Below are 225522 nucleotides of genomic sequence, written 5' to 3' on the forward strand. Positions count from 1 at the left end.
GGGAAGTGTGTTCACATGGGTCAATTCTCAGTGACAATTTATGGGGCTACCGGGTCAGTTCTCAGTGACAATCAACAATCCCTCGTCAACAAGGGCGGCTTCGATGTCCAGCAGAATGAGCGCCTCATCCTCGACAAGCAAAACTATTCTGCAGCTCATTCTCAACCCTCAATAGATAACCAACCTCAACCGAATGCGGACCGTTTGGTTCCAACTTTTCAGACCGAAACTTGGCGGATGTGCAGATGACATCCTGCTGGGTAGACAAGACGGCCTCATCGAGGGGCATTGATTTATCCGCGTAGACTTAGAGGGAAAGCTACTACTTCCAAACCATTGCTTGAGCTCTACATCCTTTGATAGGATCGGCCCGGGAGAGAAACTACATGGTAACCAAGGCGATCGCCGGTTCAGCTCGCGCTGCGGCCACATTCATTGTCGCCACCTTTTTGGTCTATTCCAGCATCGTGGGAGCCCTCATCTATCAAGGCTTCAATGCCGCTCAGGATAGAGCTGAAAGTTCGGTCACGTCCGCCGCCAAGGCAGTAAAGATCAACACCGGTTGGATTGTTGAGACGGCTAAACAAGCGCTGCGCCAGATGGACTTCGCCCTTGGACCCGATGTTGAACCCGATAGCCCTACGACTTTGACCAGCATCCGGGCTTCACTCCAAGGGCTGCCCAGCAGCGCCAAAGCCTACATCGTTTCCGCTGACGGCCGAACCCTCTATACGACCGACCCCGACGCCCCAAACATCGATGTTCGCGACAGAGAGTACTTTACTGGCCCCGCCGCAGGACAGCAGTTCTTCACCTCTTCGCTTCTCACAAGTCGCATCGATAGCAGTCCGATATTCACGTTCAGCCGACGGCTTGAGCGGGAGAGCGTTTTCATAGGCGTTGCAATAATTTCGTTCGATGCGGCCTTATTGGGGGACTTGTTAGAATCTCTCGACCTGGGGCCAGGATCGACACTGGCTATTCTGCGCAGAGATGGCATGCTGGTGGCCCGCCATCCACCTGTGGATGGCCCGTTGGACCTTGCTCAACATGTTTTATTCAAAGACCACCTGCCTAATTCGGACGCAGGCAACTATATTGTCGAATCTCCTGTAGATGGCGAGAAACGATTGTTAGGCTATCAAACAGTTCCGGAAACTGAGCTCGTGACCATCGCTTCGGTGGGTTATATTCAAACGATGGATCGGTTCTGGCGACGTGTCCGGGTTTTCCTCGCCATCGTCATTCCAACCATTTTTGCGCTTGCCGTATGCGCTTTTTGGATCGTCAGCCTTCTCAGGCGGGATGCTCAGAAAAATGAAAAGCTGGAAGCTGCGTTCAAGACAAATACAATGCTGTTTCGCGAGATCCACCACAGGGTCAAAAACAACATGCAAGCGATGCAAGCTTTAGTAGGTATGCAAAAACTCTCCCCCGAAGTGAAGACCAACTTCAAATTGCGCCTAGCGGCGATGGCTACCGTACATGAGCATATGTACAACTACGACAAATATGCTGCTCTGGATGCGCCAGCATTTATCGGCTCAGTGACGGAAAACATCTTTAAAGCACATGGCACGCCCGCGCGTTTGAACCTTGACGTCGATCAGATATCGATCAGCCACGATCAGGCCACCTCTTTGGCCATGCTGATCAATGAAGTTGTCACAAATTCTTTGAAATACGCCGTCTTAGGAAGTACGGATGCTGAGATCCGCATAAGCCTCAAGCTTCTGACGGATGGCAAGGCCGAGCTGACCATCGCTGACAACGGACCTGGGTTTGAACCCGACAAGTGTCACTCAGGAATGGGCACTAAAATTATTAAGGGTATGGTCATGCAACTCCACGGGTCGCACACCTATGACTTCAAGGCAGGTACAAGTTTTTCGCTGAAGTTTCCTGTAGGTTAGCGTCGATAATTTTTGAGGCCATTCGTTTCGTAGGGTTCTTACCCTGCGCCATTTTTTTCGGGTGGATGTAACGAAGTTCTAAATTAAAAAGGGCAAGTCGTTCAGTGCCTATCTCGTTGTTGGGCTACCCGGTCCTCATGAGCGCTGATGAAGTTTGAGATCATTCTTAGACCTTATTCCCCATCGGATTTTCCACTTCGTGGAGACCACAAGCTGCGCGAAGCAGACCTTAATGCATGCTGCAGCGAAGGACCGCTCTCCGCCCTTCGAGCAAAACCTCTCGCATATGCGGCACATATCGAGCGGTTGCGGCGATCCGTTGAATCCGCACCGCACTTCAGACCTTCGCACATCCGATTTAGCTCTTCGACATCACGAAAGGCCGGTTCTGAGAAACAGCAATGCAGCATCTTGGAGCCCCGACCTAAAATCATTCAAATCGTCCCTCGCCGCCCATTCAAGCCGTCAACATGCGAGATAAGTTCCTGCTCGACAATCCATTCCGTACCGTCGGCTGAGTATTCTAGGATTAAAATACCAGCCGCATCCATACGTTTTTGGACTTCTCGGACTTGAACATTGTTGCGTCGTGCAAGAAGACGCCGGGAAACATAGGTCTCAACAAAGGCATCCAGCGTATCGCAGTTCACAAGCGTTTTTCTTTGGTGTGTCCTCTCATCATCTGTGTCACGTAATTCAAGATAACCCCGCTCGGACAATTCCCGCAAAAAACTCGCACTGATCCCAATCTCTTTTGAAACGTTTCCAATAGCTTTCCAATCCACTCGATTTTCCGTTGAGAAAACCTGTTCGGCTTCAAGAGGGTCAATTCGTATCTGTGAAAACAAAGTAAAGTCAGTTGCTCGCGTCGTATTTGGCAGTTTACCCGAAAGCACCGCTCCGTAGACAGTCGCCACGCTCACCCCATATTTTCGGGCGGCAGTGGCAATGTCATACCATCGGAAAGGCGCAGGAATATCTTTTTTTACTGGAAAACAAAGATGTCGTTCTAGGAAGCAATCTATGTCCGCCTTGGAAAACCGAGGCCGTGCATGATCCCCTCCAATGGAATGAGTTAAATAGCCCGCGGCAATCAAGGTCTGCATCTGCGTACGCGTTACGCCAAGAAAGCGTTCTGCCTTTGACATACTGATGGCACCAGAAACAGCCCCAACCACAACTTCCACAACGTCTACAGAATAAAGCCTTTCAGCTTCAGGTAAATCGAGCGCACCTATAGCACCCGCATCGTTTAGTAGATTGATAACCTTTTGCGGCCTCAAACCGTGTTCATGCGCAGCACTCAGTACGGAGTGAAACTTTCTCTTCTGTAGAGGTTGTCCCAAAACATCAGTTCCGGGTGCAAGAGCCCAGGTCTCGAGAATATGGTCGCGCAAAAGCTCTTTCATCGGCGCAAACTCAGGTGCAGATCCAGCACCGCGCTTTAACCAATCATGGACGGGGCCATAACGCCCCTGCGGCCGCAATTGCGGCTCACCGGGGCGTGTCCGCAAAGCCATCAGTAGGTCGAGCACAGCGTCGCGTCCCGCAGAAAATGTTGCGAACCCCTCATCCATCGCCTGCGCTATGTCCACCGGCGTGCAATCAGCGAACTGGCGGTTAGGATCAAAAACTTTTGCCACGCCAAGAATCTCACAAAGCGCCCCTAGGGCATCGAGAGGAAAAACGTCAGCCCATCCGAGTGCGGAATTTTCTCCTGCCAATACCCGCGTAATGTGGCGCTCATACAAGGCGTCACATTTGCTTTCCTGATCCAGATCGCCATCCAGTATTTCGGGGAGCCATGCCTCCCATGTTTGATTGAACTCATGGGGTGGCCCAGGCTCCGGCGGATGTATCAAAAACAGATGGTGTTGTGGACAAACACGAAAGCTGTTGACGGACCAGGCCATGCGCGCATAGGCATTCAACGCGGTGTTCTCTGTAAGCTCAGCACCGATATCATCCCGAAGACAGCCCGGGCAAACGCGGAACTGGCCGCGACGGAGGCGTTGATCTTGGAAAAGATGGCCACCAAACAGCACATCTTTCCCAGCCCCTTTCTGAAAAGTCTGGCGCATCGCACGATCGACATCCGCCCCTAAAATCGCAGAGATTTTCTGAATATCCTCAGCGGCACCATTGAGTGTGCCTTTGCGCGGGACGGAAAGGTCCAACAAAAGATCAAACACCCCGCTCAGCCCAAGTCCGCGCGCATATCTACTCAGATAACCGATAAACAATTCATCATCATGAAGCTCGATAGTCACTGACGGCATGGCGGATCTCAAAATATTCTAACCCATGGTCCGTCAATCTATACACGTGTCCGGCGTGATTTCTATCAACCACACTGTCCAAAAGAAAAATGGGGGACCAATTGGCCCCCCTGAGGTTCGCTTATCAGGCTCACTATTGATACCGCCCGGTAGATTATTTGCCTGCGGCCTGATCCGCGTCGGGAGCGAACACATCCGCTCCTGAAAACTCTTCTACGCGCCCTTAGTGCAGCACCCTGCCCGCGGAGCTATTGACGGAGAACACTGCCCTGCACCCTGCTTCACCGGCCTCGCGATAATCCTGAACCGAATAGGTCACGCTCAGAGACGGCACACCAAGCACGGACACGCTGCGAGCACCGTCATAGGCATCGGCCAGCGCCCCGATGACATTGCGGTCGAATTCCGCCTCCAGTGTGTTGCCCTTCATCGTCACGCGATCTGCCGCGCAAAGCTGTCCAGCGATGTCGAAAACTAGGTTCATTCCTGCTCCTGACCAACATAAAGCGTTGATAAATGATCCACTTTCACCTTCTCAACCCGCAGTCAATTTTCGACGAATTTCGAAATTTCGTAAGAAATTTTGAAATCTGACATTTTGGTTAACGCAGTTTTGACGAGGACGCGGAAATTAACGCTTTGGTAGAGCTACACGCCGACTTCGTCGGGGCGGGCCTTTTGGCCCTGCCCCTGCGCGCCCCTTTCGGGATACATCTTATCAGCTACAGCCCGAAGTGCCGCCGCAGGTGTTGCACTTCATGCAGGTGCCGTTGCGAACCAATGTGTAGTTGCCACATTCACCACAGGCTTCGCCCTCATAGCCCTGCATCTTGGCCTTGGCCCGCGCATCGAGACTTACCGCGCCGGTCGCGGCCGGAGCTGCGGGCTGCACCGCGACCGCCATATCGCCATTGCTGACTTGGGCTGCGTAGGCGGAGCTTGTTTCGACGTTTTGCCCGCCTTGCAGCACAACCAACTCTTGCGGCAGCCGGTTGCGCAGATAGCCGGTGGAGCTGATTTGCTTCAGCACTTCCAACGATTTATTCGCGGCCCCTTCGCTCAACTCGCTGACGTTCGAGAGGTTCTCTTCCTCGCCCCGGCCCAGATCGTCAAAGGTCGCGCCCTCGGGCTTCACATGCGCCAGATCGGTGCGGTCGAGGTAGCTCACCGCCAATTCACGGAACACATAGTCGAGGATCGAGGTCGCCTGTTTGATGCTGTCGTTGCCCTGCACCATGCCCGCCGGTTCGAACTTGGTGAAGGTGAAGGCGTCAACGAATTCCTCCAGCGGCACGCCGTATTGCAGACCGACCGAGACCGCGATGGCGAAGTTGTTCATCATCGCCCGGAAGCCCGCGCCTTCCTTGTGCATGTCGATGAAGATCTCGCCCAGCTTGCCGTCCTCATATTCGCCGGTGCGCAGATAAACTTTGTGACCGCCCACGTTGGCCTTCTGGGTATAGCCCTTGCGGCGCTGCGGCATCTTCTCGCGGTGCGACTTGATGATCTCCTTGACGATCACCTTCTCGACGATCTTTTCGGCCAACACGGCGGCTTTCTCATGGGTGTTGCCGCTTTCCAGCGTCTCGGCGGCGTCTTCGTCGTCCTCCACGAGGGCCGCGGCCAGTGGTTGGCTCAGTTTCGAACCATCGCGATAGAGCGCGTTGGCCTTGATCCCCAAGGACCAGCTGAGTTCATAAGCCTTCTGGCAATCCTCGATCGTCGCGTCATTGGGCATGTTGATCGTCTTAGAGATCGCCCCCGAGATGAAGCTCTGCGCCGCCGCCATCATGTGGATGTGGCTGTTTACCGAGAGGTAGCGCTTGCCCTTCTTGCCGCAGGGATTGGCACAGTCGAAGATGCCATAGTGCTCTTCGCGCAGATGCGGCGCCCCTTCCAGCGTCATGGTCCCGCAGACGTGGTCGTTGGCCGCCTCAATGTCCGCCTTGCTAAAGCCGAGGGAGCGGAGCAGATCGAAGGTCGGGTCGTTCAGCTTTTCGGTCGGAATGCCCAGCACCTGCGTGCAGAAGGCTTCGCCTAGCGTCCATTGGTTGAACACAAAGCGGATGTCGAAGGCCTGCTTTAGCGCGGTGTCGATCTTGGCCAACTCATTGGCGCCAAAGCCGTGCCCTGCCAGCGTGGTGTGGTTGATCGCGGGCGCATTGCCGATGGTGCCGTGGCCGACGGCATAGCTGACGATCTCTTCGATCTGGGCCGACCCGTAGCCGAGTTTTTCCAGCGCGGCAGGGACGGATTGGTTGATGATCTTGAAGTATCCACCCCCGGCGAGCTTCTTGAACTTCACCAGCGCGAAGTCGGGCTCGATCCCCGTGGTGTCGCAGTCCATGACCAGACCGATGGTGCCGGTGGGCGCGATGACAGAGGTCTGCGCGTTGCGGTAGCCATGGGCTTCGCCCAGTTTCAGCGCCTCGTCCCAGCAGGATTTGGCGATGTCGACCAGCCCCGCCTGCGGGCAGTTGGCGTGATCCAGCGGGACCGGCTTGACCGACAGCTGCTCATAGCCGTCGGCCTTGCCATGGGCCGCGGTGCGGTGGTTGCGGATGATGCGGAGCATGTGTTCGGCGTTCTTGGCATAGCCCGGGAAAGCGCCTAATTCGCCCGCCATCTCGGCGGAGGTCGCATAGGCGACGCCGGTCATGATCGCGGTCAGGGCACCGCCCAAAGCGCGGCCTTCGTCGCTGTCATAGGAATAGCCCATGTTCATCAGCAAGCCCCCGATATTGGCATAGCCCAGACCCAGCGTGCGGAAGTCATAAGACCGCTGCGCGATTTCCTTGGAGGGGAACTGCGCCATCATCACGCTGATTTCCAGTGTCACGGTCCACAGGCGCGAGGCGTGCATGTAGTCCTCGACCTGAAAGACACCGTCCTTGAGGAAGGTCAGCAGGTTCATCGAAGCCAGATTGCAGGCCGTGTCGTCGAGGAACATGTACTCCGAACAGGGGTTCGAGCCGCGGATCGCGCCGTCTTCGGGACAGGTGTGCCAGTCGTTCACGGTGTCGTGGTATTGGATGCCCGGATCGGCGCAGGCCCAAGCGGCGTGGCCGACCTGATCCCAGAGGTCACGGGCGCGGACGGTCTTAACAACCCGGTTCTCGGTGCGGCTGATCAGCTCCCAGTCGGCATCCTTCTCCACGGCCTTCAGAAAGGCGTTGGTGACGCGGATCGAGTTGTTGGAGTTCTGGCCGGAGACGGAGTTGTAGGCCTCAGAATCCCAGTCGGTGTCATAGGTCGGGAACTCGATGCCGGTGTGGCCCTGCTTGGCGTAGTCCAGCACGCGCTTGACGTAGGTCTCGGGGATCGCGACCTTCTTGGCCTCGCGGATCGCCTGTTTCAGCGCGGCGTTCTTGGCGGGGTCATAGGCATCCGCCTCGGCCCCGTCCCATGTCTTGATCGCGTCGAACAAAAGGTTGAGCTTCTGCTCGTGCATCTTGGAGCCGGCGACGATGGAGGCCACCTTCTGCTCTTCGAGCACCTTCCAGTTGATGAAATCCTCGATATCGGGGTGGTCGGCGTCGACGATCACCATCTTGGCCGCCCGGCGGGTGGTGCCGCCGGATTTGATGGCGCCGGCTGCACGGTCCCCGATCTTGAGGAACCCCATCAAACCCGACGACTTGCCGCCGCCCGACAGCTTCTCGCCCTCTCCACGGAGCGATGAAAAGTTGGTGCCCGTGCCCGAGCCGTATTTGAACAGACGTGCCTCGCGAACCCAGAGGTCCATGATGCCACCGTCGCCCACCAGATCGTCGCCCACAGACTGGATGAAGCAGGCATGCGGCTGCGGGTGCTCATAGGAGGATTTCGACCGGGTCAGTTTGCCGGTCTTATAGTCGACGTAGTAATGCCCCTGCGCCGGTCCATCGATGCCGTAAGCCCAATGCAGGCCGGTGTTGAACCACTGCGGGCTGTTGGGCGCCGCGCGCTGGCTGGCGAGCATGTGGCGCATCTCGTCGTAATAGGCGCGGGCGTCTTCCTCGGTCGTGAAATAGCCGCCCTTCCAGCCCCAGTAGGCCCAGGCGCCCGCCAGACGGTCGAAGACCTGCTTGGAAGAGGTCTCCCCGCCCATCTCGGCCCCTTCGGCGGGCTCAGAACGCCACAGGAACTCAGGCACGTCCTTTTCCTTGACCTTGCGGGTCTTGCTGGGCACGCCCGCCTTGCGGAAATACTTCTGTGCGATCACGTCGCTGGCGACCTGGCTCCAGGATTTGGGGACTTCGACGTTGTCGAGCTTGAACACCACCGAACCGTCAGGGTTGCGGATCTCTGACACCGTGGTGACAAAGTCCAAATCCGCATAGGCATCCTGCCCGGCCTTGGTGAAATTCCGTTCAATCTTCATCGTCGCTGCCCTTTTTCAAACTCTCAAAATCCTGAGCCGACATGCCCACGGCAGGCCGTCTCACCCCTATGTGCTGGCAGTTTGAACAAAGCTTCCCCGCGCCACCTGCTGACGCAAGCGGCCCGAAACCGATTGAAACGCTGGCTCTATACTCTGTCCCCGCCGCCCAAGCGCCCTATTGCGTTAACCACAACATATTGTGGCGCTTTACTTGACCCCCACAAACTGACGTAGATCGCACTATTTGGTCAACGGTTTTTTTCAGAATAATTTCAGGGCGGGCAGTTGACCGAAGCCCCCCGATTTGCCCCGCGCCCTACCCCAGTGATTCAGCCTCAGGATATCCCCAAAGATACCCGCAAGCCCGACTGGTGGGCGGCTTTAAAATAATCCATTGCCGGGGCCGGGTTAGCGGAGGTGTTTGAGAGATTGGTTGAATTCATCCACAGCCCAAGACCGCCCGCCGCGCGACAGGCCGCCGAAAGTGGGCTCTGTGCCACGATCACCCGGTCCAAGTCCTCTGCCCCATGTCCGCGTCTAAAACCGCGGCAGAATCATCACGATCTCGGCGCGCACAGGCGCAAACCTGCCAATGCGGCGGCGGCAGCTACTATATCTTGTGCAGAATGAGGATAGGACAACGGGCGCGCCTCAACCAAAGCGGGAAGCGCTACATCAGCGATGTTGGAAGAAAGTGGTCGGAGCGAGAGGATTCGAACCTCCGACCCCCTGTACCCAAAACAGGTGCGCTACCAGGCTGCGCCACGCTCCGACTGGGGCTTCTTTAGCCATAAGCCCACCGATTGAAAAGCCCCGATTGACCTTAAACTCGGAAAATCCGCGAAGTCTTTAGCAGGGCCAAGCCGGGGTGTTGCTGGCAAAGGCCGGATGGCGGATTTCGCTGCCTTCGGTGATGCCAAGGCGTTTTGACAAGCCGCCGTTAATCTCCAGCACCGACAGCAAATCGTCGCCGCCCGGAATCGGTGTTTCGTCAAGCGGTTTGGCGGAGTGGTGGATTTTCTGCACCACACCCCTTTCGTCGATGAACAGCAGGTCCAGCGGGATCAACGTGTTGCGCATCCAGAAATTCAGGGGCTGAGGTCTTTCGTAGATAAAGAGCATCCCCGCGCTCAGCGGCAGTGAACGGCGGTGCATCAGCCCCTTGGCGCGTTCCGCCGTGTCATCGGCCACTTCGACAGAGAAGCGGGCCTTGCCCCACTCCCCGCGGAGCGTCACGGAATCGACACGGCAAACCTCGGCCACCGCCGCGCCGGTCAGCAGCAGGCCAGCCAGTGCCGCCTCTGCCATATGCCTTACCAGTCGCCCGACCTTTAGCCGTCTATCACCGCGTCCCATGAGCTTACCTCCGCCGCCAGATGGCCCCGATCGCCAACAATCACACGCATGGCAAGTGCTTCGCCCGGTTGCAAATCACAAAGTCCGGATTGGCGCAGCACGTCGATATGCAAAAACACATCTTCCGCGCAGCCAAAGACATTGGCAAACCCGAATCCCTTGGCCTTGTCGAACCATTTGACACGGGCGGGCTCAAACTCGGCGGTGGCCAGTTGCTCGGGGTCGAAACCGGCGAATTCCACCACGGCGGTGGGCAGTTCACTGGGCGCCTCGACAGAGAGCACTTCGACCGCCTGCGCCCCGCGCTCGGTCTGTTGGACGCGCACCGCCACCCGCGCCCCATCCGCGACAGAGCTTTGGCCGTAATTGCGCAGGACATTGACGTGCAGCAGGATGTCCGCCCCGCCCGCATCCGCGACGACAAAGCCGAAGCCCTTGACCGGGTCGAACCATTTGACCACGCCTTCGAGGGGGTCATCTATCGCCGCTGGTTCCGCTTGGGTTTCAGACACATCTTTCATGGGGTATCGCGCCGTCAGATCAGGGGTTGAGCCGGGTCACGGCCCAAAGTGCCGCGACATCTGCGCGCCGCCATTGGAAACGGTCATGCAGGCGAAACTCGCCATCGGCCCAGAATTCGATTTCCAGCGGGGTGATCCGGTAACCGCCCCAGAACGGCGGACGCTCAGGGTTCACCCCTTTCTGCGCGGTCACCTTGGCCACCTCGGCCATTAGCGCACCGCGGCCTGAGAGCGGCTGCGATTGGCGCGAGGCCCAAGCCCCCAGACGGCTTTTGAGCGAGCGCGAGGCGTAATAGGCATCGGCTTGTGGCCCGTCCTCTCGGCTGATCAAGCCGCGCACCCGCAGCTGGCGGCGCAGGGATTTCCAATGCATGACAAAGGCCGCCTTGCCCGCGCCGTCAAGTTCCTGCGCCTTCTGGCTTTCGTAATTGGTATAAAAGACAAAAGCCTCCGGCTCGATCTCTTTTAGCAGCACCATGCGGGCGTTGGGCAGACCTTGCGAATCTACCGTGCTGAGCGCGATGGCATTGGGATCATTAGGCTCGGTCGCCTCTGCTTCGGAAAGCCAACGCTGCGCAATTGCAAAGGGATCATCCCCCGCAAAAATACCAGTCCGCGTCTCCATTCGGCATCTCCTTCAGAGTGCTTTGCCTGTCACCGGTTCTACGCCGGGGTCCGATCTCTTCGGTATGGCATTTGTTAACAATCGGCAACTCAAAGGACAACCTCACCCGATTTCCGACAGTTAGCCGCCGATCTTATGGCAATTCTCGGGGGTGAAGGCGCCTGTGCAGTCTTGATGGTAGCGCTGCAATCGCCTAGACCAAGACAACCTCAACGGAACATAGACAAAAACATAGACAAGGCGGCGGAATGGGAAACGAACTGATGCAGGGCAAGCGCGGGCTCATCATGGGGCTGGCGAATGACAAATCCATCGCATGGGGCGTGGCCAAGGCGCTGGCCGATGCGGGGGCGGAGCTTGCTTTTTCCTACCAAGGCGAAGCGCTGAAGAAACGCGTAGGCCCGCTGGCCGAGCAGCTTGGCAGCGACATCGTTCTGCCCTGCGACGTGGGCGATGAAGCATCGATCGACGCGCTTTTCGAAAGCCTGAAAGAACGTTGGGGTGAGCTGGATTTCATCGTTCACGCCATCGGTTTCTCCGACAAGGGTGAGCTGCGCGGCCGCTATGTCGACACCAGCCGCGGCAATTTCGCCATGTCGATGGACATCTCCGTCTACTCCTTCACCGCCGTGATGCAGCGCGCCGAGAAGATGATGTCGCCCGGGGCAAGCGCGCTGACGCTGACCTACTACGGCGCCGAGAAGGTGATGCCGCATTACAATGTCATGGGCGTGGCCAAGGCGGCGCTGGAAGCGAGCGTAAAATACCTCGCCGAGGATCTGGGCAAGGACGGCATCCGCGTCAACGCGATCTCGGCGGGGCCGATCAAGACGCTGGCGGCTTCCGGCATCGGCGACTTCCGCTACATCATGAAATGGAACGAGTACAACTCGCCCCTGCGCCGCAACGTCACCACCGAGGACGTGGGCAAGGCCGCGCTGTTTTTGCTGTCGGATCTGGGCAGCGGCACCACGGGCGAGAACCTGCATGTCGACGCGGGCTATCACGTCGTCGGTATGAAGGCGGTTGACGCGCCCGACATGTCCAAGGAATAAGCCGCCCAAATCAATTCGCGCGGGTGCCCGCGCCAGCTGCTGCAAAGGACCACCATGACCAAATCCAAGGACGCCTCGCGCCTGCCCCATGAAAAGGGCTTTCACATCTCCTGGGATCAGATCCACCGCGACAGCCGCGCGCTGGCGTGGCGGCTGGACGGTCTGGGCCCCGACGATGGCGCTTGGCGTGCGGTCGTGGCAATCACCCGCGGCGGCATGGCGCCCGCGATGATCGTCGCGCGCGAGCTCGACATCCGCACCGTCGACACGATCTCGGTCATGTCGTACCACTCGGGCGGCGGGGCCGCCGACCAGCGCCGCGAGGCGAAGGTGCTGAAATCCCCCGACGCCGAGATGATGGGCGACGGCACCGGCATCCTGATCGTCGACGACCTTGTCGATAGCGGCAAGACCATCGAACTGGTGCGCGAGCTTTACCCGCAGGCGCATTTCGCCACCGTCTATGCCAAGCCCGAGGGCGAGCCGCAGGTCGATACTTTCATCACTGGCGTGAGCCAGGACACATGGATCTTCTTCCCGTGGGACATGGCCCTGCAATATGTCGAGCCCTACCGCGGCAAGGACTGACCGGCCCCGCGCCACCTGCCCTGCCCCTATCTGACCGGATACCTCCATGACGCTTTCGCGCACCGCCACCACGTTCTTCCCCCCGGTGATGGAGGCGCGGCGCTGGCTCGATGGCGTCGACTTCCCGCCTGACCGTCCGCTGATCAACGTCAGCCAAGCCGCCCCGGTCGATCCGCCCCCCGCGGGGCTGCGTCAGGCGATGGCCGATGTCACGCTTCACAACGATGAGGCGCATCTCTACGGGCCGGTGCTGGGCCTGCCGGAACTGCGCGCGGAACTGGCGCGGCAAACGGCCGAGAAATACGCGGGCGTGGTGACCGACGAACAGGTCTGCATCACCTCCGGCTGCAACCAGGCCTTCGCCGCCGCCATCGCTACGCTCTGTGGCGAGGGCGACGAGGTGATCATCCCGACGCCCTGGTACTTCAATCACAAGATGTGGCTCGACATGAGCGGCGTTGCGGCCGTGCCGCTGCCCGTCGAGGCCGACATGCTGCCCGACCCCGAAAAGGCCTCGGCCGCCATCACACTGCGCACCCGCGCCATCGCGCTGGTCACGCCCAACAACCCCGGCGGCGTGGAATATCCCGCGGCGCTGGTGCAGGAGTTCTTCGAACTGGCCCGCCGCCACGGCATCGCGCTGATCCTTGATGAGACCTACCGCGACTTCCACAGCCGCCCCGGCGCGCCACACGCGCTGTTCCGCGACCCCGATTGGCATAACACGCTCATTCATCTCTATTCCTTCTCCAAGGCCTACCGCCTGACCGGCCACCGCGTCGGCGCGCTGATCGCCAGCCGCGCAAGGCTGGCCGAGGTCGAGAAATTCCTCGACACTGTCGCCATCTGCCCCGCGCAGATCGGCCAGCACGGCGCGCTCTGGGGGATGCAGAACCTCAGCGCATGGCTCGCCGAAGAACGTGAGGAAATCCTCGCCCGTCGGGCCGCCATTGCCGACCTGATGCCGAAGCTCGAACCGCTGGGCTGGGAGCTTCTGGGGCTGGGTGGCTATTTCGCCTATATGCGCCACCCTTTCAGCGTTTCTTCGGCTGATCTGGCGCGCGATCTGGTGCGCGACGCGGGCGTGCTCTGCCTGCCCGGCACGATGTTCCAGCCTGAGGGCGACGCCCGCGGCGAAAGCCAGCTGCGCGTCGCCTTTGCCAACCTCGACGCCGCCGGTCTAAAGGTGCTTTTCGACAGGCTTGCAGCCCTGCCACGCAACGCATAGACAGGTCCGAAATCAACGAGGGACCGTGTCATGGCCAAAAAGGGCTTCAGCTTTTCGAAAACCGCCGTCTGGGCCTTGATGGCCCTTCTGATCTTGGGTCTGGGCGGCTTTGGCGCGATCAACCTCAGCGGCAATCTGCGCAGCATCGGCACCGTGGGCGACAAGTCGATCTCGGTCGATCAATATGCCCGCCAGTTACAGCAGGAAATCCGCGCAATCGAAGCGCAAACGGGCGAGAGCCTGCCCTTTGCCCGCGCCCAAGAGATGGGGCTGGACCGCGCCGTCCTGCAACGGATCGTGCGCAACCGCGCGTTGGACCATGAGGCCGACCAGATGGGCATCTCCATCGGTGACGCCACCCTGCGCGATGAGATCGTGGCAATCTCGGCCTTCCAAGGGATCGACGGCAACTTTGACCGCGAAGGCTATCGCTTTGCCCTTCAGCAAAGCGGGATGAGCGAGGCTGAGTTCGAACGCTCGATCCGCGAAGAAGCCGCGCGTGGCCTGCTCCAACGCGCCATTCTGGGCGGCGTCTCCATGCCCGACACCTATGCCCGCACGCTGGTCGACTATGTTGCCGAAGAGCGCAGCTTCACTTGGGCCCGGCTGAGCGAAGATGACCTCGACGCGCCCCTGCCCGCCGCCACCGAAGACGAATTGCGCGCCTATTACGACGCCAACACCGATGACTTCATGCTGCCCGCCAGCAAAAGCATCACCTACGCTTGGCTCGCTCCCGAAGACCTGCTGGACGAAGTCGAAGTGCCCGAAGAAGAACTGCGCTCCGAATATGACGCCCGCAGCGACGAATACGACCAGCCCGAGCGGCGTTTGGTCGAACGTCTGGTCTTTGCCGATCAGGAGGCCGCAGACCGCGCCGCCGCAGCGCTTGAGGTCGACGGCACCACTTTCGAGGCGCTGGTCGAAGAGCGCGGCTTGGCCTTGGCGGATGTCGATCTCGGCGATGTCGCAAAATCCGATCTTGATGATGCAGCCGATGCGGTCTTTGCCGCCGAAAGCGGTGACATCGTTGGCCCGCTGCCCAGCTCGCTCGGGCCGGCCCTGTTCCGCGTAAACGCCATCCTTCCCGCGCAGCATGTGCCTTTCGAAGAGGCCCGTGACGTGCTGGAAGAGACCCTCGCCATCTCCCGCGCCACCCGCGCTGTCGAGGCCCGTGCGCAAGAGATTGACGACCAGCTTGCCGGGGGTGCCACGCTCGAAGACTTGGCCCAAGAGACCAAGATGCGCCTTGGCACCATCGATTGGACCCAAGACAGCAGCGAGGGCATCGCCGCCTATGGCGCCTTCCGCGAGGCCGCGGCGGGGCTGAGCGCGAATGACTTCCCGCAGATCGACCAACTCGAAGACGGCGGCATCTTTGCCATGCGTCTGGATGAGACCAAAGACGCGCGCCCCGAACCTTTCGAAGAGGCCCGCGACGCCGTTGAGACCGCATGGCGCAACGCTCAGATCGTCGAGGCGCTGACCGAAAAGGCCGAGAGCCTGACCGAGACGCTGGCCGAAGAAGGGGGTTTTGAAGCCGCCGGTCTTTCGCCCCAGCTTGGCGAAGGGCTAACCCGCAGCTCCTATGTCGACGGCACGCCGGACGATTTCATGGATCAGGTCTTTGACCTCGACGAAGGCGGTGTGGCCGTCCTGCCCGCAGGCGATAGCGTCGTGGTTCTGCGCCTTGATGCCGTAACACCGGCGGGCGAAGACGATCAGACCCAAGCGCTGATGGACCGCCTCTCGCAGCAGTTGGATCAGGCGCTGGCCCAAGGTCTTTTTGATATCTACAGCAATGCCGTCATGCGCGACGCCGATCCCCAGATCGACCAGCGCGCGATCAATGCCGTGCATGTGAACTTTCCCTGATAGGCAATTTTGATGGCCCTGACCCCGGATTTCGATAGTTTCGCCCGCGCCTATGAGGCGGGCGAGAATCAGATCGTCTACACCCGCCTTGCTGCCGATCTCGACACGCCTGTGTCCTTGATGCTGAAACTCACCGGCGCGGCGGAGAATGCCTTTGTGCTGGAATCCGTCACCGGCGGCGATGTGCGCGGGCGCTATTCGATCATTGGCATGAAGCCCGATCTGATCTGGCGCTGCCGGGGCGAGACCTCTGCGCTCAACCGTGCGGCGCGCTACGATGCCGATGCCTTTGAGGATATGCCCGGTGACCCGCTCGACCGTCTGCGCGACGTGATCGCGGAATCGCGGATCACCCTGCCCGACGATCTGCCGCAAGCCGCCGCCGGGCTCTTTGGCTACCTCGGCTATGACATGATCCGGCTGGTCGAACATCTGCCCAATGTGAACCCCGACCCTCTGGGCCTGCCCGACGCCGTGATGGTGCGCCCTTCGGTCGTCGCAGTCCTCGACGGGGTCAAAGGCGAGGTGACCATCGTCTCCCCCGCTTGGGTGTCCGAGGGCCAAACCGCCCGCGCGGCCTATGCCCAAGCGGCCGAGCGGGTGATGGATGCCGTGCGCGATTTGGAACGCGCCATGCCGCAGACCTCCCGCGATTTGGGAGAGGCCGAGGACGCGCCGGAGCCGGTCAGCAATTTCACCCGTGAGGGCTATAAATCCGCCGTGGAAAAGGCGCGCGACTATATTAAGGCGGGCGATATCTTTCAGGTGGTGCCAAGCCAGCGGTGGGCCCAAGGTTTCACCCAACCGCCCTTCGCGCTCTACCGCAGCTTGCGGCGCACCAACCCCTCGCCCTTCATGTTCTATTTCAACTTCGGCGGCTTCCATGTGGTGGGTGCCAGCCCCGAGATCCTTGTCCGGGTCTTCGGCAACGAAGTAACCATTCGCCCCATTGCAGGCACCCGCAAGCGCGGCGCGACCCCGGAAGAAGATCGCGCGCTAGAAGCCGATTTGCTCAGCGACCCCAAGGAGTTGGCAGAACACCTGATGCTTCTGGACTTGGGCCGCAACGACGTGGGCCGGGTCGCCAAGATCGGCAGCGTGCGCCCAACGGAAGAGTTCATCGTCGAGCGCTACAGCCACGTGATGCACATCGTCTCAAACGTGGTGGGCGAGTTGAAAGAGGGCAAGGACGCACTCGACGCCTTCTTCGCGGGCATGCCTGCGGGCACCGTTTCCGGCGCGCCAAAGGTCCGCGCGATGGAGATTATCGACGAGTTGGAGCCCGAGAAACGCGGCGTCTATGGCGGCGGCGTGGGCTATTTCAGCGCGGGCGGCGACATGGACATGTGCATCGCCCTGCGCACCGCCGTGGTGAAGGACGAGACGCTCTACATCCAAGCAGGCGGCGGCGTGGTCTATGACAGCGACCCCGAGGCCGAGTTCATGGAAACCGTGCATAAATCCGGCGCAATCCGCCGCGCGGCTGCGGATGCATCGCGGTTCGGTGGCAAGGGCAACGGCTGACCATGGCCCCGCGCGCGCCCTTCCAGATCGCGGGGCATTCCGTCGCCCCCGGCAGCAGCCTTGCCGTTGATCTGCCCGTCTCGATCCTGCCGGACCACACGCCGGTGCATCTGTCGCTGGAAATCTTCCACGGCAAACGGCCCGGGCCGACGATGTTCGTCTCCGCCGCGGTGCATGGGGATGAGGTAATCGGCGTCGAGATCCTGCGCCGCCTTCTGCGCGCGCCGCAACTCTCGGCGCTGCGCGGCACGCTCATTGTAGTGCCTGTCGTGAACTCCTTCGGCTTCCTGAACCGCTCGCGCTACCTGCCCGACCGGCGTGATCTGAATCGCTGTTTCCCCGGCTCACCCACCGGCAGCCTCGGCGCGCGGCTGGCGCATATCTTTCTGCAAGAGGTGGTGCTGCGCTGCGACTTTGGCGTCGATCTGCATTCGGCAGCGATCCACCGCACGAACCTGCCGCAAGTGCGCGTCTCTCCAGCGGATAAGGTGACCCAGAAAATGGCGCTGGATTTCGGCGCGCCGGTGGTGCTGACCTCCCCCCTGCGCGACGGATCGCTGCGCGCGGTCGCCGCGAAACAAGGCACGCCGATCCTGCTCTACGAGGCAGGCGAAGGGCTGCGCTTTGACGAGATGGCCGTGCGGGCGGGTCTAGCGGGCATCTTGCGGGTGTTGCGCGGGCAAGACATGCTGCCCGCCAAAGGCATCGCCCGCGCTCGCAACGCGCCCTATATCTGCACCGCTTCCCATTGGCTGCGCGCCCCCGCAGGCGGCCTGCTGCGCACCTTCCGGGCCGAGGGCGAGACCGTCGCCGAGGGCGATCTTCTGGCCATCGTCTCAGACCCTTTCGGCAAGGAGGAGGCAGAGCTTCTGGCCGATGCGCCCGGCATCCTCATCGGGCGGGCGATGCTGCCCATCGTTAACGAAGGCGATGCGGTCTTTCACCTTGCCAAACTTAGCCCCCGCGCGGCGGAGGCGACGGTGGATGAACTCGCCAGCCAGTTGGAAGAAGACCCGCTCTTCGACGAGGACGAGATCATCTAACACCAAGGCGCGCCCCGCGCGGGGTCACTCCTCGCGCAGCAGCACCGCCGAGATCGGGACCAAAGCCACGTCGCTCGCGCGGTCTTGTAGCCCCCAGAGCAGCAGGGCCGAGACGGTATCGGGGCGCAGGCGGCCCAGCATGATCACAGCACCCTCCTGCCCCGCTTTGAAGGCCGCTTGATCCAGAAAACGCCGGATCACCCGGGCTGACTGGTCCTTGCTGTCAAAATCGCGAAACACCGGATCGGCAGGCACACCCGCCTTGCGCGCCAGCTTGGGCATGGTGTTAAGCCCCTTGTCCTGCGTCACCAGCCCGTGGCCGGATTGCGCGAGGATATCGGTCACCTGATCGGCCAGCGCGCGGCTGCCTTGGAAGCCGCTCTCGGTGCCTTCTAACACCCCCACCACCGGGCCAATCTGGTCGAGCGTCGCGCCAAATGTAGTCTCGGCATCGCTGGGCTGCGCGCCCTGCGGCAGGTCGACCATGGCCAAGACCTCGAACCCAGCCTCGCGGTAGGTTTCCACCCGCTCGGCGGCATCCGGCAAGGTGCTATCGACGGCGAAACTCAGCGGATAGGGAAAGCTGCGCAATGCGGCCAACCCGGCGCTGCCCGCGGTGACCGAGGTGCCATCGTCGATCAGCACCACGCTCATCAGCGGCTTGCCCTCGGGCAAGTCCACGGCGAGGCTGTTGGCCACCACGGGGCGCGGGTCTTCATTCACGATTTCGTCAGCTTCAGCGGGCTCTGCCGCCACCTCTGCGCCGGGGCGGTTAATCACGACGCCTGTGTCTCGCTCGGTCAGGCTGGTCGCTGGTGTGCCGATGGCCGGGCGGCTGTCGGCTTCAGTTTCAGCAGGCTCTGGGGTGGCTTCGGCAACCTCCGTCTCTTCCAGCGGCGCGGGGCTTGCCCCCTCGATGCTCTCCGGCTCAGGCACCGGGAAAGACAGGTCAGCTTCAGCGGCCTCCGCCTCACCACGAGGCGCGTCTTCAAGCGCATCGGCTTCAACCTCCGGCTCTTCGATCACAACCTCCTCCGCCGGCAGAGTGATCGCCTCCTCGTCTTCGACCTCCGGCGCGGCCATGCCCTGCGGCGCGTCAAAGGCCCCTTCGATATCCGCCACATCCGGCGCGGGCGGCTGCGCGGGTTCGGTGCTGATCGAAAGCTCATCCGCCGCAGGCGGCGCATCCGGCGCTGTGGCCTGCGGATTGGGCATGACAGGCTCTTCCGCGCCGGGCGACATCGGCGTCTGCCCCTCGGGGGCCGCGGGGGTGCTGAGCCCCTCCGCATCGCCGGTCTCTGGCAGGCTGGCCGAGGTTTGCGTGTCGGGGTCGAGCGCGGCGAGGCTGTCTTGCTGCGGCACATCTGCGCGCGGCGCGGGGGCGTTCAACACCGGCGCGCTATCGCGGCTGCGCCCCTGCTCGCCTGCATCCGTCACGTTGATCCGCGCTGGCGCGGGGCCAGATCCGGGCGCATCACCCACCTGCGGCGGCAGCGGCAAAGGCATCATCAGCGACACCGCACCGGCCACACCGATGCTTGCCACACCGCCCCAAATCAGCCCGCTCAGAACTCCGCGTGCCATCTGCGCTACTCCTGCTGTCTGCGCCATGGCCAGAAAGCCCGGCGTTCCCCTCAATTGGCTTGCCCCAAACTCTTGACGATGGGGTTCAAGCCTGAACATGTATGCGAAAACCTATACCGCGCTCCGGCGCGGTTTCTCCAGTCCTAATACAAAGAAATGCCTGCCTGTGCTGCTGCTCATCGATAACTACGACAGCTTTACCTATAACTTGGTCCACTATTTGGGCAGCCTCGGGGCGGATGTGCAGGTGCACCGCAACGACGCGCTCAGCGTGGATGAAGCGATGGCCATGAACCCCGCCGGTATCCTGCTGTCTCCCGGCCCCTGCGACCCCGACCAAGCGGGAATTTGCCTAGAGTTGACCCATGCCGCCGCCGCAGCGCGCGTGCCGCTTCTGGGCGTCTGTCTTGGCCACCAGACGCTTGGCCAAGCCTTCGGCGGCAAGGTCGTGCGCGCGGATGATATCGTGCATGGTAAACTGGGCCAGATGCAGCACGACGGGCGCGGCGTTTTCGCCGGGCTCCCCTCGCCCTTCGGGGCCACGCGCTATCACTCGCTGGTGGTCGAACGCGCGAGCCTCCCCGATTGCCTTGAGATTACCGCAGCGCTTGAAGACGGCACCATCATGGGCCTGCAACACCGCGACTTGCCGCTACACGGCGTGCAATTCCACCCGGAATCGATCCGGTCCGAGCATGGCCACGCCCTGCTGCAAAACTTCCTGAACGAGATGAAGGTCCCGGCATGAGTAGCGCGCTGAAACCCCTGCTGGATGCCGCCGCGAACGGGCCGCTAACCTCGGATCAGGCCGTTGAAGCCTTTGAAATTCTGTTCGAGGGCGAAGCGACCCCCAGCCAGATCGGCGGGTTCCTCATGGCGCTGCGCACACGCGGGGAGACGGTCACCGAATATGCCGCCGCGGCACAGGTCATGCGCAGCAAATGCAACGCCGTGCACGCGCCCGAAGGCGCGATCGACATCGTCGGCACCGGCGGTGACGGTAAGGGCACGCTGAACATCTCGACCGCCGCCGCCTTCGTGGCTGCGGGCGCAGGCGCTGTCGTGGCGAAACATGGCAACCGCAACCTCAGTTCGAAATCAGGTGCTTCCGACGCGCTGTCGCAACTGGGGATCAACGTCATGGTCGGCCCCGCGGTGGTCGAGCGTGAACTGGCCGAGGCCGGTATCGGTTTCATGATGGCGCCCATGCATCACCCTGCCGTCGCCCATGTCATGCCGACCCGGTCCGAACTTGGCACCCGCACGATTTTCAACATCCTCGGGCCACTGACCAATCCGGCAGGGGTCAAACGGCAGCTGACCGGCGCCTATACCCGCGATCTGATTGAACCGATGGCGCTGACACTCAAGCAGCTCGGCTCGGAAAAAGCATGGCTTGTGCATGGCTCCGATGGCACGGATGAGCTGACCATCACCGGCGTCAGTTGGGTCGCAGCACTGGAAGACGGTGTCGTCAACCTGCGCGAATTGCACCCCGAAGACGCGGGCCTCCCGGTCCATCCGTTCGAAGCTATCGCCGGGGGTGAGCCCGCCGAAAACACCAAACATTTCAAGGCGCTCCTTGACGGGGTTCCATCAGGCTACCGCGACGCGGTGTTGCTGAACGCGGCCTCTGCTTTGGTTGTGGCCGATGTGGCCCCGGATCTGGAATCCGGTGTTGAGATGGCCCGCGAAAGCATCGACAGCGGCGCGGCGCGTGAGCGGATCGAGGAAGTGGCGCGGATCAGCCAGTCGGCATGACACCGCCGAGCCTCAGCGCCCTTGGCGCATGGGCCGAACTGCCCTTTTTTGCCGAGGATTGGCCGCGTATTGCCGAGCAGCTTGCCGCGGAAACGAGGGTGGTCCTACCGCCCGCCCCGCAGATATTCGCCGCACTTGAGCATCTGCAACCGTCGGCTTTGGAGGTGGTGATCCTTGGTCAAGACCCCTATCCGACTCCCGGCCATGCCCATGGTTACGCCTTCTCGGCCGAGCCGGATGTGCGCCCCATTCCCCGCTCCCTTTTCAATATCTTCAAGGAGTTAGACGCCGATCTTGGCGCATCACCGCAAGATCCAGACCTGCGGTTCTGGGCCGATCAAGGGGTTCTGCTGCTTAACAGCGTGCTGACCGTTCCGGCGGGCTGCGCGCATGGGCACGCGAGGCTCGGATGGCAAAGGCTAACCGCTCAGGTGCTCGCCCGTCTCTCTGATCGCCCCCGCGCCTACCTGCTTTGGGGGGCGCATGCGCAAAAGGCGGCGGCAGAGGTCGATCCGGCGCGCAACCTCAAGATAGAGACGCCGCACCCTTCACCACTATCGGCAAGGCGCGGCTTCTTCGGCTCACGCCCCTTCAGCCGCGTGAATGACTGGTTGCAGGGCCAAGGCAAGCCCGGCATACATTGGACAAAGCCGTGAGGAAGCCATGACCGCCACAATTCTTGAAAAAATCAAAGCCTACAAGCTGGACGAAATTGCCGCTGCCAAGGCCGAAAAATCGCAGGCAGAGGTCGAAGCTGCGGCCCGCGCCGCCCCGCCGGTCCGCCCCTTCGCGCAGAGCTTGCACAAAGCCTCCCGCGAAGGCTATGGCCTGATCGCCGAGATCAAAAAAGCCAGTCCTTCCAAAGGTTTGATCCGCGAAGATTTCGAACCCGCCGCCCTCGCCCGCGCCTATGCCGCAGGCGGCGCTACCTGCCTCTCGGTCCTTACCGACACCCCGAGTTTTCAGGGCGCGAAGGAATTCCTCGTCGCAGCCCGCGCCGAATGCGATCTGCCGGTCCTGCGCAAAGATTTCCTCTACGACCCCTACCAGGTCGCCGAAGCGCGCAGCCTGGGTGCCGACTGCATCCTGATCATCATGGCCTCCGTCTCTGACGCGCAGGCCGCGGAACTTGAGCAAGCCGCTGATGAATGGGGCATGGACGCGCTGATTGAGGTTCATGACGCGGAAGAACTGGCCCGCGCCGAAAAGCTCAACAGCCGCATGATCGGGATAAATAACCGCAATCTCAACACCTTCGAGACCTCTCTTGATGTGACGCGTCAACTGTCAGAGGCCGTCCCTCACGACCGTATGCTGGTCTGTGAATCCGGCCTCTACACCCCCGCGGACCTCGCCGATATGGCGGTCTATGGCGCGCGCTGTTTCCTCATCGGCGAAAGCCTGATGCGGCAGGAAGATGTCGAACAGGCCACCCGCGATCTGCTCGCAAACCCGCTCGTTCCCGGAGGGATGTAATGGCGCTCACCCATTTCGACGCCGAGGGCGACGCCCATATGGTCGATGTCTCGGAGAAAGCCGTGACTTCGCGGGTGGCCAAGGCTGAAAGCTACATCAAGATGACGCCGGAAACGCTTGATATCATTACTGAAGGGCGCGCTAAGAAGGGTGATGTTCTGGGGGTCGCAAGGCTTGCCGGGATCATGGCGGCCAAACGGACGGCAGACCTGATCCCGCTTTGCCATCCTTTGCCGATCACCAAGGTGAGCGTCGATCTGACTGCCGACGCCGCACTGCCCGGCATCCGAATTCTCGCCACCGTCAAAACCACCGGCCAAACTGGGGTTGAGATGGAGGCCCTCACTGCGGCCTCCGTCACCGCCCTCACCGTCTATGATATGGCCAAAGCCGTGGATAAGGCGATGGAGATTGGCGGCACGCGGGTCGTTCTAAAAGATGGCGGTAAATCAGGCCGTTACGAGGCGACATGATCAGCGTCGAAGCGGCTTTGGAAGCCGTCCTGAACCTTGTCGATCCTCTGAAAACCGAAGAAGTCGCCCTTCGCGGCGCCAATGGCCGTGTCTTGTCGCAGCCCGTGCGCGCGCAGCGCAGCCAGCCGCCTTTCGCCGCCTCCTCTATGGACGGCTACGCCCTGCGCCGCGCCGAAGTCGAACCGGATGCGATGTTCAAAGTTGTCGGCGAAGCCGCGGCGGGCCATGCTTACGTGGGCACGCTGCGAGCCGGACAAGCCGTGCGCATTTTCACCGGCGCGCCGGTGCCGGAAGGCGCCGATTTCGTGGTGATCCAAGAAGATGTGACCCGGCGCGGCGACCTTATCACTCTCGGCCACCATATCGATGACAAAGACAATATTCGCCCCGCTGGCGGAGACTTCACCGAAGGCGAGGACCTAATCGCCCCGCGCATTTTGCGCCCCGCCGATGTGGCGCTGCTGGCTGCGATGAACGTGGCACAGGTGCCTGTCACCCGCAAACCCATCATCGCGATCCTCGCCACCGGGGATGAATTGGTGCAGCCCGGTGAAAGCCCCGGCCCCGACCAGATCATCGCCTCCAATAGCTACGGCCTCGCCGCGATGTTCGAAGAGGCGGGCGCCGAAGTGCGCATGCTGCCCATCGCGCGGGACACGACAGCGTCGCTCAAACAGGCCTTCGCCTTGGCCCGCGGCGCGGATTTGATTGTCACCATCGGCGGCGCGTCGGTGGGTGATCATGACCTCATCGGGCCAGTGGCGGCTGAGCTTGGCATGGAGCAGTCTTTTTACAAGGTCGCGATGCGCCCCGGCAAGCCGTTGATGGCAGGCAAGATCGGTGATGCCGCGATGATCGGGCTGCCGGGAAACCCCGTTTCTGCAATGGTTTGCGGTGCGATCTTCGTGTTGCCTATACTGCGGCGCATGCTTGGGCTGACCGAAGTCCATCCTGCGATGCGCGAAGCCCCCCTTGGACGCGAGATTGGCCCGAATGGACCCCGAGCGCATTACATGCGCGCCCATCTTCGGGATGGCGCACTCCACCCGGATGATCGGCAGGATTCGTCTCTTCTATCCGTGCTCGCGCAGGCCGATGCGCTGATGATCCGCCCGCCTAATGAACCGGCGCGCAAGGCGGGCGATTTCCAAAAGTACATCTTGATTTAACGCCAACCCACGGTTGACACAAAACAAGAACATCCCTAGAACAAAAGCAATAAAAGCTTCAGGGGCCGCGCGATGCTGACCAAAAAACAACTCGATCTGCTTTCTTTCATCCACCAACGCGTGCAGCGCGACGGCGTCCCGCCCAGCTTTGATGAGATGAAATTGGCGCTCGACTTGCGGTCGAAATCCGGCATCCACCGGCTGATCACGGCATTGGAGGAGCGTGGCTTCATCCGGCGCCTTGCCCACCGCGCCCGTGCGATCGAAGTGGTCAAACTGCCCGAAAGCCTTGGCGGCGCGCCCGGTTTCGCCCCCCGCGTGATCGACGGGGACCGGCCCGACGCCCTGCCGCCGCCTGCGGCGCAACCGATCACGGCGCATCATGCGTTCGATGTGCCGGTCATGGGCCGGATTGCTGCCGGTGTCCCGATCGAGGCGATCTCCCAAGTTTCCCATAGCGTCACGGTGCCCGGCGGGATGATCGCCGGTCAGGGGGAGCATTACGCCCTTGAAGTGCGCGGCGACTCGATGATCGAGGCGGGTATTAACGATGGCGATATCGTGGTGATCCGCGAAACCTCCGTCGCCGACAATGGCGATATCGTAGTGGCCTTGGTCGAAGATCAGGAAGCGACGCTGAAGCGTTTCCGCAGACAAGGGTCTTCGGTGGCTTTGGAAGCCGCCAACGCCGCCTATGAAACGCGGGTCCTGCCTTCGGACAAGGTGAAGGTTCAGGGGCGACTGGTCGGGTTGATCCGCACTTACTAACTCTGCGGGCGGCTGTTCCACAAGCGTGTCCCGGCGCGGTCTTTCGCGGTGGTGACTTCCCAACCCTGCGCCGATTTGTTCAGCGCGATTGCGCCGGTTTCACGCAGGCGCAAGGGATCGTAGACTTGGCAGCCCCAATCTTGGGCGGTCGCCATATCGACGGACGCGACCACGACCTCCTCGGGCTGGCAGCCGCTAAAGGCGGCGAGCGCCCGTTTTCCTGACAGATGGATGATACCCTCCTCTTGGCCCGCCCATCTTTGGGCGGCCACGGCTTGATCCGCCCCATCGCCATCATTCTCCAGCCAATTTCGCGCGACGAAACCTGCGGCTTTGTCTTTGCTGAGCGCCCGGCCCGCCGGCGTCATGACACCCACAAGCGTTCCCGTGTCGGCGATGAGCACGTCCGGGCGTGTGGTTCCTTGCCAGAGGGCGAAAGACAGCACGATCGCGGGCAGGCCGAACCAACGCAAATGCCCTTGCCACAGGACGAGCCAGAGAAACCCGAGTGACAGGAGCGGCAACACCCATCCCCCCGGCCCCGGCACGAAGCTGCGCGCGCCGGGCAGATGTGCCACCACATCCGCGACCGATAGGATCCACTCAAGGCCCAGACCCATCGCCCAAAGCGGTATTCCTTCACCGCCGAAGGGCGCAAGGATCGCCGCCAGCACGGCGGCGGGGATGACCAAGACCCCCATCAAGGGGACCGAGAGCAGGTTCGCGACCAATCCGTAATGCGCGATCGTGTTGAAATGCGCGGCAGATATGGGCGCGGTGGCGATGCCCGCCACGGCCGAAGAGATCACTACCGCGGCGACGGGGCGGAGGCGTTTGGGAATAACCTCACCTTCGAAATCGCGGATCCAGCCAAAGACGGCGACAAGCGCCGTGGTCGCGGCGAATGACATTTGAAACCCCGGCCCCATCAGCGCCTCCGGCCGCAGGGTCAGCACGATGATGCCCGCCATGGCGACCGCGCGCAGAGAGATCGCCCGCCGCCCGATCATCAGCGCGCATAGCGCCACGGCGCACATGACATAGGCCCGCTCGGTCGCGACATTTCCGCCCGACAGCGCGAGGTATCCGGTGGCGGCGATCAGAGCGGCCCCCGCGGCGATGCTTCGGCTGGGCCAACGGGTGGCGGTGACCGGATGCAACGCGAGAAGCAGGCGCGCTGCGCCGAAGACAACTCCGCTGAGCAACCCCATATGCAGGCCCGAGATCGCCAATAGATGCGCCAAATTGCTGCTGCGCAGGTCTTGCAGGGCGTCTTGCGAGATGGCGCTGCGGTCGCCGGTGGTGATGGCGGCGGCGAAACCGCCGATATCGCCGGGAAGATGAGCGCGCACCCGCGCGGAGGCGGCCATGCGCAATCGGAAGAGGGTCAGCGCGATGCCCCCTTCCACAGGGTCCGCCATGCCCAAAAGCGGCACGCGGGTGTGGCCCACCGCGCCCAACTCGGCAAACCAAGCATGGCGCTGGAAATCAAAGCCGTCCGGCTCGACGGGGCCTGCGGGGGGCGACAGATGCGCCGTGGTCATCACCTGCATGCCGGGCCGTGGCGTAATTGCACCGGGGAGCGTCGAATGGAGTGAGACGCGCACCCGGGGCGGTGTGCGCGCGGGCGGCACCCGGTCCAACCGCACCTGATCGAGCGTCACGCGGGGCGCGTCGGACTGGCTTCGGTCAAGCGCCACGACACGTCCCTCAACCGGACCATAGTAACGCCAGCCGAGCACTGGGGCCGCCACCGAATGCGCCCGAAACGCCGCCAGCAGCACTCCCAGCAGGACCAAAGCCGCGGCGACAGCAAAGGGGGCCGTGACCTCAGACAGCGCCCGCGCGACGACCGCCAGCACGACCACGACACATGCGACCGCCGCCAGCATCGCCCCCGAAGGCTCCGCCCGCAGCGAAAAATAGGAGCCGATCCCCAAGGCGAGGCAGACCGGTGCCCAGCAAAACAGATGCCCGCGCTGGCGCAGCATCACGGCGCTGAACTGGTTCCAAAGGCCCATGCTTGCCCCCGCGGATCGCACTGGGTAGACAGGCGTCAAATCCTAGGACCGGGATGGTTACCAATTGGTAAACGCCGCTCCGAACAGCATATCTCTGACCGAAAGGCCCTCCGCCATGAACGCCCCTGTTGTGACCCGTTTCGCCCCGTCTCCCACCGGGTTCCTGCATATCGGCGGGGCGCGGACCGCCCTGTTCAACTGGCTCTATGCCCGTGGCCGGGGGGGTAAATTCCTGCTGCGCATCGAAGACACCGACCGCGCGCGTTCCACCCCCGAAGCGACGGCGGCGATTCTGCAGGGCATGTCGTGGCTCGGCCTCGACCACGATGGCGAGATCGTGAGCCAGTTCGAGAATGCCCCGCGCCACGCGGAAGTCGCGCAGGAACTGCTGGCCGCCGGAAAGGCCTATAAGTGCTTCGCCAGCCAAGAAGAAATCACCGCCTTTCGCGAGGCGGCCAAGGCCGAAGGGCGCAGCACGCTCTATCGCTCCCCGTGGCGGGATGCCGATCCGGCGAGCCACCCGGACGCGCCTTATGTCATCCGCATCAAGGCGCCGCTGGAAGGCACCACTGTAATCCGCGATCAGGTGCAGGGCGATGTCACCATCCGCAACGACCAGCTCGACGATATGATCTTGCTGCGCTCGGACGGCACGCCGGTCTATATGCTGGCCGTGGTGGTGGACGATCACGACATGGGCGTGACCCATGTGGTGCGCGGCGACGATCACCTTAACAACGCCGCCCGCCAGATGATGATCTATGAGGCGATGGGCTGGGACGTGCCGGTCTGGGCGCATATTCCGCTGATTCACGGCGCGGACGGCAAGAAACTGTCGAAACGTCACGGCGCCTTGGGCGCGCAGGAATATCAGGTGATGGGCTATCCTGCGGCGGGCATGCGCAACTACCTCGCCCGTCTGGGCTGGAGCCATGGGGATGACGAATTCTTTACCGATGCACAGGCGCAGGAATGGTTCGATCTGGACGGCATCCGCAAAAGCCCCGCGCAATTTGACCTGAAAAAGCTGGAGAACCTCTGCGGTCAGCATATCGCACAGGCCGATGATGCCGCGCTGCGGCGCGAGATCGAAGCCTATCTTGAAGCAGCAGGAGAGCCCGCGCTGACCGAAGGTCAGGCCGAGGGGTTGGAACGGGCAATGTACTGCCTCAAAGATCGCGCGAAGAAATTCCCCGAACTGCTTGAAAAAGCGGCCTTTGTCTTGGCCGATCGCCCGATCACCCCAGATGAGAAAGCAACAAAGAATCTCGATACGGTATCCCGTGGCATACTGTCGGAATTGACGCCGCAATTGCAAAATGCTAGCTGGAACAAAGAAACGCTGGAGGAGGTACTGAACGGCTTTGCTGCCGCGCATGACACCAAATTTGGCAAGCTGGCGGGGCCGCTTCGGGCGGCCTTGGCTGGCAGGGCAGTCACCCCATCGGTTTTTGACATGATGTTGGTGCTGGGGCGCGATGAGACCCTTGCCCGACTGACGGACGCCGCGGCCTAAGTTTTGGTTCACCACTTCTTTGGGCGGCAGGTATAACTGAACGGGACAGCCCCATATGGGGCTAGGCCCAGACGGCGGGGGCATCTCCGCAGCCTACATTCGGGAAGGGATTTCATGACCAATAACAATAAAACCGCAACGCTGACGATCGACGATCAAAGCTTCGATCTGCCGATTCACAGCCCCACTGACGGGCCCGATGTTGTCGATATCCGCAAGCTCTATGGGCAGGCGGGTGTCTTTACCTATGACCCGGGCTTCACCTCGACCGCGGCTTGTGACAGCACGATCACTTTCATTGATGGTGACAAAGGCGTGCTGCTGCACCGGGGCTACCCGATTGAGCAGCTGGCCTCGAAGTCGCATTACCTCGAAGTCTGCTACCTGCTGCTTTATGGTGAGCTGCCCTCCCCCAAGGCACTGGAAGATTTCGAGTGTCTGGTGACCAACCACACCATGCTGCACGAGCAGATGATGAACTTCTTCCGCGGTTTCCGTCGCGATGCGCATCCGATGGCCATCATGGTGGGCGTGGTTGGCGCAATGTCGGCCTTCTATCACGACAGCACCGACATCAACGACGAGCACCAGCGCGAGGTCGCCACGATCCGCCTGATCGCCAAGATGCCAACGATCGCGGCGATGGCCTATAAATACACCATCGGCCAGCCCTTCGTCTATCCGCGCAACGATCTCGACTATGCTTCGAATTTCCTGCGCATGTGCTTTGCCGTTCCGGCCGAAGAGCATGAGGTCAACCCGATCCTCAGCCGCGCGATGGACCGGATCTTTACGCTGCACGCCGATCACGAGCAGAATGCCTCGACCTCGACCGTGCGTTTGGCGTCGTCTTCCGGTGCGAACCCCTTCGCCTGTATCGCCGCTGGTATCGCCTGCCTCTGGGGTCCGGCGCATGGTGGTGCGAACCAAGCCTGCCTTGAGATGCTCAAGGAAATCGGCACGCCCGATCGCATCCCTGAGTTCATCGCCCGCGCCAAGGACAAGAACGACCCCTTCCGCCTGATGGGCTTTGGCCACCGCGTCTACAAGAACCACGACCCGCGCGCGACCGTGATGAAGGAAAGCGCCGACGAGGTTCTCGAACTGCTGGGCGTGGAGAACAACCCGATCCTCCAGGTCGCGAAGGAGTTGGAGAAAGCCGCGCTGGAGGATCCGTATTTCGCGGAGAAGAAGCTCTTCCCGAACGTGGATTTCTATTCCGGCATCATCCTCGAAGCGATGGGCTTTCCCACGTCGATGTTCACCCCGATCTTCGCGCTGGCGCGGACCGTGGGCTGGATTTCCCAGTGGAAAGAGCAGATCAGCGATCCGCAGCTCAAAATCGGCCGTCCGCGTCAACTGTACCTCGGCGAAGACAAGCGCGACTACGTCGATATCGAGAACCGCTGAAGCAACCTTCAAAGACCATGCAAACGCCCCGGATTTCCGGGGCGTTTCGCGTTTAGCCCACCAGCGCCCGCAATACCTATGATTGAGGTTGTTGACCTAAGGGCAACAATGGCGCCGCCGTCGGGGTGACTGATTCCGCGCGCCCGAATCGCGAAAACCGGTGCCCTTATATGCACTGTCAGCAATGGCGTGAAAAATCAGTAAATGTTTCCAAGCGTTTTGCCGGACGCGAAACACCGGAGCCAAAAATACGGCCAAATTGCGGCACTGTTTCGCACCTCGTGACAATGCCCCCGCCCCGCTTGACGGGATTCCCCCCACGGCGGTAGCCTCCCTACAAGATGTCTTTTCGGGGTGGGAAGGGCATCATTGCGGCACTGCCGAAGGGGTTCGCTCTTTCGCAGTCCGACCGGCGCCCACCCCATTGTAGACGCCCAGCAGTACAGCCGGGCCGCGACGAGAGGATGCAGGATGACCGCAACGGACCGGACCAAAGGGCTTCGCTGGGACTGCGCCACCGGTCTGACGCCTGCGAAGGCCGCAGACGTCCCCGGCCCTCAGGGTGCGCTCGTCCCCGATACGTTGCATGATTGCGACCAGATCGCCGTGGTCTATGACAAGGGCCAGACCCCGCCGCGCATCACCATCGCGCAGGTTTCGAACTCGGTTCACACGGTTTTGGCGGATGGCGTCGCTGTGGCGGTTGTGGCGCGGGCCAATGGCCCGGCGCCTTCGGCCAGCGATGTGCTGCTGGTTGAGCGGAGCTGCTAGCGCTCAGCGCCCCTGAAACTTGGGGCTGCGCTTTTGGGTAAAGGCCGTCACCCCCTCGGCGAAGTCCTGAGACTTGCCGCAGCGGCCCTGTGCTTGGGCCTCCAGCGAGAGTTGATCCTCAAGCCCATTGTCCCATGACGCGCGGATCGCCTTCTTGGCCTCGGCATAGGCAGCGGTCGGACCAGCGGCCAATTGCGCGGCCTTGGCGCGCCAATGGGCATCGAATTCCGCATCCGGCACCGCCTGCCAGATCATCCCCCAATCATCGGCCTGCCGCGCGGTGATCTTATCGGCAAAGAGGGCCGCCCCCATTGCCTTGGCCATGCCCATCTGCCGGGGCAGCGCATAGGTGCCGCCCGCGTCGGGGATCAGGCCAATGCGGGTGAAAGCTTGCATGAAATAGGCGCTCTCGCTCGCAAAGACGACATCGGCGGCCAGTGCGATATTTGCCCCTGCCCCCGCCGCCGGGCCGTTCACGGCGGCGATGGTCGGCACCGGGCAGTTGATGATGGCGCGCAGCAGCGGCGCATATTCTTCGCGCAGCGTTTTCTCCAGATCGGCCACGCCGCCCGCCCGGTCGGCCAAGTCTTGGCCCGAACAAAAGGCACGCCCCGCCCCCGTCAGAACCACGACCCGCGCCGCGCGCCCGCCTTCGGTCACCGCATGGGTCAGCTCTGCCCGCATCTGGGTGGTGAGCGCGTTCATCTTATCGGCGCGGTTCAGCGTGATCAGCGCGACATCATCGGTAAGCGCATAGGTGATCGTTTCATAGTCCATCTTGCTATCCTCGATTGCTTGGCCGCAGCATATCAAAGCAACGTGCCGCTGCCAGTGCAACGGGGCGTCAGCGGTCGAGAATATCGCGCAGGCGGGCTTCTTCCTCTGCCGAAAGGGGCGCTTCGCTTGGGGTTTTGCTGCGGGCGCGGCCGCGCAGATAGATCACGCCTAGCCCCCCGGCCAGCAAGAGCATCAGCGGCCCTGCCCCCCAAAGCAGCCAATTGGCCCCCGTCGCCTGCGGGTTCAGCAGGACATATTCACCGTATCGGTCGACGATGAAATCCACCGCCTCCTCATCGCTGTCGCCCGCTACCAGCCGTTCGCGCAGCAAGATGCGCAGGTCACGCGCAAGGCTCGCGTTGCTCTCATCAATGCTTTCGTTCCGGCAAACGAGGCAGCGCAGACCTTGGCTCAACTCCCGCGCGCGGGCCTCCAACGCGGGATCGTCGAGCACTTCGTCAGGCTGCACTGCCCAGAGGGGGCTGGCGAGCAGGGTCAGGATCAGCAGCAGCCGTTTCATTCCGCAGGCACCCCCGCCGGTTGCTTGCGCGCACCTGCTGCGACCCGAAAGCGCCGGTCGCTAAGGCTCAGCATCCCGCCAAGCGCCATGAGCGCGCAGCCGATCCAAATCCAATTGGTCATCGGCTTGATATAGGTCCGCACCGCCCAACCACCGCCGTCCTGCGCATCGCCGATCACCACATAGACGTCGCGCGCGAGATTATAGTCGATCGCCGCCTCTGTCGTGGGCATCTGCGCCACGGGGTAGAACCGCTTTTCAGGCCGCAGGGTCGAGATCACCGCGCCGTCCTGCGCCAGCGTAATCTCCGCCATGGTGCTGAGGTAGTTTGGCCCCCGAACCTCGCTCACATCCCGCAGGGTCAGCGTGTAGCTGCCCACGTCAAAAGGCTCACCAATCCGGGCCACGCGGATGTCATCCACGGCCCAAGCCATTAGCCCCGCGATCCCGGCCATGGTGACGCCCAGCCCGCCATGAGCCGTGGCCTTGCCCCAATCCGCACGCGGCAGGCGGCGCAAACGGCGTAGCTTGCCCGAGCCACGCCCAAGACGCTGCATCACATCCACCACGGTGCCCATCACCAGCCACGTCCCGAGGAACAGGCCCACAGGCCCCAGCAGGCCGCGCCCGGTCTGCATGGCAAAGGCCAGCCCCCCAAGCGCCAGCGCCAGCAGGAAGGCATAGCGCAGCGGGTAGAGCGCGCGCATGATCTTGGCCCGTTTCCATGGCATCGCGCTGCCAATCGGCAGGATCAGCCCGAGCGCTACCATGAAAGGGGTAAACGCGGCGTTAAAGAACGGCGGCCCGACGCTGAGTTTCCGGTCCAAAAACATCTCAGCCACCAGCGGCCACATGGTACCGACGAAGACCACGAAACAGGCCACTGCGAGCAGCAGGTTGTTCACCACGAGGGCCGTCTCACGGCTCAGCAGACCAAAGACGCCTTTCGCCTCCAGCGCCGAGGCGCGGAGCGAATAGAGCACCAGCGCGCCCCCAGTAAAGACCCCCAGAATGGCCAGAATAAAGACCCCGCGCTCGGGGTCGTTGGCGAAGGCATGGACGGAAGTCAGCAGGCCCGAGCGCACGATGAAAGTCCCGATCAGCGAAAAGCCGAAGGCGAGGATGGCCAGCAGAATGGTCCAGCTTTTCAAGCTCTCGCGTTTTTCGACCACGATGGCCGAATGCAGCAGCGCCGCCGCCAAAAGCCAGGGCATGAAGCTCGCGTTTTCGACCGGATCCCAGAACCAGAAACCGCCCCAGCCAAGCTCGTAATAGGCCCACCAAGACCCAAGCGCGATGCCGATGGTCAGAAACACCCAAGCCGCCAGCGTCCACGGCCGCACCCACCGGCCCCAAGCCGCATCCACGCGCCCCTCGATCAGCGCCGCCACGGCAAAGCTGAAGGCCATGCTGAGGCCGACATATCCGAGATAGAGAAACGGCGGGTGGAAGGCCAAACCGGGGTCTTGCAAGAGCGGGTTCAGGTCTTGGCCGTCAAAAGGCGGCGTGCCCATGCGCAGAAAGGGGTTCGAGGTGAAAAGGATGAACGCCAGAAAGGCCACTCCAATCGCCGCCTGTACCGAGAGCACCCGCGCGCGCAGGCGCGGCGGCAGGTTGCCGCCAAACCACGCGGCCATCGCCCCGAAAAGCGCCACGATCAACACCCAAAGCAGCATCGACCCTTCGTGATTGCCCCATGTGCCGCTGATTTTATAGAGCATCGGCTTGGCGGAATGGCTGTTGGCCACGACCAGTTGCAGGCTGAAATCCGAGGTGACGAATGCCCACATCAGCGCGCCAAAGGACAGGGCGATCAGGATGAATTGCGCCGCCGCCGCCGGTTCGGCCACCGCCATCCAGCCCGCGCGGCCCCGCCAAGCGCCCCACATCGGCACCACCATCTGTACAAGCGCCACGCCGAAGGCGAGCACAAGCGCGAAATGTCCAAGCTCTGTAATCATGGGCCGGACTATAGGGGGCCGAAGCCCCCTAAGCCATGGCAAATCAAACGTGAAAAACGGTCAATCGGTCGCAGTCAGCCCCGGCTGCGACGCCAGGCTTCAAGGGCCGCATTCTCCGACGGCGCGACCGCAGCGAGGGCCAGACGGCTGTCGGCACCGGTGGCGGCCACCTGAGGGCTATCGGCGCGCATCTCGCGCAAGGCTTCGATATTCTCGACCACCTGCGGCACCCGGGCGATGGTGCCAACGATGGCACGCTGAAACTCCTGCGATTTCACCTGCTGCCGCGCGCCGAAATAGAAAGAGACGATCACCCCCAACAACCACCAAAGCGGCTCGGGCACCAAGGCGATGCCCTGCATCCGTTCGGCGAACCACAGCGGATTGACCATGGCGGTCACGAAAAGCCCGAGCGTGCCGAGCGCCAGCATCGGGCGCGGCAGCCGGTTAACCCCGTCCATGAAGCGGTCAAAGCCACCTTGCCGCGCTTGGGCGAACTCGGCCCCATATTGCGCCATGGCTTGACCCTGCACCGCATGGGCGCGCTGCGCCCCGGCCTCGGCATTCTCGCGGAACACTTCGACCGTGTCGCGGATGACGTTCCGCTCACCGCCGAAGATTGTCGTGAAGATACGTTCGATCAGCCCCATTGTGCCACCCTCCGTGCGAAATCGGCGTCGCTCATGTGATACCGCGGCGCGATGAACTCCTCCGCGCGCCGGATCCAGCCGCCCTTGCCCCCTGCCCGGCTGCGCGCGTATTTGCGGCTGGCGGGGCGGCGGTCAGCAAGGCGGAAGTAGTAGTTGCGCCGCGCGATGCCGTAGGCATCCACCAGATGATCCGGGGCGGCCTGCCACGCGGCATGGGCGGCGCGGATCGTCTGCGGCCCGATCGCCCCATCAACGGCGATGTCCTGCCCCATCTCGCACAGCAGGTTTTGCAGGATTTTCACCGCGTTGCCGCCAGCGTTGACATACATGTCAAAGACGCTCGGCTGCAAAGGTGCGGGCAGTTCGGCGATGCGCGGCGCGTTGAAGTAATGCCGCACGAAGATATCCACCGCCTGCGCGCGGCCAAGGCGGCGCACATCCGCCACATCGACCGCCCCATCGCCGGTCAGGTCCAGCCCCAAGCGGCGCATGGTGTGGATCGTGACCCCGTATTTCGTCGCCCCGCCGGGGTCGTCGGGGTCATTCACAAAGCCGCCCTCGCGGGCGACGACGGCGCTGGCGATCTCACGCACGGACTGCATCGCGGCTCTCCTGTTTTGCATGCAAACAGGCTCCGCCGGATTGGTTAACCGATGCTCACGCCCCCGCGCGTTGCGCAGCGGTCAGCCCTCAGATTCGCGATAAACGCCCTGCTCTTTCAGCGCATCCGTCACTTCCTTGGGCATGTAGGTCTCATCATGCTTTGCAAGGATTTCAGTGGCTTCGAACACGCCGCCGACATAGCTGCCGGTGCCGACCATACCTTGGTTTTCTTCAAAGAGATCAGGCAAAACGCCCGTGAAAACCACCGGGACAGAGGCCCCGCCATCGGTCACGGCAAAGCTGATCTGCTCGCCCTGCCCGCGCTTCAGCGATCCTTCTTCAACCAGCCCGCCGATCCGGAACACCTCTGATGGGCCGGGCGGCTCGGCGATGACTTGGCTGGGCGCGCGGAAATAGTTGATCCCGTCGCGCAGCGCATAGCCGATCAGTGCGGTCGACAGGACCAAGGCCACCGCCGCCACGGCGATGATCTGGATCCGGCGCTGTTTCTTGAGGCTCTTCATGGGAAGAGCGGGGCCATCATCAGCCCGTCGGTTTCTGGCAGTCCCAGCATCAGGTTCGCGTTTTGCAAGGCTTGCCCGCTGGAGCCTTTGGTCAGGTTATCGAGCGCTGCAACCACCGTCGCCCGCCCGGTCTGGCGGTCGGCCACCACGCCGATATGACAGAAGTTCGAGCCGCGCACATGCCGGGTGCTGGGCGCCTCGCCGAAGGGCAGCACTTCGATAAAAGGTTCATCGGCATAGGCTTTTTGCATTGTCTCATAGATCACCTGCGCATCGCCCTTGACATAGCAGGTCGCCAGAATGCCGCGGTTCGCGGGCATCAGATGCGGGGTGAATTGTACCTGCACGGGCCGCCCGGCGAGGGCCGAGAACTCCTGATCGAACTCCCCCAGATGCCGATGCGTACTGCCAAGCGCATAGCCGTGATAGCCCTCGCTCAGCTCCGCATGCAGAAGGTTTTCCTTCAGCGAGCGCCCTGCCCCGGAGACGGCGCATTTCAGGTCCAGAATGATATCGTCCAGATCGATCACCCCCGCCGCGATCAGCGGGCGCAGGGCAAACTGCCCCGTCGCCGCGTTGCACCCCGTCCCCGCCACCAACCGGGCGGCGGCGATCTCTTCGCGGTAGAATTCGGTCAGGCCGTAGACCGCCTCTTTCTGCTGCTCAAGCGCGGCATGTTTATTGCCGTACCACTTGGCGTAATCATCTGGGTCGCGCAGGCGGAAATCGGCAGAGAGATCGACGATCTTCAGATCCTTGGGCAGCGCCGCGATCACCTCTTGGCTGGTCTTATGCGGCAGCGCGCAAAAGCACAGATCGATCTGCGAAAAGTCGATTTCTTCGATGGTGACAAGCGCGGGCAGATCAAGATGGCGCAGATGCGGAAAGACCTCGGCCATGGTCTGTCCCGCCTTGGAGTTCGCGCCCAAAGCCTTGATCTGCATAGAAGAATGGCCAGCGATCAGCCGGATGAGTTCTGCCCCGGTATAGCCGGAGGCGCCAAGAATGGCGATGTTCTGGGTCATGGTATGTCCCCTTGTTCGGAACGAAATGTAATTGGAGTTCAGGCGGCGGTGAATGTGATCTGTCGTCGCAGGAACTGCGTCGCGCGGTCGCTTACCCGGGCGGGATCACCGGTGGTGAGAAAAGCCGCCTCACCCGTGCCTGTCATATCGGGATGCCGCTCAAGGTAATCGGCCAAGGAATCCGCCACCAATTCGGCCTGACTGAAGACTTTGACCTGCCCGCCCAAAGCCGCCTGAAAGGCCTCCTGCATCAGCGGGTAATGGGTACAGCCCAAGATCGCCGCATCGGGGTTGGGCATCTTGCGCTTCAGCGCGTCGACATGGCTGCGCACCAGCGCTTCGGCAAGGATCATGTCGCCTTCTTCGATGGCATCGACCACCCCGCCGCAGGCCTGCGCCTCAACATCCACACCGATGGCGCGGAAAGACAGTTCACGCTGAAACGCGCGGCTTGCCACCGTGGCGGGAGTGGCGAAGAGCGCCACATGGTTGACGGCCACCTCGCGCGGGGGGGAGTTGTCGCCCCACTGCCGCTCGGTCATCGCTTCGATCAAGGGCACGAAAACGCCCAGCACCCGCTTGTCGCGCGGGATCCACCCCTCTTGCATCCGGCGCAGCGCGGCGGCAGAGGCGGTGTTGCAGGCGAGGATCACCAGATCGCAGCCCGCATCGAAAAGCCGCTGCACGGCGGCGCAGGTCAGCTCATAAATGTCATCGGCGTCGCGCACGCCATAGGGCGCATGGGCGCTGTCGGCGAGGTAGATAAAATCCACCTCCGGCAGCCGTTCTTGCACCTTGTTCCAGACGGTCAGCCCGCCCAGCCCCGAATCGAAAATACCAACTGCCATGGTCTGTCGTCACCTGTCGGCTCTATGCCGTTCCTCAAACTCGTAACCGAGGCCCTGATACTGGCCCGGCTTTGGTGACAACTCATAGGTGGCTTTGCGCAGGAAATCCATCATCGCTTTTGCGTCCCCTGCCAGAGGGTCAAGCATGGCGCGCGGGATCGGGTCGCCGATGGCCACGCGCACGGGCGTATCGACACGGGCACGGAACTCTTTGACCAGCAGGCCCATGCGCAGGTTGGCATGCAGGTGACTGGCGATCTGGAACAAGCGGCTGGTGTGACCGTCAAAGTAGATCGGCACGACCGTGGCGTCAGACTTGGCGATCATCCGCGCCGTGAAGTTACGCCAGCCGGGGTCCATCGGCTGCGAGAAGGGCCGCGCGGCGGTGCTGACCGTGCCGCCGGGAAAGATGCCAATCGCTCCGCCCTGCGCCAGATAATTCAACGCGGTCCGGCGGGTGGCGAGGTTCAGCGCCAGTGCCGCGCGGTCTTCGGCAAAGCTGATGGGCAGTAGATGATGCGCCAGATCCGGCGCTTGGCTAAAAACCGCATTGGCCATGATGCGAAAGTCGCCGCGCGTCTGGCTGAGGATATGGCCCAGCATCAGCCCGTCCAGAATGCCGTAGGGGTGATTAGCGATCAGAATGACCGGCCCCCGCGTCGGGATATCCGACAAAGCGCCGCGCATCACGTCCAGCGTCAAACCACAGCGCTGCACCATCGCATCGAAGAACCCCAGCCCCGCGGCCAGATCGTCTTCGTAGCCTTCGGCCCGTTTCAGCAAGGACACGCGCCCGGTGGTGTTTTCCATCAATCGGATGAGCGCCCTCCCGCCCCGGGTTCGGGCGGAATGGGCATAGCTTATGTCACGGGCGTAGGTCACATCTCGGCCTCAGGATCGTCTCGGCGGACACTTTAAGACAAAGATGTAACAGCGGTATTACTCCGCCGCCTTGGCCGTGGCCGTGCCGCCTGCGCGGATCACTGCCAGCAGTTCTTCGCGCCGTTTTGCGGCCTTGGCCTCATTGGCTTGTTTGACCGGCCCGAAACCGCGGATTTGCAGCGGCAGTTCGGCCAGCGCCACGATGGCATCGCGGGTCTGATCGGTCAGCTTGGGCAGCACCTCGGCCATGTCGGCCTCATACTGCTTGATCAGCGCACGCTCCATCTTGCGCTCGGCGGTATAGCCGAAGGGATCGAGCGGCGTGCCGCGCAGCCCTTTGAACTTCGCCATGACCCGCAGCGGCCCTTCGAGCCACTGGCCGAACTCACGCTTTTGCGGGCGGCCATTCGGCCCCATCTTCGAGATTAGCGGCGGCGCCATGTGAAAGGTCATGTTAAAATCGCCATCGAACTGCGCCCGCGCCTTGTCCCGGCTGGTGATCAGCAGGCGGGCGACCTCGTATTCGTCCTTGTAACTCAGGAGTTTATGATACCCCAAGGACACCGCCGCTTTGACGTCACGATCCTCGATACCGTCGAGCATCTTGGTATAGCGTTTGGCCAACCCCTTGCCCTGATAGTCGGTCAGGTGGTTCTCACGGAAGGCGATCTTCTCCCCCAGCGATTTGGGCAGTTCGACCACGTTATCGGGCTGGCTCACCGCTCTAGCATCCTCAGGGTAGAGCACAGCCCAACGACCGATCTCAAAGGCCCGTTTGTTGCGCTCCACCGCCGCGCCGTTCATCTCGATCGCCTGCATCAGGCTCTCGAACGTCAGCGGCAGCAGGCCACGCTGCCACGCGGCACCAAAGATCATCATGTTGGAGAAGATCGAGTCGCCCAAAGTCGCTTTTGCCAGATCGGAAGCGTCGAACATCGCCACGTCGTCCTTCAGCCGCGCCTCAAGCGCGAGGCTGAGACGGTCGTAGGGCATCTGGAACTCGGTGTCGCGGGTGAAATCGCCGGTGATGATCTGGTGCGAGTTCACCACGGCGCCGGTGCGGCCCGCGCGGGTCAGACCCAGCGTCTTGTGGCCTGCCGAAACCACCAGATCGCCGCCGATGAGCGCATGCGCCTCGCCGGTGGCCACGCGGATCGCGCTGATGTCTTCGGGGCGTTCGGCCAGACGGCAGTGGATATGAACCGCGCCGCCCTTCTGGGCGAGGCCGGCCATTTCCATCATGCCCGCGCCCTTGCCGTCGAGCTGTGCGGCCTGCGCCAGAAGCGCGCCCACGGTCACCACGCCGGTGCCGCCGACGCCGGTGATGACGACGTTATGGGTGCCGTCGATCTTGGGCAGGTCGGGCTGCGGCAGGTCGGGGATGGTAAGCTCGGTGGTCGGGTCTTTGCGGATCTTGGCGCCTTCCAGCGTCACGAAAGAGGGGCAGAACCCGTCGAGACAGGAGAAGTCCTTGTTGCACTGCGACTGGTCAATGGCGCGCTTGCGGCCCAGCTCGGTCTCATTCGGCACCACGGCCACGCAGTTCGACTGCACCCCGCAATCGCCGCAGCCTTCGCAGACGTCCTCGTTGATGAAGACACGCTTGTCGGGGTCCGGGAACAGCCCGCGCTTGCGGCGGCGGCGTTTCTCGGCGGCGCAGGTCTGGATGTAGACGATGGCTGACACGCCCTTGTGCTTGCGGTAGGCCTTTTGCACGTTCGGCATCTCGGCGCGTTCATGCACTTCCACGCCCTTGAAACGGGCAAGGTCCACGTCTTCCTTTTCGTCATAGACCACGGCGACATTCTTCACGCCCATGGCTTTCAGTTCTTCGACGATGCGGTAGGCGTCCAGATCGCCCTCGTTGTGCTGCCCGCCGGTCATGGCGACGGCATCGTTGTAGAGGATCTTGTAGGTGATGTTGGTCCCCGCTGCGATGGCGGCACGGATCGCCAGCACGCCGGAGTGGTTGTAAGTGCCGTCGCCGAGGTTCTGGAACACATGTTCGGTGTTCGAAAACGGCGCCTCGCCGATCCAGTTCGCGCCCTCGCCGCCCATATGGGTAAAGCCCGTGGTTTCGCGGTCCATCCACTGCACCATGTAGTGACAGCCGATGCCCGCATAGGCGCGGGAGCCATCGGGCACCTTGGTCGAGGAATTATGCGGGCAGCCGGCACAGTAATACGGCAGACGGGCGGCGATATCCTCGGCGTTGTCCGAGCGGCGCGCCTCGTTGAGCGCTTCGAGGCCTGCGCGGATGCCATCGGTCTCGCGGCCCTCCTCCAACAGTATGCCGCCGATCTTCTCGGCGATCAGGATCGGGTCGAGCGCGCCGCGGGTCGGGAACAGCTCTTCGCCATGCTCCATGCCCGCACCACCCTTGTGCCAGCCATAGACGCGGCGATGGGTGTCGTTGAACAGCGCTTCCTTGATCTGCACTTCGATCAGCTTGCGCTTTTCCTCAACCACGACCACCAGATCGAGCCCGTCGGCCCAGTCATGGAAGCCCTGCATGTCGAGCGGGAAGGTCTGGCCGATCTTGTAGGTGGTGATGCCAAGGCGCTCGGCCTCGTTGGCGTCGATGTTGAGAAGGCTCATGGCATGCACAAGGTCGAGCCAGTTCTTGCCCGCCGCGGCAAAGCCGATCTTGGCGCCGCGCTTGCCCCAGACGCGCTTGTCCATCTTGTTGGCATGCGAAAACGCCTCTGCCGCGAAGCGCTTGTAGTCGATCATCCGCGCTTCCTGCAGATGCGGCGTGTCGTTCAGACGGATCGAAAGCCCGCCATCAGGCATGTCGAAGTCAGGCGTGATCAGCTTCATCCGGTTGGGATCGCCGTTGACCACGCTGGTCGCTTCCACCGTGTCCTTCATAGTCTTGAGACCGACCCAAAGACCCGAGAAACGGCTGAGCGCCCAGCCGTAAATCCCATAGTCGAGGATTTCCTGCACACCAGCAGGAGACACGACTGGCATATATGCATCGACCATCGCCCATTCCGACTGGTGCAATACGGTAGAGGATTCGCCGGTATGGTCATCCCCCATGGCCATCAACACACCACCATGGGGCGAAGTGCCCGCCATATTCGCATGGCGCATCACATCGCCGGTGCGGTCCACACCCGGCCCCTTGCCGTACCACAGGCCGAAGACGCCGTCGTATTTGCCCTCCCCGCGCAGTTCCGCCTGCTGGCTGCCCCAAAGCATAGTCGCCGCGAGGTCTTCGTTCAGCCCCGGCTCAAAGCGCACGTTATGCTCGGCCAGCTTCTTCTCGGCGCGCTGCATTTGCAGATCCACGCCCCCCAGCGGGCTGCCCCGGTAGCCGGTCACATAGCCCGCGGTATTCAACCCCGCGGCGCGATCCCGTGCCGATTGCATCATCATCAGGCGCACAAGCGCCTGCGTGCCGTTCAGCAGCACCGGGCTTTTGTCGAGGTCGAAACGGTCGTTGAGTGAAATCTTTTGCGTCGTCATGGCGGGCCCTCCCTAGCACGTCAGTCTTGCATGATTGCCCGGATTATAGGTCACAGTTGCTGACCTGTATAGCAGTTATTCCGCAACGGCAGTCCCGCAGGCGACGGTTTGTGCTGTTTTCTCCCGGCTATTAAGGTAGGAGAAAGGCTGGGCAAGGAAAGTACGGGCCATGGATTGGGACAAACTCAGAATTTTTCACGCCGTGGCCGATGCGGGGTCGCTGACCCATGCGGGGGACAAGCTCAACCTGTCGCAATCCGCCGTCAGCCGACAGATTCGCGGGCTGGAAGAGCAGCTTAACACCAACCTCTTTCACCGGCATGCGCGCGGGCTGATCCTGACCGAACAGGGGGAGCTTTTGTTCGACGCAACCTCGGCCATGGCCAAACGCCTCGACGCCGCCGCGGCGCGCATTCGCGACAGCGAGGAAGAGGTCTTTGGCGAGTTGCGGGTCACCACCACCACCGGCTTCGGCACGCTCTGGCTCGCTCCGCGCCTGCCCAAGCTCTACGAGCAATATCCAGACCTCAAGGTCGACCTGATGCTCGAGGAACGCGTGCTCGACCTGCCGATGCGCGAGGCCGACGTGGCGATCCGCATGAAGGAACCGAGCCAGGCCGATCTGGTCCGCAAACGGCTGATGTCGGTGCGCATGGGCCTCTACGCCAGCCCGGAGTACCTCGAAAAACACGGCACGCCCGAACGTATGGAGGATATGACCGATCATCGGTTGATCTGTCAGAACACCGACAGCGATCAGGTCGGCGCGGGGCTGCAACTCGTCAAAGAGCTGATGATGTACGACCTGCGCTCGCTTTTGACGGTGAACAACTATTTTGGCGTGCTCCAAGGCGTGGTGCACCACCTTGGCCTCGGCGTGCTGCCCAACTACCTGATCCAAGACTTCCCCCATATCGTGCAGGTCATGCCCGATATCGAATCCGCCGAGGTGCCAGTCTACCTCGCCTATCCAGAAGAACTGCGCCAATCCAAACGCGTCGCCGCCTTCAAGGATTTCGTTCAAGAAGAGATCATTACCTACCGCAAGCAATGGCGCGAACGGGTGGAGGGCGAAGGCTAAACCGCAGCCCATGGCCAGCCATGCAATAGGCGCATATCGGCCATGATGACTTGCGATGTTAAATAGCCTTGATTTGGGCAGCCCTGCCTCCTATTTCACCATCATGAAGATTGACAGCCTGAGGGCGCGTCGCTTCATACCTCCCTGTTGGACTTGGCCGAGCTTTTAGCTCGGCCTTTTTTTTGGCCCATCGCCTTCTTTCAGCCCGCAGGCGGCCAAAGCCACTTCCCCCCCGGCATTTCCCCTTGTATGAGGGCGCAAACGCGCCAGCCGGGGAATTTCCATGCAAGATCCAGCCATCACGCCCGACCTTATCGCCAGCCACGGGTTCACCCCCGAGGAATACGCCGAGGTCGTCAATATCCTCGGGCGCGAGCCGAACTACACCGAGATGGGCATTTTCTCGGCCATGTGGAACGAACACTGCTCCTATAAATCCTCCAAGAAATGGCTCCGCACGCTGCCCACCGAAGGCCCGCAGGTGATCTGCGGCCCGGGCGAGAATGCGGGCGTGGTCGACATCGGCGATGGCCAAGCGCTGGTCTTCAAGATGGAGAGCCACAACCACCCCTCCTACATCGAACCCTACCAAGGTGCGGCCACCGGCGTCGGCGGCATCCTGCGCGATGTCTTCACCATGGGCGCGCGCCCCATCGCCGCGATGAACGCGCTGAGCTTTGGCCGCCCCGACCACCCCAAGACACGCCAACTTGTCCACGGCGTTGTCGAAGGCGTCGGCGGCTATGGTAACTGTTTCGGCGTGCCGACCGTTGGCGGCGAAGTGCGTTTCGACAAAGCCTATGACGGCAACTGCCTTGTGAACGCCTTCGCGGCGGGCCTCGCCGATGCCGACAAGATCTTCTACTCCGCCGCCTCCGGCGTGGGCATGCCGGTGGTCTACCTCGGTGCGAAGACGGGCCGCGACGGCGTCGGCGGCGCGACCATGGCCAGCGCCGAATTCGACGACACCATCGAAGAGAAACGCCCCACCGTTCAAGTCGGCGACCCCTTCACCGAAAAGCGCCTGATGGAAGCCACGCTCGAGCTGATGGCCACCGGCGCCGTGATCTCGATCCAAGACATGGGTGCTGCGGGCCTCACCTGCTCTGCCGTGGAAATGGGCGACAAAGGCGGTCTCGGCGTGCGCCTCGACCTTGAAAAAGTGCCAACGCGCGAGCCGCATATGACCGCCTATGAAATGATGCTCAGCGAAAGCCAAGAGCGCATGCTCATGGTGCTGCGCCCCGAGCTTGAGGCCGAGGCCAAAGCCGTCTTCGACAAATGGGACCTCGACTTCGCCATCGTGGGCGAAACCCTCCCCGAAGACCGCTTCCTCATCTGTCTCGATGGTGAGGTCAAAGCCGACCTGCCGCTGTCGAAACTCGCCTCCACCGCGCCCGAATACGACCGCCCTTGGGTGGAGACACCCGCCGCCGCCGCGCTGACCGATGCGCCCAGCATCGACCCGATCGAAGGCCTGCGCGCCCTGATCGGCTCCGTGAACCACGCCTCGAAAGACTGGGTTTACGAACAATACGACACGATGGTCATGGGCGATACGGTCCGCCTGCCCGGCCTCGGCGCGGGCATCGTGCGGGTGCATGGCACCGACAAGGCGCTGGCCTTCACCTCCGACGTGACCCCGCGCTACGTCAAGGCCAACCCCACCGAAGGCGGCAAACAGGCCGTCGCCGAAGCCTACCGCAACCTCTGCGCGGTTGGTGCCAAACCGCTGGCGACGACCGACAACCTCAACTTCGGCAACCCCGAAAAGCCCGAGATCATGGGCCAATTCGTCGGCGCCATCAAAGGCATCGGCGAGGCCGTGGGCGCGCTCGACATGCCCATCGTGTCCGGCAATGTCTCGCTCTATAACGAGACCGACGGCAAGGGCATCCTGCCCACGCCCACCATCGGCGCGGTCGGCCTGATCGACAGCCTTGATCAGGTCATCAGCAACCAATTGCGCGAGGGCCATGTCGCCCTCCTGATCGGCGCGACTGGCAGCCACCTCGGACAATCCGCCCTGCTCGCCGAAGCCTTCGACCGGGCCGAGGGCGACGCCCCCCATGTCGACCTCGCCACCGAACGCCGTCACGGCGAATTCATCCGCGCCCAAGCCGGCCAAATCTCCGCCTGCACCGACCTCGGCGACGGCGGCCTCGCCCTCGCGGCCTTCGAGCTGGCCGAAACCGCAGGCATCGGCCTCGAAATCGAAAGCGAAGACACCGCCACCCTCTTCGGCGAAGACCAAGCCCGCTACCTCCTCGCCTGCACCGCCGACGCCGCGGAAACCCTGATCGCCGCGGGCAAGGAAGCGGGCGTACCGGTCACCGCCGTCGGCGCCTTTGGTGGCGACAAGATCAGCTTCGGCAGCGCCTCCGCGCCCCTGTCGGACCTGCGCACGATCTACCGGACCACTTTCGCCCAGACCTTCGCCTGAACCTCTGGTTTCGGAGCCGCCCTTGCTTGAGACCAAACGGTCGCGCGCAGGGCGGCGGGGCAGGCTAAATCGCCGAGGGGCCCCTTTAGGGGATACGGCTATTTCGCTTGAACCGACGACAGGCGGGTGACAGGCCGGGATCAATCAAGGGAGGGTCCGAAACCCCTCTGGTTTTGGAGAGACCCGCAGCCCTCCGCCTGCCCCTCATTGGCTAAACCTCTGCGTTCAACCCCGCCAACATCCGCGCCTTCTCTCCCATATCATCGGGGCGCGAGATCGCCTCGGCCAGCGCTTCCAAAGATGCAATCGAGTGCCCCGCGCGAAAACTATCGACATGGGGCAGCATCGCACGAATGCCCGCTGCCTTGGGCGCGAAACCGTCCCAGCGAAGCAGCGGGTTCAGCCAAATGACCCGCCGCGCGGTCAGCTGCAACCGCTGCATCTGCCGCGCCAATTCCGCCGGGTCGTCCCGGTCCAGCCCGTCGGTGATCAACAAGACCACCGCCCCCTGCCCCATGACCCGCCGCGACCAGTCGCGATTGAAGGCCGCCAGCGCCGCGCCGATGCGCGTGCCGCCCTCCCAGTCCTGCGCCTGCGCCCCCGCCGCGGCAAGCGCCGCATCCACGTCGCGGGTGGCAAGATGGCGGGTGATATTGGTCAGCCGGGTGCCAAAGGTGAAACCGTGCACCTGCGCCCAGCCTTTGCCCTTGCGGTTGGCCACCGCATGCAGAAAATGCAGGATCACCCGGCTGTATTGGCTCATTGAGCCGGAAATATCGCACAGCACGACGAGGTTCGGATAGCGCGCGCGCGGAGTCTTCCGATAAAGCCGGTCCGCCTCTCCACCCCGCCGCAGCGCCACTTTCATCGTGCGCGCTACATCGATCCGCCCCCGCGCCGCGGCCACATTGCGGCGGCTTGGCATCGGCGGTACCGGCAGGTCGAGTTTGGCCAACATCCGTCTCGCCTCAGCCATTTCCGCGAGGCTCATCTGTTCGAAATCCAAAGTCCGCAACCGCTCCCGCGCGGACATGGTCAGGCTTGCATTCACCTCGACGAGAGTCTCCTCGGGTTGAGGCGCGTCCTCCCGCTCCGGTGCCTCGGCCCCGTCCAACAGGGCCTCTGCCGCGCGTTTCTCGGCTGGCGTGGCGGGGCGATCCTCTTGCACGCCGCGGATCGCGGGCAGCATCGCGGCCATCATATGCTCCAAATACCGCGGGTCACGCCAATAAAGCCGGAATATCTGCGCAAAGACCCGCGCCTGTTCGGGGCGGCTTACGAAACAGGCATGGAGCGTCCAATAGAAATCGCGGCGGCTGGTGAAGCCCACGGCGGCGACGGCCTCCACCGCCTCTACCACCCGCCCGGGCCCGATTGACAGCCCCGCCCGGCGCAGGGCGCGGGCGAAATGGGTGATATTCCCCGCAAGCTTGGGGTCCTCGGGCAGGTCCAAAGGCAGGTCTTCGGCCATCGTGCTCAGCCAGGCGCCAGCGATGCGCGGGCCTGATCGAGAATGCGCGCCGCCTCGGAGCCTTGCAACTTGGCGATGTCATCTTGATACTTCAGCACGGCCCCCAGCGTATCGGCGATAACCTCGGGGCTGAGCGTTGTGACATCCAAAGCCAGCAGGCATTTCGCCCAGTCAATCGTCTCCGCCACGCCCGGCTTCTTGAACAGATCCTCGGTCCGCAATTGCTGGACAAAGGCCACCACCTCGCGGCTAAGCGCCTCTGCCGCCTCAGGCGCGCGGGCGGCAAGGATCGCCATCTCGCGCGCCACATCCGGGTAATCGACCCAGTGGTAAAGACAGCGGCGTTTCAGCGCGTCATGCACCTCACGCGTGCGGTTCGAGGTCAGGATCACAATCGGCGGCTCGGGCGCGCGGATCGTGCCAAGCTCGGGGATGGTCACCTGAAAATCGCTCAACGCCTCCAACAAGAACGCCTCGAAAGGCGCATCGGTGCGGTCCAACTCGTCGATCAGCAGCACCGGGGCGCCGTTCTCATCCGGGCGCAGCGCCTGCAACAGCGGGCGTTCGATCAGGTAGTCGTCGCTGAACAACTCCTGCGTCAGCGCCCGCCGGTCCGCACCGCCGCCTGCCTCCGCCGTGCGGATCGCCACCATCTGAGCGGGAAAATTCCATTCGTAAACCGCGCTGGATGCGTCGAGCCCCTCATAGCATTGCAACCGGATCAACCGCCGCCCCAGACCGGCAGCCAGCGCCTTGGCGATCTCGGTCTTGCCGACGCCCGCCTCGCCTTCCAGAAACAGGGGCCGCCCCAATGTGAGGCTGAGGAACACCACGACCCCAAGCGCGCGGTCGCAGACATAGCCCTCAGCGCTCAGCATCTCTTGGACCGCGTCGATCGTATCAATGTTTTTCATGGCCCCAGTGGTGCATCCTCGCCCCGCCCCGTCAAGAGGGCAGACCGCGCGGCGGCAGATTGACGGGATTTCCCCGCGCTGGCATAGTCCCACGCAATAAACGACGGCTTCCGGCAACAAGGGGGCCACAGGGGCGGATATGGGACAGAGCATTATCATCGCGATCCGGCGCGGCGGGGTCTGACATGCGCATCACCGCTGTCACCTGCGTCAAGAATGAAGGCCCGTTTTTGCTGGAATGGATCGCCTTCAACCGGGTGATCGGGGTCACGGATTTTCTGTTCTACTCCAACGATTGCAGCGATGGCACCGATGCCCTGCTCGACGCGCTTGCCCGCCACGGTATCGTCACCCATCTGCCCAACCCGGCCACCAATCGAAACTACCAGATGCAGGCGCTCAAGGATGCGCGGCGCCACCCCATCGTCACGCAGGCCGATTGGGTCTGGATTGCCGATGTGGACGAGTTTCTGAACATTCATGTTGGCGACCACCGCCTGCCCGCCCTGATCACGGCCTGTGGCAACCCGCAGGCGATCTCGCTGCATTTTCAGTTCTTCGCCAATGGCGGGGTCGAGGATTTCACCGACGCCCCCGTCATCGCGCAATTCACCCATAGCCACAACCCCGACATCTGCTGCGCCGAGACGGCGATTGAGGTTAAGTCCTTGGTCCGGCAAGATTTCCCCTTGAGCTACTACGGGGCGCACCGGCCCTTCCACGACGACACGAAGCACCGGCCGCATTGGACCGATGGCGCAGGCCGACAGGTGCCTAAGCCCTTCCGCAGTGCCGCAACCAAACGCCGCATCCGCGCCTTTCCCGCCCGCGGCGCACGGCGCTTTGCCACGCTGAACCACTACGCGCTGCGCTCGCTCGACAGCTATCTCGTCAAGAACGACCGTGGCGACGTGAACCGCGAACACCGCGCTTTTGATGACAGTTATTGGCGCGACCGGAACGACGCGGCTTGGGAGGATCGCTCGATCCAGCGCTATCTGCCCGCCTTGCACGCCGAGATCGACCGCCTGAAAGCGCTGCCCGGCATCGCCGATCTGCATGCCGCTTCCGTGGCCGCCCACCGCGCGCGCCGCGACGCGCTGCTGACCGATCCCAGCTACCGCGAAATGCAGGCGCAACTGCGCGACGCCAGCCCGTTCTGCGCCGCCGAAGAGCGGATCCGCGCCGAGATCGGCCTGACATGACGGGGCCGCGGATCGTCAACCTCGGCCTGCCCAAGACCGGGACAACCACGCTCACGGATGCGCTGCGCCACGCCGGGCTCAGGGTCGCGGATTGGCGCATTCGCAAGGGCCAAAGCAACGCGTCCGAGATCACCGGAGCGCATCTGGGGCGGATCATCTATGCCGACTACTTTGCCAGCGGCGACCCGCTGGCGCGGTTGCATGAATTCGATGCAATTAATGAGATGAGCGCCGTACGCCATGACCGCAGCCTCTGGCCGCAGACCGATTGGGGCGTGATAAGCGCCATTCAGCACCACCATCCCGAGGTCAAGTTTTTGCTCTCGCACCGTGATCCGGCCAAGACGGCCAATAGCATGATGCGTTGGAACAATCTGGGCCGCCGCCGTTTGCCGCAGGCCGATGTGCCGGGGCTGCCCCGCGGTTTCGGCCGCGACGAGGCCGAGCTCGCCCGGTGGATCGAAGGGCATTTCGCCTTTTGCCGCCGTGTCTTTGCCGGCTGTGCCAACTTTTTGGAGTTCGACATCGAAGACCCAGAGGCGCGCGACAAGATCGCGGATTATCTAGAGATCGACTTGCCGTGGTGGGGCCAAAGCAACAGTGGCAAGGCGGAGGCCGGGTGATGCGGCTGACCCTCTTCATCGGCCCGACCGAACGCGCCGCCGCCCGGCTGCGCACTATCTTGCATCAGCAAAAGGACGCGCTGCTCAAGCAGGGGGTTCTGGCCGCCGATTGGAACCACGTCCGCCTCTATGCCGCCTGCGCCGCCCCGGAAGCGGTGGGTCTGCTACGGCACCGCCGCGGCTTGGACAGCCCCCTGATCGGCACCACCCTGCGCGATGAATTTCACGCGCTGATCCCGCATGAGTTGGCCAAGACCCGCGCCGAACATGTGGTGCTGAGCGCGGCGCAGTTGGGCAATCTGTTGTCACACCCAGAGGAGCTGCGCGCCCTGCACGATCTGCTGCGCCCCTATTTCGACGACATCCGCGTGGTCGCCCATCTGGATGAGCAGGCGCGGGCGCTGGTTGCGCATTACGGCTTTGCCGTGGCCGAAAGCCGCCGTCATCCGCTGTCACAGGAATTGGCCTTGGCCGAGCGCGGCGACTGGTGGCAAGGCGCGCTTGCTCAGAGGGAGGTCGCACCGGATTTCGGCCTCTTCCCCGAGGTGCAAGCCCCGCCCTTTTGGCTTGATTATCAAGCGCTACACGCCCATTGGGCCGCCGCCTTCGGCGCAGAGAGCATTACGTTTCGCCCCCTCGACCTGCCACATCTTATGTCCAAGGCCGGGGCCAGCGAGATCACCGAGAGCTTGGGCCTTTCCACGCCCCTCGGCCCCGTCGCTCCGGGCCGCGCCCTCGCAGCCCTGCCCGCGCCTTGGCTGACGCGGATGCGGCAGTTCAATGATGTGCTGATCCGCTATCAACAGGCCCATGACCTCGCCTGCCCGCGCAGCACATGGAGCCAGATGTTGCAGGCGCTGCAAATCGGCGGCCCCGTGATCAAACCCGGGAGCCTGGCCGCGATCTCTGATCGTTTCGCCCGCGACAATGCCGTGCTCATCGCCCGTTTTCCCGCGCTGGCTCAGGCGCTTACCCCCGATGCGCCCGAGGCTGCATGGCAGGAAGCCGACCCTCAGTTCGGCTTTCGCGCCACCCAATACCTCACAGCCTTCGCCCACCGCATCCGCAGCACCGCGACCCCGCTCGCGCAAAAGCGGGCGGAGGTTGAAAAGGCGCGCCGCTCCGCCGCAAAGTTCGAGGCGCTGTTGCACGATCCCGACGCCCCCGAAGAGGCACGCGCCGCGAATGCCCGGCTCCTCACCCGGCTGAAGGTCAACCACGAAACGATCCTGCGCGGCCCTTTCCGCCCCCACAACGGCGCGGCCCCTGCGGGCGAAGACCAGCCCGCGCCCGCCTACACCGCCGTCCCCCCGCGCGCATTGCCACCCGACAACAGCGGCAATGTCATCGTCGCCTGCATGAAAAACGAAGCGCCCTATATCGTCGAATGGGTGGCCTATCACCGCGCTGTGGGCTTCGATAACTTCCTGATCTACACCAATGATTGCAGCGACGGCACCGATGCCGTTTTGGGGCGGCTGCAAGACATGGGCATTCTACAGCACCGCAACAACGACGATTGGAAAGGCAACTCCCCTCAACAACACGCGCTTAACCAAGCGCTGAAGGAACCGCTCGTCCGCCAGGCGGAATGGATCGCCCATATCGACGTGGATGAATTCGTCAACATCCGCACCGGCAACGGCAGGCTCCAAGACTTCTTCGCCGCCGCCCCCGAGGCCACGAATATCGCGATGACGTGGCGCCTTTTCGGCCACAACGGCGTGACTGCCCTGTCGGCAACCCCCGTGATCGGCCAATTCGACCACTGCGCGCCGAGCTTTTGCCCCAAACCCCATACCGCATGGGGGTTCAAGACGATGTTCCGCAACCTCGGCGCCTATGGCAAACTCTCCTGCCACCGGCCAAACAAATTGGACGAGGCCGCGGCGGGCCAAGTCAAATGGGTCAACGGCGCGGGCCGCGACATGACGCGCGATGCGTTGCGCAATGGCTGGCGGTCCTCGCGCAGCAACATCGGCTATGACCTGCTTCAGTTGAACCACTATGCCCTCCGCTCAGCCGACTCCTTCCTCATCAAACGCCAACGCGGGCGCGCGCTTCACGTCGACCGCTCAATCGGGATCAACTATTGGATCCGAATGGACTGGAACGACCACCGTGACCTGTCGATCCAGCGCAACCTGCCCCGTCTGCGCACCGAGATGGACCGCCTCCTCGCCGACGCTCAACTTCGCAAACACCATCAAGCGGGCCTCGACTGGCACCGCGCCAAGGCCGAAGACCTGCGCCAGACACCGGAATTCCGCGATCTCTACCGCCAAGCGCTTAACATCAAGTTAACCGCGACCGAGCGTGCCGCCTATGCCCTTGCCCTCGATATGGAAAGCTGACCCGTGACCCAAGCAGCGCCCCCCCCAGAATCCAATTCCCTCCACTCCCGCGGCATGAAATTTCCCGACGATCCGGCGATCCTGCGCGGGCGGATCCGTAAGCTGCTGCGACAGAACTCCTATGAAGCGAAGGAAAGCGAAGCCGCGCTGCGCGTGGTCCGCGAAGGCGACAGGGTGATCGAATTGGGCGGCGGTATCGGCTATATGTCGACGCTGGTGGCCAGCAAACGCAATGTCGCCTCGGTCCACTCCTTTGAGGCGAACCCGGACCTTATCCCCTATATCCGGAGGGTCCACGCGGCCAACGGCCTGTCCAACACCCATGTCGTCAACGCCATCCTCGGCCCCACCCCCGGCAAAGCGGCGTTCTATGTGCGCGACCGCATTTTGTCGTCTTCCCTGACCCGTTTCAAAGACGAAGACCCACCTAAAACCCATCAGATCGACGTGCTCGACGCGGCCCAAGTCTTTGCCGACCTTACCCCGAGCGTCTTGATCTGCGATATCGAAGGTGCCGAAGTCGATCTGATCCCCACCCTGCCGCTCGACAGCCTCCGCGCCGCAATCATCGAATTGCACCCGCAATGGATCGGCCCCGAGGGCGTCAACAAGGTCTTCACCGCCTTCATGCAGGCGGGCATGGCCTATTATCACCGCGGCTCGCACAGCAAAGTCGTGGCTTTCCGCCGCAACTGGTAGGCAGCGCCCCCGGAAAACCGTCACATTCTCTTCATTTTCTCACGGATTTTCCGCATTTCCGCCCTAATATCCGGCTACACCCAGCTGAAACGGCGGTTCTGCCCCGCCCCGACAAGCCCGAGGATGCCCGATGCCGCGCGAGACGCCCACAATCGAAAGCTCACTGGCCGATATGCCCAAACGCGAATGGCTGCGCGCGGTTGAAGCCGTGGCCGAAGAAGACGGCTATTTCCAATCTCTGGGCAAAAGCCACTTCTCCGCCTTCATCGAACGTGAGACGACGCTGCTCGTCACCTTCGAGACCTACCAAGGCATGCATGCCCTCTCCGACAAGGCGCAGCCCTTGGGCTGGGACATGGTGCGCAATCACGACTGGTCGCATCTATGCTTGGCCAGCGACGGCGACACATGGTTCCGCGCCGAAGAGGTCTATGCCTATTTCGACCGGCTGATCGACGATGGCTTCTTCGACGAATTCGATCAAGTGCTCTTCTATGGCGCTGGCCCCTGCGCCTATGCCGCCGCCGCCTATTCCGTCGCCGCCCCCGGCGCGGCAGTGGTGGCGATCCAACCGCAGGCCACGCTGAACCCGCGCATCACCGAATGGGATGACCGTTTCGCCGATATGCGCATCCTCGATTTCACCTCCCGCTATGGCTATGCGCCCGATATGCTCGACGCCGCCGAACGGGTCTTTGTCCTCTACGACCCGCGCGAGAGGCTCGACGCGATGCATGCGGCGCTTTTCACCCGCGCCAATGTCACCAAATTGCGGATGCCCTTCATGGGCGATGCGCTGCAAACCGACCTGCTGGAGATCGACCAGCTCGACCCGCTGCTGCAAGCCGCCGCCGAGGGCACGCTGGACGCGGCCCGCTTCGCCGCCCTCTACCGCGCGCGGCGCGACTATCTGCCCTATCTGCGCAACCTCAGCCAAGCGATCAACACCCAAGGGCGCGAAAGGCTGCTCGAAGCGCTCTGCGCCAATGTTTCGGCCCGGATGAAGGCCCCCCGCTTTGCCCGCCGCCTCGAACGCATCCGCGCCAGACGCAAGGCCCGCGTGTCCGAGGCCGCAACCGCCACCGGATAGGTTTTCAATCTGGCGCGCCGCCCCGCTCTGTGCTAGCCCCGCGCCCATGACACAAAGCCTCACGATCCGCCGTCCCGATGACTGGCACCTGCACCTGCGCGACGGCGACATGCTGCGCGCCGTGGTCCCGCACAGCGCCCGCGACTTTGCCCGCGCCATCATCATGCCCAATCTCGTGCCCCCTGTGGTGACAGGCGCCCAGGCTGCCGCCTACCGCGACAGGATCATGGCCGCCCTGCCCCAGGGCGCGGATTTCACGCCCCTGATGACCCTCTACCTGACCGAGGAGACGGACCCCGACGATGTCGCCCGCGCCCATGCCGAAGGGCTGATCCACGCCGTCAAACTCTATCCCGCAGGCGCCACCACCAACTCCGCCAGCGGCGTGTCGAACTTCGACAATGTCGCCCCGGTGCTCGACCGCATGGCCGAAATCGGCCTGCCCCTTTGCACCCATGGCGAGGTCACCGACAGCGAGGTCGACATCTTCGACCGCGAAGCCGTCTTCATCGACCGTGTGCTCGACCCGATCCGCCGCGCCCACCCCGCGCTGCGCTTGATCATGGAACATATCACCACCGCCGAGGCCGCCGACTACGTCCGCAGCAACGACAGCGGTCTTGCCGCCACGATCACCACGCACCACCTGGTGATCAACCGCAACCACATCCTCGCCGGTGGCATCCGCCCGCATTATTACTGCCTGCCGGTCGCCAAACGCGAGACCCACCGCCGCGCCCTGCGCCAAGCGGCCACTTCCGGCGATCCGCGCTTCTTCCTCGGCACCGACAGCGCGCCCCATACCGATGGCGCGAAGCTCCAGCCCTGCGGCTGCGCAGGCTGTTTCACCGCGCCCAACACGATGTCGATCCTCGCTCAGGTGTTCGAAGAAGACGGCGCGCTCGACAAGCTCGAAGCCTTCACCTCGCTCAACGGCCCTGCCTTCTACGGCCTGCCCCCGAACGAGACACAGATCACCCTACGCCGCGAAGCGCCCCAGTACCCCGACAGCATCGACACGCCCGACGGCCCGGTCACGGTCTTCGACCCCGGTTTCGATCTGCACTGGACCACCTGATCTTCATCCTTTCTTAAATACCGCTCCGACCTCTCCCCACCCAAGGACGCCTGCCATGATCCCCACCAGCCACCCAAGCCCCCAAGAAATGGCCCGCCTCACCGCGCGCATGTTGCTGGAGATCGGCGCGGTGCATTTCAACGCGGAGGAGCCCTTCACGCTGGCCTCGGGCCTGCCGTCGCCCACCTATATCGATTGCCGCAAGCTGATCTCTCACCCGCGCATCCGGTCGACGCTGATGGATTTCCTCGCCGTCACCGTCATGCGCGACGCGGGCTTTGAGGCCTTCGACAATATCGCCGGGGGTGAGACGGCGGGCATCCCCTTTGCTGCCATGGTCGCCGAACGGATGGCCCTGCCGATGACCTATGTGCGCAAAAAGCCGAAAGGCTACGGTCGCAACGCGCGGATCGAAGGTGAGATGACGCCGGGCCAACGCGTGCTGCTGGTCGAAGACCTGACTACCGATGGCGGCTCGAAACTCAGCTTCGTCGACGCGATTCGCGAAACAGGGGCGACCTGCGTCCATACGGCGGTGATCTTTCACTACGGCATCTTCCCCCAGACCGAAAAGACCCTTGGCGACCATGGCGTTACTCTCCACGCGCTTTGCACATGGTGGGACGTGCTGGCCGAGGCCCGCGCCCAAGGCGCCTTTGACGCCGCCACGCTGACGGAGGTCGAAGCCTTCCTGAACGCCCCGCGCGATTGGCAGGAATCCCGCAAAAGTTAACCGAATTTTCGCAAGATGTTGACCGAAGGCCCCACCACAAGGCAAAATGTGGTGGGGCCTTTTGTCGGTAAAGATATCCACAAAAGATACAATTTGCGCCGGACGCACCCACTGGCTATGAGGTCCATCTGGGTAGAAATGGGTGAGGTCATGAACGAGATTACATCGCTGAACGCGAACCAATTGGCCGTGCAAGCACCGGAATCGATGCCGCATTCGATCGAGGCCGAACAGCAGCTTTTGGGCGCGATCCTGACTAACAATGACGTCTACGACCGCGTCGCCTCGGTCATCGGGCCCAAGCACTTCTACGAGCCGGTCCACGCCCGCATCTTCGACATTGCGGCCCAGCGGATCGCCAAGAACAACCTTGCCTCCCCGGTCACGCTCAAGGCCTTCATGGAAGACGATGAGGGGCTGAAGGAGCTGGGCGGCCCGGCCTATCTGGCCCGCCTTGCCGGTGCGGCGATCAGCGCCTTCGCTGTACGCGACTACGCGCAGATGATCTATGACCTCGCCGTGCGCCGCGACCTCATCCAGCTCGGTCGCGACATCTCGGCCAAAGCCGCGCAGGTCGATGTCTCCTCTGAGCCGCGCGAGCAGATCGTCGAGGCCGAGCAGGAGCTTTACAAGCTTGCCGAACAGGGCCAGGTCGAAAGCGGTTTCCAGTCCTTCCTGAAGGCCGTCACGGATGCGGTCAACGTGGCCAATGCTGCCTACCAGCGTGACGGTGGCCTCTCGGGCGTCTCCACCGGGCTTATCGACATGGACAAGAAACTGGGCGGGTTGCACCGTTCGGACCTTCTGATCCTCGCCGGGCGCCCTTCGATGGGTAAAACATCGCTCGCCACCAACATCGCCTTCAACGTGGCCAAGGCTTACAAGCGCGGGATGAAGCCCGACGGCACCGAGGGTGCTATCGACGGCGGCGTCGTGGGCTTCTACAGCCTCGAGATGAGCGCCGAACAGCTTGCCTCGCGGATTCTGTCGGAAGCTGCCGAGATCCCCAGCCACCAGATCCGCTCGGGCGACATGACCGAGGCCGAGTTCCGCCGTTTTGTCGACGCCGCCAAGGCGCTCGAAGCCTGCCCGCTTTTCATCGACGACACGCCCGCCCTGCCGATCAGCCAGCTTGCCGCCCGTGCGCGGCGCCTGAAGCGGACCCACGGGCTTGACGTGCTGATCATCGACTACCTGCAGCTGGTGCGCGGCACCGGCAAATCAGAGAACCGGGTGAACGAGATTTCCGAGATTACCATGGGCCTCAAGGCCATCGCCAAGGAACTCGACATCCCGGTGATCGCCCTGTCGCAGCTCTCGCGTCAGGTGGAAAGCCGCGACGATAAACGCCCGCAGCTTTCGGACCTTCGGGAATCCGGCTCGATCGAACAGGACGCCGACGTGGTGATGTTCGTCTACCGCGAGGAATACTACAAGGAACGCGAGAAGCCCGGCGATCACGAGCTCGACAAGATGGCGGTCTGGCAGGAAGAGATGGAGCGTCTGCACGGCCGCGCCGAGGTGGTGATCGGCAAGCAGCGTCACGGGCCCATCGGCACGGTTGACCTCAGCTTCGAGGGCAAGTTCACCCGCTTCGGCAACCTCGTGCAGCCTTGGCAGCAGGGCGGCGGGGACGATCAGGAGTTTTGAGGGGAGAGCCTGCGGTACTTCCAACCTGAAATTCTCGGAACAAGGGCCATCGCCTGCCCGCGGGTCGGCGATCCCCGGTGGCCTCGTGCCACTTTATGGTTCAGCCGTGATGTGCGTTCGCCGAGTTACGCCCAGCCTCACCAAATCGCCTACCCGTCCGGGCGGGCAGGCGATGGCCCGGCGCCTGCGGCTTGATTCCGGGCTGCGTGGCAACCTCGACTGGTGCTTTTGCCGCCATGATGGGTTTTACGGAACGCCATGCCGAACTTCACCTAGTAGCCCCCCTTTCGCCGGGCAGGCGATGGCCCGGTGCCTACGGCTTGATCCCGGGCCGGGAGGCAATAGGGCCCGGCAAACCCACCGAGCCCCTCCGCGTCACTCAGCCGCCGATTTCTCCTCATACATCAACCCCTTCGCGGTCCCCTCCGGAAAACCCTTCCAGTAGCTGTGGTCCTCCTTCTCGGTCCCATCCTCCTCGACCGACCAAACGCCGTCGTTCGAATTCTCTACCAGATCGAGATACGCCGCCTTCTCACTCTCACCCTTCAAATGACTGTCCATCCACGCGGTCACGAAATGCTGCGCGATGTTGTTCATCCGCACCGTGTCCCAGACCGCGTCGGTGTAATGCTCGGAAATGTTGAAGCCCTTGTCTTCGCTAAAGTAATAGGCCTCCTCCGGCGCGGGCATGGGCGCGCCCGCGTTATGGCCCGCGTTCATGTAGGTCAGCAGCGCGCGGTCCACGTTCGAGGTGTTCTCCCAGATCGCCCGGATGCCGTTCTCGTAGAGCGAGGTATCGTCCTGCGAGCCTGCGATGAACAGCATCGGGATCTGGACCCCCGCCAGCCCCTCGGCATCCCAGAAGCCGCGGTTCATGCCCCAAGGGCCGAAGGCCACGGCGGTCTTGATCCGCGGATCGGGCAGCGCGTCATGCGTCTCGGAGCCCGCCTGATGAATGCCTAGCGTCCCGTGCGGCCCGCCCCAAGTGTAGCCGACCGAGGTCTCCGTCACCCCGCCCCCGGCGGTAATGATCGCGCCGTAGCCGCCCATGGAATAGCCGATCAGACCTGTGTTCTCGGCATCATAGAGCCCCGCGAAATCACCGCCCTCCGCGGCCTTCTGCGCCATCTGCTCAAGCACGAAAAGCTGGTCCAGCGAGCGGTTCACCAGCGTCGAGCCAAAAGCCGCCTGCGTGCGGTAGGTGCTGTCGGTATGGTCGATCGAGGCCACGACATAGCCCTTGGAGGCGAGGTTCTCGGCCAGATGCGACATGAGGTAACGGTTGCCCGGATAGCCATGGCTGATCAGCACGAGCGGAAAGGTCTCGCCCGTCGCCGGATCGACGTCGCGCATGGCCTGTCCCTCGAGCGTGACCTCGGTGGTGCCGTCGCGGAGATAAGCCTTGAAGGAGGTCTCGCCCTCCGCCCCCTCGGCGGCGGGGTAATACATCTCCACCGTCAGCGGCCGGTCATAGCGCGGCATCTCCTCGGGCTTGTCGGCGGCGGGGTCGATGGCGAGGATGTCGATCTGGCCGGGGTTGACCATCTCCAAAGTGCGCACCCCCACGGCATGGTCGCCATAGGCCGCAAGTTCGGGCGCGTTCGGCAATTGCCGGTCGATCCGGTTTTCCGCCTGCGCCGCGCCAGCGGTAAGGCCCGCGGCAAGCAGGGCTGTGGTGGTCATATGTCGGTGCATGGTTCGTCCTCCCTTGAATTGGGCCAAGCCTACCCGCGCCACGGGGACAGGCAAGCACCCTTCGGGTAACGTCACGGAAGTTTCACACCTACCCCCGCGCGGCGCGCGCCACTTCGGCCTCGCTCAGCCCGTATTTCCCGGCGAATTTCGCGCGGGCGGCCAGCAACCTCGGGTCATCGGGCTGCATCCCCAAGGTGCGGATAAAGGCGATACGCTGCTGCTGTTTCAAAGCCTCGGTGTCGATATCGGTGCCCATGGCCCGGTCGATGATCTCCCCGCCCGGGCTGACGTGGAACCACTTGTTGAAGTCGCGAAAGTGATGCTGATTGTGCAGCCGGGTGACATGCCGCTCCACCGCAGTTTTCGGCACCGTCAGATGCGCCGTCATGTGAAACCACTCATAGCCCAGAAAGGTCAGCACCCCGCCCAGAGGCACGATCGCCGTGGCGATCCAGATGCTCGCCTCGACCCCCAAAAGCGCCGCGATGCCCCAGACCAGAAGGAAATTCCCCACGAGCATCGGCAGCGCGACCCAGACCGGCACGAAAAACAGCCCGTGATTGGTCGGGAAGTCATGGTGCCCGTAATGCGCGCGGTACAGCAGATCAAAGGCCCATTGCCGCTTGGGCGGGGCGAGGTGAAAGACATGCCGGTGCAGGTTGTATTCATTGAGCATCTGCGCCGCGACCCCCAGCGGCACCAGCGCCCAAGAACACAGCGGCGCCCCCCAAAGCATCGCAACAAAGGCCACCACAGCGGCCAGTGCCATGAGCGACACGCCCGCATGACCGAACATGATCTTGATCCGTGACATCCGCCTGACCTCCCCATCCTGCGCATCCGGTAGGCAAAACTGTAACAAATCCCCCGCCTGCCTGTCGCGCATGACGTTAGGTGCCCTTGGCCGCTTGACCTCCCCCCGCATTCCGGCCCACATCCGCGCATGACAAAATCGACCCTGACCATCGACCTACAAGCCATCGCCGACAACTGGCGTGCCCTCGACCGTATGACAAAGGCCGAGACTGCCGCCGTGGTCAAAGCCGACAGCTATGGGCTGGGCGCTGCCCGTGTGGCCAAGACATTGGCCGAGGCCGGTGCGCGGCAGTTCTTCGTGGCCCTGACCGAAGAGGGGGTGGCCCTGCGCCAAGTCTTGGGCGAAGGCCCGGTGATCAATGTCTTTTCCGGGCATATGCCGGGCGATGCGGAGGCGATTGCCGGTGCCGCGCTGACGCCGATGATCAATTCGACAGAGCAGCTGCTGCGCCAGTTTGAGACCCTGCCCGGCCATGCTTTCGGCATCCAACTCGACAGCGGGATGAACCGGCTGGGGATGGAGCCTGCGGAATGGGCAGCCCTGCGCGACATCGCGCTGAGCCAGAACCCCACGCTCATCATGTCGCATCTGGCCTGCTCGGACGCGCCGGATCATGAAATGAACGATGCGCAACTGCGCAGTTTCAGCGACATGACCCAAGGGGTTGAAGTCCCGCGCTCGCTCTCCGCCACGGGGGGCATTCTGCTGGGGCCGGAGTATCATTTCGACGTCACCCGGCCCGGCATCGGTCTTTACGGCGGGCGCCCATTCACAGAGGCGCGGCCCGTGGTCACCCTCGACGTGCCGGTGATCCAGACCCGCAGCGTCACCCCCGGGGAAACTGTGGGCTATGGCAACACCTGGACGGCGGAGAGCACCGTGACGCTCGCCACCGTGGCCGCGGGCTACGCCGACGGCCTTCTGCGCGCGATGGGCAATGCGACCGGCACCGCCTGTTTCCAGCATGAGGGTGTTACCCTACCCATCCTCGGGCGCGTCTCAATGGACCTGATCACGGTGGATGTCTCTGCATTGGACGAGGTGCCCGCGACCTTGCAACTGCTGGGGCAAAGCCAAGGCGTTGATGATTTGGCGGATTGGGCGGGCACGATCGGCTATGAGGTGCTCACCTCTTTGGGCGCAAGATATGCGCGAAACTACGCCGGTTAGGTCGGCGATTTTCCCCCGCATCGCAGCACGCCGCCGAGAGAGTCGCTGCGCGACTCACTGGCGTTCCCCCACGGTACGCCTCGCCCCTGCCCTGCGCTGCCGATCACGAATTGCACGGCGCAGGCGCAAATAACTTCCGAAAAACCTGCGGTTGTGCCATAATCTCGGCAAAACTAGGTTAAATCCTCAGCATAATCCCACAGGGAATGGGAACAAAGAAGGATAAGGAGGCGTTGGTCGGCAGAAACTTGCTTAGTAGCTCTTCCAGGGGGGAGAAAGTATGTCCCAGCTTCGTTCCTTTGCCTACCTCGTTCAATTCGCCTTTCAACGGCTTGCGGTGGTGGTTTTCGCCCTCGCGGCCCTTGCCCTTACCGGTGCCAGCATCATGGCGGCGCTCGGCCTTTGGGATTGGATCAGCCTTGATCTGCAATACGCCGGTGAGCCTGTCGAAAACGCCGGGATGTACGCCCAACTGGCGCTGACCGTCCTTGCTGTGGGCCTGTGCTTTTTCCTGCCCACTAACCGCCGTGTCATGCAGCTTGAGACCTCGCACCGCCAATTCAATGTCGGCATGCAGGACGTGGCCCGCGCCTATGCCGCCGTGCACGCCGCCGACCGGGCCGAAACCTTTCAGATGAGCTCGGAATTCGATTCGGTGCGCGAACGTCTGGCCTATCTGCGCGATCATCCCGACCTCGCCACGCTGGAGCCTGCCGTGCTGGAAATGGCCGCTCAGATGAGCCACGTGGCCCGCGATCTGGCCGAAGTCTATTCGGATGAGAAACTGGCCCGCGCCCGCAGCTTCCTCAAGCAGCGTCAAGAAGAGGTCGAGCTTTTCAATAGTCGTCTCGATCAAGCCAAAGCGATCTCGACCGAGATGAAACATTGGCTGCACGAAGTCGAACTCGAAGAAAGCGTCGCCGTGGCTCAGCTTGAGCGTCTGCGTGAAGAGATGCGTGAGATTATGCCTGAGCTTGGCCTTGAACGTGTGGTCCAGACCGAAACACCCGAGCGCAAGCCTGAGACGACATCGCTCGACAATATCGTGATCGACCTGCCGCCCAAAGCCGCTGAGTAATGCCAGCGGCGGCATCCGGCCCATTGGGTTCCCCCCCGGGATCATCACCCAAGGGCCGGATGCTTTTCCTTTGACGCCATCGGGCACCTGCGCGAAAAGGGCCCATGGCCAAATCCTCCTCCAGTTTTTCCTGTGCCGAATGCGGCGCGAAACATTCCAAATGGTCCGGGCGCTGCGACGCCTGCGGCGCGTGGAATTCCATCGTCGAAGACAAGGGCATCTCCGCAGGCCCGCCCAGCAAATCCTTGGGCGCAAGGCGCGGCTCTGCCATTGAACTCACCGATCTTGCCACACAAGAAACCCCGCCCCCGCGCGCACAGTCGGGCATTGCGGAGTTGGACCGCGTGTTGGGCGGCGGGCTGGTGCCCGCCTCGGCGATCCTCGTGGGCGGCGATCCCGGCATCGGGAAATCGACCCTTCTGCTGCAAGCCGCCGCGCATTTCGCCAACTCCGGCCTCAAGACGATCTATGTCAGCGGCGAAGAAGCCAGCGCGCAGGTCCGCATGCGCGCGCAGCGTCTTAGCCTTTCCGAAGCGCCGGTGAAACTCGCGGCGGAAACCAATCTGCGCGACATCCTGACCACGCTTGAGGCCGAGCGCCCGCAGCTTGCCATCATCGACTCGATCCAAACCATGTGGGCCGACAACGTCGAAAGCGCGCCCGGATCGGTCAGTCAGGTCCGCGCCGCGGCGCATGAGTTGACCAGTTTCGCCAAACGCCGCGGGGTCGCGGTGATCCTCGTGGGCCATGTCACCAAGGAAGGCCAGATCGCTGGCCCCCGCGTGGTGGAGCATATGGTCGACACCGTGCTCTATTTCGAAGGCGAGCGTGGCCACCAGTTCCGTATCCTGCGCGCCGTGAAAAACCGCTTCGGCCCGGCGGATGAGATCGGCGTTTTCGAAATGACGGGGGGCGGTCTGTCAGAGGTGATCAACCCCTCGGCGCTGTTCTTGTCGGAACGCGGACAACCCTCTCCCGGTTCGGTCGTCTTTGCGGGCATCGAAGGCACCCGGCCTGTCTTGGTCGAACTTCAGGCGCTCGTGGCCCCCTCGCCCCATTCCCAAGCGCGCCGGACGGTGGTGGGCTGGGATTCGGGGCGTCTGGCGATGATCCTCGCGGTATTGGAAGCGCGGTGCGGAATTCCTTTCGCGGGGCTGGATGTCTACCTCAATGTGGCGGGCGGGATGAAGATCTCCGAACCCGCCGCCGATCTCGCCGTGGCCGCCGCGATCCTCTCGGCGCGGGAAGACGCGGCCCTGCCCGCCGAAACCGTTGTTTTCGGAGAGATTAGCCTCTCCGGTGCGCTGCGCCCCGCCAGCCAGACGGAAAACAGGTTGAAAGAGGCGCAAAAACTTGGTTTTACGAGCGCTATTGCACCGCGCGGCGGCAAGGCTGTGGGTGTGACCGGAATTGCGCTGAATACGATGAGCGATCTGACCGGATTTGTTGGCGAAATTTTCGGGGCGGGCTGATCCCCCCTTAGACGAGGGCGAGAACGCGCATGGACGGTTTTACCATTATTGACGGGGTGGTCGCGGTTGTCATCGTGCTATCGGCATTGCTGGCCTATGGCCGCGGGCTGGTGCGCGAGTTGATGGCGATTGTAGGCTGGATTGCCGCGGCCGTGCTGGCCTTTCTCTTTGCGCCGCAGGTCGAGCCGCTTGTGCGTGAACTGCCCTATGTGGGCGAATTCTTGGCCGATAGCTGCGAATTGTCGGTGATCGGTGCTTTTGCGCTGGTCTTTGCCGCGGCGCTGATCGTGGTCTCGCTCTTCACGCCGCTCTTCTCCTCGCTTGTGCACCGCTCGATGCTGGGTGGCGTGGACCAAGGGCTTGGCTTCATCTTTGGCGTCGTGCGCGGCGTGCTTTTGGTGGCGATTGCCTTCTTCGTCTACGACACCGTCATCACCGGTGAGCGGACCACAATGGTCGAAAATAGCCGCTCCGCCGCCGTATTCTCGCGCTTCACCGGCCAGATCGAAGAAAAAGACCCGCAAGAGGCGCTCGGCTGGATCACCAACCGCTATGAGGCGCTGGTGGGCAAATGTAGCGCCTAAGGCCTTCATAATCTCTTAACACAATCCTTTTAAACAGGCGGCCAGAGCATCATGGCCGCCTGTTTTGCGTTTGCGTCGGGCCAGATGCGGGGGCCGCCTAGCGGGCGACCATTGCAGCGCTTTATCCAGCCTGTTGCGCCCCATCGGCGACATGCGGGGTGACAGCCGCTTGCGAAGCCCCTACATAGGCAGCGACCTCACCCGGATTCGGAGTTGCCCCGTTGTCCAAGCACATGCCGCCCGCCCATCCCTTTGACACTTCCTATCTGCGCGACAGCGGAGATGAGGATAAACTGAAGGAGGAATGCGGCGTCTTTGGCGTGGTTGGCGTTGCCGATGCCGCCACTTTCGTGGCCCTTGGCCTGCACGCCCTCCAGCACCGTGGACAAGAGGCTGGCGGCATCGTCAGCTACGATCCCGCCGCCGGTTTCCAATCGGCCCGCCGCTTTGGCTATGTCCGCGACAACTTCACCTCGCAGGATGTGATGCAAACGCTCCCCGGCGAGCTGTCCATCGGTCACGTCCGCTATTCGACCTCTGGCAACAAGGGCCCCACCGCGATCCGCGACGTGCAGCCCTTCTTTGGTGAGTTCGCCATGGGCGGCGCCGCGATTGCCCATAACGGCAATATCACCAACGCCAACGCCCTGCGCCGTGAGTTAATCGAGCGGGGCTCGATCTTCCAATCCTCATCCGACAGTGAGTGCATCATTCACCTGATGGCCCGATCCTTGCAGCAAAACATCCCCGAGCGGATGGAAGATGCGCTGCGCCGGGTCGAGGGGGCCTTTTCGGTCGTTGCCATGACACGCACCAAGCTGATCGGCGTGCGCGATCCGCTGGGCGTGCGCCCGCTCGTGCTGGGCCGTGTCGGCGATGGCTGGGCGCTGAGCTCGGAGACATGCGCGCTCGACATCATCGGCGCTGAGTTTGTTCGCGAGATCGAACCGGGCGAGATGGTTGTGATCACCGAAAAAGGGGTCGAAAGCCATTTCCCCTTCCGCCGCGTCGCCTCGCGTTTCTGTATCTTCGAGCATGTCTACTTCAGCCGCCCCGACAGCATTCTCGGCGGTCGTTCGGTCTATGAAACGCGTGAGAATATTGGCCGCGAACTGGCCAAGGAAAGCCCCGTGGAAGCCGATCTCGTCTGCCCTGTGCCCGACAGCGGCACCCCGGCGGCGATTGGCTATAGCCTTGAATCCGGCATCCCCTACGCCATGGGCATCATTCGCAACCAATATATGGGCCGGACCTTTATCGAGCCAACCGAGCAGATCCGCAACATGGGGGTCCGTCTCAAGCTCAACGTCAACCGCGCGCTGATCAAGGGCAAGCGGGTGATCTTGGTCGACGACTCGGTGGTGCGCGGCACGACCTCGCGCAAGATCAAAGAGATGATCCTCGACGCGGGCGCGAAAGAGGTGCACTTCCGGATCGCCTCCCCCCCCACGGCTTGGCCCTGTTTCTACGGCGTCGACACCCCGCAGCGCGAAAAGCTACTGGCGGCGACCATGTCCGAGGATGAGATGCGCGACCACTTGCAGGTCGACAGCCTCAAGTTCATCTCGCTGGACGGCCTCTACCGCGCGGTGGGCGAAGCCGAAGGCCGCAACGCCGAGTGCCCGCAGTATTGCGACGCCTGCTTCTCTGGCGACTACCCGGTCACCCCTGCCGATCAGGTTAAGGAAGGTTTCCAGATGAAGCCCGCCGCCGAGTAACCCGCCAGACGGATCAAACCAAAGCAAAGGCCGCGCCCGGTTCCCCGGACGCGGCCTTTGCTTTTCCGCATTGCGCGGAGCCGCTTAATTCTGCGCCGCAGGCTCCGCCGCGTCATTGGCGCTCTCGGTTGCGTCATCCACGGCATCGCTGATCGCCTCCCCGGCGGCATCCACGCTGCCCGCGATTGCATCGGCGGCGTCTTCAGCGGCGTTGGTCATATCTTCGGCCACTTCGGGCGCATTGATCGCCTCGGAAGCGTCGATGGCCACTTCCTGCGGCCCCTTGCCGGTGAAAAGCATATAGCCCGCCAGCGCAATCAGCGCCGCCACGACCAACCAGACCAGATTCTTCATTCCATTCCCCTTAATCTACGCCCCGCGAGGTTAAAGATTTCCCCCGGGGCCGCATAGCCGTGAATTGCGCCACAATCGCCCCAGATCAAGGGTAAATCGCCCCAAACCCCACGCATAGCGTGATTTTGCGACTTGAAGATGGACCCACGCGGGTTTACCTTGCATTCTCGAATTAGGTAACAATCAAAGGACCATCACCATCGCTCGCAGACCTCATAACGCGCCGCCCCAACGTGACACCGGCCCGCGCGTCAACGACAAGATCCGTGCCCCCGAAATCCGCCTGATCGGTGCCGATGGCGAAAACGTCGGCGTTGTCTCGCCGCAGCGCGCCATGGAAATGGCCGATGACGCCGGCCTCGACCTTGTTGAAATTTCGCCCAATGCCAAGCCGCCCGTGTGCAAGATCATGGATTTCGGCAAGTTCAAATATGAACAGCAAAAGCGCGAGAGCGAAGCCCGCAAGAAACAGAAGATCATCGAGATCAAAGAGGTCAAGTTCCGTCCCAATACGGACAAGAACGACTACGATGTGAAGATGCGCAATGTCTTCAAGTTTCTTGAAGGTGGCGACAAGGTGAAGGTTACCCTCCGGTTCCGTGGCCGTGAGATGGCGCACCAGAACCTCGGTCGTGAGCTTTTGGAGCGCGTCGCTGCCGACACCAAAGAGATCGGCCGGGTGGAGAACTTCCCCAAGATGGAAGGCCGCCAAATGGTCATGGTGATCGGGCCGCTGCCCAACAAGTGATCAGCTCAATCGGGTCCGCATGACGGGCCCGACTGGCACCTTCACCATCCAATAACGCAAAACGCCCCCGGATCGCTCCGGGGGCGTTTTCTGTTTGGGGTGTAGGTCTGCTTAGCGCAGCAGACCTGTAATGTTGCGCACCACGGCACGACGGTTCGCAGGTTCCGCCGACGTGGTCGGCACGCGCAGCTGGCTCTCGCCATAGCCTTGCGTGATCAGATTGGCGGGCGGCACATCAAAGTACTCGGTCAGCGCCAGGGCCACGGTCTCCGCACGGCGGTCCGACAGGGCGAGGTTATAGCTCGCATCGCCAACCGCATCGGTGTGACCTTCGACGAGGATCACGGTGCGCGGGTCCTTCTGGATCAGGTCACGCAGTGTGGTGCCGATATTGGCAAGCGCGCGGGCCTGTTCAGGCTGGATCGCGGCGGAGCCGGTGGGGAAGCGTACTGCATCGAGTTCCAGCTCCGGCGCGAGGGAGCGCACTTCACGGATTTCACGCACCTGACGCAGGGAGAATGTCCGCCCCTGATCGTTGCGCATCTCAGCTTGCAAAGCCTGACGCAGCGCGGCCTCGTCTTGGGTGCTGGCGCGCTGTGCCTGCTGTGTCTGCTGGACCTGCGGCAGATCGTTCACGACAACTTCGCGCTCTTCCACGAGGTCATCGACCAGCACATATTCACGGCCCTGCGCATCGAAGTTCGTCCGGCGCAGCACGGTGCCATCCCGCGAGCGGATGGTCTCGACCCGGCTGCCGTCGCTTTTGGTCACGATGGTCCGAGTGGAGCCGTCGTCGAAGGTCTGGGTCTGCACCTCGTCACCGGGGCGGCGGAGCAGAGCGTTGTCGTCCTTCAGGACGCGCAATTCGCCAGTGTCGTCCTGAACGACCACCCGGTCACCAGAGCGGCTGACGATTTTCTCACCATTGTTCAGAACCGAGCCGACAGCCACAGCCCCAAGGCCGAGGAGCAGCGCTTTTTCGAAGTCCGACATCCCGCTGTCGTCGTCGTCGGCGGCGGCGGCATCGGCTTCGCCTGCGGCAGCCACTTCAGTTTCGAAGTCTTCGTCCGAGCTGCGCACGTCTTCTTCGGTAACTTCTTCGGTCACGACTTCGGCGTCCGCATCGCTTTCGGCAGCAGCGGCGGCGGCGGCGGCAGCTTCACGCTCGGCGCGGCGTTGCTCGCGGCGTTCTTCGCGGCGTTCGGCACGGCGGGCTTCGCGGCGCTCTTCACGGGCCTGGATCTGCTCTTCGGTCAGACCGGCGTTGTCTTCCTCGCCGACTGCTTCGCCGCTGGTTTCGGCTTCCATTTCGGCCTCGGCTTCTTCCGAGGTCTCGACGGCAGTCTCATTGGCTTCCGCGTCAGTCGCGGCTTCGGCGTTTTCGTCGGTTTCTACGTTCCCAGTCACCTCGGCATCAGCTTCAGCGGTCGCTTCGGCTTCAGCTTCCATGTCCTGCGCGGTCTCGGCCTCGGCGTCGTTTTCAATCTCGGCCTCTTCCTCAACCTCGGCTTCGCTTTCCACCTCAGCTTCCACTTCCGCCTCGGTCTCAACCTCTTCCTCGACTTCGACCTCGCTCTCAGTCTCGGCGGTCATTTCGGCTTCGGCCTCGGCGGTCTCCACTTCCGCTTCGCTTGCGGTTTCCTCTGCCGCCTCGGCTGCGGCTTCAGCCTGCGCCTCTGCTGCGTCGGCGGCCTCTTCGGCCTGTTCGGTCACGTCGTTCACAGCAGCCGCAGCAGCGTCACCCGTCGCTTCAACCGCGCCAGTTGCCTGATCCAGCAGCGAACCCGCCTCGGCTTCGGTCTCCGCCTCGGCCTCGACCTCTGCTTCACCTTCCGCTTCGACTTCCGCCTCGGCCTCACCGCTCAGCCCGGCCATAACACGAAGCTCTTCGGCACTTTCTACCGTCTGATCGTCGAATGCGCAGGGGAATTCGGTCGCTTCGCCCACGGGGCCGCATTCATTCAGATTTTGCTCCTGCGCAAAGGCGCCATGCGGGAAAGCCAAGGCAAGGCTCAGACCCAGCGAAGTCGTAGATCTCAGTAGGTTTTTCATGTTCACGTCCTCATCATTACGGGAACGCCGTTCGGGCAGCGCTTGTCACCCAACGCATGATGGGGGCGCTGGTTCCGCTATCCAATATCAAGAGCTTACCCCATGAAAATACCGCGCCCCCTCTGGGGACGCGGCAGAAGTTTACGCTGCTGTTATCGGCTATCAGGCGATGGCGGCCACAGCGCGGCGGGTCATCACGCCGCACAGATGGGCGCGGTAGGCGCCGCTGCCGTGCAGATCGCTGATCATGTCGCCCGCGTCGAGGGTCAGCCCCTCCAACGCCTCCGGCGCGAACCGTTCCGACAGGGCAGTTTCGGCTTCACTCCAGCGGAATACACCGTCGTTCGACGCGCCCGTGATCGCCACGCGCACCCCATCGCCGAGGCGCGCGACATAGGCCGCGACCAGCGGGAAGCGCGAGGCGGGCTGAATGAATTTCTCGTAATGCGCGGCCTCAGGAATGGGGAAACGGACGCCGGTGACGATCTCCCCTTCCTCCAATGCGGTGGTGAACATGCCTTGAAAATAGTCATCCGCGGCAATCTCGCGGCGGTCGGTCTCAATCGTCGCGCCACTGGCCAGAGCGCCCGCCGGGTAGCAGGCAGAGGGGTCGTTATTGGCGAGCGATCCGCCGATGGTCCCCCGGTTGCGCACCGCCGGGTCGCCGATCCGTGCGGCGAGGCTGGCGAGCGCCGGGTAGCTCTCCGCCGCCTCGCGCATGACCGTGGCATGGGTCGTGCCGCCACCGATCCAAAGCGCGCCATCGCGCATCTCAACCCCTTTGAGCGCATCGATCCCCGCCAGCGACACCAGAACCGAGGGCATCGCCAGCCGCGCCTTCAGCGTGGGGATCAACGTCTGACCGCCGCTGAGCGGTTGCGCATCCTCCTGCCCCAAAGCCTTGACCGCATCCGCCACGCTGCTGGGGCGCTCTACTTCGAAATCATACATCTTTCATCCTTCCCAGAGGCCGCCCGAGCGTCGCCTCTTTTCTCAAACCAATCTTCAGCAGGCGCTTAGCCATTCATCGCCTCCCAGACCCGCGCGGGGCTGACCGGCATGTCGATATGGCCGATGTCCTTCCCGCCCGAGCGCATGGCGTGAAGGACCGCGTTAACCACCGCAGGCGGCGAGCCGATGGCCCCCGCCTCCCCGCAGCCTTTCACGCCCAAGGGGTTGTGGGTGCAGGGCGTCTGGCAGGAGTGATCCACGTCATAGAACGGCAAATCGCTGGCGCGCGGCATGGCGTAATCCATGTAGGACGCGCTAAGGAGTTGGCCGTCTTCATCGTAGGCGCAGTTCTCCAACAGCGCTTGACCGATACCTTGGGCCAGACCGCCGTGGACTTGGCCGGTCACGATCATCGGGTTCACCACATTGCCGAAATCATCGGCGGCGGTGAAACGTTCGACGGTGACATGGCCGGTCTCGGGGTCCAACTCGACCTCGCAGGCATAGGCCCCCGCCGGATAGGTGAAGTTCGACGGGTCGTAAAAGGCGGTTTCCTCAAGCCCCGGTTCGATCTCTTCCAACGGGTAGTTATGCGGCACATAGGCGGCAAGCGTCACATCGCCCCAAGCCACGGATTTATCCGTCCCCGCAACGCTAAAGGCCCCATCCTTCAACTCGATATCCCCTTCCGAGGCTTCGAGCAGGTGACTTGCGATCTTTTTTGCCTTGGCGATGATCTTTTCGGTCGCGCGCACCATGGCGCTGCCGCCCACCGCGAGCGAGCGCGAGCCATAGGTGCCCATGCCCATCGGCACCTTAGAGGTGTCGCCATGGACGATCTCGACCATATTCTCGTCGATGCCGATCATATCGGCCACCACCTGCGCGAATGAGGTCTCATGCCCCTGCCCGTGGCTGTGGCTGCCGGTCATCACGACCAGCCCGCCGGTGGCGTTAACCCGGACCGTGGCGCTTTCATACAGGCCCGCCCGGGCGCCGAGTTGGCCCACAAGGTTCGACGGCGCAATCCCGCAGGCCTCGATATAGCAGTTCACGCCGAAGCCGCGCAGCTTGCCCTTCGCCTCACTCTCACGGCGCCGCGCTTCAAAGCCCGCGTGGTCCGCGATCTCTTCGAGCTTGTCCATCGTGGCGTTGTAATCGCCCGTGTCATATTCCACCGCCACCGGGGTGGCATAGGGAAACTCCGTCACGAAGTTTTGGCGGCGCAGTTTGATCGGGTCGACCTGCAACTCATGCGCAGCCTTGTCGATCAAACGCTCCAACTGATAGGTCGCCTCGGGCCGACCGGCCCCGCGATAGGCATCTACTGGCACGGTATTGGTAAAGACCGCCTTAACGTTCACGTAGATCAGCGGCGTTTTATAGTTCCCCGCCATGAGCGTGCCGTGCAGCCAAGTCGGCACCGAAGGCGCGAAGGTCGACAGGTAGGCCCCCATATTGGCATAGGTATCGGTGCGCAGGGCGGTGAAGTTGTTCTCTGCATCCAGCGCCAGTTCGATCTTGGTCACATGGTCGCGGCCATGGGCGTCGGACATGAAGGCTTCCGACCGGCTCGACGTCCATTTCACCGGACGCCCCACCGCCTTGGCGGCGAAGGTGCAGAAGGCCTCTTCCTGATAATGGAAGATCTTGGTGCCGAAGCCGCCGCCCACGTCAGGTGCCACCACGCGCAGCTTGTGCTCGGGGATACCCAGCACGAAGGCGCCCATCAGCAAGCGGATCACATGCGGGTTCTGGCTGGTGGTATAGAGCGTATGCTCCCCGTCCGAGCGGTTGTAATCGCCGATGGCGACGCGCGGCTCCATCGGGTTGGCGACGAGGCGGTTGTTGACCAGTTCCAACGTGGTGACATGGGCGGCCTCGTCAAAGGCCTTGTTCACCGCCTCCTTGTTCTCTTCCACGAAGCCCCAGTCGTAGCAAAGGTTGCTGCTAAGGTCGTCATGCACCTTAGGCGCGTCGTCTTTCAGCGCGTCCTTCATGTTCACCACGGCGGGCAACTCGTCGATATCGACGACAATCGCCTCGGCGGCGTCACGGGCCTGCGCCAACGTCTCGGCCACGACGGCGGCGATGGGCTCGCCCACATGGCGGACCTTTTCATGGGCCAGCACGGGGTGTTTCGGCTCCTGCATGGGTTGGCCGTGTTTGTCGGTCACCTGCCAGCCGCAGGGCATCCCGCCCACTTCGGCGAAATCCGCGCCGGTGAAAATTTTTAGCACGCCGGGCATGTCTTCGGCGGCAGAGGTATCGACCCCGGTCAGCCGCCCATGCGCCACATCCGAGCGCAGGAAAAACACATGGGTCTGGCGGCGCAGGTTGATGTCATCGGTATAGCGCCCCGCCCCGGTGAGAAAGCGCACATCCTCCCGTCTTTTGCTGCTGGCCCCAATGCCGCTCGTCGGTTCAAAATCCTTTGGCATAATATCCTCCCGTTTGGTGGCGGTGCGGATGCACCTGATCCGTCACGCGGCCACCGCTTCTGGCGGTCCTCCCTCCGCCATCACCGGCCTGCTCAGCGCGACACTGCTTCCAACGTTACTCTGCCGCCAGCGCGCTGACCTCTTGGCCGCTGGCCGCCATGATCGCTTTGACGATATTGTGGTAGCCGGTGCAGCGGCAGATGTTGCCGTCAAGGTAATGGCGCACCTCGGCCTCCGAAGGTTTCGGATTTTCCTTGAGCAAGGCCGCCGCCGACATCACCATGCCGGGCGTGCAAAAGCCGCATTGCAGCCCGTGGTGATCTTGAAACGCCTGTTGGATGGTGCTGAGCGTGCCATCGGGGGCCGCCTGCCCTTCGATGGTCTCGACTTCGGCGCCATCGGCCTCGACCGCGAACATGGTGCAGGCTTTGACCGCATTGCCGTTCACATGCACCACGCAGGCGCCGCATTGGCTGGTGTCGCAGCCCACATGGGTGCCGGTCAGTTCCAGATCATCGCGCAGGAAATGCACCAGCAAAGTGCGGCCTTCGACCTCTCCCGACGCGGGTTTGCCGTTCACGGTCATCTTGACCTGTGTCATGTTCTTCCTCCCAGTCTGACGCTTGTTGAGATCAGTTAAGCACGACAAGCCCTAGTTGAGAACATATATTTTCCTAAGGTTTTGCCTCAGCCGTTGCCCGCGCTTTTGCCGGGGTTGCGCGGCTGCGGGCGCGTGGGGATCTCTTTCAGCAAGCCGCCCACCCCCATCGCCGCGATATCCGCGCTGGTGACGGGAATGCCGCAAACCAGCCGCGACAGCACCCAATCGGCCCCGTTGAGCGCGGGGGAACGGGCGCAGCCCGGCAGGCCGATCACGGCGCAGGCGCCAAGTTGGCCGAGAAAGAGCAGATTGCCCGGATCGACCGGCATGCCAAAGCGCGTCACCTCGCCCCCCGCCGCGCGCAGGGCAGAGGGGGCCACGTCATTGATGTCCGACGTGGCGGAGGCGGTGAGGATCAGGACCAGATCGGTCTCTGCCGCGGCAATCGCCTCGGTCAGCGGGGCGCTTCGGTGGGGGACGGTTACAACATCGCGAAGGGTCACATTAAGCGCCATCAGCCGCCCCTCCACCGCGGCGCGGCCCTTGCCCCCGGCCCCGCCGGGCACGTCTGTGATGATCAGCGTGGCATCGCGCAGCACAGGCGGCGCGAGGCGCAAGGCGCCCTCTCCCGCCGCCGCGCAGGCGGCCTCGACTGTGCTTTCAGGCAGGGCGTAGGAGATGATCTTGATCGTCGCCACCATGCCGCTCTCGCCCATCTGCTGATAGGGTGGCACGGTGGCCAGCGTGATCATCGGGTCCACCGCATTGACCGCCTCAAGCGCCGCGCGGTCCATCACCACCACCCCCGGGCCATCGGCCAGCAGGTTCACCCGCCCGGTGAAGGGTTTCGACATCCGCAGCCCCGGACCGCAGAGGCTTTCGGCCAGCCGTGCGGCGCCTGCGTTCTCGTCAATATCACCGGGGTCGAGCCGGGCGACGATCACCTCTTCGATGCCCGCGCCTTCCAGCGCTGCGATATCCTCTTGGGTCAGCACGCGGCCCTTGCGCAGCCGCCCCTCCGTCACCGCGACGGAATGGGCCAGCGTCGCGCCCAAAGCCGCGCTCAAAGGGACCGGGCCAAATCTCATGGTCGGCGCAGGCTTTGGATCATCTGGGCAAGGATCGACACGGCGATCTCAGCCGGGCTGGCCGCGCCGATATCGAGGCCGACCGGCCCGTGGATACGCGCCGCCTGCTCTGCCGCCACACCTGCTTCCGCCAGCCGATCAAGCCTGCTGGCCTGCGTCCGGGTCGAGCCGAGCGCGCCGATATAGAAAGCCTCGGATCCGAGCGCCACATGCAGCGCCGGATCGTCGAGTTTCGGGTCATGGGTCAGCAAGACCACGGCGGTGCGCGCGTCAACACCGATCTCGCGCAGGGCGGCATCGGGCCAATCGTTCACCACTTGGCAATCGGGGAAGCGGGCGGGTGAGCCGAAAGCCTCCCGCGGGTCGACGACGATCGGATCGAACCCCGCCTCTATCGCCATGCGCACCAGATGCTGCGCGATATGCACGGCACCCACGATCACCAATCGCAGCGGCGGATTGTGGATGGCGATGAACCGCCCTGTTTCATCCTCGACGCCAGAGCGGTCGCGGCGAAAGCGGTCCTCATGCCCCCCCTCTGTCAGCCGACGGTCGCTGCCGTCCAACGCCACCTCATAGGCCACCGGCTTACGGGCCGCGCGCCTTGCCACCAATTCGCGCAGCATCTCAAGGCTGAGCGCCTCCGGCCCCACCGGCTCCACCAGCACCTTGATCGTGCCGCCGCAGGCCAGCCCCACGGCAAAGGCATCACCATCGCTGACGCCATATTCCAACAGCCGCGTGCGGCCGTCCTCCAGGACCTCTAAAGCCTCAACCACCACGGCGCCTTCGACGCAACCGCCCGAGACGGACCCCATCATCGTCCCGTCGCCCGCCACGACCAGTTGCGCGCCAGCGCGCCGGGGGGCGGAGCCCCATGTTTCCACCACCGTGGCAAGGGCCACAGGCTCTCCGGCCTCGGCCCAGTCGAGCGCTTGTTCGGGGATCCGGTCCATCGGTTGTCCTTTCAACGTGAGGGCGCAAAGTGTGTCGCAATAGGGGCAAAGGTCAATGGCCGATCCGGCGTTCGGCTTCGCCTTGCACGCCGTGGCCAGCGGCACTACATCTAGCCCAAGCACTCACAACAGCCGGAGCCACCCCATGCCCATGCAAGCCAGCGAAATCGAAGACCTGATCCGCGCGTCCTTTCCGGATGCCAAGATCACCGTCGAAGGCAATGATGGCGTGCATATGGCGGCCATGGTCGTGGACGAAAGCTTTCGCGGCATGAACCGGGTCCAGCAGCAGCGCGCCGTCTATGCGGCCCTCAAGGGCAAGATGGACGGGTCAAACGGCGAATTGCACGCGCTGGCGCTGACCACCCGGACCCCGGACTAACCATGTGGGGCTGGGTCGCTGCGGCAGTCGTGGGCGGGATCGCCGCCACCGCCTATGCCCAGCACCGCGCCCGGCGCGGCCAGCATGTGCCGCTGTCGCAGCGCCAGCCACCCCGGCCTGAGACCGGCAAGGTGCCGCTGGGGATGGAGGCGCTGGATTTGGATGCCGTGGCCCGCACCGCGCGGCGCAACGAAAGCCTAGAGCGCGGGCATACGAATTGGACCAAGAAGCGGGGCGGCTTTTTCCTCGGCGGGGCCGAAGTTGAGGTCAAACCCTGGGCCGACGATGAAACCTATGCGCGGCGCTATCACGCTGCGTTCAAGAAACCAGATACGAAGGACGAATGACATGAGCGATGCCGCAAGCCAGATTAAGGAACAGATCACCGAGAATGACGTGGTTCTGTTTATGAAGGGCACCAAGGAAATGCCGCAGTGCGGCTTCTCCAGCCGCGTGGCCGGGGTGCTGAACTACATGGGCGTGAACTACAGCGACGTGAACGTGCTGGCGGATGAAGGTCTGCGCCAGGGGATCAAGGATTTCTCCGACTGGCCGACCATCCCGCAGCTCTACGTCAAAGGCGAATTCGTCGGCGGCTGCGACATCATCACCGAGATGACGCTGTCGGGCGAATTGGACACGCTGTTCGACGAGAACGGCGTCGCTTTCGACAAGGAAGCCGCCGATAAGATCCGCGAAGCCAACGGCTAAGCCGGGCGCCCGCGTCAAACAAAACACCCCGGAGCGGTTTCGCGCTCCGGGGTGTTTTTGTATGTAAGGCCGGGGGCAGCTCAGTCTTCGATGGCCGCGATCATATCGACACGGCGGCCATGCCGCCCGCCTTCGAATTCGGTGTCGAGAAAGGCATCCACGATCTCAAGCGCCAGACCGCCGCCGATCACCCGCGCGCCCATCGACAGCATATTCGCGTCATTATGCGCCCGGATCATCTTGGCCGAGAAGGTGTCGCTGCACACGCCGCAGCGGATGCCCTTGACCTTATTGGCCGCCATCATGATGCCCTGCCCCGTGCCGCAGATCAGAATGCCCAGATCGAACTCCCCCGCCGCTATGCGCCGTGCGGCGGCTTCGCCATGTTTGGGGTAATCGGTGCTTTCCGCCGTGGCAGGACCGATGTCTTCGACAGTGAACCCGCGTTCGGCCACATGGCGCGCGATGTCTTGGCGCAGGGCGATGTCGGCGTGGTCACTGGAGACGATGATGCGGGGTTTGGTGGTCATCTGAGGGCGTCCTGATTTTGCGTCATGGAGTGTCGCGCCGTAGGGGCGCGTTTGGTGGTCGCGCCGAAAGGGGCACTTTTCGCGCCCCCCAGAGCATATTGCAGCTCGCGCCGCAATCCCGCGCCGTTAGTCCTGAGGCAAACAGTCGCTATAAATCGGGGTCACCCCATCGCCCGCCCCTGCCCGCCAAGCCAGCGAAGCACGGCCCTGATGCTCCCACCACTCATAGCCCGCACCGTCCGAAGGCCTGCCATAGCGCGCGCCAGAGGCGGATGGCAGGCGGCGCAACTGGATCAACCGCCCCTCGACATAGAGCACTGCAACGCCCGGATCGGCACCGGACACATAGACTACCGGCACCGAAACGCTGCGCTCACAAATGTAAGTAACAGCAGAGGTTTCGGCGCCCGCAGGCGCGGCCCAGAGCAGCGCGCAAAGGGCTGCCCTGAGGACCCGGCTCATTTACCCGCCTTCTCCTCGATCTCGGCGGCCAGCGCCTCGGCCCGGGCGGCGATTTCGGCAAGGGTGTCTTTGACCCCCTGCGGCACCACCGGCACTTCGATCCGCTCAGGCTCGACCTTGACGTTGCGCAGGCTGGTGAGTTCGGCCTCACGCTCGGCCAGTTCCGCGCGCAACTCTGCGATGCGATCTTCGACGCTTGCGGTCTTGTCGGCCAGAAGCAGGCCCGCCATCAGCAGCATTCGCGCCTCGGGCATGCGGCCCACCTGATCGCTCAGCACGCGGGCTTCGTCGTCCAGCATCTTGGCGGCAGCTTGCAAATAGCTTTCTTCACCTTCCTGACAGGCGACTTCGAAATGGCGGCCGCCAATGGTGATCCGTACCTCGGGCATCAGTCGGCCCCTCCTGACTTGGGTTCTTCTTCGGCGCTGTCGTCTTGCGCAGCGCTCTCGGGCGCGGGCGCTTCGGCTTTGGCCTCTGCCCCCGTTTCATCCGCAGCTTCAACTTCCGGCTCGCCCTCTTCGACCAAGGGGGCCAGCGCGGTCAATACCGCGTCGATCTCGGCCATCTCGATCGCGCGGGTGGCGCGCAGGCTCTCCAACTCTGCAATCACGGCGGTGTCGATCAGCTTGGGATCGGCCAGCCCCTCCGCATTGGCCAGCCGCAACTGCTCACAAGCCGCCGACAGCTGCTCATTCGCCTGACGCAAACGCTGCACGTCCATATCAAGCTGGGTCACCCGGTCGTTGTTGAAGTCCATCTGGGCGCGCAGGTCGTTCAATTCGTCCTGATGGCTTTCCTTCAGCGTCTTCACCCGGTCGGTCAGCTGAGCGTTGGCTTGCCGCTCCTCTTCCAAGGCCTGCACAATATCCTCATCCGGCTCTGCGGGCGCGGCGCTCAGCCGGTCCACCCCCTTGGCCATCTGGTCCATCGCGGCCGTGATGCGGCGCTGATAGTCTTCAAGTTCACTCATCCGCATGAATTCTCCTCACTCGTCCTGCTCTCTCGGCGGCGTTTTCGCCTGCCGTGCCCCGGGCTGCGCCCTGTTGCGGCGGCCCGTCCCGCAGATAGCGCGCGTCCCGCCCAATGTCACGCGCGCGAATCGCCCGTATCAGCCGGTTTTCGCAATCCTAGCCAAAGCGCGCTCAAATTGCGCCCCCCCTTTCGTTTCAGCGACTTGAGCCGCCAAGTTCACTCTCGCCCCCGCTATGGGCCGCCCCGGACCCGCCCGCGCACCCCAGTTGTGCTTGAACTTTGCCCCATCGCTGGTATGCACGAGCCCAATCTGCCACAGCCCCAAAGGAAGCCCCCGTGGATCTGACAGCCCTCGCAAGCGCAAACCCCGACCACTGGTCCAAGGCCACCGCCATTCGCGCGCTGACCCTCGATGCCGTGGCCGCCGCCAATTCCGGCCACTCCGGCATGCCGATGGGCATGGCCGATGTGGCCACCGTCCTCTTTGAGAAGCACCTGAAGTTCGACGCGTCCAACCCGCTTTGGCCCGACCGCGACCGCTTCATCCTCTCGGCGGGCCACGGCTCCATGCTGCTTTATTCGCTGCTGCACCTGACGGGCTATGAGCAATTCCCCATCGAAGAGTTGAAGAACTTCCGCCAAATGGGCGCGCGCACCGCGGGCCACCCGGAGAACTTCCTTGCCGATGCGATTGAGACCACCACCGGCCCGCTGGGCCAAGGCATCGCCAATTCCGTCGGTTTCGCCATGGCCGAAGAGATGCTGCGCGCGCAATACGGCGCAAAGGTCGTGGACCATTACACCTATGTCATCGCTGGCGACGGCTGCCTGATGGAAGGCGTGAGCCAAGAGGCAATCACGCTGGCCGGCCGTCACAAGCTGAGCAAGCTCATCGTGATGTGGGACAACAACAACATCACCATCGACGGCCCCGTCACCCTGTCGGACAGCACCGATCAGGTCACCCGCTTCAAGGCCGCCGGCTGGCATGTGATTGAGATCGACGGCCACAACCCCGATGAGATTGACGCCGCCCTGACCGAAGCGAAATCCACTGACCTGCCCTCGATGATTGCCTGTAAGACGCATATCGCGCTCGGCCACGCCGCGCAGGACACCTCGAAAGGCCACGGCGCGCTGACCGACGCCGACCAGATGGCCGAAGCCAAAGCCGCCTATGGCTGGACCACCGGCCCCTTCGAAGTGCCCGCTGACGTGAAATCCGCTTGGGAAGAGATCGGCAAACGCGGCGCCGATGCCCGCCGCGACTGGGAAGAGCGTTTCGACAAACTGCCCCGCGCCAAGCGCGAGACCTTCAATCGTGCCCTCGCCCTCGACGCGCCGAAAAAGATGAGCGCGACGGTCAAAGCCTTCAAAAAGCAGATCACCGAAGGCGCGCCCAAGATGGCGACCCGCGCGGCAAGCGAGAAAGCCCTCGAAGTGCTGAACCCGATCCTGCCAGAAACCGTTGGCGGCTCGGCGGACCTGACCGGTTCGAACAACACCAAGACTAGCGATCTTGGCATCTTCGACGTCGACAACCGTGGCGGGCGCTATGTCTACTGGGGCATTCGCGAACACGGCATGGCAGCGGCGATGAACGGCATGGCGCTGCACGGCGGCCTGCGCCCCTATGGCGGCACCTTCATGTGCTTCACCGACTATGCCCGCCCCGCGATGCGTCTGGCGGCCCTGATGCAAATCCCCACGGCCTTCGTCATGACCCATGACAGCATCGGCCTTGGCGAAGATGGCCCGACCCACCAGCCGATCGAGCATCTGGCGATCAGCCGTGCCACGCCCAACACCTACGTCTTCCGCCCCGCCGACGCGGTGGAAACGGCAGAGGTTTGGGAAATCGCCTTCACCGCGAAAACCACGCCATCGGTCCTGTCGCTGACCCGTCAGGGCCTGCCCACCGTGCGCCTGGAGCACAAAAACAACAACCTCACCGAAAAGGGCGCCTATGTGCTGGCCGATGCCGAGGGCAAACGTCAGGTGATCCTGATTGCCACCGGCTCTGAGGTGCATGTCGCATTGGCCGCGCGCGAGCTGCTCCAAGCCGAAGGCATTGGCACCCGCGTCGTCTCCATGCCGTGCATGGAACTCTTCGCCGCGCAGGACGAAGCCTACCGCAAGCGCGTCCTGCCCGGTGGCGCCGTGCGCGTCGGGATCGAGGCCGGTGCACGTCAGGGCTGGGACCAGTGGCTCTTTGGCGAGCGTGGCAAATACGGCAAAGCCGATTTCGTCGGCATGGACCGTTTCGGCGCCTCCGCCCCGGCGGAAGAACTCTTCGAGCGCTTCGGCTTCACCGCAGAGAACGTGGCAGAGAAGGCCAAAGCGCTGCTCTGATCTGCGGGTCATACAATACAAAAGGGGGGCGACGGTTCATCCGTCGCCCCCTTTTTCATTTCCCAGACAAGGTCGCTCTTAAACGGCGGCCTTATGAAACACCTTGCGCCAGATCGGCGTCACGATCTTCTCACCGATCGGGATCAGCACCAGACCAAGCGCCAAACCAAAGAGCCCGTCGATCCCCGCCGTGGTAATCCATTCAGCCGCCCCTTCGAACTGGGCCGGAACCGGCTGGCCCACGGTCACGGCGATGTCGTGGATCCATTTATAGGGCGCGGCAAAGCCCATCTGCTCCAACCCGTGAATGATGATCGACCCGCCGACCCAAAGCATGGCCGCCGTGCCAACGATGGTGAGCAGCTTCAAAAACCCCGGCATCCCGCGCACCAGCGCCCGGCCAATGCTCCGCGTCACGCCAAATCGCCCCTTGTTCGCCATTACCAGACCCACATCGTCCATTTTGACGATCAGGGCGACAGAGCCATAGACCGCCACGGTGATCATGATCGCCACCGATGCAAGCGTCGCCGCCTCCATCCAAAAGTTGCTTTCGGGGATCGCGGAAAGGGCAATGGTCATGATCTCCGCCGACAGGATAAAGTCAGTCTTGATCGCGCCCGCGGCCTTCTTCTCTTCCAGCTGCGCAGGGTCTTCGACCACCTTCTCCTTATCGGGATAATCCTCATGCCCGTGCCCCCAACCAAGCGCATGGGCGACCTTCTCGGCCCCCTCGAAACACAGGTAGGCCCCGCCCAGCATCAAAAGCGGCGGGATCGCCCATGGCGCAAAATTCGCCAAAAGCAGACCCACGGGCAGCAAATAGACCAGCTTGTTGCGCAACGACCCCTTGGTGATCCGCCAGATCACCGGCAATTCACGTTCGGCCTTGAACCCATGCAGATATTTCGGCGTCACGGCGGCATCGTCGATCACCGCGCCCGCGGCCTTGGAGCCCGCCTTGGCCGCTTGCCCGATCACGTCATCCACGCTCGCCGCTGCAACTTTGGCGATCGCCGCCACGTCATCCACAAGTGCCAGTAAACCGCTCATTCCATGCCCCTTTTTGCGTGCTGCATCCGAAGTAGCATGTGCAGCCCATCTGGCAAGTCCGAAGCCGCTGCGACCTTTACCGCTAACATGCAAGTTTAACGCTAACATATGGAAATCATTTGGTTTTGCCCCTTTCCCCTGACCGCCCCTGCCGGATATAGAACCCGCGACCCCGACATACGGCCCCCCACCCGCGCGGCCCGAGACAAGGAATGCACCATGACCATCAAAGTTGGCATCAACGGATTTGGCCGCATCGGCCGCTGCACGCTCAGCCATATCGCGGCCTCGGGGCGCGATGATATCGAAGTGATCAAGGTCAACGCCACCGGCCCGCTCAGCACCGCGGCGCATCTCATCAAATACGATTCCGTCCATGGCCGCTTCCCGGGCGAGGTTCAGATCGACGACGGCTACATGAACCTCGGCCAAAACGACATCGAGATGATGTCGACCTACAACCTTGAAGAGCTCGACTGGTCCGGCTGCGACGTGGTGCTGGAATGCACCGGCAAGTTCAACGACGGCAACAAGGCCAATGTGCATCTCGAAAACGGCGCAAAACGCGTGCTCCTCTCGGCGCCGGGCAAGAACGTCGACAAGACCATCGTCTACGGCGTCAACGACGACCAGCTCGAAGTCTCCGACCGGATGATCTCCAACGGGTCCTGCACCACCAACTGCCTCGCGCCGCTGGCCAAGGTGATGCACGAAGCCGTGGGCATCGAAAGCGGCCTGATGACCACGATCCACAGCTACACCGGCGACCAGCCGACGCTCGACCGCCGCCACAACGACCTCTACCGCGCCCGCGCCGCCGCCATGGCGCTGATCCCCACCTCCACCGGCGCCGCCAAGGCCCTGGGCGAAGTGCTGCCCGCGCTGAAGGGCAAACTCGACGGCACCGCAATGCGCGTGCCCACCCCCAATGTCTCCGCCGTCGACCTCACTTTCCAAGCCAGCCGCGACGTGACGGTCGAGGAAATCAACGCCGCCGCCCGCGCCGCCGCCGATGGCCCGATGAAACGCGTGCTGGCCTACGACCCCGAGCAGAAGGTCAGCATCGACTTCAACCATACTGAGGAAAGCTGCATCTTCGCCCCCGACCAGACCATCGTCGTGGCAGGTCGCACGGTTCGCGTGCTGGGCTGGTACGACAATGAATGGGCCTTCTCGGTGCGCATGGCCGATGTTGCCGTCGCCATGGGCAAACTGGGCTGAGGCTTGCACGGCGGGGATGTGCCTGTAATATCAGGCCATTCCCCGGCCGGAGCCACACTATGACCAATCCCATCGCCATCGTGCTGGCCCTCGTCATCGCCGGGGCGATGGCGGTCGACCTCTATGTCTATGGGGCCGACCATATGATCTATCTCGGCAAAAAACTCTTCGCGCTGATCGAATGGATGGCCTTCTGGCGGTAACCTCCCCCCAATCGCTCCCCCCACAGAACCCAAAAAGGACGCGGCCACCAATCAAGCGCCACGCCCCTCCCCCTTCATCCTTTTAAAAATACCTCGCAGAACCGCGCCTCACGCGGCCCACTCACCACCCCAAACGCTACTTCTGCGAAAACCGCTCAATCAGCACCTTATTCACCGCCGGCGTCACGAATTTGCTGACATCCCCATCCAACCGCGCGATCTCTTTCACCAATTTGCTGGCAATCGCCTGATGAGTGGCCTCGGCCATCAAGAAGACCGTCTCGATGGAATCGTCCAACTGCCGGTTCATGCCGACCATCTGGAACTCATATTCGAAATCGGACACGGCGCGCAGGCCGCGCACGATGGTCTGGGCGCCCACGTCGCGGGCACAGTCAATGAGCAGGTTTTCGAAAGGATGCACCACGATCTCGACGCCGGTCTCTTCGGCCAATTGCGCGCATTCCGCTTCGATCAAGGCGACCCGTTCTTCGAGGGTGAACAACGGCCCCTTGTCGCGGTTGATGGCCACGCCGATCACCAGCCGGTCGACCATACGGGCCGCGCGGCGGATGATGTCGATATGCCCCAGCGTGATCGGGTCGAACGTACCGGGGTAAAGGGCTATGCGCATGTAATTGTCCTGCGTATCTGCTGCGTTGCGGCACAGCCAATCATTTCACCGCCCCAAGCGCAAGTCGGTTAGCGGTAGCATTGCCCCGCCGTCAGTCGGCGGGGGCCACAGTTTAATGGCCGCTTCAGTGGCCCATGATCATGCCTTCAAGGGCCTGTTTCTCCATCGACAACTCTTGCAATTGTGCTTTGACCACATCGCCGAGGGAGATCAGCCCCACCAGCACGCCGTCCTCAAGCACGGGCATATGGCGGAACCGCCCATCGGTCATCTTTTGCAGCACCGCATCGGACCGGTCGTCGCGGCTACAGGTCACCAATTTGCGGGTCATGAGGGTTTCGGCCGCCTGCTCCAGACAGCCCGCGCCCGCGCGGCCCAGCTCGCGCACGATGTCCCGCTCGGACAGAATCCCATCCGGCGTCTTGCCATCGGCCGAAATCACCAGCGTCCCGATCCGTTTCTCGGCCAGCATCGCCGCCGCTTCGGAGATCGCCAATCCGGGTTTGGCCGTCACCACCTTGTCATCGGGCTTGGTCTTGAGAATCTGCGATACGAGCATCTGGCGCCTCCTTGGGTACAGGGCAAAGTCACCTCCAGCGTCACCGCGAAATCCTTTTCTGTCAAGCTTTTGGCGCAGCCCGCCCCGAGGCCCGCGCCTCCAGCCGCGCGGTCTCGGCCCGCAGTCCGGAGGCCAGCGCCTCGGCAAAGGCCGCCAACCGCGCGTTGCGGCGGTCATCGGCGTGGCGGATCAGATAGAAGGCGCGTTTGAGGCTCACGGCATCGGTGAGGATGCGCCGCACCCCCTGCGTCGCGGCGAGCGAGAAGTCATGGGCGACCCCAATCCCCCCGCCCTGCTGGATCATCCGCACCTGCACGGAGACGGAATTCGACGCCAGCGCCACGCGGCTGATGCCAAGGTCGGCAAGGTAATCCAACTCACGGTCAAAGATCATATCGGGGATATAGCCGACCATCCGATGCCCTTGCAGATCGCCCACGGCGGTCACCTCAGGGTGCTGCGCGAGATAGCTTTCCGCGGCGGCGAGATGGAGGTGGTAGTCCGTCACTTTTTGCACCACCAGCCGCCCCGCGGTGGGGGCGCTCACACCGATGGCCATATCCGCCTCGCGCCGGGACAGGTTGAAGACGCGCGGCAATGCGATGATCTGCACGTCCAGATCGGGGTTCTTCGCGGCAATGGCTGCACAGACCTGTGGCAGCAAATAGTTCGCCGCCCCATCGGGCGCGCCGACACGGATCTGGCCCGATAGCTGATCGCTTTGCACCTGCACCCCGGCGGTGGCCGCGCGCATCGCCTGTTCGGCCCGTTCTGCCCGCTGCATCAGGTCTCGCCCCGCTTCGGTCAACATATAGCCCTGAGGCGATTTCACGAAGAGGACGGTCTGCAACGCCTTTTCCAACCGTGCCATGCGGCGGCCCAGCGTCGCGGGATCGAGCCGCAGCAGCTTGCCCGCGCCAGACAGGCTTTCCTCTCGTGCGACGGCGAGAAACAGCCGCAGGTCGTCCCAATTTTGATCCATTTACCTGCCCCCACGCTTTGCAAAAATGCAAGACGGTTTTGCCATCCTTCCTCTGTTCCGGTTCTTTTTGCAAGGCTATCGTGGCGCCAACCATAGAGGAGACCGATCATGCAAGAGATGACGCATTACCTGAACGGCGAATACGTCAAGGGCACCTCCGGGCGCTTTGCCGACGTGATGAACCCCGCCACCGGCGAGGTGCAGGCCAAGGTGCCGCTCGCCAATGGCGACGAGCTGAACAAGGCCGTGGAATACGCGCAGGCAGCACAACCTGCCTGGGCCGCCACCAACCCGCAGCGCCGCGCGCGCGTGCTGATGAAATTCGTGGCCCTGCTGAACCGCGACATGGACAAGCTGGCCGAGGCGCTGAGCCGCGAGCACGGCAAGACCCTACCCGATGCCGCAGGCGACGTGCAGCGTGGCCTCGAAGTGGTGGAATACTGCATCGGCGCGCCGGAACTGCTGAAGGGTGATTTCACCGACAGCGCAGGCCCCGGCATCGACATGTACTCCATGCGCCAACCGCTGGGTGTCACCGCGGGCATCACACCCTTCAACTTCCCGGCCATGATCCCGATGTGGATGTTCGCCCCCGCCATCGCCTGCGGCAACGCTTTCATCCTGAAGCCATCCGAGCGTGACCCCTCCGTGCCGCTGATGCTGGCCGAACTGCTGGAAGAAGCCGGTCTGCCCAAGGGTATCCTGCAGGTCGTCAACGGCGACAAGGAAGCGGTCGACGCGATCCTGCACCATGACGTGATCCAGTCGGTGGGCTTCGTAGGCTCCACCCCGATCGCCGAGTACATCTATGCCACCGGCTGCGCCAACGGCAAACGCGTGCAGTGCTTCGGCGGTGCCAAGAACCACATGATCATCATGCCCGACGCCGACCTCGACCAGGCCGCCGACGCGCTGGTGGGCGCGGGCTACGGTGCCGCGGGCGAACGCTGTATGGCAATCTCCGTCGCCGTGCCGGTGGGCGAGGAAACCGCCGACCGCCTGATTGAGAAGCTGGTGCCGCGCATCGAGAAGCTGAAAGTCGGCCCCTACACCGCGGGCAATGACGTGGACTACGGCCCCGTGGTCACCGCCGCCGCCAAGGCCAACATCGAGCGTCTGGTCCAGACCGGCATCGATCAGGGCGCGGAGCTTGTCGTCGACGGACGCGACTTCAAACTGCAAGGCTACGAAAACGGCTACTTCGTCGGCCCGCACCTGTTTGACCGCGCGACCAAGGACATGGACATCTACCAGCAGGAAATCTTCGGCCCCGTGCTGACCTGCGTCCGCGCCAAGGACTACGAAGAGGCGCTTGGCCTCGCGATGGACCACGAATACGGCAACGGCACGGCGATCTTCACCCGTGACGGTGACGCGGCGCGTGACTTCGCCAACCGCATCAACATCGGCATGGTCGGCGTGAACGTGCCGATCCCGGTGCCGCTGGCCTACCACACCTTCGGCGGCTGGAAGAAATCCGTCTTCGGCGATTTGAACCAGCACGGCCCGGATGCGTTCAAGTTCTACACCCGCACCAAGACCGTGACGGCCCGCTGGCCGTCGGGCATCAAGGAGGGTGGCGAGTTCTCCATCCCCGTGATGGAGTGATCCATCACGCCGGCTGCCCCCGCGGCAGTCGGCTCCATTGAACGAGGCCAGCGCCATGCAAAAAGAATTCACTATCGGTATCGAAGAAGAGTACCTTCTGGTCGACAAGGATTCACTGGCGCTGGCCGACACGCCCGCAGGGCTGATGGAGGATTGCCGCAAAGACCTTGGCGATCAGGTCAGCCCCGAGATGCTGCTCTGTCAGATCGAGATTGGCAGCAAACCCTGCGCCACTGTGGCCGAGGCCCGCGACGATCTGCGCCACCTGCGCAGCACCATCGCCAAACGTGCCGCCAAACATAACCTCGCCCCCATCGCCGTGTCCTGCCATCCTTTCTCAGATTGGAAGAACCAAGAGATCACCCATAAGGAACGCTACGCCAAGATCGAGAGCGAGTTGGAGAACATCGCGCGCCGGATGCTGAGTTGCGGGATGCATGTGCATGTCGGCATCGACGGCGACGACCTGCGGGTCGACTTGATGCCGCAATTCTCCTATTTCCTGCCCCATCTGCTCGCGCTCTCGGCCTCTTCGCCCTATTGGCAAGGCGCCGATACCGGCTTGGCCTCCTACCGCCTTGCGGTGATGGAGAGCATGCCCCGCACCGGCTTGCCGCCCCTGCTTCATAGCTGGGGGGAGTATGAACGCAGCACGCAGGCGTTGATCGACCTCGACATCATCCCCGACCAGTCGAAAATCTGGTGGGACCTGCGCCCTTCGACCCATTACCCCACGCTGGAAAGCCGCATTTGCGATGTGCAGCCGCGCCTGTCGCATGCGCTTGGGCTGGCGGGTCTGACCCAGTCTATCGCGCGCTTCCTCCTGCGCCTGCGCGACAGCAACCTGCGTTGGCGCGAGTATGACCGTTTCCTGATTGAAGAAAACCGCTGGCGCGCGCAGCGCTACGGGGTGAACGAGACGCTGATCGACTTTGGCGGGCCGACCCTCAAACCCTTCGACCAACTGTTCAAAGAGATCATCGGCCTGATCGCCGAAGACGCTGAGGCGCTTGGCTGTTTGGACGAGGTCTGCGCCCTGCGCGATGTCGTCAAACAGGGCACCTCCGCCGACCGGCAGCGCAAAGTCTGGGCCAAAGCGCCCGAGGGCAAAGGCGGCGAAGCGGTCGTGCGCCAGTTGATAGAGGAATACCACGCCGATCTGTGACGCTTGTTGCGACTCCTTTCGGCTGATAGAATTAAACAAGTGTTCAGTTCCAAGGACACATGACTTCAGGGAGGAGCCGCGATGGATTTCGCATTGAACGAGGAACAGACCGCCATTTTCGACATGGCCCATGCCTTTGGGCAGGACAATATCGCCCCCCACGCCCACCAGTGGGAGAAGGACGGCACCATCCCCAAGGAGCTGTGGCCGCAGATCGGCGAGTTGGGCTTCGGCGGGCTCTATGTCTCCGAGGAGACCGGCGGCGCGGGTCTCACGCGCCTCGACGCCACGCTGGTCTTCGAGGCGCTCTCGATGGCCTGCCCCTCGGTCGCGGCGTTCCTCTCGATCCACAACATGTGCGCCAAGATGCTCGACACTTTCGCCAGCGACGAGATGAAAGAGCGCGTCATGCCCAAGGTGCTGACCATGGAGACGGTGCTGAGCTACTGCCTGACCGAACCCGGCTCCGGCTCCGACGCCGCTGCGCTCAAGACCCGCTGCGAGCGGACCAACGAAGGCTATACGCTGAACGGCACCAAGGCCTTCATCTCGGGCGGCGGCTATTCGGACGCCTATGTCACCATGGTCCGCACCTCCGACGAGGGCGCGCGCGGCGTCTCGACCGTCTATGTCGAGGACGGCACCCCGGGCCTCAGCTTCGGCGGTCTGGAAGACAAAATGGGTTGGCGCAGCCAGCCGACCGCGCTGGTGCAGTTCGACGATTGCAAGATCGGGGCCGAGAACCTCGTCGGCGGAGAGGGCAAGGGCTTCAAATACGCCATGGCCGGCCTCGACGGCGGGCGTCTCAACATCTCCGCCTGCTCGCTTGGCGCGGCACAAACCGCGCTGAACAAGACGCTGGACTACATGGGCGACCGGAAGGCCTTTGGGCAGACCATCGACCAGTTCCAGGGGCTGCAGTTCCGCCTCGCCGATATGGAGATCGAGTTGCAGGCCGCCCGCACCTTCCTGCGCCAAGCGGCGTGGAAGCTCGACACCGGCGCGCCGGACGCCACCAAGTTCTGCGCCATGGCCAAGAAATTCGTGACCGAGACCGGCAGCAAGGTCGTCGACCAGTGCCTGCAACTGCACGGCGGCTACGGCTACCTCGCCGACTACGGGATCGAGAAGCTGGTCCGCGACCTGCGCGTGCACCAGATCCTCGAAGGCACCAATGAGATCATGCGCGTGATAGTCGCCCGCGACATGCTCAAGAACCGCTGAGGCCCCCATGAGTGACATCGACATCCGCAAAACGGGGCGCGCGGGCCGCATCACGCTGACGCGGCCCAAGGCCCTGAACGCGCTGAGCTACGACATGTGCATCGCCATCGAGAAGGCCATTGATGCTTGGCGCGACGACCCGGAGGTCGCGGTCGTCGTGCTGGGCGCGGAGGGCGAGAAAGCCTTCTGCGCTGGCGGCGACGTCGCGCAACTCTACCAGACCGGCAAGGAGGGCGATTACGCTTTCGCCCGGCAGTTCTGGGCCGATGAATACCGGCTCAACAACAAGCTGGATGGCTACCCCAAACCGGTGATTTCCTTCATGCAGGGCTTCACCATGGGCGGCGGCGTCGGCATCGGCTGCCACGGCTCGCACCGCGTCGTGGGCGAGACGAGCAAGATCGCCATGCCGGAATGCGGCATCGGACTGGTGCCAGACGTGGGTGGCACGCTGCTGCTGGCGCAAGCGCCGGGGCGGATGGGCGAATACCTCGGCCTCACCGGGGCGCGCATGGGTCCGGCGGATGTGCTGCACGCGGGCTTTGCGGACTACTTCATCCCCGAAGACCAATGGCCCGAGCTGATCGCGCAACTGGAAGAGAACGGCGATCCCTTCATTCTCGACCGCGCGGCGACGACCCCGCCCCCATCCAGACTGGCCGAGGTTCAAGATGAGGTGGATCACCTTTTCGCCCCGGAGAATTTGGAAAAGATCGAAGCCACCTTTTCCATATCGGAAAGCGCCTTCGCCGCCGAGACGCTGAAGACCCTGCGCCGCAACTCCCCCCTGTCGATGGCCTGTACGCTGGAAATGCTCCGCCGTCTGCGCGGCCCGGGCATCGGCATGGTCCCGGCGCTGCAACAGGAATACCGCTTTACCGCGCGGTCACTGGAAAAAGGCGACTTCATCGAAGGCGTGCGCGCCGCGATCGTCGACAAGGATCGCAGCCCCAACTGGCAACATGCCGATTGGAACGTACCGCAGGCCGATGTCGAAGCCATGCTCGCCCCCTTGGGCGACAACGAATTGAAGTTGGAGGAAAATTCATGAGCAAACTCACAATCGGTTTCATCGGTCTGGGCAATATGGGCGGCCCGATGGCGGCCAACCTCGCCGCCGCGGGTCACACAGTGCGCGGCAATGACGTGGCTGGCACCACCGCCGAAGGGGTCGCCGAGGCCAAGACCATCGCCGAAGCGGTGACCGACGCCGAAGTCGTCATCACCATGCTGCCCAATGGCGCGATCCTGCGCCAAGTCGCCGAGGAAGCTGTCGCCCATATGGCCCCCGGCGCGCTGCTGATCGACTGTTCCACCGTCGATGTGGAAAGCGCGCGTTTCGCGGCAGAGGCAGCGCAGAAAGCCGGGCTGCTTTTCGTCGACGCCCCCGTCTCCGGCGGCATCGGCGGCGCGCAGGGCGGCACGCTCACCTTCATGGCAGGCGGTGCGGAGGCGGCCTTTGAGAAAGCCAAACCGCTCTTCGACATCATGGGTCAAAAGGCCGTGCACTGCGGCGACGCAGGCGCGGGCCAAGCCGCGAAGATCTGCAACAACATGATCCTCGGCGCCACGATGATCGCCACCTGCGAAGCCTTCGCGCTGGCGGACAAGCTGGGCCTCGATCGTGAGCGGATGTTCGACGTGGTCAGCACGTCCTCCGGCTATTCATGGTCAATGAACGCCTACTGCCCTGCCCCCGGCGTCGGTCCGCAGTCGCCCGCCGACAACGACTACAAACCGGGCTTCGCGGCGGAGTTGATGCTGAAAGACCTCGGCCTCGCGCAGCAAGCCGCTGAAATGGCCAATGCCGACACGCCCATGGGCGCACTGGCGAAAGAACTCTACACCCGCTTCGTCGAAGAAGAAGGCGGCAAGGGCAAAGATTTCTCCGCCATGCTCCCGCGGTTCGAGCAGCGCGGATATAAGGGGTAAGCTCCTAACAGAACTGACACGGTGAAGTGGCGGCGGTTATTCCGCCGCTACTTTCGTTTCCTTGCGCAACATGGGCTTAAGATACTTCCCCGTGTAACTTTCGGCCACTTCCGCGACCTTTTCGGGCGTACCCGTGGCCACAACACGGCCCCCGCCATCACCACCCTCGGGGCCGATATCGATGATGTGGTCGGCAGTTTTCACCACGTCGAGGTTATGCTCAATCACCACGACGGAGTTGCCCTGATCAACCAATTCATGCAACACTTCCAAAAGCTTACGCACGTCTTCAAAATGCAAACCGGTGGTTGGCTCATCTAGAATGTAAAGCGTGCGCCCGGTCGAGCGTTTGCTCAACTCCTTACTGAGCTTCACCCGCTGCGCCTCACCGCCCGAAAGCGTCGTGGCCTGTTGACCGACCTTGATATACCCAAGACCAACCCGCATCAGCGCGTCCATCTTCTCACGGATCGACGGCACCGCGGCAAAGAAGTTCTGTGCATCTTCCACAGTCATATCAAGGACATCTGCGATGCTCTTGCCCTTGAACTTCACCTCTAGCGTCTCGCGGTTATAGCGGGCCCCCTTACAGGTCTCGCATTCCACGTAGACATCTGGCAGGAAGTGCATCTCGATCTTGATAACCCCATCGCCCTGACAGGCCTCGCAACGCCCCCCTTTGACATTGAAGGAGAAGCGCCCGGGTTTATAGCCGCGCTCCTTGGCCTCCGGCAGACCGGCAAACCAGTCGCGGATTGGGGTGAAGGCCCCCGTGTAAGTTGCTGGATTAGAACGCGGAGTCCGCCCAATCGGGCGTTGGTCAATGTCGATGACCTTATCGAGATGCTCCAACCCTTTGATCGTTTGACACGGCGCAGGCGTCTGTCGCGCACCATTCAGATTCATCGAAGCGGTCTTGAACAGTGTCTCAATCGTCAGGGTCGATTTACCGCCCCCTGACACGCCCGTCACGCAGACGAATTTCCCCAGCGGAAAGTCCACCGTCACATTCTGCAAGTTGTTGCCGGTGGCCTTTACCACCTGCAACTTCTTCTTATTCCCCTTGCGCCGCTTCGCCGGGACCGAGATTTCGCGAACGCCGGTAAGGTATTGACCCGTGACAGAATTCGGATCGGCTGCAACCTCTTGCGGCGTGCCATGGCTGATAACCTGCCCGCCGTGCACCCCAGCCCCCGGCCCGATGTCAAAGACGTAATCCGCCTCGCGGATCGCCTCTTCGTCGTGCTCAACCACGATCACAGTGTTCCCCTGATCGCGCAGGTTCTTCAATGTATCGAGCAGACGGTCATTGTCGCGCTGGTGCAGACCAATCGACGGCTCATCAAGAACGTAGAGAACGCCCGTCAGCCCCGAGCCGATCTGGCTCGCCAAACGAATGCGCTGGCTCTCGCCACCGCTTAAGGTACCACTTGAACGTGACATCGTAAGGTACTCAAGACCAACGTTATTTAGGAAGCCAAGGCGCTCCCGGATTTCCTTCAAAATGGCCCGGGCAATCTCGTTCTTCTGATCGGTCAGATGGTCTGGCACCGTCTTGCACCAGTCGAAAGCCTCGCGGATCGACATCTCGACCACTTTGCCGATATGCAGCAGTTCATCTTCACCACCGTCACGCGGGCCAATCCGCACCGCCAGCGCTTCGGGCCGCAGGCGATAGCCGCCGCAGGTGCCGCAGGGGCGGTTATTCTGATAGCGTTCGAACTCCTCGCGCACCCAGTTACTATCGGTTTCGCGGTAGCGCCGCTGCATGTTGGGGATGACACCTTCGAACACCCGCTTCACCTCATAGACGCGGCCGCCCTCATCATAACGGAAGGTGATCTCTTCCTTGCCGGAGCCGTGGAGGAAGACATTCTGCACTTTTTCAGGCAGGTCTTTCCAACGGGTCTTCTCGTCAAAATTATAATGTTTCGCAATGGCTTCGATGGTTTGCTTAAAGTAAGGTGACTTCCCCTTACGCCAAGGCGCCAGCGCACCATCATAGATCTTTAGGTTTTGATCCGGCACCACCAAACGTTCGTCGAAGAAAAGCTCGACCCCGAGGCCGTCACAAGACGGGCAAGCCCCGAAGGGGGCGTTGAAAGAGAACAGCCGCGGCTCGATCTCAGGGATGGTGAAACCACTGACGGGACAGGCAAATTTCTCGGAGAACGTATGGCGTTCCGGCTCACCCTCGCTGGGGGCCGTTTCCAGCACAGCGATCCCATCGGCAAGGTCGAGCGCGGTGCGAAGTGAGTCCGCAAGCCGCGTTTCCAAACCTTCGCGGACAACGATCCGGTCGACGACGACGTCGATGTCATGGCGGAATTTCTTATCCAAGGTGGGCGGCTCATCCAGATCGTAGAAGTCGCCATTCACCTTGACCCGCTGGAAGCCCTGCTTGCGCAACTCGATGAATTCCTTGCGGTATTCACCCTTGCGGTCGCGGATGATGGGGGCCAGCAGATAGGCCCGCGTGCCCTCTTCCATCGTCATGATCCGGTCGACCATGTCTTGCACCTGCTGCGCCTCGATGGGCTTGCCGGTGGCGGGGCTATAGGGCGTGCCGACGCGGGCGAAAAGCAGACGCAGATAGTCGTAGATCTCGGTCACCGTGCCGACGGTCGACCTTGGGTTCTTCGACGTGGTTTTTTGTTCGATCGAAATGGCGGGGCTGAGGCCGGAAATGTGATCCACATCCGGCTTTTGCATCATATCAAGGAACTGCCGGGCATAGGCCGAGAGCGATTCCACATAGCGCCGCTGCCCTTCGGCATAGATCGTGTCGAAGGCAAGGCTCGACTTACCGGAACCAGAAAGCCCGGTGATTACAACCAGTTGGTCCCGTGGAATATCCACGTCGATGTTCTTCAAATTGTGCTCGCGCGCGCCGCGCACTTCAATATTCTTCAGCTCAGCCATCACATGCCCCTCTTAACGATTTGTACATAGGTGCTGATGCAGTGTTTTCCAACGGAAAAGTGAGAACTAAACAGGAACGTGCCGGCTGCGACGTCGGGCCGCACCGAGGAGAAGATGTGCCACAAGCCCCACAACGAAAGCCCCGCCCGCGAGTAGCGGCAGCGCCGCGGCGCCGAAGCTTGCCAGGCCGAAGGCCATGACCGGCGTGCCGAGGCTGTTGCCGAGGTTGCCCATCTGCGCCACCGCGCCGTTGGCCTGTGCCTGCGCGGCGGGGCCGGTATTCAGCTGTGCCACAGCGGTGAAACTTGCCCCTTGGATCAGCCCCATGGACCCTGCAAGCGCCAGACAGGCCAGCGGGGTGCCGGGGGCGAGCCAGAGCCAGACCATGGAAAGGGCCGAGAGGCCAAAGCCCGTTTGCACGACGTAGACCGCTGGCAGGCGGCGCAGCAGCGCCACGCCGACGGTCATCGACACCGCGATGCTGGTGAGCGGCATGGCTGCCATGGTGACCGCCCGCCATGCCTCGGGGAGGTAGGGCGGCAAGACAGTGAGGATGGAGACGAAGCTGAATGTATAGAATAGCCAACCCGCCGCCGGGGCAGAGAGGAAGGGTGACCGGTAGATCGCAAGGTGATCGCGGAGTATCTGCGGCAGGGAGAAGGGTGGCTGCGCGCCCTCCTCCGGCAAGCTGCGCAGACTGGTGGAGAGCACCAGCGCGCAGCCCGCCATATAGACCGCGTGAACGGCGAAGAGCGCTGGCACACCCCAGTTCAATGCGAGCGGGCGGCCGAAAAGCGTCAGGACCGCGAAGGCGACGCCAAAGAAGGTGCCCCAGAGGGTCAGGGTAAACCCGCGGTCTTTCACAGCGCTAAGCTGCGCGATGAGGGTCGGCGCGGCGACGACGATGGCCAGGTGCGACAGCCCTTCGACGACGCGGCTGGCCAGCATCCAACCAAAGCCCGGCAAGAACGCCTGAAAAGCCGACACAACCGCGCCAAGCCAAAGAGCGAAGAGAAGCGCGCGGCGATAGCGGACCCGGGTGACCACCAGCCCCGCCACGACACCAAGGAGGATACCGACACCGCCCACCAAGGAAACCAAGAACCCGAGCGCCGCCCCGGCCTGCGGGTAGATATCCGGCAGCAGGTCGAAGATGACACTCATCTTGCCATATTGCGCAGCCGCCCCCAGCCCCGCGGCCCAAAGCGCAAAGACGCGCAGAAAGGAGGTGTGTTCAGCCATCTGCCCTCAAGCCTTTTGGGCCAGCGCCCATGCGCAGAGCGGCATTTCGGGATCGTTGGTCAGATCATCTGTGCTCTTGTCGAAAGCCGGGGGCCAGTCGGGTTCTAGATTGCGTGCGGCGGCGGCAGGGTTGCCCCATTGTTTGGCGGTGATCCGATGCGCGTCGAACCCGGCTTCGATCAGCAGGTTCTTCAGGCCCCGGGCGGACCAACGGGAGTTGTCATTTGGGGCGGCATGAAAGGGGATGAAAAACGGCACGGCGATCCAGAAATATCCGCCCGGCCTGAGCATCTGTTGAACATGGCCCAGTGCCGTATAGGGCCGGTCGAGATGCTCCCAAACCTGATTGGCGAGGATCAGATCGAACTGCCGCACGGCACCGCTCGTGGGATCGGTGAAGGGACCTGCGCAGATGTCATAGGTCGGATAGGCGAACTGGGTGTAGCTCTTGAACGTGAACCGTTTGCCGAACTTGCCGGAGATTTCGGCGGCGTCCAGCGTTTCAGGGTTCAAACGGTCAATCATCCGGCGGGTGCTGCGGTGCATGACGACACGGTTTAGGCTGACCACGACATGGCTCCCGACGGTTTGGCCGAAGTGCGACGGGGCAAGGCGCGTTGGGCGCGCCCTACCCCGCGCGCCTTACATATGGATCACGCGGTCGAAAGCGTCGAGCACGGATTCATGCATCATCTCGCTGAGCGTCGGATGCGGGAAGACGGTGTTCATCAGGTCTTCTTCCGTGGTCTCCAACTGGCGGCCCACGACATAGCCTTGGATCAGTTCCGTCACCTCGGCCCCGACCATATGCGCGCCCAGAAGCTCGCCGGTCTTGGCGTCGAAGATGGTTTTCACCAGCCCCTCAGGCTCCCCCAAGGCCACGGCCTTGCCATTGCCGATGAAGGGGAAACGCCCGACCTTAATGTCATAGCCCTGCTCTTTGGCCTTCGCCTCGGTCAGGCCGACGGAGGCGACTTGGGGGTGGCAATAGGTGCAGCCGGCGATGCTTTCGGGTTTGACGGGATGGGGTTTCTGGCCCGCGATCAGCTCAGCCACCATGACGCCCTCGTGGCTGGCCTTATGCGCAAGCCAGGGCGCGCCCGCGATGTCGCCAATGGCAAAGAGCCCATCGATCCCGGTGCGGCAATATTCATCCGTTACGACATGGGTGCGGTCAACCTTGACGCCAAGCTCTTCCAGCCCCAGCCCTTCGGTATTACCGACGATGCCAACGGCTGAGATCACGGTGTCGAACTCAAGCTTCTCGACCTTGCCGTCCCGTTCGATATGGGCGGTGACCTTATCCTCGGCACGGTCGAGTTTCTTGACCGTGGCCTTTTGCATGATGGTCATGCCCTGTTTTTCGAATGCCTTTTTGGCGAATTTCGAAATCTCTTCGTCTTCGACCGGCAGCACGCGGTCCATCACCTCGACCACGGTCGTGTCGGCGCCAAGGGTGTTGTAAAAGCTCGCAAATTCGATGCCGATGGCACCGGATCCGATGACCAGAAGTTTCTTGGGGTCGTGCACAGGTTGCAGGGCGTGGCGGTAGGTCCAGACGCGCTTGCCGTCCGCCTCTAGCCCCGGCAATTCGCGGGCGCGGGCACCAGTGGCCAGCACGATGTTCTTGGCCGTCAGCTCCTCGCTGCCCTTGTCAGTCTTGACGGCGACCTTTCCCTTCGCGGGGATCGAAGCCTCGCCCATGAAGACATCGACCTTGTTTTTCTTCAGCAGGTGTTTGACCCCGCCTTCCATCTGCTTGGCAACGCCGCGCGAGCGTTTGACCACGGCGGCAAGATCATAGTCGATCTTATCCGCAGCCAGACCGAAGTCCTTGGCCCGGTGCATCAGGTGGAACACTTCGGCAGAGCGCAGCAGCGCCTTGGTGGGGATGCAGCCCCAGTTCAGGCAGATGCCGCCGAGGTTCTCCCGTTCGACCACCGCGACCTTTAGGCCAAGCTGTGCGCCGCGGATCGCAGCGACATAGCCGCCCGGCCCCGCACCGATCACGATCAGATCAAAGGATTTGGCAGCCATGGCAAGGACCTCGCGTTAGGGTTTGCAAATATAGTTTACCGCTAAACCATATTTGCAATCGCCACAACCACGCGTGTTGCCCCGGCCTGCCCAAGACTCAGGCCGCTTGAAGTTCCGCGCGCAGGTCCTTGACTGTTCGCCCATAGCCGCCCGCGTCGAGATAGGAGGTCTCCTGCGCGGTGAAACTGCGTGACAGCGCCTTATTGCGATAGGGAAAACGGCCAAACTGGCGGATCACTTCGCGGTGGGCGCGGGCATGCAACAGGTTGCTGCCGTCGCTTTTCGGCATTCGCTCGCACATCAGACGCACGCAGCGGTCCTGATCGCAGAGGTTCTCGGAATGCATCAGCGGCAGGTAGAAGAACTGCCGCGCGGGCGCCTCAACGCGCATGTCCCAGCCTTTCTCAATCGCCAGTTTTGCCGCCGCCAGCGCGATACGGTCGCTGGAAAACGCCTTGCCCGTGTCGCGAAACATGTTGCGCGGGAATTGATCGGTCAGGATCAGAAAGGCCAGCGCATCGGTGGGATTGGTCAGCCAGTGGTTCAGCTTGCCCGCCTGCGCCTCATCCCAAAGCCCCTCGAAACGCGCGCGGATATCGGCATCCAGCGTTTCGGAACTGTTGTACCATCCGGCCGGACCTACGTCTTCGAGCCAGAAATTCAGTACATCCTGGGGTTCTGCATTTGTGGCAGCCATCCCGCACACTCCTTTGCCGCAATCTGGGCGTTTCGTTAAAGTTAAGAACGTCTTACCGCAAAAGCCTAGTCACGTTTTATGTCATCCGCGACATCGTTATCGCTATCAGGGGCGTTTTTCTCTGCTTCGGCGTTTTCTTGGGCAGCTTCCTCGGCGGCCTCCTGTTCCGTTTCAATGATATATTCCTGCGCGATCTCCACGGCCACGGCAGTGGCCGAAGGGTAGATCGGCACGTAGTTGCCCGTCTCGTCGACCGGCACCGCGGCACGCTGTGTCTTACGGTAGGAGGCATAGGCGGCCAGAGCGGCGAAAAGCACGGCGGTGAACAGATAAAAGCCCCCCGGCCCGAGCGCCGTGCCCATCATCCAACCGGTGATCACCGGGCCCAGAACCGCGCCCAAGCCATTGATAAATATCATCCCGCCCGAAGCGGCGGCCATGTCCTCATGGTCCAGAAAGTCGTTGGTATGGGCCATCAGCAGCGAGTAGAGCGGGTTCGACATGCCGCCCACCACGAAGGCCGTGGCCAGCAGGATCGGGAAGACATGGCCCAGCGTCATGCCAACGATCGAGCCGCCCCCGCCGATCAGCGCGGTGATGACGATCAGGCTGCGGCGGTCCATACGGTCCGAGATCCAGCCAATGGGATATTGCAGCACCACCGAGCCCACGAAGAACATGGCGACAAAAAGTGAAATCTGCCCGACGCTCAGCCCGGCTTCGGCGCCGTAGACCGCCGCCATGCCGAACTGCGCGGAGAAGACGCCGCCCAGAAGGAACATGCCGACACAGCCCAAGGGCGAGGTCTCCATCAGCGTGCGCAGGCTCATCGGCTTGGTGGTGTCGAAGGGCGGCGTGGGGCTGATCGACAGAAGGATCGGCGTCACCGCGATGCTCACCAGCACGGAAGGAATGACAAAGAGCACGAAGCCCGAAGGGTCCGCGGTCAGCAACAGCGCCTGCGCGATCACGATGCCCAGCGTCTGCACGATCATATAGGCCGAGAGCGCCTGGCCACGGTTCTCGTTGGTGGCGGCGTTGTTGAGCCAGCTTTCCGCGGTCACGTAGACGGCCGAAAAACAAAAACCGATCAGCACCCGGCCCAGCGACCAGACGATGGTGTTGGGGAATGTCGGATAGATGATCATCACCGCCGAGATCAGCGAGGCCAGTGCCGCGAAGACCCGCACGTGGCCGACCCGCCGGATCATCCCCGGCGCCATGCGCGACCCGCCAAGGAAGCCCACGAAATAGGCCGACATGACGATCGACATCTGGAAGGTCGAGAAGCCTTCGATGCCGCCGCGGATACCCAGCAGCGTGCCTTGCATGCCGTTGCCGACCATCAACAGGCACATGCCCAGCAAAAGCGCCCATGCGCTTGAAACCACTTGAATCATCAGTCAATTCCTTGTTCGCCCAAGCCCTCCCATGGACGGCAATCGCAGGCTAGTCACCCCCTAGTGCGACATTCAAGCGGGTTTTTGCGCCTCAGGCAGCAGAAGGGAGGAATCGCCGTAGGAGAAAAAGCGGTACTCCTCGCCGATGGCATGGGCATAGATGTCTTTCACCCGCTGCACCCCCATGAGGGCCGAGACCAGCATCATCAGCGTGGATTTGGGCAGGTGGAAATTCGTCATCAGCCCGTCGGTCACGTTGAACTTGAACCCCGGCGTGATGAAGATATCGGTGTCGCCTTCCCATGCGGTGATCTCACCCTCGCGCGCCGCCGTCTCAATCAGGCGCAGGGCGGTGGTGCCCACGGGGATCACGCGCTCTCCGGCGGCGCGGGTGGCGGCAATCTCTTCAGCGGCCTGTGCGCTGACCCGGCCCCATTCGGCGTGCAACTTGTGTTCCGAGATGTCGTCGACCTTGACCGGCAGGAAAGTGCCCGCGCCGACATGTAGTGTGACATGGCTAAAACTCACGCCTTTCGCGGCCAGTGCTTCGAGCAGCGGTTCGTCGAAATGCAGCGAGGCTGTGGGCGCCGCGACCGCGCCCGCGTGGCGGGCAAAGACGGTTTGGTAATCGGTCATGTCCTGCGCATCAGCGGCACGTTTGGCGGCGATATAGGGCGGCAGCGGCATCGCGCCCGCGGCATTGAGCGCGGCGTCGAAATCATCGCCCGCGCAGTTGAACCGCAGATGCCCCTGCCCGTCCTCCACCGCCTCCAAGGTGGCGCGCAGATCATCGGAAAAGACGACCTCTTCGCCGATCTTCAGCTTGCGCAGCGGTTTGATCAGCGCCGACCAAGTACCGTCGCCGCGCGGCTCCAACAGGGTGACTTCGATCTTGGCCTGCACCGCCCCTTGGGCCGAGGTGCGGTGGCGAATGCCGCTCAGCCGTGCGGGGATCACGCGGGTGTCGTTCAGCACCAATCGGTCGCCGGGGCGCAGCCAGTCGGTCAGGTCGGTCACGCGCCGGTCGTGCAGAGCGTCGCCCTCGGCCACCAACAACCGCGCAGAGGAGCGCGGGTTGGCAGGACGGGTGGCGATCAGGGTCTCAGGCAGATCGAAATCGAAATCGGAAAGCTTCATCGGCGCGGCTCCGGGTCTGGCGGCAGGGTCGCTTCGGCGCTTAGCGTTCCTCCGGCACCCGGGCAACCGGATTCGCTTGGCCCTGCACCTGTGGCGGCTGGGGCGGCGGACGGCGAAACAGCTCGCGGAACATGCCGGGGGTGAGTGCCGAGAGCGGATTGACCGAAACGCTGGGCTCTTTCGCGGCCCCGGTCAGCCGGTAGTTGAACCCGATCAGCCCCTCGCCCTTGCGGGTAAAGAGCGACCCGATCCCGTTGAACATATAGACTGGAGAGATCACGCCCTGCATGTCGATCAACCCGCTGTCGAGCGCATAGACACCGTCCATAGACAGACCCAAGGACGCGCCCACGGCGCTGGCCTCGGTCAGGGTCAGGCGGTTCGGGGTCAGGCGAAAGTTCGCCTCCACATCGTCGAAGTAGATCCCATCGCCGTTAAGCTCGTTGATAAGCCCGACGACCGAGATGGCATTGACCAGCGCCGCGATCCCCGGCGCATCGCGAATGGCGACATCGCTGACCGTGAGCTGCCCGTCAAAGGCGCCGCCCGAACCGACCGGCAGCAGGGTGAGCGACAGGTTGCCCCCGACCACCTGTTTCACCAACCCGGCAGAGCGCAGAACCCCACCTGCGTCGTCCGACACCACCCGTACCGCGCTGCGCCCCGCTTGGGGCAGCACCCGCCCCTGCACTGGCGTGCCGCCATTGAGCCGGGCGGTAAAGGCGCCGTCCATCCCTTTGGCGGTGTCGAATGTGCCCGAAAGATCGGTCAGGTAAATCGTGTCGGTGATCTGCAACCGGTCCAGCGCCACGCGCATCGGCGGCCCGGCTTGGCCCCCGGCCGCGCCGAACTCGGCCCGGCGCATGTCGAGCGTGCCGCCGCCCAGCACCACCTGCACCGGGTTGCCCTTGCCCTGCCCGATCAGTTGCAACGGGATATCCAGCCAGTCGCCCCGCCGCAGCCGGTCGATCTGCACCCGGTCCAATGCGCCGCCGGGGGCGAGGTCGATGGAGCCCGCCACCCGCAGCCCCGGCGCGTTTAGCTGAAAGGCGTCGATATTCGGCGTCTCGCCCAAACGCCCCGCCAGTCGGAGTTCGCCCTTAGTTTTCGTAGCTTTGTTCCAAGACAGTTGCGGAACGAAGACACCCAGCCCGGCCAGATCGCTTTGCAAGGTGAAGCGCGGCGCTTCGCCCTTCTTGAGGTCCACGGCAATCTGCCCGCGCCCCTCGCCGCGCAGGCTGCCGGGGGGCAGTGCCACGCCAAAGGCTTCGAGCCCCGCCGGGGTCAGCGCCACCTGCGCGGTCAGGCGGCTTTCATCCGAGCCGGGGCCGATTGCCTGCGACCATTCCCCGTCGAAACCCACCCCGTCAATACGCCCCGCGCCGCCGATGGTGATGCGTTCATTGTTGGCGGTGATGGACAGTTTGCTGGCCTGAAGGCTCCTGTCCTTGACTAACGTATCGGTCGAGAGCGCCAGCAGGTCCCCCGCGAAGTGATAGCGCACGTCTTCGGGCTTGCCGCCCTTTTTCAACGGCAGCGCCAGCGTGCCTTTCAGCACTGCCTCCCCATCCGCGAGCGTCACGGGCAGCCCGGCCTTCTCCATCACCCGCATCGGCGGCTGGTTCAGCAGCGACAGCGCCGCGGTCAGGGTGGAGCGCGTGTTGAGCCGGATCACCGAGGGGCTGCCGTCTTTCACCCGCACATCAGGAATGATGAAGGACGAGCCATCCAGCGTCACTGCCCCGCCCTGCGGCGCGATCACCTCGCCCGCGTCCACCGTGACGACAAGGCGGTTGTCGAGCAGGCTCATATGGCCGCTGCCGTCAGTGATATGCGGCAGGGTTTTGAGAAACCGCACCTCGGCCCCGGCATAGTCGAAGGCGACATAGGTCTGCGGCGCCTGCCCCGGCGCCATGCGCAGCGCCAGATCGAGGTTGCGCATCCGGCCCGCGTCAAGGTTCTCATCCAGCCATTTGCGGGTCTTGGGCTTCACCCCCTCGGGCCAGAGCGCCAGCAGGCGTTCGGGGCTGAGCCGGTCCATCCGCCCGTCGAGGGACAGGTTCCAGCCCTCAGGCTCGGCCACCAACGCGCCACCAAGGCGCAGGTTGCGGCCCTGATCGCTGATCTCCAGACGGCCCAGCTTCAGGCGAAACGGATTAAGGCTGAGTTCAAAGTCGATATCCGCCTGATCCAAAGCCACCGTCTCGGGGTAGACTTCCGCCGGATTGGCCCGCAGGTCGCGCAGGCTGAACTGCCCCACCATCCGCCCCGGAATGCCGCCCGTGACATCGCCCAGTTGCGAACTGCCGGTGATATTGCCCGAGACCCAAGGGCTGTCGAGGGACATCTCGTCAAAGCGAAGCAATTGGCGCGCGGGGTCGTAGCTGAAATAGCTCTGCGCCCCATCGAAGGGGATCGGTTTGGTCTGAGGGTTGGGCTGCAAGACGCCCTTGCCGATCTGCAAAGAGGCGTTGATCGGTGCGAAACGGCCCGCGCTGTCGATGCCGCTGCGCACCGCGCCCGAGATATTGGTCCGCAGCACTTCGAGCCACGAAAAGGCAGGCCCCTGCGCCGCGATGTCGCGTGCATCGACCCCGTCGAACGTGACGCCAAAGGTCGCGGCATTCTCACCGATTTGGCTGCTGTAATTGGCGGTGAGCGTGGCCACCCCCGCGCCCCCGCTGAGCACCGCGAGGTCCGCCGAGAGGTCAAGCCCATCGCCATGGCGCGACAGGCGCAGCCGCCCGCCATCTCCGGTCCAAGCGCGGCCCGCGCGGGCATCCTCAAACCGCAGCGTCAGCGCGCGCAGCTCGACCGAGCGTAGGGCGGATAGCGCGGGGGCGGCCAGCACCTCGTCGATCTGGCCGATGAGTTGCGGCAAGGTCGCCGCCTCCCGCTCGGGTGGCGCAATCCCGGCCCCGGCGCTCAGGCTCACCCGGCCATCCGCCCCGCGGCGCAGATTGGCCACCACGCCCGAAAGCGAAATCGCCCTCGGCTGCGCCACACCGCGCAGCAGGGACCGCATCGACAGGCTGGCCTTGAACTCATTGAAACTGACAATCTCGTCCCCCTCGGGCGTGGTGACAAAGATGTCTTGCAAACGCACGCGGGGGCGCCAACCCTCGTCGACGACGAATTCCATCGCGCCGAAATCCACCCGCGCCTGCGGCAGGGCCGAGGCGATCCGCGCCTCGATCCGTGTCTGCACCCAAAGCGGCGCCGGAATCGGACGCCCGGTGAAATAGACCGCCGCCCCGGTGGCCAGCGCCGCCAAGAGCACCAGCACCACAGCCGAGACGATCCCCGCGCGGCGGCGCGACCGGCGGCGCGGCGGCCCTTCGCCATCTGGCGCAGGGGGACTGGAAAGGGACGGGTCGCGCATCGGGCTCCGGTTCGACTGGGGCGGCTTTGACGTTGTCAAATCAGATGCAGTATGACAGCCCTGAACGACCCTTCACAAGCCAAAGGAACCGCCCCATGTCGCAGATCGGACCCCAGCCCGGCCAACCGGCCCCGGATTTCACCCTTCCCGTGACCGGCGGTGGCGAGATCACGCTCTCTGCCTTGCGCGGCGCGCCGGTTGTTCTATTCTTCTACCCGCGCGACGACACGCCCGGCTGCACCAAGGAATCGATCGGCTTTTCCGAGCGTTTGTCTGAGTTCGCCGAGGCAGGCGTGCAGGTCTTTGGCATTTCGCGCGACAGTATGGACAAACACGAAAAATTCGCTGCCAAACACGCGCTGACGGTGCCGCTTTTGTCAGACACCGATGGCGCGGTGACCGAAGCCTATGAGGTTTGGGTCGAAAAGAACATGTACGGCAAGAAATCCATGGGTATCGAACGCGCGACCTATCTGATCGACGCCGAAGGGCAGATCGCGCAGGTCTGGCGCAAGGTGAAGGTGCCGGGCCATGTGGATGCCGTGCTCGACGCGGTGCGCGGCGCATGATGCTGCTGGCGGAAATGGCCGAGGCGGTGCTGCGCACGGCGGATGGGCGCGAGAAGACCGCGCTGTCGCGGAAATATGCGGCACAGTGGCTTTCGGTCCGCGCGGCCGGTGAGCGCCCCGAAGTGGGCCGCGCCGACCCGCCGCTGCACCCTGCCCGGCCTGCACAGCCCGAGTTGCTCTCGCCCCGCGACGTCCCGCGCCGCCGTCCCGGCACGCCCGAGGGCCGCGCCGCGCTGCTCCATGCCGTGGCGCATATCGAGTTGAACGCAGTGGATCTGCATTGGGATGTGATCGCCCGCTTCTCCCATGTGCCGCTGCCCTTGGGCTTTTATGACGATTGGGTCAAAGCGGCGGATGACGAATCCAAACATTTCAACCTGATGTGCGACTGTCTTGAGGAAATGGGCAGCCATTACGGTGCCATGCCCGCCCATGCGGGCATGTGGCGCGCCGCCGAAGACACGGTGGACGATCTGATGGGCCGCCTCGCTGTGGTGCCGATGGTGCTGGAGGCCCGCGGCCTTGATGTGACCCCCGGCATGATCGAGATTTTCCGCAAAGCAAAGGCCGACAGCGCCGTGGCCGCGCTTGAGACGATCTATGCCGAAGAGGTTGCCCATGTGGCCTATGGCAGCAAGTGGTTTCACTTCCTCTGTGGCCGTCATGACGACGACCCAAAGGACCGTTTTCATGCCCTCGTGCGCAAGTATTTCTACGGCGATCTCAAGCCGCCCTTCAACGAGGAAAAGCGCGCCGAGGCGGGAATCCCACCCGATTTCTACTGGCCCCTGACCGCGGATGGCGGGCCAAGCTGATCAGGGTCTGACGCAGCAAGTGCTTGGTATCGGCGGATTTTTGCCAATTAAAAAGCGCTTTTTCAGGCGAATGGGGGAATGCCGCGCAGGCGCGGGTCAATAGGGTTGCCCCATTCGCGGGCACTGGCTATTGACGTTGGGCGCGAAGGGGCCGAGGCCCCGCGCACCGATGGGACGGGACAAAGGACGAAAACGTGCGCACACGGATTGCCATCAAGACGCATGCTCTGCTTGAGCATTACTTTCCCGAACGCCGCGTCTTTTTGAAATCCGACAGCGACACACGTTTCATCCGCCTGCGGCCCGGCACCCAGATCCTTGGGCTGGCGGGATCGGCCTTTCTGGTCTCTTGGGCCATCATCGCTACCGCCATCATCTTGATGGACAGCATTGGCTCCGGCAATTTTCGCGAACAGGCCAAACGCGACCAGCGCACCTATCAGGCCCGGCTGAACGAGCTTTCCGCACAGCGCGATCTGCGCGCCGAAGAGGCGCTTGCCGCCCAAGACCGCTTTAACGCCGCGCTGACGCAGATTTCCGTCATGCAGTCCGAACTGCTGGCCTCTGAGACCCGCCGCCGTGAGTTGGAGACCGGGATCGAGGTGATCCAATCCACCCTGCGCGACACGATGAAAGACCGCCAGAAGGCCCGGCTGAAACTGGCCGAACTGGAAGGTAGCCTTGAGAATGGCGAAGCGGGCAGCCTGCGCGCCGATGCCGACCAAGCGCCGGTCGATTTCCTTGCCCAAGCCCTCGCCCGGACCGCGGCAGAGCGCGACAAGGTCGTGGTCGACGCGCAGGATGCGCTGTTGCAGGCCGATGAGATGGCGCAGGAAATCGCGCTGATGCGCGATCAGAACGACGCGATCTTCCGCCAGCTAGAAGAGGCGATGAGCGTTTCCGTCGCCCCGCTTGACAAGATGTTCCGCAGCGCGGGCATGCCGACCGACCGCATCCTCGCCACCGTGCGCCGGGGCTATTCGGGCCAAGGCGGGCCGATGACGCCGCTGTCCTTCACCACCCGCGGCGAAGAACTGAGCCCCGACACGCTGCGTGCGAACAAGCTGCTGGGCCAGATGGACCGGTTGAACCTCTACCGCATCGCCGCCGAAAAGGCGCCCTTCGCGAACCCGGTCAAAAACGCTTTCCGCTTCACCAGCCAGTTCGGCTATCGCCGCGACCCCAAGACCGGCGGCCGCCGGATGCACAAGGGCGTCGACTTTGCCGCCGGGATGGGCACGCCGCTTTATGCGACCGCCGATGGCGTGGTGATTCACGCAGGCTGGTCCTCGGGCTATGGCCGTCTGGTCAAGATCCAGCATGAGTTCGGCATTGAGACCCGTTATGCCCACATGTCCAAGCTGCGCGTGAAAGTTGGTCAAAGAGTCTCGCGCGGGCAACATATTGGTGATATGGGAGCATCAGGACGGGTCACCGGTGTCCATCTCCACTATGAAGTCCGCGTAGGTGGCAAGGCTGTTAACCCCATGATCTATATCAAGGCTGCAAACGATGTTTTCTAAAAGCAAAATCAACGATCCCGCCCCTCAGGATGCAGATGTGTCCAAACCGGCACCCTCCGGTGCATCCTCGGCCCCCGCGCCCTCTAAGCAGAGCGAATTCAAGGCCAGCGCGCCCAAGGCAAAGCCGCCTGCATCCGTTCTGTCTTCGGACCTGCATGTGACCGGCAACATGAAAACGACGGGCGACGTTCAGGTTGAAGGCACCGTCGAAGGCGACATTCGCGCCCATCTGCTGACCATCGGTGAGACGGCGACGATCAAGGGCGAAGTGGTTGCTGATGACGTGGTGATCAATGGCCGCATCGTGGGCCGCGTGCGTGGCCTCAAGGTGCGCCTGACATCGACCGCGCGGGTCGAGGGCGACATCATCCACAAGACCATCGCGATCGAATCCGGCGCGCATTTCGAAGGCTCCGTGCAGCGTCAGGACGATCCGCTGAACCCCGGCGCGAAATCCGCACCGGCGCAGAAGCCGAACCCTGCGTCCTAAGGTTTCGGCAGGCTGAACATTCGCAGGCGTCGCAGACAATGCGGCGCCTGTTTGCTTTTGGGGGGACAGTCTACGCTGCACCCTGCCCGCTTCGCCAATATCAGTAGTTCGGAATATGCGCCGCGCTGCGCTGCTGGCAGACCACTGGCGATAACGCTCATTTCATCACGGCCTGAGCTGGCCGATGCGCGGGGTGAGCAAGCCCACCCCACGCGATGCTAGTCGGGACGTTACTCGGTCACGGTGACCGTTTTCATCACGTCCGGCGTGCCCACGACGGCCCCGTTCGGGCCGGTGCCGCGCTTGATGGCATCGACCACGTCCTGCCCTTCGGTGACCTTGCCGACAACGGTGTACTGACCGTTGAGGAAAGGTGCTTCGTCGAACATGATGAAGAACTGGCTGTTGGCACTGTTCGGGCTCTGGCTACGGGCCATGCCGACGACGCCTTTCTCATAGGCGATGTCCGAGAACTCGGCTTTGAGGTCGGGCTTCTCGGAGCCGCCCATGCCCGCGCGGGCGGTGTCGCCGTCGGCGCGACCGAATTGCACGTCGCCGGTCTGGGCCATGAAGCCGTCGATCACGCGGTGAAAGACCACCCCGTCATAGGCGCCTTCCTCGGCCAATTCGGTGATCTGCGCGACATGGTTGGGCGCCACATCTTCGAGCAGGTCGATCTTGACGGTGCCATTGGCCTCGCCCGCGACATCGATCTCGAGCCCGGTGGCCATTGCCGCCGAGCCGAGAAGCGCGAGAACTGCGCTAGAGGTGGCGATCTTACGCATCTGCGGCGACCTTGACGGAGATCATGCGGTCAGGGTTCGCAGGCGGCTCGCCCCGGGTGATCGCGTCGACATGCTCCATGCCGGAAATGACCTGCCCGTAAACGGTGTATTGACCGTTGAGGAAGTCATTGTCCTTGAAGTTGATGAAGAACTGGCTGTTGGCGCTGTCGGGGTTGGCCGAACGGGCCGCACCGATGGTGCCGCGTGCGTGCGGAACCTTGGAGAATTCTGCGGGCAGGTTCGGCAGGTCCGACCCGCCAGTGCCGGCCGCGCGCAGGTTGAAGTTGTCTTCCATGTTGCCATTGGCCACGTCGCCGGTTTGGGCCATGAAGCCATCGATCACGCGGTGGAAGGCGACGTTGTCATATTTCCCGGCGCGGGCCAGTTCCTTCATCCGCTCCACATGTTTGGGAGCGAGGTCGGGCATCAGTTCGATGGTGACGGTGCCGCCTTTCAGTTCCATCAGGATGGTGTTCTCGGGGTCTTTGATCTCGGCCATGGGGCAATCCTTTGGTTTGTCTTTGCCAGATACCTAAGGAGCTTGGCCGCGATTGCCAAGCCGCGCATTGACCTGAGGCCAGATAACAGCAAAACACAGCGCAAGAGATTGGATTGGGAGAAGACCGATGGGCTGGAAATCACTGGACGATATGGAACTGGACGGCAAGTGCGTGCTCTTGCGTGTCGACATCAACGTGCCGGTCGAAGAGGGCCGCGTCACCGATGCCACGCGGATCGAGCGGATCGTCCCCACGGTGAACGACATCCTGTCGCGCGGCGGCAAGGTGACGCTGCTGGCGCATTTCGGACGGCCCAAGGGCAAGGTCGTCGAGGAAATGAGCCTGCGCCAAGTCCTTCCCGCGCTGGAAAAGGCCCTGGGCCGCGACGTGGCATTCTTGCCATCGCTGGAGGCCGCAGGCGACGCGCAGGCCGATCTGCAACTCATGGAAAACATCCGCTTCTACCCCGGTGAAGAGGCCAATGACGAAGATTTCGCCCGCCAACTGGCCGCGCTCGGCGATATCTATTGCAACGATGCCTTCTCTGCCGCGCACCGCGCCCATGCCTCGACCGAGGCGCTGGCGCGGCTGCTGCCTGCCTGCGCAGGGCGCTTGATGCAGGCGGAGCTCTCGGCGCTGGAGGCGGCACTGGCCAAGCCCGAGCGCCCGGTGGGCGCTGTCGTAGGCGGGGCCAAAGTCTCGACCAAGATCGCGCTTTTGGAGAACCTCGTGAACCGGCTCGACGTCTTGGTTATCGGCGGCGGCATGGCAAACACCTTCCTCGCCGCACTCGGGGCCGATCTGGGCAAATCGTTGGAAGAGCCGGACTATTACGACACGGCCAAGGACATCATGGCGCAGGCCGAAAAGGCAGGCTGCCGGGTCATCCTGCCGGTCGACGGTCTGGTCTCGCGGGAGTTCGCCAAGGGTGCGGCCCATGAGGTCGCCCCGCTTGGGCCTGATGCAAAACTCGCGACAGATCAGATGGTGCTCGACGCCGGCCCCGAGACTGTCGCACTGGTCGAGACGGCCTTCGCCGAACTGCGCACCCTGATCTGGAACGGCCCCATGGGGGCCTTTGAAATCCCGCCCTTCGACACTGCCACCGTCGCCGCGGCTCAAGCCGCCGCCGCCAAGACCCGCGACGGCACGCTGATCTCCGTCGCCGGGGGCGGTGACACGGTCGCGGCGCTGAACCAAGCGGGCGTGGCGGATGATTTCACCTATATCTCCACCGCCGGGGGCGCCTTCCTTGAATGGATGGAGGGCAAGACCCTGCCGGGCGTGGCCGCATTGGATGGGTCGGCTGCGTAAAAAGGCGATTTACCGCTAAAAACACCGGGTTTCCCGCAATTGTGGGATTCCCATGACGAATCGCCTGTGCCATACTGATGTCACGTCCGCCAAGAGACGCAGAGGCAGTACCATGACACGCAACACCCGACCGGCTTTCGGCACATTGCTGTTCTTCGCAATCGCATTCGCGCTGAGCCTGTATTTTACCTTTGCCGCCGTGCAGGGGGATTTCGGCCTGTTCCGTCGGACCGAGATCGTGGCCGAGAACCAAAAGCTGAGCGACCGTTTGGCCGAGGTCCGCGCCGAAGTTGCCCGGATGGAAAACCTGACCCGCCGCCTGTCGGACGACTACCTCGACCTTGATCTTCTGGACGAACGCGCGCGCAAAGTGCTGGGCATGGTCCGCACCGATGAGATCGTCATTCGCTGAGCTTTCGCGGCTTATCGTCTCTTGGCCCCTGCCCTGCGCCTGCGGCCTTGCAATCACACCAAATCTCTGGCCTCCTTCGCCTTGTCAGCCGTGGTGCGCGCACCACGTCACAAAGTCTCTCGCAATCCATTCTGGAATGCGTTAGGGAATAGTTTAACGCTAAACTACTTTTGGCACCTGACCAAAGCCGACGGAGGAGACGTCCATGGCCGCGAGGAAATCGAGCAAGAAACCCAATGTCTCGGCGGAGGAGCTGACCAGCTACTACCGCGACATGCTGCTGATCCGGCGGTTTGAAGAGAAAGCCGGACAACTCTACGGCATGGGGCTGATCGGGGGGTTCTGTCACCTCTATATCGGACAAGAAGCGGTCGTTGTTGGGCTTGAGGCCGCTGCTGAGGAAGGCGACAAGCGCATCACCTCCTACCGCGACCACGGCCATATGCTGGCCTGCGGCATGGACCCTAACGGCGTCATGGCCGAGCTTACGGGCCGCGAAGGCGGCTATTCCAAGGGCAAGGGCGGCTCGATGCACATGTTCTCGAAAGAGAAGCATTTTTATGGCGGTCACGGCATCGTCGCGGCGCAGGTGCCGCTTGGCGCGGGCCTTGCCTTTGCTGATCAATACAAGGGCAACGGGCGCGTCACCTTCACCTATTTCGGCGATGGTGCGGCGAACCAGGGCCAGGTCTACGAGACCTTCAACATGGCCGCTCTGTGGAAACTGCCGGTGATCTTCGTGATCGAGAACAACCAATACGCCATGGGCACCTCGCAGCAGCGCTCGACCTCCTCGGCCGAGATCTGGGAACGTGGCCGCGCCTTCGGCATCCCCGGTGAGGCGGTCGACGGCATGGATGTGCTGGCGGTGAAGGAAGCCGGTCAGAAAGCCGTGGAACACGCCCGCAAGGACGGCCCCTATATTCTGGAGATCAAGACCTACCGCTACCGCGGCCACTCCATGTCTGACCCCGCGAAATACCGCACCCGCGAGGAAGTGCAGAAAATGCGCGACGAACGCGACCCGATCGAGGCCGTGCGCAGCCTGCTCTTGGAGGGCAACCACGCGAGCGAAGAAGATCTCAAGGCCATCGACAAGGAGATCAAGCAGATCGTGAACGAAAGCGCCGATTTCGCCAAGGAAAGCCCGGAGCCCAATCTCGACGAGCTCTGGACCGACATCTACGCAACCGAAGTTCCGCAGGAGGCCTGAAGCAATGGCAACCGAAATTCTCATGCCCGCCCTCAGCCCCACCATGGAAGAAGGCACGCTGGCGAAATGGCTGGTCAAGGAGGGCGACGAAGTCTCCTCCGGTGACATCCTCGCCGAGATCGAGACCGACAAGGCCACGATGGAATTCGAAGCCGTGGACGAAGGCACCATCGGCAAGATCCTGATCGAAGAAGGCACCGAAGGCGTCAAAGTGAACACCGCAATCGCTGTGCTGCTGGAAGAAGGCGAAGACGCCTCCGACATCGACAGCGCCAAATCCGCCCCCGCCGAAGGCAAGGGCGATGACGCCAAGCCCGCGCAGGCCAAATCCTCGGACGACGACCGCGAGACGCCCGCCGAAGGCAAGAAACAACCCGAGCCGGACACCAGCCCCGACTGGCCCGAAGGCACCGAGATGAAGCAGCAGACCGTCCGCGAAGCGCTGCGCGACGCCATGGCCGAGGAAATGCGCCGCGACGAGAACGTCTTGCTCATGGGCGAGGAAGTGGCCGAGTACCAAGGCGCCTATAAGATTTCCCAAGGTCTGCTGGACGAATTCGGCGCCAAGCGCGTGATCGACACGCCGATCACCGAGCACGGCTTTGCCGGTATCGGCGTCGGCGCGGCCTTCGGCGGTCTGCGCCCCATCGTCGAATTCATGACCTTCAACTTCGCCATGCAGGCGATGGACCAGATCATCAACTCCGCGGCCAAGACGCTTTACATGTCCGGCGGCCAGATGGGCGCGCCCATGGTTTTCCGAGGCCCCAACGGTGCGGCGGCGCGTGTGGGTGCCCAGCACTCCCAAGACTACGCCGCCTGGTTCATGCAGATCCCCGGCCTCAAGGTCGCGATGCCCTATTCGGCCAGCGATTACAAAGGCTTGATGAAGACCGCGATCCGCGACCCCAACCCGGTGATTTTCCTCGAGAACGAAATCCTCTACGGTCGCAGCTTCGATGTGCCCGATCTCGAGGATTACACCGTCCCCTTCGGCAAGGCCCGGATCTGGCGCGAGGGCGCGGATGTCACCATCGTCAGCTTCGGCATCGGCATGACCTATGCGCTGGAAGCGGCGGAAAAACTCGCCGAGGACGGCATCGAGGCCGAGGTCATCGACCTGCGCACCCTGCGCCCGATGGACACCGAGACGGTCTTGAAATCCGTGATGAAGACCAACCGCTGCGTGACCGTCGAAGAAGGCTGGCCGCAGGGCTCGGTGGGTGGCTACATCAGCGGCGTGATCATGCAGGAGGCGTTCGACTACCTCGACGCCCCGGTCATCACCTGCACCGGCAAGGACGTGCCCATGCCCTATGCCGCCAACCTCGAAAAACACGCGCTGGTCACCACCGACGAGGTGATCGAGGCCGTGCGCAAAGTCACCTACCGGTAAGGAGCGGATCATGCCCACAGAAATTCTCATGCCCGCCCTTTCGCCCACAATGGAGGAAGGCACGCTCGCCAAATGGCTGGTCAAGGAAGGGGACGAGGTCGCCTCGGGCGACATCCTCGCCGAGATTGAGACCGACAAGGCCACGATGGAGTTCGAAGCCGTCGACGAAGGCACCATCGGCAGGATCTTGATCGAAGAAGGCAGCGAAGGCGTGAAGGTAAACACGCCGATCGCCGTGCTGCTCGAGGAAGGCGAAAGCGCCGACGACATCGACAGCGCCGCCCCGGCCAAAGAAGAGAAACCTCAGGCCGAGGAAGCGCCCAAAGCAGCCGAGGCCGAAACGCCCGAAGCGGGCTATGGCCGCGGTGCGACGGATGCGAATGACGCGCATACCAAGAGCGACGCCAAAGCCCCCGCCGCCCCCAAGGACGACAAGGGCGGGCGCATCTTCGCCTCCCCCCTCGCCCGCCGGATCGCTGCGGACAAGGGGCTGGACCTCACCCAAATCGAAGGCAGCGGCCCGCGTGGTCGGATTGTCAAAGCCGATGTGGAAAGCGCCCAGCCGACGGCTGCCAAGGCCGACAGCCCCACCGCCGCCAAGGACGCCGCGCCGGTGACACAGCCTGCCCCCGCTGGCCCCTCCTCCGACGCCGTGCGCAAGATGTACGAGGATCGCGAGGTCGAAGAGGTCAAGCTCGACGGGATGCGCAAGACCATCGCCGCGCGCCTCACCGAGGCCAAGCAGACGGTCCCGCATTTCTACCTGCGCCGCGACATTGAAATCGACGCGCTGCTGTCTTTCCGCAGCGATCTGAACAAGCAGCTCGAAGCCCGCGGCGTGAAGCTCTCGGTTAACGATTTCATTATCAAAGCCTGCGCGCTGGCGCTGCAATCGGTGCCCGATGCCAACGCGGTCTGGGCCGGGGATCGGATCCTGAAGCTCAAACCCTCGGACGTGGCCGTGGCCGTGGCCATCGAAGGCGGGCTGTTCACCCCCGTGCTACAGGACGCCGACACCAAGTCGCTCTCGACCCTCTCGGCGCAGATGAAAGACCTCGCCACCCGCGCCCGCGACCGCAAGCTGGCACCGCATGAGTATCAGGGCGGCAGTTTCGCGATCTCCAACCTCGGCATGTTCGGGATCGACAATTTCGACGCGGTCATCAACCCGCCGCATGGTGCGATCCTCGCCGTGGGCGCGGGCGTGAAGAAACCGATCATCGGCAAGGACGGTGAAATCACGGCGGCGACAGTTATGTCCGTGACCCTCTCTGTCGATCACCGCGTGATCGACGGGGCGCTCGGGGCCCAGCTGTTGAACGCAATTGTCGAGAACCTTGAAAATCCGATGATCATGTTGGCCTAAAGGCGGCATCTCACAAACGAAGAAAGCCGGGGCATGCCCCGGCTTTTTTTGCGATACTGGCATCTGCCGTTATTCGGCGTCTGGCCCGAAGAGATGGTTCATCGACATCGACGGCTGATCGCAGCCCGCCTCCCCAACGATCCGCGCGGGGATCCCGGCGACGGTTTTGCAGGCGGGCACAGGCTCCAGCACCACCGACCCCGCCGCGATGCGGCTGCAATGGCCGATAGAGATATTGCCCAAAACCTTCGCGCCCGCGCCGATCAAGACGCCATTGCCGATCTTGGGGTGACGGTCCTCTTCCTCTTTGCCGGTCCCGCCAAGGGTCACCGAATGCAGCATTGAGACGTTGTCGCCCACCACCGCCGTCTCACCGATGACGATGGAATGCGCGTGGTCGATCATGATGCCCTTGCCCATCTTGGCCGCCGGATGGATATCCACGCCAAAAATCTCGCTCACCCGCATCTGGATGAAATAGGCCAGATCGCGCTTGCCCTTGGCATAGAGGTAATGGCCCACACGGTAGGCCTGCACCGCCTGATAGCCTTTGAAATATAGAATCGGCTGCAACAAACGGTGGCAGGCCGGGTCGCGGTCATAGATGGCCACCAGATCCGCACGCGCCGCGGCGACGAGATCGGGGTCTTCGGCATAGGCTTCTTCGACCATTTCGCGCACGACCATCATCGACATCTCGTTCGACGAAAGCTTGGCCGCGATGCGGTAGGAAAGCGCATTCTCGATAGATTTATGGTGCAGGATACAGGCATGCACAAAGCCGCCGATCAACGGCTCATCACGCACCGCATCCTCGGCCTCTTGCTGAATCTGGTCCCAGACCGGGTCCACTTTCGAGATATTTTTGCGTGTCTGCGCCATGGCACGGGCTCCTTCACTCTGCCGTATGGGTAGCTCATGCAATAGCGTAGGACCATTTGTAAATCCGCACATGCTCAAAATCGTGATAACGCGCGGGCCTATCCGGGGACGGCCAAACCTGTAGTCGGCCCCGCGCCATATGTGGCCGAGACCTGTGCCACCGTCACGTCAAACGCTCCGCTGACGCCATCAGCCGCCCGTGCCGCAGTGCTATAGATCCACCGCGGCGTATCGAGCAGCACCTCCCGCCGTTGCTCGTTGCCTTCGTAAACGCGTAAGAGATAGCGTTCACTCTCCTCGCCAAGCGGCACCTCCGGCCCCTCCCAAGGGTCGCCGTCGATCCGCGTTCGACGAATCCAGCTAAGGGTGATATCGCCACTGGCCCCAGCCTCGGCCCGCAGATGACAGGGGCTGTAGGGCCGCAGACCATTCCCGTCAAAGGCATGAACCTGATGCAGGTAAGAGGGGTCATCCACCGGTCGCCGCGCAGGCCCGATGCGGTAATGCTGTGCCACGCGGCGCAAATGCGGGCTCAGCTCGACCTGCTGTGGCGTCCCGTTCATCAGCACAAAGCGCGATTCGGCGGGCCAAAACGCGGGCATCAACCCATCGCTGCCTGCCTGCCCGCGCAAACGACCCGTCAGCCAATAGGTCATCGGGGCGACAAGCTGCACCTCTTGAAACTGGAACAACTCCCAACGATCTGCGCTCCCATCCCCGATGGCGGCAAGGTTCGCCCCATTCAAGAGCGCCTCTTTGCTAACGGATTGGAGACTGCCGCTGGTCAATTTAACCTCCAGCACCGGCCCCGCGTCGATCAACCCTGGTCGTGCCGCGCTTAGCGGCGTTTGGGTAACGCCCATGATCGACCGGTTCGCCACGACGGCGTTTAGCGCATAATCCGAATCCACGGCAGAGCGATAGACCGCGACGGACCCCGGCCAAGGGGTCGCCGTCACCGCCAGATGCGGCGCATGGGGCACCTCATCCCCGCGCAAAAGCGGGAGGTCCATGAACTGCGGCAGAACCGGCAGCGGCGGGACGAAGGGGCGCAGTGCTGCAAGCTCTTCATCAAGCGGTGCGGGATCATAGACTTCGGGCTCAATCCGAACGGCGTCGATCAGCAGAGAACCGGCCTGTTCCACCCGGTCGACGCGGTAGCGCCCCGGCCCCTCCGCCCCATCGCCCGGCAGTTCGATCACATCCCCCGCCCCGACAGCCATCCGCGACGGTGGCAATGCCAGCCGCAGCGTCTCACGCGCGACGCGCGCTTCGGTCAGCCAGCGTTCGGCCACCTGCCGCCCCTCGCCTCGGGTCAAGGCCATGTTCAGCTCGGTCCCGGTGACCGCATGGGTCGCCTCATCCGCCAGAACCGCCTCTTCGGCAATCGCGTCAAAATCCGCATCGGCCTGAATGAACCGCAGCCGCACACGGCCCGAGACTTCGGCCTCCGCCTCACGCAACTGCTCGGTCAACCCGCTCAGGTCGGGGTGAACCGCCAAGTGATCGGGGTCGAGGGGCAACGCATCCGCCCCGTCACGCATCCGAAACTGCAAAACCCCGTCGCGCTCGATCGCGTCAAATCCATAGCGCAGCATCAGCGGTTGCAGCGCGGCCCGCGCCTCGCCAACCTCGGCCACCGTATAGCCGCGCACATAGCCGAACAGCGCGGAGGTATCGAAATGCGCCACACCCGCGCGGCGGCAAATCTCTCCCACGACCGAGGCCAGCGACCGCGCCGAGGCGCGCCCGTTCAGCCAGTGGCCCCGGCTGTAATTCTCTCCATCGCTCCAGAGATCGACATTATTGGGGAAGAAGGGAAACGGCCGCGTGTCCCATGCCCAGACAAAAGCGCGCGTCATATCCAGCATCGGCGCGCCATATTCCTCCGAAATCGGATTATGCGCCGGATCACCCCAGTAATCCGAGATCGCCCGCAGATATTGCATCTGCATCAGATCGTCCCGTGCGCCCGTGGAATAATGCGGCAAGGCGCTTTCCGAGCTCTTCAGATCGAGGAACTTGTTGGGCTGGTTCGCCCCTTTGTCGATGGCCGCGCAGCCGTATTCCGTGAACCAGATCGGTTTCGACATGGGCTGCCATTCCGTTGGAGCCGCCTGCCGCTGCCCGCCGATACGCGGGTGGTGCGGGCTCTCCCACCATTGGCGCAGGTCTTTGTAGCGGTACACCCAAGGCTCATCATGCGCGCCATCGGTGATCGGCGTGCGGATCTGCGCGTCGCGGGCCTCGGGCGAATGGTAGTACCAGTCATAGCCCTCGCCGCCTTCGATGTTGGATTTCAGATAGCCAACATCGTAGATCGCGGGCCAGTCCTCGCCGTCCAGATGCCCCTCCTCATCGCGCCAATCGGACAGCGGCATGTAGTTGTCGATCCCGATGAAATCGATCTGCGGGTCGGCCCATAGCGGATCAAGGTGAAAGAAGACATCGCCGCTGCCATCCTGCGGGTGATAGCCGAAATACTCAGACCAATCAGCGGCATAGCTGATCTTAACCTCCGGCCCCAACAAGGCCCGCACCTCTCCGGCCAAGGCCCGCAGCGCGGCCACCGCGGGAAAGCTGTTGCCTGCCGCGCGTATCTGCGTCAGCCCCCGCATCTCCGAGGAGATGCAGAACGCCTCGACCCCGCCTGCCGCGGCGCAAAGCGCGGCATAGTGCAAGATGAAGCGCGACAGGGTCCATTCCTCGGGGCCGTTGTAGATGACCGAGCCTTCGCCCACCGCAAAATCCGCAGCCGTGACGGTTCCGAAAAACGCCGCCACCTCGGCTTCTGCCACCGCCGTACCGTCCGGGCTGCCCGGTCGCCCCGGGGCCACCGAAAGCGTGATCCGCCCACGCCACGGCAGGCGGGGCTGATCCTCGGCATCGCTATAGGGGTCCGGCAGCCCGTTTCCTTCGGTCTGATCCATCAAGATAAACGGGTAGAACATCACCGCCTTGCCCGCCGCCTTCAGCGCGTGAATGGCCTCAACCACCGCCGCATCGGCTGGCGTGCCGCCGTAGATCGGGCGCGCGTCTTGCTGGGTGATCACCTGTGCCGTGCCACGCGTCACGCCAGAGACCCGCCAAGGCATGTTCTCCCCATCGATATCGGGGTCTTCGACCTTGGGCCGCAGGCGGCAGTCGCCGCAGCGCAGATCGCCGCCAAACCACGACACGACGAGAGAAGTGGCTTCCAACCGTGGCAATTCCTCGGTCAGACTTTCCAAGGACACCGCGAAATCGGTCTTGGCGGCGGGCGAGTTCACATTGGCGCTCCACCGGCTGCCGGGGCCGTCGGTGTAATGCACCGGGGTCGTCGCCAGCGCGTATTCCCCCGTGCCGGGGATCAAGGCGACCCCCTGAACCCCATAGGCGGGGGCGTGCTCCCAGCCCGGCGCTTGCGGTTGTTCGGGGCGCAGCACCTCGAAAGAGAACTGCGGCACCCGGTTGCCAAATTGCGCAAGCGGGAGGTCTTCCATCACCACATAGGCTGTGCCGCGATAGGCGGGCACCCGGTCCGCGCCCTCGATCGCGGCGATGGTCGGGTCGGGCTGCTGGTCCGCCGCGCCTCGGTAAACGCGCATATTCAGATCGTCCGGGGCGATCTCCTCCCCATCTGCCCAGATACGCCCAACGCTGGTGATCTCCCCTTCGCAGAGCGCGATGGCAAGGCTGACGGTATAGCTGTATTCGGTGGTCTTTGGTGTCGGCGGGCCGCCTTTGCCGCCGCCGCTGACTTCGGTGACTTCTTGAAACTGCGAGGCCCAGATGACATGCCCCGCCAGTCGCATCCGCCCGTAAAGCTGCGAGATCGCGGCCCCCTCGCCCGAGCCTGTCAGGCGAAAGCGATCCACCTTACCGGTCTCGACCGCCTCTCCGCCTTGGCCCAGCAAGCGTTGATCCACCAATCGCCCAAGGCTCGCCCCCACCGCGCGGCCCACCGCGACCGAAGACAGCCCCGCCAGTGTGCCCCCGATGGAGCCGCCAACCGCCGCCCCCGCTGCCGAAAGAACAATCGTCGCCATCAGGAGGCCTCCTCAGGAAATACAAAACGCGCCACGATGCGCCGTTGCCATGGCGGGCTGAGCGGGCTTTCCACCACCCCGTGCCGCGCATAGGCGTGAATGAAACTGGCGCTGGCCCCGACGCGCGCCTGTAGCCCAAGGTGCTTTGCCACCGCACCCTGCCGCATTCGGAAAAGCAGCACGTCACCGGGGGCCGCATCACCGCTGTCTTTCATCGCCATGTGCCGCAGCGCCGCCGCCCAGAGCCGCTCCTCCCCCTGCGGCTCGGACCAATCCATCGAATAGGCCGGCACCGCCTCAGGCTCCGCGCCCAACAGCTCCCGCCAAAGCCCCCGGATCAGCCCCAGACAATCGCAGCCCGCCCCCTTTGTCGCAGCCTGATGCACATAGGGCGTCCCGATCCATCCGCGGGCGGCCTGCACCAAACGCTCCCCCGCAGCACTCATCGGCGTGACCCGCCGCCGTTCGCACCGTCCGACCGGGGCACTGCCATCATCCAATCCTCCCCCGGCAAATCGGGAAAGCCGCGATAGTTCAGTAGGTTGTTGAACTTCAGTCGACAGGTCTCCATCCGCTTGTCGCAGCCTGCGGTAAGCCGGACACGGGTGCCCGCCGCCACCGCGCCGCGGATCGGCTGCCAAAGCTCGATCACGCGCTCCCCGTCCTCATGGTAGTCACGTTTGACCATGCCCCAGAGCCCCGCCGCGGGCCCCTCCAGCACATCAAGCCGCCCTCGCGCAAACCAACCTTCCTCGTAGCCCGGGAACGCGGTCCAACGGAAATACTGCGCCTCCGCCACCGTCTCGACCACACGCGTCTCACCATAGCCGGGCGCGGTGAGATCGAACCGGCAATCGCTATCCCCCAACACCGCCGAACAGGGCTTTTGATAGACCCGCCCCATGGGTCGGTTGAGCGGTTCCGTCAGCCCGCGCAACTCGGCGCGAAAGCTGCCCCCCGCGCGGTGCAGCTCACCGATTGAGCCGCGAAATTGCAGCCGCCGCTGCGCGGGCTCCGCCCAGTTCACCAGCCACGCCTGTACCTCGGCCCCGTCAAAGCGCCCCTGTTCGATCTCATCCTCGCGGATCGCATCATCGCTGAGCGCGCCGAGCGCCTCCGTATTGTCGACCGACAGCCCGCTGGTTTGGGCGAGCGCCCGCGCGCTCAGCCCGGTATCGGCACGAAAGGTGACACCGTCGAACATCAGCGGCCTATCGTGATCGGTAAAGGCAAACACCGCCCCATCCGCCCTCGTCACCTGCCAGCAATGGCACAGCGTCGTCACACCGCCTGCGATATGGGCCGCAAACCCCGAGTCCAGCCCCGCCATCAGACCCGCACCTCGATCACCGGCACGTCGGGCACCTGTCCGGCCTGAAAGCTCTCGACCGAGACCAGAATGCGGTCGGTGTCAAAGCGCACCGGCACGTCGAACTCGAAGCCCGCAAAAACCTCGATCTCAGGGTCGGGCGGATGGGCAAAGGTGATGATCCCGCTCTCTGCGTCGACCTCATATTCGACGCCCTCGCGCAGCTCATCCTGCTCCAGCCCCACGCGCACGGTCCCGGCCACCGGTTTGGTGATCGGACGGCGATAGGACTGCGCGCCCGAGGGGTAGGTCTTGGTCAGTTGAAACGCCGCCCGGACCCCATCCCCATAGCCGATGCTCTGGTCGTCGAAAGCCACCGGAAGCGCCATTTTGCCCGACTTATAATCGGCCCAATCTTTCCAGCGAAACCCGTACATCTGTCCCATGCGTGCCTCGAAAAAGGCAATCAGCACCTGTAGATCATCGATCGAGCGCATCCCCAGCCCGGCATCATAGACCCGCCGCGAATGGGCCCAGGGCGTGTTGCGCTCCTCATGGCCGTTGGCCAAGGTGACCACATCCGTCTGCCGCCGCGGCCCCCCGATAGAGCCAAAGCTCAACGACGGGGGAAATCTGACCTCGTGAAACTGCATGATCTACTCCTTTATCCGCCGCATGGCCTATCGGTTGCGGTTGCCGGTGCTGAGGGCACGGCTCAACTGTGCTGCAATCTGGCTTTGGCTGCGCTGAAACCCCTGCACATCGGGGGTGGTGATGTTCATCACGATGGTCGTCGCGCCGCCACCCATGCCGCGCACGCCCAGCTTGCCATCCGCCCCTCGCGCCAAGGGCATGATCGCCTCCGGCCCGGCCTCACCCATCAGCCCCGTGCCGCCGCGCATGGGAAAGGCGGTCGCCGAGGTAACCACCCCACCCTGCGCGAAGGGCATGACTTTACCTTGCGAGAAAGGCGCGCCATCGGCGAAGGGCAATATCCCCTCTACGATGCTGCCCACGCCCTCGCTGATCAGCCCGCCGAAATGGTCCGTCACTGGTCGCATCGCGGCATTGTAAGTCGTGCGGATCATCGACTGCGCCAAGTCGCTCAGCGCGTCCGAGAGTTTGGCACCGTCAAAGACCACCCCATCAAAGGCCCGCCGCAACCCACGGCTTAGCCCTTTCTCAAGCGTCGCCACGTCTTTGCCCGTCGCGGCAAGCGCGCCGCGCATCCGCCGTAGCTCACCGTCGAACCCGGCCACCAAACCGCTGGTCTGCGCCAGCGTCTCGTTCAGCCCATCGGCGCGACCCTCAAGGTTCTCGAAATCGTCAAAGTCAGCCATCACCGGCCCCTTTCGTCTCATCTGGATAGGCCGCCATCAGCGCGGCGAGACCATCGCTCAGCAGCGGCGCGGGGCCGGACTTCGGCCCCAGCATCAACTGCAACTCCGCCGGCGTCAGCGCCCAGAATTGATCCGGCGGCAGCCCCAATCGCGACAGCCCCACCCGCAGCAACGCGGGCCAGTCAAAGCCGCTTGCCGCGCTCACGCCTGCACCGTAAAGGCCCGCGCCAGCAATTCCGCCGCCGCCCGCGCCGCCGCCATCGGCCCGCCCTCGATCTGCGCGTGCTCAAGCGTTGCGGCATCCATCTCCGCCCCGCCTCCGCGCAGCCCGGCGAGCAACAGGGCCAAGACATCGCGGCTCGAAAAACGATTGCTTTCAAACCGCTCTACCAGGGCCACAAGGCTGTCGGCCTGCAACGCGGCCTCCAACTCGGCCAAGGCCCCGAGGGTCAGCCGCGCCTCATGACGTTCGCCATCAATCACGAGGCTCACCTCGCCGCGCCACGGGTTGGTCATGCTCACACTACCACATCAGGGGTAAAGATCAGCTCCCCCGCCGATTGCAGGCTAAGCTCAAAGGTGGCCTCCCCATTCAGCGACCCCGCGTATTCCAGAGCGGAGACCTGAAACGGCCCCTGCACCACGCCGAAATCCGGAATGATCACCTGAAAATCCGGCGTCAGCCCGTTGAAAAACAACTGCCGCGCCCGTTCATCCGTGCCCGCATCGCGAAACACCCCCGACCCGCTGATCGCGGCCGAGCGGACACCGGCACCCGCCAGCAATTCCCGCCAACCGCCGCTTGAATCGAGCGAGGTCACATCCACCGTTTCGGCGTTGAAACTCACCCGTTTGGCCCTGAGCCCGGCAATCGTCTCGAACTGCCCATCGCTGGTCATATCCACTTTGACCAAAAGGTCCTTGCCCGCTTGAACTGCCATCACTGTCTCCTCGCACCAATCTGAAATCTAAAGTCTTATGCGTCCGCGACCCGGGCGCGGAATTGCAGGTCGATCCGCCGGGCAGAGGCCCCGTCGATCCGTCGCGCCGTCGCTTTGAGAAAGGCCATATCCACCACGCGCCCCCGGCTGAGCGCCGGCTCCGCCCCATGCAGCAGGTCTGAGATCACCGCCGCGCAGCCCTTCGCCGTGCTGAACCCCGGCGCGCTGGTGACTACCGACAGGGTCAGGCGATGCTCCGCCCCCGCGCCCTGCGGGTCCGACAGGTCCTTCGCCACCTCTTGGCCCAAGAGCACATAGGTCTCTGGCAGGCTCCCCCCCGGCACCGCGTCAAAGACCGCGTCACCGATCAGCGCGGTGAGGCCCGGATCGCTCTGCAACAGGTCATAAACCGCCGCCTGCAATGCCCCTGAAAGCGCATAGGTCATACCGCCACCTCCTCATCGGCAAAGCAGATCAGATAGCGCCCGCCCGCATCGCTCTCGGCCACGGCCCGGATCACGAAGACCCGCGTGCCCTCGCGAAACCGCTGCTCGGGGGTTGGTCGCTGCGGGGCACCTTCCGGCGCCGCACGCACTGTGATCTTGACCCCCATCCGGCTGACGGCCACCCCGCCCTGCGCAGTCTCCCGCCCCGTCCGCGCGCGCACATCGGTCCAGAGAGTGCCCAAGGGCTGCCAGACCTCGCGATGCCCCCCCGCGCCATCGCTCACGCGCTGCGGCGCTTCCAATACAAGGGGCCGGTTCAACTGCGGGCGGCTCATGCCGTCCCCCCAAAGCCGAGGCGCACCCGGCGGTAGCGTTCGATCAGGCTGCTGACACCAAAAGGCATGCACCCTTCACCAAGCGCCGTGTCGTCGCGGTATTCATAGTAATGCGCGGCAAGCAGCATCACCGCTTGGGCCAAATCATCCGGCAACCCGCCCCAATCGGCGGCCATGCCCGCGTCGAAACTGATTAGCGCGGCCCCCGCGCTTGGGATGCGCGGCAGGGCGCCGGTGCTGGCCCGAAGACGCGGCGCTTGCGCATCGCGCTCCAGCCAATAGCGCTCGGGGTCCACCGCCGTCTCCACCCCGTCCCGCGCCACAAGCGCCACCCGCGCGATCTCTTGCACCGGGGCCACGGGCAAGACCTGCGCCGCCGCATCGCGCCAAAAGGTCAGCGACAGGGCAAACCGCCGAATGATCAACACCTTGCCCGTTCGCGCCTCCACCGCCGCCATCGCCGCGCGCAGGAAGCTGCGCAATACCGGGTCTTGAAGGCCGTCCTGCGCAAAGCCGGTGCCAAGGCGCAGATGCATTCTGAAGGCCTCAACCGGCAAGACCGCATCCGGCACATTTGTCTCTTCGATCAACATCATCGAACGTCTCCAAAAATCGCTCCCGCGCCCCTTGGGGCCATGCGGTTATTCCCGGACGCGCACCGGTTGCATTGCTCGGTCGGAGGGGAGCAGCTAGACAACGCAACCTCGCAGGCGCACGTCCGGACCGGGGCCAAGTTGCCCCGGCCCCGGCTTCGGCACCGGCTTACGCCAGGCCGAATTTCATCAGCTTGATCGCCGCGAAATCGCTCACGTCGCCGCCGACACGTTTGGTGGCATAGAACAGCACATGCGGCTTGGCGCTGAACGGGTCGCGCAGGATCCGCAGATCGGGGCGCTCGGCCACGGTGTAGCCTGCCGAAAAGTCGCCAAAGGCGATGGCCATCGCATCGGTCGCCGGATCGGGCATGTCCTCGGCCACCAGCACCGGATAGCCCATGAGCCGCGCAGGCTCCCCCGCCGCCAACCCGTCGGACCACAAGAACCGCCCATCGGTATCTTTCAACTTGCGCACCTTGGCCGTGGTCTTGGAGTTCATCACGAAGACCGCGTTCTTGCGGTAGGCCGCTCCAAGGGCGTACACCAATTCGATAATCGCATCGGCTTCGGGGTTGGCATTGGTGCCGCTGGGGACATAACCCAGATTGCCCCAGGTCCAGATGTCGTTGTCCACCGCAGGGTGGCTCAGAAAACCGGTAGGCTTGTCGATGCCGTCACCGCTGACAAAGGCCGCCGCTTCGGCCCGTGCAAATTTATCGGCGATACGCCCCGCCAGCCAACCTTCGATATCAAAGGCACTGTCATCTAGCAGACGTTGGCTCGCCTTGGGCAGCGCGCTCAGCTCATGCAGCGGCACGGTGATCCGGTCGATCTGGGGCGTGTCCGTCTCGGCCTGCGCGCCGCTCTCGGTCGCCCAACCAGCGCCCACATCGGCGTGATCGACCAGCACGTCATAAGACGTGGCCTCCACCTGCACCACCGAGGCAATCGCGCGGATCGACGCGCCAGCATTCAACACAGATTGCACCCGGTCGGCGGTTTGCGGATCCACCAGATAGCCGCCGTCCGAATTGACCGCCGTCGACATCGATTTGCCGTCCAGTTCCAGCCCCCGCAGTCCGTCGTCATCGCCGTTGCGCAGATAGGCGTCAAAGGCTTTCTTGTGCGGCGCATCGTGATCGATCGCGCTCCCCAAAGGGCTGCGGGCAGGCAGGGTCATCTTGCGGTCCATCATGGCAATTCGCTCTTCTGATTGTTGAAGTTTCGTATTGATCTCGGCCCGAAAGCCATTGAAGTCACTGACAAAACCGCTCACGGCCTGCCGCACTTCCTCCGCCGGAGACAGGTCTTTGCCCGCCTTTGTGCTCATCTCATTCTTGGTCATCGCTTTTCCTTCGATCTGCTCAGTCAAACTCAGGCTCAGCCCCGCACCATCTCGGCCCGCGCGGCATCAAAGGCCGCCGCCATCTCGCGCAGCACATGGCCCACGGCCCTGAACTCCCCCTTCGCCCCGACCCGCGCCGAAGGCAGCATCGGAAAGGTCACCAAAGACACCTCCCAAAGCTCCAGCTCCGAGAGCAGCCGCTGCCCCTTGGTGGTCTTGCCCGCCTTAACAGTGCGGTAGCCGATACTGAGCCCGTCGATGGCCCCCGCCTCGATCAGCGCCGCCGCCTCCCGGCCCTTAGCCACAGTGCAAAGGATGCGCCCCTTGACCCAAAGCCCCCGGCCATCCTCGCGCACCTCGTCCCAAACGCCGATGGGCTGGGCGGGATCGTGCTGCCACAGCATCTTGACGCTGCGCCCCGCCTTCGCGACCGCCGCAAGGCTCACCGCATAGGCACCGGCTTCCACCACGTCGCCCCCTTGATCCACCGCGCCAAAGAGGCTCGCATAGCCGCTGATCTCCAGCCCGCCATCCACCTGTGACACCGTGCCAAACCGGGCGAACTTATGCTCCAACCCGCCGCCCGCAGGCACAGCTTCCCCGTTCTCCGACCAGCCGCCGGAGGCATCCAATTGATAAGTCATCGTATTTTCCCTCGTTCAGCCCGCTATGGCGCCACCGCCAGAAAGGATTCCACCGCCTGCGCCAAGATCACCGCCACCACGCCGTAGACCGTCAGCCACAGCCGCCGTTCCAACCGCTCCATCATCTGCTCGATCCGGTCGAGCCGCTTTTGCATGTTCTCGCGATGCACCGCGCTGAGCGTCTCATGCGCCTGAAGCCGCAACCCCGGCGCGCATTCGAAGCGCTCGATCTCACGCAGCTCAGGCATCATCGGCCTCCGCCGGAAGCCCCAACAGGCTGCGTTTTTCCGCATCGCTCAGAAACGCCGCCGCAGACACCCGCGCCCATTGCGCATCACGCTCCGCCGCCAATGCAGGCACTTGGTCAAGGTCCGGCTTCAAACTCACCGCCGCCCCCAGATACCCGCTTAACCACTCCGCCAGCGCCGCCGTCACCCGTGTCGCCAAAGGCAGCACCGTCAGACGATAGAACGCCCGATGCGCCTCCTGATAATTCGCGTAGGTGGCATCGCCCTGCACCCCGATCAGCATCGGCGGCACCCCAAAGGCGAGCGCGATCTCCCGCGCCGCACTCTCCTTTGTTTTCTGAAACTCCATATCCGAGGGCGAAAAACCCATCGGCTTCCAGTCGAGCCCGCCCTCCAGCAACATCGGCCGCCCGGCATTGCGCGCGCCTTGGTGATGGCTCTCCATCTCGCTCACCAGCCGGTCATACTGATCCTCGCTCAGCTTGCCCTGCCCCTCGGCGCCGCGATAGACGATCGCACCAGAGGGCCGCGCGGCATTGTCCAACAATGCCTTCGACCAACGGCTCGCCGCATTATGCACATCCATTGCCATGGCCGCCGCCTGCATGGGGCTGAACCCGTAGTGATCGTCCTGCGGATGAAAGTTGCGGATATGACAAACCGGCGTCGCCGCACCGCTCGCATCAAAACGATGCTTGCGCCCGCCCACCGCATATTCATAGGCTACAGGCCAGCCATCCGCCCCCGGCACCACGCTCATCCGGTCCGAGCGCAGTACATGCAGTTCTACCGGCAAACCGCTCTCACCGCCCACGGATTCGACATAGCCATCGCCGCTCAAAAGCATCTGCCCATACAGCGCCTCAAGCATCTCCGCCCGGCCTTGGCCCGCATTCGGACGGCGCATCAGCGCGATCAGCGGGTGTTCGTCATAGCGCCGCGCGCTGTCCTGCACGACCAGCGGCAGCGCTGCCGCAGCCTCGGCGATCAGCTTGACCGAGCGGAACCCCACTGGATTGCCGCAGAACCCGGCACGCGTCAGGCTCACGCTATCGCGGGGGCTCCAAGCGACACGGCCCGAGGTCTGATAGGCGACGACCGGCCCCGTGGCGGATGCTTTGCACTCCGCCGTCTCACCTGCCGCGCCACGCCGTAGAAAATCGAATACCATGTCGTCGCTCCTTATTCTGCCCGGCCCCGGCGGCGAAGACCTGCCCCGCATTGCCCGGCGTTGTCAGACTTTCCCTGAAATCCCTTAACGCTGGAGAAACCCACCGTGCGCTGCCCCGCGCAACAGCCCGCTCACAGGCTGCGCACCCCCGGGCTGCGCCACTGCGCGGCAGGTTCGATCATCAGCTCATGCAGCGCCCAGACCAGCGCATCGACGCGGTCCGGGCTGCCCTTGCCCTCGTACCCCCGCGCCGTCATCAGACACATCTGATCCTCCAGCGCATCAAGCCCCGGCAAATGGCTCACCCGCCCCTGCTCATAAAGCGCGGCCACTGGCTCCGCCCGCGCCACCTTGCCCCGCGCCGCATGAACGGTTTTGAGCGAGACCAGCGGATCGACCTGTCGCAAGACCTCGGCCACCAACTGCCCGCCCTGATTTACCTCCGCCACCAACCGATCCGCTCCGTAGCGCGTCATCGCCGCAATCGCCGCCTGCGCCCATCCATTGGGCGTGGCCCCCTGCACCGTGCAATCAGCGAGCACCACCGCCCGCCAATCCTGCGGCGGCCCCTTGGTCTGCGCCCCGACCACCAGGATGCCGCACTCATCCGACCCCGCCCCGCTGGTCGTCGCCGGGTCCAGCCCCACGACGATCCGATCGAGCGCGGGCGGCCTCTGCAAGCGCCCCGCCTCCAGCAAAGCCGAGGTCCACAGCGCCCCCTCTGCATCCGCCAGCAAAACCCCATCCAACTCCTGCCGCCCCAACCGCGTCCCGCGATAGCGCGCCCGCACCTCTTCAAGGAACGACCCCGCCAGATTGGCCGCATTCGCCTCCGTCGGCGCATGGGTCGTCACCGTTGAAGGCGCGGCCAAAAGCGCCTTCAACACATCCACATTGCGCGGTGTCGTCGTCACGCAGACCTGAGGCCGCTCCCCCAAACGCAGCGCAAACTGCAACTGATCCCAAGCCTCTTGCCCGCGCTTCCACTTCGCTAATTCATCCACCCAAGCTGCATCGAACTGCGGCCCGCGCAGCCCTTCGGGGTCATGCGCCGTATGCACCGTGGCAATCGCCCCATTCGGCCAGACCAACCGCTTGCGCGTCGCCTCCCAATCGGGCCGCCGATCCGGCGGGCTACAGGCCAGAATGCCGCTGTCGCCAAAGATCATCACCTCGCGCACCTGCTCGATCGTCTCGCCCACCAGCGCCACGCGACTGCACGCGCCGGGGTCAAGCGGTCGGCTCCCCTCAACCTTGCTGCGCATCCATTCGGCCCCGGCCCGCGTCTTGCCCCCTCCGCGCCCGCCCATGATCACCCATGTCCGCCAATCGCCCTCGGGCGGCAGTTGGTGGTCAAGCGCCCAGAACTCAAACAAAAAAGGGAGAGCCAGAAGCTCTCCCTCACCGAGTTCATTCAGAAACTGCGCTTGGGTCTGAGCATCGGCGCAGGCGATCCAGCTTGCACCCGATGTCAGCCCGCGCTTTGTCCATGTCGAGGGCATAGCCCCCGCGCGCGATTCCAGCTTGTCGGTTTCGACAGTCATTCAGCGTGTTCTCCGCTTTCAGGCAATGCGCCAGCAGTCCCGCCACTTTGGACGTTTTGCCAGACACCGCAGTTTCCTTGAGTTCCCCCCCGGACCGGGTCTGTTCCGTCAGACCTTCGATTTCCCGACGCAGCGCGCCGATAGCTTCTTGAAGACCGCGCAGGATTTCCGCGCTGTCTTCCGTCTCTTGCTCCGGGGTAATGATCGTCATCGCTTTACCTCTTGTTGGTTATCCCCAACCGAGCAGACACAAAAAAACGACCACCGGGTCACCCCGGGGCCGTTCGCCCATGTCCTCTAGCGTGCCACAAGTCCTACGTCAGACCGTGCGTAAAGTCAAGAAAAACTGTGTTAACAAGACCTTACAGCGCCGCGCGGCAAGCTCTCCGCGCAAATAAGAACCCCGCTGTCTCCAGCGGGGTTTTCAGTGGTCTCAGTTTCCGCCCGTTGAGGCATTCCCCGCCGCTTCCGCGCCGCGCTCCGCCTCGATCTGACGCCAGCGCGCAACGTTGCGGTTATGCTCGTCCAAGGTTTCCGCAAAAGCGTGCCCCCCGGTGCCATCCGCCACGAAAAAGACGTAGTCCGTCTCCGCCGGTTGCGCTGCGGCCATCAGGCTCGCCCGGCCCGGGTTGGCGATGGGCGTGGGCGGCAGACCGTCGATCACATAGGTGTTCCACGGCGTCTCTGCCCGCAGTTCCGAACGGCGCAGCCCGCGGCCCAGCACGCCCTTGCCCTCGGTCACCCCGTAGATCACCGTGGGGTCGGTCTGAAGCCGCATCCCTTGGTTCAAACGGTTCACGAAAACGCTCGCCACCTGCTCACGTTCGGCGGCGACACCGGTTTCCTTTTCGATGATCGACGCAAGGATCAGCAGGTCCTCGGGCGTCTCGATCGGCAGATCGGGGTCGCGCGCTTCAAAGGCTTCGGCCAAGAGCACCTCCTGCGCCGCTGCCATCCGTGCAATCACCTCGGCCCGGTCGTCGCCCGGACGCACCTCATAGCTATCGGGCGCGAGGCTGCCCTCTGCTGGAAGCTCCGCAACCTCGCCGGTCAATTGCTCGACCTGCTTGAGCGCTTCGACAACCTGCCAGCTGGTCACCCCTTCGGCCAATGCCACACGGAACCGCGTGTCATTCGCACTCGAGATTTCGGTATAGGCTTCGGGAGCTTCTTCCTCACCCGGAGTGAATTCCGCGCGTTCGACGAACCGGCTGGTGACCGGGTCCAACTCACGGACCTGCACGCTCACCCGGTTCACCCCGATGCGATAGACTACCTCAGTACCGCAGGTGCTGGCCCCGCCTTGGGTCACGATATCCACGATCCCCTGCATCGACGTGCCGGGCTGAACAAGAAAGCTGCCCGCCTTCAGGCTGCTCGATTTCTCCTCGTAATCCGCGCCCATGCGAAAGATCGCGGGCGAAGAAACCGCGCCCTGCTCCTCAAGGTTCTGGCTGACCTGCCGCATGTTCGAGCCGCGCTCGACCTGCACACAGATCGCCTGTTCCAACGGCCCTTCGGAGACATAGGTCGACTTGCCCCAGAGGATGATACCCCCAAGCAGAAACAGGCCGACCAACAGAAATGTCACGGCGTTAGAGGCGATATGGCGCCACATTTAGCTGACTTTCCCGAAGAGAACCGAAGCGTTGGTGCCGCCGAAACCAAAGGAATTGCTGAGCGCCACATCAATCTTGCGCTCGACCTTCTTGTTCGGCGCCAGATCAATGGGGGTTTCCACCGCCGGGTTGTCGAGGTTGATCGTCGGCGGCGCCACCTGATCGCGGATCGCGAGCATGCAAAAGATCGCCTCGATCGCGCCCGCGGCACCCAAAAGGTGCCCGGTGGCGGATTTGGTCGACGACATGGTCACATTGTCCGCCGCATCACCCATCAGACGCTCGACCGCGCCCAGCTCAATGGTGTCGGCCATGGTCGAGGTGCCATGCGCGTTGATGTAGTCCACATCCGCAGGCTCCAGCCCCGCGTTTTTCAGTGCTGCACGCATGGAACGTTCGCCGCCCTCGCCATCCTCGGAAGGGGCGGTGATGTGATGCGCATCGCCCGACAGGCCATAACCCAGCACCTCGGCATAGATCTTGGCACCGCGCGCCTTGGCGTGTTCATACTCTTCCAGCACCACGATGCCCGCACCCTCGCCCATGACGAAACCGTCACGGTCCACATCATAGGGGCGGCTGGCCTTTTGCGGATCATCGCCGCGTTTGGTCGACAGCGCCTTGCAGGCGTTAAAGCCAGCCATGCCGATCTCACAGATCGCCGCCTCGGCGCCGCCTGCGATCATCACATCCGCATCACCGTATTTGATCAGACGCGCCGCATCACCGATGGCATGCGCCCCGGTCGAACAGGCGGTCACGACCGAGTGGTTCGGCCCCTTGAAACCATAGCGGATCGACACCTGACCCGAGATCAGGTTGATCAGCGCGCCCGGTACGAAGAAGGGGCTGACGCGGCGCGGGCCTTTTTCGTGCATCATGACGGCGGTATTGGCGATGGAGTTCAGCCCCCCGATGCCCGAGCCGATCAGAACGCCGGTGCGTTCCTGATCTTCCTGTTCGGTCGGCTTCCAGCCCGAATCCTCAACCGCCTGCTGGGCGGCAGCCATCCCGAAGAGGATGAAGGTATCAACCTTACGCTGCTCTTTCGGCTCCATGTATTTATTGGCGTCGAAGGTGCCATCGCTGCCATCGCCCAAGGGCACTTCGCAAGCGTATTGAGTCACCAGTTTGCTGGCATCAAAGCCGGTGATCGGCCCGGCCCCGGATTTCCCATCAAGGATCCGTTTCCAGCTTTCTTCCACGCCGTCCGCGAGCGGGGTAACCAAACCCAAACCCGTTACTACAACTCTGCGCATCTCAGTGCCCCTTGCCGATAATGTCTCGGCGAACCTCTTACCCTGCAAAAGCCTGTAGGCACAAGCATATCGGCGGCGGTCCGCAGGCAGAGCGCAAAAACGCCGATGGGTCGAATCTCAGGGGCCTTCGCGGCTCGTGGGCTCAGCCCGGCGGGCCGCGCCGGGTCATCAGATGCACCGCACCGCCCGCCGTCTTGACGTCGCGCAGCCCCTGATAGCCAAGCGCCCCCGCGATCCGCAAAGCGGCCTCATTCCCCGCCGAGATCATACAGACCGTGCGGCCCGTGATCACCCGATCAAACCACTCATGCGCCGCCCGGGCGGCCTCGGCCCCAAGCCGCTGGTCTTGGGCCTGAGGGGCCAAGACCAGCCGCGCCTCGGGGTAAGTGTCGAAATCCTCGCCGAAATTGCGGGAGCCGAAAACGAAACCGGTCTGGCCCAGCATCTCGCGCTGGCGGTGGAGCTGCACCGCCCACTGCCCAAAACCGGTGATCTGCCAATGGCCCGCGTTGCGCAAAAAAGCGTCCCATGACTGGCCCTTGGGCCGGGGCTGATCGAGGATCCGGTCCGCCACATCGGGCATCGCCCAAATCTCGGCATAGCGCTGAAAATCCTCGGCGCGCATGGCGCGCAGGGTCAGTCTGGCGGTGTTGATGGTCGGGATCGTGCGGGACATGGGGTGAATTGCCTTCACGCTTGAAACTTCTTGGCGCAGACATGCGACCTCAGCTCCAAAGGGACAAGCCCGCCCCGTTCAGACAAATAAAAACGGCGTCATTCCGCTAGGAACAACGCCGTTTTCAAAACTCAAATTCGCCGGTTGCCCGGCAAAGCCTTAGGAGGCTTCTTTGATGAACTTAACCGCATCGCCAACGGTCTGGATGTTCTCAGCCGCGTCATCGGGGATCTCGATGCCGAACTCTTCTTCGAACGCCATCACCAGTTCCACGGTGTCGAGGCTGTCTGCGCCGAGATCGTCGATGAACGACGCATTCTCAGTCACTTTGTCCTCTTCCACGCTCAGGTGTTCTACAACGATCTTTTTCACGCGGTCTGCGACGTCGCTCATAATAAGTCCTCATGTCTTCGGGCCATTCAAGGCCCCTTTTGGTTTCCGCCCGCCGATGATCAGCGTTTGGAGGATGCCCCAAAAGGGGCGGCTATCTCCTTGTTCGCACAAGGCGCAGGGGGTGATCAAGCACCCTCCGTTTCGATTCTGCGCCCCCTTTAGCACATGCGCCGGGCTTGGCAAACGCTATTGAGGCGCAGGGTCACAACATGGCCATACCGCCGTTCACATGCAAGGTGGTCCCTGTCACATAGGCGGCCTCGGGGCTGGAAAGATAGACTACGGCGGCGGCGATCTCATCCGGGTCGCCCATGCGGCCTGCGGGAATTTGCCCCATGATTCCAGACTTTTGCTCATCCGTCAGCTTGTCGGTCATGGCGGTGGTGATAAAGCCCGGGGCCACGGCGTTCACGGTGATCCCGCGGCTTGCCACCTCATAGGCCAGCGACTTGGACATGCCCACGACACCCGCCTTGGAGGCCGCGTAATTCGCCTGACCGGGGTTACCGGTGGCGCCCACCACGCTGGAGATATTGATGATCCGGCCCCAACGCGCCCTCATCATGCCGCGCATCACCCCTTTGCAGAGCTTGAAGGTCGCGGTGAGATTCACGTTGAGCACCGAATTCCACTCGTCATCCGACATGCGCATGAAAAGATTGTCGCGGGTGATGCCCGCGTTGTTCACCAGAATATCAACCGAGCCCATGGCCTCCGCCGCCTGTTTCGGCAGCGCGTCGACCGCCTCCATATCGCTGAGGTTGCACGGCAGCACATGTGCGCGCTCGCCCAACTCGGTTTTCAGCGCTTCCAATGGTTCGGTCCGCGTGCCGGACAGACCAACGGTGGCCCCTTGGGCGTGCAGCTTGCGCGCGATATCCGCGCCGATGCCGCCCGAAGCGCCGGTGATCAGGGCATTCTTTCCTGTAAGATCGAACATGTCTCTTCCTTTATTCTCTCACGGGGCGCAGAGCCCCGGCGCGGCAAGATACCGCTTTTCTATGTCTTAGGATTCGGCCGCGGCCTTCACCTCGTCCGGTGTGCCGATGCTGCGGGTGGCGACACTCTTGTCGATGCGCCGGATCATGCCCGAAAGCGCCTTGCCCGCGCCGATCTCCCACGCCTCTGTCACGCCCTGCGCGGCCATCCACTCGACCGAGGAACGCCAGCGCACGCGGCCCGTGACCTGTTCGACCAGCAATTCACGAATGCGGGCGGCGTCCGACACCGCCTCGGCGGTGACATTGGCTACCAGCGGCACGGCGGGATCGTTGAAGGTCACCTCGCTCAGTGCTTTCGCCATCTCTTCCGCAGCCGGCCCCATCAGCGGGCAATGGAAAGGGGCGGAGACGGGCAGCAGCAACGCGCGCTTGGCCCCGGCCTCTTTTGCCATGGCGACGGCGCGCTCTACCGCGGCCTTCTCGCCCGAAAGCACGTTCTGGCTCGGGTCATTCTCATTGGCGACCTGACAGACGGCACCTTCGGCAGCGGCTTCGGCCAGTTTCTCGGTCTCTTCGATCCCGAGACCGAGAATCGCCGCCATGGCGCCCTCACCCACCGGCACGGCGGCCTGCATCGCTTTGCCGCGAATCCGCAGCAGCCGTGCGGTGTCGGCCAGCGACAGCGCACCAGCGGCGCATAGTGCGGAATACTCTCCAAGGCTGTGACCGGCCACGAAAGCGGCCTTACCAACCTCGACACCCTCGGCCTTCAGCGCGGCCATGGCGGCCATCGAAGTCGCCATCAGCGCGGGCTGGGCGTTCTCGGTCAGGGTCAGCGTCTCGATGTCGCCCTCCCAGATCAGCCCCGACAGTTTCTCGCCCAAGGCCGCGTCGACCTCGTCGAAAACGGCGCGGGCTTCGGGGTAGGCTTCGGCCAGATCGCGGCCCATGCCGATGGTCTGGGCGCCCTGCCCGGGGAAAACGAATGCGATGCTCATGGTTGCAGCCTCTTATTAGCGATTTCATCCGATGTATCGCGTCACATGCCGCAAGGGCAAGCCATTCACGGCCCACGCGCCCGCGCCGGGGGTTGCCGTGGCCGGGAAACCGTGTATACGGGCGCTTCCTTGCACAGCATATGAACCGCGCAGACTCTCGTGGTGGGGAGCAAGGATGAACGCCCCGCCTATGAAATGCGCCTTGATACAAATAGGAGTGCACATGCCGCTTTATGAGCATGTTATGATTGCGCGTCAGGACCTGTCCAACACGCAAGCAGAAGGCCTCATCGAACACTTCGGCACCGTTCTCGCGGACAACGACGGCAAGCTCGTCGACAGCGAGTACTGGGGCGTCAAGACGATGGCCTACAAGATCAACAAGAACCGCAAGGGCCACTATGCCTTCCTGCGTTCGGACGCACCCGCGACCGCCGTGCAGGAAATGGAACGCCTGATGCGCCTGCATGATGACGTGATGCGCGTCCTGACCATCAAGGTCGACGAGCACAAAGAACTGCCCTCCGTGCAGATGCAGAAACGTGACGAACGCGACAACCGTCGCGAGCGCCGTTGATCGCCAGCTTGAAGAAGAGGACATAAACCATGGCTGCAAAACCATTTTTCCGCCGTCGCAAAGTCTGCCCCTTCTCGGGCGACAACGCACCTGCGATCGACTACAAGGACACACGTCTGCTGCAACGCTACATCTCTGAGCGTGGCAAGATCGTTCCTTCCCGCATCACCGCCGTATCGGCCAAGAAACAACGCGAGCTGGCCCGTGCCATCAAACGCGCCCGTTTCCTCGCCCTGCTGCCCTACGCCGTCAAGTAAGGAGAGAGCACATGCAAGTTATCCTTCTGGAACGTGTGGCCAAACTGGGCCAGATGGGCGAAGTCGTGGACGTAAAGCCCGGCTATGCCCGCAACTACCTGCTGCCGCAGGGCAAGGCGCTGTCGGCCTCCAAGGCCAACGTCGAGGCCTTTGAGGGCCAGAAAGCCCAGCTCGAAGCACAGAACCTCGAGACCAAGAAAGAAGCCGAGAAACTCGCCGAGAAGCTGAACGGTCAGCAGTTCGTCGTGATTCGCTCCGCTTCCGACGCCGGCGCGCTCTACGGCTCCGTCACCACCCGTGACGCCGCCGAAGCCGCGACTGCCGAAGGTTTCTCGATCGACCGCAAGCAGGTCGTTCTGGGCAACCCGATCAAGGAACTGGGCGTGCATGACGTGCGCATCATCCTGCACCCCGAAGTCGACGCCACAATCGAGCTGAACGTTGCACGTTCGCCCGAAGAGGCCGAGCTTCAGGCATCGGGCAAATCAATTCAGGAACTGGCCGCCGAAGAGGAAGCCGCCGCTGAATTCGAGATCTCCGAACTCTTCGACGACATCGGCTCTGCCGCTGACGAAGACGGCGACTCGGACGTGGTGCGCACCCCCGAGGGCGACGCACAGGACGACAGCAACAGCTGATCCGGCCTGTCCGATCTGACATGAAACGCCGCGCGGTCCTCCGCGCGGCGTTTTCTTTTGCGCAGCCCCTCCAACCGCCCCGCACGCGCCTCTGACGCAAACCCCTGCAAAAACAGCGCGATTTATGCTATGATACCTCCATTCAGCATGGAGGATGACACATGCGTTACATCACCATCACCACTTGGGAACTCGCCGACGGGGCGGATTACGACGTGGCCCTACGCGCCATCGAAGAAAAGCGCCTGCCCGCCCTCAAAGGCTTTGGCGCCAGCCGCATCACCGTGGTCCGCACCTCTGAGCGCACGAGTGCCGCAATCACCGAATGGCCCGACAGGGCCACGCGCGACGCCGCCGAACTCAAAATCGACGAGGTCCGCCGTTCGGTAAAACGCGAAGATCAAAGCCGCATGACCGGTGAAATGAAAGGCGAAATCGTCGCCGACGTCTAAGCATGGCGAAAAGCCGCGCCTGAGGGTCCAAGGCTTGGGCAAGGGGCCGCGTATCCTGCGCCTGCGCTCTTGCCCGATGTCCCCCTTGGGGCGATCCTCGGGGCGAGATAACAAGCCCCGGTGCATCATGCCTCAGACCACACGCCGCATGTTCCTTTCCCTGATCGCCGCCAGCACGCTCACCGCCTGCAACGCCGCGCCCGAAGTCTCCCCCACGCCGCCGCAGCGCCCCGCCCTGCCCCTGCATCCGAATGAGACGCCCGAGTTGCGGCGCAAGATCAACCACTGGGCCGACTTCTATGACCTGCCGCGCCCATTGGTGCACCGTCTGGCCATCCGCGAAAGCACCCACAACCCTAGCGCCCGCAACGGCCCCTATTACGGGCTGCTGCAAATCCTGCCCGCCACCGCACGGTCGATGGGGTTCCAAGGCAAACCTTCCGATCTTTTAGACGCCGATACCAATCTGAAATACGCGCTGAAATATCTGCGCGGCGCCTGGCTCCTGTCGGACGGCGACCATGGCACCGCCATCAAATGGTACGCCCGCGGTTACTATTACGAGGCAAAGCGTCGCGGCATGCTTGTGGAAACCGGCCTACGGGACGGGTGATTAATTTTCGGGCTTGCGCGGCCTCTCGCTTCGCCTCAGGTAGGTGTTAATCACGTCAAGAAGGAACGCCGCATGACCCTCCGCCTCAACCGCCGTCACTTCCTCGCCGGCTCTGCCGGACTGCTGGCCCTTCACCCCTTCTCGCTCCGCGCCGCCGCCAATCAAGCGCATCTGCGGCTGATGGAGACGACCGACCTGCATGTGCATGTCTTTCCTTACGACTATTACGCCGACAAAGAGGTCGACACCGTGGGCCTTGCCCGCACCGCCAGCATCGTCAAATCGATCCGCGCCGAGGCGACCAATACCCTAATGCTCGATAACGGCGACTTTTTGCAGGGCAATCCGATGGGCGATTACATCGCTTATGAGCGCGGCATGAAAGAAGGCGACATGCACCCGGTGATCCAAGCGATGAACGCGCTTGGCTATGACGCCTCGACCCTGGGCAATCACGAGTTCAACTACGGGCTCGACTTCCTGATGAAATCCCTCGCCGGGGCCGACTTCCCGGTGGTTAGCGCAAATGTCGTCAAAAAGGTCGGTGCAAAGCCGAGCGACGATGAGACACTGGTCAAACCCTATGTCCTGCTCGACCGGATGTTGACCGATGGCGCAGGTGAGACGCATTCGATCAAGATCGGCATCATCGGTTTCGTTCCGCCCCAGATCATGAGCTGGGACCGCCGCCACCTCGAAGGCAAGGTGCAGGCCCGCGATATCCTCGAGTCCGCCCGCGCATGGGTGCCCCAGATGAAAGAGGCAGGGGCCGACATCATCATCGCGCTGTCGCACTCGGGCATCGGTGCAGCCAAGGAAGAGGATATGATGGAGAACGCCTCTGTCCCCCTCGCCGCGGTGGAGGGGATCGACGCCATCATGACCGGGCACAGCCACCTCGTCTTCCCCTCGGGCAGCTATGCGGACTATCCGGGCGTGGACGTCAGCGAGGGCACGATCCATGGCAAACCCGCCACCATGGGCGGCTTCTGGGGCAGCCACCTCGGCCTGATCGACCTGATGCTGGAGCGTGACGGCAGCGGCTGGCGCATCGCCAGCCATAGCGCCGAGGCACGCGCCATTTCGCAGCGCAACGAAGACCGCTCAGTGATGCCGCTGGTGGAAAGCGATGCCGAGGTGCTTGCCTCCGTCCAGCAGGAACATGATGAAACGCTGGCCTATGTCCGCCGTGCCGTGGGCAAGACCGACGCCAATCTGCACAGCTATTTCGCGCTGGTAGCGGATGATCCTTCGGTGCAGGTCGTCTCCAACGCGCAGCGCTGGTATATCCAACAGATGCTGAAGGGGACCGAACATGAGGGGCTGCCAATCCTCTCCGCCGCCGCCCCCTTCAAGGCCGGTGGCCGTGGCGGGCCTGAGTATTACACCGATGTGCCGAAAGGCGATGTAGCGATCAAGAATGTCTCCGACCTCTACCTCTACCCCAACACCGTCCGCGCGGTGCGCGTGACCGGGGCGCAGGTGAAAGACTGGCTCGAACGTTCCGCCGGCATGTTCATCCAGATCACCCCCGGCAAGGCCAATCAACCGCTGCTGAACCCCGAGTTCCCCAGCTACAATTTCGATGTGATCGACGGGGTCACCTATCAGATCGACCTCAGCCAGCCTTCGAAATTCAGCCCCAAGGGCGCCGTGGCGCACCCTGAGGCGAGCCGGATCGTGAACCTGGAGTTCGAAGGGAAACCTCTTGATCCTAAAGCCGAATTCATCATCGCCACCAACAACTACCGCGCCAGCGGCGGCGGGGCCTTCCCCGGCGCGATGGGCGATACCATCGTCTTTGAAGGGCCTGACACCAACCGCGATGTGATTGTGCGCTATATCGTCGAAAAAGGCACCATTAGCCCCCGCGCCGATGCCAACTGGCGCTTCGCGCCGTTGGAGGAAACGAGCGTAATGTTCGAAACCGGGCCAAAGGCGGCGGACTACGTCGATGAGGTGACAGGCGTAGAGATGGAGCAGGTTGGCGACACGGAAGACGGCTTCGCGCAGTTCCGGATTACTTTGTGACGTCCCCGATGCGTATCAGCATCTGACATTGCCACAAAGGGCAGCGCCCTCCCTGGGGGGCGCTGCAACGATGGTGCCCTGCGGTCGCCCCCATCGCACACAACTGCTGCGAATTTCCGAGACCTTGCAAATCGCCCCCCGGAGTGCCCCCGGGCGGGACGTCGACAGTAGGTTCGGTATTCCTTCACGCCCATCCAGAGTGACAGGCAAAGGCCACGCTTCTCATCCAGCCCAAACGAAACAGGGGCGACGGTTTCCCGTCGCCCCTGCTCCAAAATCCGATCCGGTAAGACTTATTCGTCTTCCAGCTCTTCAACAGCTTTCTGGAGCTCTTCTTTCGAGATCTCTTTCTCGGTCACCTTGGCCTGTTCGACCACGTGATCGACGACCTTGTCCTCGAAGATCGGCGCGCGCATCTGCTGCTGCATCTGCTGGTTCTGCTGCACGAATTCAAAGAACTGACGCTCCTGACCCGGGTACTGACGCGCCTGGTTCATGATCGCTTGGGTCATCTCGGCATCGGTCACCTGAACGTCGGCTTTCTGGCCCAGCTCGGCCAGCAGCAGGCCCAGACGGACACGGCGTTCGGCCAATGTCTTGTGCTCGTCTGTCGGCTCGATCTCGGGGTGGTCGTGGCCTTCCACATCGGGGTTTTCCTCGTGCCACAGCTGATGCGCGATCTGCTTGGCTTCGGCATCGACCAGCGACGGAGGCAGATCAAAGCTGACCTCTTTGTCGAGCGCGTCCAGCAGGTTACGCTTCATCACAGCGCGCGATGCGCCAGCATATTCCGCTTCCAGACGCTCAGCGATCTGACCTTTCAGCGCGTCGAGATCCTCGGCGCCGAATTTCTTGGCCATCTCGTCGTTTACTTCAGCAGCAACAGGCTCTTTCACTTCTTTGACAGTGCAAGCGAATGTCGCTTCCTTACCGGCCAGATGCGCGGCCTGATACTCTTCGGGGAAGTTCACGACGACGGATTTCTCTTCACCCGCTTTCACGCCAACCAGCTGCTCTTCGAAGCCGGGGATGAAGGAGTTGGAGCCCAGCACCAGCGGGTAATCTTCCGCCGCGCCGCCTTCGAATTCTTCGCCGTCGACAGAGCCTTTGAAGTCGATCACAACCTGATCGCCATCTTCGGCCTTGGCACCCTCTTCGCGGGCTTTGAAGTCCTGCGCGGTTTCGGCAAGGCTTGCCAGCGCTTCTTCGACAGCCGCATCGTCAGCTTTGACCACCATCTTTTCCAGTTCGATCTTGCTCAGATCAACTTCGGGAATCTCAGGCAGCTTTTCGTAGGACATGGAGACTTCGACGTCGTCGCCCTCTTTCCAGTCCTCATTGGTCATCTTGACCTCGGGCTGCATCGCGGGGCGGTCGCCGGTCTTTTCGAAATGCTCGTTCATGGCACCGTCGATGCTTTCCTGCATCGCTTCGCCCATGATCCGCTGGCCGAACTGCTTTTTCAGCAGCGCCATCGGCACCTTGCCCTTGCGGAAGCCCTTCATCTCGACTTCTGGCTGCGCTTCGGCCAGCTTCTCGTTGACCTTGGCTTCAAGCTCATCGGCGGTGACGGTGATGTTGTAACCGCGTTTCAGACCTTCGTTCAGCGTCTCGTTGACCTGCATGTGTGCTCCATAGGGTAAGGCCGCGCGGCGGGGGCGCGGGCGAAAATTTGTGTCCTTCTATGGGTGTTGAACCGCCTGCGCAAGGGGGTCCGCGGCCCATCGCACCACATCCGCAGAAATCGCCCCGTCCCCGCCGGGCCACCCAGTGCCGGGTTACACCAAAAGCACGGCGACATAGGCCACATAGGCCAGCGCAAAGAGCGCCCCCTGCCCGCGTGTCACGCGCCCGCCAAAGGCGCAGGCGATCAGCGCCACCGTGGCCCCCAGCATCACCCAGATGTCGAGCGTGGCGATCTGCATAGCAACCCCCACCGGCTGGATCAGCGCGGTGATGCCCAGAACGCCGAGGATGTTGAAGATGTTGGAGCCGACCACGTTGCCCAATGCCACATCGCTCTGCCCGCGCCTTGCGGCGATGACCGATGTGACCAATTCCGGCATGGAGGTGCCAACGGCCACGATGGTCAGGCCGATCACCGCCTCGGACAGCCCCACGGCCTGCGCAAGCGCCACGGCGCCGGTGACCAGAAACCGCGCCGAAAGAATGGTCAGCAAAAGCCCCCCCAGCAGCCAGACGAGCGCCAGCCAGGACGGCGCTTGATCCGGCAGCGGTTCCATCGCCTCTGCCCCGCTTCGATCGCTGCGAAAGGTGTAAATCAGATAGGCCGCCAGCCCCACGAGGGCGGCGCCCCCCGCAAGCCGATCCACCTGCCCCAGCAGCACAGTGCCAAGGCAGAGCAGGCTCGCCGCCAGCATGACCGTCCCGTCTCGCGCGAAACTACGCCCGGAGATGGCCACCGGGGCGATCACCGCCGCGAAGCCGAGAATCAGCAGGATATTCGCGATGTTCGATCCCACGACATTCCCAAGCGCGATGTCCGGCGCGCCCAGCAAAGCCGCCTGAACCGAGGTCACTAATTCAGGGGCCGAGGTGCCAAAGCCCACCACCGTCAGCCCGATCACTAAGGGCGACAAGCCAACCCTCTGCGCCAGCGCCACGGCACCGCGCACCAGATACTCACCACCGAGCACGAGCCCCAGCAGACCACCAAGGACAAACAGAATGTTCACGGGAAAAATCTCACCGGCCTCAGACCATCGGGCGCCGCGGAGACCGCGCAGACGCCCGATGCAAATGGGGATGGGCCGGAGGCATTCAAGGCCGCGCGGAAAATTCAGGTCCGCCGCGGCAGGGCGCTTACATGCCCAAGGCTTCTTTATACATTTCCATCACCGCTTCTTCTTCGGCGATGTCGTCCTTGTCGCGTTTGCGCAGGGCGATCACCTTACGCAGCACCTTGGTGTCGTAACCGCGCGATTTCGCTTCGGCCATCACCTCTTTTTGCTGTTCGGCAAGGTCTTTCTTCTCCGCGTCCAAACGCTCGATCCGCTCGACGAACTGGCGCAGCTCATTGGCGGTGACCCGGTAGGTCGCATCACCTTGGGATTCGACGACATCGGGATTGGTGCTGGTATCGCTCATGGGAAGTCCTCACGGAATGGCTGGCTCTGGCGGGTTTGACTACAGGCTGCACGCCCAGCCCGCAAGCGGGACTTGCCCCCCTTGGCGGTTTGGCGTAGCTCTGCCGCCATGGAAAGCGCAAACACATCTATTTTCGATCTCATGGTCTGGGGCGGCGCGGGTCTGTCCCTTCTGGGATTGCTCGGTCTGGGCTGGTGCATCATCAAGGTGAGCCGTGCAAAACGCGCGCAGCTCGACGATGAGGAGATGCGCGTGGTGCTGCGCAAAGTCGTGCCGCTGAACATGGGTGCGCTGTTTCTCTCCGTGATCGGCCTGATGCTGGTGATCCTCGGGATTTCGCTGGGCTGATCGGCGCGCTTGAACGGCCCGCCCCGGCGGTGCTGGACAGGGCCGCTGCATCTGCTTAAATCGGCCCATGGATATTCGCCAAATCACCCCCCGCTATTTCGTCGCCCCGCAGATCGAGCCCGGTGACATGGAAAGCCTGCGCGCCCAAGGCATCACCCGCATCCTGTGCAACCGCCCCGACGCGGAAGTGCCGCCCAGCCATCAGGCCGCCGCCATGCGCAACGCGGCCGAGGCCGCGGGGATTGCCTTTGCCGAACAGCCGCTGACCCACCAGACCATGACCCCAGATGTCATTGCCAAGAACCGCGCCCTCGGCGTGGAGACCGATGACACCGTGCTGGCCTATTGCGCCTCGGGCACCCGCTCCACCATCGCTTGGGCCTTGGGCCAAGCCGGCGAGATGGACAGCGACGCGATCATCGAAGCCGCACGTCAGGGCGGGTATGACCTTGAGAACATGCGCCCCATGCTGGGACAAAGCTATACCTGAGGTCTCTGCCGGCCCCTTGGGGGCCGGTATTCTACGCCGCTGCGGTCAGGGCGCGTGAAGGCAGTTGAACCCGGAAGGCCGTGCCGGGCACATCCCGCAGAAAGCTGATCTCTCCGCCCAAGCGGCACATGATCTCACGGCAGATGGCAAGGCCAAGGCCCGCGCCATCGCCCTCACCCGTGATGCGCGAGAATTTCTCGAAAATCAGCGCCTCCGACCCTGCGTCGATCCCATGGCCGTTGTCGACGAAATCAATCACCAGCCCCTGCGCCGTCACCCGCGGCGTGATCACCAGTCGCGGGTCATCCGCAGCGCAGTATTTGCGGGCGTTGGTGACGAGGTTGATAAAGACCTGCACCAGCCGGTCGAGATCGCTGGTCAGCACAATATCCTCGGCCTGCGGATCGCGCAGCACGTTGAGCGGCCGCGTGGCCCCCGCTTGCGCCGTAGTCACCGCCAGGTCCAGCAGATCGCGCAGGTTGCCCTCGCGCTGGTTCAGCGTCACCTGCCCGTTCTCCAGCACCGACAGATCCAACAGATCATCCAATAGCCGCGTCAGACGGATCGTCTCGCTATGGATGATCGTGGCATAGCGGTTCTTGTCGGCGTCCGTGAGACCGGGCGCATCGCGCAAGATCTCGGAAAACGAGCGGATCGAGGTCATCGGCGTGCGCAATTCATGGCTGATCTGGCTGAGGAAACTGTCCTTTTGCAGCGACAACTGCGTCAGCTTCTCATTGGCCGCGCGCAACTGCGCCGCCGTCTCGGTCAACTCGCGCGACTTGGCCTCCAACTGGCTGGAATACTCCAGCATCTGCGCGGATTCGTCGGCCACAGCCAGCAAGTCTTGGACCGAGACCGAGGCCCCGCCGACGATCTGCGCCACCATCGCATGGGCCGTCGCCGCCCCGACCGAAGCCGCCAACTCCCGCTCCAGCGCCTGCACGAATCGTGGTGTGGGCTCGGGCAGACGTTGCCCCTGCCCCTGCCGTTCGGCCTCGCGGGTGAAAAACGCCTGCGCCTCCGTCGCGCCCAAGATGCGCTGCGCCATGATCATCAAGTCTTCGCTGCCCGCGACCGAGGCCGTCCACCCCCGCGCCGGGCCGGAATGGTCAAAAACATTAACGAATTGCGCGCCCTGTAGCCGCTCCAACGGCGTGGGGAAGCTAAAGAGAGAGACGACGACGAAAACCAGCGTGTTGAGCGCCAGGCTCCAGACCACCGCATGCACCGTCGGGTCGATCCCCGCGATGCCAAAAAGCGCCTCGGGGCGCAGCCAAGCGAGCCCCCAAAGCCCCTGCTCCAAGGTCGCGCTCGACAGGGCCACATCCGCGCCAAAGCTGGGCAGCAGCATGGTAAAGACCCAAAGCACAAAGCCTGTGCCCAGCCCGCAAAGCGCACCGGTCCGCGTGGCCCCGCGCCAGAGCACGCCGCCCAGCATCGCGGGCAGAAACTGCGCCACCCCGCCGAAGGAAATCGTGCCAATCGCCGCCAGCGCCCCGCTGCCGCCCGAGGCGCGGTAATAGAGATAACCCAAGCCCACCACGCAGAAAATCGACAACCGCCGCGCAAGGATGACGATATTGCGCACATCCCCCGACTGCGTCGCCCCATCGCGGCGCAGCGCCAGCCAGATCGGCATGACAATATGGTTGCTCACCATGGTCGACAGCGCCAGCGTGGCGACGATCACCATCGAGGTCGCCGAAGAGAAACCGCCCAAGAAAGACAGCATCGCCAGCCCGTTCTGCCCTTGGCTGAGCGGCAGGCTCAGCACGAAAAGATCGGGGTTCGCGCCTTCGGGCATCAGGTCTAGCCCCACCACCGCGATGGGCACGACGAAAAGGCTCATCAGCATCAGGTACAGCGGGAAGGCCCAGCTTGCGATTTGCAACTGCCGCTCGTCGTCGTTCTCGACCACCATGACCTGAAACATGCGCGGCAGGCACAAAAGCGCGGCCCCCGAAAGCACGGTCAACGCGGCCCAACGGCTGCCCTGCACCTCCCATTGCCCGATGTCGGAGGCGTCGATCCGCGCCAAGGTCTCGCCCAAGCCTCCGGCCAGGCCCCAGATGACGTAGACCCCCACCGCCACCAGCGCCAAGAGCTTGACCACCGCCTCCACCGCGATGGCGATGACCACGCCGTGATGCCGTTCGTTTACGTTCAGGTTCCGGGTGCCGAAAAGCACGGTAAAGAGCGTCAGCCCCGCCGCGACCCAAAGCGCCGCCTGCCCCCGGTTGATCACATCGCCCCCCGCCTCGGTCAGCGGCACGTCGGCGGCGGCAAAGATCGACAGCGACAGGATAACCGATTGCAATTGCAGCGCGATATAGGGTGTGACGCCTATCACGGCCATGACCGTTACGACGATCGCCAGCGTGTTGGACTTGCCGTAGCGCGATGAAATCAGGTCCGCGATCGAGGTGACGCGATGGCTTCGCCCGATCCGCACCAAACGCCGCAGCCCCCACCACCAGCCGATCATCACCAGCGAAGGGCCGAGGTAGATGGTCACATATTCCAGCCCCGAGCGCGCCGCATATCCCACCGCGCCGTAAAAGGTCCAAGCGGTGCAATAGATCGACAGCGACAGGGTATAAACCAGTGGCGAGCGCAGCAGCCAGCCGCCCTGCCCGCGCAGGGCCGCGCGTTCGGCGGCGAAGGCCACGATGAACAGACCCGCCACATACATCAAGCAAACAGCGACCAGCTGGTTGAGCGATACCATCAGCGCGGCCCGTCCGGCTGTGCTGCATCCTCACCCGAGGCCACATCCCGCGTCCGCCGCCAGAGCGCCCATGTCCCCAAGATCAGCAGCGCCCAAACCCCGAAAAGATAGCGCAGCGCCACGCTCATCGGGATGGTCGGCGCGGTGGGGTCCGGGCTGCCCGCTGGCACGGGCCAAAGCAGCGGCACCATCCACAGCATCAGCCCCAGAAACGGCAACAGGCGCACTGCATCCATCATCCGTCGCTGACGGTAGCCGCGTTTTTCCAAAAAGATCGGCCTACGGGGCATGGCGGGTCAACTGGCGATCAGGTCGCGCACCGCGTCCAGCATCTCGGCATTTGAGAACGGCTTGGTCATGAAGCGGCTGACACCCGCCTTTTCGGCCATGGCGCGGTCCCGGCTTTGGCCCCTCGCGGTCAGCATCAGCACCGGCAACGCGCCGGTTTCGGGGTCACCCCGCAGCTCATCCAATATCTCGAAACCGCTCTTGCCCGGCAGCATCACGTCGAGCATCACCAGATCCGGCGATGCCTTGCGGATCACCTCCACCGCGCCTGACCCATTGGCCAAGGTCTCCACACGCCAACCCTCTTGGCTTAGCAAAAAGCGGATGGCCTCGGCGATATTCACCTCGTCCTCCACCAGAACTACGAGTTTGCTCATCGGCAAAAAGTCTCCCCCCTCGGTGTGCGGCGGCCCCGTCTTGCTGCGGGGTCTCGCGCACCGGGGGGAGCATGCATCGGTTTGCCAGCCCTGTCAAAAACTGCCTGCTGCGCCGCTTCAGATCCCCTCGCGCAGGATCGAAGGCTCGCGCCGCGCGCGGCATCCTTCGACCGGGCAAATGCGACAGGTCGGCCCCACCGGCTGCGCAGGCGCTGCCCCCGAGGGGACCGGCAAGAGCAGCATGACCGATTGGCTGAGCGGCGGCGTGTTATAGGCAGCCGCAGCTTGCACTTCGCAGGTGGCAATCGCCTCGAACTCCGCCTGCCCGCGCCCCATCTGCATGACGCGGGATTTCATCACCAGCCCCGGCTGCCCCTGCACCGCAAAGAGCGGCCAAAGCGGGCAGCAGGCGCCAAAGCGCGGCACGGTGAACCCTTCGATCGACTTGGCGAATGTCACGCTGCCAGAACGGTCACAGACCACCAGCCCCGCACCGAGGTCAGGCAGTGACGCCAAGCGCCGCAGCACCCGGCCCATCGGCTGGTCGAGTGCCTGAGCCAATTCGGCAGGATCGTGACCCATCTCCCCCGCCACCCGCTCCAGCCGCGCCAAAGGCAGCGCCGCCGCATCGCGGGCGATCTGTTGCAACACCCCCGTCGCGATATGCCGCGCGGCCTTGGTCTTGAGCGTATCGGCCTGTTCGACCAGCGCCGCAATCGCCGCCTGCGGGGCGCGCGCCTCTTCCAAAGGGTCGAAACGGTAGTCATGCGCGGCGAGGAAACTCTCTACCTCGGCCTGGGGCGAATGGGCCACCTCGCGGGTCTCGGCGGCACTATCGAAATAGGTCACCAGCGCCTGCGCGCTGTCGGACAGGCGGCGGCTGTCTTGGTGGATATTGGCGTGGAACCTGTCGCGCCATTCCGCCTGCAAACTGTCTGTTTCGGCCAGAATCGCGGCGGTGGAGCGGATCGCCGCGGCGGTACTCAATAGCTCATGCATGGAGGTGGCAAGCTGCGGGTCATGGGCCAACCGATCCGAGAGCGCCTCGACCGTCTGCTCCAATGCCGCGATGCGGCGCTGGCTGTTGGCCAGCACCTTGGCCCAGCCCGGAAACCGCCCCGCAAACTCATCCGCCCGGTCGCTCTCCGGCCCGGTTAGCCCCGCATCCTCCGCCGCCTCGCGCAGGGTGGCGATCAGCGCGGCTTCGGCCCCTTCGGTCAGCGCCTGCGGTTCGACCCCAAGCGCATGGGCGATGTTGAGCAAGAGCTTGCCGCCGATTCTGCGCCGATTGTGCTCGATAAGGTTGAGATAGCTGGCCGAGATGCCGCTTTGCTGCGCAAGCTCCGCCTGTTTCAGCCCCGCCATCACGCGCCGCTCACGGATGCGGCTGCCGGTCAGCCCTTCACGCATGGGACGGCCCGGCCGGATGTTTCGCCCGTTGTTTCAAGGTCTTTCTGCGCCGCAATATCATATTCTTTACAGGCCCTCCGGCAGGATTGCGAATATATTTACAAAAAAATCGTTTCGATCAAGCGCCTTATTGATCGGTTTTCATTTTCCGCGCCATAGTTTCTTTGCACTATTGCGTGTTGTGGCATCGGGGGGAGGTTCCGCTGCCGCGACTTACAAAAATGGGAGGACTTCATGTCGTTTACGAAACTGACACGCCGCGGGCTGATCCAGACCGGCGCGGTTGCCGGTGCAGGGTTGGCGCTGCCGACCTATCTGCGCGCGGAAAATCACGCGGGCTTTACCAACGCCCCCACGGGCAGCACCGTGACGCTGGGCTTCAACGTTCCGCAAACCGGCCCCTATGCCGAAGAAGGTCTGGACGAGCTGCGCGCGCAGGAACTTGCGGTCGAACACCTCAATGGCGGGGGCGACGGCGGCATGATGAACACCTTCAGTTCCAAGGCGCTGAAAGGGAACGGCATTCTGGGTAAGAAGGTCGAATATGTCACCGGCGACACCCAGACGAAATCCGACGCCGCCCGCGCCAGCGCTAAATCGATGATCGAAAAAGACGGCGCGGTGATGATCAACGGCGGCTCGTCCTCGGGCGTGGCCGTGGCGGTGCAAGACCTTTGCCAATCGGCGGGGGTGATCTTTATGGCGGGTCTCACCCACGCCAATGACACCACCGGCAAGGACCGCAAGGCCAATGGCTTCCGGCATTTCTTCAACGCCTATATGTCCGCCGCCGCCCTCGCCCCGGTGCTCAAAAACGCCTATGGCTCTGAGCGTCGCGCCTATCACCTGACGGCGGATTACAACTGGGGCTGGACCCAGCAAGAATCCATCGCCGCCGCGACCGAGGCGATGGGCTGGGAGACCGTGGAGAACGTGCTGACGCCGCTCGCCTCGACCGATTTCTCCTCCTATATCGCGCCGGTGCTGAACTCGGGCGCCGATGTGCTGGTGTTGAACCACTACGGCGGCAACATGGTGAACTCGCTCACCAACGCGGTGCAGTTCGGCCTGCTCGACAAACAGGTCAACGGCAAGAAGTTCGAGATCGTGGTGCCGCTTTACTCCGAGCTGATGGCCGCCGGTGCCGGGGCCAACGTGCAGGGCGTGATCGGCTCGATGAACTGGAACTGGCAGCTGCAAGACGAAGGGTCCAAGGCCTTTACCAAATCCTTTGGTGAGAAATATGGCCGTCCGCCGTCGAACTCCGCGCATACCTGCTACGTGCAAACGCTGCTCTATGCCGATGCGGTGGAACGCGCAGGCTCGTTCAACCCCTGCGCCGTGGTCGAGGCGCTTGAGGGCTATGAGTTTGACGGGCTGGGCAACGGGCCGACACTCTACCGCGCGGACGATCACCAGTGCTTCAAAGACGTGCTCGTGATGAAGGGGGCAGAGAACCCGACCAGCGAATACGACACGCTGGAGATCGTCGAGCAGACGCCCCGTGCACAGGTCGAATATGCCCCCGATCACCCGATGTTCGCGGGCGGTGATCTGGGCAAATGCAACCCCGGCGCGTGATCCGCTGACATCAGATGGCGCGCGGGCCTGATCCTGCGCGCCCTTTTTATCGCTGCAAGCGGCCAAGCCGCTTGTAAACGCTTCCCTTACAGGTGGGGACCATGGACGCAATCCTTCTGCAAATACTCAACGGCCTCGACAAAGGCTCGGCCTATGCGCTCATTGCGCTCGGGCTGACGCTGATCTTCGGCACCCTTGGCGTGGTCAATTTCGCCCATGGGGCGCTCTTCATGATCGGGGCCTTCTGTTCGGTCACGCTGCAACGCATTCTGACGCTCAGCGTCGAGACCATCGACGAGACCAAGAAGGATTTCCTCGGCAATCCGCTGAAGGTCAAAACCCCCTATGTCGAACAGTGGTTCGGGCCGGAAACCGGACAGGCGATTATCGATTGGTCGGTGCCGCTGGCGATCCTCTTTGCGATCCCGGTGATGCTGCTCATTGGCTTCATCATGGAACGCGGGCTGATCAAACATTTCTACAAACGCCCCCATGCGGATCAGATCCTCGTGACCTTCGGCCTTGCCATCGTTTTGCAGGAAGTCGTCAAGTATTTCTACGGCGCCAACCCAATCCCCACACCTGCGCCCGAGGCCTTTGTCGGCAGCTTCGATTTCGCGCCGCTCTTGGGTTTGGACACGTCTTTGGCCTACCCCTATTGGCGCTTGGTCTACTTTGGCTTTTCGACCCTCATCATCGCCGCGGTCTTTGCTTTCTTGCAATTCACCACCTTCGGCATGGTGGTCCGCGCCGGCATGGCGGATCGTGAGACCGTGGGCCTTCTGGGCATCGACATCGACCGCCGCTTTACCATCATGTTCGGCATCGCCGCCGCCGTGGCGGGGCTTGCGGGCGTGATGTATGCGCCGATCAACTCGCCCAATTATCACATGGGCATGGACTTTCTGGTGCTGAGCTTTGTCGTCGTTGTGGTCGGCGGCATGGGCTCGCTGCCGGGCGCGGTGCTGGCGGGGTTCCTGCTGGGCATCCTCGAAAGCCTCGCGTCCATGAATGAAATCAAAAGCATCATCTACGGTATCGACCAGATCATCATCTACGTCGTTGCCATCGTGATCCTGCTGGTCCGCCCGCGCGGTCTGATGGGACGCCGCGGCGTGATGGAGGAATAAGACATGTTCGGACTGGAAAAACGCGATACGCTTCTTTTGGGGGTCGTGATCGTTCTCACGCTCTTCGCCCCCTTCATCCTCAACCCCTTTCCGGCGGATTCGGGCCTTGCACAGTTCAATGCGGGCTACCCCGACCTGATGCAACGCTTTGTGATCTTTGGCATCTTCGCCATTGGGTTCAACATCCTCTTCGGGCTGACCGGCTATCTCTCCTTCGGCCATGCGGCCTTTCTGGGGGTCGGTTCCTACTCTGCTGTCTGGATGTTCAAACTGCTCAGCTACAACGTCGTGCCCGCGCTGGTGCTGGCCGTCATCATGGCGGGGCTGTTCTCGGCATTGATCGGCTACATCAGCCTGCGGCGCTCGGGCATCTACTTCTCGATCCTGACGCTGGCCTTCGCGCAGATGTCCTTCAACCTCGCCTATTCAGTGCTGACGCCGATCACTAATGGTGAAACGGGGTTGCAGATTTACACCTCCGATCCGCAGTACCTCCAATCCGTGGACGCCCCTTCGTTCCCGAATCTCTTCGGGGCGGCGATGAACTCCTCGACGACACTTTTCTTCGGCGGCTGGAGCTTCACCTTCTCGGTCGGCTACTATTTCTGCGCGGTCTTCCTGATCCTCGCCTTCTATCTGGCGATCCGCATCTTCCGCTCGCCCTTTGGCATGATGCTGCGGGCGGTGAAATCGAACCAGCAGCGGATGAACTACACCGGGCTGAACACGCGGCCTTTTACGCTGGCGGCCTTTGTCATCTCGGGCATGTACGCCGGGCTTGCGGGCGGTCTGCTGGCGGCGATGGACCCGCTGGCGGGGGCCGAGCGGATGCAATGGACCGCATCGGGCGAAGTCGTGCTGATGACGATCCTTGGCGGCGCGGGCACCTTGATCGGGCCGGTGCTGGGCGCGGGCTTCATCAAGTATTTCGAGAACATCTTTGCCAAGATCAACGACAACGTGCTGCACGGCTGGTTCGCCTTCATGCCCGACGGAATCGAAGACGCGATGGTCGCCATCATCCACCCCTTCGTCGGCAAGGGCTGGCACCTGACGCTTGGCCTGCTGTTCATGCTGGTCGTGATCTTCCTGCCCGGTGGGCTGGTCGAGGGTGGCCAACGTCTGGGCCGGGTCTTCCGCCGCCGTGACAAGAACGCAGGCTCGGTCGAGGCCGATGCCGCCCAACAGCGCAGCGAAGCCGCGGAATAGGAGAGACATCATGGCCATTCTCGAAGTCAAAAATGTCGGCAAGCGCTTTGGCGGGTTGCAGGCGCTGAGCGATGTGAACCTCAGCGTGGCGGAGAACTCCGTCCACGCGATCATCGGCCCCAATGGGGCGGGCAAATCCACGCTGCTGAACTGTCTGGTGGGCAAGCTCATCCCCGATACCGGCTCTGTCATGTTCGACGGGCAGTCGGTGCTGGGGCGCAAACCCTATGAGATCAACCAGATGGGCATTTCCCGCGTGTTCCAAACGCCCGAAATCTTTGGTGATCTGACGGTGATGGAAAACATGCTGATCCCCTGCCTTGCCAAACGCGACGGGGCGTTTCAACTGAACGGCTGGTCGCGGGTCGTGGGCCAGCGCGACATGATCGACAAGGCCGAGAAAATGCTGCGCGACATGCGGATGATCGACAAACGGCACATGCCCGCAGCCTCCATGTCGCGCGGGGACAAACGGCGGTTGGAGATCGCCATGTGCCTCGCCCAAGACCCCCGCCTGCTGCTTTTGGACGAACCGACCGCCGGGATGGCGCGGGCCGACACCAACAACACCATCGACCTGCTCAAACAGATCAAGGACGAGCGCGACATCACCATCGCCATCATCGAACACGACATGCATGTCGTCTTTTCACTCGCCGAACGGATCACCGTGCTGGCCCAAGGCACGCCGCTGGTCGAAGACACGCCCGACCGGATCAAGGGGCACCCCAAGGTGCGCGAAGCCTATCTCGGCGAAAGCCAAGACGCCGCCTGACCCCCTCCCATTGCCGCAGATCTAGGACAGCATATGACCACCAGCACGCTTGACAAAAACGCCAACCACGCCCAAACCGCCCCCGCCTTCCTCTCGGTCTGGGACATTCACGCCTATTACGGCGAAAGCTACATCGTGCAGGGGGTGAGCTTTAACGTCCATGAAGGGGAGATTCTCGCCCTGCTGGGCCGCAACGGGGCGGGCAAAACCTCGACCCTGCGGGCCATCGCGCGGGTGAGCGACCCGGAGCTGAAACGCGGCGAGGTCTGGCTCGACCATCAGCCGCTGCATAATATGGCCAGCCACCAAGCCTCTGCCGCGGGGCTGGCGCTGGTGCCCGAAGACCGGCGCATCATTTCCGGCCTCACGGTCGAAGAGAACCTCAAACTCGCCCAGATCGCCCCGCCCATCGGCTGGTCGCTCGACCGGCTCTATGACCTCTTCCCCCGCCTGCGCGAACGGCGCCATCAAGAGGGGGTGACCCTCTCGGGCGGGGAGCAGCAGATGCTCGCCATCGCCCGCGCCTTGGCTCGTGACATCAAGGTGTTGCTGCTCGATGAACCCTACGAAGGGCTCGCGCCGGTGATCGTGGATGAGATCGAAAAGACGCTGGGGCTGATCAAGGCGCAGGGCATCACCACAATTCTGGTCGAACAAAACGCGGTGCGGGCGCTGAAACTGGCCGACCGGGCGGTGATCCTAGACACCGGCGGCGTGGTCTTTGACGGCACCGCCGCCGAGGTGCTGGACAACGCGGAACTGCGCGCAGAATACCTCGCGATCTGACCTAAGGTCACTCAGGTCCGGCGCGCGCGGCTGAGGCACAGCCTCTTTCTCGCGCCCCGGACCGCTTTGCGCGACAAAAAACCGATCCTACCCCCTAGACAACAGTTGGCTTTTCATGGCTTTGCCCATGCCCTATAAGCGTGCCAATCAATCGCGCAGCGACGGGCCGCAGGCCTGCCGAAATCTTCGAGGATCCAATGACAAACAAAACCCATGACGCTGACGTGGCCTTCATCAAGGCCCTCGCCGAGCTGCTGAATGAAAACGACCTGACGGAGCTTCAGGTGAAACGCGACTACGCCGAGGACGACAGCCTGAACGTGCGCGTCAGCCGCAAGCCGCCGCAGCAGGTCATGGCCGCCCCCCAGCAGCAGTACCAGGCCGCCCCGGCGCCTGCCGCCGCACCGGCGCCCGCCGCTGCCCCTGCAGCCGCCGCGCCAGCCCCTGCCGCCGACGCCGATCCCGCGGATCACCCCGGCGCGGTCACATCGCCCATGGTCGGCACCGTGTATCTTCAGGCCGAGCCGGGCGCGCCGGCCTTCATCTCCGTCGGGGCCTCGGTCTCCGAAGGTGACACGCTTCTGATCGTCGAGGCGATGAAGACCATGAACCACATCCCCGCCCCCCGCGCTGGCACCGTCAAACGCATCCTCGTCGGCGACGGCGATGCCGTCGAATTCGGCGCGCCGCTGGTCATCCTGGAATAAGGGCCGGACATGTTCAGCAAAATCCTAGTCGCCAACCGGGGAGAGATCGCGCTGCGCGTCATCCGCGCGGCCCGCGAGATGGGCATCCAGACCGTCGCGGTGCATTCCACCGCCGACAGTGACGCGATGCACGTGCGCATGGCCGACGAATCCGTCTGCATCGGCCCGCCCTCCTCGACCCAATCCTACCTGTCGATCCCCGCCATCATCGCGGCCTGCGAGATCACCGGCGCCGAGGCGATCCACCCCGGCTACGGATTCCTGTCCGAGAACGCGAATTTCGTGCAGGTGATCGAAGATCACGGGCTCACCTTCATCGGCCCCACCGCCGAGCATATCCGCGTCATGGGCGACAAGATCACCGCCAAAGACACGATGAAAAAGCTCGGCGTGCCCTGCGTGCCCGGCTCCGACGGCGGGGTCACCTCGCTGGAAGACGCCAAGCGCATCGGTGAGGAGATCGGCTATCCGGTCATCATCAAGGCCACTGCCGGTGGTGGCGGCAAGGGCATGAAAGTGGCCCAGACCGCAGCCGACATGGAAAAAGCCTTCCAGACCGCGCGGGCCGAGGGCAAGTCGAACTTTGGCAACGACGAAGTCTATATCGAGAAATACCTCACCACGCCACGCCACATCGAGATTCAGGTCTTTGGCGACGGCAAGGGCAATGCCGTGCATCTGGGCGAGCGGGACTGTTCGCTGCAGCGCCGCCACCAAAAGGTTTTCGAGGAGGCCCCCGGCCCCTCGATCACCGCCGAGGAACGCGCACGCATCGGCAAGACCTGCGCCGACGCCGTGGCCAATATCAACTACATCGGCGCCGGCACGATCGAGTTCCTCTACGAGAACGGCGAGTTCTACTTCATCGAGATGAACACCCGCCTGCAAGTGGAACACCCGGTGACCGAGGCGATCTTTGGCGTCGATCTGGTGCGCGAACAGATTCGCGTGGCCGAAGGCCTGCCGATGTCCTTCACGCAGGATGATTTGCAGATCAACGGCCATGCCATCGAGGTGCGCATCAACGCCGAGAAACTGCCGAACTTCGCGCCCTGCCCGGGCAAGATCACGCAGTATCACGCCCCCGGCGGGCTTGGCGTGCGGATGGATTCGGCGCTGTATGACGGCTATTCGATCCCGCCCTTCTACGACAGCCTGATCGGCAAGCTCATCGTGCATGGCCGCGACCGGCCCGAGGCGCTGGCGCGTCTGGGGCGCGCTCTGGGTGAGCTGATCGTGGACGGTGTCGACACCACGGTGCCGCTGTTCCACGCCCTACTGGCCGAGGAGGACATCCAATCGGGCGGCTACAACATCCACTGGCTTGAGCATTGGCTGGAAACCAACCTCGGCGACGGCTGACATGACATGTCGGATCTGACGCCCGAGATCCTGCTCCACGGCTATTCCATCGGGATTTTCCCAATGGCGGAACACCGCAACGACCCGGAAATTTTCTGGGTCGATCCGCGACGCCGTGGGGTAATGCCGCTCAATGGTTTCCACATCTCGCGCTCTCTGGCCCGCGCCATCCGGCGCAGCCCCTTTCACCACACGATCAACCGTGATTTCCAAGCAGTCGTCGCCGGTTGCGCCGACCGCGAAGACACATGGATCAATGCCGAGATCACCGCGCTCTACACCGCACTGTACCGCGCGGGCTATGCCCATTCGCTTGAGGTTTGGGACGGTGACGCGCTGGTGGGCGGTGTCTATGGCGTGACGTTGGGGCGTGCGTTCTTTGGCGAGAGCATGTTCTCGCGCCGGACCAATGCGTCAAAAATAGCGCTGGCGGCGCTGGTGGATCGGTTGCGCCGCGCGGGGTTCACCCTGTTCGACACGCAATTTCTCACCGACCACCTCGCCTCTCTCGGAGCGGTGGAGATTTCGCGGGCAGAATATCACGCGCAGCTCGATGTGGCGAAACGCGGCAATGCGCGGTTCAACGCGCCTAAGTTGGACAGTCTTCAGGACGTGCTGCAGCGCATGACCCAGATGTCATAGCGAAAATGCTCCAGCGCGTGCAGCGCGGGGGCCGAGGCGATCATCCAACCGGAAAACAAGGCGCTGTCGCTGCCCTTTTCGGTGATCTCAAGCGCGGCATAGGCATTGGCCGCCGGATCCCCCGCCGGATAGCGGCAATCGACCATGGAGATCTGCAAATTGCCCAAGGTCAGGCGGTCACCCTTGGCAATCTCCAGATCGGTCGTGTCACCCGAAATCTTGTCCAAGGCACGCAACACGCCGCCCGAGGCACTGGCGACCTGCCCCCCCTCTTGAGCGTGAAGCGGCGCGGCCAGCACAAGCGCGGCCAAGAGAAGCTTTTTCATGGGTCCACCCGGATTGCGTGAGCTTTGGGGCCGCGCGAAAGGCGCGGCCAACCGATCATTCAGGCTGCCACGCCTCGTAATCCTTACGTTCGACAGGTTCGGCGCGGCGCAGCGACCCGGCAGGCGCATAGGCCATGGCGGTGCCGGTGCGATTCTCAACATGGGCCTTTTCCCACGGCTTATGCGCCAGCGGCTTGTCGGTCGGCGGCTCATCCCATGTGCGGTGCAGCCAGCCATGCCAATCGGGGCTCACGCGGCTCGCCTCGGCCTCACCGTTGAAAATGACCCAGCGTTTGCTGTCGTCGGCGTTGCGGTAATAGACGTTGCCCTGCGCGTCTTCGCCCACCTTGCTGCCCTTGCGCCAAGTGAAAAGCTGGGTGTTCAGCGTCTGGCCGTTCCACCATGTGACACTGCGCAGAAGTGAATTGAGAATGCCCATTGAGGTCTCCGTTCCTGTTGTCCGTTATATGCACCATGGAGGCTTTGGCGTCCAGCCTCGCCGCGCAGGAGGTTCGGGATGCTGCGGGTTTCACTGCCCGCGGGGAACCGCACATATCCCCCCAATTCGCCTCCGAAAATCAGCCCTCGGCGGCGTCGCGCAAAAGCGCGGTGCATTCGATTTCAATCCGGTACTTTGGGTCGATCAACCCACATTCGATCATCGTCGCGGCAGGTGGATGCGCGCCAAAAGCCTCCCGCAGGAGCGGCCAGCAGGCTTCGAACTCCGCCGCGTCGGGCAGCATGTAGGTGACGCGCACCACATGGGCAAAATCGCTGCCTGCCTCGGCCAAAGCGGCCTTGATCGTCGCCAATGCCGCGGCGCATTGCGCTGTGACGTCAGCCCCCTCGCCCACGGTGCCCGAGACATGGACCATGCCGCCTGCCACCACCGCGCGGCTGTAGCCGATCTTGTTCTCATAGATGCCACCCGATGAAATGCGCCGCATATTGCCTCCCTGAAACGCAAAAGGGCGGACCTGATGGCCCGCCCCTATGACTTGGCCCAACGCGCTTAGCCCGCGCTGGCTGGTTCCTTGCTTTCGCTGTCGGCGTGGATCATCAGCGGCTTGGCCTCGGATGTGACGGCCTCCTCGTTGACGACCACTTCGCTCACCGTCTCCAGCCCCGGCAGTTCGAACATCGTGTCGAGCAGGATGTCTTCGAGGATGGAGCGCAGACCGCGAGCGCCAGTCTTCCGCTCGATCGCGCGTTTGGCGATGGCTTGCAGCGCGTCATCGGTGAAGGTCAGCTGCGTGTCCTCTAATTCGAACAGACGCTGGTACTGTTTGACCAGAGCGTTCTTCGGCTCGGTCAGGATGGTGACCAGAGCGTCCTCATCCAGATCTTCGAGTGTTGCCAGAACCGGCAGACGGCCCACGAATTCCGGGATCAGACCGAACTTCAGCAGGTCTTCGGGTTCGAGGTCAGTGAAAATCTCACCAATGCCGCGGGCGTCATTGTCACGCACATCGGCGCCGAAGCCCATGGCAGAGCCTTTGCCGCGCTGCGCGATGATCTTGTCGAGACCGGCAAAAGCACCACCGCAGATGAAGAGGATGTTCGTGGTGTCCACCTGCAGGAACTCCTGCTGCGGATGCTTGCGCCCGCCCTGCGGCGGCACGGAGGCCACAGTGCCTTCCATCAGTTTCAACAGCGCCTGCTGCACGCCCTCACCCGACACGTCGCGGGTGATCGAGGGGTTTTCCGACTTGCGGGTAATCTTGTCGACCTCGTCGATATAGACGATGCCGCGCTGTGCCCGCTCGACGTTGTATTCCGACGCCTGCAACAGTTTGAGAATGATGTTCTCGACATCCTCACCCACATAGCCGGCTTCGGTCAGCGTCGTCGCATCGGCCATGGTGAAGGGCACATCAAGGATGCGCGCCAGCGTCTGCGCCAGCAACGTCTTGCCGCAGCCGGTAGGGCCGATCAGCAGGATGTTGGACTTCGCCAGTTCGATATCGCCGCCCTTCTGGGCGTGGTTCAACCGTTTGTAGTGGTTGTGGACCGCCACCGAGAGCACGCGTTTGGCCATCGCCTGACCGATGACATAGTCGTCCAGCACGCCGCAGATGTCGCGGGGCGTGGGCACGCCATCGGTCGCCTTGAGGCCCGAGGCTTTGGTCTCTTCTCGGATGATATCCATGCACAGCTCGACGCATTCGTCGCAGATGAACACGGTCGGCCCCGCAATCAGCTTGCGCACCTCGTGCTGGCTCTTGCCGCAGAAGCTACAGTAGAGCGTATTTTTGCTGTCGTTGCCGGAATTATTCGCCATCTCAAACCTTTCAGGTCTGTCGTGTATGTCCGCCCCGGTCTTGGGGCCGCGAGATTTGGCCTCAAGCTTAGGCCAGTGACCCCGGCGCTACAATCGCAAAATATGCAGCGCCGGGCCCCTTCGATTACTTGTCTTTCTTGTCCTTGCCACCGGCGGCAGCCTCATCGGCTTTGCCACGGCTTTCGACGATCTCATCGAGATGGCCCCATTCCTTGGCTTCCTCGGGCGTCATCCACAGATCACGGTCGAGGGCTTTTTGAACGGTTTCCAGCGGCTGGCCGGAGTGTTTGACATAGAGCTGATACATCCGCTCACGGGTGCGTTCGATGTGCCGCGCCGAGATCAGGATATCTTCGGCCATGCCCTGCGAGCCACCGGAGGGCTGGTGGATCATCACTTCGGCATTGGGAAGCGCGAAACGCATGCCCTTTTCGCCGCCGATCGCGATGACCGACCCCATGGAGGCCGCCATGCCGCAGATCAGGGTCGAGACCTTGGGCTTGATGTATTGCATCGTGTCGTAGATCGACAGGCCCGCCGTCACCTCGCCACCGGGCGAGTTGATGTACATGCTGATTTCCTTGGAGGGGTTCTCGGCCTCAAGGTGCAACAGCTGGGCGACGACCAGATGGCTCATCCCGCTGTGGATCGGGCCGTTGACGAAGATGATCCGCTCTTTCAGCAGACGCGAGAAGATGTCGTAGGACCGCTCGCCCCGGCTGGTTTGCTCAACCACCATCGGGACAAGCGTGTTCATATAGGTGTTGATCGGATCGTTCATGCGTGCCTGCCTCAGTTCCTGTTCGCGGGACCATACCCGCAAAACTGTTACCCAGAGATTAGTCCCCCCGGTATGGGGGTTCAAGGGGGGCAGGCACGACAGTCTGCGCTAATCGCGCCGATCACTCCGACGCGTCGCGCAGGTAGGCGATCAACGCGTCGATATCCTCGGGCTTGCGCACACCCCGGAACGACATTTTAGTGCCTTTCATGAAGCCCTTAGGGTCCGCCAGAAAGGCGCTCAACTCATCGTGAGACCAGACCAACCCCTCTGCCGCTGCGGCCTGCATGGCTTTGGAGTAGCGGAAGCCATCGACAGCACCCGCCGGGCCATCCACGATGCCGTTCAGCATCGGGCCGACACGGTTCTTGGCCTTGGCGCCGATCTGGTGGCAGGATTTGCATTTGCGAAACGCCTTCTCCCCGGCCTTGATCAGCGCGGGATCTGCGGCGGGGGCTTCGGCCACCTCGACCGGCGCGGGGGGCTCTTCGGGGGCAAGCTCCGCCGCGGCTTTGGTCTCTTCGGCCTTAGCCTCTTCGGCTGCGGCCTTGGCGGCGGTCTCCTCGGGCGTCACGTCCAGCACGGCTGCGCGCATGGTGATCTCGACCGAGGATTTGCAATCGCTCATGCAAGGCTCTTGCTTGAAGGACGCAAACTCCACCTCCGCCCGGTCATCGGGTTTAAAGGCCGCCTCATTCGGCAAGCGCAACTCAGCGAAGTTCTCTGACGAGAGCACGAAATCCTCATCCACCTCGTCATTGAGATAGAGCAGATAAGCGGTGATCGCATAGACCTCATCATCGCTCAACGACTGCGCATCGCCAAAGGGCATCGCCCGGTTCACATAGTCGTAAACCGTTGAAAGGTATGGCCAATAGCTGCCGATCGTTTTGACGGGGCGCATGTCGGTCAGGCTGCCCTGCCCGCCTGCAAGCACCGGCCAACGGCCCGTGCCCTCGCCAAAGACGCCGTGGCAGGAGGCGCATTTCGCGGTGTAAATCTCATCCCCGGTCATCACGTCGCCACGGCCCTCGGGCAAACCTGTGCCGTCAGGGCGCACGTCGATATCCCACAGCGCGACCTCTTCGGGGGTGGCGGCGCGGCCGAGCCCCAAAGGCTCAGCGGCCAGCGGGCTTGCCAGCGCGGTGGTCAGGAGGGCAGCTTTAAGAAATCTCGACATTTTCGGCCTTTCCGTCTGCATCGACCGCCCAGGTCTGGATGCCATTGTTGTGGTAGATCGAATTCTCGCCCCGGACCGCGCGCAACGCGTCCTTCGTGGGCTGGACATAGCCGGTGCTGTCATGCGCGCGGCTTTGCAGCAGCAGGGGTTTGCCGTCCCATTCGAAGTCAAAGTAGAAACGGTGCAGCGCCTTGGGCGTGCTCGGCCCGTCCATCCGCACCTGATGCCATGTGATGCCACCATCCAGTGTCACATCCACGCGCGGGATCGTGCCGCGGCCCGACCAAGCGAGGCCGGTCAGAACGGTCGGCCCCGGGCCGTGGGTGATCGGCGCCTGTGGGCTGGGGCTGGTGATGACCGATTTCGCGTCCATCTCCCAGGTGAACCGCCGCGCCACACCATCGGCCATGAGGTCGGTATATTTGCTGGTCTCCTCGCGGTGGTGCCAAGGCTGGTCGCCGACCTCGAGCCGGCGCAGCCATTTGACCCACATGTTGCCCTCCCAGCCGGGCACCACGAGGCGCACCGGGTAGCCCTGTTCGGGGCGCAGCGCCTCGCCGTTCATCTTGAAGGCCACGAGACAGTCGTCGAGCGCCTTTTCCATCGGGATCGAGCGGCTCATCGCCGCGGCATCCGCGCCCTCGGCCAGCAGCCACTTGCCTTCGGGCTTCAAGCCCGCCTCCTCCAGCACCAACCGCAGTGGCACGCCGGTGTATTGAACGTTGTGGATCATGCCGTGGGTGAACTGGCAGCCGTTGAGCTGCGCGCCACGCCATTCCATCCCGGAGTTGGCCGCGCATTCGAGGAAATAGACATGGTTCTCGCGCGGGAAACGCTTGAGGTCGTCCATCGTCAGCACCAACGGCTTGTCGACCAGCCCGTTGATCATCAGACGGTGCTTGGCCGGGTCGACCTTGGCGACGCCCGAGTGGTGCCGCTCGAAACACAGCCCGTTGGGCGTGATCGTGCCGTCGAGGTCATGCAGCGGGGTGAAGTTGATCGAGCTCACCGGGTCGGCGGTCAGCCATTCCACGGTGCGGCGTTTCACATCCGCCTCATGCGGCGAGGGCATGCCGTAGGGCGCGACATCGACGCCGTCCCCCAACTCCTGCATCCATGGATGGATCGCGACGCCCGGATCGGTCTGGGCGGCGCTGGCGTGCCCCGCCAGCGTCCCCGCGGCCGCCGCCCCTGCCCCCGTCAGAAAGGCACGGCGCGATGGCCCCTTGTGGTTCTCTTCTGTCATGTCGTGGCCCTCACATATTCAAATTCATTTTATTGAATTTGTATCCCCGTGAGAACCCCCATTCTGCTTTTTATCCGTCTGGCAGAACAATTTTCACCGGGGTCCGCGCGCCCTCGCCCACGGTGCCAAGTTTCGAGATATGGCTCTCCACCACGTCCCAGATCGGCGGGCCTTCGGTGCCCTCGTTGACCGAGGCCCAACCGGCGACGACATAGCTGCGCTGCGGGTCGATCGGCTCGCCGGTGCTGAGGAGGGTCATCTCGCTGATGCGCTCTCCCTGCGGCTTGGCGATGTCCATCTTGAAGCCAATGCCGCCGACGCGCACCATGTCGCCGCCCTGCTGGTAATAGGGGTCCGGGTTGAACAGGTTGTCGCCCACGTCCTCCAGCACGACCTTCAGGAATTCGCCCGTCATTTCGGTGCGATAGGCGTTCGGGTAGGTCATCGAGGTGACGTTGAAGATATCCTCGCGAGTGATGTCCTGCCCCGGCAGGATCGACGGCCCCCAACGCACCCCGGGGCTGAGCGCGATCTCCGCGTCGCGCTCGCTCAGCAGCGCGTCGCAGATGAGGTCGTCCCATGTGCCGTTGAAGTTGCCACGGCGGTAGAGCAGCGCATCCGATTGGCCGACCACATGGGTGAGATCCTCGAGGAAAGGCGCGCGCTGCGCGTCGATCAGCTTGGCCACCTCCGCGTCCGGCGTGATCAGGTCCGAGAAGATCGGAATGAGTTTATGGCGCAGCCCCATCATCTTGCCGTCGCGCACATCCAGATCGACTCGGGAGACGAATTTCCCGTTCGAGCCGGAAGCGATGATATGCGTCTCGCCCACCAGCACCGGCTCGGGCAGCGCGTCATGGGTGTGGCCCGAGAGGATCACGTCGATCCCCTTGACGATGCCCGCCATCTTCTTGTCGACGTCGAAGCCGTTGTGGCTGAGGCAAACGACCAGTTCCGCGCCCTTGCTGCGCACCTCGTCGACCATCTGCTGCATGTGCTCGTCGCGGATGCCGAAGGAGTACTCGGGGAACATCCAGCCGGGATTGGCGATTGGCATGTAGGGGAAGGCCTGCCCGATCACGGCGATCTTCACGCCGCCACGCTCGAAGAACTCGTAGGGCTTGAACAGTTCCGCGGGCTCGTCCCATTCGCGGTCGAAGATGTTCTGGCCAAGCGCGGCGAAGGGCAGCCCCTCGACGATCTCCTGCACCCGCTCGGAGCCGAGCGTGAACTCCCAGTGGAAGGTCATCGCGTCGGGTTTCAGCGCGTTCATCACGTTGACCATGTCCTGCCCTTGGGTCTTCAGGCAAGTCATCGAGCCGTGCCATGTGTCGCCGCCGTCCAAGAGCAACGCATCGGGACGGTCGGCGCGGATCGCGTTCAGCACGGTGGCCACGCGGTCCAGCCCGCCGACCTTGCCGTAGGCCTGCGCATGGGCGACGAAATCGTCATAGGTCAGCGCGTAATCCAGCGGCGTGCCGCCACCGATGCCGTAGCGGATGCGGAAATCCTCGCCGGTGATATGGGGCACCTTGCCGCGGTTCTCGCCCACGCCGATGTTGACCGACGGCTCGCGGAAATAGATCGGCTTCAGCTGGGCGTGGATGTCGGTCACATGCATCAGGGTGACATTGCCGAACTTTTCGAACTCCAGAAGCGCGTCCTGATCGAACTTGTCCTGCGCCGCGAGCCGCGCCCAATTGCCGAAACCCGAGCCGCCGTAGATGGAGGCCGCGGCCATGGACATTTGCAGAAAATCACGGCGAGACAGCATGTTACGCTCCAGCACTTGAAAACAGGGAAAGGCCCCGCCCCCGTGTCAGGGGCGGGATCATGTCAGGCGAAACGCCCAAGGTTTAAATCAGTTACGCACCGAAGGCGCTTCGACCGAAAGGCCGTTGCCGCGGCTGGCGACGTAGAGCTCCAGCGCCACGAACTCGGGGCTGCCCGGCTTGAAGGTCTCGGCCCGGGTGTCACGCACGCAGCCCTTGAACCGCGCATGCGCGCTGTTGAGCTTGGTGTTTTTCAGCCGGTAAACCGGGAAGCCGTTGATCTGGCCCTGGCTCAGGTGGTCGGCCCGGATCATGTTGCCGTAGTTGTCCTCGTGGCAATTGGCGCAGCTCAGCTCAAGCTGACCGTAGCGGGTGTAGTACATCTCCTTGCCCTGCTCCCATGTGCTCTGGGCCGGGCCGTCGATCGCCACGTTGACTGGCATGCCGCGCGACTGAACCGAGATCAGCGCCTCCATCGCCGTCATCTGGCTGCCGGTGTACTTGTAGGGCTCTGCGCCCATCTGGTTCTCGCGGCAGTCGTTGATCTGCTGCGCCAGCGTGCGCACCTCGCCCGCGTCCTCGTTCCACTTCGGGTAGACCGCGCGGACCCCCTTCATCGAGGTTTCGACATCGTTGTGGCAGGAGGCGCAGGACTTGCCCTCGCTGCCCTCAACCGTGTCCCAGGCCGCCTGCGCCTGATCGACAAAGATCATGCCGGAGTTGTCGAAGTCGTCCATTTGAAGCTGCTGCGTCTCGTCCGAGCGGAAACGCCAGCCAGACATGATCTCGGGCAAGGCGCCGTCGAGATGCGCGGGCGCATCGGTCTTGGTCACCATCTCGATCTCGCCGTTGACGACAAGCTCGGCCTCCTCATCGGCGGCCCCCAGCGTGGGGGCGGCCACCAAAAGCGCCGCGACCGCGGTCATTGCCTTGAATTTCATGTCTTTCCTCCCTGTTCCATGCGCCGCTTGGCTGACCCGATGGGTCAGCCGATGGCGATGGATTTGACTTCTTCGTAGACCGAACCGTCGTCGTCGTACCACGTGAATTTGAACTCACCCGCTTCCGGAACGGTGGCGTCGAATTCGAAATAGGGGTTGGTCGACATCGCCGGTTCCATCTTCACATCGATCACGTTCTCGCCGTTGAACTCGGCGGTGAAGCGGTTGATGATCGAACGCGGGATGACGTTGCCGTCGCTGTCCTTGCGCTGGCCCGATTCCATCGGGTGGCTGATCAGCGTCTTGATCGTGATGACCTCGCCAGCCTCGGCCTTTTTCGGCACTTTGACGCGGGGTGTTACACCTTCTGCCATTCTCTAAACTCCTGATTTGGGGCGCGCGGGCTTAGCCGCCGCAGCCACCGATTGTAACTTTGATCTCAGCGCTGGTGCGGGCGAACGTGCCGTCTTCCAGCTTGGCGATGGCGATGACGTCTTGGGTCTGCGCCAGCCGGATGCGGGTGGAGGCGCTGCGGCTGCCCGCCAGCGGGCCGAAGTTGAAGGTGCCCACGGGCGGTGTCGGGTTGCCCGCAGCCAGCACCATGATCGCCGAAGCGCCCGGTGCCTCGACCGAGATTGGCACGGTGTTGCCATTCTCGGCAATTTCAGGCGCGGTCAGGGTCACGCCGGTGTCGGCCATATCGGCCCCGCCAGTGAATTCCGCGATCAATTCGTCCACCGTGGCGGCCGAAGCCCCCACCGGCAGGATGGTCAGCGCCATGGCGCCAAGGCCGAGGCCCAGAGTTTCACGTCTTGAGAAGTTCATCTCTCATCTCCTTGTTCGTCGGCGGCGCAGCGCGCCGTCATTCCATTCCGCGATGCGCTGATCGCGATCTCTTGCACCGGTCCCCCGCCACCGCTTGCTCAGCGCGGCGGGTGGGCCGCGTCACTCTTCTTTGAGCGTTGCCAGAAAGGCCACGACATCTTCGATTTGCTGCGCATCCAGCAGCGGCGGCAGAGGCTCGGTCCCCGCCTTGCCGGTGAAGCCATCGCCGGGGCGGATATAGCCGCTGGTCTTGTAGTAGGAAGGCATCATCGAGCCTTCGAAAGTCATCTTGCTGTTGGCGACGATGCCGCGCAACTCAGCCTCGTTCCAGCGGTCGCCAGCCCCGTCGAGCATCGGACCGATTTCGCCCTGAAAGGGAACCTCGCTAAGCGCGCTGATCTGGTGGCAGGCCACGCAGTTGCCCGCTTTCTTGCTGCCGACGATGGCCGCACCCTTGGCGGCATCGCCGGGTGTCCCGGTCAGGGATTGTTCAACCGAACCATAGTCATCATAGGTCACGTCGGCAGGTGCCACGGTTTCAGCGGCGGCCAGAACGGGCGCGCCCGACACAATTGCGGCGGCGATCCATCTCATCATCGAAAACTTCCTCCCAGTGCCGATCACGGTGATGTGTGATCCGGTTTACCTGACCCTAAGACAGGGATGCGGCGCGGCGCAACAACAAATTCAAACTTTTGAATAGCTTTACACGCGCGGCGCCGCTTTCCTCCGGTCAATCGGTGCTGCCATTGTTGCGCTCTTGGATCATCCGCGCGTGGTAGCGTTGGAAATCCTCATCGCCGTCGAGCGCGTAGCGTTCCTCGTTCACCCAAGTGAGCATATCAAGCGTCGTGCCCTTGCCGAACGCCCCCGGCATCACCGCCACCGCCGCCTGCGGCGCGGTCGCATCTTCGGGCACCTCATGGGGCAGGAACATCAGCGTCGGGGTGAAGAGAATCCCCCATTTCCGCGCCATCTGCTTTTCCGAGAGCGTCTCCCCGTCGAAATCGGTCACCTCGATATCGCCATGCAGGTTCAGCTGCACGACAAAGTAATTCTCTTCGATGTAATTGGCGATCTCGGGGGTGGGAAAAACCTCTTCGTGCATCTTGGTGCAATAGATGCAGCCGCGTTGCTCGAACATCAGCATCAGACGTTTGTCCTCGCCCCTAGCCTCCTCCAGATCCTCGCGCAGGTCTTTGAAGGTGTCGCGCATCCAGGGTGTCTTGTGCAGCCCATCGTCGCCCAGTTCCGCCGCGGCCAAAGGCCAGGCCAGCATCGCCGCCGCCACCGCGGCCCCTATCCTTGATCCGATCATCTTGGCGTCCTCCTCCTGATTGTTGCGTCTATCCTAGCGTCGTGAAGCTGGGGAACCAACGGATCATCGCATCCGCGATCAGTTGCACACCGCCGGTCACGATCAGCACGGCAAAAAGGATCAGCATCACCCCCATCGCCTTTTCCACCTTTTGCACCAGCGCCATATGCCGCGCGGCCCAGTTAAGAAACGGTTTGGCGAAAAGTGCGGCCACCACGAAGGGCGCGGTCATCCCCGCGCCATAGGCGGCCAGCAACAGCCCGCCCCGGGCGATATCGCCCATGCCTGAGGCGATCATCAAAATCGCCGCCAGCGCGGGGCCGACGCAGGGTGTCCAGCCAAAGCCGAAGGCCAGCCCCATGACATAGGCGCCCCAGACCGAGGTGGGCTTGCCGCCCCCCTCCAGCCGCGCCTCGCGGTAGAGCAGCGGCACTTTGATCACGCCGAGGAAGTGCAGGCCAAAGACCGTCAGGATCGCGGCCGCCACCCAGCTCAGCGGCTCAAGGTACTGGGTGAACACCTGCCCGATGGCCGTGGCACCCATGCCGAGCAGAACAAAGATCGTCGTGACCCCAAGCGCGAAAAGCACCGAGGACAGCACCAAGCGCCGCTGCGCCCCCGGCGCGATTGCACCATCGCCGCGCAATTCGGTCACGCTGAGCCCCGCCATATAGCTAAGGTAGAATGGCACCATCGGCAGAATGCAGGGCGTAAAGAAGCTGAGCAGCCCTGCGAAAAGCGCGCCTGCATAGGTGATGTCGAACATGTTACCCCCCGCCCGCGCCGCGCCGGTCCGCCGCGCTTGAACAATTCACATATTCAAATTACGTTGAGTGTCATCCAAACGTCAATCAGGCAAGCCGATGATCCGCACACTGACCGCCCTGAGCCTTGCGGCGCTGACCGCCCTGCCCGCCCGGCCCGTCGAGGCGGTGGAACTGGTCATGGTCGAACAGCCCGGCTGCATCTATTGCCAGCGTTGGGACGAAGAGATCGCCCCCGCCTATCCCAAGACCGCCGAAGGGGCTTTCGCCCCACTGCGCCGCGTCGATATCTCCGCCGTGGAAGAGAGCGTCACCCCGCAGCGTGCGGTGATCTTCACCCCGACCTTTTTGCTGGTCGAAGACGATGTCGAATTGGGCCGCCTCGAAGGCTACCCCGGTGCGGAGTTCTTCTGGCCCATGCTTGATACGCTCTTGCACGACAAGACCGATTTCGAGGACCCGACCAAATGACAAGCCTGCCCGTGATGACCCCCGACATGTCCCAAGAGGACATGGACCGGATGCTGACCAATGCCGTGACCGCGTCGAATTTCCTTAAGGCGATCAGCCATGAGGGGCGGTTGATGATCCTATGCCACCTCGTCTCTGGCGAAAAATCGGTGAGCGAGTTGGAAGCGCTGCTGTCCACCCGGCAGGCCGCGGTGTCGCAGCAGCTGTCGCGGCTCAGGCTCGAAGGTCTGGTCACGCCGCGCCGCGATGGCAAGACGATCTATTACCGGCTGGCCGACGACCGCCCGCGCAGGATGCTGGAACTGGTCTACGAATTGTTCTGCAAGGATGATTGAGCTTTGGGGCCAGCCGCTGACCGCCGCCCTTCTGGGCGGGCTGGGCGGCGTGTTGCTGGGCCTCGCCGCACGATTGGGGCGGTTTTGCACCCTCGGCGCGATCGAAGACCTGCTTTATGGCGGATCGGGCGATCGGATGCGGATGTGGGGTCTGGCCATCGGCGTGGCGATGCTGGGCAGTTTCACGCTTGCTAGCTTGGGGCTGATCAACCTCGACCGCGCCTTTCACCTGACGATTGCCTTCTCATGGGCGCCTGCGGTCTTTGGCGGGCTGATCTTCGGCTATGGCATGGCGCTGGCGGGCACCTGCGGCTTTGGCGCTTTGGCGCGGTTGGGCGGCGGTGATCTGCGCGCCTTCGTGATTGTCTTGGTCATGGGACTTACGGCCTTTACCGTGCTCTCTGGCCCCCTGGCCCCGGCGCGCGCCCTGCTCTTCCCGCGCCAGATGAACTCCGGGCCGCCTGACGGCATCGCACATGTGCTGTCGGCCTTCACGGGCGGATCGGTGCCGCTGATCGGAATCCTGCTCGGCCTCGCGGTCTGCCTGCTGATGCTCAGCGCCCGCAGCTTTCGTGGCGATCTGCGCAAGGTCTTTTGGGGCGCCGTTGCCGGGCTTGCCATCACCTCGGGCTGGGCGGGCACGGCGTGGCTGGCGCAAACCGGTTTTGGCGCGCAGACGCTCATGTCACATAGCTATGCCGCCCCCGTGGGAGAGACGCTGCTCTATGCGATGCAGGGGTCGGTCCGCCCGCTGAGCTTTGGCATCGGCTCGGTCGCCGGGGTCTGGATCGGAGCCTTTCTCGGGTCGCTCTGGCAGGGGCATTTCCGCTGGGAAGCCTGCGAAGACCCGCGCGAACTCCGCCGCCAGATATTCGGCGCGGGGCTGATGGGCGCGGGTGCGGTGATCGCCATGGGCTGCACCATCGGGCAAGGCATCTCGGCCATCTCGGTGCTGGCCTTTAGCGGGCCGGTGACCCTCGCCGCAATCTTTGCAGGCGCGGCTTTGGGCCTGCGCCAACTCATCGTAGGATTTCGCCGCAGCACAGTCTGACGCGTCATAAAACCGTGACAGTCATGATGCAAATGGAGGCCAGCCAAGTCACCTAAGGAAGCATGATGACCCGCCGCGAGATTCTCAACGACCCCGCCATCGGCAACAAGGCCGAAGCCTTTGAAGCCTTTGATGACATCCCCACCAACGCGAACCTGTCGCGCACCATCGGCGATGTGATCAACGCCCGCTATGGCCGCCGCGACATCCTGCGCGGGATGCTTGGGGTTTCGGCCACCACCGCCCTTTTCGGCAGTGCCGCCGCCATCGCCCCGTCCAAGGCCCGCGCCGCCGAAAGCCGCTATGTCTTTGACGAGCTGGCATGGGGCAATGACGAAACCCACCACGTCGCCCCCGGCTATGACGCGCAGATCCTGCTACGGTGGGGCGACCCGATCACCGCCGATGCGCCGGAATTCGACGTGATGAACCAGACCGCCGCGGCGCAGTCGAAACAGTTCGGCTATAACAACGACTATGTCGGCTTCGTGCCCCTGAACGACGATGGCAGCCGTGGGCTGCTCTGCGTGAACCACGAATACACAAACGAAGAGGTCATGTTCCCCGGTCTCGGCCGTCAGGACAAAGTGAACTTCAAAGGCATGACGCCTGAGTTGATCGACATCGAAATGGCGGCCCACGGCGGCTCGGTCGTCGAGATCGCCCGCGACGCGGCGGGCAAATGGCAGGTGGTGCGCGACGGCAAGATGAACCGCCGCATCACCCCGCTCGACACCGCGATGACGCTGAGCGGCCCCGCCGCCGGTCACGCGCGGATGAAGACGAACGACGACCCCAGCGGCACCAAGGTCATCGGCACGCTTAACAACTGCGCGGGCGGGCTGACCCCTTGGGGCACATGGCTGATGGCCGAAGAAAACTTCCACGGCTATTTCTGGACCGACAAACTGGATGCCGATGGCAAGCCCGACATCACCGGTGCCGCGGAAGAGAAATCTTGGGACCGTTACGGCGTGCCGGGCATGTGGTACGCTTGGGGTCAGAAACACGACCGTTTCAACGTGGACGCCGAGCCGAACATGCCCAATAAATTCGGCTGGGTGGTCGAGGTTGACCCGATGGACCCGACCTCACCCCCCGTCAAACGCACCGCTCTGGGCCGTTTCCGCCATGAGGGCGCCGAGACCACGGTCAGCAAAGATGGCAAGCTCGTGGTCTATATGGGCGACGACAACCGCTTTGATTATCAATACAAATACGTCTCCGCCGGGACCGTTTCCGATGATCCGGCGGCCAATGGCACTCTGCTGGACGATGGCACGCTATATGTCGCGCGGTTCGAAGAGGACGGCACGATCAACTGGCTGCCGCTGGTGCATGGCACCGGGCCGCTGACCGCCGAGAACGGCTTTAACGACCAAGGCGACGTGATGATCGACACCCGTCTGGCCGCCGACCTGCTGGGCGCCACCCCGATGGACCGCCCCGAAGACGCGCAGCCGCGCGGCGATGGCACGGCCTATATCCTGCTGACCAACAACACCAAGCGCAAGCAGGGCGACACCAACGCCGCCAACCCGCGCCCGGAAAGCAGCTTTGGCCATATCATCGAAATCAAGGAAGCGAATGCCGACCACGCCGCCACCAGCGGCACATGGTCGATCCTCGTGCAATGCGGTGACCCAAAGGTGGCCGAAGTCGGCGCCCAGTGGAACCCTGAGACATCGGAGAACGGCTGGTTCGGCAGCCCCGACAATGCCGCGATGGATGCCGACGGGCGCCTCTGGATCAGCACCGATCAGGGCAGCAGCTGGGGCAAGACCGGCAAATCCGATGGGCTTTATGCGGTTGAGACCGAAGGCGAGGCGCGCGGCACCTCGAAGCTGTTCTTCCGCTGCCCCGTGGGCGGTGAGATGTGCGGCCCTTACTTCACCGAGGATGGCGAGACGCTCTTCGTTGCGGTGCAGCACCCGGGGACGGATGGCACCAAGGACATCCCCGGTTTCGAGCGGGAAAGCACCTTCGAAGACCCGGCCACCCGTTGGCCCGACTTCGACCCTAAGATGCCCCCGCGCCCTGCGGTGGTCGTCATTACCAAAGAAGGCGGCGGTAAAATCGCCGTCTGATCAGAATTCTACAAAAGTTATTTTAGCATGTAAGATGTGGTGCAGCTTCCCCGGCTGCACCACTTTTTATTGGGCTGCTTCTATTAGCCAGCGCCTAAATCAATCCGACAGGCAGTCAGACATGCTCTGCGCCATGCCGCGCAGCAGATCGGGGTAGAAAGAAACACCCAGTTCCAGATCCGCGCCGATCGGGTCGAGCGTGCCGGTCCCGGTCTCCTGCCCTTCGGTCACGGCGGCAATCAGGCCGGGGTTGAACTGTGGCTCGGCAAAGACGCATTTCGCGCCGCTCTCGGCCACTAGGTCGCGCAGCTCTGCCACACGCGCAGCCCCCGGGGCGCGGGCGTCATTCTCGCTGATGGCACCACGGGCTTCGATGTCGAAACGCGCTTCGAAATAGTGGTAGGCGTCATGGAAAACGATGAAGGGGCGGTCTTTGACCGGGGCGAGGGTCTCGGCGATGTCTTCCTCCAAGACCGCAAGCTCGGCCTGAGCGGCCTCGGCGTTCTCACGATATTGCGCGGCATTCTCGGGGTCTAGCTCCGCCAGCGCCTCGGCGATCTGGCCCAGCCAAAGCTGCCCGTTGCGCGGGTCGAGCCAGACGTGGGGATCGTCGCCGTCATGGGCGTGATCGTGACCTTCATGGCCGTGGTCGTCGTGATCCTTCTCGCCATGTCCGTGATGGTCATGATCCCCGTGGTTGTCGTGATCCTTCTCGCCATGTCCGTGATCGTCATGATCCCGGTGGTCGTGCTCCTCGTGGTCATGCGCCTCGTGATCGTGGTCGCCGTGGTCATGCTCTTCGTCATGCTCCTCGTGACCATGCTCTTCGTGGTCATGCCCCTCGTGGCCGTGGTCATCATGCCCATGCGCGTCGTGGTCATGCCCTTCCTCGGCGTGATCATCGCCCTCGTGACCCTCATGCCCCTCGTCACCGTGGCTATGCGGCTCAAAGGTCGCCCCTTCGCGGAAGGCCAGAACCCGCGTGCCGGGCTGCTCCATCAAGGCCAGATGGCTGGCGCTGCTGGCCAGCGATTGCAGCGGATCGGCCAGCCATGGGGTCAGCGACGGGCCGACCCAGACGACCAGATCGGCTCCGCTCAGCGCGCGTGCCTCGGAGGGGCGCATGGCATACCCATGGGGCGAGCTGCGCGGCGGCACGATGAGGTCGGGCGTGCCGACCCCTTCCATCACCTGCGACACCAGCCCATGCACCGGGGCGATATCTGTCGCAACGGCGGGGACATCCGCCCAAAGCGGCGACGCGGCAGCGGCGAGAACGGTGGCGGGGAGCGTGAAACGATACATGGCAGACCTTCAAAATGTTATAGTATCACCTTGCTAACACCGCTGTTATAACATATCAATACCGAAACGAATTGAGGTTCCCCATGCGCCCCATAGGATTCAGTGATCATGACCACGCCGCCTGCGTGCGGAGCACCATGCAGGTGGCCGAAGCGCAATGCGCCGAACGCGGGCTGCGGCTGACCCCGGTGCGCCGCCGCGCGCTGGAGATCCTGCTGTCGGAACACCGCGCCTTGGGCGCCTATGACCTGCTCGCCCGCCTGTCAGCCGAGGGGCTGGGCGCGCAGCCCCCCGTGGCCTATCGCGCCTTGGATTTTCTGGTGAAAGCCGGGCTCGCCCATAAAATCGAAGCGCTCAACGCCTATGTTGGCTGCGTGCACCCGGGCGAGGATCACGCGCCCGCCTTTCTGATCTGTCGCAGCTGCCGCTCGGTGGCGGAGGCCGATACAACCCCGAACAAAAGCCGCCTTGGCGATGCCGCCCGCGCTGCCGGGTTCCGCATCGAGCGCAGCGTGGTCGAGGCCGAGGGCCTCTGCCCCGCCTGTCAGGAGCCCGGTGCATGAGCCTGATCAATACGCGCGGCCTGACCCTGCGCCACGACGGTCAGATCGCCCTGCGCGACGTGAACTTCAATATCGACGCTGGTGAGATCGTCACCATCGTCGGCCCCAACGGGTCGGGCAAATCCAGCCTGCTGCGCGCGCTGATCGGCGCGCTGAAACCGGCTGCGGGCAAGATCACCCGCAAACCGGGGCTGCGCATCGGCTATGTGCCGCAAAAATTGCAGATCGACGCGACCCTGCCGCTCACCGTGCGCCGTTTCATCAACCTGCCCCGCCGCCAAAAGCCCGAAGCGATCCGCGGCGCGCTGGCCACCGCTGGCGTGCCGGAACTGGCAGAGCGGCAGATGGTCGACCTGTCGGGCGGGCAATTCCAACGCGTGCTGCTGGCCCGCGCCCTGCTGGAAAGGCCCGATCTGCTGATCCTCGACGAGGCGACGCAGGGGCTGGACCAGCCCGGCTCCGCCGCCTTTTACCGCCAGATCGAAGCCGTGCGCAAAGACCTCGGCTGCGCCGTGCTGATGGTTAGCCATGATCTGCATGTCGTCATGGCGGCCAGCGACCGAGTGCTCTGCCTCAACGGCCATGTCTGCTGCGAAGGCACGCCCGAGACGGTCTCCGAAGCGCCCGAATACCGCGCCCTCTTTGGCAGCGGCACCCAGGGGGCGCTGGCGCTCTACCGGCACGATCACGACCATCACCACCACCATCACGGCGCCGCCTGTGACGGCCACCACCAAGAGATTGAGAATGCTTGACGATTTCATTCTGCGCGCCGCCCTCGCGGGCCTTGGCGTAGCGCTGGCCGCCGCCCCTTTGGGCTGTTTCGTGATCTGGCGCCGCATGGCCTATTTCGGCGATGCCACCAGCCATGCCGCCCTCTTGGGCGTGGCGCTGGCGCTGGCAACCGATCTGCCGATCACCGCGGGCGTGCTTCTGGTGGCCCTTGTCATGGCGCTGGTGATCAGTACGCTTTCGGGCCGCAATGTCAGCGCCGACGCGCTTTTGGGCGTGATGGCCCATTCCGCGCTGGCGCTTGGTTTGGTGGCCGTGTCCCTGCTGCCGGGGCAGCGAGTCGATCTGTCGTCTTACCTTTTTGGTGAGATCCTTGCCGTCACGCGCTTTGACCTTGGCGTGATCTGGGGTGGAGCCGTCGCGGTGGCGCTGTTGCTGGCGTGGCGCTGGTCGGCGCTGTTGGCGGCGACGCTGAACCCCGATCTGGCACAGGCCGCAGGCGGCAATCCCCGGCGCGAGCAGTTGATCCTGACGCTGGCGCTGGCGATTATGGTGGCGGTGGCGATCAAAGTGGTCGGCGCGTTGCTGATCGCGGCGATGCTGATCATCCCCGCCGCCACTGCCCGCCCCTTTGCCCGCACGCCGGAAACCATGGCTTTTTGGGCCATGGGTCTGGGCGCGGTAGCGGCCCTCGGGGGGCTGCTGGCCTCGCTAGAGTTCGACACGCCCACGGGGCCCAGCATCGTCAGCATCGCGGCGGGTCTCTTTGCGCTTTCCTCGGCCTTTTCGGCGGCCCTTCCGGTGCTGCGCCGCCGGGGGTGACCCCGACGGCGGCTTGGCTTAGCGCGCGATCACCGCGTCGGCTTCGATCTCAAGCTTGGCCTCATCTTCGACCAGACCGGCGACGACCACCATCGCCATGGCTGGGAAATGCTTGCCCATGACCTCGCGATAGGCCCGGCCCACGTCCTTTTGCGCAGCGAGATATTCTTTCTTATCCGTGACATACCACGTCAGCCGGGTGATATCCTCGGGCGTGCCGCCGGCGGCTTCGACCACGTCGCGGATGTTTTGCAGCGCCTGTTTCATCTGGCCGATGAAATCGTGGCATTCAAACTTCTGCTCGGCGGTCCAGCCGATCTGACCGCCGACGAACAGATGACCATCCGCGCTCAGCACGCCATTTGCATAGCCTTTCGCGGGGGCCCAGCCTTCGGGCTGAATGATTTGATGCGACATGTCGTGTTCCTTTTTGTTAACAGTCACACGCCGAGGAATTGGTCGGCGATTTGAGTATCGAGCGCGGGCATCGGACCGGCCCAGACCGAGCGGCCCCGTTCGAGGATGACGGCGTGATCGGCCACGCGCCGCAGCTCGGCGAGGGATTTGTCCACCACCAGAAGCGCCAGACCGCTGTCGCGCTTCAGCTCGGCCACGGCGGCCCAGATCTCTTGACGCACCACCGGGGCCAGCCCCTCGGTCGCCTCATCCAACAGCAGGAGTTGCGGGTTGGTCATCAGCGCGCGGCCAATCGCCAGCATCTGCTGCTCCCCACCCGAGAGTGAGCCTGCCGCCTGATCCCGCCGTTCGCCCAAGCGGGGGAAGAGCTTGACCACCCGCGCCTCGTCCCACGGGCCGGGGCGCGCGGCGGCGATGAGGTTTTCATGCACCGTCAGCGTCGCGAAACAGCGCCGCCCCTCGGGCACCAGCCCCACGCCGGCCTGTGCAGCGCGAAACGACGGCAGCCCCGCAATGTCGCGCCCATTCAGGCGCAGGCTGCCGCCGTCGTGTTTCAGCATCCGGCAGATCACCTTGATGGTCGATGATTTGCCCATCCCGTTGCGCCCCATCAGCGCACAGACCTCGCCCGCCTCCAGCGCCAGATCGACGCCGAAAAGTGCCTGCGTCGGCCCGTAGGAGGCAGTGATGTCTTTCAGTTCCAGCAGGCTCATGCCGCGTCCTCCTCGCCCAGATAGGCCACGCGGACCTGTGGGTCGGCCTTGATTTCCGCCGCCGTGCCGCTGGCGATGATGCGCCCGTAAACCAGCACCGAAATGCGATCGGCAAGCGCAAAGACCGCGTCCATGTCATGTTCCACCAGCAGGATCGGCGCCTCGGCCCGAAGGCCGTCGAGAAAGCCAGTCATCTCGCGCGAGCCACTTGCGCCAAGCCCGGCCATCGGTTCGTCCATCAGGAAGACCTTGGGCCGCAAAGTGAGCGCTACCGCGACCTCAAGCTGGCGGCGTTGGCCGTGCGACAGGTCCGAGGTGCGCTTGGCCGCGTGATCGGCCAGCCCCACCAGTTCCAGCGCGCGCATCGCCTCGGCCCGCAACGCCGCCTGCCGCATCACCGGGGCGAAGAAACGCATCACCCGGCCCGATTGGCCAAGCGCGCCCAGCACCGCGTTTTGCAGCACCGTGTACTCCATCGCCAACGAGGAGATCTGAAAGGTCCGCCCCAGCCCGGCCCGCGCCCGCTGCACGGTGCTGAGCGGCGTCACGTCCTGCCCCGCGAAATGCACCGAGCCACTGTCCGAGCGCAGCCCGCCCGCGATCTGCTTGATCAGCGTCGACTTGCCCGCCCCGTTGGGGCCGATGAGCGCATGGATCTCGCCCGGGCGCAGGGTGATGGAGACATCATCCGTGGCCTTCAAGGCGCCGAAGCTCTTGTGCAGGTTGCGCACGTCCAAAAGCACATCAGTCATCTGTTCAGTCATGGGCCACCTCCCGTCCGGCGACGAGGCCGATCATGCCGCCCCGGGCAAAGAGCACCACCATCAGCAGCAGAAAGCCGAGGTAGATGTGCCAGAACTCCGACAACCCGCCTAAGACATGCTCCAGCAAGATAAACAGCGCCGCCCCGGCCACCGGGCCAAAGAGCCGCCCCACCCCGCCGAGGATCACGAAGACCATGATCTCGCCAGAGGTGTGCCACGAGAACATCGTCGGGCTGACGAAACGGTTGAGATCGGCAAAAAGCGCGCCCGCAAGCCCCGTCACCGCGCCCGAGATGACAAAGGCCACCAGCCGCAGCCGGAAAGGTGCGAGGCCCACGGCCTCGACCCGCTCGGCATTCTGGCGTGCTGCCGAGAGTGCCAAGCCAAAGGGCGCGCGCGCCAGACGTCCCGCCATGAGCAGCACCAGCGCCAGCACGGCGAAGGCGATGGCAAAGAAGGTCAGCGGATCGAGCGTGTTCAGCCCCGGAAAGCCGTTGCGCACATAGATCGACAGCCCGTCCTCGCCGCCATAGGCCGGCCAGGAGATCGAGAAGTAGAAAAGCATCTGCCCAAAGGCGAGCGTGACCATGATGAAATAGACGCCCGAGGTACGCAAAGACAGCGCCCCGATCAGCAGTGCCGCCAGCGCGGAGACCACGATCGCCACAAGCCAGATGATGGGCATCGACTTGGTGCCCTCGATCAGGAAAGGGCTCCCCATGATCGGCGTGTAGCTCTGCGCATGGGCGGCAAGGATGCCCATGGCATAGCCGCCAAGACCGAAGAATGCCGCGTGACCGAAGCTCACCAGCCCGCCCAGACCAAGCGCGATGTTCAGCCCCACGCCGGCAAGGGCGAGGATCGCAGCCTTGGTGGCCAGCGTGATGATGAAAGGCTCGTCCAGCGCGAAGGCCGCCAGCGCCGTGACCGGCAGGAGCAGGAAGAGAAAGACGTTTACAAGTGTTTCGCGCATCATGGCTCAGGCCTCCCCAAACAGGCCGGTGGGTTTGAACAGAAGAACCCCCGCCATGAGAATGTAGATTGACATGGAAGCGAGCGAGGAGCCGACGGAAGTGGCCGCCGAGGCCTCCATGAAATTGGCAAAGATGAGCGGCAGCAGGACCGAGCCCAGCGTATCCGTCAGCCCCACCAGCAGCGCGCCGATCAGTGCGCCCTTGATCGAGCCGATGCCACCAATGACGATCACCACGAAGGCAAGGATCAGCACCGGCTCGCCCATGCCCACTTGCACCGACTGGATCGCGCCCACCAACGCTCCGGCAAGCCCCGCAAGGGCGGCCCCGAGCGCGAAGACCAGCGTGTAGAGCTTGGCGATATCGACGCCGAGCGCCGCGATCATCTCGCGGTCGGCCTCGCCCGCGCGGATCTGGATGCCGATGCGCGTGCGGGCGATCAGCAGGAAGAGACCGGCGGCGATGGCAAGGCCCACGCCGATGATGACGAGGCGGTAAAGCGGATACTGGATGCCGCCCGGCAGCGTCACCGGCCCCGCCAGCGCGGCGGGAATGTCGAGAAACAGCGGGAAGGAGCCAAAGAAGAACCGCGTGCCCTCGGAAAAGATCAGGATCAGCGCGAAGGTCGCCAGAACCTGATCGAGGTGGTCACGGTCGTACAGGCGGCGGATCACCGTCATCTCGATCAGACAGCCCGCCAATGCGGCAGCGGCAAGTGCGGCCACCAGCGCCAGAAGGAAGGACCCGGTGGCCGCCGCCACCGCCGCGGCGGCAAAGGCGCCAACCATGTAGAGCGAACCATGGGCGAGGTTGATCAACCCCATGACCCCGAAGATGAGCGTGAGCCCGGCGGCCATGAGAAACAACATGACCCCGGATTGGACCCCGTTCAGCACCTGTTCGACGAGCAGGATGAATGACATTTGGCAAAGCCTCCCGGCGCGCCGGACGAAGCCCGGCGTGAAAGCGTTGGTTTGTCGGCCCCGGGCGACCGAAGTCAGCGCCGGGGCCGCGCGGGATTACATCTTGCAGTCAGCCGCGTAGGCGTCAGCGTGATCGGTCAGCGAGGGGCCGATGAGCTTGTTGGTATAGACATCGCCCTCCTTGACCACTTCGCGCACGTAGTAGTCTTGGATCGGGTGGTTGTTGTTACCAAACGAGAATTTGCCCCGCACGCTGTCAAAATCAGCCTCTTTCAGCGCCGCGCCAAAGGCCTCGGCATCCGACACATCGGCCTTCTCCATCGCGCTCAGCAGCAGGTTCGCGGTGTCATAGCCTTGGCTTGCGTAGAGCGAGGGCAGACGGTCGTATTCCTCCTGAAAGGCTTCGACAAAGGTCTTGTTGGCCGCGTTGTCGAGATCCTTGTTCCACTGGCTGGTGTTCTTGATCCCAACAGCGGCTTCGCCCACGGCCTGAAGGATGCCCTGATCAAAGCTGAAGGCGGGCCCCACCACGGGCAGTTCCACGCCCGAATTGGCGTATTGCTTGAGGAAGGAAATCCCCATGCCGCCGGGCAGGAAGAAGAACACGCTGTCGGCGCCCGAGGCGCGGATCTGCGCGATCTCGGCGGCGTAGTCGGTCTGGCCCAGATCGGTATAGACCTCGCCCGCCGCTTCGCCCTCATAGGTGCGTTTGTATCCGGTCAACGCGTCCTTGCCCGCCGGATAGTTCGGCGCCAGCATGAAAGTGTTCGCGTAGCCCGCGTCGTTCGCATAGGCGCCCGCGGCCTCATGCAGGTTGTCGTTCTGCCATGCCACGTTGAAGTAAAGCGGGTTGCAGCCCTTGCCCGCCAGCGCGGAGGGTCCGGCGTTGGGCGAGAGGTAGAACTTGCCCTGCGCCGTCGCCGCCGGCACCACAGCCATGGCAAGGTTGGACCAGATGATGCCGGTCATGACGTCGACCTTCTCGGACTGGATCATCTTGTCGGCCAGCTGAACCGCGATCTCGGGCTTGCGCTGGTCGTCCTCGACCACGACCTCAAGGTTCTCGTTCCCGGCCATCTTGGTGGCCAGCAGGAACCCGTCGCGCACGTCGATGCCAAGGCCCGCGCCGCCGCCCGAAAGCGTTGTGATCATGCCGACCTTCACCTTGCCCTCTTCGGCCCATGCGCCGCCTGCCGCCAATGCCGCGACCGAGGCCGCCATCACCAGTGATTTCATCTTCATTTCAGTCTCCCTTGGTTGGTTTGGGCCTCTTTGCCGGGCCCGTTTTGTTGGATCGTTGTGCCAGCTTAACGCCTGCGCCTGATACTGTCAGGTCACCCGCGCGCGGGTCTTGTATTTTTCGTTGTCCCAGAGGCGGTTCTCCATCACGTCGCGGATGATCGCGACCGCTTTGGAGACATCCTCGGCGTCCAGATAAAGTGGCGTGAAGCCAAAGCGCATGATGTCGGGCGCGCGGAAGTCGCCAATAACGCCGCGGTCGATCACCGCCTGCATCGCGGCATAGCCCTCCTCGAAGCGGAAGGAGACTTGGCTGCCCCGCTCGGCGCTGCCCCGCGGGCTCGCCAGCGTCAGCTGCGGCACGTCGCGCTCGATCTCTTCGATGAACTGCTCCTGCAACGCCACCGAGGCCTCGCGCAGCGCCTGCATGTCGACATCGGCCCAAAGCTCCATCGCCACTTCCAGCGCGGTGAGCTGAATGACCGGCGGCGTGCCGACGCGCATCCGCTCGATCCCCCGCCCGGGCTGGTAGTTTTGCTCAAAGGCAAAGGGCTGGCGATGGCCCAGCCAGCCCGCCAGCGCCGGCTGCACCTCGTCTGCCAGATCGGGGCGGACGTAGATGAAGCCCGGCGCCCCCGGCCCGCCGTTGAGGTACTTGTAGGTGCAGCCCACGGCGAATTCGCAGTTGGAGCCTGCAAGGTCCACCGGCAGCGCGCCCGCGGAATGCGCCAGATCCCAAATCATCACCGCGCCATTGGCATGGGCCAGTTCGGTGATCGCCTTCATGTCGTGCTTGCGGCCGGTGCGGTAATCGACCTCCGTGAGCATCACGGCGGCGATGTCCTCGCCAATGGCCTCCGTCACCTCCTCGGGCGCCACGGTGCGCAGCTCATAGCCCTGCTCCAACAGCCCCACCAGCCCCTCGGCCATGTAGAGGTCCGATGGGAAGTTGCCGTTGTCCGACAGGATCACCTTGCGCCCGGGCCGCAGCTTCAGCGCCGAGGCCAGCGCCTGAAACACCTTGATCGAGAGCGTGTCGCCCATGACGACCGAACCCTCGGGCGCGCCGACGATCCCCGCCACCATATTGCCGACGCGGGCGGGCTGTTCCATCCAAGCGGCCTTGTTCCAGCCGCGGATCAGCATCTCGCCCCATTCGTCCGTGATCATTTCCTGCACCCGCGCCGCGGCGGCCTTCGGCAGCGGCCCCAGCGAGTTGCCGTCGAGGTAGATGACGCCCTCCGGCAGGACAAACTGATCTTTTTTCAAAACAGACACTTACAGTGCTCCTCTCACATGCCAAAGCTCGGGGAAGAGCTCCACTTCGAGCATTTTGCGCAGGTAGGTCACACCCGAGGTGCCGCCCGTACCGCGTTTGAATCCGATGATGCGTTCCACGGTGGTGACGTGGTTGAACCGCCAGCGGCGGAAATAATCCTCAAGATCAACGAGCTTCTCCGCCAATTCGTAAAGTTCCCAATGGGTTGCCGGGTCTTCATAAACCTTTTGCCAGAGGTCTTGCACCTCTTGCTTGGCCTCCCATGCACGCGGTTCGGGCTGGCCGGCAAGCGAGGGCACCCCCATCCGGTCGCAGAGCAGATCGACCGCCACCTGATAAAGGCTCGGCTGTTCCATCTCTGCCACGAGCGCCGCGTGCGGCTCGGGCGTATGTTCGTGCAGCTTGGTCAGCGCGGCGATGCGGTTGCCCAGAAGATATTCGATCAGCCGGTACTGGTAGGACTGGAAGCCCGAGGACGCGCCAAGGTAGGGGCGGAACTGCGTGTATTCGCTGGGCGTCATGGTGCGCAGCACGTCCCAAGCCGAATTGAGCTGCTCGAAGATCCGCGCGACCCGGGTCAACATCTTGAAACTGGGGCGCAAATCACCAGCCTGCAGGGCCTTGCGACAGGCCGTCAGCTCGTGGATCGCAAGCTTCATCCAAAGCTCGGACGTCTGGTGCTGGATGATGAACAGCAGCCCGTCATGCGCCATGTCGAGCGGATTCTCGGTGGTCAGGATCTGGTCCAGGCCGAGGTAATCGCCATAGGACTTGTCCTTGGCGAAATCCATCTTGGCGCCCTTGGAGGCTTCGTCGAACGTGCTCATGTGCCCTCTCTCAGCGCGAAACGCTGGATCTTGCCGGTCGCGGTCTTGGGCAGTTCCTTGATGAAACGGATGTCGCGCGGGTATTTGTAAGGCGCGATCGTCGCTTTAACATGATCCTGCAAGGTCTTGATGGTATTGGCATCTTCGGGCGTGCACTCAACCAGAACCACATGGGCCTGCACGATGGAGCCGCGGGCCTCGTCGGGCGCGGCGACCACGCCGCATTCGCTGACCCAAGGATGGCTCAGAAGCGCGGCTTCGACCTCCGGCCCGGCGATATTATAGCCCGAACTGATGATCATGTCGTCGTTGCGGGCGGCGAAATGCAGGTAGCCGTCTTCGTCCATGATGAAGCTGTCGCCGGTGATGTTCCAGCCGTCCTTGACGTAATCGGCCTGCCGCTTGTCGCCCAGATAGCGGCAACCGATCGGCCCGCGCACCGCAAGACGTCCCACCTCGCCGCGGGGCACCTCCTTGCCCTCCGCGTCGATCACCTTCGCCTCGTAGCCCGTCACGGGCTTGCCGGTACAGGCCGCGCGGTGATCGTCGAAGCGGTTGGAGATGAAGATATGCAGCATCTCCGTCGCCCCGATCCCGTCGAGCATGGGCTTGCCTGTCTTCTCCTGCCACTCGTGGTAGACTGGCGCGGGCAACGTCTCGCCTGCAGAGACGGCGGCACGCAGGCTGCTAAGGTCCGCGCCCTCTTCCATCGCCTGCATCATGGCGCGGTAGGCGGTGGGCGCGGTGAAACAGACCGTTGCTTTGTACTTCTCGATGATCTCGATCATGTTGGGCGGGCTGGCGGTCTCCAAAAGCGTCGCCGCGGCACCGAAGCGCAGCGGGAAGACGGCAAGGCCGCCAAGGCCGAAGGTAAAGGCCAAGGGCGGGGAGCCCACGAAGACATCCTCAGGCGTCACGTTCAGCACTTCGCGCGCATAGCCATCCGCAATGATCAGAAGATCACGGTGAAAATGCATTGTTGCCTTGGGGTTACCGGTGGTTCCTGATGTAAATCCGAGGAGTGCCACATCATCCTGCGCGGTGTCCACCGCCTCAAAATGAACCGGCTTTTCAAGCGCCAGACGGTCCAACTCGGCGTCGTGGTTGCTGGTACCGTCGAAGCCCGCGACGGTCTTGAGGAACTTCGAGGTCTTGGCGCAGGCCGTCATCTCATCCATCAGCCGCGTGTCGCAAAGCGCATGGGTGATTTCGGCCTTGTCAACGATGGCCGAAAGCTCACCCGCGCGCAGCATCGGCATGGTGTTGACCACCACCGCGCCTGCCTTGGTCGCCGCCAGCCAGCAGGCCACCATCGCGGGGTTGTTGGCCGAGCGGATCAGCACCCGGTTGCCGGGCTTCACGCCCAGATCCTCGACCAGTGCAGCGGCCAAACGGTTGGTCCAGTCCGACAACTCCTTGTAGGTCCGCCGCCGCCCGTTACCGATCAGCGCGGTATGGTCGCCGAACCCTTTTTCCACCATTTTATCAGTGAGTTCGACGCCGACGTTCAGCCGTTCGGGATAGTCGAAACGCTCCAGCAAAAGGCCCGGCCACTGGTCGAAGGGCGGCAGGTTGTCGCGGGCGAATGTGTCTTCATGTCCGGTCGGGTGCAGCTTCATGACATGGCTCCCAAAGTCTGTCGCGCGATGACAACACGTTGCACGTCCGACGCACCCTCGTAAATGCGCAAGGCCCTGATTTCACGGTAAAGTCGCTCGACTGCCTCCCCATTGCGCACACCATCGCCGCCGTGCAATTGAACCGCCTTGTCGATGACCTTTTGCGCCTGATCTGTGGCAAAAAGCTTGGCCATCGCGGCCTCGCGGGTGACGCGCGGTGCGCCGCTGTCCTTGGTCCAGGCAGCACGGTAGACCAACAGCGCCGCAGCATCGACGTCGAGCGCCATGTCCGCGATATGGCCCTGCACCATCTGCAACTCGCTCAAGGGCGCGCCCTGCACCTGACGGCTGGTCACGCGGGTAAGCGCCTCGTCCAGCGCGCGGCGGGCAAAGCCCAAAGCGGCGGCGGCCACGGTAGAGCGGAAAACGTCGAGCACCGACATGGCGATGGCAAAGCCGCGCCCCGCCTCGCCCAGAAGCGCCGAGCCGGGCAGTTTCACGCCGTTGAAATGCAGCGTCGCCAGCGGGTGCGGTGCCATGACCTCGAGCCGTTCCTCGACCTTTAGCCCCGGCGTGTCGGCGGGCACGATAAAGGCGGAAAGCCCCTTGGCGCCCGGCGCCTCCCCGGTGCGCGCAAAGACAGTGTAGACATCCGCGATGCCGCCGTTGGAAATCCATGTCTTGCGCCCGTCGAGCACATAGCCGTTGCCGTCGCGCGTGGCGGTCATGGTGGAATTGGCCACGTCCGAGCCGGACTGCGGCTCGGTCAGGGCAAAGGCCGAGATCGCCTGCCCCGAACGGGTCTTCGGCAGCCATTCGGCCTTCTGCTCATCGGTCCCGAAGAGCGAGATCGCCCCGGTACCAAGTCCCTGCATCGCAAAGGAGAAATCCGCCAGCCCGTCGTGCCGCGCCAGTGTTTCGCGGATCAGGCAGAGGGTGCGCACGTCGAGCACCTCGTCACCTTCCGCACCGCTGTGGCGCAGCCAGCCGTCCTGCCCCATCATCGTCACCAGATCACGGCAGGCCCCGTCGGTGTCGCCGTGATCCACGTTCTTCAGTTCGCGCTTGGCCCAGTCATCGAGCTTCAGCGCCAACTCCTTGTGGCGCGGCTCGAAAAAGGGCCAGTCGAGAAAACTTGTGTCAGCCATGGTTACGCCTCCCCGCGTGTTATCTTTTGGCTTTCGTATTCGGCTCAGTCCCCTTCGAAGACCGGGCGTTCCTTGGCGACGAAGGCGTTGTAGGCCCGCTCGAAGTCGCCGGTCTGCATGCAGATCGCCTGCGCCTGCGCCTCGGCCTCGATCGCCTGTTCGATCGACATGGCCCATTCCTGCGCCAGCATCGTCTTGGTCATCATATGCGCGAAATTGGGGCCGGCCTGGATTTTCTTGGCCAGTGTCATGGCTTCGCCTTCCAGCGTTTCGCCCGTTACCAAGCGGTTGTAGAAGCCCCAGCGTTCGCCTTCTTCTGCTGACATCGAGCGGCCTGTGTAAAGCAGTTCCGCCGCCCGTGTCTGGCCGATGATGCGCGGCAGGATCGCGCAGGCGCCCATGTCGCAGCCGGCAAGGCCCACGCGGGTGAAGAGGAAAGCCGCCTTGGCCTCCGCCGTCGCCAGCCGCAGGTCCGAGGCCATGGCAATGATCGCGCCCGCGCCGACGCAGACACCGTCGACGGCGGCGATCACCGGCTTACCGCAATTCACGATGGCCTTGACCAGATCGCCGGTCATGCGGGTGAATTGCAGCAGCTCTTTCATGTTCATCTTGGTCAAAGGGCCAATGATATCATGCACATCCCCGCCGGAGCTAAAGTTACCCCCGTTGGAGCCGAAGATCACCACGTCGACGTCATCGGCATAGACCAGATCGCGGAACCAGTCGCGCAGCTCGGCGTAGCTGTCGAAGGTCAGCGGGTTCTTGCGGTCGGGCCGGTCGAGCCGCACGGTGGCGATCCGGTCTTTGATCTCGCATTGAAAATGCGTCACATCACTGCGCATTGGCTTTTTCCTCTTCTTCCGTTTGGGCGGCGAAGGCTTGTAGGCGGGCCGCCATGGCGCGGGCTTCCTCGGAGGAGATTCCGCGCAGTTTTTCGTTGATCCAGTCTTCATGCGCCTGCGCTTGGCGGGCGAATTGCGCCGCCCCCTCAGGCGTCAGCCGCAGCATCATCGCGCGCCGGTCGCCCGGCACGGGGATGCGCTCCACCAGCCCCTCTTCGCTGAGGCGGTCGGCGATGCCGGTGACATTGCCGTTAGACACCCGCAGCACGCCGGAAAGCTGGCTCATCTTCAGCCCCTCGGGATGGCGCGAGAGGGCCGACATCACATCGAAACGCGGCAGCGTGGTGTTATGCTCGCGCCGCAGCCTGTCGCGCAACTCCTGCTCCAGCCCGCGCACCACTTTCAGCAGCCGCAGCCAGAGCCGGACGCGATCCTTGGCCGCGTTGCTCACACCTCGCCCCCCGATAGCGCCAGCGCGTGGCCGTTGACCGAGGCCGCGGCGTCCGACAGCAGGTAGAGCACGGCGCCAGCGACCTCGGAGGTCTCCACGAAACGGTTCTGCGGGCTGGCGCGTTTCAGCAGGGCGCGGGCCTCCTCGGCGTTCTTGCCGGTGGTTTTGGTGATATTCTCGACCGAGCGTTCCAGAAGCGGCGTGTCGATGAAACCGGGGCAGATCGCGTTCACCGTGATGCCCGTGCGCGCGAGTTCCAGCGCCAGCGCGCGGGTGAGGCCGACGACACCGTGTTTCGCCGCGACATAGCCCGCGACATATGGGTAACCCTTGAGGCCCGCGGTGGAGGCCACGGCGATGAGCCGCCCCTGCCCGGCCTCCTTCATTTCCGCCAGTGCCGCCTGCCAGACGTTGAAGACGCCGGTGACATTGACCGCCATCATGTCGGTCATGTCCTGCGCGGTGATCTTGTGAAAAGGCGCGGAATGGGCGGCGCCTGCATTGGCGACGACGCCGGTGATGGGGCCATTCTCGGCGCGCGCGGCGGCGAAGGCGGCCTGCACCGCCTCCGGACCGGTCACGTCGCAGGTCTGGAACGGCAACCCCTGCTCGCGCAGCGGCGCTTCGCGGCGGCCCATGATGGTCACCTTGGCGCCGGTGGCGGCCACCGCATGGGCGATCTCGGCCCCCACGCCGGTGCCGCCGCCGGTGATGACGATATGGCTCATACCTTCTCCATTTCCGCGGCACGGTCCGCCAAACGCCATGCTTGATCGCGGCCCGGGCCGTAGGGCAGCGGCCAGTCGGCGTGGCGGTCGCCGATGGCGGCGGCGGCGTGCAGGGTCCAATAGGGATCGGCCAGATGCGGGCGGGCGAGGCAGACCAGATCGGCGCGGCCCGCCATGAGGATCGAGTTCACGTGATCGGCCTCGTAGATATTGCCCACGGCCATGGTCTTGATCCCGCCGTCGTTACGGATGCGGTCGCTGAAGGGCGTCTGGAACATGCGGCCATAGACCGGCTTGGCCTGTTTCGAGGTCTGGCCCGCCGACACGTCGATGATGTCGGCCCCGGCCTCACTGAACATGCGCGCGATCTCGACCGCTTCTTCGGGCGTGACGCCGTCTTCCTCGACCCAATCGTTGGCCGAGATACGCACCGCCATCGGCTTTTCCTCGGGCCATGCGTCGCGCATCGCTTTGAAGACCTCCAGCGGGTAGCGCATGCGGTTTTCCAAGCTGCCGCCGTATTCGTCTTCGCGCTGGTTCGACAGGGGCGAGATGAAGGACGAGATCAGGTAGCCATGGGCCGCGTGCAGTTCGATCATGTCGAAATTGGCGCGCTCCGCCATGCGGGCAGCCTCAACAAATTCGTCGCGGATCTGGTCCATATCCGCGCGTGTCGCTTCCTTCGGCACGGCGTTGTTTTCCGACCACGGGATCGGCGAGGCCGAGATGATCTCCCAATTGCCCGCTTTCAGCGGCGCGTCCATCTCCTCCCAGCCCAGCTGGGTCGAGCCCTTGCGGCCCGAGTGGCCGATCTGGCAGCAGATCTTGGCGTCGGTCTCGGCATGGACAAAATCCGTGAGCCGCTTCCACGCCGCCTCATGCTCGGGCGCGTAGAGGCCGGGGCAGCCCGGCGTGATCCGACCCTCGGGGGAGACGCAGGTCATCTCGGTATAGACCAGTCCCGCGCCGCCCTTGGCGCGTTCGGCGTAATGGATGAGATGCCAGTCGGTGGGGCAGCCGTCGACGGCCTTGTACTGGGCCATGGGCGAGACGACGATGCGGTTCTCGAGTTTCATGTCGCGCAGGCGGAAGGGCGCGAACATCGGGGCACGGATCGGGCCATTCGTGTCGGCGCCGGCCTGTTCGAGGAACCATTTCTCGGCCCCCTCAAGCCATTTGGGGTCCCGCTCGCGCAGGTTCTCGTGGCTGATCCGCTGGCTGCGCGTCAGCATGGAATAATTCAACTGCACCGGGTCGAGATCAAGATAGCGCTCCACATCCTCGAACCATTCAACCGAGTTGCGCGCCGCCGATTGCAGGCGCAGCACCTCAAGGCGGCGGGCCTCCTCGTATTTCTCGAAGGCCGTCGGCAGATCGGCGTCGTCGGTGACGTGTTTCGCGAGCGAGATCGCCGATTCCAGCGCCAGTTTCGTGCCCGAGCCGATCGAGAAATGCGCCGTGGCCGAGGCATCGCCCAGCAGCACGACGTTCTCGTGGCTCCACTTCTCGCAAAGCACGCGCGGGAACTTGATCCAAGCCGAGCCGCGGATGTGGCTGGCGTTGGTCATCAGCTTGTGCCCGTCAAGATGGTCTTTGAAGATCTCCTCGCAGATCGCGATGGTCTCTTCCTGCGTCTTCTCGCCGAAACCGTAGGCGTCGAAGGTCTCTTGGCTGCATTCGACGATGAAAGTCGCGGTGTCCTTGTCGAATTGGTAGGCGTGGACCCAGATCCAGCCCTTGTCGGTATTCTCGAATATGAAGGTGAAGGCGTTGTCGAACTTCTGATGCGTGCCGAGCCAGACGAAGGGGCAGCGGCGCACGTCGATGTCGGGCTTGAAAGTGTCCTCGAACTCCATCCGGGTCTTGGAGTTCAGCCCGTCCGAGGCGACAACCAGATCGTAGTCGTCCATGTATTCCGATGCGGCCTTGACCTCGGTCTCGAACTGCAGGTTCACACCCAATTGGCGGGCCCGCTCCTGCAAGATCAGCAACAGGCGCTTGCGCCCGATCCCGCAGAAGCCATGGCCGGAGCTGAGGATCGTGTTGCCCTTGTGGTGCAGCGCGATGTCGTCCCAATAGGCGAAGTGGCTGCGGATTTCCTTGGCCGAGACGGGATCATTGGCCTCGAGATTGTCCAGCGTCTCGTCCGAGAGCACGACGCCCCAGCCGAAGGTGTCATCGGGGCGGTTGCGCTCAAGCACGGTGACATCGGCCTCTGGCTGGCGCAGCTTGAGAGAGATCGCGAAGTACAGCCCCGCAGGACCGCCGCCAAGACAGATTGCACGCATCGAAATTCCCCTCTGGTTCGCTTTGGAAGGGAGCCTAGGGCGAGTCGCTTTTTCGTTCAAGAATAAATATTTTAGGCTTGAAGCAAATCGGTGGTTCGTCTGTTTGCACGGAGCGGACGCGTTGAACCCGCAGGCCATAGGGCCTATGCCGTCGGGACATTCCACGACGGGGGCAGCGCGATGACGGGTTTGAGCAATGCAGATTGGCTGGCGGTAGAGGTTCACGAGGCGCGTTTGCAGGTCTGGGCCATGCAGGGCGCATCGGTGCTTGAGAGCGCCACGAGCGATGGCGAGACTGCCGAACCCGGCGACCTCGCGGCCTTCGACGCCGCGCTCGCTAAGCTCACCGCGCCGTGGCAACTGCTCCGCCTGCCGGTCTTCGTCGCTGGCATGCCCGCAGGCGGGACCGATGCCGCGCCGCGCATGGTGCCCTGCACCGCCACGGCTGAACGCACAACGGCTGTCGTCACCGACAACTTCGATCTTCAGGTCATCCCACCCCTGCGCCAGCAGACCCCCAGCGGTCTGCTGCAAGGGGCCGAAACGCGCATCGCGGGGTTTCTGAGCCTCAACAAAGACTGGGACGGGGTGATCTGCCTGCCCGGAGCCACGTCAGTCTGGGCGCAGATCAGCGCGGGCGAGGTGGTGAGTTTTCAGACCTTCCTGACCGGGGAATTGCTGGGCCTTTTGGGCGATGGCACCCCTGCCGAGGGCACGGCGCTGGACGACACGGCTTTTGACGACGCGCTCAGCGATGGGCTGTCGCGGCCCGAGCGTATGGCGGGGCGGCTGGCCTCTATCCGGGCCGAACTGGCCTTGCAAGACATCCCGCCACCCACCGCAGAGGCGCGGCTAGCGGGCACATTGATCGGGGCGGAACTGGCGGCGGCGCGGGCCTATTGGCTGGGGCAAACGCTGGCGGTGATCGGCACGGGCGGGGCTGTGCCGCTTTATCTGCGGGCGTTGTCGCAACAGGGCGCACCGGCGACCGAGGCCGATGGCAGCCGCATGGCGCTGGCGGGGATCTGCGCGGTGCGGCGGGCGGTTAACGGGGGATAGCCCCTGCCCGCCCGCACTTTTCCAGTCAGTCTTTCTTTTCCCCGTCGGTCTTTTTCTGCATGTCCAGATTGACGAGATCTTCGAGCATGTCGAGCAGGTCTTCCATCCGCTGCTTGCCGAAACGCGCCTCGAAGTCAGAGAACAGCGCCGCCGCATCGCCCGCGTGGTCTTGGATCACCTGACGGCCCTGATCGGTGATGGTGACGATGGATTTGCGCCCGTCATCGGGATCGCTGGCACGGCTGAGCAGCCCCTCCTCCTCCATCGCGCGCAGCATGCGGGTCAGGCTCGGCAGCAGCAGACAGGCCTGCTGCGCCAGTGCGGTCTGCTCCATCGGGCCGGATTCTTCGACCACGCGCAGCACGCGGAACTTCTGTTCCGAGATGCCACTTTCGTTCAAGATCTCGCGGATCGGCCCCATCACCCTTTCCCGCGCGCGCAAAAGCGCAATCGGAAGGGAGCGGGCAGTGCGGCGCAGGGGGGGCATTGGGGCCATTCTTGACGGTTTCCTGATCGCTACTTACCAAGTCAAAGACCGCCCAAAAGGGCGTGACGACCACCATAGCCGCTGCGACAACATTCTTGAAGAGGTCAAGCCCAGCGGAACAACAGTGAGACAATACAACAACATGGGGCAGGAAATGCGGATGACAACCAGAATTCCACAGCAAGGGAGCGGCGCATGAATTGGGAGGATTTCCGGCATTGGGGCCGCCGCGCCGCCGATTGGGCCGCCGATTACCACGCAGGTCTGCGCAACCGCCCGGTGCGCGCGCAAGTGGCCCCCGGCGCGTTGCTTTCCGCCCTGCCCGATGCCCCGCCCGAAGGGGCCGAGGCGATGCAGGCGATCTTCGACGATTTCGAACAGACCCTCATGCCCGGCATGACCCATTGGCAGCACCCCCGCTTCTTTGCCTATTTCCCGGCCAATGCTGCGCCGGTCTCGGTGCTGGCGGAATATTTCGTCTCTGCCATCGCGGCGCAATGCATGCTGTGGCAGACCTCTCCGGCAGCGACGGAGTTGGAGACCCGCGTTTGCGATTGGATGCGTCAGGCGATCGGCCTGCCGGATGGCTTCACCGGGGTGATCCAAGACAGCGCCAGTTCCGCCACGCTTTGTGCCGTGCTGACCATGCGCGAACGCGCGCTTGATTGGCAGGGCAACCGCGCGGGGTTGTCGGGCCAGCCGCGCCTGCGGGTCTATTGCTCGGCAGAGGTGCATACCTCGGTCGACCGGGCCATCTGGATCGCGGGGCTGGGCGAAGAGAACCTTGTCCGCATTCCGACCCAAGGGGCGAGCCGCGCGATGGATGCCGAAGCGCTCCGCGCCGCCATCGCCGCCGACCGCGCGGCGGGGCATCTGCCTGCGGGCATCATCGCCTGCACCGGCGGCACCAGCGCGGGGGCCAGCGATGACATTGCCGCCGTGATGGATGTGGCCGAGGCCGAAGGGCTCTACACCCATGTCGACGCCGCTTGGGCCGGGTCGGCGATGATCTGTCCTGAATTCCGCAGCCTCTGGGCCGGCGTCGAACGGGCCGACTCGGTTGTGATGAACCCGCATAAATGGCTGGGGGCGCAGTTTGACTGCACGACGCATTTCCTGCGCAATCCCGATGATCTGGTGCGTACCTTGGCGATTCAGCCGGAGTATCTGAAGACCCATGGCGCGGATGGCGTGGTGAACTATTCCGAATGGTCCGTGCCGCTGGGCCGCCGTTTCCGCGCGCTCAAACTTTGGTTCCTGATCCGCGCCCATGGGCTGGAGGGGCTGCGCGAGATGATCCGCAACCATGTGACATGGGCGCAAGATTTGGCCGCCCGGCTGGACGCGACGGAGGGGTTCGAGACAGTGACTCAGCCGATGCTCTCGCTCTTCACCTTCCGCCATCTCGGTGCCGCAGATCTCGATGCCCATAACCAAGACCTGCTGAACCGGATCAACGACGACGGGCGCATTTACCTGACCCAGACCCGGATCGACGGAGCATTCGTGATCCGCTTTCAGGCAGGTGCTTTCACCGCCACGGCCGAAGATGTAGCCATGGCCTATGACGTGATCACCGAATTGGCCGGGACTTAGGGCGCGATCAGGGTGACGTCCGGCATGGCGCGGATGACCTCAACATCCGCGTCATAGATCGCCGTCATCCGCTCGACCAATTCCTCGGTCCAGCCGGGCATGTCGAGCTCTTCTTCGATCTCTTCCTCCAGCGCGTATTTGTCGAGGAACGCGGTGATCACGCGGCGCTTCTGCGCCTCGGACATATCGGGGTGGGTGTCGAGATAGCCGCGAAAGCGTTTCATCCCCTCCTCCGACATGATCGTCTGCAAAAGATCGAAACCGCCCTTGATCTTGGTCTCGGGCGCCAGCCCCGCCATCTCGCGAATGATCTGCGCCCAGATCAGCGGCGCGTCTTCATTGCACCACAGGGTGATGGGAATCCCCGGCGCCGCTTCGCGCAGCTGGCCGATCGTCTCGGACCAACGCAGGTCCTCCGGCCCCCGCTCCCCCCAGAACGCGGCCGAGGTTTTATCCGCCGCTTTCTCGTAAAGCACCGGCGCGAGGGAGGCGGGATTGCGGATCGCCATAAAGATGCGAATCTCATCTTCGGGGAAAAGCTGCGCCATGCGCAGCATGCGCACGGCGGCGGCGGGATAAAGCACGCCTTCTTGCAGGGCCGTGGCAGGCGAGCGGAAGAAATTCGCATCCGACAGGATCACCCGGCTGGCTGTCCCATCATCGAGGATCGCATCCAGCAAAACGTCCCGCGCCACCTCCGACGGCTCCGCCTTATGCATCGCGTTGAGCGTGTCGCGGAACAGGTTGCGATAGGTGCTAGGCCCGGGCACTTTGACGCCCGTCTTGGCGAAATCGTCCTGATTGCGCAGCAGGCATTTCAGCAGCCGCTCGTCTTCCGTGAAATGAACACCTGTGTGCAAAACGAGCTGCATGATACTCCGCTCACCCTTGAAATTCTCGGCGTTGAATAGCCCGTCCCGGCGCGCGTGTAAAATCCGAAAGAAACTCGCACTTCCCCTCTTGCACCCCTCGGCTCCTTTCTCTAAATGAGCCCTCAGTGCCCCTATAGCTCAGCTGGTAGAGCAACTGATTTGTAATCAGTAGGTCCGCGGTTCGAGTCCGTGTGGGGGCACCACTTATCTCTTTAAATCATACGCTGATCCGCTGCCGTTGCGTGCTAGTTTACGCCTGCCTACAGGCGCGACCAAGCCGCCCGATGGCCCCGCGCCCCCGCCGCATTCGGCAGACGCGGGGCCGTGGCCCCTAGCCCATCCGCTTAGAGCTGTAGCTGCCGGGCGATGCGGGAAAGACCACGGTTTTATTGCCGTTCAGAAACACCCGGTGGTGGGCATGAGCGTGAATCGCGCGCGCCAAAACACTCGCCTCCACATCGCGACCGAGCGAGACATAATCCGAGGCGCTTTGCGCATGGGTGATGCGCACGATGTCCTGTTCGATGATCGGCCCCTCGTCCAGATCGGCGGTGACGTAATGCGACGTGGCACCGATCAATTTCACGCCCCGTTCATAGGCCTGCTTGTAAGGGTTCGCCCCTTTGAAGGACGGCAGGAAGGAATGGTGAATATTGATGATCCGCCCCGACATCTTTTGGCACATGGCGTCCGACAGAATCTGCATGTAGCGCGCCAGCACGATCAACTCGGCGCCGGTTTCCTCAACGACGTCCATGATCCGCGCTTCGGCCCGCTGTTTGTTCTCCTTCGTCACCTTGATGCAGTGAAATGGAATGTCGTGGTTCGCCACGACCTTTTGATAGTCCATATGGTTCGAGATCACGGCGACGATCTCAATCGGGAGCGCGCCGATGCGCACCCGGTAGAGAAGATCGTTCAGGCAGTGCCCAAAGCGCGAGACCATGACCACGACCTTCATCGTGGTGTCTTGGTCGTGGAATTCATAGGTCATGTCAAAGGGTTCCGCGACCGCTGTGAACCCTTCGCACAGGCTTTCAAGCGTGGCACCGGTTTCGGCCTCGGCGCTGATGCGCATGAAGAACTGGCCGTTTTCGGTGTCGTCGAACTGCGCGCTGTCGGTGATGTTGCAGCCGGTTTCGGCGATGTAATTGGCGATGGCGGCAACGATCCCGCGTTGCGAGGGGCAGGTCACGGTCAGGCAGAACTTGGTCATGGGCGGTCCTTAGGGGGGTTGGTCGGGGCGGCAGGGCTTGCGTCGCTTACTCTACCGTTTGCAGGCTCCACGCGGGAAGGCAAGCGATAGCGCGCGTATGACGGGGGTCGCCCATGCCTAGATCAACAGCCCTGTCTAGGTGCCGTTTTCCTATGCGCATCAATGTTGATCATCCGCCAAAAAACGGGCGGCGGCGCATCAAAATGCACCGCCACTCCGACACGCACTATCGACCTATTGAATGCCGACCCTGAATTGCACGGCCCCGGTCTCTCCCGGCAACATCTGGCCCGTGCAATTCCACTCGATCGTTCCGGCATAGCTGGCCACATTGCTTGCCGGCACCACCAGATCACAGCTGAGGTTGGGCGAGACTTGTTGCGGATCGACGATAGGCTCCGACAGCTGCGTATAGGGCGGGGTTCTATCGTAGATCTTGACGTTCGACGCCTGCGTGGTCGCGTTGTTTTGCAGATAGATGCGGTACAGAAGGATATCGTTCACACTGCCGAGGTTGGTCGTGCCCTCCCCAGTGCCTTGGGTCTCATTCTCGACCGTTTTGCGCAGTTCGATCTGGGTGGAACGCCCCCCAACCAAAACCTCATCGGTATTGCTGGCCGAACTGGTCACCGTGGTCCGGGCGAATGCCGTGGTCGCTAGGACTTGATAGACGTAAGTACTGCCCTGCCCAGCGCCCGAACCGGCTGATACCCGTGAGACGATACAGATGGTCTCCCCCGTGGTGACGGCGATGGGGCCGGTGATCGGACCGTCGACGCTATCGTCACAGCCGATATCTTGGCACAGCGCCGCGCTGAACGCGCCGGTGGGGGTCGAAGTGGCACCGGCGTAGGAGAAGGTCACCTGCCCGTCTGAGGTGGCGGTATAGATATGCGGCAGGGTCGCAACCTGCCCCTGTGCGACGGTCGTGGTCCGGTCGTTGGACAGGCTGGGCAGTTGGAGCAGTCCGATGTCCAACCCCATGCGATTGCCGAAAGCCTCGGGCGTGAAGGTGAATTCACCGTCATGCGGGTTGGTGTCGACCAAATCGGGCAGGCCGGTCGTCGCTTCCGAGATCGCCCGGTAGTCATTCGCCGGGATCGCGCGAATCGTGATCGGACCGCTGTAGCTGCCAGAGAGCCCATAGCTCCAAGTGCCATCCGTCGCGAGACCGGGGGTCGCCAGTACCGCACCGCCACTGTCGAGAATCTCCAACACCGCCGAGGATGCCCCCCCTTCACTGCCGTTGCGCAGGGCGTCATGGGCGGTGCCGCCATCTGCCCCATTGTCGATAAAGACACGGCCCGTCAAAATCCGCTCTCCGGTGACGAGGGTCACGGAATAGGAGGCTTCGTCATCGTCGGGCAGTTGGTCGAACAGGTCATCGGTCAGCGGCCCCGTGCTGGGATCGCTGTCGGGATCGGGCAGAGAGCTATAGATGATCTCGGCCTGATTGGTGAAATCACCGCTGCCCAGCACCGTGGTGGTGATCGTCAGGGTCTCGCTCTCTCCGCTGAGCAGTTCATCCACGAACCACAAGCCCGTGTCGGGGTCATAGGTATCCCCTGTCGCGGGTGCATCGTCCGAGACATAGGCGAAACCGCTTGGAATCTGGTCGATCACCTTGACCCCCGAGGGCGAGCCACCGCTGACATTGGTGATGGTGATGATCCAATCGATGGTATCCCCTTCTGACACATTGGTGATCGGCGTGGTCGTCCCGGTAGCGGCGGCGATTTTGCTGAGTTCGAGGTCACTGCCTGCGGGATCGAAGCCAAAGTCTTGGTCACTGGTCACGCTATTGCCGGAGACAGGAACGCCAAGCAGCGGGTTGGACGTGCCGATGGTCAGCCCCGAAGGCAGATCGGGGTCCGCCTCGTTCAATGCGACACGGTAGGTCGTGTTCACCATCAACTCCCCAACCGCATAGGTGCCATCGGCCAAGGTATCCGTGGTTACTAGAAAGATGTCATCGGCGGTATTGGCCGGGGTGCCATTGTCGGCATAGACCGAGATGCCCACACCCGCGCCGAAATTGGTCTCCCCATTGTCTTTCACGTCCGAAGCATCCGCGTCCTCGTAGATGTTGCCCGAGATGCCCCCCAATGGGATCGGTGCGGCCCCCCGGCAAGAGATGCCATCGCTGCGCCCGCCCTCATCGACCGGAATGCCGGATACCAGTTGCGGCACACCTGTCGCCGTTGAAATGGCGAAGAGGTTGTTGGTGGTGTTGGAATAGCCATAGAGCCTGCCGTCACGGTCGAACCAGAGCGCGTCGAACATGCCCGCATAGACGGCAGGGCCGATCGCTTGAGGTGTCACGCTCCCCGGGGTGCCGTTGTTGACCGCTGCGCGGAACAGGAAGCCTGAGTTTCTGTCGATCCCATACATGATGCCGTCAACGGGGTTGAAGGCGAGGTCTTCGGGATTGACGCCGATGGTGAGGTTGATCTCGCCCAGAACGATGGGCGTGGCGGGATTGGTCAGATCGACGATCTGCCATGTATTTTGATCAACCTCGTAGATCAGCCGCCCATTCGGCAGGATATCCCCGGCATTCAACGCATCCTCCGCACCAGAAATATTGCCGAAATCCGAGATATCCCCCGCCCCGTCGATCCGGTAGAGCCGTCGGCTGTTCTGATCGACGCCGTAGATATAGCCGTCCAGCGCGTTATAGCCCCACGCGCCGTCGCGGTTCTGTCCGGTGCTGCCCGAGGTCTCAACCGTCGTGGCATAGCTCCCCCCACCATCGCGGAAGGTCATACGCCTCAGCGCAGAGGGGCTGTCGACGATGGCATAGAGCGAAGCATCGCAGACCAGCGGCGGCGGATCGCTTGAGATGGTAAGCGGATAATCCTCCACCTCCCCCTCAAAAGCTGTGACAAGGCCGGTGCTGTCGGTCGACCAGCGAAAGCGGGCATAGGTGGGCAGTGTCGTTGCCCCCGCGGGAACCGCTACTTCGAACAGGATCGTGCCATTGCTGAGGCCGTCCTTGTCCTGCGGGCCGCCGTCTTGCAGGTCCACCGCCACCTGCTCCCCGGCTTGGTCAAAGGTGCCATCGCCATCGAAGTCGATAAAGGCCTGCAGATATGACGACCCCGGCGCGGCGATCAGATCACTGACTGTCACCGTGATCTCGGCCAGACCACCACGGTAGAATTGCGGCAGGATCACCCCGTCCTCATCATCCGACCCGTCGGCATCATCCCCCGTGGCCCCGATGGAGTTCTGCGTCAGTAGATCGATATCCGGCGGGGTGCTGCCCAGATAGACCTCAGGCGCGCCCGGGCCTTCGATGATATGCTGCGGATCGCCATAGCTCGCCGGGGCATCGCCCCGGTCGGCGTCGGGCGGTGTCTTGATGGTGATGCCATAGTCTTCGACCTCCCCATCCGGGGCGGGGGTGATCGCATCGAGCCCCGCGGTCGAAGACCAGCGCAGTCGGACGAAGGTCGGGGTCAGAACGGCGGTGACCGGCACGCTGACGGGGAATGAAATCTCACCATTCACCACCCCGTCGAGGTCTTGCGCCCCGCCGTCTTGGATATCTGTCGCAACCTGATCGCCAAGGAAGAGGCCATCGCCGCCGAAATCGACGAAAGCCTGCAGATAGCCGGTGCCGGGGGTGGGTTCGTTGACCACCACGGTCACCGTGCGGGTCAGATCGCCATAGAGCTGGGGAAAGCTCTCTTCGCTTTCGTCATCCTTACCGTCGAGGTCATCGCCGGTGCCATCGACGGAATGCTGCGCCGAGCCATCGCCGTCACCGTTGAGCGCGCCGATCCAATATTGCGCGGTGTCCGCGTGCTGCGGATCGCCATAGGTGACCGGCGCATCCCCCCGGTCGGGGCCGGAGCCTGCGTAGATCGTCGTGGGATCATCACGCCCTTCGCCCGGCCCGTTCGACGCCACGCCATCCCCGTCACCGGGGTTCTCGGAATCCGACAGGTCCGAGACTGCTGTCCCGCCCGGTGCCTGGGCCGTGACCTCCGCCTGGTTGCTGATCGTGGTGTCCAGATCCTCAGGCACCAGCGTGTAAGTCGCCGTATAGACGGCCTTCTCCCCGACCAGCAGCGTGCCTTCGGGCGACAGCGACGTGGCGGCCTGAAAGGTGATCACCGGGGGCACGCCTTTGCCGCTGAACTGCGTCTCGGCAAGCTGCACATTGGTGAGATCGACATTGCCGAAGTTCTCAGCGGTAAAGACATAGGCAATCGTCTCACCCGGATCAGCATAGCCGTTGAGGTTGGTATCGACCAATTGTGCCAATTTCAGCAAACCGACAGAGCCCACATCGATCGAGACCTGCGCGGGCGCGGAATAGGCCCGCGGCTCATTCGGCAGGATGATGGGCGATTGATAGCGGTAGCTGATCGGCGTCGGCGCGGCAAAGAAGGCGACGAAGGGGGTAAAGGTCAATTCCCCGGTCAGGTCGTCATAGCTCCATGTGCCCTCCCCCAGAATGTCAAAACCCACCCGGTGGCCTTCGGAATCGGTCACGATGTTCTGCGCGCCGGCAGGGGGGATCAGATCGACAGCCTGTTTCGCATATTCGCTAGGCTGGCCCGAATTATTGGCCGGCGCATTGTTGTTTTCCGTCGCGACACTGTCGTTGAACAGGATGTTGACCACCACAGGCTCGCTCAACACCTGCTCTTTCAGATCGTCCTGCAAAACGGGTGCTTTGAAGTCACCGCATTGCAGGTCATAGGTCTGCGCTTCGTCATAGGTCGGATTGGCGAGCCGGACGAGGAAGCCCCTGTTGGCAGTTCGACCAAAGCGAAAGGTCGAAGTCTGCGGATAGAAGATTTCAAGCCCCGATACCGGCTGGTTGCTATAGTTGCGGTCCCCGGCGAGATAGAACACCTCTGTCCCAAGGTTCGCATCCGGCCCTTCGATATAGCCGCGATAGGTCGTCGCGCTGCGGTCGATGCGGACATATTCAACCGTGCCGTCGCAGATGTTCACATAGACCTGCTCATTCAACGGACCGTCGATATCATTAATCTGAAAGAAAACATCCGCCACCACCGGCACCCCGCCGGTATTGGTCGTGATGTTATGGGTGCCTGCTTCATAGAGGTAGAAATCCATGAAATGCGGGTCTTGCCCGGTCGAGGTAATCTGGATTTGCCCATTGCCCGAGGCGAAAATATGATCCCGCCCGGCAAAGGCCATTTCACCGACGATATCGACCGACACCCCGCCAACCGTGCCCGCGTTGCGCCACAAGGCCCGCTCGCCCACCCCCGCCCCGATCACGGTGGGCGCGGCGACGGGATTGAGAATGAGCTGCTGCGCCAAGGCGGCTCTGGTCAGCAAAGCCAACAAGAACAATGTCCAAAACGATGCCGCGATCATCCGAAGCCAAGGCCCCTGCCCTGCCAAGGCCCAAAGGCGGCGCAAGTGCTGCGCCGTGAACGTGCCGAGAAAATAAGTGTAAAAATGCATATCTTTGCTCACAACCTTTTAAGACACAGCTTAGCGACGAAGCGGGTTCTGAGGACTTACGCAGAAAGGTATTAAGATATGCTTCCGGTTATACGGGCGGTGAAGGGATAGGTGGTGGTCGCTCTTGTGCATATGCCTCTGTGCCTTAGCAGGGCCCAAAGCTGCCGCGCCTGTGCCGCCGCGCTACCAAATCAATTTTCCGAAAATGACCTATTGACCCTCCAGCAACTGGAAGCCCCATATTCAGCCCAAGACGAATAGAGGGCGTGAAATGGGCAAAGCGGAAACACTCACTTTTGGCGTGCAGAACATGAGCTGTGCGTCCTGTGTGGGGCGTGTCGAAAAAGCGCTAAACGCGCTGGACGGGATCGGTGAGGCCCGGGTGAATCTTGCGGCAGAAACCGTGCGCGTGACGGCACACCCCGCGCTTGACGCGGGCGAGCTCGATACCGCCTTGGCGCAGGCGGGCTACCCGGCGCGCAAGACCACCCATCGGTTGCGGCTGTCAAACATGACCTGCGCCTCCTGCCTGGGCCGTGTGGAACGCGCGCTGCTTGCGGTGTCGGGGGTGCTCTCGGCCACGGTCAACCTCACCAGCGAAGAGGCGCGGGTCGAAATCTTGGAAGACGCCGATCTTTTGCCCGCCCTGCGCGATGCGGCGGCAAAGGCGGGCTATCCCGCCAGCGTCGACACGCCCGAGGCGGGCACCCCCGACGCCGCAACGCGCAAGGAAGCGGAGGCCATCCACCTCAAACGGATGACCCTGCTGGCCGCCGCGCTCACCCTGCCCGTCTTTGTGCTTGAGATGGGCGGCCATCTGGTGCCCGCATTCCACCATTGGATCGCGGCGACCATCGGGATCGAGACAAGCTGGCTCATCCAATTCATTCTCACCACCCTCGTGCTGACATGGCCGGGGCGGCATTTCTATAGCAATGGCCTGCCTGCGCTGGCGAAGGGCGCGCCGGATATGAACTCGCTCGTGGCACTCGGATCGGGGGCGGCGTGGCTCTACTCGGTCACCGCGCTCTTTGCGCCGGGGCTGTTGCCCGAAGGCAGCCGCGTGGTCTATTTCGAAGCCGCCGCCGTGATCGTCACGCTGATCCTGCTGGGCCGCTATCTTGAGGCCCGCGCCAAGGGGCGCACCGGGGCCGCGATTGCCAAGCTCATGGGCCTGCGCGCCACCAGCGCACGGGTGGAGCGGGACGGCGCCGTCATCGAACTGCCCTTGGAAAAGATCGAAACCGGCGACATCATCTACCTCCGCCCCGGCGAGAAGATCGCCACCGACGGTATCGTCATCGAAGGGCGATCCTATGTCGATGAAAGCATGATTACCGGTGAGCCTGTGCCGGTGGAGAAAACCGGCGGTGCGGCTCTTGTCGGCGGCACGGTCAATGGCACCGGCAGCCTGACCTATCGCGCCACCAAGGTGGGCGGTGACACGGTTCTGGCGCAGATCATCCGCATGGTCGAAGAGGCCCAAGGCGCGAAACTGCCCATTCAGGCCTTGGTCAACCGCATCACCCTATGGTTCGTCCCCGCGGTGATCGCCGTGGCGTTGGTGACCTTTGGCCTGTGGCTGGCCTTCGGCCCCTCGCTCAGCCACGCATTGGTGGCGGCGGTGGCGGTGCTGATCATCGCCTGCCCCTGTGCCATGGGGCTAGCCACGCCCACGTCGATCATGGTCGGCACCGGGCGGGCGGCGCAATTGGGCGTGCTGTTCCGGCAAGGCGATGCGCTGCAAAGCCTACAGGGCGTCAAGACCGTTGCCTTGGACAAGACCGGCACACTGACCAAGGGCACCCCCGAACTTACCGATCTGGTGCTGATGGACGACCTGACCGAAGATGAGGTGCTGCCCCTGATCGGCGCGGTCGAGGCGCGCTCGGAACATCCCATCGCCCAAGCCATCCTGCGCCGGGCCGAAGCGGCTGGCCCCGTGCCGCGCGAGGTGAGCGACTTCCAATCCCATACCGGCTACGGCGTCAGCGCATTGGTGGCAGGCCGCCGTGTCACGCTTGGCGCGGACCGGCTCATGACCCGCGAGGGGATTGATCTGGGCAATGCCCAGCGGATCAGCGCGGATCTGGCCAAGGACGGCAAAACCCCGCTTTTCGCCGCGATCGACGGCAAACTAGCGGCGGTCATCGCCGTGGCGGACCCGATCAAACCCGGCACGCCCGAGGCCATCGCGCGGCTGCACGACCTCAACCTCGAAGTGGCGATGATTACCGGCGACAACCGCGGCACGGCAGAGGCCATCGCGGCGCAACTGGGCATCGACCGCGTCGTCGCCGAGGTGCTGCCCGATGGCAAAGTGGCCGCCATCGACGACCTGAGAAAAGGCGACAACCGCATCGCCTACGTGGGCGACGGGATCAACGACGCGCCCGCGCTTGCGCAGGCTGATGTCGGGCTGGCCATCGGCACCGGCACTGATGTGGCGATCGAAGCGGCGGATGTGGTGCTGATGTCGGGCGATCTGCGCGCCGTGGTCAATGCCATCGACGTAAGCCAGCGCAGCATGGCGAATATCCGGCAAAACCTCTTCTGGGCCTTCGGCTATAACGTCCTGCTGATCCCCGTGGCCGCTGGCGCCTTCTACCCGCTGACCGGTTGGCTCTTGTCGCCCGCGCTGGCTGCCGGGGCAATGGCCTTGTCGAGCGTTTTCGTTCTCAGCAATGCCCTGCGCCTGCGCTGGATCGCCGCCCCTCTGACTGAGAGCGCCACCCCATCCCACGGCCCCCGGGCCGCCGCCCCCGTGGCCGCAGACGTAGCCGCAGAATAGGATCGTCCCCATGAATATCGGAGAAGTCTCACAACGCACCGGGTTGCCGCCCAAAACCATCCGCTATTACGAGGATATCGGGTTGGTCAAACCGCTGCGCGACGCCAATGGCTACCGTGCCTTCCGCGAAAGCGAGATGCACAAGCTCGCCTTTCTGGGCCGCGCCCGCACGCTGGGGTTCAGCATCGAAGATTGCCGCAACCTGCTGGCGCTATGGGAGGACAAGAACCGCGCCAGCGCTGATGTGCGCGCCATCGCCAAGGACCATCTGGCCCAGATCGAGGCCAAGATCAGCGGCCTGCAAGAGATGCGCGACACGCTCAGCACGCTGGTCCGCGACTGCGCTGGCGATGACCGGCCGGATTGTCCGATCTTGAAAACACTTGGGACAGCGGCGAACTGACCCTATTAACCGCGGAGGGCAGCGCTGCCCTCCGTGAGACAGCGCTGCCGGGGCGGGTGGCCCCCGCCCTAGCGTTTTAGCCGTTCCACGATGCTATGCGCCGTCACCGTGCCAATCTGCCGGCCCTCTTCCATCACCGCGAAACCCGCCTCCGGGCCGCGCAGACCGTCCATCAGCTCCCGCACCGGCGTCTCGGTGCTGGTCTCGGGATGGGCGGCCCCATCGGCTGGCCCCATCACATCACGGGCGGTCAACACCTCAAGCGGGTTCATATTGGCCACGAATTCCGCCACATAGTCCGAAGCGGGGTTCGAGAAAATCTCGCGCGGGGTGCCGATCTGCACGATGCGCCCGCCTTCCATAATCGCAATACGCCCGCCCAGTTTGAACGCCTCATCAAGGTCATGGCTGACGAAAATGATCGTGCGGTTAAGATCGCGTTGCAGGTCCAACAACTCATCCTGCAACCGCGTGCGGATCAGCGGATCGAGCGCTGAAAAAGGCTCATCCATCAGCAGGATCGGCGCTTCGGTGGCAAAGGCACGGGCAAGGCCCACACGCTGCTGCATCCCGCCCGAAAGCTCCCCTACCTTCCGGTCGGCCCAATCGCTAAGCCCCACCAGCTTCAACTGCCGCTCGGCCCGCTCCAACCGCTCGCCCTTGGGCACTTTGGAGAGTTCCAGCCCAAGCGCCACGTTGTCGCGCACCGTGCGCCAGGGCAGCAGGCCGAACTGTTGGAACACCATCGACACACCTTCACGGCGTACCCGGCGCAGCTCTGCCGCGTTGCTCTCATGCACATCGCAGGACCAGCCCTCGGCATGGACCCGCACGGTGCCGCGCACCATCGGGTTCAGCCCGTTCACCGCCCGCAGCAGCGTCGACTTGCCCGAGCCCGAAAGACCCATCAGCACAAGAATCTCACCATTCTCAACGGTGAGCGAGCAATCATGCACGCCCAGCACCTGCCCCGTCGCCGCTTCGATCTCGGCGCGGCTTTGGCCTTCGTCCATCAGCGGCAGCGCCTTCTCCGGCTTGTCACCAAAGACGATGGATACGTTATCGAATTCTACTGCTTTCGTCATTTCCGTCCCACCCGCAGGATACGGTCGAGCATGATCGCCACGACAACGATCACCAACCCGGATTCAAATCCCAAGCCAGTGTTGACTTGGTTCAGGGCACGCACCACCGGCACGCCCAAACCGTCTGCGCCCACCAATGCTGCGATCACCACCATCGACAGCGACAGCATGATGGTCTGGTTCAGACCCGTCATGATCTGCGGCAACGCATAGGGCAGCTCAATCTTCCACAGCGTCTGGCGCGGCTTGGCGCCGAACGCCTGCGCGGCCTCAAGAAGCGCCTTGGGGGTCGAGGAGATGCCAAGCTGCGTCAGCCGGATCGGCGCGGGCAAAACGAAGATCACCGTAGCGATCAACCCGGGCACCATGCCGATGCCGAAAAAGACAATCGCGGGGATCAGATAGACGAAGGTCGGCAGCGTCTGCATCAGGTCCAAGACCGGGGCCACCCATGCGTAAAGTCGGGGCCGATGCGCCACGGCGATGCCAATCGGCACGCCCACGCCCATACAGACCACACAAGCCGAGAGCACCAGCGTCAGGCTCTCCATCGTCTCTTCCCAGTAATCTTGGTTCAGAATGAACAGAAAGCCGAGCACCACAAAGGCCACGGTTTTCCAATTGCGCTGAATGGCCCAGGTGATCGCGGCGAAGACGGCGATCAGGATCAGCGGATGCGGCGTTTGCAGCACCCAGAGGATCGCCTCGATCAGCCGTTCCATCAGGTCCGACAGCCCGTCAAAGAACCACGCCCCGTTCGTTTGCAACCAATCCAGCGCGTCTTCGGCCACATCGGCCACGGGGATCTTGTTTTCTGTCAGCCAGTCCATGTCAGTCCTTCAGGATTGGAGAATTGCGCATGAGATTGACCCGCCCCATCAATCTGGAGCGGGTCTTGTCCATCATAGCGTGAGGATCACTTCAGCGAAGCGACAGCTTCCATCGCATCGCCGCCATCGACGGTGGTCACACCGTCCAGCCATGTGTCGAGCACGTCAGCGTTCGCCTTGATCCAATCGGCGGCGGCCTCTTCCGGCTTTTCGCCATCATCGAGGATCGCGCCCATGATCTCATTCTCCATCTCAAGGCTGAATTCGAGGTTCTGGAGGAATTTGCCAAGGTTCGGACATTCTTCGACGAAACCGGCGCGGGTGTTGGTGTAAACCGTCGCACCGCCCAGATCGGGGCCAAAGTAGTCGTCACCACCTTCAAGATAGGTCAGGTCGAAGTTGGCGTTCATCGGGTGCGGCTCCCAACCGAGGAAGACAACAGGCTCTTCCTTGCGGCTGGCGCGCTGCACCTGAGCGAGCATCCCCTGCTCGGAGGATTCGACGACTTCGAATTCGCCCAGTTCAAAGGCATTCTCGTCGATCATCGACTGGATCAGGCGGTTGCCGTCATTGCCCGGCTCGATGCCGTAGATCTTGCCTTCGAGTGCGTCGGCATTGGCGGCGATGTCGGCGAAGGTCTTGATGCCCATGTCGGCGGCGGCCTTGTTGACGGCCAGCGTGTATTTCGCGCCTTCAAGGTTCGCGCGCACGGTGTCAACGCTGCCCTCTTCGCGGTACTTGGCGATATCGCCTTCCATCGTCGGCATCCAGTTGCCCAAGAACACGTCGATGTCGCCCGAGGCCATGGAGGTATAGGTCACCGGCACGGCGAGGATCTTGGTCTCGGTGTCATAGCCAAGCGCGTCGAGCACGACAGAGGCGGCGGCGGTGGTGGCGGTGATGTCGGTCCAGCCCACGTCGGAGAAGGTGACTTCGCTACATTCGGCGGCGGCCAGCGAGGTCGCGGCGACCGTCGCCAAAGCGGATGTCATAAGCAGTTTTTTCATTGGTGTTCTCCCCAGAGAAGTTTTTATTGACTGATGCGCCAATCAAAAGCCATCGGCCGCGATATTGCAACCGGATTAATTTTGCCAACTTACTGGAGGGCAAAATGCAATACTACTTGTTTCAAAACTTACTCCCGCGCGGCCTGTTTGGGGCGCAGAACCGGGGTGACATTTTCATCCGCGCCGGGCTCTGGCTCGGCGTCGATTTCGGGGGCATCCTCGGCTTGGGTTGTCGGCTCTTGGTCAGGCTCCTCTTGCGGCGTCTCGGATGCGATCGGAGAGATTTCCGACGTCTCGGCCTCCGGCGTTTCCTCAGTTGTTTCAGTGGCTTCTCCCTGAGGCGCGCCCGCCTCCATCCCAAACGCCGCGCGGATCGCCGCTTGGGTGCCATCGCCATAAAGCCCGTCAATCGCACCGTCATAAAACCCGAAATCCGACAGCTTGCGTTGCAGCGCTTTGCGGGTGTCGCTGTCGAACAAACGGGGCTCTTCCTGCATCAGCCCCAGCAGCGTGCCATCCCCCGCCCGTAGCGCGCGATAGAGGTAGAGCGCGGCATCCGCAGCCCCGCGCCCCGGCACTTTGTCATCGTCGATCATCGCGGCAAAGTTGAACATCGCAGCAGGGTGTCGCCTGTCGGCTGCACGGCTGAAGTAATCAAGCGCCAGTTCGGGGTCGGCCTCCTGCCCCAATTCGCCCTGCAAATGGATGAAGCCTAGATCGTTCAACGCCCCGGCATGACCCCGCTCGGCAGCGTCGCGATAAAGCTGCATCGCGTGGTCCTCGTTTTGCTCTACCCCTCGGCCCTCTTCGTAGAGCTGGGCCAGTTGATAGCGCGCTTCGGCTGAGCCGGTCTCAATCGCGCGCATGAGCTGCGCCGCCGCATTCTGCGGATCATAGCGCGGATCGTCGGGATCGCTTTGCAGGGCGGCGAGGCCGAGTTGCGAGCGGGTATCGCCCTGCCCCGCCAAGTCGGCCAAACGCTGGCCCTGTGTCTCGTTCAAATCGGACCAGCCCCCCGAGGCCGCTTCCCCGTCACCGCTGCCGAGGAAGAACGGCGTGGGGTTCAGCCGCCCAAAGCGCCGCGCCGAGAGGCTGCCACCGCTGCGGCTGCGCAAAGCCGCGCGGAAATCGTCCAGCATAGCCCCGACTTCGACCTCTGGCTCGGCCACCACCTCGGCCAGCGTTGCGGCGAAAAGGCCCGCGTTTTCACCACCCTCATCACAGGCGCCCACCTCGCCAGAAGTCACGACCAAAGTGCCAAGGCGTGGCTCAGGCGGTGGCAGGGGCGCGGTGGCTTGCTGCGGGGCGGCGTGGCAGTTGTCGAGCAGAACAAGCCGTATCTGCCGCGCCTTGCCCGCCGCACGCAGGAGCGCAGGCAGGGCCACCCCCTCGCGCCGCAGCGCCGAGGCCGGGGCCAAGGGCGCGTCGACCGGGATCAGATAGCTCTGCCCCCCGGACGCAACACGGCGGCCCGCATAGTAAATCAAGGCGATATCCGCCGTTTCGGCCTGAAAGGCAAAGTCGGAAAGCGCTTGTTTGAACGCCGCGCTCTCGGCGTCGATCAGCGTGGTGACGTCGAAGCCCTGCCCGTCCAGCGCCTTGGTCAGCCGCGCCGCATCCGCGCGCGGGCCGTCAAGCGCGGCGGCATCCTCATAGGCGGAGTTCCCGATGACCATCGCCACACGGTCTTGCGCCGCTGCGGCGAAGGGCAGAAACAGCATCAGCAGAAGCGCGGTCAGACGCATATGGCAGGATCCTTTCGGTCAGCTTCGGTTGGGCAGCGCCGCCCATTAACCTATGCTGGCAGGAAAAGGTTTCCACCATCGTAACAGTTTGAAATGAATCCGACCTTCGCCCCGCCCCTCAGGCGTTGGGCGAAGTCTCTTCGATCTCGCGGTCTTCTTCCGGCACGTTCAACGTGGCCCAAGTATCGCCATCCGGCAGCTCCGGCGGGTTTGGCAGGCAATCGCGGCGGTGGATATTCGCCTTGGCCATGAAATTGGCCGAGACCGGCGCGGTGACAAAGATGAATGCCATAATCAGCAGCTCATGCAGCGACCCCGTGCCCGAAAGGAAGGAGTTCACCATGGCCGCCAGCAAATAGGCCCCGATCCCCAGCGTCGCGGCCTTGGTCGGCGCGTGCAGACGGGTCATGGGATCATTCAGCTTGAGCAGGCCAATCCCGGCGACAAGCACAAAGAAACTGCCGATCACCAGCAGCGCGATAACGAAATAGGTGGCGATGACGTCGGGGCTCATTCGATGATATCTCCGCGCAGGACGAAACGGGCATAGGCTACGGTCGAGACGAAGCCGAGCATGGCGATGATCAGCGCGGCCTCGAAATAGATCTGTGTGCCCTGCAGGATGCCCAGCAAAACGATGATGCCGATGGCGTTGATGAACATCGTGTCCAGAGCCAGAATGCGGTCCCCGGTGCCGGGGCCGATCCACAGACGGATCATCGCCATGAACTGCGCAATGGCGACGAGGGTCAGCGCCCCATAAAGCGCCAGCGTCAAAAGGTCGGTCGCTTGGGTCATACGAAAATCTCCTTCAAGCGGCGTTCGTAGCGGGCTTTGATCTCATCACGCACGGCGTCGGGGTCGCTCGCGTCCAGCGCGTGTACCAAAAGGTAGCGCCCGTTGTCCGACAGGTCCGCCGAGACGGTGCCGGGGGTCAGCGTGATGGTGCCCATCAGGATCGTGATCGCCTCGGGTTCTTTCAGGTCCAACGGCACGACAACCCAAGCGGGCGACATGCTGGCGTTGGATTTGGTCAGGATGATCCAGGCCACCTGAATATTGGCGATGACGATGTCCCAGATCACCAAAAGCACATAGGCCAGCGTCCGCAGCGGGCGGATGCCGTGCGGCCGGTCGGTCCACCAGCGCGCGGTCAGGATCGGGATCACGACGCCAAGGATCAGGCCAAAGACCAACATGCCTGCGCTGAACTTGTTTTGCAGCAGGATCCACACCGCGGTCAGCAGCAGGGTCAGAAACGGGTGCGGCAAAAGCCAACGGATCGGTCGCATCATGTCAATGGGCCTCCTCTTTGCCGTCCGACAGTTTGCCGGGGGTCTCCAACACGGTGGTCAGGTAACGTTCCGGCCCGAACAATTGCTTTGAAATCGCAGTGGCATATTGGGTGGCCGGTCCGGCCAGCAGCGTATGTGCTACCAGCAGGGCCAAGAGCCCGCCCACCGCGACATAGCTCAGCGCCGAGGGGCGCTCGGCCGGGGTTGCCCCCTCCTCCGGGGTGACGCTGCGCGCCTTCCAGAAGACCACGCTGCCCGCGCGGCCAAAGCCCACGAGGCTCAAAAGGCTCGCGCCCAAGATCACGGCCCAGATCCAGACCCAAGCATCGCTGCCGGCGGCGGCATCCATGATCAGCAGCTTGCCCAGAAAGCCCGAAAGCGGCGGCACGCCGACCATGGCGATGGCGGCAACAAAGAACAGGGCCGAGGTCAGCTTGGCCCCCGCCACCTGCGGCTGCGCCGTCAGATCGAGATTGTCGCGCCCGGCCCGCGCCAGATCGGCGATCAGGAACAGCGCGCCCGCGGCCAGTGTCGAATGCACGATATAATAGAGCGCCGCGGCGATCCCCTCGGGCGTGAACAGCGCGATCGAGATCATCACCATGCCCATGGAGCCAATGACGGAAAAGGCCACCATACGGTCCAACTGCTTGGCCGCCAGCACGCCGATCATGCCAAGCGCCAGCGACAGCAGTGCTGCGGGAAGCAGCCATGTGGTGTGCAGATCCGCCGTCACGGCCAGTTCGGGCGGGAAGATCAGCGTATAGACGCGGATGATCGCATAGGCGCCGACCTTGGTCATGATGGCGAAAAGCGCCGCCACCGGGCCGGGCGCTTCGGCATAGCTCGACGGGAGCCAGAAGTGCAGCGGCACCACGGCGGCTTTGACCGCAAAGACCATCAAGAGCAGCACCGCCGCAATGCGGATGCCCACGGTCGCGCCCGCGTCGATCAGGGCAACGCGCTGCGCCAGATCGGCCATGTTGAGCGTTCCCGTCTCGGCATAGATGGCGCCAAGCGCAAAGAGAAACAGCGTCGAGCCCAGCAGGTTATAGAGCACATATTGCACCCCCGCCCGCAGGCGCGGCGTGCCACCGGCGTGGATCATCAACCCGTAGGAGGCGATCAGCAGCACTTCGAAAAAGACGAAAAGGTTGAAAAGGTCGCCGGTCAGGAAGGCGCCCATGATCCCCATCAGTTGGAACTGGAACAGCGCATGAAAATGCCGCCCGCGCTCGTCCCATTTCGACCCGATGACATAGAGCAGCACAAACAGCGCCAGCACCGCCGTCAGCGTGACCATCAGCGTCGACAGGCGGTCGCCCACCAGCACGATGCCGAAGGGCGCGGCCCAATCGCTGAGACGGTAGAGCATGACATTGCCGCTCGCCGCCTCGACCGAGAGGCCAAGCCCCACAACGACCAGCGCCAGCGCGCCAAACAGCGACAGCACCCGCTGGATGGTGATGTGATAGCGTGCGGCCAGAATGATGAAAGGCGCGATAAACGCAGGCAGCACGATGGGCAGGATCAGCCAATGGGTCATGTGCGGTCCTCCGCCTTGGTATCGGTCAGCGGCTCGTCCACATGATCATCCTTATTGCCCAGATAGGCCCCGAGGGCGATCATCACCACCACGGCGGTCATGCCAAAGGAAATCACGATGGCGGTCAGCACCAGCGCTTGGGGCAGCGGATCGGTATAGCGCGCGGCATCACTCAGGATCGGCGGCGCGCCCACGGTCAAGCGGCCCGAGGCAAAGAGAAAGACGTTCACCGCATAGGTCAGCAGCGATGTGCCCATGATGACGGGAAAGCTCCGCAAGCGCAGCACGAGGTAGAGGCCAGAGGCCGTCAGGATGCCGATGGCGGATGCGACGAGAAGTTCCATGTTATGCCTCCGCCTTGGTGTTGTCTTCGCGCGATGGGTCGATGTCCATCGGGTGATCGGCCTCGGGCACATGCGCCCGGCGGGCCAGCCGCGAGAAGCTTTCGAGCGACAGCATCACCGCCCCCACCACGGCAAGGAACACGCCCAGATCGAACAGCGCCGCCGTCGCCAGTTCGAACTTGTCGAAAGGCGGGATGCGCACATAGGTGAAATCCGACGTGAGGAAGGGTTTGGCAAAGAGCCACGAGCCGATCCCCGTCAGCCCCGCGATCAAGACGCCGGTGCCGATGATCCCATGATAAGGATAGCGCAGCCGCGCCGAGGCCCAGGCAAAGCCACTGGCCATATATTGCATCACCACGGCGATAGAGACGATCAAACCGGCGATGAAACCGCCGCCCGGCTCGTTATGACCACGTAGGAAGATGTAGAAACCCACCATCAGCACCACCGGCATGATCACGCGTGTCATCACCACCATCATCATCGGGTGCCGGTCCCCCGCGCGCGGCTGGTCGGGCTTGCGGTTCAACAGACGCGCCCGCACCGGGCCCGAGAGCAGCGTCTCGGTCAGCGCGTAGATCAGCAGGGCGGCAATGCCCAACACGATGATCTCACCATAGGTGTCGAAACCCCGGAAATCGACGAGGATCACGTTCACCACATTGGTGCCACCGCCACCCTTGTAGGAGTTGGCGAGGTGGAATTCGGAAATGCTCGGCGCCACGGTGTCGCGCAGCAGGTAGTGGTAGGACAGCGCCATGGTCGCCGCCCCCGCCGCGAGGGAGACGACAACGTCCCGCGTCCGGCGCAGCACGCTGCTTTCGATCGGTGTGCGGTTGGGCAGGAAGTTCAGCGCCAAAAGCAGCAGGATGATCGTCACCACCTCGACCGTCAGCTGGGTCATCGCCAAGTCAGGCGCGCTGAAGAAGACGAAACCGGCCGAGACGATCAGCCCGACGATGCCGATCAGGATCAGCGACAACAGGCGGTTGCGGTGCAGGAAGACAAGGCCGCAGGCCGCCGCGACCAGCATCAGCCAGCCCGCGATCTGCACGGCGTTGGTCGGTTGCAGCGCGCGGCTCGCCGCGCCCACCGTGCCGGTGGCCCAGGCGTAATAGCCCACGCCCACAACGGTCACCGCCATCACGGCGGCATAGCGCGAGAAAGCCCCATTGTGCAGCCGCAGCGATACCGCCTGCGACAGGCCGACAGAGGCCGCGATGATCCGGTCAAAGATGCGCTTGGCCTCGGGCCGGGGTGCGGCATCCCAGACGCGCAGCAAGGGGGTGAAGAGCGCCAGCAGGATCAGCCCGCCCACGACCGCGATGATCGACATATAAAGCGCCGGCCTCAGCCCGTGCCAGATCTTGAAATGCGCAGAAGACATCTCGGCCGCGTCGCCGAGGACAGAGGCGGTCACCAGCTTGACGAAAGGCTCGGCGAGGAAAGGCGCGAGGCCGATCACCACCACGGGGATAATCAAGAGCGCTGGCGGCAGCCAGAGGCCGGGCTTGGGGTCATGCGGATGGTCGGGATAGTCGTCACGTTCCTTGCCAAGGAAGGTATGGCCGATCAGCCGGAAACTATAGGCCGCCGAGAAGAGCGCGCCAAAGGTCGCCAGCGCAGGCACCAACCACGGCAGATCAAAGAGCGTGGTGTGCAGCGTCTCTTCCAGCATCATCTCTTTCGACAGGAAGCCATTGAACAGCGGGATCCCCGCCATCGAAAGCGACGCCAGTGTGGCGATCACAAAGGTCACCGGCATCAGATGCCGCAGCCCGCCCAAACGCCGGATATCGCGCGTATGCACCGCGTGATCCACGATCCCCGCCGACATGAAGAGCGCGGCCTTGAAGGTCGCGTGGTTCAGGATATGAAACACCGCCGCCATCGCGCCAAAGGCCGTGCCGGTGCCCAAAAGCATAGTGATCAGACCAAGGTGGCTGACGGTCGAAAAGGCCAGCAGCGCCTTCAGGTCATGCTTGAACAGCGCAATCACCGCGCCCAGCACCATGGTGATCAGCCCCGCCGTGGTGACGATGACGAACCACTCCGGCGTGCCCGAAAGCACCGGCCACATCCGCGCCATCAAGAAGATCCCCGCCTTCACCATCGTGGCGGAGTGCAGATAGGCCGAGACCGGCGTGGGCGCGGCCATGGCGTGGGGCAGCCAGAAGTGGAAGGGGAACTGCGCCGATTTGGTGAAACAGCCCAGCAGGATCAGGATCAGCGCAGGCAGATAGAGTGGCGAGGCTTGGATCGCCTCGCGGTTTTCCAAGATCACGCTCAGGTCATAGCTGCCGACGATCTGCCCCAGCAGCAACATGCCACCGATCATCGCAAGCCCGCCCATGCCCGTCACGGTCAGCGCCATCCGCGCCCCTTGGCGGCCTTCGGGGAGATGCTTCCAATAGCCGATCAACAGGAAGGACGACAGCGAAGTCAGCTCCCAGAAGATTAGCAAGATCAATACGTTATCGCTGAGAACGATGCCGACCATCGCACCTTGGAAGAGCAAGAGATAGGTGAAAAACTCACCCATATGATCGTCGCGCGACAGATAAGAACGCGCATAGGCGATGATGAGCAGGCCGATGCCAAGGATCAGGCAGGCAAAGAAAAAGCCAAGACTGTCGAGCATCAAGGTCAGGTTCAGACCAAGCTGCGGGATCCAATCAACCCGCGCGGTCAGCACCTCTCCGGCCAGCACGGCGGGCAAATGGGTGAGCAGGCCCACAAAGGCCACGAGGGTAACCATGAAGGTGACCCCGGCGCAGGCTTGGCGCCCTGCGGAATTCATCAGTCCGGGTAACAAAGCACCAAGGAAAGGCAAGGCAACGATAAGGAAGAGGGACACGCGAACTCCTGATCTAGCGGACTGAAAGGTCACCACGTTCTGTAGAAATTTTCCCGGCACCTCAAGCGAAACCGGGCATTAAACGCCAGATTGTCGCAGGTTACGCCCCCCCGCCCTGCCCCGTGGGAGGGGGATGCCCGTGCCTTTGCCCGTCCGACAGTCCCCCTCGGGCCGTGTCACTCCGGTTGGAAGAGGTCTCGGTAGTTTTCGCGCAGCACGTTCTTCTGCACCTTACCCATCGTGTTGCGCGGCAGTTCCGGCAGCACGATCAACTTCTGGGGCTGTTTGAACTTGGCCAGCGATCCGGCCACGCCCTCAGCGATCTGCTCCAGATCCAGTTCCACACCCCGGCGTGCCACCAGCACCGCCACGACGCTTTCGCCGAAATCGGGGTGCGGCACGCCGATCACCGCGCTTTCCAAGACGCCCGGTTGGTCGTCGAGCAGCAGTTCGACCTCTTTGGGGTAGATGTTATAGCCGCCCGAGATGATCAGATCCTTGTCGCGGCCCACGATGGTGACATAGCCATCCGCATCGCGTCGCCCCAAATCGCCCGTGATGAAAAACCCATCTTCGCGCAATTCGGCGGCAGTCTTCTCGGGCATTTGCCAATAGCCCTTGAAGACGTTGGGCCCCCGCACTTCGATGCTGCCGATCTCGCCATCCGGCAGGGTCGCGCCGGTTTCGGGGTCGGTGATCTTCAACTCCACATCCGGCAGCGGCAGGCCCACAGTGCCCGCGCGGCGCTCGCCCTCATAGGGGTTACTGGTGTTCATATTGGTCTCGGTCATGCCGTAACGCTCAAGGATACGGTGGCCAGTCCGGGTCTCGAAATCCACATGGGTTTCCGCCAGCAGCGGGGCGGAGCCCGAGATGAACAGCCGCATATTCGCCGCCGTCTCGCTGGTAAAACGCGCGTCGTCCAACAGCCGGGTGTAGAAGGTGGGCACCCCCATCATCGCGGTGGCATGGGGCATCCGGTCGATTAATCGGTCGATGTCGAGCTTGGGCATGAAGATCATCGCGCCCCCCGCTACCAGCGTCACATTCGTCGCCACGAAAAGCCCGTGGGTATGGAAGATCGGCAGCGCATGGAGCAGCACGTCTGCATTGGTAAAACGCCACAGATCGGCCAGCGTCTGCGCGTTGGACAAAAGGTTCGCCTGCGTCAGCATCGCCCCCTTTGAGCGCCCCGTCGTGCCGGAGGTATAGAGGAAGGCCGCCAGATCATCGCCCCCACGCGCGACGGTCTCGAACTGATCGGGGGCCGAGGCCGCACGATCCGCAAAGCTGCCATCGTTTTCGGTGCCGAGCGTCTCAAGCTGGCAGCCCGTATCCTTGGCCAGCGGCGCCATCTCATTGCGCCGCGCAGGCTGGCAGACGAAAGCCGCCGCCCCGCTGTCGGTCACGAAATAGCGCACCTCATCCGCCGTATAGGCCGGGTTCAGCGGCAGAAAGATCACCCCCGCCTGCACGCAAGCGGCATAGAGCGCCAGCGCATCGGCGGATTTGTCGATCTGCACCGCCAGCCGGTCGCCCGGCTGCACCCCCAGCCCGCTCAGCACATTGGCAAAGCGGCCCGCCCGGCTCAGAAAGCCCGCATGGGTCAGCGTCACCCCGCCCTCAAGGTGCAGAAAGGCGGTCGTCTTGCCAGCGTGACGGCCAAACAGAGTGTCATAAAGGGGGTTCGCCATCACGGTGCTCCTCACGTGTTGTTCTTGGGAAAGCCGATTGCCTCCTCGCGGAATTACAATCGTATTACGCAGGGTAATGCAAGCGCGCGCAGGGCTGCGTGCGGCTGCAGTGAGGGGAAATGTTGAACCGAGGCAATAGCTTGTAGTGCGACGCTCAAATGCGTCGCCCTGCGGATTAGCGGCCCGTAGCCAGACGCGCAGCAACCCCGACCGCGCGAAATCTTCCCACCCCCTCAGCAGCCCCCCGCGCAAATTGTCGCGGCATTAAGATAGATTAATGACGCCGCCCCGTTGAGAACATATATAGAACGCATGACCAAACAGACCCTCGATCAGAAACTGGCGATTCTCAGCGACGCGGCGAAATACGACGCCTCCTGCGCCTCCTCGGGCTCCACCAAGCGCGACTCGCGCGATGGCAAGGGGCTGGGCTCCAATGAAGGCAGCGGCATCTGCCACGCCTATGCCCCGGACGGGCGGTGCATCAGCCTGCTCAAGATCCTGATGACGAATTTCTGCATCTACGATTGCAGCTATTGCATCAACCGCGTCTCCTCGAACGTGGAGCGCGCGCGCTTCAGCGTGGACGAGGTGGTGAAACTCACCATCGAGTTCTACCGCCGCAATTATATCGAGGGGCTGTTCCTGTCCTCGGGTGTGATCCGCTCACCCGATGCCACGATGTCCGACATGGTGCAGATCGCCCGCAAGCTGCGCCACGAGGAGAATTTTCGCGGCTATATCCACCTCAAGACGATCCCCGACGCCTCGCCCGAATTGATCGAGGAAGCGGGCCGACTGGCGGACCGCCTGTCGATCAACGTGGAACTGCCCACCGACACGGCGGTGCAACAATATGCGCCCGAGAAAAAGCCTGAGCAGATCCGCCGCGCCATGGCCAACGTGCGGATGACCAAGGAGGCGAGCAAGGAGAAGTCCTTCTCCGGCAAGCGCCCGCCGCGGTTCGCCCCTGCGGGCCAATCGACGCAGATGATCATCGGCGCGGATGGGTCGAACGATGCCACCGTGTTGGGCCAATCAACGCGGCTTTACTCCAGCTACAAGCTGAAACGCGTCTATTACTCCGCCTTCTCGCCCATCCCCGACAGTTCCGCGAAACTGCCGCTGATCCGCCCGCCCCTGCAACGCGAGCACCGGCTTTATCAGGCCGACTGGCTGCTGCGGTTTTACGACTTTCAGTTGGATGAGATCACCTCCGTCACCCGCGACGGCAACCTTGATCTGGAGGTCGATCCGAAACTCGCCTGGGCACTGGTGCACCGCGAGCATTTCCCGCTCGACGTCAACCGCGCCAGCCGGGAGATGCTGCTGCGGGTACCGGGGTTCGGGGTGAAGACCGTCAACCGCATCCTCGCCGCGCGTCGCCATCGCGCCCTGCGCTACGAAGACCTCACCCGCATGGGCGCCTCGATGAAAAAGGCCCGCGCCTTTGTCACCGCGGGCGGTTGGACGCCCGGGGGCCTCACCGACAGCGCTAATCTGCGCGCGCGCTTCGCACCGCCGCCCGAGCAATTGACCCTGTTCTGATGCACCGCGTCTCCCTGCCCCCCATCGGCACCGCCAAGGCATGGCGCGAGGCGGCGCGCGGCTTTCTCGCCGCGGGCGTGCCGCCCGAGCAGATCCTCTGGGGTGACCATGCCGCCGCCCCCGACCTTTTCGGTGGCGCGGCCGCCCCGGCGGCCAAGGGCCGCGTCGCGGTGCCGCGCAGTTTCGTCTCGATGGCCGAGACCGCCGTCTGGCATAGCGATCCCGAGCGTTTTGCCCGGCTCTATGCCTTTCTCTGGCGGGTGAAGGACGCGCCGCATCTGATGTCCGACCGGGGCGATGCCGACCTCGCTGTCTTGCGCGGGATGGAGAAGAACGTCCGCCGCTGCCAGCACAAGATGAAGGCCTTCGTCCGTTTCCGCGAGATCGGTGATCCAAACGCCCCGCGCCGCAGCTTCGCCGCGTGGTTCGAGCCCACGCATCATACGGTGGAGCCGACGGCGGATTTCTTCGTGCGGCGGTTTTCCGACATGGATTGGCGCATCCTCACGCCCGATGTCTCTGCGATCTTCGAGAACGGCAAGCTCAGCTTTCAGGAAGGCCACGAAAAACCCGACCTGCCCGAAGACTCGGGCGAGCAGCTTTGGATCACTTACTTCCAGAACATCTTCAACCCCGCCCGCCTGATGGTGAAGGCGATGCAATCCGAGATGCCCAAGAAATACTGGAAGAACATGCCCGAGGCCGCCTTCATCCCGCAGATGATCGCCGAGGCCCCGGCCCGCGCCCGCGCCATGGCCGAGGCGGCGCCGACCCTGCCGCCCGTCCGCATGGACCGCGTGCAGGCGCAGCTCTCAGCGTTCAATTCCGCTTGGGATGGCCCGGCCGAAGAACTACCGGCTGCGATCCGCGCCTGCACCCGCTGCCCGCTGCATTGCCACGCCACACAGGCCGTGCCGGGCGAAGGGCCACGAGATGCCGATCTCATGGTCGTGGGCGAACAGCCCGGCGATCAAGAAGACCTCGCGGGCCGCCCCTTCGTCGGGCCGGCGGGGCAGATGTTCGACCGCATCGCCGGCGAAGCGGGGCTGGACCGAGACGCCGCCTTCGTCACCAATGCGGTCAAACACTTCAAGTTCACCGCCCGCGGCAAACGCCGCATCCACCAGCGCCCCGAGATGCCGGAGATCGACCAGTGCCGCTGGTGGATGAACGCCGAGGTGGCGCAGGTGCAGCCCAAGCTCATCCTCGCCATGGGTGCCACTGCGGCGCAGAGCCTCACGGGCAAGGGCGCGGGCATCCTCAAACGCCGCGGCACGATCGAGGCGGGGCCGGAAGGCATCCCGGTGCTGATCACCCTGCACCCGTCCTACCTGCTGCGCGTGCCCGACCCCGCCGCGCGCGAGGAGGCCGAGGCGCAGTTCCGCTCCGATCTGGCGATGGCGGCGCGGATGATGGCCGAGGCGGCTTAATCCTCGGGCTCGATGACCTGCAGGGCACCATCCGGCAGGGGGCGTTGCAACGCGGGCAGATCGGCAGTCTCGGCGCTCAGCCACGTATGCACTTCGTCGGGCGTGGTCAGGATCACTGGCATGGCCTTGGGGTGGACGGCCCCGACCTCGGCGTTGGGTTCGGTGGTGAGAAAGCCATAGAGGTTATCGGTGGTCTCGCCGTCCTTGAGTTTTCGCACGCTCGTCCATTGCGTCCAGACCCCGGCGAAGAAGGCCAGCGGGCGGTCTTCGCCAAGCGCGAACCAGATCGGGCGCGAACGCTCTCCGGGGCGGTTCAGCGGCTCGGAAAAGGCGGTGAAGGGCACCACGCAGCGATGCGCAGGCCCCAACCATCGCCGCCAATGTGGTGAGGCAATGTTGCGGATGTTCGTGACGCCGCGGTCGGTCTTCTTGCCCTTGAGCGCAAAGGCCGGGGACGGCATCCCCCACCGCATCATCTGCAAGATCGGGCCGCCGTCGCTACTGCGCACCACCGGGGCCGGGTAGTCGGGGTAAATGCCGGGCATCGGCGGCAGATTGCCCGCCTGGTCGTCGATCCCGTCGAACCAGCCGCGGATCGCGTCTTGCCCCTTGGTGAGGGAGTAAAGATTGCACATCGGTCGCCTCCTGTCGCGCCCTGCGTCCAGTAGATGCGGTTTTTCCGCGCCCGGCAAGGGCTTCGCGGGGGCGGTTCAAATTTTTGACAGGGCCGCAGTTCATCGTTTATGAATAGAACAAAATGTGAACATATGGAGTCGTGCATGACAACCGATTCTACATATGGGCAGGTCCTTACCCTGCCGCGGCGACGGCCGTCGACACCGCCCGAACCGGGGGTTCTGGCCACGCATGCGCCGCTGACGGATGTCTTTCCGCAGGCCTTCGCCAGTGCTTCGGCCAGTGGCTTCGTCCTGTCGCTCTTGCCGCGTGGCAAGGGGCCGGTGCTTTGGGTTCAGGACTTCCTGTCGCGGCGCGAGAACGGCGCGCCCTATACCCCGAGCCTTGCGGCCTTCGGGCTGGAGCAGCCGGTGCTTCTGGTCAGTGCCAGCCATCCGCGCGACGTGCTTTGGACGATGGAGGAAGGCGCCGCCTGCGCCGGTCTTTCCGCCGTGGTGGGCGAGGTGCATGGCGGGCCGGAGGTGCTGGATTTCACCTCCACCAAACGGCTGTCGCTCCGGGCCGAGGCTTCGGGCGTGCCGCTCTACCTCATCCGCAGCGGCGACCCCGGGGGCCTGAGCGCGGCGCGGATGCGTTGGCGCATTGCCTCCCTGCCCGCGCAGGCGCATCCCGACGATCCGCAGGCCCCGGGCGCGGCCCGCTGGGATCTGGAGCTGTTTCGCGCGCGCGGCCATGCGCCTGGCCGCTGGGTGGCCGTCCATGAGCCCGACAAACGCCACAGCCCCCGCGCCGCGGATCGTCTCCGTCTGGTTCCCCGATCTGACGATGGAGCGCTGGCGCCGGGTGATCTCTCAGTACCGCAGCGTTCCCGGCGATGAGGTGCCGGTGGTCCTGTCGCGTGACGGGACGCACGGGCCGGTGGTCCATGGGCTGAGCGCCGCCGCCCGCGCCCGGGGTATCGAGACAGGCGCGCGGGTGGTCGACGTGCAGGCGATCCACCCCGATCTGCATGTCGAGCCTGCCGATCTGGACGGCGATATCGCCCTGATCAAACGGCTGGTGCATTGGGCGCGGCGCTGGTGCCCCTGGACCGCGCGGGACGTCGATCAAGGGCTGCTGCTCGATGTGACCGGCTGCACGCATCTTTTCGGCGGCGAGGCGGCGATGCTGCGCGATATCCGCAGCCGCTTTGCCCTGCAGGGGCTGACCGCGCGCTGCGCCATGGCCCCCACCCCCGGTGCCGCGCAGGCGCTGGCGCGTTTCGGCTCCGGCGCGCATATCTGCACCGCCGAGGACCTGGCCGCCGCCCTCGCCCCCCTGCCCGTCGCCGCCCTGCGGCTCGACGCCCAGACCACGCGGCTCTTGGACCGGCTCGGCCTCAAGACCATCGGCGCGCTGAGCGATCTGCCCCGCGCCGCGCTCATGCGCCGCTTCGCCAGCCTGAAGCCCGAGCGCAACCCGCTGATCCTGCTCGACAAAGCTTTGGGCAAGGCCGCCGATCCGCTGAACGCCCCACCTGACCATCGCCATTTCATGGCCCGCAGCCGCCTGCCCGAACCGGTGCTCGACCCCGCCCCGCATCTGCCCGCGCTGGTCGAAGACCTCTGCGCGCAACTGGCCCGGGCGGAACTGGGCGCGCGGCGGCTGCGGCTGACCGTCTACCGCATCGACGGCGATTGGCGCGGCCTCGACACCGCCACCGCCCGCGCCAGCCGGGACGCCGCCCATCTGCGTCGGCTCTTCGATGGCAAGCTTGAGAACATCGACAGCGGCTTTGGCTTTGACCTCATGACGCTGGAGGCGCTGGCGAGCGAGCCGCTGCCGCTGATGCAGGACCACCTCGACGGCAAGCGCGATCCTTCGGCGGATGTGGCCGGGCTCTTGGACCGTCTGGTCGCCAAGCTCGGCCCCGAAAAGGTGAGTTGGCCGCAGTGGCGCGAGACCCACAAGCCCGAGGCGGTGGAAGAACGCGCCCCGGCGTTGCAGGCCAGCCCCGCCGCCGCGCCGGTGCTGCTGCGCGAGCGCCCGCTGCGCCTGCTGACCCCGCCCGAGGAGGTGCGCGTGATCTACGCCGTGCCCGAAGGCCCGCCCTCGCAGTTCAACTGGCGCCGCGTCACCTACAAGACCACCCGCCACGCGGGGCCTGAGCGGATCGCCCCCGAATGGTGGCGCGACCGCCCCGGCACCCGTCTGCGCGATTATTACAAGGTGGAGGTCGCGGGCGGCCAGCGCTTCTGGCTCTACCGCGAGGGCGTGATCCACGACGGTCGCGGGGCCGAGCCGCGCTGGTTCCTGCACGGGATGTTCGCCTGATGCCGCAGCAGGAGGGACATAAACGCCGCACCTTGGGCGAGGACGGGCTCAGCGCCCCACCGCGAGCGGACTACGTCGAGTTCGGGCTGGCCAGTTGTTTTTCCTTCCTGCGCGCCGCCTCGGACGCCGTCGATCTGGTCGAGACGGCGCATCACCACGGCTACGACAGCCTCGGCATCGCGGATCACAACACGCTGGCGGGCGTGGTGCGCCTGCATGTAGAGGCGGAAAAGGCCCATATCCGCCCCCTGATCGGCGCCCGTCTGGTGCTGCTCTGCGGGACCGAGATCCTCGCCTATCCGCAGGACCGCGCCGCCTATGCGCGGCTCTCGACACTGCTCTCGGCGGGCAAAATGCAATCGGTCGACGGCGAATGGCAGCAAAAGGGCGAGACCCATCTGACGCTGGAGATGCTGGAAGGCCACGCCGAAGGGCTGCACCTCATCGTCATGCCGCCCGAAAACCTCGACCTCTTCGCCGCGGGCCTGCCGCGGCTGCTGAAAGCGCTGCCGGGGATGCGCCATATCGGGGCGAGCTTCCTCTACCGCGGCGATGATCGCGCGCGGATCAACCGGCTGGATGCGCTGGCCCGCGCCCATGGGTTGAGGCTCCTTGCCACCAACGACGTGCTCTACCACGCCCGCCACCGCCGCCCGCTGCAAGACGTGATGGTGGCGATCCGCGAGGGCGTGATCGTGCCGAAAGCGGGCTACCTGCTGGCCGCCAATGCCGAGCGGCACCTGAAATCGCCTGAGGCGATGCTGCGGCTTTTTGCCGACTGGCCCCATGCCATCGCCGAGACCCGCAGGCTGGCGGATAAGATCACCTTCCGCCTCACCGATCTGGCCTATGAATACCCCCATGAGATCGTCCCCGAAGGCCGCACCCCGATGGAGGAACTGGCCCGCCTGACATGGGAAGGCGCGGCCCGGCGCTACCCCGAGGGCGTGCCCGAGACGGTGAAAAAGACCATCGAGAAGGAATTCGCCCTGATCGAAACCAAGGAAATTGCCCGCTATTTTTTGACCATCTACGACATCGTCCGCTTCGCCCGCGAGGAGGCCGAGCCGCCGATCCTCTGCCAGGGGCGTGGCTCGGCGGCCAATTCCGCGGTCTGTTTCTGCCTCGGCATCACCTCCGTCGATCCGGCGGTGCATGACCTGCTGTTCGAGCGGTTCCTCAGCGAGGAACGCGACGAGCCGCCCGATATCGACGTGGATTTCGAGCATGAGCGGCGCGAGGAAGTCATCCAGTACATGTACGGCAAATATGGCCGCCACCGCGCCGGGCTCTGCGCCACGGTGATCCACTACCGCCCGCGCTCGGCCATTCGCGAGGTCGGCAAGGCGATGGGGCTTTCCGAAGACGTGACCTCGAAACTCGCGGGCACCGTCTGGGGCAGTTTCGAGGGGGAGATGGACGACGCCCGCGCCCGCGAGGCCGGGCTGGACCTGTCGGACCCCTACCTGCGCATGGTGCTGAAACTGGCCAGCCAGATGATCGGCATGCCGCGGCACCTGAGCCAGCACGTCGGCGGCTTCATTCTGACCGAACGCCCCCTGACCGAGATCGTGCCCATCGGCAACGGCGCCATGCCCGAGCGCAGCTTCATCGAATGGGACAAGGACGACATCGACGCGCTGCAGATCTTCAAGGTCGATATCCTCGCCCTCGGCATGCTCACCTGTATCGCCAAATGTTTTGATCTGATCGAGGCGCATTACGACCGCCCGCTGGAACTGGCCACGGTGCCGGTAGAGGATCACGAGGACGACGCCACGGGGCGACCGACCTACGACATGCTCTGCCGCGGCGACAGCCTTGGTGTCTTTCAGGTGGAAAGCCGCGCGCAGATGGCCATGCTGCCAAAACTGCGCCCCCGCGTCTTCTATGATCTGGTGATCGAGGTCGCCATCGTCCGCCCCGGCCCCATTCAGGGCGACATGGTCCACCCCTATCTGCGCCGCCGTCAGGGGTTGGAGAGCGTCGTCTACCCCGCCCCCGGCCCAGCCTATCCGCAGGACGAGCTTTTCAGCATCCTCAGCCGGACGCTGGGCGTGCCGATCTTTCAGGAACAGGCGATGAAAATCTCCATCGACGCGGCACAGTTTTCCCCGACCGAGGCGAACGAGCTGCGCAAGGCCATGGCCACCTTCCGCTCGCGCGGGACGATCGAGAAGCTGCAGGACAAGATGGTGGGCCGCATGACCAAGCGCGGCTACGATCCGGTTTTCGCGCAGCGCTGTTTCGACCAGATCAAGGGCTTTGGCGAATACGGTTTCCCCGAAAGCCATGCGGCGAGTTTCGCCAAGCTGGTCTATGTCTCGTCATGGATGAAATGCCACTACCCGGCGGCCTTTGCCTGCGCGCTCTTGAACTCCCAGCCGATGGGGTTTTACGCGCCGGCGCAGATCGTGCGCGATGCGCGTGAACATCAGGTCGAGGTGCGGCCCGTGGACGTGAACCTCTCGGACTGGAACTGCACGCTGGAGCCCTGCGGCGACGGTTTCGCCCTGCGGCTGGGGCTGCGCATGGTGGACGGGTTGCAGGAAAAGGCCGGCGCGCGGATCATGGACCGGCGCGACGCGCCTTACGCGGATGTCGAAGACCTCAAGACCCGCGCGGGCCTCGATGCCAAGGCGATCCGCCAGCTTGCCGCCGCCGACACGATGCGCAGCATGGGGATCGACCGGCGCCAAGCGCTCTGGCAGGCGCAGGGGCTGCGCGACGCGCCCGCCTTGCCGATCTTCGACCATGCCGAGGCTTCGGCCCGCGGCCCGGAGCCGGAGGTGCATCTGCCGGTGATGCCGAAGGCGGAACAGGTCGTGGCCGACTACCAGACGCTGCGCCTGTCGCTGAAGGCGCATCCGATGTCCTTCTACCGCGGGAGCCTCGCGGCGCAGGGGTTCGCCTCGGCGCGGGACCTTTCGCGCATGGGCCACGGGCGGCGGGTGAAGCTTGCTGGTCTGGTGCTGGTGCGCCAGAAACCCGGCAGCGCCAAGGGGGTCTGTTTCATCACGCTGGAGGATGAGTTTGGCGTCGCCAACCTCGTGATCTGGCCCAATATCTTCAAGCTTTACCGCCCCACGATCATGTCGGCGCGGCTTCTGGTCGTGGAGGGGCGCGTGCAGACCGACGGGCGGGTGATCCATGTGGTGGCCGAGCGGCTCGAGAACCGCTCCGACCGGCTGGCAGCGCTGTCCGAGGCACCGATGCCCGGCATCACGACG

General features: G+C 63.3%; 209 protein-coding genes and 2 tRNA genes (1 of these 211 only partly in view). 87 read left to right on the forward strand and 124 right to left on the reverse strand.

Features of this window, described 5'->3' with window-relative positions:
- The coding region (locus ACGYKA_RS02630; protein ID WP_394437862.1) for a hypothetical protein at nt 1–249 on the forward strand (249 nt) is incomplete at its 5' end.
- Nucleotides 250–386: 137 nt separating this feature from the next.
- Complete coding sequence (locus tag ACGYKA_RS02635; protein WP_394437865.1) at nt 387–1913, forward strand: sensor histidine kinase; 1527 nt, start codon at nt 387–389, stop codon at nt 1911–1913.
- Between the two features lie 434 nt (nt 1914–2347).
- On the opposite strand, the gene ACGYKA_RS02640 is transcribed toward ACGYKA_RS02635, so the two are convergent.
- From ACGYKA_RS02640 to pdxH, 7 genes are all read right to left on the reverse strand, one after another.
- A complete protein-coding gene (locus tag ACGYKA_RS02640) occupies nt 2348–4192 on the reverse strand; it encodes a TniQ family protein (RefSeq protein WP_394437868.1) in 1845 nt (614 codons plus the stop codon).
- A gap of 223 nt (nt 4193–4415) precedes the next feature.
- On the reverse strand, nt 4416–4676 hold the full coding sequence (locus ACGYKA_RS02645) for a hypothetical protein (protein ID WP_394408135.1): 261 nt from the start codon (nt 4674–4676) through the stop codon (nt 4416–4418).
- A 234-nt stretch (nt 4677–4910) separates the two neighbouring features.
- The gene (locus ACGYKA_RS02650; protein WP_394412397.1) at nt 4911–8555 is read right to left on the reverse strand and encodes a vitamin B12-dependent ribonucleotide reductase; all 3645 of its coding nucleotides are present in this window, start codon (nt 8553–8555) and stop codon (nt 4911–4913) included.
- A gap of 695 nt (nt 8556–9250) precedes the next feature.
- Nucleotides 9251–9327: transfer RNA gene (locus tag ACGYKA_RS02655), tRNA-Pro, on the reverse strand.
- Nucleotides 9328–9404: 77 nt separating this feature from the next.
- On the reverse strand, nt 9405–9863 hold the full coding sequence (locus tag ACGYKA_RS02660; RefSeq protein WP_394412820.1) for a DUF192 domain-containing protein: 459 nt from the start codon (nt 9861–9863) through the stop codon (nt 9405–9407).
- 23 nt (nt 9864–9886) lie between these two features.
- Nucleotides 9887–10432 carry a cold shock domain-containing protein gene (locus tag ACGYKA_RS02665; RefSeq protein ID WP_394412400.1) on the reverse strand — a complete coding sequence of 182 codons (546 nt, stop codon included), beginning with the start codon at nt 10430–10432 and terminating at the stop codon, nt 9887–9889.
- A 19-nt stretch (nt 10433–10451) separates the two neighbouring features.
- The gene (pdxH, locus tag ACGYKA_RS02670) at nt 10452–11057 is read right to left on the reverse strand and encodes a pyridoxamine 5'-phosphate oxidase (RefSeq protein ID WP_394412403.1); all 606 of its coding nucleotides are present in this window, start codon (nt 11055–11057) and stop codon (nt 10452–10454) included.
- A gap of 248 nt (nt 11058–11305) precedes the next feature.
- Here pdxH and fabI point away from each other — a divergent pair, with 248 nt between their 5' ends.
- Genes fabI through ACGYKA_RS02700 form a run of 6 tightly spaced genes read left to right on the forward strand, consistent with a single transcriptional unit; the run spans nt 11306 to nt 18370 of the window.
- On the forward strand, nt 11306–12112 hold the full coding sequence (fabI, locus tag ACGYKA_RS02675) for an enoyl-ACP reductase FabI (RefSeq protein ID WP_067261594.1): 807 nt from the start codon (nt 11306–11308) through the stop codon (nt 12110–12112).
- Between the two features lie 54 nt (nt 12113–12166).
- Nucleotides 12167–12700, forward strand: a complete 534-nt coding sequence (gene gpt / locus ACGYKA_RS02680) for a xanthine phosphoribosyltransferase (protein ID WP_067261592.1) — start codon at nt 12167–12169, stop codon at nt 12698–12700.
- 46 nt (nt 12701–12746) lie between these two features.
- Nucleotides 12747–13928 carry an aminotransferase gene (locus ACGYKA_RS02685; RefSeq protein WP_394412406.1) on the forward strand — a complete coding sequence of 394 codons (1182 nt, stop codon included), beginning with the start codon at nt 12747–12749 and terminating at the stop codon, nt 13926–13928.
- A gap of 30 nt (nt 13929–13958) precedes the next feature.
- Nucleotides 13959–15803, forward strand: a complete 1845-nt coding sequence (locus ACGYKA_RS02690) for a peptidyl-prolyl cis-trans isomerase (RefSeq protein ID WP_394412409.1) — start codon at nt 13959–13961, stop codon at nt 15801–15803.
- Between the two features lie 12 nt (nt 15804–15815).
- Nucleotides 15816–17327: an anthranilate synthase component I gene (gene trpE, locus ACGYKA_RS02695; RefSeq protein ID WP_394402663.1), complete on the forward strand. Its 1512-nt coding sequence runs from the start codon at nt 15816–15818 to the stop codon at nt 17325–17327.
- Nucleotides 17328–17329: 2 nt separating this feature from the next.
- Nucleotides 17330–18370 carry a succinylglutamate desuccinylase/aspartoacylase family protein gene (locus ACGYKA_RS02700; RefSeq protein WP_394437874.1) on the forward strand — a complete coding sequence of 347 codons (1041 nt, stop codon included), beginning with the start codon at nt 17330–17332 and terminating at the stop codon, nt 18368–18370.
- A 24-nt stretch (nt 18371–18394) separates the two neighbouring features.
- On the opposite strand, the gene ACGYKA_RS02705 is transcribed toward ACGYKA_RS02700, so the two are convergent.
- Nucleotides 18395–19954 (reverse strand): divergent polysaccharide deacetylase family protein, encoded by a 1560-nt coding sequence (locus ACGYKA_RS02705; protein ID WP_394412415.1) that lies wholly within the window; start codon nt 19952–19954, stop codon nt 18395–18397.
- 166 nt (nt 19955–20120) lie between these two features.
- On the opposite strand from ACGYKA_RS02705, the gene ACGYKA_RS02710 reads away from it, so the two are divergent.
- The 7 genes from ACGYKA_RS02710 to lexA all read left to right on the forward strand — a co-directional run bounded on the left by ACGYKA_RS02710 (nt 20121) and on the right by lexA (nt 25601).
- Nucleotides 20121–20702 (forward strand): aminodeoxychorismate/anthranilate synthase component II, encoded by a 582-nt coding sequence (locus tag ACGYKA_RS02710; protein ID WP_271691440.1) that lies wholly within the window; start codon nt 20121–20123, stop codon nt 20700–20702.
- Complete coding sequence (trpD, locus tag ACGYKA_RS02715) at nt 20699–21715, forward strand: anthranilate phosphoribosyltransferase (RefSeq protein WP_394412418.1); 1017 nt, start codon at nt 20699–20701, stop codon at nt 21713–21715. The genes ACGYKA_RS02710 and trpD overlap by 4 nt, the downstream gene beginning before the upstream one ends.
- Nucleotides 21712–22371 (forward strand): uracil-DNA glycosylase, encoded by a 660-nt coding sequence (locus ACGYKA_RS02720; protein WP_394437878.1) that lies wholly within the window; start codon nt 21712–21714, stop codon nt 22369–22371. Before trpD ends, ACGYKA_RS02720 begins: the two co-directional genes overlap by 4 nt.
- Nucleotides 22372–22378: 7 nt before the next feature.
- On the forward strand, nt 22379–23191 hold the full coding sequence (trpC, locus tag ACGYKA_RS02725; protein WP_394412424.1) for an indole-3-glycerol phosphate synthase TrpC: 813 nt from the start codon (nt 22379–22381) through the stop codon (nt 23189–23191).
- Complete coding sequence (gene moaC, locus ACGYKA_RS02730) at nt 23191–23664, forward strand: cyclic pyranopterin monophosphate synthase MoaC (RefSeq protein WP_394408174.1); 474 nt, start codon at nt 23191–23193, stop codon at nt 23662–23664. Before trpC ends, moaC begins: the two co-directional genes overlap by 1 nt.
- On the forward strand, nt 23661–24833 hold the full coding sequence (gene glp / locus ACGYKA_RS02735; protein WP_394437881.1) for a gephyrin-like molybdotransferase Glp: 1173 nt from the start codon (nt 23661–23663) through the stop codon (nt 24831–24833). The genes moaC and glp overlap by 4 nt, the downstream gene beginning before the upstream one ends.
- A 72-nt stretch (nt 24834–24905) precedes the next feature.
- Nucleotides 24906–25601, forward strand: coding sequence for a transcriptional repressor LexA (gene lexA, locus ACGYKA_RS02740; protein ID WP_394412429.1), 696 nt, complete (start codon nt 24906–24908; stop codon nt 25599–25601).
- Here lexA and ACGYKA_RS02745 read toward each other — a convergent pair.
- Nucleotides 25598–27622, reverse strand: a complete 2025-nt coding sequence (locus ACGYKA_RS02745) for a ComEC/Rec2 family competence protein (RefSeq protein WP_394412432.1) — start codon at nt 27620–27622, stop codon at nt 25598–25600. The genes lexA and ACGYKA_RS02745 overlap by 4 nt on opposite strands.
- Nucleotides 27623–27737: 115 nt before the next feature.
- On the opposite strand from ACGYKA_RS02745, the gene gltX reads away from it, so the two are divergent.
- The 3 genes from gltX (at nt 27738) to ACGYKA_RS02760 (ending at nt 31319) form a co-directional block, all read left to right on the forward strand.
- Nucleotides 27738–29138 (forward strand): glutamate--tRNA ligase, encoded by a 1401-nt coding sequence (gene gltX / locus ACGYKA_RS02750; RefSeq protein WP_394412435.1) that lies wholly within the window; start codon nt 27738–27740, stop codon nt 29136–29138.
- 114 nt (nt 29139–29252) lie between these two features.
- Nucleotides 29253–30548, forward strand: a complete 1296-nt coding sequence (locus ACGYKA_RS02755; protein ID WP_271691449.1) for a citrate synthase — start codon at nt 29253–29255, stop codon at nt 30546–30548.
- Nucleotides 30549–31019: 471 nt separating this feature from the next.
- On the forward strand, nt 31020–31319 hold the full coding sequence (locus ACGYKA_RS02760; RefSeq protein WP_394412437.1) for a hypothetical protein: 300 nt from the start codon (nt 31020–31022) through the stop codon (nt 31317–31319).
- Between the two features lie 3 nt (nt 31320–31322).
- Here the strand turns inward: ACGYKA_RS02760 and ACGYKA_RS02765 are convergent, their stop codons facing one another.
- From ACGYKA_RS02765 to ACGYKA_RS02810, 10 genes are all read right to left on the reverse strand, one after another.
- Nucleotides 31323–32096 (reverse strand): enoyl-CoA hydratase-related protein, encoded by a 774-nt coding sequence (locus tag ACGYKA_RS02765; RefSeq protein WP_067260694.1) that lies wholly within the window; start codon nt 32094–32096, stop codon nt 31323–31325.
- A gap of 67 nt (nt 32097–32163) precedes the next feature.
- The gene (locus tag ACGYKA_RS02770) at nt 32164–32616 is read right to left on the reverse strand and encodes a cytochrome c-type biogenesis protein (protein WP_322327616.1); all 453 of its coding nucleotides are present in this window, start codon (nt 32614–32616) and stop codon (nt 32164–32166) included.
- Nucleotides 32613–34577 (reverse strand): heme lyase CcmF/NrfE family subunit, encoded by a 1965-nt coding sequence (locus tag ACGYKA_RS02775; RefSeq protein WP_394412440.1) that lies wholly within the window; start codon nt 34575–34577, stop codon nt 32613–32615. The genes ACGYKA_RS02770 and ACGYKA_RS02775 overlap by 4 nt, the downstream gene beginning before the upstream one ends.
- A gap of 74 nt (nt 34578–34651) precedes the next feature.
- Nucleotides 34652–35227, reverse strand: a complete 576-nt coding sequence (locus ACGYKA_RS02780; RefSeq protein WP_394412443.1) for a holin family protein — start codon at nt 35225–35227, stop codon at nt 34652–34654.
- On the reverse strand, nt 35218–35829 hold the full coding sequence (locus ACGYKA_RS02785) for a holin-associated N-acetylmuramidase (RefSeq protein WP_394412446.1): 612 nt from the start codon (nt 35827–35829) through the stop codon (nt 35218–35220). The genes ACGYKA_RS02780 and ACGYKA_RS02785 overlap by 10 nt, the downstream gene beginning before the upstream one ends.
- Before the next feature lie 81 nt (nt 35830–35910).
- On the reverse strand, nt 35911–36354 hold the full coding sequence (gene ccmE, locus ACGYKA_RS02790) for a cytochrome c maturation protein CcmE (RefSeq protein ID WP_394412449.1): 444 nt from the start codon (nt 36352–36354) through the stop codon (nt 35911–35913).
- Entirely contained in the window at nt 36351–37379 is a 1029-nt protein-coding gene (argC, locus tag ACGYKA_RS02795; RefSeq protein WP_394412451.1) for an N-acetyl-gamma-glutamyl-phosphate reductase, read from the reverse strand. Before argC ends, ccmE begins: the two co-directional genes overlap by 4 nt.
- Nucleotides 37380–37417: 38 nt before the next feature.
- The gene (gene murI, locus ACGYKA_RS02800; protein ID WP_394408207.1) at nt 37418–38227 is read right to left on the reverse strand and encodes a glutamate racemase; all 810 of its coding nucleotides are present in this window, start codon (nt 38225–38227) and stop codon (nt 37418–37420) included.
- A 9-nt stretch (nt 38228–38236) separates the two neighbouring features.
- Nucleotides 38237–39109, reverse strand: a complete 873-nt coding sequence (locus tag ACGYKA_RS02805) for a lysophospholipid acyltransferase family protein (RefSeq protein ID WP_394412454.1) — start codon at nt 39107–39109, stop codon at nt 38237–38239.
- 57 nt (nt 39110–39166) lie between these two features.
- Nucleotides 39167–42583, reverse strand: a complete 3417-nt coding sequence (locus tag ACGYKA_RS02810) for an indolepyruvate ferredoxin oxidoreductase family protein (protein WP_394412457.1) — start codon at nt 42581–42583, stop codon at nt 39167–39169.
- 169 nt (nt 42584–42752) lie between these two features.
- Here ACGYKA_RS02810 and ACGYKA_RS02815 point away from each other — a divergent pair, with 169 nt between their 5' ends.
- Together ACGYKA_RS02815 and purL are read left to right on the forward strand one after the other, a co-directional pair.
- Nucleotides 42753–43664 carry a LysR family transcriptional regulator gene (locus ACGYKA_RS02815; RefSeq protein ID WP_209217657.1) on the forward strand — a complete coding sequence of 304 codons (912 nt, stop codon included), beginning with the start codon at nt 42753–42755 and terminating at the stop codon, nt 43662–43664.
- Nucleotides 43665–43947: 283 nt separating this feature from the next.
- Nucleotides 43948–46107, forward strand: coding sequence for a phosphoribosylformylglycinamidine synthase subunit PurL (gene purL, locus ACGYKA_RS02820; protein WP_394412460.1), 2160 nt, complete (start codon nt 43948–43950; stop codon nt 46105–46107).
- Between the two features lie 211 nt (nt 46108–46318).
- Here purL and ACGYKA_RS02825 read toward each other — a convergent pair whose 3' ends face one another.
- Both ACGYKA_RS02825 and ACGYKA_RS02830 read right to left on the reverse strand, forming a co-directional pair.
- Nucleotides 46319–47578, reverse strand: a complete 1260-nt coding sequence (locus ACGYKA_RS02825; protein ID WP_394412462.1) for a VWA domain-containing protein — start codon at nt 47576–47578, stop codon at nt 46319–46321.
- A 5-nt stretch (nt 47579–47583) separates the two neighbouring features.
- On the reverse strand, nt 47584–48492 hold the full coding sequence (locus ACGYKA_RS02830; protein WP_394412465.1) for an AAA family ATPase: 909 nt from the start codon (nt 48490–48492) through the stop codon (nt 47584–47586).
- A gap of 185 nt (nt 48493–48677) precedes the next feature.
- Here ACGYKA_RS02830 and ACGYKA_RS02835 point away from each other — a divergent pair, with 185 nt between their 5' ends.
- The 8 genes from ACGYKA_RS02835 to ACGYKA_RS02870 all read left to right on the forward strand — a co-directional run bounded on the left by ACGYKA_RS02835 (nt 48678) and on the right by ACGYKA_RS02870 (nt 57924).
- Nucleotides 48678–49697, forward strand: coding sequence for a glycosyltransferase family 2 protein (locus ACGYKA_RS02835; RefSeq protein ID WP_394412468.1), 1020 nt, complete (start codon nt 48678–48680; stop codon nt 49695–49697).
- Nucleotides 49694–50320, forward strand: a complete 627-nt coding sequence (locus tag ACGYKA_RS02840) for a sulfotransferase (protein WP_394412471.1) — start codon at nt 49694–49696, stop codon at nt 50318–50320. The genes ACGYKA_RS02835 and ACGYKA_RS02840 overlap by 4 nt, the downstream gene beginning before the upstream one ends.
- A complete protein-coding gene (locus ACGYKA_RS02845; protein ID WP_394412474.1) occupies nt 50320–52674 on the forward strand; it encodes a glycosyltransferase family 2 protein in 2355 nt (784 codons plus the stop codon). Before ACGYKA_RS02840 ends, ACGYKA_RS02845 begins: the two co-directional genes overlap by 1 nt.
- Before the next feature lie 54 nt (nt 52675–52728).
- A complete protein-coding gene (locus ACGYKA_RS02850; protein ID WP_394412477.1) occupies nt 52729–53373 on the forward strand; it encodes an FkbM family methyltransferase in 645 nt (214 codons plus the stop codon).
- A 130-nt stretch (nt 53374–53503) separates the two neighbouring features.
- A complete protein-coding gene (locus ACGYKA_RS02855; protein ID WP_394412479.1) occupies nt 53504–54463 on the forward strand; it encodes a phosphoadenosine phosphosulfate reductase in 960 nt (319 codons plus the stop codon).
- Between the two features lie 46 nt (nt 54464–54509).
- A complete protein-coding gene (gene pyrC / locus ACGYKA_RS02860) occupies nt 54510–55541 on the forward strand; it encodes a dihydroorotase (protein ID WP_394412482.1) in 1032 nt (343 codons plus the stop codon).
- Nucleotides 55542–55596: 55 nt separating this feature from the next.
- A complete protein-coding gene (locus ACGYKA_RS02865) occupies nt 55597–56274 on the forward strand; it encodes an orotate phosphoribosyltransferase (RefSeq protein WP_394412485.1) in 678 nt (225 codons plus the stop codon).
- A 150-nt stretch (nt 56275–56424) separates the two neighbouring features.
- The gene (locus tag ACGYKA_RS02870; protein ID WP_067268251.1) at nt 56425–57924 is read left to right on the forward strand and encodes a replicative DNA helicase; all 1500 of its coding nucleotides are present in this window, start codon (nt 56425–56427) and stop codon (nt 57922–57924) included.
- Nucleotides 57925–58299: 375 nt separating this feature from the next.
- Here ACGYKA_RS02870 and ACGYKA_RS02875 read toward each other — a convergent pair whose 3' ends face one another.
- Both ACGYKA_RS02875 and ACGYKA_RS02880 read right to left on the reverse strand, forming a co-directional pair.
- Entirely contained in the window at nt 58300–59607 is a 1308-nt protein-coding gene (locus ACGYKA_RS02875) for an alpha/beta hydrolase family protein (protein ID WP_394412488.1), read from the reverse strand.
- 100 nt (nt 59608–59707) lie between these two features.
- Complete coding sequence (locus ACGYKA_RS02880) at nt 59708–60433, reverse strand: sterol desaturase family protein (RefSeq protein ID WP_394412491.1); 726 nt, start codon at nt 60431–60433, stop codon at nt 59708–59710.
- Nucleotides 60434–60562: 129 nt separating this feature from the next.
- Here ACGYKA_RS02880 and alr point away from each other — a divergent pair, with 129 nt between their 5' ends.
- The 5 genes from alr (at nt 60563) to purF (ending at nt 66458) form a co-directional block, all read left to right on the forward strand.
- A complete protein-coding gene (gene alr / locus ACGYKA_RS02885) occupies nt 60563–61606 on the forward strand; it encodes an alanine racemase (protein ID WP_394412494.1) in 1044 nt (347 codons plus the stop codon).
- A 280-nt stretch (nt 61607–61886) separates the two neighbouring features.
- Nucleotides 61887–62684: a DNA repair protein gene (locus tag ACGYKA_RS02890; protein ID WP_271687105.1), complete on the forward strand. Its 798-nt coding sequence runs from the start codon at nt 61887–61889 to the stop codon at nt 62682–62684.
- Nucleotides 62685–62788: 104 nt separating this feature from the next.
- Complete coding sequence (gene radA / locus ACGYKA_RS02895; RefSeq protein ID WP_271687104.1) at nt 62789–64156, forward strand: DNA repair protein RadA; 1368 nt, start codon at nt 62789–62791, stop codon at nt 64154–64156.
- Nucleotides 64157–64185: 29 nt separating this feature from the next.
- Complete coding sequence (locus tag ACGYKA_RS02900) at nt 64186–64740, forward strand: CvpA family protein (RefSeq protein WP_067268241.1); 555 nt, start codon at nt 64186–64188, stop codon at nt 64738–64740.
- 233 nt (nt 64741–64973) lie between these two features.
- On the forward strand, nt 64974–66458 hold the full coding sequence (purF, locus tag ACGYKA_RS02905) for an amidophosphoribosyltransferase (RefSeq protein WP_394412823.1): 1485 nt from the start codon (nt 64974–64976) through the stop codon (nt 66456–66458).
- An 84-nt stretch (nt 66459–66542) separates the two neighbouring features.
- On the opposite strand, the gene ACGYKA_RS02910 is transcribed toward purF, so the two are convergent.
- Nucleotides 66543–66812: a hypothetical protein gene (locus tag ACGYKA_RS02910; protein WP_067268237.1), complete on the reverse strand. Its 270-nt coding sequence runs from the start codon at nt 66810–66812 to the stop codon at nt 66543–66545.
- Between the two features lie 199 nt (nt 66813–67011).
- On the opposite strand from ACGYKA_RS02910, the gene infC reads away from it, so the two are divergent.
- Entirely contained in the window at nt 67012–67560 is a 549-nt protein-coding gene (gene infC, locus ACGYKA_RS02915; protein ID WP_209217843.1) for a translation initiation factor IF-3, read from the forward strand.
- 111 nt (nt 67561–67671) lie between these two features.
- Here infC and ACGYKA_RS02920 read toward each other — a convergent pair whose 3' ends face one another.
- The 6 genes from ACGYKA_RS02920 to ACGYKA_RS02945 all read right to left on the reverse strand — a co-directional run bounded on the left by ACGYKA_RS02920 (nt 67672) and on the right by ACGYKA_RS02945 (nt 75649).
- Nucleotides 67672–69612: an OmpA family protein gene (locus ACGYKA_RS02920; RefSeq protein WP_394412497.1), complete on the reverse strand. Its 1941-nt coding sequence runs from the start codon at nt 69610–69612 to the stop codon at nt 67672–67674.
- Nucleotides 69613–69774: 162 nt separating this feature from the next.
- Nucleotides 69775–70563 carry an FAD binding domain-containing protein gene (locus ACGYKA_RS02925; protein WP_394412500.1) on the reverse strand — a complete coding sequence of 263 codons (789 nt, stop codon included), beginning with the start codon at nt 70561–70563 and terminating at the stop codon, nt 69775–69777.
- A 65-nt stretch (nt 70564–70628) separates the two neighbouring features.
- Nucleotides 70629–73004 carry a xanthine dehydrogenase family protein molybdopterin-binding subunit gene (locus tag ACGYKA_RS02930; protein WP_394412503.1) on the reverse strand — a complete coding sequence of 792 codons (2376 nt, stop codon included), beginning with the start codon at nt 73002–73004 and terminating at the stop codon, nt 70629–70631.
- A 115-nt stretch (nt 73005–73119) separates the two neighbouring features.
- The gene (locus tag ACGYKA_RS02935) at nt 73120–73605 is read right to left on the reverse strand and encodes a (2Fe-2S)-binding protein (protein ID WP_067268228.1); all 486 of its coding nucleotides are present in this window, start codon (nt 73603–73605) and stop codon (nt 73120–73122) included.
- A gap of 86 nt (nt 73606–73691) precedes the next feature.
- On the reverse strand, nt 73692–74693 hold the full coding sequence (locus tag ACGYKA_RS02940; protein ID WP_394412505.1) for a molybdopterin-binding protein: 1002 nt from the start codon (nt 74691–74693) through the stop codon (nt 73692–73694).
- Nucleotides 74690–75649 (reverse strand): XdhC family protein, encoded by a 960-nt coding sequence (locus tag ACGYKA_RS02945; RefSeq protein ID WP_394412508.1) that lies wholly within the window; start codon nt 75647–75649, stop codon nt 74690–74692. The genes ACGYKA_RS02940 and ACGYKA_RS02945 overlap by 4 nt, the downstream gene beginning before the upstream one ends.
- 145 nt (nt 75650–75794) lie before the next feature.
- Here ACGYKA_RS02945 and ACGYKA_RS02950 point away from each other — a divergent pair, with 145 nt between their 5' ends.
- From ACGYKA_RS02950 to grxD, 3 genes are read left to right on the forward strand one after another with little or no spacing between them, the layout of a single operon-like run.
- Nucleotides 75795–76031, forward strand: a complete 237-nt coding sequence (locus tag ACGYKA_RS02950; protein WP_067268222.1) for a BolA family protein — start codon at nt 75795–75797, stop codon at nt 76029–76031.
- A gap of 2 nt (nt 76032–76033) precedes the next feature.
- Nucleotides 76034–76378, forward strand: coding sequence for a hypothetical protein (locus ACGYKA_RS02955; protein WP_271687096.1), 345 nt, complete (start codon nt 76034–76036; stop codon nt 76376–76378).
- A gap of 1 nt (nt 76379) precedes the next feature.
- On the forward strand, nt 76380–76742 hold the full coding sequence (grxD, locus tag ACGYKA_RS02960; protein ID WP_394412511.1) for a Grx4 family monothiol glutaredoxin: 363 nt from the start codon (nt 76380–76382) through the stop codon (nt 76740–76742).
- 80 nt (nt 76743–76822) lie between these two features.
- Here grxD and rpiB read toward each other — a convergent pair whose 3' ends face one another.
- From rpiB to ACGYKA_RS02980, 4 genes are all read right to left on the reverse strand, one after another.
- Nucleotides 76823–77272, reverse strand: coding sequence for a ribose 5-phosphate isomerase B (rpiB, locus tag ACGYKA_RS02965; protein WP_394412514.1), 450 nt, complete (start codon nt 77270–77272; stop codon nt 76823–76825).
- A 126-nt stretch (nt 77273–77398) separates the two neighbouring features.
- The gene (locus ACGYKA_RS02970) at nt 77399–77734 is read right to left on the reverse strand and encodes an MliC family protein (protein ID WP_394412517.1); all 336 of its coding nucleotides are present in this window, start codon (nt 77732–77734) and stop codon (nt 77399–77401) included.
- Entirely contained in the window at nt 77731–78123 is a 393-nt protein-coding gene (locus ACGYKA_RS02975; protein WP_067268217.1) for a cell division protein ZapA, read from the reverse strand. The genes ACGYKA_RS02970 and ACGYKA_RS02975 overlap by 4 nt, the downstream gene beginning before the upstream one ends.
- Nucleotides 78123–78704 (reverse strand): hypothetical protein, encoded by a 582-nt coding sequence (locus tag ACGYKA_RS02980; protein WP_394437904.1) that lies wholly within the window; start codon nt 78702–78704, stop codon nt 78123–78125. Before ACGYKA_RS02980 ends, ACGYKA_RS02975 begins: the two co-directional genes overlap by 1 nt.
- 338 nt (nt 78705–79042) lie before the next feature.
- On the opposite strand from ACGYKA_RS02980, the gene tkt reads away from it, so the two are divergent.
- Nucleotides 79043–81058, forward strand: a complete 2016-nt coding sequence (gene tkt / locus ACGYKA_RS02985) for a transketolase (protein WP_394417561.1) — start codon at nt 79043–79045, stop codon at nt 81056–81058.
- Nucleotides 81059–81136: 78 nt separating this feature from the next.
- Here tkt and ACGYKA_RS02990 read toward each other — a convergent pair whose 3' ends face one another.
- Nucleotides 81137–82111: a DUF808 domain-containing protein gene (locus ACGYKA_RS02990; RefSeq protein ID WP_394412525.1), complete on the reverse strand. Its 975-nt coding sequence runs from the start codon at nt 82109–82111 to the stop codon at nt 81137–81139.
- A 219-nt stretch (nt 82112–82330) separates the two neighbouring features.
- On the opposite strand from ACGYKA_RS02990, the gene gap reads away from it, so the two are divergent.
- Nucleotides 82331–83332, forward strand: a complete 1002-nt coding sequence (gene gap / locus ACGYKA_RS02995) for a type I glyceraldehyde-3-phosphate dehydrogenase (protein ID WP_394408285.1) — start codon at nt 82331–82333, stop codon at nt 83330–83332.
- A 59-nt stretch (nt 83333–83391) separates the two neighbouring features.
- Nucleotides 83392–83535, forward strand: coding sequence for a hypothetical protein (locus tag ACGYKA_RS03000; protein WP_169306043.1), 144 nt, complete (start codon nt 83392–83394; stop codon nt 83533–83535).
- 136 nt (nt 83536–83671) lie between these two features.
- On the opposite strand, the gene coaD is transcribed toward ACGYKA_RS03000, so the two are convergent.
- The 3 genes from coaD to ACGYKA_RS03015 form a co-directional block, all read right to left on the reverse strand.
- The gene (coaD, locus tag ACGYKA_RS03005; protein WP_168613531.1) at nt 83672–84169 is read right to left on the reverse strand and encodes a pantetheine-phosphate adenylyltransferase; all 498 of its coding nucleotides are present in this window, start codon (nt 84167–84169) and stop codon (nt 83672–83674) included.
- Between the two features lie 124 nt (nt 84170–84293).
- Entirely contained in the window at nt 84294–84728 is a 435-nt protein-coding gene (locus ACGYKA_RS03010; RefSeq protein WP_271687088.1) for a CBS domain-containing protein, read from the reverse strand.
- Nucleotides 84729–84789: 61 nt separating this feature from the next.
- Nucleotides 84790–85710, reverse strand: coding sequence for a LysR family transcriptional regulator (locus ACGYKA_RS03015; protein WP_394412529.1), 921 nt, complete (start codon nt 85708–85710; stop codon nt 84790–84792).
- Nucleotides 85711–85818: 108 nt separating this feature from the next.
- Between ACGYKA_RS03015 and ACGYKA_RS03020 the strand changes: the two genes are divergently transcribed.
- The 5 genes from ACGYKA_RS03020 (at nt 85819) to mmsB (ending at nt 91639) form a co-directional block, all read left to right on the forward strand.
- Entirely contained in the window at nt 85819–87318 is a 1500-nt protein-coding gene (locus ACGYKA_RS03020; RefSeq protein ID WP_394412532.1) for a CoA-acylating methylmalonate-semialdehyde dehydrogenase, read from the forward strand.
- 55 nt (nt 87319–87373) lie between these two features.
- Nucleotides 87374–88483: a carboxylate-amine ligase gene (locus tag ACGYKA_RS03025; RefSeq protein WP_394412535.1), complete on the forward strand. Its 1110-nt coding sequence runs from the start codon at nt 87374–87376 to the stop codon at nt 88481–88483.
- 81 nt (nt 88484–88564) lie between these two features.
- The gene (locus ACGYKA_RS03030) at nt 88565–89707 is read left to right on the forward strand and encodes an acyl-CoA dehydrogenase family protein (RefSeq protein WP_394412538.1); all 1143 of its coding nucleotides are present in this window, start codon (nt 88565–88567) and stop codon (nt 89705–89707) included.
- A gap of 7 nt (nt 89708–89714) precedes the next feature.
- Nucleotides 89715–90758 (forward strand): enoyl-CoA hydratase/isomerase family protein, encoded by a 1044-nt coding sequence (locus tag ACGYKA_RS03035; protein WP_394412541.1) that lies wholly within the window; start codon nt 89715–89717, stop codon nt 90756–90758.
- A complete protein-coding gene (gene mmsB / locus ACGYKA_RS03040; protein ID WP_394412544.1) occupies nt 90755–91639 on the forward strand; it encodes a 3-hydroxyisobutyrate dehydrogenase in 885 nt (294 codons plus the stop codon). The genes ACGYKA_RS03035 and mmsB overlap by 4 nt, the downstream gene beginning before the upstream one ends.
- Nucleotides 91640–91675: 36 nt before the next feature.
- Here the strand turns inward: mmsB and uvrA are convergent, their stop codons facing one another.
- The 8 genes from uvrA to ACGYKA_RS03080 all read right to left on the reverse strand — a co-directional run bounded on the left by uvrA (nt 91676) and on the right by ACGYKA_RS03080 (nt 104456).
- Complete coding sequence (gene uvrA, locus ACGYKA_RS03045) at nt 91676–94561, reverse strand: excinuclease ABC subunit UvrA (protein WP_394412547.1); 2886 nt, start codon at nt 94559–94561, stop codon at nt 91676–91678.
- Between the two features lie 66 nt (nt 94562–94627).
- Nucleotides 94628–95803 (reverse strand): MFS transporter, encoded by a 1176-nt coding sequence (locus ACGYKA_RS03050; protein ID WP_394417567.1) that lies wholly within the window; start codon nt 95801–95803, stop codon nt 94628–94630.
- A 6-nt stretch (nt 95804–95809) separates the two neighbouring features.
- Nucleotides 95810–96373, reverse strand: coding sequence for a class I SAM-dependent methyltransferase (locus ACGYKA_RS03055; protein ID WP_394412553.1), 564 nt, complete (start codon nt 96371–96373; stop codon nt 95810–95812).
- Between the two features lie 72 nt (nt 96374–96445).
- The gene (lpdA, locus tag ACGYKA_RS03060; protein WP_394412556.1) at nt 96446–97840 is read right to left on the reverse strand and encodes a dihydrolipoyl dehydrogenase; all 1395 of its coding nucleotides are present in this window, start codon (nt 97838–97840) and stop codon (nt 96446–96448) included.
- 97 nt (nt 97841–97937) lie between these two features.
- The gene (locus ACGYKA_RS03065; protein ID WP_394412559.1) at nt 97938–98537 is read right to left on the reverse strand and encodes a DUF924 family protein; all 600 of its coding nucleotides are present in this window, start codon (nt 98535–98537) and stop codon (nt 97938–97940) included.
- 65 nt (nt 98538–98602) lie between these two features.
- Nucleotides 98603–99937, reverse strand: coding sequence for an MFS transporter (locus ACGYKA_RS03070; RefSeq protein ID WP_394412562.1), 1335 nt, complete (start codon nt 99935–99937; stop codon nt 98603–98605).
- A gap of 72 nt (nt 99938–100009) precedes the next feature.
- Nucleotides 100010–101074 (reverse strand): tRNA preQ1(34) S-adenosylmethionine ribosyltransferase-isomerase QueA, encoded by a 1065-nt coding sequence (gene queA, locus ACGYKA_RS03075; protein WP_394412565.1) that lies wholly within the window; start codon nt 101072–101074, stop codon nt 100010–100012.
- Nucleotides 101075–101114: 40 nt separating this feature from the next.
- On the reverse strand, nt 101115–104456 hold the full coding sequence (locus tag ACGYKA_RS03080) for a DUF3971 domain-containing protein (protein ID WP_394412568.1): 3342 nt from the start codon (nt 104454–104456) through the stop codon (nt 101115–101117).
- A 95-nt stretch (nt 104457–104551) separates the two neighbouring features.
- Here ACGYKA_RS03080 and ACGYKA_RS03085 point away from each other — a divergent pair, with 95 nt between their 5' ends.
- The 4 genes from ACGYKA_RS03085 to ACGYKA_RS03100 all read left to right on the forward strand — a co-directional run bounded on the left by ACGYKA_RS03085 (nt 104552) and on the right by ACGYKA_RS03100 (nt 107853).
- Complete coding sequence (locus ACGYKA_RS03085; protein WP_394412571.1) at nt 104552–105025, forward strand: peroxiredoxin; 474 nt, start codon at nt 104552–104554, stop codon at nt 105023–105025.
- The gene (locus ACGYKA_RS03090) at nt 105022–105840 is read left to right on the forward strand and encodes a ferritin-like domain-containing protein (protein ID WP_394417570.1); all 819 of its coding nucleotides are present in this window, start codon (nt 105022–105024) and stop codon (nt 105838–105840) included. The genes ACGYKA_RS03085 and ACGYKA_RS03090 overlap by 4 nt, the downstream gene beginning before the upstream one ends.
- A gap of 194 nt (nt 105841–106034) precedes the next feature.
- Nucleotides 106035–107363: a M23 family metallopeptidase gene (locus ACGYKA_RS03095; RefSeq protein WP_067265396.1), complete on the forward strand. Its 1329-nt coding sequence runs from the start codon at nt 106035–106037 to the stop codon at nt 107361–107363.
- The gene (locus ACGYKA_RS03100; RefSeq protein WP_209217613.1) at nt 107353–107853 is read left to right on the forward strand and encodes a polymer-forming cytoskeletal protein; all 501 of its coding nucleotides are present in this window, start codon (nt 107353–107355) and stop codon (nt 107851–107853) included. The genes ACGYKA_RS03095 and ACGYKA_RS03100 overlap by 11 nt, the downstream gene beginning before the upstream one ends.
- A gap of 230 nt (nt 107854–108083) precedes the next feature.
- Here the strand turns inward: ACGYKA_RS03100 and ACGYKA_RS03105 are convergent, their stop codons facing one another.
- Nucleotides 108084–108638 carry a peptidylprolyl isomerase gene (locus ACGYKA_RS03105; protein WP_394412577.1) on the reverse strand — a complete coding sequence of 185 codons (555 nt, stop codon included), beginning with the start codon at nt 108636–108638 and terminating at the stop codon, nt 108084–108086.
- Nucleotides 108631–109137 (reverse strand): peptidylprolyl isomerase, encoded by a 507-nt coding sequence (locus ACGYKA_RS03110; protein ID WP_394412579.1) that lies wholly within the window; start codon nt 109135–109137, stop codon nt 108631–108633. The genes ACGYKA_RS03105 and ACGYKA_RS03110 overlap by 8 nt, the downstream gene beginning before the upstream one ends.
- Before the next feature lie 127 nt (nt 109138–109264).
- Between ACGYKA_RS03110 and ACGYKA_RS03115 the strand changes: the two genes are divergently transcribed.
- From ACGYKA_RS03115 to ACGYKA_RS03135, 5 genes are all read left to right on the forward strand, one after another.
- Nucleotides 109265–110452 (forward strand): phosphoglycerate kinase, encoded by a 1188-nt coding sequence (locus ACGYKA_RS03115; protein ID WP_394412581.1) that lies wholly within the window; start codon nt 109265–109267, stop codon nt 110450–110452.
- 112 nt (nt 110453–110564) lie between these two features.
- Entirely contained in the window at nt 110565–110864 is a 300-nt protein-coding gene (locus ACGYKA_RS03120; protein WP_067265383.1) for a septum formation initiator family protein, read from the forward strand.
- A gap of 205 nt (nt 110865–111069) precedes the next feature.
- Entirely contained in the window at nt 111070–112077 is a 1008-nt protein-coding gene (gene pdhA, locus ACGYKA_RS03125; protein ID WP_067265381.1) for a pyruvate dehydrogenase (acetyl-transferring) E1 component subunit alpha, read from the forward strand.
- Nucleotides 112078–112081: 4 nt separating this feature from the next.
- Nucleotides 112082–113473, forward strand: a complete 1392-nt coding sequence (locus ACGYKA_RS03130) for a pyruvate dehydrogenase complex E1 component subunit beta (RefSeq protein WP_394412584.1) — start codon at nt 112082–112084, stop codon at nt 113471–113473.
- Between the two features lie 10 nt (nt 113474–113483).
- Nucleotides 113484–114839 carry a pyruvate dehydrogenase complex dihydrolipoamide acetyltransferase gene (locus tag ACGYKA_RS03135; protein ID WP_394412587.1) on the forward strand — a complete coding sequence of 452 codons (1356 nt, stop codon included), beginning with the start codon at nt 113484–113486 and terminating at the stop codon, nt 114837–114839.
- Between the two features lie 69 nt (nt 114840–114908).
- On the opposite strand, the gene cysE is transcribed toward ACGYKA_RS03135, so the two are convergent.
- The 24 genes from cysE to fabD form a co-directional block, all read right to left on the reverse strand.
- Nucleotides 114909–115721: a serine O-acetyltransferase gene (cysE, locus tag ACGYKA_RS03140; protein ID WP_394412590.1), complete on the reverse strand. Its 813-nt coding sequence runs from the start codon at nt 115719–115721 to the stop codon at nt 114909–114911.
- A 98-nt stretch (nt 115722–115819) separates the two neighbouring features.
- Nucleotides 115820–119749, reverse strand: coding sequence for a glycoside hydrolase/phage tail family protein (locus tag ACGYKA_RS03145; RefSeq protein ID WP_394417576.1), 3930 nt, complete (start codon nt 119747–119749; stop codon nt 115820–115822).
- Nucleotides 119749–120195 carry an NlpC/P60 family protein gene (locus tag ACGYKA_RS03150; protein WP_394412595.1) on the reverse strand — a complete coding sequence of 149 codons (447 nt, stop codon included), beginning with the start codon at nt 120193–120195 and terminating at the stop codon, nt 119749–119751. Before ACGYKA_RS03150 ends, ACGYKA_RS03145 begins: the two co-directional genes overlap by 1 nt.
- A complete protein-coding gene (locus tag ACGYKA_RS03155; RefSeq protein ID WP_394412598.1) occupies nt 120192–121079 on the reverse strand; it encodes a DUF2163 domain-containing protein in 888 nt (295 codons plus the stop codon). Before ACGYKA_RS03155 ends, ACGYKA_RS03150 begins: the two co-directional genes overlap by 4 nt.
- Entirely contained in the window at nt 121079–121711 is a 633-nt protein-coding gene (locus ACGYKA_RS03160) for a TIGR02217 family protein (RefSeq protein ID WP_394412601.1), read from the reverse strand. The genes ACGYKA_RS03155 and ACGYKA_RS03160 overlap by 1 nt, the downstream gene beginning before the upstream one ends.
- A 27-nt stretch (nt 121712–121738) precedes the next feature.
- Entirely contained in the window at nt 121739–122398 is a 660-nt protein-coding gene (locus ACGYKA_RS03165) for a phage tail tape measure protein (RefSeq protein ID WP_394412604.1), read from the reverse strand.
- Nucleotides 122391–122603 carry a rcc01693 family protein gene (locus ACGYKA_RS03170; RefSeq protein ID WP_394412607.1) on the reverse strand — a complete coding sequence of 71 codons (213 nt, stop codon included), beginning with the start codon at nt 122601–122603 and terminating at the stop codon, nt 122391–122393. The genes ACGYKA_RS03165 and ACGYKA_RS03170 overlap by 8 nt, the downstream gene beginning before the upstream one ends.
- Nucleotides 122600–122914, reverse strand: coding sequence for a gene transfer agent family protein (locus tag ACGYKA_RS03175; protein ID WP_168612779.1), 315 nt, complete (start codon nt 122912–122914; stop codon nt 122600–122602). The genes ACGYKA_RS03170 and ACGYKA_RS03175 overlap by 4 nt, the downstream gene beginning before the upstream one ends.
- Before the next feature lie 2 nt (nt 122915–122916).
- Complete coding sequence (locus tag ACGYKA_RS03180; RefSeq protein WP_067263135.1) at nt 122917–123339, reverse strand: phage major tail protein, TP901-1 family; 423 nt, start codon at nt 123337–123339, stop codon at nt 122917–122919.
- Between the two features lie 35 nt (nt 123340–123374).
- The gene (locus ACGYKA_RS03185; protein ID WP_394412611.1) at nt 123375–123785 is read right to left on the reverse strand and encodes a DUF3168 domain-containing protein; all 411 of its coding nucleotides are present in this window, start codon (nt 123783–123785) and stop codon (nt 123375–123377) included.
- Entirely contained in the window at nt 123782–124120 is a 339-nt protein-coding gene (locus ACGYKA_RS03190; protein WP_394412613.1) for a head-tail adaptor protein, read from the reverse strand. Before ACGYKA_RS03190 ends, ACGYKA_RS03185 begins: the two co-directional genes overlap by 4 nt.
- Nucleotides 124117–124716 carry a head-tail connector protein gene (locus tag ACGYKA_RS03195; protein ID WP_394412616.1) on the reverse strand — a complete coding sequence of 200 codons (600 nt, stop codon included), beginning with the start codon at nt 124714–124716 and terminating at the stop codon, nt 124117–124119. Before ACGYKA_RS03195 ends, ACGYKA_RS03190 begins: the two co-directional genes overlap by 4 nt.
- Before the next feature lie 166 nt (nt 124717–124882).
- The gene (locus ACGYKA_RS03200) at nt 124883–126061 is read right to left on the reverse strand and encodes a phage major capsid protein (protein ID WP_394412619.1); all 1179 of its coding nucleotides are present in this window, start codon (nt 126059–126061) and stop codon (nt 124883–124885) included.
- A 35-nt stretch (nt 126062–126096) separates the two neighbouring features.
- The gene (locus ACGYKA_RS03205) at nt 126097–126705 is read right to left on the reverse strand and encodes an HK97 family phage prohead protease (protein WP_394412622.1); all 609 of its coding nucleotides are present in this window, start codon (nt 126703–126705) and stop codon (nt 126097–126099) included.
- A 23-nt stretch (nt 126706–126728) separates the two neighbouring features.
- The gene (locus ACGYKA_RS03210; RefSeq protein WP_394412625.1) at nt 126729–126956 is read right to left on the reverse strand and encodes a hypothetical protein; all 228 of its coding nucleotides are present in this window, start codon (nt 126954–126956) and stop codon (nt 126729–126731) included.
- The gene (locus ACGYKA_RS03215) at nt 126946–128124 is read right to left on the reverse strand and encodes a phage portal protein (protein WP_394412628.1); all 1179 of its coding nucleotides are present in this window, start codon (nt 128122–128124) and stop codon (nt 126946–126948) included. Before ACGYKA_RS03215 ends, ACGYKA_RS03210 begins: the two co-directional genes overlap by 11 nt.
- Before the next feature lie 131 nt (nt 128125–128255).
- Nucleotides 128256–129626: a DNA-packaging protein gene (locus ACGYKA_RS03220; protein WP_394412826.1), complete on the reverse strand. Its 1371-nt coding sequence runs from the start codon at nt 129624–129626 to the stop codon at nt 128256–128258.
- The gene (locus ACGYKA_RS03225) at nt 129535–129879 is read right to left on the reverse strand and encodes a hypothetical protein (RefSeq protein ID WP_394412631.1); all 345 of its coding nucleotides are present in this window, start codon (nt 129877–129879) and stop codon (nt 129535–129537) included. The genes ACGYKA_RS03220 and ACGYKA_RS03225 overlap by 92 nt, the downstream gene beginning before the upstream one ends.
- 222 nt (nt 129880–130101) lie before the next feature.
- The gene (gene mltG / locus ACGYKA_RS03230; protein ID WP_209218761.1) at nt 130102–131286 is read right to left on the reverse strand and encodes an endolytic transglycosylase MltG; all 1185 of its coding nucleotides are present in this window, start codon (nt 131284–131286) and stop codon (nt 130102–130104) included.
- Nucleotides 131287–132546 carry a beta-ketoacyl-ACP synthase II gene (gene fabF, locus ACGYKA_RS03235; RefSeq protein ID WP_394412633.1) on the reverse strand — a complete coding sequence of 420 codons (1260 nt, stop codon included), beginning with the start codon at nt 132544–132546 and terminating at the stop codon, nt 131287–131289.
- 142 nt (nt 132547–132688) lie between these two features.
- Nucleotides 132689–133222, reverse strand: a complete 534-nt coding sequence (locus ACGYKA_RS03240; RefSeq protein WP_271689877.1) for a GNAT family N-acetyltransferase — start codon at nt 133220–133222, stop codon at nt 132689–132691.
- A gap of 159 nt (nt 133223–133381) precedes the next feature.
- The gene (locus ACGYKA_RS03245; protein ID WP_067261852.1) at nt 133382–133615 is read right to left on the reverse strand and encodes an acyl carrier protein; all 234 of its coding nucleotides are present in this window, start codon (nt 133613–133615) and stop codon (nt 133382–133384) included.
- 202 nt (nt 133616–133817) lie between these two features.
- On the reverse strand, nt 133818–134555 hold the full coding sequence (gene fabG / locus ACGYKA_RS03250; protein WP_394412636.1) for a 3-oxoacyl-[acyl-carrier-protein] reductase: 738 nt from the start codon (nt 134553–134555) through the stop codon (nt 133818–133820).
- 66 nt (nt 134556–134621) lie between these two features.
- Complete coding sequence (gene fabD, locus ACGYKA_RS03255) at nt 134622–135554, reverse strand: ACP S-malonyltransferase (RefSeq protein WP_394412640.1); 933 nt, start codon at nt 135552–135554, stop codon at nt 134622–134624.
- A 223-nt stretch (nt 135555–135777) separates the two neighbouring features.
- On the opposite strand from fabD, the gene rpsF reads away from it, so the two are divergent.
- The 6 genes from rpsF (at nt 135778) to ACGYKA_RS03285 (ending at nt 140122) form a co-directional block, all read left to right on the forward strand.
- A complete protein-coding gene (gene rpsF / locus ACGYKA_RS03260; protein WP_067261847.1) occupies nt 135778–136131 on the forward strand; it encodes a 30S ribosomal protein S6 in 354 nt (117 codons plus the stop codon).
- Between the two features lie 29 nt (nt 136132–136160).
- On the forward strand, nt 136161–136388 hold the full coding sequence (rpsR, locus tag ACGYKA_RS03265; RefSeq protein ID WP_005852865.1) for a 30S ribosomal protein S18: 228 nt from the start codon (nt 136161–136163) through the stop codon (nt 136386–136388).
- A gap of 11 nt (nt 136389–136399) precedes the next feature.
- A complete protein-coding gene (gene rplI, locus ACGYKA_RS03270) occupies nt 136400–137026 on the forward strand; it encodes a 50S ribosomal protein L9 (RefSeq protein WP_067261846.1) in 627 nt (208 codons plus the stop codon).
- A 161-nt stretch (nt 137027–137187) separates the two neighbouring features.
- The gene (locus tag ACGYKA_RS03275; protein ID WP_168612589.1) at nt 137188–137478 is read left to right on the forward strand and encodes a hypothetical protein; all 291 of its coding nucleotides are present in this window, start codon (nt 137188–137190) and stop codon (nt 137476–137478) included.
- A 127-nt stretch (nt 137479–137605) separates the two neighbouring features.
- Complete coding sequence (locus ACGYKA_RS03280) at nt 137606–138091, forward strand: transglycosylase SLT domain-containing protein (protein ID WP_394412643.1); 486 nt, start codon at nt 137606–137608, stop codon at nt 138089–138091.
- Between the two features lie 72 nt (nt 138092–138163).
- A complete protein-coding gene (locus ACGYKA_RS03285) occupies nt 138164–140122 on the forward strand; it encodes a bifunctional 2',3'-cyclic-nucleotide 2'-phosphodiesterase/3'-nucleotidase (protein WP_394412646.1) in 1959 nt (652 codons plus the stop codon).
- A gap of 293 nt (nt 140123–140415) precedes the next feature.
- On the opposite strand, the gene tig is transcribed toward ACGYKA_RS03285, so the two are convergent.
- The 3 genes from tig to ACGYKA_RS03300 all read right to left on the reverse strand — a co-directional run bounded on the left by tig (nt 140416) and on the right by ACGYKA_RS03300 (nt 143230).
- Nucleotides 140416–141747: a trigger factor gene (tig, locus tag ACGYKA_RS03290; protein WP_067261839.1), complete on the reverse strand. Its 1332-nt coding sequence runs from the start codon at nt 141745–141747 to the stop codon at nt 140416–140418.
- A 153-nt stretch (nt 141748–141900) separates the two neighbouring features.
- On the reverse strand, nt 141901–142818 hold the full coding sequence (locus ACGYKA_RS03295; protein ID WP_394412649.1) for a calcium/sodium antiporter: 918 nt from the start codon (nt 142816–142818) through the stop codon (nt 141901–141903).
- A gap of 127 nt (nt 142819–142945) precedes the next feature.
- Complete coding sequence (locus ACGYKA_RS03300) at nt 142946–143230, reverse strand: DUF2312 domain-containing protein (protein WP_067261835.1); 285 nt, start codon at nt 143228–143230, stop codon at nt 142946–142948.
- Between the two features lie 108 nt (nt 143231–143338).
- Between ACGYKA_RS03300 and ACGYKA_RS03305 the strand changes: the two genes are divergently transcribed.
- On the forward strand, nt 143339–143578 hold the full coding sequence (locus ACGYKA_RS03305) for a hypothetical protein (protein ID WP_168612596.1): 240 nt from the start codon (nt 143339–143341) through the stop codon (nt 143576–143578).
- A 67-nt stretch (nt 143579–143645) separates the two neighbouring features.
- The gene (locus tag ACGYKA_RS03310; RefSeq protein WP_394412652.1) at nt 143646–144068 is read left to right on the forward strand and encodes a TIGR01244 family sulfur transferase; all 423 of its coding nucleotides are present in this window, start codon (nt 143646–143648) and stop codon (nt 144066–144068) included.
- A gap of 31 nt (nt 144069–144099) precedes the next feature.
- On the opposite strand, the gene ACGYKA_RS03315 is transcribed toward ACGYKA_RS03310, so the two are convergent.
- From ACGYKA_RS03315 to ACGYKA_RS03330, 4 genes are all read right to left on the reverse strand, one after another.
- Entirely contained in the window at nt 144100–146799 is a 2700-nt protein-coding gene (locus ACGYKA_RS03315) for an ATP-binding protein (protein ID WP_394412655.1), read from the reverse strand.
- Nucleotides 146799–147089, reverse strand: a complete 291-nt coding sequence (locus ACGYKA_RS03320) for a hypothetical protein (RefSeq protein ID WP_394412658.1) — start codon at nt 147087–147089, stop codon at nt 146799–146801. Before ACGYKA_RS03320 ends, ACGYKA_RS03315 begins: the two co-directional genes overlap by 1 nt.
- Nucleotides 147090–147095: 6 nt before the next feature.
- On the reverse strand, nt 147096–147464 hold the full coding sequence (locus ACGYKA_RS03325; protein WP_067261826.1) for a response regulator transcription factor: 369 nt from the start codon (nt 147462–147464) through the stop codon (nt 147096–147098).
- Nucleotides 147465–147581: 117 nt separating this feature from the next.
- On the reverse strand, nt 147582–148874 hold the full coding sequence (locus ACGYKA_RS03330) for a helix-turn-helix domain-containing protein (RefSeq protein WP_394412661.1): 1293 nt from the start codon (nt 148872–148874) through the stop codon (nt 147582–147584).
- Nucleotides 148875–149108: 234 nt separating this feature from the next.
- Between ACGYKA_RS03330 and ACGYKA_RS03335 the strand changes: the two genes are divergently transcribed.
- The 8 genes from ACGYKA_RS03335 to aat all read left to right on the forward strand — a co-directional run bounded on the left by ACGYKA_RS03335 (nt 149109) and on the right by aat (nt 157066).
- Entirely contained in the window at nt 149109–150455 is a 1347-nt protein-coding gene (locus tag ACGYKA_RS03335; protein WP_067261823.1) for a substrate-binding protein, read from the forward strand.
- Nucleotides 150456–150556: 101 nt separating this feature from the next.
- Nucleotides 150557–151585: a branched-chain amino acid ABC transporter permease gene (locus ACGYKA_RS03340; protein ID WP_271689857.1), complete on the forward strand. Its 1029-nt coding sequence runs from the start codon at nt 150557–150559 to the stop codon at nt 151583–151585.
- A 3-nt stretch (nt 151586–151588) separates the two neighbouring features.
- Complete coding sequence (locus ACGYKA_RS03345) at nt 151589–152794, forward strand: branched-chain amino acid ABC transporter permease (RefSeq protein ID WP_394412663.1); 1206 nt, start codon at nt 151589–151591, stop codon at nt 152792–152794.
- Between the two features lie 10 nt (nt 152795–152804).
- The gene (locus ACGYKA_RS03350; protein ID WP_394412666.1) at nt 152805–153569 is read left to right on the forward strand and encodes an ABC transporter ATP-binding protein; all 765 of its coding nucleotides are present in this window, start codon (nt 152805–152807) and stop codon (nt 153567–153569) included.
- A gap of 33 nt (nt 153570–153602) precedes the next feature.
- The gene (locus ACGYKA_RS03355; RefSeq protein ID WP_067261816.1) at nt 153603–154355 is read left to right on the forward strand and encodes an ABC transporter ATP-binding protein; all 753 of its coding nucleotides are present in this window, start codon (nt 153603–153605) and stop codon (nt 154353–154355) included.
- 197 nt (nt 154356–154552) lie between these two features.
- On the forward strand, nt 154553–155062 hold the full coding sequence (gene accB, locus ACGYKA_RS03360; protein ID WP_394412669.1) for an acetyl-CoA carboxylase biotin carboxyl carrier protein: 510 nt from the start codon (nt 154553–154555) through the stop codon (nt 155060–155062).
- A gap of 9 nt (nt 155063–155071) precedes the next feature.
- A complete protein-coding gene (accC, locus tag ACGYKA_RS03365) occupies nt 155072–156424 on the forward strand; it encodes an acetyl-CoA carboxylase biotin carboxylase subunit (protein WP_067267548.1) in 1353 nt (450 codons plus the stop codon).
- Between the two features lie 6 nt (nt 156425–156430).
- The gene (gene aat, locus ACGYKA_RS03370) at nt 156431–157066 is read left to right on the forward strand and encodes a leucyl/phenylalanyl-tRNA--protein transferase (RefSeq protein ID WP_394437940.1); all 636 of its coding nucleotides are present in this window, start codon (nt 156431–156433) and stop codon (nt 157064–157066) included.
- Here the strand turns inward: aat and ACGYKA_RS03375 are convergent.
- The 14 genes from ACGYKA_RS03375 to ACGYKA_RS03440 form a co-directional block, all read right to left on the reverse strand.
- A complete protein-coding gene (locus ACGYKA_RS03375; protein WP_271689853.1) occupies nt 157030–157392 on the reverse strand; it encodes a DUF2155 domain-containing protein in 363 nt (120 codons plus the stop codon). The genes aat and ACGYKA_RS03375 overlap by 37 nt on opposite strands.
- 55 nt (nt 157393–157447) lie before the next feature.
- Nucleotides 157448–157831: an NADH:ubiquinone oxidoreductase subunit NDUFA12 gene (locus tag ACGYKA_RS03380; protein ID WP_067267544.1), complete on the reverse strand. Its 384-nt coding sequence runs from the start codon at nt 157829–157831 to the stop codon at nt 157448–157450.
- 139 nt (nt 157832–157970) lie between these two features.
- Entirely contained in the window at nt 157971–158339 is a 369-nt protein-coding gene (locus ACGYKA_RS03385) for a Rid family hydrolase (protein ID WP_271689852.1), read from the reverse strand.
- 65 nt (nt 158340–158404) lie between these two features.
- Nucleotides 158405–159673, reverse strand: a complete 1269-nt coding sequence (clpX, locus tag ACGYKA_RS03390; protein WP_271689851.1) for an ATP-dependent Clp protease ATP-binding subunit ClpX — start codon at nt 159671–159673, stop codon at nt 158405–158407.
- Between the two features lie 124 nt (nt 159674–159797).
- Nucleotides 159798–160454 carry an ATP-dependent Clp protease proteolytic subunit gene (locus ACGYKA_RS03395; protein ID WP_067267539.1) on the reverse strand — a complete coding sequence of 219 codons (657 nt, stop codon included), beginning with the start codon at nt 160452–160454 and terminating at the stop codon, nt 159798–159800.
- Between the two features lie 121 nt (nt 160455–160575).
- A complete protein-coding gene (locus ACGYKA_RS03400) occupies nt 160576–161634 on the reverse strand; it encodes a c-type cytochrome (RefSeq protein WP_394412675.1) in 1059 nt (352 codons plus the stop codon).
- Complete coding sequence (soxC, locus tag ACGYKA_RS03405) at nt 161618–162880, reverse strand: sulfite dehydrogenase (RefSeq protein ID WP_394412677.1); 1263 nt, start codon at nt 162878–162880, stop codon at nt 161618–161620. The genes ACGYKA_RS03400 and soxC overlap by 17 nt, the downstream gene beginning before the upstream one ends.
- Before the next feature lie 70 nt (nt 162881–162950).
- The gene (soxB, locus tag ACGYKA_RS03410) at nt 162951–164654 is read right to left on the reverse strand and encodes a thiosulfohydrolase SoxB (protein WP_394412679.1); all 1704 of its coding nucleotides are present in this window, start codon (nt 164652–164654) and stop codon (nt 162951–162953) included.
- An 87-nt stretch (nt 164655–164741) separates the two neighbouring features.
- Nucleotides 164742–165593 carry a sulfur oxidation c-type cytochrome SoxA gene (soxA, locus tag ACGYKA_RS03415; protein ID WP_394412681.1) on the reverse strand — a complete coding sequence of 284 codons (852 nt, stop codon included), beginning with the start codon at nt 165591–165593 and terminating at the stop codon, nt 164742–164744.
- 44 nt (nt 165594–165637) lie between these two features.
- Nucleotides 165638–165967 (reverse strand): thiosulfate oxidation carrier complex protein SoxZ, encoded by a 330-nt coding sequence (soxZ, locus tag ACGYKA_RS03420; protein ID WP_168613464.1) that lies wholly within the window; start codon nt 165965–165967, stop codon nt 165638–165640.
- A gap of 31 nt (nt 165968–165998) precedes the next feature.
- Nucleotides 165999–166418, reverse strand: a complete 420-nt coding sequence (soxY, locus tag ACGYKA_RS03425) for a thiosulfate oxidation carrier protein SoxY (protein ID WP_168613463.1) — start codon at nt 166416–166418, stop codon at nt 165999–166001.
- A 120-nt stretch (nt 166419–166538) separates the two neighbouring features.
- Entirely contained in the window at nt 166539–167015 is a 477-nt protein-coding gene (soxX, locus tag ACGYKA_RS03430) for a sulfur oxidation c-type cytochrome SoxX (RefSeq protein WP_197471006.1), read from the reverse strand.
- Between the two features lie 136 nt (nt 167016–167151).
- Nucleotides 167152–167736: a thioredoxin family protein gene (locus ACGYKA_RS03435; protein ID WP_209218736.1), complete on the reverse strand. Its 585-nt coding sequence runs from the start codon at nt 167734–167736 to the stop codon at nt 167152–167154.
- Between the two features lie 28 nt (nt 167737–167764).
- Complete coding sequence (locus ACGYKA_RS03440) at nt 167765–168502, reverse strand: cytochrome c biogenesis CcdA family protein (RefSeq protein WP_394412684.1); 738 nt, start codon at nt 168500–168502, stop codon at nt 167765–167767.
- 97 nt (nt 168503–168599) lie between these two features.
- Here ACGYKA_RS03440 and ACGYKA_RS03445 point away from each other — a divergent pair, with 97 nt between their 5' ends.
- The 4 genes from ACGYKA_RS03445 to ACGYKA_RS03460 all read left to right on the forward strand — a co-directional run bounded on the left by ACGYKA_RS03445 (nt 168600) and on the right by ACGYKA_RS03460 (nt 172444).
- Nucleotides 168600–168971, forward strand: a complete 372-nt coding sequence (locus ACGYKA_RS03445; protein WP_394412687.1) for a hypothetical protein — start codon at nt 168600–168602, stop codon at nt 168969–168971.
- Nucleotides 168968–169306 (forward strand): ArsR/SmtB family transcription factor, encoded by a 339-nt coding sequence (locus ACGYKA_RS03450; protein WP_394412690.1) that lies wholly within the window; start codon nt 168968–168970, stop codon nt 169304–169306. The genes ACGYKA_RS03445 and ACGYKA_RS03450 overlap by 4 nt, the downstream gene beginning before the upstream one ends.
- Nucleotides 169299–170357 carry a YeeE/YedE family protein gene (locus tag ACGYKA_RS03455; protein WP_394417582.1) on the forward strand — a complete coding sequence of 353 codons (1059 nt, stop codon included), beginning with the start codon at nt 169299–169301 and terminating at the stop codon, nt 170355–170357. Before ACGYKA_RS03450 ends, ACGYKA_RS03455 begins: the two co-directional genes overlap by 8 nt.
- A gap of 65 nt (nt 170358–170422) precedes the next feature.
- Entirely contained in the window at nt 170423–172444 is a 2022-nt protein-coding gene (locus ACGYKA_RS03460; RefSeq protein WP_394412696.1) for a PhoX family protein, read from the forward strand.
- A 99-nt stretch (nt 172445–172543) separates the two neighbouring features.
- Here ACGYKA_RS03460 and ACGYKA_RS03465 read toward each other — a convergent pair whose 3' ends face one another.
- On the reverse strand, nt 172544–173749 hold the full coding sequence (locus ACGYKA_RS03465; protein WP_394412698.1) for a zinc ABC transporter substrate-binding protein: 1206 nt from the start codon (nt 173747–173749) through the stop codon (nt 172544–172546).
- A gap of 83 nt (nt 173750–173832) precedes the next feature.
- Here ACGYKA_RS03465 and ACGYKA_RS03470 point away from each other — a divergent pair, with 83 nt between their 5' ends.
- From ACGYKA_RS03470 to ACGYKA_RS03480, 3 genes are read left to right on the forward strand one after another with little or no spacing between them, the layout of a single operon-like run.
- Nucleotides 173833–174312 carry a Fur family transcriptional regulator gene (locus ACGYKA_RS03470; protein WP_067267520.1) on the forward strand — a complete coding sequence of 160 codons (480 nt, stop codon included), beginning with the start codon at nt 173833–173835 and terminating at the stop codon, nt 174310–174312.
- Nucleotides 174309–175067 carry a metal ABC transporter ATP-binding protein gene (locus ACGYKA_RS03475; RefSeq protein WP_394412701.1) on the forward strand — a complete coding sequence of 253 codons (759 nt, stop codon included), beginning with the start codon at nt 174309–174311 and terminating at the stop codon, nt 175065–175067. Before ACGYKA_RS03470 ends, ACGYKA_RS03475 begins: the two co-directional genes overlap by 4 nt.
- Nucleotides 175060–175866 (forward strand): metal ABC transporter permease, encoded by an 807-nt coding sequence (locus tag ACGYKA_RS03480; RefSeq protein ID WP_394408482.1) that lies wholly within the window; start codon nt 175060–175062, stop codon nt 175864–175866. The genes ACGYKA_RS03475 and ACGYKA_RS03480 overlap by 8 nt, the downstream gene beginning before the upstream one ends.
- 18 nt (nt 175867–175884) lie before the next feature.
- On the opposite strand, the gene ACGYKA_RS03485 is transcribed toward ACGYKA_RS03480, so the two are convergent.
- The 14 genes from ACGYKA_RS03485 to ACGYKA_RS03550 form a co-directional block, all read right to left on the reverse strand.
- Entirely contained in the window at nt 175885–176283 is a 399-nt protein-coding gene (locus ACGYKA_RS03485) for a RidA family protein (RefSeq protein WP_067267516.1), read from the reverse strand.
- A 23-nt stretch (nt 176284–176306) separates the two neighbouring features.
- Nucleotides 176307–176996, reverse strand: coding sequence for an ABC transporter ATP-binding protein (locus ACGYKA_RS03490; protein ID WP_209218726.1), 690 nt, complete (start codon nt 176994–176996; stop codon nt 176307–176309).
- Nucleotides 176993–177748: an ABC transporter ATP-binding protein gene (locus ACGYKA_RS03495; protein WP_271689954.1), complete on the reverse strand. Its 756-nt coding sequence runs from the start codon at nt 177746–177748 to the stop codon at nt 176993–176995. The genes ACGYKA_RS03490 and ACGYKA_RS03495 overlap by 4 nt, the downstream gene beginning before the upstream one ends.
- A gap of 4 nt (nt 177749–177752) precedes the next feature.
- Complete coding sequence (locus tag ACGYKA_RS03500; RefSeq protein WP_394412704.1) at nt 177753–178736, reverse strand: branched-chain amino acid ABC transporter permease; 984 nt, start codon at nt 178734–178736, stop codon at nt 177753–177755.
- 3 nt (nt 178737–178739) lie between these two features.
- Entirely contained in the window at nt 178740–179657 is a 918-nt protein-coding gene (locus ACGYKA_RS03505; protein ID WP_394412707.1) for a branched-chain amino acid ABC transporter permease, read from the reverse strand.
- Nucleotides 179658–179753: 96 nt separating this feature from the next.
- Entirely contained in the window at nt 179754–180899 is a 1146-nt protein-coding gene (locus ACGYKA_RS03510) for an ABC transporter substrate-binding protein (RefSeq protein ID WP_209218724.1), read from the reverse strand.
- 87 nt (nt 180900–180986) lie between these two features.
- The gene (kynU, locus tag ACGYKA_RS03515) at nt 180987–182174 is read right to left on the reverse strand and encodes a kynureninase (protein WP_394412709.1); all 1188 of its coding nucleotides are present in this window, start codon (nt 182172–182174) and stop codon (nt 180987–180989) included.
- Nucleotides 182175–183002 carry a tryptophan 2,3-dioxygenase gene (locus ACGYKA_RS03520; RefSeq protein WP_394412711.1) on the reverse strand — a complete coding sequence of 276 codons (828 nt, stop codon included), beginning with the start codon at nt 183000–183002 and terminating at the stop codon, nt 182175–182177. It lies immediately after the preceding gene.
- Nucleotides 182999–184621 (reverse strand): AMP-binding protein, encoded by a 1623-nt coding sequence (locus tag ACGYKA_RS03525; protein WP_394412714.1) that lies wholly within the window; start codon nt 184619–184621, stop codon nt 182999–183001. Before ACGYKA_RS03525 ends, ACGYKA_RS03520 begins: the two co-directional genes overlap by 4 nt.
- Complete coding sequence (locus ACGYKA_RS03530; protein WP_394412717.1) at nt 184618–185769, reverse strand: acyl-CoA dehydrogenase family protein; 1152 nt, start codon at nt 185767–185769, stop codon at nt 184618–184620. The genes ACGYKA_RS03525 and ACGYKA_RS03530 overlap by 4 nt, the downstream gene beginning before the upstream one ends.
- 44 nt (nt 185770–185813) lie before the next feature.
- Nucleotides 185814–186614, reverse strand: a complete 801-nt coding sequence (locus ACGYKA_RS03535; protein WP_394412720.1) for an enoyl-CoA hydratase family protein — start codon at nt 186612–186614, stop codon at nt 185814–185816.
- Nucleotides 186604–187065: a MarR family winged helix-turn-helix transcriptional regulator gene (locus tag ACGYKA_RS03540; RefSeq protein WP_271689827.1), complete on the reverse strand. Its 462-nt coding sequence runs from the start codon at nt 187063–187065 to the stop codon at nt 186604–186606. Before ACGYKA_RS03540 ends, ACGYKA_RS03535 begins: the two co-directional genes overlap by 11 nt.
- Entirely contained in the window at nt 187062–187793 is a 732-nt protein-coding gene (locus ACGYKA_RS03545; RefSeq protein ID WP_394412723.1) for an SDR family NAD(P)-dependent oxidoreductase, read from the reverse strand. The genes ACGYKA_RS03540 and ACGYKA_RS03545 overlap by 4 nt, the downstream gene beginning before the upstream one ends.
- Nucleotides 187790–190081 (reverse strand): bifunctional salicylyl-CoA 5-hydroxylase/oxidoreductase, encoded by a 2292-nt coding sequence (locus tag ACGYKA_RS03550; RefSeq protein WP_394412726.1) that lies wholly within the window; start codon nt 190079–190081, stop codon nt 187790–187792. The genes ACGYKA_RS03545 and ACGYKA_RS03550 overlap by 4 nt, the downstream gene beginning before the upstream one ends.
- A 180-nt stretch (nt 190082–190261) precedes the next feature.
- On the opposite strand from ACGYKA_RS03550, the gene ACGYKA_RS03555 reads away from it, so the two are divergent.
- Nucleotides 190262–191140, forward strand: a complete 879-nt coding sequence (locus ACGYKA_RS03555; RefSeq protein ID WP_394412729.1) for a 2-dehydro-3-deoxygalactonokinase — start codon at nt 190262–190264, stop codon at nt 191138–191140.
- A 25-nt stretch (nt 191141–191165) separates the two neighbouring features.
- Here the strand turns inward: ACGYKA_RS03555 and hpaR are convergent, their stop codons facing one another.
- On the reverse strand, nt 191166–191627 hold the full coding sequence (gene hpaR, locus ACGYKA_RS03560; protein WP_271689953.1) for a homoprotocatechuate degradation operon regulator HpaR: 462 nt from the start codon (nt 191625–191627) through the stop codon (nt 191166–191168).
- A gap of 195 nt (nt 191628–191822) precedes the next feature.
- Here hpaR and ACGYKA_RS03565 point away from each other — a divergent pair, with 195 nt between their 5' ends.
- Nucleotides 191823–193223, forward strand: a complete 1401-nt coding sequence (locus ACGYKA_RS03565; protein WP_394412732.1) for a pyridoxal phosphate-dependent decarboxylase family protein — start codon at nt 191823–191825, stop codon at nt 193221–193223.
- Here the strand turns inward: ACGYKA_RS03565 and ACGYKA_RS03570 are convergent.
- On the reverse strand, nt 193220–194095 hold the full coding sequence (locus tag ACGYKA_RS03570; RefSeq protein WP_394412735.1) for a hypothetical protein: 876 nt from the start codon (nt 194093–194095) through the stop codon (nt 193220–193222). The two genes, ACGYKA_RS03565 and ACGYKA_RS03570, sit on opposite strands and share 4 nt — an antisense overlap.
- A gap of 127 nt (nt 194096–194222) precedes the next feature.
- On the opposite strand from ACGYKA_RS03570, the gene ACGYKA_RS03575 reads away from it, so the two are divergent.
- Nucleotides 194223–194298 (forward strand) — tRNA-Thr (locus ACGYKA_RS03575).
- A gap of 128 nt (nt 194299–194426) precedes the next feature.
- Here the strand turns inward: ACGYKA_RS03575 and purU are convergent.
- Complete coding sequence (gene purU, locus ACGYKA_RS03580; RefSeq protein ID WP_394412738.1) at nt 194427–195311, reverse strand: formyltetrahydrofolate deformylase; 885 nt, start codon at nt 195309–195311, stop codon at nt 194427–194429.
- Nucleotides 195312–195545: 234 nt separating this feature from the next.
- Complete coding sequence (locus ACGYKA_RS03585; protein ID WP_394412741.1) at nt 195546–200765, reverse strand: DUF6923 family protein; 5220 nt, start codon at nt 200763–200765, stop codon at nt 195546–195548.
- 271 nt (nt 200766–201036) lie between these two features.
- On the opposite strand from ACGYKA_RS03585, the gene ACGYKA_RS03590 reads away from it, so the two are divergent.
- Nucleotides 201037–203556, forward strand: coding sequence for a heavy metal translocating P-type ATPase (locus tag ACGYKA_RS03590; protein WP_394412744.1), 2520 nt, complete (start codon nt 201037–201039; stop codon nt 203554–203556).
- Between the two features lie 10 nt (nt 203557–203566).
- Entirely contained in the window at nt 203567–203959 is a 393-nt protein-coding gene (gene cueR / locus ACGYKA_RS03595) for a Cu(I)-responsive transcriptional regulator (RefSeq protein WP_067260948.1), read from the forward strand.
- Nucleotides 203960–204027: 68 nt separating this feature from the next.
- Here the strand turns inward: cueR and choV are convergent, their stop codons facing one another.
- The 11 genes from choV to ACGYKA_RS03650 form a co-directional block, all read right to left on the reverse strand.
- Complete coding sequence (choV, locus tag ACGYKA_RS03600) at nt 204028–205044, reverse strand: choline ABC transporter ATP-binding protein (protein ID WP_394412747.1); 1017 nt, start codon at nt 205042–205044, stop codon at nt 204028–204030.
- The gene (gene choW / locus ACGYKA_RS03605; RefSeq protein WP_067260944.1) at nt 205041–205874 is read right to left on the reverse strand and encodes a choline ABC transporter permease subunit; all 834 of its coding nucleotides are present in this window, start codon (nt 205872–205874) and stop codon (nt 205041–205043) included. The genes choV and choW overlap by 4 nt, the downstream gene beginning before the upstream one ends.
- Before the next feature lie 86 nt (nt 205875–205960).
- Nucleotides 205961–206881 (reverse strand): choline ABC transporter substrate-binding protein, encoded by a 921-nt coding sequence (locus ACGYKA_RS03610; protein WP_394412750.1) that lies wholly within the window; start codon nt 206879–206881, stop codon nt 205961–205963.
- Between the two features lie 128 nt (nt 206882–207009).
- Complete coding sequence (locus ACGYKA_RS03615; protein ID WP_394412753.1) at nt 207010–208626, reverse strand: caspase family protein; 1617 nt, start codon at nt 208624–208626, stop codon at nt 207010–207012.
- A 118-nt stretch (nt 208627–208744) separates the two neighbouring features.
- The gene (gene mnhG, locus ACGYKA_RS03620; protein ID WP_394412756.1) at nt 208745–209140 is read right to left on the reverse strand and encodes a monovalent cation/H(+) antiporter subunit G; all 396 of its coding nucleotides are present in this window, start codon (nt 209138–209140) and stop codon (nt 208745–208747) included.
- Entirely contained in the window at nt 209137–209424 is a 288-nt protein-coding gene (locus ACGYKA_RS03625; protein WP_067630872.1) for a K+/H+ antiporter subunit F, read from the reverse strand. Before ACGYKA_RS03625 ends, mnhG begins: the two co-directional genes overlap by 4 nt.
- Nucleotides 209421–209921: a Na+/H+ antiporter subunit E gene (locus tag ACGYKA_RS03630; protein ID WP_394412759.1), complete on the reverse strand. Its 501-nt coding sequence runs from the start codon at nt 209919–209921 to the stop codon at nt 209421–209423. Before ACGYKA_RS03630 ends, ACGYKA_RS03625 begins: the two co-directional genes overlap by 4 nt.
- 1 nt (nt 209922) lies before the next feature.
- Nucleotides 209923–211467, reverse strand: coding sequence for a monovalent cation/H+ antiporter subunit D (locus ACGYKA_RS03635; protein WP_394412762.1), 1545 nt, complete (start codon nt 211465–211467; stop codon nt 209923–209925).
- A complete protein-coding gene (locus ACGYKA_RS03640) occupies nt 211464–211811 on the reverse strand; it encodes a Na+/H+ antiporter subunit C (RefSeq protein ID WP_067260931.1) in 348 nt (115 codons plus the stop codon). The genes ACGYKA_RS03635 and ACGYKA_RS03640 overlap by 4 nt, the downstream gene beginning before the upstream one ends.
- A gap of 1 nt (nt 211812) precedes the next feature.
- The gene (locus tag ACGYKA_RS03645) at nt 211813–214671 is read right to left on the reverse strand and encodes a monovalent cation/H+ antiporter subunit A (protein ID WP_394412765.1); all 2859 of its coding nucleotides are present in this window, start codon (nt 214669–214671) and stop codon (nt 211813–211815) included.
- Between the two features lie 176 nt (nt 214672–214847).
- Entirely contained in the window at nt 214848–216365 is a 1518-nt protein-coding gene (locus ACGYKA_RS03650; RefSeq protein WP_394412768.1) for a malonyl-CoA synthase, read from the reverse strand.
- Between the two features lie 312 nt (nt 216366–216677).
- Here ACGYKA_RS03650 and ACGYKA_RS03655 point away from each other — a divergent pair, with 312 nt between their 5' ends.
- Both ACGYKA_RS03655 and ACGYKA_RS03660 read left to right on the forward strand, forming a co-directional pair.
- Entirely contained in the window at nt 216678–217913 is a 1236-nt protein-coding gene (locus tag ACGYKA_RS03655; RefSeq protein ID WP_394412771.1) for a putative DNA modification/repair radical SAM protein, read from the forward strand.
- Nucleotides 217913–219343, forward strand: coding sequence for a UdgX family uracil-DNA binding protein (locus ACGYKA_RS03660; RefSeq protein WP_394412774.1), 1431 nt, complete (start codon nt 217913–217915; stop codon nt 219341–219343). Before ACGYKA_RS03655 ends, ACGYKA_RS03660 begins: the two co-directional genes overlap by 1 nt.
- Here the strand turns inward: ACGYKA_RS03660 and ACGYKA_RS03665 are convergent.
- Complete coding sequence (locus ACGYKA_RS03665) at nt 219340–219978, reverse strand: SOS response-associated peptidase (RefSeq protein ID WP_394412777.1); 639 nt, start codon at nt 219976–219978, stop codon at nt 219340–219342. The genes ACGYKA_RS03660 and ACGYKA_RS03665 overlap by 4 nt on opposite strands.
- Before the next feature lie 144 nt (nt 219979–220122).
- On the opposite strand from ACGYKA_RS03665, the gene ACGYKA_RS03670 reads away from it, so the two are divergent.
- The 3 genes in view from ACGYKA_RS03670 to ACGYKA_RS03680 are tightly spaced (each overlapping or abutting the next) and all read left to right on the forward strand, a layout consistent with a single transcriptional unit that may run on beyond the window.
- The gene (locus tag ACGYKA_RS03670) at nt 220123–220857 is read left to right on the forward strand and encodes an ImuA family protein (protein ID WP_394412779.1); all 735 of its coding nucleotides are present in this window, start codon (nt 220123–220125) and stop codon (nt 220855–220857) included.
- Nucleotides 220805–222292, forward strand: a complete 1488-nt coding sequence (locus ACGYKA_RS03675; RefSeq protein ID WP_394412829.1) for a Y-family DNA polymerase — start codon at nt 220805–220807, stop codon at nt 222290–222292. Before ACGYKA_RS03670 ends, ACGYKA_RS03675 begins: the two co-directional genes overlap by 53 nt.
- On the forward strand, nt 222292–225522 hold the 5' portion of the coding sequence (locus tag ACGYKA_RS03680) for an error-prone DNA polymerase (RefSeq protein WP_394412782.1). 99 nt of this gene lie beyond the right edge of the window; the window shows 3231 of its 3330 coding nt (coding positions 1–3231); it begins with the start codon at nt 222292–222294; its stop codon lies beyond the right edge, outside the window. Before ACGYKA_RS03675 ends, ACGYKA_RS03680 begins: the two co-directional genes overlap by 1 nt.

It is taken from the genome of Sulfitobacter sp. 1A15106 (assembly GCF_043556995.1).
Lineage (GTDB): Bacteria > Pseudomonadota > Alphaproteobacteria > Rhodobacterales > Rhodobacteraceae > Sulfitobacter > Sulfitobacter faviae.

Bases quoted from the DNA above. Each gene is read 5' to 3' on its own strand.
- moaC (WP_394408174.1), top strand. From the start codon at position 23,191: ATGGCGCTCACCCATTTCGACGCCGAGGGCGACGCCCATATGGTCGAT.
- ACGYKA_RS03655 (WP_394412771.1), top strand. From the start codon at position 216,678: ATGACCAAACAGACCCTCGATCAGAAACTGGCGATTCTCAGCGACGCG.
- ACGYKA_RS03155 (WP_394412598.1), bottom strand. From the start codon at position 121,079: ATGGCGGGGCTGGACTCGGGGTTTGCGGCCCATATCGCAGGCGGTGTG.
- ACGYKA_RS03345 (WP_394412663.1), top strand. From the start codon at position 151,589: ATGTTCGGACTGGAAAAACGCGATACGCTTCTTTTGGGGGTCGTGATC.
- ACGYKA_RS02770 (WP_322327616.1), bottom strand. From the start codon at position 32,616: ATGAAACGGCTGCTGCTGATCCTGACCCTGCTCGCCAGCCCCCTCTGG.
- ACGYKA_RS03375 (WP_271689853.1), bottom strand. From the start codon at position 157,392: ATGAAAAAGCTTCTCTTGGCCGCGCTTGTGCTGGCCGCGCCGCTTCAC.
- ACGYKA_RS02635 (WP_394437865.1), top strand. From the start codon at position 387: ATGGTAACCAAGGCGATCGCCGGTTCAGCTCGCGCTGCGGCCACATTC.
- pdhA (WP_067265381.1), top strand. From the start codon at position 111,070: ATGGCCGCGAGGAAATCGAGCAAGAAACCCAATGTCTCGGCGGAGGAG.
- ACGYKA_RS03500 (WP_394412704.1), bottom strand. From the start codon at position 178,736: ATGATGCGCGAAACACTTGTAAACGTCTTTCTCTTCCTGCTCCTGCCG.
- ACGYKA_RS03035 (WP_394412541.1), top strand. From the start codon at position 89,715: ATGAGTGACATCGACATCCGCAAAACGGGGCGCGCGGGCCGCATCACG.
- ACGYKA_RS02865 (WP_394412485.1), top strand. From the start codon at position 55,597: ATGATCCCCACCAGCCACCCAAGCCCCCAAGAAATGGCCCGCCTCACC.
- ACGYKA_RS03635 (WP_394412762.1), bottom strand. From the start codon at position 211,467: ATGACCCATTGGCTGATCCTGCCCATCGTGCTGCCTGCGTTTATCGCG.
- trpD (WP_394412418.1), top strand. From the start codon at position 20,699: ATGAGTAGCGCGCTGAAACCCCTGCTGGATGCCGCCGCGAACGGGCCG.
- ACGYKA_RS03495 (WP_271689954.1), bottom strand. From the start codon at position 177,748: ATGACTGATGTGCTTTTGGACGTGCGCAACCTGCACAAGAGCTTCGGC.
- ACGYKA_RS03670 (WP_394412779.1), top strand. From the start codon at position 220,123: ATGACAACCGATTCTACATATGGGCAGGTCCTTACCCTGCCGCGGCGA.
- ACGYKA_RS02910 (WP_067268237.1), bottom strand. From the start codon at position 66,812: ATGAAGAATCTGGTCTGGTTGGTCGTGGCGGCGCTGATTGCGCTGGCG.
- ACGYKA_RS03545 (WP_394412723.1), bottom strand. From the start codon at position 187,793: ATGAGCCATATCGTCATCACCGGCGGCGGCACCGGCGTGGGGGCCGAG.
- trpC (WP_394412424.1), top strand. From the start codon at position 22,379: ATGACCGCCACAATTCTTGAAAAAATCAAAGCCTACAAGCTGGACGAA.
- ACGYKA_RS03135 (WP_394412587.1), top strand. From the start codon at position 113,484: ATGCCCACAGAAATTCTCATGCCCGCCCTTTCGCCCACAATGGAGGAA.
- purF (WP_394412823.1), top strand. From the start codon at position 64,974: ATGCCGCCCGCCCATCCCTTTGACACTTCCTATCTGCGCGACAGCGGA.
- clpX (WP_271689851.1), bottom strand. From the start codon at position 159,673: ATGGCGAATAATTCCGGCAACGACAGCAAAAATACGCTCTACTGTAGC.
- ACGYKA_RS03555 (WP_394412729.1), top strand. From the start codon at position 190,262: ATGACGGGTTTGAGCAATGCAGATTGGCTGGCGGTAGAGGTTCACGAG.
- ACGYKA_RS02920 (WP_394412497.1), bottom strand. From the start codon at position 69,612: ATGAAAAACCTACTGAGATCTACGACTTCGCTGGGTCTGAGCCTTGCC.
- ACGYKA_RS03330 (WP_394412661.1), bottom strand. From the start codon at position 148,874: ATGCGTGAAGGGCTGACCGGCAGCCGCATCCGTGAGCGGCGCGTGATG.
- ACGYKA_RS03385 (WP_271689852.1), bottom strand. From the start codon at position 158,339: ATGCGGCGCATTTCATCGGGTGGCATCTATGAGAACAAGATCGGCTAC.
- ACGYKA_RS03000 (WP_169306043.1), top strand. From the start codon at position 83,392: ATGACCAATCCCATCGCCATCGTGCTGGCCCTCGTCATCGCCGGGGCG.
- ACGYKA_RS02990 (WP_394412525.1), bottom strand. From the start codon at position 82,111: ATGAGCGGTTTACTGGCACTTGTGGATGACGTGGCGGCGATCGCCAAA.
- ACGYKA_RS03010 (WP_271687088.1), bottom strand. From the start codon at position 84,728: ATGCTCGTATCGCAGATTCTCAAGACCAAGCCCGATGACAAGGTGGTG.
- ACGYKA_RS02845 (WP_394412474.1), top strand. From the start codon at position 50,320: ATGCGGCTGACCCTCTTCATCGGCCCGACCGAACGCGCCGCCGCCCGG.
- ACGYKA_RS03465 (WP_394412698.1), bottom strand. From the start codon at position 173,749: ATGTATCGTTTCACGCTCCCCGCCACCGTTCTCGCCGCTGCCGCGTCG.
- ACGYKA_RS03100 (WP_209217613.1), top strand. From the start codon at position 107,353: ATGTTTTCTAAAAGCAAAATCAACGATCCCGCCCCTCAGGATGCAGAT.
- rpiB (WP_394412514.1), bottom strand. From the start codon at position 77,272: ATGACCACCAAACCCCGCATCATCGTCTCCAGTGACCACGCCGACATC.
- ACGYKA_RS03085 (WP_394412571.1), top strand. From the start codon at position 104,552: ATGTCGCAGATCGGACCCCAGCCCGGCCAACCGGCCCCGGATTTCACC.
- ACGYKA_RS02745 (WP_394412432.1), bottom strand. From the start codon at position 27,622: ATGGGCCTTTGGAACCAGTTCAGCGCCGTGATGCTGCGCCAGCGCGGG.
- queA (WP_394412565.1), bottom strand. From the start codon at position 101,074: ATGAAGCTTTCCGATTTCGATTTCGATCTGCCTGAGACCCTGATCGCC.
- ACGYKA_RS03115 (WP_394412581.1), top strand. From the start codon at position 109,265: ATGGGCTGGAAATCACTGGACGATATGGAACTGGACGGCAAGTGCGTG.
- ACGYKA_RS03080 (WP_394412568.1), bottom strand. From the start codon at position 104,456: ATGCGCGACCCGTCCCTTTCCAGTCCCCCTGCGCCAGATGGCGAAGGG.
- mnhG (WP_394412756.1), bottom strand. From the start codon at position 209,140: ATGAGCCCCGACGTCATCGCCACCTATTTCGTTATCGCGCTGCTGGTG.
- ACGYKA_RS03650 (WP_394412768.1), bottom strand. From the start codon at position 216,365: ATGGCGAACCCCCTTTATGACACTCTGTTTGGCCGTCACGCTGGCAAG.
- ACGYKA_RS03400 (WP_394412675.1), bottom strand. From the start codon at position 161,634: ATGTCGAGATTTCTTAAAGCTGCCCTCCTGACCACCGCGCTGGCAAGC.
- ACGYKA_RS02660 (WP_394412820.1), bottom strand. From the start codon at position 9,863: ATGGCAGAGGCGGCACTGGCTGGCCTGCTGCTGACCGGCGCGGCGGTG.
- fabG (WP_394412636.1), bottom strand. From the start codon at position 134,555: ATGTTCGATCTTACAGGAAAGAATGCCCTGATCACCGGCGCTTCGGGC.
- soxY (WP_168613463.1), bottom strand. From the start codon at position 166,418: ATGAACTTCTCAAGACGTGAAACTCTGGGCCTCGGCCTTGGCGCCATG.
- ACGYKA_RS02870 (WP_067268251.1), top strand. From the start codon at position 56,425: ATGAACGAGATTACATCGCTGAACGCGAACCAATTGGCCGTGCAAGCA.
- argC (WP_394412451.1), bottom strand. From the start codon at position 37,379: ATGACCCAGAACATCGCCATTCTTGGCGCCTCCGGCTATACCGGGGCA.
- ACGYKA_RS03450 (WP_394412690.1), top strand. From the start codon at position 168,968: ATGACAAGCCTGCCCGTGATGACCCCCGACATGTCCCAAGAGGACATG.
- ACGYKA_RS03625 (WP_067630872.1), bottom strand. From the start codon at position 209,424: ATGACCCAAGCGACCGACCTTTTGACGCTGGCGCTTTATGGGGCGCTG.
- ACGYKA_RS02690 (WP_394412409.1), top strand. From the start codon at position 13,959: ATGGCCAAAAAGGGCTTCAGCTTTTCGAAAACCGCCGTCTGGGCCTTG.
- ACGYKA_RS02970 (WP_394412517.1), bottom strand. From the start codon at position 77,734: ATGAGCCGGGTCCTCAGGGCAGCCCTTTGCGCGCTGCTCTGGGCCGCG.
- ACGYKA_RS03150 (WP_394412595.1), bottom strand. From the start codon at position 120,195: ATGAGTGCTGCGGGGGAGCGTTTGGTGCAGGCCGCCCGCGGATGGATC.
- ACGYKA_RS02890 (WP_271687105.1), top strand. From the start codon at position 61,887: ATGTCCCAGCTTCGTTCCTTTGCCTACCTCGTTCAATTCGCCTTTCAA.
- ACGYKA_RS03130 (WP_394412584.1), top strand. From the start codon at position 112,082: ATGGCAACCGAAATTCTCATGCCCGCCCTCAGCCCCACCATGGAAGAA.
- ACGYKA_RS03190 (WP_394412613.1), bottom strand. From the start codon at position 124,120: ATGAGCCGCCCGCAGTTGAACCGGCCCCTTGTATTGGAAGCGCCGCAG.
- ACGYKA_RS03145 (WP_394417576.1), bottom strand. From the start codon at position 119,749: ATGGCGACGATTGTTCTTTCGGCAGCGGGGGCGGCGGTTGGCGGCTCC.
- ACGYKA_RS02840 (WP_394412471.1), top strand. From the start codon at position 49,694: ATGACGGGGCCGCGGATCGTCAACCTCGGCCTGCCCAAGACCGGGACA.
- glp (WP_394437881.1), top strand. From the start codon at position 23,661: ATGATCAGCGTCGAAGCGGCTTTGGAAGCCGTCCTGAACCTTGTCGAT.
- ACGYKA_RS03610 (WP_394412750.1), bottom strand. From the start codon at position 206,881: ATGAAAAAACTGCTTATGACATCCGCTTTGGCGACGGTCGCCGCGACC.
- ACGYKA_RS02765 (WP_067260694.1), bottom strand. From the start codon at position 32,096: ATGGACTATGAAACGATCACCTATGCGCTTACCGATGATGTCGCGCTG.
- ACGYKA_RS03200 (WP_394412619.1), bottom strand. From the start codon at position 126,061: ATGACCAAGAATGAGATGAGCACAAAGGCGGGCAAAGACCTGTCTCCG.
- mmsB (WP_394412544.1), top strand. From the start codon at position 90,755: ATGAGCAAACTCACAATCGGTTTCATCGGTCTGGGCAATATGGGCGGC.
- ACGYKA_RS03275 (WP_168612589.1), top strand. From the start codon at position 137,188: ATGCGTTACATCACCATCACCACTTGGGAACTCGCCGACGGGGCGGAT.
- ACGYKA_RS03070 (WP_394412562.1), bottom strand. From the start codon at position 99,937: ATGATTCAAGTGGTTTCAAGCGCATGGGCGCTTTTGCTGGGCATGTGC.
- ACGYKA_RS03665 (WP_394412777.1), bottom strand. From the start codon at position 219,978: ATGTGCAATCTTTACTCCCTCACCAAGGGGCAAGACGCGATCCGCGGC.
- ACGYKA_RS03240 (WP_271689877.1), bottom strand. From the start codon at position 133,222: ATGTCCCGCACGATCCCGACCATCAACACCGCCAGACTGACCCTGCGC.
- aat (WP_394437940.1), top strand. From the start codon at position 156,431: ATGTCGGATCTGACGCCCGAGATCCTGCTCCACGGCTATTCCATCGGG.
- accB (WP_394412669.1), top strand. From the start codon at position 154,553: ATGACAAACAAAACCCATGACGCTGACGTGGCCTTCATCAAGGCCCTC.
- ACGYKA_RS03350 (WP_394412666.1), top strand. From the start codon at position 152,805: ATGGCCATTCTCGAAGTCAAAAATGTCGGCAAGCGCTTTGGCGGGTTG.
- purL (WP_394412460.1), top strand. From the start codon at position 43,948: ATGCAAGATCCAGCCATCACGCCCGACCTTATCGCCAGCCACGGGTTC.
- ACGYKA_RS03485 (WP_067267516.1), bottom strand. From the start codon at position 176,283: ATGTCGCATCAAATCATTCAGCCCGAAGGCTGGGCCCCCGCGAAAGGC.
- ACGYKA_RS02900 (WP_067268241.1), top strand. From the start codon at position 64,186: ATGGACGGTTTTACCATTATTGACGGGGTGGTCGCGGTTGTCATCGTG.
- ACGYKA_RS02875 (WP_394412488.1), bottom strand. From the start codon at position 59,607: ATGACCACCACAGCCCTGCTTGCCGCGGGCCTTACCGCTGGCGCGGCG.
- ACGYKA_RS02880 (WP_394412491.1), bottom strand. From the start codon at position 60,433: ATGTCACGGATCAAGATCATGTTCGGTCATGCGGGCGTGTCGCTCATG.
- soxZ (WP_168613464.1), bottom strand. From the start codon at position 165,967: ATGGCAGAAGGTGTAACACCCCGCGTCAAAGTGCCGAAAAAGGCCGAG.
- ACGYKA_RS03355 (WP_067261816.1), top strand. From the start codon at position 153,603: ATGACCACCAGCACGCTTGACAAAAACGCCAACCACGCCCAAACCGCC.
- hpaR (WP_271689953.1), bottom strand. From the start codon at position 191,627: ATGCCCCCCCTGCGCCGCACTGCCCGCTCCCTTCCGATTGCGCTTTTG.
- ACGYKA_RS03165 (WP_394412604.1), bottom strand. From the start codon at position 122,398: ATGGCTGACTTTGACGATTTCGAGAACCTTGAGGGTCGCGCCGATGGG.
- fabI (WP_067261594.1), top strand. From the start codon at position 11,306: ATGGGAAACGAACTGATGCAGGGCAAGCGCGGGCTCATCATGGGGCTG.
- ACGYKA_RS03480 (WP_394408482.1), top strand. From the start codon at position 175,060: ATGCTTGACGATTTCATTCTGCGCGCCGCCCTCGCGGGCCTTGGCGTA.
- ACGYKA_RS03205 (WP_394412622.1), bottom strand. From the start codon at position 126,705: ATGACTTATCAATTGGATGCCTCCGGCGGCTGGTCGGAGAACGGGGAA.
- ACGYKA_RS03180 (WP_067263135.1), bottom strand. From the start codon at position 123,339: ATGGCAGTTCAAGCGGGCAAGGACCTTTTGGTCAAAGTGGATATGACC.
- ACGYKA_RS02945 (WP_394412508.1), bottom strand. From the start codon at position 75,649: ATGGACCGGATCCCCGAACAAGCGCTCGACTGGGCCGAGGCCGGAGAG.
- ACGYKA_RS03445 (WP_394412687.1), top strand. From the start codon at position 168,600: ATGATCCGCACACTGACCGCCCTGAGCCTTGCGGCGCTGACCGCCCTG.
- ACGYKA_RS02930 (WP_394412503.1), bottom strand. From the start codon at position 73,004: ATGCCAAAGGATTTTGAACCGACGAGCGGCATTGGGGCCAGCAGCAAA.
- ACGYKA_RS03030 (WP_394412538.1), top strand. From the start codon at position 88,565: ATGGATTTCGCATTGAACGAGGAACAGACCGCCATTTTCGACATGGCC.
- ACGYKA_RS03220 (WP_394412826.1), bottom strand. From the start codon at position 129,626: ATGCCCTCGACATGGACAAAGCGCGGGCTGACATCGGGTGCAAGCTGG.
- gpt (WP_067261592.1), top strand. From the start codon at position 12,167: ATGACCAAATCCAAGGACGCCTCGCGCCTGCCCCATGAAAAGGGCTTT.
- grxD (WP_394412511.1), top strand. From the start codon at position 76,380: ATGAGCGATGCCGCAAGCCAGATTAAGGAACAGATCACCGAGAATGAC.
- ACGYKA_RS02645 (WP_394408135.1), bottom strand. From the start codon at position 4,676: ATGAACCTAGTTTTCGACATCGCTGGACAGCTTTGCGCGGCAGATCGC.
- ACGYKA_RS02785 (WP_394412446.1), bottom strand. From the start codon at position 35,829: ATGCAGTCCGTGCGTGAGATCGCCAGCGCCGTCGTCGCCCGCGAGGGC.
- ACGYKA_RS02780 (WP_394412443.1), bottom strand. From the start codon at position 35,227: ATGGGGCTGATCGAACGTATCTTCACGACAATCTTCGGCGGTGAGCGG.
- ACGYKA_RS02935 (WP_067268228.1), bottom strand. From the start codon at position 73,605: ATGACACAGGTCAAGATGACCGTGAACGGCAAACCCGCGTCGGGAGAG.
- ACGYKA_RS03325 (WP_067261826.1), bottom strand. From the start codon at position 147,464: ATGAGCAAACTCGTAGTTCTGGTGGAGGACGAGGTGAATATCGCCGAG.
- ACGYKA_RS03195 (WP_394412616.1), bottom strand. From the start codon at position 124,716: ATGATGTTGATCGAAGAGACAAATGTGCCGGATGCGGTCTTGCCGGTT.
- ACGYKA_RS03660 (WP_394412774.1), top strand. From the start codon at position 217,913: ATGCACCGCGTCTCCCTGCCCCCCATCGGCACCGCCAAGGCATGGCGC.
- lpdA (WP_394412556.1), bottom strand. From the start codon at position 97,840: ATGGCTGCCAAATCCTTTGATCTGATCGTGATCGGTGCGGGGCCGGGC.
- ACGYKA_RS03160 (WP_394412601.1), bottom strand. From the start codon at position 121,711: ATGCAGTTTCACGAGGTCAGATTTCCCCCGTCGTTGAGCTTTGGCTCT.
- ACGYKA_RS03520 (WP_394412711.1), bottom strand. From the start codon at position 183,002: ATGAGCACGTTCGACGAAGCCTCCAAGGGCGCCAAGATGGATTTCGCC.
- ACGYKA_RS03570 (WP_394412735.1), bottom strand. From the start codon at position 194,095: ATGCAGCTCGTTTTGCACACAGGTGTTCATTTCACGGAAGACGAGCGG.
- ACGYKA_RS02705 (WP_394412415.1), bottom strand. From the start codon at position 19,954: ATGGCACGCGGAGTTCTGAGCGGGCTGATTTGGGGCGGTGTGGCAAGC.
- ACGYKA_RS02665 (WP_394412400.1), bottom strand. From the start codon at position 10,432: ATGAAAGATGTGTCTGAAACCCAAGCGGAACCAGCGGCGATAGATGAC.
- ACGYKA_RS03215 (WP_394412628.1), bottom strand. From the start codon at position 128,124: ATGGTATTCGATTTTCTACGGCGTGGCGCGGCAGGTGAGACGGCGGAG.
- radA (WP_271687104.1), top strand. From the start codon at position 62,789: ATGGCCAAATCCTCCTCCAGTTTTTCCTGTGCCGAATGCGGCGCGAAA.
- ACGYKA_RS03175 (WP_168612779.1), bottom strand. From the start codon at position 122,914: ATGACCAACCCGTGGCGCGGCGAGGTGAGCCTCGTGATTGATGGCGAA.
- fabF (WP_394412633.1), bottom strand. From the start codon at position 132,546: ATGCGCAGAGTTGTAGTAACGGGTTTGGGTTTGGTTACCCCGCTCGCG.
- ACGYKA_RS02640 (WP_394437868.1), bottom strand. From the start codon at position 4,192: ATGCCGTCAGTGACTATCGAGCTTCATGATGATGAATTGTTTATCGGT.
- ACGYKA_RS02760 (WP_394412437.1), top strand. From the start codon at position 31,020: ATGACCGCAACGGACCGGACCAAAGGGCTTCGCTGGGACTGCGCCACC.
- ACGYKA_RS02955 (WP_271687096.1), top strand. From the start codon at position 76,034: ATGTGGGGCTGGGTCGCTGCGGCAGTCGTGGGCGGGATCGCCGCCACC.
- ACGYKA_RS03335 (WP_067261823.1), top strand. From the start codon at position 149,109: ATGTCGTTTACGAAACTGACACGCCGCGGGCTGATCCAGACCGGCGCG.
- soxA (WP_394412681.1), bottom strand. From the start codon at position 165,593: ATGAAATTCAAGGCAATGACCGCGGTCGCGGCGCTTTTGGTGGCCGCC.
- ACGYKA_RS03525 (WP_394412714.1), bottom strand. From the start codon at position 184,621: ATGAAGCTGCACCCGACCGGACATGAAGACACATTCGCCCGCGACAAC.
- ACGYKA_RS03300 (WP_067261835.1), bottom strand. From the start codon at position 143,230: ATGAGCGATACCAGCACCAATCCCGATGTCGTCGAATCCCAAGGTGAT.
- soxB (WP_394412679.1), bottom strand. From the start codon at position 164,654: ATGCTGTCTCGCCGTGATTTTCTGCAAATGTCCATGGCCGCGGCCTCC.
- ACGYKA_RS03185 (WP_394412611.1), bottom strand. From the start codon at position 123,785: ATGACCTATGCGCTTTCAGGGGCATTGCAGGCGGCGGTTTATGACCTG.
- ACGYKA_RS03550 (WP_394412726.1), bottom strand. From the start codon at position 190,081: ATGCGTGCAATCTGTCTTGGCGGCGGTCCTGCGGGGCTGTACTTCGCG.
- ACGYKA_RS02685 (WP_394412406.1), top strand. From the start codon at position 12,747: ATGACGCTTTCGCGCACCGCCACCACGTTCTTCCCCCCGGTGATGGAG.
- ACGYKA_RS02925 (WP_394412500.1), bottom strand. From the start codon at position 70,563: ATGTATGATTTCGAAGTAGAGCGCCCCAGCAGCGTGGCGGATGCGGTC.
- ACGYKA_RS02940 (WP_394412505.1), bottom strand. From the start codon at position 74,693: ATGAGATTTGGCCCGGTCCCTTTGAGCGCGGCTTTGGGCGCGACGCTG.
- ACGYKA_RS03530 (WP_394412717.1), bottom strand. From the start codon at position 185,769: ATGGCTGACACAAGTTTTCTCGACTGGCCCTTTTTCGAGCCGCGCCAC.
- ACGYKA_RS03470 (WP_067267520.1), top strand. From the start codon at position 173,833: ATGCGCCCCATAGGATTCAGTGATCATGACCACGCCGCCTGCGTGCGG.
- ACGYKA_RS03380 (WP_067267544.1), bottom strand. From the start codon at position 157,831: ATGGGCATTCTCAATTCACTTCTGCGCAGTGTCACATGGTGGAACGGC.
- ACGYKA_RS03225 (WP_394412631.1), bottom strand. From the start codon at position 129,879: ATGACGATCATTACCCCGGAGCAAGAGACGGAAGACAGCGCGGAAATC.
- ACGYKA_RS03310 (WP_394412652.1), top strand. From the start codon at position 143,646: ATGGATATTCGCCAAATCACCCCCCGCTATTTCGTCGCCCCGCAGATC.
- ACGYKA_RS02810 (WP_394412457.1), bottom strand. From the start codon at position 42,583: ATGACGACGCAAAAGATTTCACTCAACGACCGTTTCGACCTCGACAAA.
- ACGYKA_RS03630 (WP_394412759.1), bottom strand. From the start codon at position 209,921: ATGATGCGACCGATCCGTTGGCTTTTGCCGCACCCGTTTCTGACCCTG.
- choV (WP_394412747.1), bottom strand. From the start codon at position 205,044: ATGACGAAAGCAGTAGAATTCGATAACGTATCCATCGTCTTTGGTGAC.
- ACGYKA_RS03490 (WP_209218726.1), bottom strand. From the start codon at position 176,996: ATGAGCCTGCTGGAACTGAAAGACATCACTGCCTCCTACGGGCCGACG.
- ACGYKA_RS03210 (WP_394412625.1), bottom strand. From the start codon at position 126,956: ATGATGCCTGAGCTGCGTGAGATCGAGCGCTTCGAATGCGCGCCGGGG.
- ACGYKA_RS03285 (WP_394412646.1), top strand. From the start codon at position 138,164: ATGACCCTCCGCCTCAACCGCCGTCACTTCCTCGCCGGCTCTGCCGGA.
- ACGYKA_RS03025 (WP_394412535.1), top strand. From the start codon at position 87,374: ATGCAAAAAGAATTCACTATCGGTATCGAAGAAGAGTACCTTCTGGTC.
- ACGYKA_RS02815 (WP_209217657.1), top strand. From the start codon at position 42,753: ATGGATTGGGACAAACTCAGAATTTTTCACGCCGTGGCCGATGCGGGG.
- ACGYKA_RS02830 (WP_394412465.1), bottom strand. From the start codon at position 48,492: ATGAAAAACATTGATACGATCGACGCGGTCCAAGAGATGCTGAGCGCT.
- ACGYKA_RS02720 (WP_394437878.1), top strand. From the start codon at position 21,712: ATGACACCGCCGAGCCTCAGCGCCCTTGGCGCATGGGCCGAACTGCCC.
- ACGYKA_RS02835 (WP_394412468.1), top strand. From the start codon at position 48,678: ATGCGCATCACCGCTGTCACCTGCGTCAAGAATGAAGGCCCGTTTTTG.
- trpE (WP_394402663.1), top strand. From the start codon at position 15,816: ATGGCCCTGACCCCGGATTTCGATAGTTTCGCCCGCGCCTATGAGGCG.
- ACGYKA_RS03475 (WP_394412701.1), top strand. From the start codon at position 174,309: ATGAGCCTGATCAATACGCGCGGCCTGACCCTGCGCCACGACGGTCAG.
- ACGYKA_RS03280 (WP_394412643.1), top strand. From the start codon at position 137,606: ATGCCTCAGACCACACGCCGCATGTTCCTTTCCCTGATCGCCGCCAGC.
- ACGYKA_RS03675 (WP_394412829.1), top strand. From the start codon at position 220,805: ATGGAGCGCTGGCGCCGGGTGATCTCTCAGTACCGCAGCGTTCCCGGC.
- ACGYKA_RS02980 (WP_394437904.1), bottom strand. From the start codon at position 78,704: ATGAGTGAACTTGAAGACTATCAGCGCCGCATCACGGCCGCGATGGAC.
- gltX (WP_394412435.1), top strand. From the start codon at position 27,738: ATGAACGCCCCTGTTGTGACCCGTTTCGCCCCGTCTCCCACCGGGTTC.
- ACGYKA_RS03050 (WP_394417567.1), bottom strand. From the start codon at position 95,803: ATGGCTGAACACACCTCCTTTCTGCGCGTCTTTGCGCTTTGGGCCGCG.
- ACGYKA_RS03090 (WP_394417570.1), top strand. From the start codon at position 105,022: ATGATGCTGCTGGCGGAAATGGCCGAGGCGGTGCTGCGCACGGCGGAT.
- accC (WP_067267548.1), top strand. From the start codon at position 155,072: ATGTTCAGCAAAATCCTAGTCGCCAACCGGGGAGAGATCGCGCTGCGC.
- purU (WP_394412738.1), bottom strand. From the start codon at position 195,311: ATGACCAAGTTCTGCCTGACCGTGACCTGCCCCTCGCAACGCGGGATC.
- ACGYKA_RS03615 (WP_394412753.1), bottom strand. From the start codon at position 208,626: ATGCGTCTGACCGCGCTTCTGCTGATGCTGTTTCTGCCCTTCGCCGCA.
- choW (WP_067260944.1), bottom strand. From the start codon at position 205,874: ATGGACTGGCTGACAGAAAACAAGATCCCCGTGGCCGATGTGGCCGAA.
- murI (WP_394408207.1), bottom strand. From the start codon at position 38,227: ATGGCAGTTGGTATTTTCGATTCGGGGCTGGGCGGGCTGACCGTCTGG.
- ACGYKA_RS03110 (WP_394412579.1), bottom strand. From the start codon at position 109,137: ATGGCCGAGATCAAAGACCCCGAGAACACCATCCTGATGGAACTGAAA.
- ACGYKA_RS02825 (WP_394412462.1), bottom strand. From the start codon at position 47,578: ATGGCCGAAGACCTGCCTTTGGACCTGCCCGAGGACCCCAAGCTTGCG.
- rpsF (WP_067261847.1), top strand. From the start codon at position 135,778: ATGCCGCTTTATGAGCATGTTATGATTGCGCGTCAGGACCTGTCCAAC.
- ACGYKA_RS03395 (WP_067267539.1), bottom strand. From the start codon at position 160,454: ATGAACGATCCGATCAACACCTATATGAACACGCTTGTCCCGATGGTG.
- ACGYKA_RS03340 (WP_271689857.1), top strand. From the start codon at position 150,557: ATGGACGCAATCCTTCTGCAAATACTCAACGGCCTCGACAAAGGCTCG.
- ACGYKA_RS03460 (WP_394412696.1), top strand. From the start codon at position 170,423: ATGACCCGCCGCGAGATTCTCAACGACCCCGCCATCGGCAACAAGGCC.
- cysE (WP_394412590.1), bottom strand. From the start codon at position 115,721: ATGGCGCAGACACGCAAAAATATCTCGAAAGTGGACCCGGTCTGGGAC.
- lexA (WP_394412429.1), top strand. From the start codon at position 24,906: ATGCTGACCAAAAAACAACTCGATCTGCTTTCTTTCATCCACCAACGC.
- ACGYKA_RS03565 (WP_394412732.1), top strand. From the start codon at position 191,823: ATGAATTGGGAGGATTTCCGGCATTGGGGCCGCCGCGCCGCCGATTGG.
- rplI (WP_067261846.1), top strand. From the start codon at position 136,400: ATGCAAGTTATCCTTCTGGAACGTGTGGCCAAACTGGGCCAGATGGGC.
- soxX (WP_197471006.1), bottom strand. From the start codon at position 167,015: ATGATGAGATGGATCGCCGCCGCAATTGTGTCGGGCGCGCCCGTTCTG.
- ACGYKA_RS03640 (WP_067260931.1), bottom strand. From the start codon at position 211,811: ATGGAACTTCTCGTCGCATCCGCCATCGGCATCCTGACGGCCTCTGGC.
- ACGYKA_RS02855 (WP_394412479.1), top strand. From the start codon at position 53,504: ATGCCGCGCGAGACGCCCACAATCGAAAGCTCACTGGCCGATATGCCC.
- ACGYKA_RS03440 (WP_394412684.1), bottom strand. From the start codon at position 168,502: ATGTTCGACATCACCTATGCAGGCGCGCTTTTCGCAGGGCTGCTCAGC.
- coaD (WP_168613531.1), bottom strand. From the start codon at position 84,169: ATGCGCATAGCCCTTTACCCCGGTACGTTCGACCCGATCACGCTGGGG.
- ACGYKA_RS02975 (WP_067268217.1), bottom strand. From the start codon at position 78,123: ATGCCCGAGGTACGGATCACCATTGGCGGCCGCCATTTCGAAGTCGCC.
- ACGYKA_RS02950 (WP_067268222.1), top strand. From the start codon at position 75,795: ATGCCCATGCAAGCCAGCGAAATCGAAGACCTGATCCGCGCGTCCTTT.
- ACGYKA_RS03535 (WP_394412720.1), bottom strand. From the start codon at position 186,614: ATGCGCAGTGATGTGACGCATTTTCAATGCGAGATCAAAGACCGGATC.
- ACGYKA_RS03320 (WP_394412658.1), bottom strand. From the start codon at position 147,089: ATGCCCCGTAGGCCGATCTTTTTGGAAAAACGCGGCTACCGTCAGCGA.
- gap (WP_394408285.1), top strand. From the start codon at position 82,331: ATGACCATCAAAGTTGGCATCAACGGATTTGGCCGCATCGGCCGCTGC.
- ACGYKA_RS03510 (WP_209218724.1), bottom strand. From the start codon at position 180,899: ATGAAGATGAAATCACTGGTGATGGCGGCCTCGGTCGCGGCATTGGCG.
- ACGYKA_RS03455 (WP_394417582.1), top strand. From the start codon at position 169,299: ATGATTGAGCTTTGGGGCCAGCCGCTGACCGCCGCCCTTCTGGGCGGG.
- ACGYKA_RS03315 (WP_394412655.1), bottom strand. From the start codon at position 146,799: ATGGTATCGCTCAACCAGCTGGTCGCTGTTTGCTTGATGTATGTGGCG.
- ACGYKA_RS03305 (WP_168612596.1), top strand. From the start codon at position 143,339: ATGGAAAGCGCAAACACATCTATTTTCGATCTCATGGTCTGGGGCGGC.
- rpsR (WP_005852865.1), top strand. From the start codon at position 136,161: ATGGCTGCAAAACCATTTTTCCGCCGTCGCAAAGTCTGCCCCTTCTCG.
- fabD (WP_394412640.1), bottom strand. From the start codon at position 135,554: ATGAGCATCGCATTCGTTTTCCCCGGGCAGGGCGCCCAGACCATCGGC.
- soxC (WP_394412677.1), bottom strand. From the start codon at position 162,880: ATGACAGAAGAGAACCACAAGGGGCCATCGCGCCGTGCCTTTCTGACG.
- ACGYKA_RS03120 (WP_067265383.1), top strand. From the start codon at position 110,565: ATGACACGCAACACCCGACCGGCTTTCGGCACATTGCTGTTCTTCGCA.
- ACGYKA_RS03590 (WP_394412744.1), top strand. From the start codon at position 201,037: ATGGGCAAAGCGGAAACACTCACTTTTGGCGTGCAGAACATGAGCTGT.
- ACGYKA_RS03435 (WP_209218736.1), bottom strand. From the start codon at position 167,736: ATGATCGGATCAAGGATAGGGGCCGCGGTGGCGGCGGCGATGCTGGCC.
- ACGYKA_RS03015 (WP_394412529.1), bottom strand. From the start codon at position 85,710: ATGGATCAAAATTGGGACGACCTGCGGCTGTTTCTCGCCGTCGCACGA.
- ACGYKA_RS03065 (WP_394412559.1), bottom strand. From the start codon at position 98,537: ATGGCTGCCACAAATGCAGAACCCCAGGATGTACTGAATTTCTGGCTC.
- ACGYKA_RS02850 (WP_394412477.1), top strand. From the start codon at position 52,729: ATGAAATTTCCCGACGATCCGGCGATCCTGCGCGGGCGGATCCGTAAG.
- uvrA (WP_394412547.1), bottom strand. From the start codon at position 94,561: ATGGCTGAGCTGAAGAATATTGAAGTGCGCGGCGCGCGCGAGCACAAT.
- pdxH (WP_394412403.1), bottom strand. From the start codon at position 11,057: ATGGAGACGCGGACTGGTATTTTTGCGGGGGATGATCCCTTTGCAATT.
- ACGYKA_RS03020 (WP_394412532.1), top strand. From the start codon at position 85,819: ATGCAAGAGATGACGCATTACCTGAACGGCGAATACGTCAAGGGCACC.
- ACGYKA_RS02775 (WP_394412440.1), bottom strand. From the start codon at position 34,577: ATGATTACAGAGCTTGGACATTTCGCGCTTGTGCTCGCCTTCGGCGTG.
- ACGYKA_RS02700 (WP_394437874.1), top strand. From the start codon at position 17,330: ATGGCCCCGCGCGCGCCCTTCCAGATCGCGGGGCATTCCGTCGCCCCC.
- tig (WP_067261839.1), bottom strand. From the start codon at position 141,747: ATGCAGGTCAACGAGACGCTGAACGAAGGTCTGAAACGCGGTTACAAC.
- ACGYKA_RS02755 (WP_271691449.1), top strand. From the start codon at position 29,253: ATGACCAATAACAATAAAACCGCAACGCTGACGATCGACGATCAAAGC.
- ccmE (WP_394412449.1), bottom strand. From the start codon at position 36,354: ATGAAGAGCCTCAAGAAACAGCGCCGGATCCAGATCATCGCCGTGGCG.
- cueR (WP_067260948.1), top strand. From the start codon at position 203,567: ATGAATATCGGAGAAGTCTCACAACGCACCGGGTTGCCGCCCAAAACC.
- pyrC (WP_394412482.1), top strand. From the start codon at position 54,510: ATGACACAAAGCCTCACGATCCGCCGTCCCGATGACTGGCACCTGCAC.
- ACGYKA_RS03245 (WP_067261852.1), bottom strand. From the start codon at position 133,615: ATGAGCGACGTCGCAGACCGCGTGAAAAAGATCGTTGTAGAACACCTG.
- ACGYKA_RS03585 (WP_394412741.1), bottom strand. From the start codon at position 200,765: ATGCATTTTTACACTTATTTTCTCGGCACGTTCACGGCGCAGCACTTG.
- ACGYKA_RS03505 (WP_394412707.1), bottom strand. From the start codon at position 179,657: ATGTCATTCATCCTGCTCGTCGAACAGGTGCTGAACGGGGTCCAATCC.
- ACGYKA_RS03105 (WP_394412577.1), bottom strand. From the start codon at position 108,638: ATGCGTAAGATCGCCACCTCTAGCGCAGTTCTCGCGCTTCTCGGCTCG.
- mltG (WP_209218761.1), bottom strand. From the start codon at position 131,286: ATGTGGCGCCATATCGCCTCTAACGCCGTGACATTTCTGTTGGTCGGC.
- alr (WP_394412494.1), top strand. From the start codon at position 60,563: ATGACAAAATCGACCCTGACCATCGACCTACAAGCCATCGCCGACAAC.
- ACGYKA_RS02650 (WP_394412397.1), bottom strand. From the start codon at position 8,555: ATGAAGATTGAACGGAATTTCACCAAGGCCGGGCAGGATGCCTATGCG.